Below are 180,944 nucleotides of genomic sequence, written 5' to 3'. Positions count from 1 at the left end.
CGGCGAGCTGGCTGATTTTACGGCCCGCGAGCGCGCCGGACGGCCGCTGGATCCCGTGGTCAAACAGGTGATTGATGCCCTCCCGACGACTGCGCACCCCATGGACGTCTGCCGCACCCGCAGTCGTCGGTGATGTAAGCAAAAGCGCCACGAACTCGCGGAGGATTCCTCCCGTGAGGCCACTACGGCCAAGGCCCTGGACCTGTTTGCCGCAATGCCGGCCGTGGTGGCCCACGACCAGCGGCGCCGGCGCGGGCAGGACCCCGTGGAGCCCAGGGATGACCTCGGCTACCTGGCCAACTTCCTGTGGATGACGTTCGGCGAGGAGGCCGTTGCCGAGGTGGTGGAGGCCTTCAACGTCTCCATGATTCTCTACGCGGTTGCCTCAACGCCTCCACCTTCGCCGGGCGCGTCATTATGTCCACGCTGTCGGACCTCCATTCGGCGGTGACCGGCGCCATCGGTGTGATCGAAGGGGTCGCTGCACGGCGGAGCCAACGAAGCCGTCTGGCACACCCTCTTCGACGAGATCGGACCGGGCTCGAGGAGTCGCCTGGAGGAAGCCGCCGACCGCGCCAAGGCATGGATGGAGAACGCTCCTGGCCCAGAAGAAGAAGGTCATGGGCTTCGGCCACCGTGGGGTTCGTTGGGGCACGGTGACTCCCGCGTGCCCACCATGAAGGCAGCCCTCGACAAGATGATCGCCCACTACGGCCGGCCCGAACTGCTGGGCCTGTGTACAACGGTCTCGAATCGGCCATGGACGAGCGCCAAGCGCATCAAGCCAAACCTCGACTACCCTGCCGGCCCCACGTACCACCTCATGGGCTTCGACACGAACATGTTCACGCCGTTGTTCGTCGCCAGCCGGATCACTGGCTGGACAGCCCACTTCATGGAGCAACTGAACGCGAACTCACTCATCCGCCCGCTGAGTGCTTACAACGGTCCGGACGAACGGCACGTGCCGTAATCGGTCGCCTGCAACGTACGACGCCGGGCCGGTCACCTCTCTGGGGTGGCCGGCCCGGCGTCGTTTATATGAGCGTCCTTTGCAGAGTCAGGAGCTGATCTGCAGGCTTTGGATCATGCCCTTCAGCTTCTTATACTCGGGAGTCTCCAGATAGGCCCTGGCCTCGGCCATGCCGGCGAACGTCGTGGCTCGGTGGCACTGCTTCCGGCACCAGCGCCCGTGAAGGACAGGATTCCTCGGGGAGTGCCAGTAACCACCGCAATAATCTGGCAAGTGTCCTGCACAGGGCTGCTGTCCTTGTCTACCAGCCCCACCTGGTAGGTGACTCCTTGGCCTGCAGGGTACGGTCCAGGACGCGGTAGGAGAAACGGACTCCCCGCTGGACAGCCCAGTCTGCCGTGATGGACGACAAACCTGTATCCAATTCGGTCATGGTGTACTTCTCGTTCGGGCACGCACCCCCGAGGCCACCGGCGGCGGCGTGCTGGAAATTCGCCACGGTCTTGCCCGCTTCGTCGGACACCGTGATTCCCGAGCCCGGGTAGTCCGGCGTTCCAACCGGGACGTCCTTCGCGGTCCAGCCCTGCGGGAGAACGAAGCTGGCTTTCCCGTCCTCGCTGACGAAGCGCGGGCTGGTGGCCGTTTTGGCCGGCTTTAGTGCCAGGAGATCAGCATGCGCTTGATGTCCCGGTATTCTTGCGTCGCCATGGGTAGGCTTTGGCCTCGACAACCGAGTCGAACGTGAGCGGAGCGCCCTGACCGTCGGACGTGAGCCAGACAGTATCGCCAAAATGCGCGAACGGGACATTGTCCGGGCCCAGGATGCCGTTGTATAAACCACACGTCGTGGGCTGCGGAGCTAAATCTCCGTCAGCCAGGGCGAGGGAACCATAGACCTTGTCTCCCTGGATCACACGGAAGACAAAGCGGAGGGACCCTGAGGGTGTTCCTGAGCTTGGCGGCTTTCTGCGGAATGTCGACAACCACGGAGTCGAGGGTCTGGTACGGCTTCGGGGCCGGGCACACCGGGCCACCCGTGACGTCGTAGACCAAGCCCAGGTGGACACGGTCTTTCCGGCGGCAGTCTTCACTTCGACAATGTTGTAGGAACCGCCGTCGATGGTTTGCGGCATCTGGGACACAGTCCACCCCACCGGGTGTTCAAAGGTGGCCTGGCCGGTGGCGTCCGTGAAGGTGGTCCAGGTAACGGGCGCCGGTGTCGGCGCAGCAGTCGCAGTAGCAGCTGGTGCGACCGTCCGTGCCGCCGTCGGCTTTAGTGTTGCCGTCGGCTTCGCTGATGCTGCCGCCGTCGTTTCCGACGAGGTTGGTGCGACGGGGCCGGCAGGAGCCGGGGCGGATATCAGGGCGCCAAAGTTCGTTGCCACCAGCACACCGGCGGTCACCGTCGCCGCAGCCAAGGTCAGCACACCGGCAACGCGCGCCTGCCGCCGTTTCCGGTCCCGGAACCGCAGAACGTTGGCCGGCAGGCTGTCCGTGAACATCGGGGCCCCGGAGGTTACCCGCCGAAGGGCCGCATCGGCGTCGGGCATCTCGGCAGGATCGTTGCGGAGCGGGTCTGACCCGGAAATCAGGCTTTTGATCGGATCCATCTCATGCACCCATCTTCTGTGTGACGGAGTTCTGTTTGCTCGCTCCCGGGGTCACCGGCATTTGCTTGCGGAACGCGGCCCGGGCACGGTGCAGGCGGACCTTGGCAGCAGCTTCGCTGCACTGCAGAACTCCGGCGATCTCCGCCACGCTCAGCTCGTCCCAGTAGGCCAATTGCAGGATGTCGCGCTCACTGTCGCGCAGCGCGGCCATGGCATCGTGAACTAGCAGGTCCTCGACTCCGCACCGGAGCGGAGCTCGGCGGACGCCCGGAGTTTTGCCTGCAGGGCCACGAACCGGTCTCGGCTCCGGTAGGCGTTGCCGATCAGGTTCCGTGCGACTGTCAGCAGCCACGCGATGTCCGCGTGCGGCTGGTCGTGCCATTTTTGCCAGACCACGCGGAACACGTCCGCTGCGAGCTCTTCGGCGAGCTCGGGCGATTCCACCCGCCGGCGCACGTATCTGTAAACCCGCGGATAGCTGTCCCTGTGAACGGCGATGAACGCCAGTTCGCGTTCCGAATCCACGTCTCCCCAAACGTAAGAAGTAGTGTCCCTGACCAGGCAGGCTAAACGTTTAGTTTCCGGCAGGGAACGGGCGGTTACACGGCACGGAAGGAATATTCGGCGGCCGCCACGGTCTCGTTGTCCTCATTCAGGGTGATGACGGCATCGACGACGTTCCCGGCCAGCGCCAGCGGCAGCCAGTGCTCCGCATCCTGCCACATGCGCTCCAGTGGAAGGGCGGAAATGAGGAACCACTCCGGGATGATCTCAGGGCTCTCGACAGGTCTCACCGGCCCACCGGCGGGACGTGAACAGGCGGGTGGACATGTTCCAGTCAGGGCTTGCGGGAAAGACGAACTCCACTTTTCCCGCGTCGAACAGGTCTTGCTCAAGGACGACGACGCCGGCCTCCTCCAGTACCTCCCGGCATGCCGCCTGGGCGTCGGTTTCGCCGGCCTCCACGTGCCCGCCCAGTCCGACGATCTTGCCCGTTCCGAAGCCTGTCCTCTTCAGGCCCAGGAGCACCTCAGGCCCTGACTCCGGGCGCTCCCGTAGCAGGAAGCAGAGGGTGACAGGCACGGAAGTCATGCAGACCAGCCTAGCGCTGCCTGCGCTTTCCGCATGTCTGTCCCTCGGCCGGGATTATCCCAGTGCCCGGGGATGCGCAGCAGCGTAGACTTCCCGCAGCGTGTCGGCGGTGACGAGTGTGTACACCTGCGTGGTGGTCACCGAGGCATGCCCGAGCAGTTCCTGGACCACGCGGACATCCGCTCCGCCTTCGAGCAGGTGGGTGGCGAAAGAGTGCCGGAGCGTGTGCGGGGAGACATCCTTGGTGATGTTCGCCTTGTCCGCCGCCGCCTTCAGGATGGTCCAGGCGCTCTGCCGGCTGATGCGCCCGCCCCTGGCGTTGAGGAACAGCGCAGGGGTGCCCTTGCCCTTCCCCGCGAGCAGGGGGCGGCCCCGCACCAGGTACGCATCGAGGGCCCGGGCCGCGAAGGAGCCAAGCGGCACGAGGCGTTCCTTGGAGCCCTTTCCAAACAGCCGAACGATGGCGGGGCCGGATTCGGCCGCCTGCACCGAGAGATCGTCGACGTCCAGGCCTACGGCTTCACTGATCCGGGCACCGGTGGAGTACAGGAATTCGAGCAGCGCCCGGTCCCGGAGGCCCGTCGCGGTGTCAGTACCGGCGGCTTCCAGGATTCTGGTGACTTCCTCAACTGTGATGGCCTTGGGCAGCCGTTTGCCGGGCATTGGCGGGTGGACATCGCTGGCGGGGTCCGCCGTCGTCGTCCCTTCCAGCGCCCAAAAGCGGTGCAGCCCCCGTACGGCCACCACGGTCCGCGCCGCGGACCGCACCCCCAGCGGGGTGCCGCCGTCGGCGCCGTCGGAGAGCGCTTGGGCAAAACCCGTCACGTGGTGGCGGGTGATGTCAGCCGGGCTGCTGAGGCCCTGCCCGGCCAGGTAGGCAGAATAGCGGGCGAGGTCGCGGCGGTACGCGGAGAGTGTGTTTGCTGCGAGGCCCCGTTCGACGCCCATGTGCTGGAGGTAGTCGGTCACGCCGCGGTCAATCGCGGTGCGGGGCCGTTCCGGCGGCGCCGTTTTCGCGCCATCTGCCAGGTGGGGTGCCGCCGTGTCCGGAGATTCCTCCGGTGCCGCCGTGTCCGCGGACATCAGCGCTGGCTGGGGTGCGCCGGCCAGGGGGCGTCGCCCGGCCGCAGTCCCCTGAAGCCGTCCGCTTTCGCGGCTGCAGCAGCAAGAATTCCGACGACGGCGGACGGGTTGTGCAGGTGGCCCTCCAGCACCGCCGCAACGGCATCCTCCAGCGGGATCCAATGCAGTTCGATTTCCGCTTCTTCGTCCGTGCGGACGTGCAATTCGTGGTGCGGGACCTCGGTGAGGCCGCGGGCCAGGTAGATGCGGATCGCCTCGCTGGAGGATCCGGGTGAATTGAAGAAGTCCACCAGGACGTTCCAGTCGCTGGCGATCAGGTCCGCTTCCTCGGCGAGCTCCCGCCCGGCGCCCACCACGAAGTCCTCACCCTCGACGTCGAGCAGACCCGCGGGAATCTCCCACAGGTCCATGCCCACCGGGTGGCGGTACTGCTTGATCAGCAGCACCTCGCCGTCGTCGTTCATGGGGAGCACAGCGACGGCACCCGGGTGCTCGATGTAGTCCCGGACAATGGGGTCGCCCTCGGAGGTGAGCTTGAAGCTGTCGCTGACAACGTCCCAGATCCGGCCGTTGTAAACCCGCTCCCGGGAGAGCAGACGGCGCGGGCTCGGCGCATCCGAAACCTGCCGGCCAGCAGGGGTGTTTTCAGACTTACCGGGCATCGCGCCGTCCTTACTCTATGGGTGCTGTGAAATTACTCTGCGGTGGCTTCGCCGGAGCCGGCAGCGGCGGGCTCGAAACCGGTTCCGTCGCCGCCCCTCTGATGGTCCAGGGCGGCTTTCACCAGGCCGGCAAAGAGCGGGTGCGGCCGGGTGGGCCGTGAGCTCAGTTCCGGGTGCGCCTGAGTGGCCACGTAATACGGGTGGACCTCTTCACGGGGCAGCTCCACGTATTCCACCAGCTTGCCGTCCGGCGACGTGCCGGAGAACACCAGGCCCTCGGCAGCAATCTGCTCGCGGTACTTGTTGTTCACCTCGTACCGGTGGCGGTGGCGTTCGCTGACGGTGGTCTTGCCGTAGGTCTCGGCGATGACCGAGCCCTCGTCCAGCTTGGCCTCGTACAGGCCAAGGCGCATGGTGCCGCCGAGGTCGCCGCGGCCCTCGACGAATTCGAGCTGCTCCTCCATCGTGGCGATGACCGGGTACTTGGAGTCCGGCTCGAACTCACTGGAGGACGCACCCTCCAGGCCGACGACGTTGCGGGCGTACTCGATGACCATGCACTGCAGTCCCAGGCACAGGCCCAGTACGGGCAGCCGCGATTCGCGCGCAAACTTCAGGGCGCCCAGCTTGCCTTCCAGGCCGCGGATGCCGAAGCCACCCGGAACGCAGATGGCGTCCACGCCCTCCAGGGACCGCACTGCGCCCTCGTGGGTTTCGCATTCGTCGGACGGCACCCAGCGGATCTTGACCTTGGCGTCGTTGGCGAAGCCGCCGGCGCGCAGGGCCTCGGTGACGGAGAGGTAGGCGTCCGGCAGGTCGATGTACTTGCCCACCAGGGCAACCTCAACCTCATGCTTGGGGTTGTGGACAGCTTCGAGGAGCTTGTCCCAGCTGGTCCAGTCCACATCCTTGAACGGCAGGTCCAGCGCCCGGACGATGTACGAATCCAGGCCCTGGGTGTGCAGGGTCTTGGGGATGTCGTAGATGCTCGGAGCGTCGGCGGCGTTGACCACGGCGTCGATGTCGACGTCGCACATGCGGCCGATCTTCTCACGCATGGCGTCGGGGACTTCGCGGTCCGAACGGATCACGATGGCCTCCGGCTGGATGCCGATGGAGCGGAGAGCGGCCACGGAGTGCTGCGTGGGCTTGGTCTTCAGTTCCTGCGAAGGACCGATGTACGGGACCAGCGAAACGTGGAGGAAGAAGACGTTGGTCCGGCCGATGTCCTGGCGGACCTGGCGGGCGGACTCGAGGAAGGGCTGCGACTCGATGTCGCCGACGGTGCCGCCGATCTCCGTGATGATGACGTCCGGCGCGTTCTTGCCCTCGGAGGGAAGCCGCATCCGGCGCTTGATCTCATCGGTGATGTGCGGGATGACCTGGACGGTGTCACCGAGGTATTCGCCGCGGCGTTCCTTGGCGATGACCGTGGAGTAAACCTGGCCGGTGGTCACGTTGGCCGAACCTTCGAGGTTTTCGTCGAGGAAGCGCTCGTAGTGTCCGATGTCGAGGTCGGTTTCAGCACCGTCGTCTGTGACGAAGACCTCGCCGTGCTGGAAGGGGTTCATCGTGCCCGGATCCACGTTCAGATAGGGATCGAGCTTCTGCATAGTTACTGACAAGCCGCGTGCCCGCAGCAGGTGGCCGAGGCTGGAGGCCGTCAGTCCCTTGCCTAGCGAGGACGCCACACCGCCGGTGACGAAGATGTGTTTGGTCGTCTTGGACGAGCCCGGGAACCGGGAATTTACACGGGAATTTGATCGCTGCACCACGGAATTCGAGCCTATCATCAATTGAGCCTTCCACGGATCGGGTATGCGTCCCCAAAGGCTTCAGTTTTCCCTGTCCGTGCGCTCCCGGCAAGGGCTGCCATCAGCGGATCAGGCTTGCTGTGGCAGGAGCTTGGCGTCGTCCAGAAGCTCCTGGGCGTGCGCCTGGGCGGTTTCGGAGTCCTCCTGCCCTGCCAGCATCCGGGCAAGTTCCCTGACGCGTTCGGCCTCGTCCAGGAGTTGGACGTCGCTGGAGGTGAAGCCCTTGGCGGTGGAGCCGTCGGCGCCGCGCACCGAGGTCTTGGTCACACGGATGTGCTGGTCGGCAAACGCTGCCACCTGCGGCAGGTGCGTAACCACCAGGACTGGACGTGGCGGGCCAGCATGGCCAGCCGCCGGCCGATCTCTACTGCGGCGCGGCCGCCCACGCCGGCGTCCACCTCGTCGAAGACAAACGTGGGCACGGGGTCCACGGCCGCCAGCACCACCTCGATGGCCAGCATGACCCTGGAGAGCTCACCACCGGACGCGCCCTTGCCCAGCGGCCGGGCGGGGGCGCCCGAGTGCGGCTGGAGCAGGAAGGAGATCTCGTCCGCGCCGTGGGGTCCCAGCTGGGTTGCGGCGTCGATGGTGATCACCAGCGTGGCGTCGGCCATGGCGAGAGCCTTCAGCTCCGCGCTGACCCGGGCGGAGAGGTCCTTCGCGGCCTTGGCGCGGACCTTGCTGATGGCCGCGGCCTGCTTCTTCAGCTCCGTGCCGGCCCTGGCCACCTCGGCTTCCAGGTTTTCGATCCGGGTGGAGTCGCCCTGCAGTTCGTCGAAGCGCGCGCGGGAGTTCTCGGCCCACTCGAGGACCTCGTCGATGCTCGGCGCGTACTTCCGGACCAGCTTGGCCAGGGACGCCCGGCGTTCTTCGATTTCGGCCAGGCGCTCCGGCCCCTCCGAGTCCAGCCCGGCCTGGTAGCTGGCCAGCTCGGTGGCGATGTCGTTGAGCAGGAACCCGACTTCGGCGAGGCGGGCGGCTGCTGAGCCGAGTTCCTCGTCGTGCTCGGCCACGTGTTCCAGGGTCCGCTTGGCCGCATCAACGAGCGACGTGGCGTCGCCGGCCTCGCCGAAGTCCTCGGCGATGAGGGCCTGGTGGGCGGTGGTGGCCGCGATCCGGAGTTCCTCGACATTGGCCAGCTTCACGGCCTCGGCTTTCAGGGCCTCGTCCTCCCCCGGCTGCGGGTCCACGGCGTCGATCTCCGCCAGCGCGGCTTCCAGGGACTCGGCCTCGCGGAGCCGCTCCCGCTCCGCGCTTCGGAGTGTGTCCAACTCGGCCTGGCTGGACTTCCAGGAGCTGTAGAGGTCCTGGAATCCGCCGAGCATCGAGGCCAGCCCGTCCCCCGCGAACTTGTCGAGGGCCTCGCGCTGTGCGGCTGCTCCCTTAAGCCGGATCTGGTCCGTCTGCCCGTGCACGACCACGAGCGACTCGCCGATTTCGGCCAACACTCCCACCGGGGCGGCCCGGCCGCCGAGGAAGGCCCGGCTGCGTCCGTCGGCACCCAGGCGCCGTGACAGCAGCAGTTCAGCGCCGCCGTCGAACTCCTCGATCTCAGCACCGGCATCCCTGGCGCGTTCCAGGGCGAAGTGGCCGGACCGCAACTGCACCACCGCTTCGGCAGAGGCGCTCTTGGCGCCGCTGCGCACGGCGCCGGCGTCCGACCGGGCTCCCAGCAGCAGCCCGACGGCGGTGACCACCATGGTCTTGCCTGCACCGGTCTCGCCCGTCACCACGCTGAGCCCAGGGCCCAGCGGCAGCGTGGCGTCGGTGATGACGCCGAGATCGCGGATTCTCAGTTCTTCAAGCATGGTTCACTTTTCAGTCGGAGGATCGGATTCTGAACCGGGTTCGTACGGCCGGAGGCCCGAGGGCGGCGCCATGGTCCGGGGTGTGCGCACGATCGGCACGGGACCGGTATGGACCTGCTCGGACTGGGGCACGGGGCCGCGCCAGCCATGGATGGGAAGTTCGAACTTGCGGACCAGCCGCGCAGAAAACGGTGTCTGGTGCGTGCGGGCGAGGCGAACGGGGGTGGTGGACCTGGTGACCTCCACGCGGGCGCCGGGAGGCAGGTCCACGGAGCGCCTGCCATCACACCACAGCACGCCCAGGGCGTCCGTGCGGTTGAGCACTTCGACGGCCAGCCGGGACCGGGGCGAAACCACCAGCGGCTTGGCGAAGAGGGCGTGCGCGCTGATGGGAACAATAAGAAGTGCTTCCACCTCGGGCCATACGACGGGGCCGCCGGCCGAGAACGCGTAGGCGGTGGATCCGGTGGGCGTGGCCAGCACCACGCCGTCGCAGCCGAAGGAGGTCAGCGGGCGCTCGTCCACCTCGGTGACCAGTTCGAGCATGCGCTCCCGGTCACCTTTTTCGATGGCGGCCTCGTTCAGGGCCCAGGTGTGCCAGATCTTTTGGCCGCGGACCCAGACCTGGACATCGATGGTCATGCGCTCCTCCACCGTGTATTCACGGCTGGCGATCCATTCGACTGTCTGGGCGAGGTCCGCACGCTCGCTCTCGGCGAGGAAGCCGACATGGCCGAGGTTCACGCCCAGCAGCGGCACGTCCACTTCGCGGACCAGTTCTGCCGCCCGCAGGATGGTCCCGTCCCCGCCCAGCACCATGACCAGTTCGACGTCGGGAAGCTGGATATGGTCATGGAGGATTTCGACCGGCTGGTCCATGGCGCCGAAGAAGCCCTCCATGTCGCCCAGTTCGGACTTCTGCATGACGGGGATGATGCCGGAGGCGTGGAGCTGGGCGCAGGCCTCGAGGCCGCCTTTAGGGATTCCTCGCGGCCGGTATGGGCAAGTACCAGTACACGCCTGCTCATCGGGTTCCGCTCTCTAGTGGTTCGGCCAGATCTTTCCCAACAACGCAGCCACGGCTGCGTCCCGCTCTTCGATCTTAGGCAAGTCTTCGGACATTCTTTGCGTTATCCACAGGAAGTATTCGACATTTCCGTCCTGGCCAGGCAACGGGCTGGTGACCAGCCCCCGCAGTTCCAGGCCGGCGTCGAGCGCCGCCCCCGCCACTTTACCGACAGCCAGGCGCCGTTCGCGCTCCGAGGTGACGACTCCCGTGCGGGCGAGCCGCTCCTTGCCGATCTCGAACTGCGGCTTGACCATGAGGACCAAGTCCCCGCCCGGGGCAGTGCAGGCCGCCAGCGGGGCCAGCACCAGCGTCAGGGAGATGAAGGACAGGTCGGCAACCGTGAGCTCGGCCCGGCCGCCGATCTGGCCGGGATCCATGTAGCGGACGTTCAGCCCTTCATGCACGCTCACGCGCGGATCGCTGCGGAGCTGCGGCACCAGCTGGCCGTGCCCGACGTCGACCGCCACCACGTGCGCGGCTCCCCGCCGCAGCAGGACGTCGGTGAAGCCGCCCGTGGAGGCTCCGGCGTCAAGGCACCGTTTGCCGCCGACGGCGACCTCGGGGAAGGCGTCCAGCGCGCCGGCCAGTTTGTGGCCGGCCCTGCTGACGTAGGCGTCCGTCGCGTCTTCCGCGACGCTCAGTTCACGGTCGTCGCCCATCTGCAGCGACGCTTTGGCGAGGACGTCACCTTCGGAGGACACCTTGCCTTCGGCGATGAGCCGGGCGGCGTGCGTGCGGGACCGCGCCAGGCCCCTGCTGACGAGCAGTTGGTCAAGTCTGGTCATGGTCAGGCGGCACCCGGACCCTGCTGCGGTTCTTCACGCGGCGCCTCGTTCTGCGGCTCCTCGTTCAGGGCTTCCAGCAGGGCGTCGTGCATGGCTGCATAGGCGGCGGGGTGCTCCGACACCGGGAGCCCGGGGACCTCGCGAACCCGGTCCAGGGTGGCCAGCACCGCCGGGTCAGCGACGCCGGCTTCAGAGGCGCTGCCGGGCATGGGCAGCTCCGGCCAGACGGCGCCTGGCATTTCGGCACCTGGCATTTCGGGGTCCGGAGCCGCGCCGTCCGACGCGTCGTTGTTCAACTCGGGCATGGCACCAGTCTATTGATCCAGCCACTCGAGTTCGGGAGCCGTGGGGACGTCGGCGTCGGGCCGGGCCGCCCACCATGCGGCACATGCCGCCCGCCACGAATCGAGGTCATCCCTGCGCCCGGCGATGCGGATGGCATCTCCGGCAACGGTGGCGGTGGCGTTCCCGCAACGGAAGGTCCCGCCGTCGTTATCAATGTCCGGATATGCCTCGTAGAGGCCGGCCAGGTCCCGGATGATGTAGCGGGGCCGCTCCTCGGTCCGGGCCGCCAGCATGGTTTCCAGGGTGTCGATGCCGGTCAGCACGGCCACCGTGGCGAAGCCGGCCCGGTTGCCGCCCAGGATGTCGGTGTCCAGCCGGTCGCCGACCACCAGCGGCCGGTCGGACGACAGGCGCTTGGCCGCGGCATGGAACAGCGGGGCCTCCGGTTTGCCGGCGACGAGGGCTGCCGGCCGGTTGCGGCCGCCACCACCGCCACGAGTGACCCGTTGCCCGGCGCGGTTCCCCGCGTCTGCGGGAGGGTCATGTCAGTGTTCGTCGCAACCCACAGCACCTCGCCGTCCGCCAGGACGAAGGACGCTTCGGCGAGATCCTTCCAGCCGATTGCGGGGTTGAAGCCCTGCACGACTGCCACCGGATTCTCCTCGGCGCTGTGCACCGGCTTCAGGCCAACAAGCTCAACCTCGTGGGCCAGCGCCGGGCTGCCGGTAATCAGCACGGCGGAGCCCGGGGACAGCAGGGACGCCAATAGGTCAGCCCCGGCTTGGGAGGAGCTCACCACCTGGTGGTCCTCTGCGGGGGCGCCGAGCTCACGCAGGTGGGCCGCGACCTGGGCCGGGGTACGGGAGGCGTTGTTGGTGACGTAACCGAGGCCGACGCCGATCCCGTCCAGCCGCTGCAGGGCTTCCACAGCGCCGGGGATCGCGTGGGGTCCTCTGTAGACCACTCCGTCCAGATCAGCCAGCAGTGCGTCGAACCGCGAAATCAGTTGTGCATCACTCATGTTCGACTACTCCTCCGAGCCGTTCTGGCGGCGGTCGGCATCCTGCTGTTCGGTGTGCCCGGCTGCGGCGTGCTCGGCTTCGGCGATCTCGGCGTCGTCATCCGGCTCGGCGGAATCCTCGTCGGACTCGGCGTCGTCGGATTCGAAGTAGTCCGCCTCGGCGTCGTCCAGGTTTTCTACCGCAGCGTCCGCTGAGGGCCGCTGCGCGGCAGCTTCCTCCCCGGCGCTGATGCCGGGAGCCGCCTGGCTGTCGGAAGACCCTGCTCCGTCCTGCGCCGGCGTGCCAGCAGCGTGCGCAATCCGCTTCCGGCGTTCGGCTTCTTCGCGGGCTTCCTCTTCCTCGTCCCAGCCAAGGTCGATGATGTCCGGTTCCTCGGCCATGCCCAGGCCCAGGGCTTCTTCCGCTACGACGGCCTGCCGCTGCCATTTTCCGGCTTCGGTTTCGCGGCCGACGGCGGTCAGGGCGTCGGCATAGGCGCGGAACAGGCGCGGGCTGTAGGAAAAGGCCCGGTTGATGTCCAGCTGAGGGATCTCCAGCTCCGCCACGGCGGCGTCCAGCTGGCCAAGGTCGGCACGGGCGCCGGAGGCGACAATCGCCAGTTCCACCTTGCCGGGCGCGTCGAGGTCCTGGGCTTCCTCGGAACGGACGACGTCCAGGGCGCGGTCGGGCCGGCCAGGCCGCGTTCGCAGTCGGCCATCACGGGCAGGTGGACGTTGGAACCGCTGATCCGGCGGTAGGTGCGGAACTCGCGCAGGGCCTCGCCGTAGTGTCCGGCGGCATAGGCGGTCAGGCCCACGGCCTCGCGGACAGCGGCAAGGCGTCCTCCGCGCCGGCTGGCAGCGAGGGCGTGCTGGAACGCGAGCTCAGGCTCGTCGTCGAGAAGCCGTCCGGCCATGACGAGGTGGCGGGCAACCCATTCCGCGCTGTTTGATTCCAGGGTTTTGATCTGGTGCTGCGTGGCGCGGTCGAGTTCCTTGCCCGTGACATCCTCATCGATTTCGGGCGAACGTTCACGGTCCGGGCGGTTGGCGCTGCGGAGGTCGCGGGCGTTGGGAACGCGGGCCGGGCGGTCCTCAGCCCTGTCGCGGCCAAACTGGCGGGGGCCGGAGTCGCCACGGTCAAAGCTGCGGGGTGCACGGTCCTCGCGGGGTGCACGGTCCGGCCGGTCGCCGAAAGGCCTGCGGTTGTCTCCGCCACCAAAGCTGCGGCGATCACCGTCGCCCTCGCGGCGGGGACGGTCACCAAAGGGCTTACGCTCACCGCCGCCAAAGCTACGGCGGTCACCCTCACCCTCACGGCGCGGACGATCACCAAACGGCTTACGCTCACGATCGCCAAACGGCTTACGCTCGCCACCACCAAAACCGCGGCGGTCACCCTCACCCTCACGGCGCGGACGATCACCAAACGGCTTACGCTCACGATCACCAAACGGCTTACGCTCGCCACCACCAAAACCGCGGCGGTCACCCTCACCCTCACGGCGCGGACGATCACCAAACGGCTTACGCTCACGATCACCAAACGGCTTACGCTCGCCACCACCAAAACCGCGGCGGTCACCCTCACCCTCACGGCGCGGACGATCACCAAACGGCTTACGCTCACCGCCACCGAAACTGCGACGATCGCCGTCGCCCTCGCGGCGCGGACGGTCACCAAACGGCTTACGCTCACCGCCACCGAAACTGCGACGATCGCCGTCGCCCTCACGGGAGCGGAAGCCCCGCGGATCCCCGCCGGAGTTATTGGTCCCCCTAAACGGGCCCCCCTGCCGTCCCCGGTTGCTTCCCGAGTCCCCCCGGTCATTTCCGCCGCGGTAACCGCCGCCCTTGTGCTCAGCCATAGTGGATTCCTCCTGTAGTGAGCCGACCACTGGCGCGATGTGCAGCCGCTCTTGTCCGTGTTTGGTTGTCTTGCGCGACCCGGGGTGAAGCATTCGGTGTCCGCATATCTCTAGCAATTCTAGGTGAGAGGCGGTGCCAGCCACTAACGGCGAGGGCCGTCCACGGGCCGGCGTGTGCATCCTCACAGCGTGGGCTACTCGGTCAGTTGCGGGCCCGCCCGTTTATTCGTGCTTCGGGGCGTCCGGGGGAGCGCACCATCCCACAGGAAAAATCCAAGGAGGCGTGGCAAGACTGTGCCCTACAGCATCCGCCGAGGGGGGACCATGAAGAATTTCCGGACGAAGCCGGTGGCCGCTGCAGCCATGATCCTGGGTTGCGGGCTACTGGCACTGTTCGTTGCCTACTCAACCGAGGCCGGCCAGGAAGCAGCACTCCTTGACCGGACCGGCGCAGCGGTGATCTGGGGGCTTCCTGTTGCCAAGCTTGCTTTCAATGTCGCGGCTGCCGGGACTGTCGGACCTCTTGTCCTGGCGCTCTTTGCCCTTCCCCCAAAAGGAAAAGCGTTCTCGAAGGCACTCGTCCTTGCCGGTATATCCGCTGTGCTGTGGACAGCCGCCTCAGCCGCGGTCAGCGTCCTCACCTTCCACTCGCTGGCTAATCTGCCGCTGTTTTCGGAAGGATCCGGCGCCATCCTTGTGAGCTTCCTGACGGACGTCGACGCTGGGCGGAGAAATGCTTTGACCGTCGTGATTACGGCAGCCGTGGCGCTCCTGTGCTTCGGAGTTCAGAGCCAGCGGGCTGTAGCCGTCACGGCTGTGCTGGCTTCCGCGGGACTGATACCGCTGGCTCTAAACTCCCATGCCGCCGGAGGTGCCAGCCACGCCGACAGTACGGTTTCGGTGGTGATGCACATGGTCGCCGCAGCCATCTGGATCGGCGGTCTGGCGGCGCTCGTCCTGCTGCGGCGGACGCTGGAAACGGAGCTGCTGGCCGCGGTCCGGCGTTATTCGACGCTGGCGCTGCTGTCCTTCCTTGCCCTGGCAGTCTCGGGCGTGGCGGCGGGAGTGACAGGCATCGGCACGCTTGAAGGGCTGGCCACACCGTACGGCCTGATCCTCTTGGCCAAGACCGCAGCTCTGGGGGTTCTGGGCCTATTCGGTTCCCTGCACCGAAAGTGGATCCTTGCGAAGCTGGCGTGGAGTCCCGGGCCGGGCACGGACCACTTTCGCAGTCCTGGCGGTGGCCGAACTTGCCGTCATGGCAGCCGCCTCTGGGCTGGCCGCCGCGCTGGCGCGCACCCCGCCGCCAACGGTCTCGCAGGCAGCACCCGCCCCGGTGTCCCTCCGTCTTCCGGGTTTTGTGGATCTCCTCAGCAGCTGGAAGCCGGATGCCCTGTGGATCTTCCTGTGTGCCGGCGCTCTGTTCTTGTATGCAGCCGGCGTGCGGCGCGTCAGGAACGGTGGCGGGCACTGGCCCGGTTACCGCGCGGGTCTTTGGGTGGCTGGAGTCGCGCTGCTGTTCCTGGTCACCAACGGAGGACTCCGCGTTTACCAGGAGTACCTGATCAGTGCCCACGTCACCACCCAGATGCTTCTTGTCGCCGTCGTTCCGCTCCTGCTGGTTCCGGGTGCGCCGCTGACATTGGCCAGGCTCGGCGCTGCGCCGAGGCAGGACGGGACCATAGGCGGTGCGGAAGCTCTCCTGTTAATCCTGCGTCCCGTTATGAGTGCATCGTCGGCGCCATATATGGCGGCCGCTGGCTTGGCCGCGGTGCTGGCTGCCCTGTACTACACGCCTTTATTGGAGTACTCGTCGCGCACCCAGTTCGGGTACCAAGCAATGGCCATGTTGGCGTTGCTCTCCGGCTGCCTGTTCACAGCTTCCCTTGCCCGCGCCACCCACGGCGGCCCTGGATCGTCACTGCCCTCCAGGCTGGCGACCTTAGGTGCCGTGGCTGCGCTCTATGCAGCGCACGGCTGGGCCCTCGCCCAACAAGCAGACCAGCTGCCGGACTCGCGGCGGCAGGAGTGGCTGATCACGGTGGGCCAGCCTTGGGACCAACCGGTTTTGGCGGTGGTCGAGCCGGCGGGCATGGCCATGTGGATCATCGCGGCCGGCACGCTTCTTGGCGCGGCGGCGGCTGTGCTGTCCACGTCCCGCCAGCGCCGCGATCCGGTCGCACGGCACCGTTCCGGTACTGAGCGCGACCACAATCTGGTGATGTCCTCTGAGCCCTAATGGGCTTCGCCCCCACGCGGCCCCCCTTGGGTGGCTTCCACCCAAAGAAGGCCACCGCCAGCACTGCCTCCCTCAAGGTTTCCGCAGGGTAGGTAATACACCCTTCAACTAAATCAATTGGACTTTCTTTACGACGTCGGAGGTAGTCGTGTCAGTTACACGCCGTCAGGCATTGCAAATAGGTGGACTGGGGATCATCGGCGCGTTTGGACTGGCCGTCCCCTTGACCTCCGTCAACGCCAAGTCAGCAAGCCAGCTGGCGTCCCGCAACATGCCGAAGCCCTTTCAACGGACACTTCCCATTCCGGAGGTACTCAGGCCCAGCAGCACGGTCGTGGACCCTGACGGCCACAAGCGGCACCTGTACAAGATTGAGCAGAAAGCCGCCCTGGCCAACATCGTGCCTGGCCTCAGCACACCGATCCTCGGCTACAACGGGACATTTCCGGGGCCGACCATCAAGGTGAATCAGGGCGAACGCATCACACTGGAGATGGACAACGTGTTGCCCCTGTTCCACCCGCAGTGGGGGTACCGGCTTGACACCTCCACCCACCTGCACGGGTCGGCGTCGCTGCCGCAGTTCGACGGCTACGCCAACGACCTCACCGGCCTGGGCTACTGCAAGGATTATGAATACCCCAACTTCCAGCCGGCACGGACGCTGTGGTACCACGACCACGCCGTCCACAATACGGCCCAGAGCGTCTACTCCGGTCTCGCTGCCCAGTACCACCTGCACGACGAAGTGGAGGGCAGCATTCTTCCGCAGGGAAGGTTTGACGTGCCGCTCACGGTATCCGACGCCATGTTCGCAGCCAACGGCTCCCTCGGCTACAACGACAACACCCATTCCGGCCTGTGGGGCGACGTCATCCTTGTCAACGGAGCGCCTTGGCCGGTGATGAAGGTCCAGCGCAGGATCTACCGCTTCCGTATTCTCAATGCCTCCATTGCGCGTTCCTACCGCTTCTCCCTGAGCACAGGAGACGCAATGACTATCGTCGCAACGGACGGCGGCCTGATGCCGGCCGCCCAGCAGGTGACCAACTGGCGTCACGGCGGCGCCGAGCGCTACGAAGTCCTCATCGACTTTTCGAAGTATCCCGTTGGCAAGCGGGTCGAATTGCGCAACCTGTCCAACAAGAACAATGTGGACTACGACTTCACCAACAGGGTCATGGCCTTCGACGTAACGGACGAGCCGGTAGACACGTCCGGTCCCGGCGCCAGGGTGCTGCCGACGCTTCTCGCCCCGAGCACGGCCATGAGCCTTAAGACGTCGGACTCTGTAAAGACCAGGCGCATGCGCGTAAAGCGGGACCTGGACGTCTGGACAATCGGCGGCATGACGTGGGACGAGGTGGTTGAGAGTGGCTACAGAAAGGTTCTCGCAAATCCCGACCTCGACGACGTGGAAATCTGGGAAATAGAAAACAGCTCGGGGGATGGTTCCATCCGGTCCACATCCATCTGGTGGACTTCCAGGTCCTCAGCCGCAACGGGCAGGCACCCTTCGCCCACGAGCGTGGGCCCAAGGACGTTGTCTACGTGGGCGAGGGCGAGACGGTCCGGCTGCTCATGAAATTCGAACACCACCGCGGCAGGTACATGATCCACTGCCACAACCTGCCCCACGAGGACCACGACATGATGGCCCAGTTCAGCGTCGGCATCGACACGAACGACCCAGATCCCAATCATCCAGTGGAGGCCGTAAAGCCGCACCTGATCAACCAGACTGCACCGGCACAAGGGACGGAAGCGCCGGCACCACAGACCACCGAGGCAGCAGAGGTGGCCACACCGGTGACGACCACGCCGGCCACATCACCGGTGGCATCACCACCGGCACCAGCCCCGGCTGCGGCACCTGTGGGACAGAAAGACGTGGTGACCATTACCAGTGCCCGGCACCGGCTGAGGAAGGACATGACCTTCAGCGGTACTTCCAGGTACGCCGGGTCGACGGCAGCAACCTCGGCCACCATCGTGCTGTACGACGTGACACCAGGGCGAGCTGCCGCCCGCTTGGGAACTGTAAAGGCAAACTCCCTCGGGAACTGGACGCTGGCGGTCAAGCCCGGACCTGCCAAGCAGGTCACCGCTGTCAAGGCCGAATCAAGCGCAGGCGGGACAGCAACAGCGAGCGTCAGGACCAGCTGAGAGGGTGTTTTAAATGCGGGAGAGCCCCGACCATGACTGGTTCGGGGCTCTCGACCTAATGGTTGTCCGGCGGTGACCTACTCTCCCACACCCTCCCGGGTGCAGTACCATCGGCGCTGTGGGTCTTAGCTTCCGGGTTCGGAATGGGACCGGGCGTTTCCCCCACGCTATGACCGCCGTAACCCTGTGTCCCGTCACACACCCGTGCGGGTGTGCGGGGGAAATCTTGTGGTTACAACAACTGTGGTGTTGTTATTCAGTTTATTTTGGTTCCTGTTCCAACGGGTTTGTTGGTTGGGAACCACATAGTGGACGCAAGCATGCTTTGTTCTTGTGTGGTGTAAGTTATCGGCCTATTAGTACCGGTCAGCTTCACGAGTCGTTAGTCCTCGCTTCCACATCCGGCCTATCAACCCAGTGGTCTGGCTGGGGGCCTCTCACACCCGAGGGTGTATGGAAATCTCATCTCGAAGCGAGCTTCCCGCTTAGATGCTTTCAGCGGTTATCCCATCCGAACGTAGCTAATCAGCGGTGCACTTGGCAGTACAACTGACACACCAGAGGTTCGTCCGTCCCGGTCCTCTCGTACTAAGGACAGCCCTTCTCAAATTTCCTGCGCGCGCAGCGGATAGGGACCGAACTGTCTCACGACGTTCTAAACCCAGCTCGCGTACCGCTTTAATGGGCGAACAGCCCAACCCTTGGGACCTACTCCAGCCCCAGGATGCGACGAGCCGACATCGAGGTGCCAAACCATGCCGTCGATATGGACTCTTGGGCAAGATCAGCCTGTTATCCCCGAGGTACCTTTTATCCGTTGAGCGACGGCCATTCCACAATGTACCGCCGGATCACTAGTCCCGACTTTCGTCCCTGCTCGAGATGTCTCTCTCACAGTCAAGCTCCCTTGTGCACTTACACTCGACACCTGATTGCCAACCAGGCTGAGGGAACCTTTGGGCGCCTCCGTTACTTTTTAGGAGGCAACCGCCCCAGTTAAACTACCCATCAGGCACTGTCCCTGACCCGGATTACGGGCCGAAGTTAGATGTCCAAAGTGACCAGAGTGGTATTTCAACGATGACTCCACCCGAACTGGCGTCCGGGCTTCAACGTCTCCCACCTATCCTACACAAGCCACTCCGAACACCAATACCAAACTATAGTAAAGGTCTCGGGGTCTTTCCGTCCTGCTGCGCGTAACGAGCATCTTTACTCGTACTGCAATTTCGCCGAGTTTATGGTTGAGACAGCGGGAAGTCGTTACTCCATTCGTGCAGGTCGGAACTTACCCGACAAGGAATTTCGCTACCTTAGGATGGTTATAGTTACCACCGCCGTTTACTGGGGCTTAAATTCTCAGCTTCGCCGTGAGGCTAACCGGTCCTCTTAACCTTCCAGCACCGGGCAGGAGTCAGTCCGTATACATCGTCTTGCGACTTCGCACGGACCTGTGTTTTTAGTAAACAGTCGCTTCCCCCTGGTCTCTGCGGCCCCGATCCCTCCCGGACGCACGGTCCGTTCAAGGTTGGGGCCCCCCTTCTCCCGAAGTTACGGGGGCATTTTGCCGAGTTCCTTAACCATAATTCTCTCGATCGCCTTAGTATTCTCTACCTGATCACCTGTGTCGGTTTGGGGTACGGGCGGCTAAAACCTCGCGCCGATGCTTTTCTAGGCAGCATAGGATCACCGAATCCCCCCTTTACGGGAGTCCCGTCAGATCTCAGGCACATGAACAGCGGATTTGCCTACCGTTCGCCCTACATCCTTGGACCGGGACAACCATCGCCCGGCTCGGCTACCTTCCTGCGTCACACCTGTTAATACGCTTGCCTCCCAGGATCAGGTCCCGCGCTCCACCAAAACCCTTCACCCACAAGGGGTGTCAGGCAGGTCTCGGGCGGTTAGTATCCCCTGTTCAACATGGGCGGTTTTTCGCCGGTACGGGAATATCAACCCGTTGTCCATCGACTACGCCTGTCGGCCTCGCCTTAGGTCCCGACTTACCCAGGGCAGATTAGCTTGACCCTGGAACCCTTGATCATCCGGCGGACGGGTTTCTCACCCGTCTTTCGCTACTCATGCCTGCATTCTCACTCGTGTAGGCTCCACCGCTGGTTTACACCGCGACTTCACCGCCCACACGACGCTCCCCTACCCATCCACACTCCTGAACCACAAAGGCTTGGAAAATATGTGAATGCCACAACTTCGGCGGTGTACTTGAGCCCCGCTACATTGTCGGCGCGGAATCACTTGACCAGTGAGCTATTACGCACTCTTTTAAGGATGGCTGCTTCTAAGCCAACCTCCTGGTTGTCTTCGCAACTCCACATCCTTTCCCACTTAGCACACGCTTAGGGGCCTTAGTTGGTGGTCTGGGCTGTTTCCCTCTCGACTATGAAGCTTATCCCCCACAGTCTCACTGCTGCGCTCTCACTTACCGGCATTCGGAGTTTGGCTGACGTCAGTAACCTTGTAGGGCCCATTAGCCATCCAGTAGCTCTACCTCCGGTAAGAAACACGCAACGCTGCACCTAAATGCATTTCGGGGAGAACCAGCTATCACGAAGTTTGATTGGCCTTTCACCCCTACCCACAGCTCATCCCCTCCATTTTCAACTGAAGTGGGTTCGGTCCTCCACGACGTCTTACCGTCGCTTCAACCTGGCCATGGGTAGATCACTTCGCTTCGGGTCTAGATCACGCCACTGCAACGCCCTGTTCAGACTCGCTTTCGCTACGGCTTCCCCACACGGGTTAACCTCGCGACGTAACACTAACTCGCAGGCTCATTCTTCAAAAGGCACGCCGTCACAACTACTATGGCTGCTCCGACGGATTGTAAGCACACGGTTTCAGGTACTGTTTCACTCCCCTCCCGGGGTACTTTTCACCTTTCCCTCACGGTACTGGTCCGCTATCGGTCATTAGGGAGTATTTAGGCTTATCAGGTGGTCCTGACAGATTCACACGGGATTTCTCGGGCCCCGTGCTACTTGGGATACTCATCAAAGGCGGTACACAGCATTACGGTTACGGGGCTCACACCCTCTACGGCCGGCCTTTCAAGACCGTTCACCTATACCAGCACTCACACCTCCCCGGTCCGGCAGAACCAGGACAACAAGTCCCACAACCCCGCCCATGCAACGCCCGCCGGCTATCACACATGGGTCGGTTTAGCCTGATCCGCGTTCGCTCGCCACTACTAACGGAATCACTGTTGTTTTCTCTTCCTGCGGGTACTGAGATGTTTCACTTCCCCGCGTTCCCTCCACGCACCCTATGTGTTCAGATGCGGGTCACCAGATCACTCGCGCGTCTGGCGGGGTTTCCCCATTCGGACACCACTGGGATCACAGTCCGGTTATCGACTCCCCCAGGCTTATCGCAGATTCCTACGTCCTTCTTCGGCTCCTAATGCCAAGGCATCCACCGTGTGCTCTTAAAAACTTGACCACAAAAGATCAATCAGTAATTTTCGAGAGAACCATGAAAACCAACCACACCCAACAACCACCCCCAAAAAAGGAAGCCATCATCACGCGCAGCCAGATCCAGGTTCATATTCTTGGAAATTGCTTCTTATAAAAGATGCTCGCGTCCACTATGTAGTTCTCAAACAACAACCCCGTACCACACACCCCACACACAACCCCCCAAAGGGGCCAACGCGCATGACCGGTGCAGCCAGGAAACCAGAAACAAACAAGCCCCGGGAAAACACGGCCAAAAACCGCAGCCTCCCCGGCCCTGTTGCCTCAGGACCCAACAGTGTGCCAAACACTAAACCACGCATCCCCCACCCGCACCGTTCCAGGACAAACCCCCACAGGGAACCCATCCGTACTAAACACAGGAAAAAAACACGCGGCCGCTATCCGTTGATATTCCACCCATGAGCACCCGCCGCAGAACAAACGTCTGCGCAACGGGCCTTTACTCCTGACAACCCCTCCACACCCGCCTACACGGGCCGCAGAGACTGTAGGTGCTCCTTAGAAAGGAGGTGATCCAGCCGCACCTTCCGGTACGGCTACCTTGTTACGACTTAGTCCCAATCGCCAGTCCCACCTTCGACGGCTCCCTCCCACAAGGGGTTAGGCCACCGGCTTCGGGTGTTACCAACTTTCGTGACTTGACGGGCGGTGTGTACAAGGCCCGGGAACGTATTCACCGCAGCGTTGCTGATCTGCGATTACTAGCGACTCCGACTTCATGGGGTCGAGTTGCAGACCCCAATCCGAACTGAGACCGGCTTTTTGGGATTAGCTCCACCTCACAGTATCGCAACCCTTTGTACCGGCCATTGTAGCATGCGTGAAGCCCAAGACATAAGGGGCATGATGATTTGACGTCGTCCCCACCTTCCTCCGAGTTGACCCCGGCAGTCTCCCATGAGTCCCCGCCATTACGCGCTGGCAACATGGAACGAGGGTTGCGCTCGTTGCGGGACTTAACCCAACATCTCACGACACGAGCTGACGACAACCATGCACCACCTGTGAACCGGCCCCAAAAGGAGAAACCACATTTCTGCGGCGGTCCGGTCCATGTCAAGCCTTGGTAAGGTTCTTCGCGTTGCATCGAATTAATCCGCATGCTCCGCCGCTTGTGCGGGCCCCCGTCAATTCCTTTGAGTTTTAGCCTTGCGGCCGTACTCCCCAGGCGGGGCACTTAATGCGTTAGCTACGGCGCGGAAAACGTGGAATGTCCCCCACACCTAGTGCCCAACGTTTACGGCATGGACTACCAGGGTATCTAATCCTGTTCGCTCCCCATGCTTTCGCTCCTCAGCGTCAGTTAATGCCCAGAGACCTGCCTTCGCCATCGGTGTTCCTCCTGATATCTGCGCATTTCACCGCTACACCAGGAATTCCAGTCTCCCCTACATCACTCTAGTCTGCCCGTACCCACCGCAGATCCGGAGTTGAGCCCCGGACTTTCACGGCAGACGCGACAAACCGCCTACGAGCTCTTTACGCCCAATAATTCCGGATAACGCTTGCGCCCTACGTATTACCGCGGCTGCTGGCACGTAGTTAGCCGGCGCTTCTTCTGCAGGTACCGTCACTTTCGCTTCTTCCCTACTGAAAGAGGTTTACAACCCGAAGGCCGTCATCCCTCACGCGGCGTCGCTGCATCAGGCTTTCGCCCATTGTGCAATATTCCCCACTGCTGCCTCCCGTAGGAGTCTGGGCCGTGTCTCAGTCCCAGTGTGGCCGGTCACCCTCTCAGGCCGGCTACCCGTCGTCGCCTTGGTGAGCCATTACCTCACCAACAAGCTGATAGGCCGCGAGTCCATCCAAAACCACAAAAGCTTTCCACCCCCACCATGCGATGAGGAGTCATATCCGGTATTAGACCCAGTTTCCCAGGCTTATCCCAGAGTCAAGGGCAGGTTACTCACGTGTTACTCACCCGTTCGCCACTAATCCCCGGTGCAAGCACCGGATCATCGTTCGACTTGCATGTGTTAAGCACGCCGCCAGCGTTCATCCTGAGCCAGGATCAAACTCTCCGTTGAAGAAAAACAGACACAACCAACACCCCGGAAATAACAGGAACGAAGGCTGCACAAAATTTGAAACCAGCTAAAAACACCAGGCCACACCACGGGGGTGGGCAGCCCGGCACAATCAACCAATTCATAAAAAAATCGGTATCAACAAACTTGGCACACTATTGAGTTCTCAAACAACAGACACATTCGAATACTCACGAAATAATTCAAGAATTATCATCTCGAATTTGCCTTTTCGCTTTTCTTCGCTGCGATGTTTCCAGCTTATTTCATTCATTTTCACTTTGCAAATCCGGGTTATTTACCCGATATTCACCTCGTGGAATGAATCCACCCAGCACTAATGGAAGCTTTTCTTCATTCATGCTTGAAGTTGAAGAATTGCTTCTCAGTGAAGGGGGTTTGTCACCGCTCAGCGGCGGCGACTCAGAAGACATTACACGCTCCCCCGCGGCCGTGCAAATCGGCTGCGGAGGAGCGTGCATTTTGCCTGTTCCGGTGCTAGGCGCCGGACACCTGAACCGTGGCCAGGTTCTTCTTGCCCCGGCGAAGCAGCAGGTACTTGCCGTGCAGCAGCTGGGAAGGTGGGATCACCGCGTCAGGATCCGTGACCTTGGCGTTGTTGACGTAGGCACCGCCCTCTCCGACGACACGGCGTGCGGCGGACTTGCTGTCCGAGAGCCCCGAGGCAACCAGCAAGTCGATGATGCCGAGCCCGGTGTCGTCCACGGAAGCGGACGGCAGTTCTGCAGTTGCCGCGGCAAGCGTCTGCTCGTCCAGCACCGACAGGTCGCCGTTGCCGAAAACGGCCGCGGAAGCAGCAATGACCTTTTCGGTGGCTTCGGCTCCGTGGACCAGGGCCGTCACTTCGTAGGCGAGCTTCCGCTGGCCTTCGCGGGCGAACGGACGCTCGGCGACAGACAGGGCAATCTCGTCAATCTCGGCCCGGGTGAGGAAGGTGAACACCTTCAGCCGGTCCACGACATCTGCATCGGCGGTGTTAAGCCAGAACTGGTAGAAGGTGTACGGGCTGACCATTGCGGAATCCAGCCAGATGGCGTTGCCCTCGCTCTTGCCGAACTTGGTGCCGTCGGCGTTGGTGATGAGCGGAGTGCCCAGCGCATGGACCGTCTTGCCCTCCACCTTGCGGATGAGTTCGGTGCCGCTGGTGAGGTTGCCCCACTGGTCCGAACCGCCGGTCTGCAGCATGCAGCCGTAGTCGCGGTAGAGCTGGAGGTAGTCCATGCCCTGCAGGATCTGGTAGCTGAATTCCGTGTAGCTGATGCCTTCCTCGGAGCTGAGGCGTGAGGCCACAGCGTCCTTGCGGAGCATGGTGCCCACGCGGAAGTGCTTGCCGACCTCGCGAAGGAAGTCGATCGCGCTCAGCGGTGCGGTCCAGTCGAGGTTGTTGACCATCCGGGCTGCGTTGACGCCGTCGAAGCTGAGGAAGCGGCGGACCTGGGCCTGCAGGTAGCCGACCCACTCGGAAACGGTGTCCTTGGTATTCAGGGTGCGTTCCGCCGTCGGACGCGGATCGCCGATCAGCCCGGTGGAGCCGCCCACGAGACCGAGGGGCTTGTGGCCGGCCAGCTGGAGCCGCCTCATGAGCAGGAGCTGGACCAGGTTTCCCAGGTGGAGGCTCGGCGCCGTGGGGTCGAATCCGCAGTAATAAGTGACCGGTTCCCCGGCGAGGAGCTTTTCCAGTTCCACCTCGTCGGTGGATACGTGGACAAGGCCGCGCCATTTGAGCTCCTGCCAGATGTTGGCGAAGCTGGGGTCGTTCTGCTGGGATTCGAGGTCGTTTAGTTGTGACACGCCTTCTAAGTTAGCAGGGTCAGCGCCACCCGGACCCTCGGGGAGGGCAAGCGGGCGGGCCGGGCCGCGACGGCCGGGCCCGCCCGGAAACCTTAACGCTCGATGCCCGCCGGAACGTCCGCGGCCGCGATCAGCCGAAGCCGCTGGGTCGGGCGGGTCATGGCGACGTACAGATCGCCGACCCTGCCGTGCTCGTGGTTCAGCATGGCGCTCGGTTCAAGGACCACGACGCCGTCGAACTCAAGACCCTTGGCTTCCCGCGGGCTGATGACCACCACGTCCTGTTCGTAACTGCCGGCACCCGTGCCGAGCCGGGAACCATACTTCGCGCGCAGCGCGGCGGTGGCCTCCCGGAGCAGGTCCCCGTCGGCAATCACGGCGAGCAGACCGCCGTCGAGCGCTTCGAGCTCCTCGGGGAGGACCTCCACCAGCCGGCTCACGATGTCCGACTGCTCCACACGGTCGATAATCGGCGACCAGCGGCCCTCCCGGACCGCCTTCGGTGCGGAAACCACCAGGCCGGCGGCGTTGGCCATGCGTGCCGCCGCTTCGGCAATTTGCGACGGCGTGCGGTAGTTCACCGTGAGCTCCTCCAGCTGCCAGCGGTCGCCGAACATCGGGGCAAGGGCTCCCTGCCAGGACTTCGCGCCGGCCACGGAACTGGTCTGGGCGATATCCCCGACGATGGTGAAGGACTTGAGCGGGCAGCGGCGGACCAGGAGCCGCCACTGCATGGGCGAGAGTTCCTGTGCCTCGTCGACGACGATATGGCCGAACGCCCACGTGCGGTCGCTGGTGGCGCGCTCGGCTGCCGTCAGGCGCGCCTCGCGTTCCTCGTTCTGTTCAACGAGTTCCTCGGCGGACATCAGGACATCGACCCCGGCCGATTCCATGTTCACCAGGGTCTGCCGGGCGTTGGCCAGGGCGCGGGCCCGGTCCTGCTCCTGCTGGGCGAGGCCGCGGCCTGCCGCCGGATCCAGTTCACCGAGGAGTTCCGCAGCTTCGTCGAGCAGGGGTACGTCGGCCTCGGTCCAGGGGGCATCGGGGGCCCGCAGCAGGAGCTCGCGTTCCCTGGCATTGAACCCGGGGGTGCAGGCTTCGAGCAGGGCGGGCTTGCTGAGGAGTTCGTTCACCAGCTTCTCGGGCGTCATCGGCATCCAGCACAGGTTCAGCGCGATGCGCACGTCGCGGGACGTCCGCACGTCCTCGGCGAGGTACGAGCGGTCGGCGTTGTTGCCGATGTTGCCGGCCTCGACGAGTTCGGTCATCTGCTCGGTCAGCTCGCGGAGCAGGATCTTGACGAACGTCACGCGGGCCTCGTTGTGCGGCTTGCCGGTGGAGCGTGCGCGTTCACGTGCGCGCCGGACCTGGCGGGGCGTGAGGGTCAGCTTGCGGCCGTCGACTTCCAGGGTCCGGTTTTCGGCCGGAATGCGCTGCCGGTTGGCCACGGCGTTGGCAATGACCTCGGCCATTTCCAGCCGGCCCTTGATGGCGGCAACGTCCGCCTCCTGTTCCGGCACCGCATGGATGCCGGGCATGAGCCTGCCGAGGCTGGCCATGACCACGCCGGTCTCACCCAGCGACGGCAGGACGCGTTCGATGTACTTCATGAACGACGACGACGGGCCCACCAGCAGCACGCCGGCGGACTTGAGCCGGTCGCGGTGGGTGTACAGCAGATAGGCGGCACGGTGCAGGGCCACGGCGGTCTTGCCGGTGCCGGGCCCGCCCTGGACCACCAGGGCGCCGGAGATGGAGGACCGGATGATCCGGTCCTGCTCGGACTGGATGGTGCCCACGATGTCCGACATCCGGCCCGTGCGCTTGGAGTTCAGTGCGGCCAGCAAGGCGCCCTCGCCCTGCAGCGAGTCGGCGTCGGAAAGCATGTCGGCATCCAGGACGTCGTCCTCGATGGCCTTGACCTCGCGGCCCTGCAGGATCAGGTGCCGGCGCCGGCGCACGCCCTGCCGGTCAAACGCGGTGGCCTGGTAGAAGTGGCCGGCCTCCGGCGCGCGCCAGTCGACCATGAGCCGGACGAGGTCCTCGGTGGTGAGCCCGATGCGGCCGATGTACTGCGCTTCCCCGGAGTCCAGGTCCAGCCGCCCGAACACCAGGCGGTCGTCGACGGCGTCGAGCTGGGCGAGGCGGTCCTCGTACAGGGCCGCGAAAGCGTCGCGTTCGGAAACGTTCTGCATGGTGCCGACGGCTCCCGCGCGGCGCACCTGGGCCAGCTGGGCGCGCTTTTCCTCGCGCAATTCATCAAGCCGTGTGTACAGACCGGCTACGTAGTCCCGTTCGTGGGCCAAATCGGCGTCGAGCATCGTTCCCCTATCGCAAAAGACAGACCGTCCATTCTATAACCTTTTCGGCTGACGTGGCGGCTCTTGAGCTGCTTACAGCAGGTTATCTGACGGCGCGGCTTCGCCGCTCACCGACGAGGCTGCTGGTCAGAGCCTGGTAAGCCAGAGCCACGGCCGGCCCGCGGACCGCAACGTCAGAGTCGCAGCAGCGACCGCACACGGTGCCCGGCCAGCGCGGAGCGGCCGCGCAGCTCGCCGAGTTCCATCACCACGCCCACGCCCGACACGTGGACGCCGCAGCGCTCAAACAGGCGGGCGGCCGCCCCGAGGGTGCCGCCGGTGGCGAGGACGTCGTCCAGGATCAGCACCCGGCTGCCGCGGGCCAGGTCCGTGGTGTGAAGTTCCAGGGTGGCGTTGCCGTATTCCAGGGCGTAGTCCTCAGAGTAAACCTCGCGCGGCAGCTTCCCGGCCTTCCGCACTGTCACCACACCGGTGCCGGTGGCGTAGGCCGCGGCGGCGGCGAGCAGGAACCCCCGTGCCTCGACGCCTGCCACGGCGTCGAACTGCCCCTTGAACGGTTCCACGAGCGCGTCAACGACTGCCCGGAACGCGGTGCCGTCGGCGAAGACGGGCGTCAGGTCCTTGAAGGTGATTCCGGGCTTGGGGTAGTCCGGAACGGTCGCGCAGAGGCTGGTAATGAGTTCGTCCACGGGGACGGGCCTGCGGGCAGGGGCTTGTTCGCTGTGGTTCACCCGTCCAGCCTACGCCCGCGGCGGGCGCGCCTTCGCAGCCTTGTAACGGGACACGGTGGGGTCGCCCGTGAGCCAGAACCGCCACGGATAATCGTGCGTGCCGCCATGCCCGGCGACGCCGACCCGCGGCCCGGTGCTGACGTGGGCGGCGGGTGCCGGCGGCAGTGACAGGCCAAACGGAGGGCTCAGGGCATCCCGTCCGCTGTCCTCGGTGGTCAGTCCAAGTGCTGTGGCCAGCCGGGCCGGTCCGCTGGCGAGATCCTTGGCGGCTTTCGACGTCGGCCGCCGGGCAAGCGCGAGTTCGCGGCCGCCGACGATTTCCCCCGCGCGGAGCAAGACGGCCGAGGCGTGGCCGGCCGGACCACAGACGATGTTGGCGCAGTAGTGCATGCCATACGTGAAGTAGACGTAGAGGTGGCCGGCCGGGCCGAACATGGGCGCGTTCCTGCGGGTCGGGCCGCGGTACGTGTGGGAGCCGGGATCGGGGTGCAGCGAATCGACGGGACCCATGTAGGCCTCGAGTTCGGTGATCCGGACGGAAACGGGACCTTCCTCGCTCTCGTGGGTCAGGACAGCACCAAGCAGCAGCGGCGCTATTTCGCGGGCATCGCCGGACAGGAACTGCCGCACAGGGCCGCTGGTGGTCATGCCCCGACTCTACCGAAGCGTCTGTTGTCCGGACCTGGCCCGAAGAAGCCGTTCCACGGCCATGTCCGATTTCCGCTAGCACGGCCTCTTGGTGGCTGGCAGGATGGAGTCATGGACTTCTGGCAGCGCTACCGCGCCATCGACGCGCGGGACACCCGCTTCGACGGGCAGTTCTACACGGCGGTGCGGACCACGGGCATTTACTGCCGGCCGTCATGCCCGGCGAGGACGCCCAAGGCGGAGAACGTCACCTTCTATGAAACCTCCGCGGCCGCCCACGACGCCGGCTACCGCGCCTGCAAGCGCTGCCTGCCGGAGGCCGTGCCGGGCACGCCGGCCTGGAACCTCCGGTCGGATATCGCCGGCCGGGCCATGCGGCTGATCAACGACGGCGTGATCAACCGCGACGGCGTTGAGGGGCTCGCCTTGAGGCTGGGCTATTCGTCCCGCCAGCTGAACCGGATCCTCAGCCATGAACTCGGCGCCGGTCCCCTGTCCCTGGCCCGGGCCAGCAGGGCACAGACCGCGCGCACGCTGCTGGTGTCCACGGGGATGAAACTTGCGGACGTGGCCTTCGCCGCGGGTTTCAGCAGCGTCCGCCAGTTCAACGAGACCGTGGCCGAGGTGTTCGACATGACGCCGACCGCCCTGCGCAGCACCGCACGGCACCATCCGTCCGCCCGCGCAAGCACCTCACTCACCCTGGCTCTCCCCTACCGCGAGCCATTCGACCCCGGCGTGTTCAGTTTCCTTGCCGTCCGTGCCATCCCGGGAATCGAGGCCGGAACCGCAACGTCCTATGCCCGCACGCTGCAGCTACCGCACGGTGGCGCTCGGTTCAGCGTTGAGTACACCGGTGGTGCCACCGGAGCGGGTGGCACAGCGTTGGCCAACACAGCGGTGGGTGACACAGCGTCGGATAATTCAGTGAAGTACGACGGCGGGCCGCACCGGCGGCCGCTGATTCTCACCATCGGCGCGGTGGACCTCCGGGACCTGCCGGCCCTGCTGAGCAGAGTACGCCGGCTTTTTGACCTCGACGCTGATCCCGTCGCCATCGATGGCGCGCTCGGCGCCGACCCCCGGCTTTCGGCGTCCGTGGCGGCAGCGCCGGGGATCCGCCTGCCCGGCGCCCTGGATCCGCAGGAACTGCTGGTCCGGGCCATGGTCGGGCAGCAGATCACGGTCGCCGCCGCACGCACGGCCCTCACGCAGCTGGCCGAGGCCGGCAGCCCCAGCACTGCCGCAGGCGACGGACTTTCCCGGCTGTTCCCGACGCCGGCGCAGATCGCCGGAGCCGGCGCGGAACTGCTGCGCGGCCCGCGGCGCAGGATAGAGTCTCTGCTGGCCGTTGCCACGGCACTGGCCGAAAACAAGCTGGAGCTTGGCTACGGGGACGATCTTGCCGGCCTTTCCGCCAAGCTGCTGCCGCAGCCCGGCATCGGGCCGTGGACTGTGGGATATGTGGCCATGCGGGTCATCGGCGCGCCGGACATCTTCCTCGCCAACGACGCCGCGGTGCGCAACGGAATCCGGGCGCTGCCCGGCGGTACTGCCGGAAGTGGCGCTGCCGGAAGTGGCGCGGGGCCGTCGTCGGACGTGCCGTCGCCGGACTTCCGCGAAGTCAGCCCATGGCGTTCGTACGCCACCATGCATCTCTGGCGGGCAGCCGCGGCTGCATCCGCGAACCCCCGCCGCCCGCGGGGCGCAGACAATGAAAGCGACAGTGCCATGAAAGTGACCGCACAATGAAAGCCCAATTGCTCACCATGACCACGCCGGACGGGCCGTTCACCATCATCGCCCGCGACGGCGTGGTGCTCGCCTCCGGCTGGACGGCCGCCCCCCAGGACCTCACGGGCCAGATCCATCCTGAGCTCCTGCCGGACGCCTACGAAGCGGTGGAGCACCTCGGGCCGATTTCGGCCGCCGTGGACGCCTTCTACGCGGGCGATCCGGCTCCGGCCATGAGCGTGCCTGTCCTGCAGAAATCAGGCCCGTTCCGCGTCCACGCCTGGGACATGCTCCGCACCGTCAGCCCGGGGGCGCCGGTTACTTACACCGAATACGCGGAGCTGTCCGGCAACGCCAAGGCGGTCCGCGCCGCCGCCAGCGCCTGCGCCTTCAATGCGGCGGCGCTGTTCGTACCATGCCACCGCGTGGTCCGCACGGACGGCACCATGGGCGGCTTCCGCTGGGGCCTGCGGATCAAGGAAAGCCTGCTGGCCCGGGAAAAGCAGGGACTCGCCGCAGGTTGAGCTGCCGGGCCCTGGGTGGGCCGCTATTTCGCCGGAACCCCGGCGGGCCACGGCAGCAGTTCCGGCAGGTCCACGCCGTCAGCGGCGGCCGAGGCACGCAGGCTGCCGAGTGACGGTTCCCGTCCGGCGAGCCAGGCGGCGATGTCGGTGATCATTCCGCTGATGACCGTGGAGCGGCCGCCGGTCCCGATGGTCACGGGAGGCATGCCGAGCGGCTGCAGCACCAGTTTCTGGTCCTCGGGCACGCGCGCGGCGAGGAAGGAGAACAGGTGCTCACAGAATGGCCTGCTCCACGTTTCCGAGCCGCGGCCTGTGTTGAGGTCGGAGGCATGGATCACCAGCTCGCGCCAGAGCGCGAAGCCACCGTCCAGCACCACTCCCCGCGGTAGGAGATGGGCGCATGCCAGCTGCCGGCACCCGCCGCAGCAGCGTTCCCGGAAGCGGCACCCGCATCCGCCGCCAGCGAATCGAAGGCGCGCAGCGCCCGCTCCAGCGCTACGTTCAGATCCGCGCGGTGCTGTTCCAGGGCATGCCCGGCATTCATTTCGATGGCCTTCGTGCGGCCGTCATAGCCGCCGTCGTACAGTTCCACCATTTCCCCGCGTGCGGCGTATTCGAGCTGCCGGGCCATTGCGTTGGAGATGCCGGTGATGTGCGCGAGGACGTGTCCGCGGGTCCAGCCCGGGAGGGCCGAGGGGCCGGGACGTCGGCCTCGGTGAGTTTGGCTGCCAAGGAGGAAACGGCGTCGGCCGCTTTGTGGAGCTCAGCCAGCAAAGCGTCAGGTGTGATCGCGGTCATGCCGCAATCGTAGCGGAGTGTTATTTCATGTTAACGCAGGTAAGGGTCTCGACGGGCTCGACCACCGGTGGGCGAGCCGTCGAGACCCAAGGTCCCGGCACGTGAACTGCTAGCCCGCGTACTCGCGGACGCCGCTAAGCTCGCCTTCCAGCGCAGCAAGCTGGCGTTCGACGGCGGCCGGGGCCGTTCCGCCCTGCGAGTTCCGGCTGTTGAGGGAACCTTCCGTGCTGAGGACGCTGCGGACCTCCGGGGTGAGGTGCTCCGAAATGGCGGCATACTCCTCATCCGTCAGGTCCCACAGCTCCACGCCGCGGCTTTCAGCCTGCTTCACGGCCGCGCCGGAGAGCTCGTGCGCTTCGCGGAAGGGAACGCCCTGGCGGACCAGCCACTCGGCGATGTCCGTGGCCAGCGCGAAGCCCTGCGGGGCCAGCGCTTCCATCCGGTCCGCATTGAACTTGAGCGTGGCGATCATCCCCGAAACGGCCGGCAGCAGCAGCTCCAGCGTGTCGGCGGCGTCGAACACCGGCTCCTTGTCCTCCTGCAGGTCCCGGTTGTACGCGAGCGGCAGACCCTTCAGCGTGGCCAGCAGGCCGGTGAGGTTGCCGATCAGGCGGCCGGCCTTGCCTCGGGCCAGCTCAGCCACGTCCGGGTTCTTCTTCTGCGGCATGATGGACGATCCCGTGGAGTAGGAATCGTGCAGCGTGACGAAGGAGAACTCCTTGGTGGCCCAGAAGATGACTTCCTCCGAGATGCGTGAGAGGTCCACGCCGATCATGGAGCACACCCACGCGAACTCGGCGAAGACGTCGCGGGATGCGGTGCCGTCGATCGAGTTGTGGACAGCGGAGAAGAAGCCAAGGTCCGCGGCAACTGCCTCGGGGTCAAGGCCCAGCGACGAGCCGGCGAGGGCGCCTGAGCCGTACGGCGAAACGCCGGCGCGCTTGTCCCAGTCCTGCAGCCGCTGCACATCGCGCAGCAGCGCCAGTGCGTGGGCCAGGAGGTGGTGGCTGAGCAGGACAGGCTGGGCGTGCTGCAGGTGAGTGCGGCCGGGCATGGCGACGCCCTGGTGCGCCTTCGCCTGCTCCACCAGCGCGTCGATGGTGGCGAGCACGCCGCGGGCGATGATCCGGGCGTGGTCGCGCAGGAACATGCGGCCCAGGGTGGCCACCTGGTCGTTGCGGGAACGCCCCGCCCGGAGCTTGCCGCCCAGCTGGGTCCCGGCCCGCTCGATCAGCCCGCGCTCCAGGGAACCGTGCACGTCCTCGTCGGACTCCGCCGGCAGGTACGCGCCCGAGGCGACGTCCGCATCCAGCTGGTCCAGGGCTGCGAGCATGCCTTCGAGTTCGGCGTCGTCCAGCAGCCCGGCCTTGTGCAGCACGCGGGCGTGCGCCTTGGAGCCGGCGATGTCGTAGCGGGCCAGCCGCCAGTCAAAGTGCGTGGACTTGCTCAGCGCCGCGAGGGCATCCGCGGGGCCGCCGGCGAACCGGCCGCCCCACAGTGCACCTGTGTTTGTCGCTTCGGTCTTCGAGGTTTCGACAGGCTCAACCAACGATTTTTACTTTCCTGCGACGCGGATGTCGCGGCCGGAGGCAACCTTGGCGGACATGCCCCACAGCTCGATGAAGCCGCGCGCCATGGACTGGTCGAACGTGTCGCCGGTGTCGTAGGTGGCGAGCTCGAAGTCGTAGAGCGAGGTCTCGGAGCGGCGTCCGTTGACGATCGCCTGGCCGCCGTGCAGCACCATGCGGATGTCGCCGGTCACGTACTTCTGGGTGTCCTCGATGAAGGCGTCCAGGGAGCGCTTCAGCGGGGAGAACCACTGGCCGTCGTAGACCAGTTCGGCCCACCGCTGGCCAACGGTGGCCTTGAAGCGCGCCTGCTCACGCTCGATGGTGATGTCCTCAAGGTGCTTGTGCGCGGTGATCAGCGCCATGGCTCCCGGGGCTTCGTAGATTTCGCGGGACTTGATGCCGACCAGGCGGTCCTCGACGACGTCGATCCGGCCCACGCCCTGTGCACCGGCGCGGCGGTTCAGTTCCTTGATGGCCTGCAGTGGGGTGACCCTGACGCCGTCGATCGCTACCGGAACGCCTGCTTCGAAGGAGATGGTGACCTCGTCCGGTGCCGGCGGGAATTCCGGCGTGGCGGTGTAGTCGTAGATGTCCTTGGTGGGGGCGTTCCAGATGTCCTCGAGGTAGCCGGTTTCGACGGCGCGTCCCCAGACGTTCTGGTCGATCGAGTACGGGTTCTTCTTGGTGGTCTCGATCGGCAATCCCTTTTCCTCGGCAAAGGCGATGGCCTTGTCGCGGGTCAGGGCGAGGTCGCGGACCGGGGCGATGCACTTCAGGTCCGGGCCGAGGGTCTGGATGCCCACTTCGAAGCGGACCTGGTCGTTGCCCTTGCCGGTGCAGCCGTGGGCCACGGTGGTGGCTCCGAATTCGCGGGCGGCCTTGACCAGGTGCTTGACGATGACCGGGCGGGAGATGGCGGAGACCAGCGGGTAGTGGCCCTGGTAGAGGGCGTTGGCCTTCAGCGTGGGCACGCAGTATTCGTTGGCGAACTCGTCGCTCGCGTCCGCCACGTAGGCCTCGACGGCGCCGCAGCCGAGGGCGCGCTGGCGGATGGTCTCCAGCGATTCGCCGCCCTGTCCGACGTCGACCGCCACGGCGATGACCTCGGCGCCGGTGGCTTCACCGATCCAGCCGATGGCTACGGAAGTATCCAGGCCACCGGAGTAGGCCAGAACAATACGCTCAGTCACGGAATATGCTCCTTAGTTGTTGTTTCTGTCTTTTGATTGTCTTGAAAGTCAGCGGCCAGGCGCTACTGGCCGGCTTCCTCGGCGAGCTGCAGGAAGCGGGCAGCCAGTTCCGGCCCGCCCAGCGGGTCCCGGGCCACGAGCAGCACGGTGTCGTCCCCGGCGATGGTGCCCAGGATCGAGGGCATTACGGAATGGTCGATGGCAAGCGCGAGGAAGTTCGCCGCGCCCGGCGGGGTCCGGAGCACCACGAGGTTGGCGGATGCCTCGGCCGTGACCAGCAGTTCCCCGCACAGCCGCGCCAGCCTGGCATCCAGGATTTCCTGGCTGACCCCGCTTTTGGCCGCCCGTTCCCCGCCTTCACCGGGAACGGCGTAAACCAGCACGCCTTCCTTGCCCCGGACGCGGACGGCACCAAGCTCCACGAGGTCACGCGACAGCGTGGCCTGGGTAACCTGCACGCCGTCGTCCGCGAGCAGCGCCGCAAGCTCAGCCTGGGAACGCACCGATTCGCCGGTCAGGATCGCGGTGATCCGCGCCTGGCGGGCGGTCTTGGTGGCCGGGCTGGCGCCGGGCGAGGGGGCGGGGACAGACAACTACGCCTGCCCTGCCAGGGGCCGCAGTCCGTCGACGACGGCCAGTCCGGACTGGTGCATGAGCCAGGCCATGAGCCCCTTCTGCGCGTGCAGGCGGTTTTCGGCCTCGTCCCACACGATCGACTGCGGGCCGTCAATCACGCCGGCAGAGATTTCGTAGCCGCGGTAGGCGGGAAGGCAGTGCAGCACCACGGCGTCCGCGGCGGCCTGCGCCAGCGCGGCCTCGTCCACGGAGTATTCACGGAAGAGCTGCATCCGTGCTTCCTTTTCGGCTTCCTGGCCCATGGAGACCCACGTGTCGGTGGCCACGACGTCGGCCCCCTTGAGTGCCTCCGCCGCGTCGGTCGTGATAAGCACGGATCCGCCGGTCTCGGCGGCACGTTCCCGGGCGGCCGCCACGATGCCGTCCGCGGGCAGGTAGCCGTCGGGACCGGCGATGCGGACGTGCATGCCGGCGGTGACGCCTGCCAGGAGGTAGGAGTTGGCCATGTTGTTGGCGGCGTCGCCAAGGTAGGCCATGGTGAGGCCCTTGAGTTCGCCCTTGTGCTCCTTGATGGTCAGCAGGTCGGCCAGCAGCTGGCAGGGGTGGTAGTCGTCGCACAGGGCATTGATGACCGGAACCTTTGAGTTCTCGGCCATGGCGACGAGGCCGGAGTGCGCGCCGGTCCGCCACACGATGGTGGAAACCATGCGCTCGAGCACCTTGGCGGTGTCCTCGACGGATTCCTTGTGGCCGATCTGCGCCTCGCCCGGGTTGATGATCAGGGCGTTGCCGCCCATGTCCGCCACGCCGGTGGCAAAGGAGACCCGGGTCCGGGTGGAGGTCTTGTCGAAGATCACCGCAACGGTCTTGCGGCCGCTGCCTTCGGCGGCGAAAGGCTGGACGCTGTACGGCGCCGCCTTCATGCGGCCCGCGAGTTCCAGGACTTCCGCCTGCTCGGCAGGGCTGAGGTCCGTGTCCTTGAGGAAGTGGCGGATGGTGCCGGTGGAAGTCACTGTGCGTCCTTTGCAGTTTGCAGGATGGCCGGAAGGGCGGCCAGGAAACGGTCCGCCTGCTCGGTGGTCAGGATGAGCGGCGGGGCCAGGCGGATCGTGCGGGGGCCAGGGCTGTTGATGATGAAGCCGGCGTCCAGGGCAGCGGTCACGGCGGCCGGGGCGACGTCGGCATCCAGGTCGAAGCCGATCAGCAGTCCCTCGCCACGCACCTCTGTGACACCGTCGACGGCGGCCAGCGCCTGCCGCACATGCTCACCCACCACGCGGACGTGGTCCATCACCTGCTGGCTTTCGATGGCGTGCAGCGTGGCCAGTGCCGCGGCGGTGGCCACCGGGTTCCCGCCGAAGGTGGTGCCATGCTGCCCGGCGGAGAGCAGCGACGACGTCTTCTCACCGAACGTGACGAGCGCGCCGATGGGGAAACCGCCGCCAAGGCCTTTGGCCAGGGTGATGGCGTCGGGCACGATCCCGGCATCCTCGCTGGCCAGCCACTTGCCCGTGCGTGCGATGCCGGTTTGCACCTCATCGAGGATCAGCAGGGCGCCGGCTTCGGCGGTGAACTCGCGGGCTGCCTTCAGGTAGCCGGCCGGAAGGGGCCGGACGCCTGCCTCGCCCTGGATCGGCTCCAGGAAGACGGCAGCAACGGTGTCGTCCACCGCGTTGCGCAGGGCCTCGATGTCCCCGAACGGAATGTGCTCGACGCCGCCGGGCACCGGCTCGAACGGAGTGCGGTAGGCCTCCTTGGCCGTGAGCGCGAGTGCGCCCATGGTCCGCCCGTGGAATGCGCCTTCAAGCGCGATGATCCGGGTGCGGGGCTTGCCGCCCTCGGCGCCCCCGGCGGGAGACCCCGAGTTCCGGCGGGCCAGCTTGAAGGCGGCCTCGTTGGCCTCGGTGCCCGAGTTGGTGAAGAACACCTTGGAGCCGGCCGGTGCCTTGCTCAGCTCCAGCAGCTTTTCCGCCAGGGCGATCTGCGTGGGGCTGGTGAAGAAGTTGGAGACGTGCCCCAGGGTGGCCAGCTGGCTGGAGATCACCGAGGTCACGAACGGGTGGGCGTGGCCCAGCGCGTTGACGGCGATGCCGCCCAGGAGGTCCAGGTATTCCTTGCCGTCGGCATCCCAGACGAGGCAGCCCGCGCCGCGGACCAGCACCCGCTGGGGCGTGCCGAAGACACCCATCAGCGACGACGAGTAGCGTGCCAGCCACTCAGAGCCGCTGCTGGTGGGGACAATTGTGGTTACGGTGGCCTCCGCAGCGATGGGGGCCCCACTGCGGCCTTCAGCGGAATGGCTCAGTTCAGTGCTGCTCACTATGCGTTCACGTCCTCATCGGGTACGACCTGGGTGCCAATTCCGGCGGTGGTGAAAGTTTCCAGAAGCATCGAGTGGGGCAGGCGGCCGTCCACTATGTGCGCCCGCTCCACTCCCTCGTCGATGGCCTTGAGGCAGGCGGCCATCTTGGGAATCATGCCTGATTCGAGCACTGGGCAGCATGTCCCGCAGCTCGGAGGCCGTCAGGGACGAAATGAGCGAGGACTTGTCCGGCCAGTTGGCGTAGAGGCCTTCGACGTCGGTCAGGATGACCAGCTTCGAGGCGCCCAGGGCGGAGGCCACAGCTGCCGCCGCGGTGTCCGCGTTGACGTTCAGGACCTGGCCGGTGGGCTGGAAGCGCGCCGCGCCGGCCACGCCCTCGCCGGCGTCGGTGATCTCCGGGGCGACGGTGGAGATCACCGGGATCCGGCCGGCGTCGAGAATGTCCACGATGCCGGCGGGGTCCACTCCCACCACTTCGCCCACGAGCCCGAGGTCCACCTGCTCGCCGTCAACCACGGTGCCGGTGCGGACGGCACGCAACAGGCCGCCGTCTTCACCGGACATGCCGACGGCGTAGGGCCCGTGCGAGTTGATCAGGCCTACCAGTTCACGGCCCACCTGGCCGGTGAGGACCATCCGCACCACGTCCATCGCCTCGGGCGTGGTGACGCGCAGGCCGCCCTTGAATTCCGACTCGATGCCGAGCCTGCCCAGCATCGAGTTGATCTGCGGTCCGCCGCCGTGCACCACCACGGGGTGGATGCCGACGTGGTGGAGGAAGACGACGTCCTCGGCGAAGGCACGGCGCAGCTCGTCGTTGACCATGGCGTTGCCGCCGTACTTGATCACCATGGTGGTTCCGGCGAAGCGCTGGATCCACGGCAGGGCTTCGATGAGGGTGCCGGCCTTGGCTTGGGCATCACTCATGGACGTTGACTCGCGGGTCTGGGTGTTCATGCGGCTGGTTCTCCAGGGTTGCTGGCGGATCTAGCTTGAGTAGGCGCTGTTCTCGTGGACGTAGTCGTGCGTGAGGTCGTTGGTCCAGATAGTGGCTTCCGCCCCGCCGGCCTGCAGGTCGATCTCCACGAGCACCTCGCGTGGTTCCAGGTCCACGAGCTTGCGGTCCTGGCCGATGCCGCCGTTCTGGCAGATCTGGACGCCGTTCATGGACACGTTGAGCTGGTCCGGTTCGAACACGGCGTCGGTGGTTCCCACGGCGGAGAGCACCCGGCCCCAGTTGGGGTCCTTGCCGAAGATGGCGGCCTTGAAGAGGTTGGAGCGGGCCACGGCGCGGCTGACGGTTTCCGCGTCGCGTTCCGTGGCAGCGTTGAACGTCCGGATCGCGATGTCGTGGCTGGCACCCTCGGCGTCGCCAATCAGCTTGCGGGCCAGTTCAGCGCAGACCTGGGTGAGGCCCTGGCCGAACGCCTCGGCTGACGGGACTGCCTTGGAAGCGCCGGAGGCGAGCAGCACCACGGTGTCGTTGGTGGACATGCAGCCGTCGGAGTCTGCCCGGTCAAAGGTGACGCGCGTGGCGTCACGGAGGACGACGTCGAGCATTTCCGGCTGCACGTCGGCATCGGTGGTGAGCACCACGAGCATAGTGGCGAGCCCGGGTGCCAGCATGCCGGCACCCTTGGCGATGCCGCCGATGGTGAATTCATTTCCTTCGGCGTCGGCGCCGGTGAAGACGGCCTGCTTGGGCACCGTGTCGGTGGTCATGATGGCAGTGGCCGCTTCGGGACCGCCGTCGGCGCTCAGGGCGGCGGTCGCGGCGTCGATGCCGGGGACGATCTTGTCCATGGGCAGCTGCTCGCCGATCAGGCCGGTGGAACAGACAAAGATATCGGTGGCGGACAAGCCCAGCACCTCGGCCGTTTTCTCGGCCATGGTGTGCGTGTTCTGGAAGCCCTGCGGGCCGGTGCAGGCGTTGGCGCCGCCGGAGTTGAGGATCACAGCGTCAACGCGGCCGTCCGAGACCACCTGGCGCGACCAGTGGACGGGGGCCGCGGCAACCCGGTTGGAGGTGAAGACGGCGGCTGCCGCTTTGGACGGTCCGTCGTTGACCACGAGTGCGAGGTCCGGGTTTCCCGAGGCCTTGAGTCCGGCTGTGACACCGGCGGCACGGAATCCCTTGGGGGCGGTAACGGTCACGGGGCAACTCCCTGCAGGTTAAGGCCGGCGGTCTCCGGCAAGCCAAGGGCAATGTTCATGGACTGCACCGCTCCACCGGCGGTGCCTTTGGTCAGGTTGTCGATGGCGCACGTGACAATGACGCGCCCGACGTGGTGGTCGAACGCCAGCTGCATGGCGGCGTGGTTGGAGCCCTGCACGGACTTGGTGGTGGGCCACTGGCCCTCAGGCAGCAGGTGGACGAACGGCTCGTCGTCATACGCCTCCGCCCAGGCACGGCGAAGTTCCTCGGCGCCGACACCGGGCTTGACGCGTGCGGTGGCGGTGGTGAGGATGCCACGGCTCATGGGTGCCAGGGTGGGCGTGAAGGAAACCGTGACCGGCTCACCGGAGGCGTTGGACAGGCCCTGCTCGATTTCCGGCGTGTGCCGGTGGCCGCCGCCCACGCCATAGGGGCTCATGGAACCCATGACCTCGGCGCCGATGAGGTTTACCTTTGCCGCCTTTCCGGCCCCGGAGGTGCCGGAGGCGGAGACAATGACGACGTCGTTCCCCTCGAGCAGGCCGCCGGCGAACCCGGGTGTGAGGGCGAGCAGCGCCGACGTCGGGTAGCAGCCCGGGACGGCGATCCGGTTGGCGCCCTTGAGTTTCTCGCGCTGGCCCGGCAGCTCTGGCAGACCGTAGGGCCACGTTCCGGCGTGGTCGGAGCCGTAGAACTTTTCCCACGCGGCGGCGTCCTCCAGGCGGTGGTCCGCGCCGGCGTCGATCACCACCGTGCCTTCGGGCAGCTTGGCCGCAATCTCGGCGGACGCACCGTGCGGGAGGGCCAGGAACACGACGTCGTGTCCGGACAGGTTCTCCACGCTGGTGTCCTCGAGAATCCTGCTCGCCAGGCCATGGAGATGCGGCTGCAGTTCGCCTAGTCTGGAACCGGCGTTGCTGTGTGCCGTGATGGCTCCGATGGTGACATCCGGGTGGCCGGCCAGGAGCCGGAGAACTTCGCCGCCGGCGTAGCCGCTGGCGCCGGAAACGGCAACAGAAATAGTCATGAAGACGACTATACAGCAAGACTATGCATAGGTCCCGATATTTATGCATGACTTTCCATGCCGTGAGCCGGTCCGCCGCGATGCTTAGCCACCGTATGATTAACAAAGGGTGATCCAGACCGTGCGCGCCGAATGTCGGCCGCAGCGTTGCCCGTAACAGTTACGAGGCACGCCGTTCATGACGTCCACCATCACTTCCGAGCGCCCGCAGCCCCGGATCAGCCAGCCCAGCAGGGTCCGCCAGGCCAATCCTGTCACACAGAGCTACTCCGACCTGCTCAAGTCCGTGCGCGCAGCCGGACTCCTGGAACGGCGCCAGGGCTTCTACATCACCGTCTTCGCCACGCTGGCTGTCCTGATGGCGGCGGCCTGGTTCGGTTTCGCGCTGATCGGCCAGAGCTGGTTCCAGCTCCTCATCGCCGCAGCGCTCGGCATCATCTGCACGCAGCTGAGCTTCCTGGCCCATGAGGCCGGCCACCGCCAGATATTCGCCTCCCGGCGCGCCAACGACTGGTCAGCACGGATCCTGGCAACATCCGTGGCCGGCGTCAGCTACTCGTGGTGGGAACAGAAACACGGGGCCCACCACAACCACCCCAACGTCATCTCCAAGGACCCGGACATCGCCCCGGGTGCCATCGTCTTCCACCCGGAAGCCGCGGCCGCACGGCAGGGCCGGCTGGCCCTGCTCACGCGCAAGCAGGGCTGGCTTTTCTTCCCCCTGCTCTTCCTTGTGGGTCTCGGCCTGCAGATAGATTCGGTCCGCTTCATTTTCCGGCGCGCCAAGGTCACGCACCGCTGGGTGGAACTGCCCATCCTGCTGGCCCGCCTCAGCATCCTTCCTGTGCTGGCGTTTTCCTTCCTGCCGCTGGGCATGGCTGCCGCCTTCATCGGCGTGCAGCTCGCTGTTTTCGGGTTCTACATGGGTGCGTCCTTCGCGCCCAACCACAAGGGCATGCCGGTCCTTCCGGCTGACAGCCGCGTCGACTTCCTCAGCCGTCAGGTCCTGACATCACGCAACATTTCCGGCGGCCGGTTCATGGATATCCTGCTCGGCGGCCTGAACCGCCAAGTTGAGCACCACCTCTTCCCCGACATGGCCCGGCCCCAGCTGCACAAGGCAACCGCGCTGGTGCGCCAGCACTGCGAAAAACACGGGATTCCCTTCACGGAGACCACGCTGGCGGCGTCGTTCGGAATCATCGTCAGGTACCTCAATGAGGTGGGGCTCGCTGCCGGACGCCACTTCGAATGCCCCATGGCAACGGTCTCCCGCCGCTACTAAGCGGCCGCCCCGACTTCGCCTGCACCGCCCCGGTCCCTAGGATGAGGGGAGGAAGGGTGCCGGAGGTCCCGGCCCGGAAAAGGAGAATTCCATGACGCACGCCATCGTCGCCCGGCAGGCAGGCGGACCCGAGGTTCTGGACTTCACGGAGATCGACCGTCCCGTCCCCGGCCCCGGCCAGCTGCTCATCAAAGTGGCAGCGGCCGGCGTGAACTTCATCGACACCTACCAGCGCGGCGGCATGTACCAAGTGCCTTTTCCCTTCACCCCGGGCTCCGAGGCCGCCGGCACCGTTGAGGAAGTGGGGGAAGGCGTTGAGAACTTCGCAGTCGGCAGCAGGGTCGCCACGGCCGAAGGTTCCAAATGCTATGCCGGCTACACGGTGCTGGATGCAGCGAAGGCCCTTCCGGTGCCTGACGGCCTGGATGACCAGACGGCAGCCGCCCTCCCGCTTCAGGGCATGACGGCGCACTACCTCATCAATTCGTCATTCCGGGTGGAGCCGGGCCACACGGTGCTGACGCATGCGGGCGCAGGCGGCGTTGGCCTGCTGCTGACCCAGCTGCTGAAGGAGCGGGGGGCACGGGTCATCACCACGGTGTCCTCCGATGCCAAGGAGGAACTTGCCCGGGAAGCCGGAGCCGATCACGTGCTGCGCTATCAGGGGTTTCCCCACCACGTCCGCGAGCTGACCGGAGGCAAAGGCGTGGACGTCGTGTATGACGGCGTCGGCCGGAACACCTTTGACGGGTCCATGTCCTGCCTGCGCACGCGCGGATCGCTCGTCCTGTTTGGAGCAGCCTCCGGCGCCGTTGCTCCCGTGGACCCCCAGCGGCTGAATGCCGGCGGCTCGCTGACGCTGACCCGGCCGTCCCTTGCGCACTTCCTTCTCAACGAACAGGAACGCCGCTGGCGGTCCGGGGAGATTTTCGCTGCCGCCGCCAGCGGAAACCTCAAGGTCCGCATCGGCGCCAGTTACCCGTTGGCTGAGGCCCGCCAGGCACACGAGGATCTCGAGGGCCGGCGCACCACCGGCAAGGTTCTGCTGGTTCCGTAGCAAAACAGCCTCGGATGAACACGAAGGAAACGATGTCACCTTCCGTTCATCTTGCCGGGAAAGAATTCAGCCGTGACTGACCCACTCCCGCACACCATGGACACCACCGCTCCCTCCGTCGGCGGACAGGCGGCAGTGCTGTACCCGGTGCAACTGCCGGGCGCTGCCGCCGCCCCGCCGGAGCGGACCCTGGTGGACATCCTCACCGGCACCGCCGCGCGCTTTCCGGATGCTTCCGCGCTCGACGACGGCCGCCGCTCCCTGAGCTACGCCCAGCTCCTGGCGGAGGTCAAGGCCGAGGGCCGGCGGCTCCACCAGGCCGGCCTCGGTGCGGGAGACAAAGTCGGGGTGCGGATTCCCTCGGGCACCAACGAGCTCTACATTGCGATCCTTGCGATCCTGCTGATCGGCGCCGCCTACGTCCCCGTGGACGCGGACGATCCGGACGAACGGGCCAGGCTGGTGTTCACTGAAGCGCGGGTGGCCGGCATCCTGCGGGCCGACGGCGTGATCGTCACGGACCACAAGCGGCCCGTCCCCTTCCCGGCTCCGCGCCCGGCCACCCCCGACGACGATGCCTGGGTCATCTTCACGTCCGGTTCCACCGGGACGCCCAAGGGCGTGGCGGTGCAGCACCGCTCGTCGGCCGCGTTCGTCGACGCGGAAGCCCGCATTTTCCTGCAGGAGGATCCGGTCGGCCCGCAGGACCGTGTGCTCGCGGGACTTTCGGTCGCCTTCGACGCGTCCTGCGAGGAGATGTGGCTGGCCTGGCGCCATGGCGCCTGCCTCGTGCCTGCCCCGCGGGCCCTGGTCCGCACCGGCATGGACCTGGGGCCGTGGCTGATCAACCACGGCATCACGGTGGTCTCCACCGTTCCCACCCTTGCGGCACTGTGGCCGGCCGAGGCCCTCGAGAACGTCCGGCTGCTGATCTTCGGCGGCGAGGCCTGCCCGCCGGAGCTGGCCGAGCGCCTGGCCGTGGACGGCCGTGAGGTGTGGAACACCTACGGACCCACCGAGGCAACGGTCGTGGCCTGCGCGGCTCCCCTGGGCGGTACCGGCCCGGTCAGGATTGGGCTCCCGCTGGACGGCTGGGACCTGGCGGTGGTCGACTCCGACGGCGTCCCGGTGGCCGAGGGCGAGGTCGGCGAGCTCATCATCGGCGGCGTGGGGCTGGCCCGCTACCTCGATCCGCAGAAGGATGCGGAGAAGTACGCCCCCATGCCCTCACTCGGGTGGGGGCGCGCCTACCGCTCCGGCGACCTGGTCCGGTTCGAGCACGCCGGCCTGATCTTCATGGGCCGCGCCGACGAGCAGGTCAAGCTTGGCGGCCGCCGGATCGAACTCGGTGAGATCGACGCTGCCCTGCAGTCACTCCCGGGCATTGCGGGCGCCGCCGCTGCCGTACGCACGACGGCGGCCGGCAACCAGGTCCTCGTGGGCTACCTGGCTGCCGCCGGCGGCACGGACACCGCACTGGACCTGGCCGCGTTCCGGGAGCTGCTGTCCGCCACGCTGCCCGCTCCCCTCATCCCGATGCTGACCGTCGTCGACACGCTGCCCACCAAGACCAGCGGCAAAGTCGACCGGCATGCGCTGCCATGGCCCCTGCCGGGTGCCGGCGCGGCGGCCGCGGACGCCGCGCCGCTGAACGTGCCCGAGGATGCCCAGTGGATCGTTGACCAGTGGCAGGCAGTCCTTGGCAGCAGCGTCGACGGCCTCGACGCGGACTTCTTTGCCCACGGTGGCGGGTCGCTGGCCGCGGCGCAGCTCGTCTCCGCGCTCCGGGTCCGCTACCCCACCATCACCGTGGCCGATATCTACGCCACCCCGCGGATCGGCGCGCTGATAGAGGTGGCCCGCCAATCCCTGCCCGACGGCGTCTCCGCCGGTCCGGCCCCGGAACGGCCGGTCCGCCCCACGGCCCTGAAGTCGCAGGTCTTCCAGACCCTCATGGGCATACCGCTGCACATTCTGGCGGGCATGCGCTGGCTGACCTATCTGATGGCCGCCAACAACGTCCTGTTCACGTTCGCCGGGTTCACCGCCGCACCCACCGTGTCGTGGTGGTGGGTGGCAGCGTCCTGGCTGGTCTTTGTCAGCCCGCCCGGACGGATGGCCATCTCTGTTGCCGCCGCCCGCCTCCTGCTTCGCAACGTGCAGCCCGGGACCTACCCGCGCGCAGGCAAGGTGCATTTACGCCTCTGGCTGGCCGAACAGATCCAGGACCTGGCCGGCGCCGTCAGCCTCGCCAGCGCACCTTGGGTGCCGTACTACGCCAGGGCCCTCGGCGCCAGGATCGGAAGCAATATCCATTTGCACTCCCTTCCCCCGGTGACCGGCTTCCTCACCCTGGGCCGCGGCTGCAACATCGAACCCGAGGTGGATCTGTCCGGGTGGTGGATCGACGGTGACATCGTCCGGATCGGCCACGTCCACGTCGGGGCGGACGCCACCGTAGGCGCCCGCAGCACCCTGATGCCCGGGGCCAGCATCGGCGCCGGCGGCCAGGTGGAACCGGGCTCCGCCGTGCTGGGCAAAGTCAAGGCCGGCCAGTTGGTGGCCGGGTCCCCGGCAGAACGGCGGGGCAAAGCCAAGCAGGACTGGCCCGCGGGCCAGCCGGTCAGTTCCGTTCTGGGGCACCTCTGGTTCACGGCCTTCGCTGCCGCGTCCGCTGTCCTCGCCCTGATTCCCTACGCTTCGGCCGTGGCCGCAGCCCTGGTGGTCTTCCTGTTCATCAGGGGAAACGACTCGCTGCTCCATGCCCTGCCGCAGGTGCTGGCGTCGCTCCCGCTCGCAGCTTTGACCTGGTTCCTCACCAATATGCTGCTGATCCTGGTCACCACCAGGCTCCTGGGCGTCGGCCTGAAGGAGGGTTACTACCGGGTCCGCAGCCGCGTCGGCTGGCAGGTCTGGGCCACCGAGCGGGTGCTGGACATGGCACGGGACCTCCTGTTCCCGATATACGCCAGCCTGTTCACGCCGGTCTGGCTGAGGCTGCTGGGGGCGAAGGTCGGAAAGAATGTCGAGGCCTCCACCGTCCTGCTGCTGCCGCGCATGACCACGGTCGGCGAGGGCGCGTTCCTCGCCGACGACACCATGGTGGCTTCGTACGAGCTCGGCGGCGGATGGATGCACATCGCACCCGCGAAAATCGGAAAGCGCTCCTTCCTTGGCAACTCCGGGATGACCGCCGCCGGGCGCAGCGTGCCAAAGAACTCCCTGGTCGCAGTCCTCTCGGCGACGCCAGGCAAGGCCAAGTCCGGCACGTCCTGGCTGGGCAGCCCTCCGGTCAGGCTGCGGCGTACGGCGGTGGCCTCCGACAGCACCCGCACTTTCCAGCCCCCGGCCAGGCTCAAGGTGGCCAGAAGCCTCTGGGAACTGTGCCGGTTCGTGCCGGTGGCCCTGACGGTGGGCCTGGCCCTTGGCGTGCTGCTCGTCCTCGACTGGCTCGCCAGCGCCCTCGGCTACGGTCCGGCAGCGGCCCTCGGAGGCGTGGTCCTGCTGCTGGCGGGCGGGGTGGCGGCAGGCTTCTCCGTCGCGGCCAAGTGGTTGCTCGTGGGCAGGATCAGGACGGGCGAACACCCCCTGTGGAGCTCCTTCATCTGGCGCAACGAGGTGGTGGACACCTTCATCGAAATGGTGAGTGCCCCGTGGTTCGCCCGGTCAGCCAGCGGCACCCCGGCCCTCGTCTGGTGGCTGCGTGCCCTTGGTGCCAAAATCGGCCGGGGAACATGGTGTGAAAGTTATTGGCTTCCCGAGGCAGACCTCGTGACCCTCGGCGCCAGCTCCACGGTCAACCGCGGCTGCGTCGTCCAGACCCACCTCTTCCACGACCGCATCATGAGCATCGACACTGTTAGTCTCGAAGACGGGGCGACGATGGGCCCGCACGGCGTGATTCTGCCGCAGGCGAGGATTGGCAAGGGCGGGACCGTTGGCCCGGCGTCCCTGGTGATGCGCGGCGAGACCGTTCCGGCCGGGACGTACTGGATGGGCAATCCGGTCAGCCCGTGGACCGGGCCCGCCGTTCCCGCACCCCGCCTGAAATAAGCGCCGCCTGACTTGAACACCGCATGGCATGAAACACCGCCGGGAGCGGCCACACCACAGCTAAGGAAGTCACACGCAGAATGAGCTCCGGAGATTCGCCCGGCCCGGCCGCCGTCCTCTCCGCCGGCGCCAAGGCCACCGGCGACCCCTACGTCCCGGGACACGGAACGGATGCCTACCGCGTCCTGCACTATGACCTGGAGCTGGACTACAGGCTCGCCAGCAACCGGCTGACCGGCCGCGCCGTACTGGCCGCGGTGGCGGCACGCCGCACGTCCGCCGTCGTACTCGATATGACCGGCCTCCGTGCCCTGAAAATCCACCTGAACGGGGTCCGCGTACGGAAGTTCACGCAGCGGGCGGAACAGCTCGTAGTGCACTGCGAACAACCCCTCGAGGCGGGCTCCGAATTCAGCCTGGAGATCCGCTACGACGGCAATCCGCAGCCGCGGCGGGGGCTGTGGGGTGAGGTGGGCTGGGAGGAGCTCGCCGACGGCGTTCTGGTGGCCGGCCAGCCCAACGGGGCGCCATCCTGGTTCCCCTGCAACGACCACCCGCGGAACAAGGCCAGCTACCGCATCACCGTTACCACTGACGCCGGCTACCGCGCCGTGTGCAACGGGCTCCTCGTGGGGCAGGCCGTGAGGTCAAGCCGCCAGACCTGGGTCTATGAGCAGCGTGAGCCGATGGCGACGTATCTGGCGACCATCCAGATCGGCCGGTACGGTCTGGTGAGCCTGCCGGACTCGGCCGGCGTGCCCCAGTTCGTTGCGGCTCCGGCGCATCTGGTGGCCCGGGCGGAGACGGCGCTGGCCCGGCAGGAAACCATGATGAGCACCTTTGTGAGCCGCTTCGGCCCGTATCCCTTCCCGGAATACACGGTGGTGGTCACCGCCGATGCGCTGGAAATTCCGCTCGAGGCCCAGTCGCTGTCCATCCTGGGCCGCAACCACCTTGATACGGGGTGGGAATCACAGCGCCTGATCGCCCACGAACTGGCCCACCAGTGGTTCGGGAACTCGCTGACGCTGGGTACGTGGAGCGACATCTGGCTGCACGAGGGGTTCGCCTGTTATGCGGAGTGGATCTGGTCCGAGGAGGCCGGCGTGATGCCCGCCCACGCGCGGGCCCTGGCTGCCTGGCAGCGGCTAGATGCTGGCGCTCAGGACCTTCTGGTGGGTGATCCCGGACCCGAGCTGATGTTCGACGACCGGGTCTACAAACGCGGAGCACTTGCCCTGCACGCGCTGCGCCGCCGCTGCGGCGACCTCGCCTTTTTCGCGCTGCTGCAGGAGTGGACCCGCACCCATGCCCACAGTTCCGTGTCGACGCCCGATTTTATCCTCACCGCGGACCGTATCACGGGACTGGACTCGGAATCGCTGCTACACCCCTGGCTCTACGAAGAAGCCCTGCCAGCGCTGCCGTGAATTGTTTGCGGAATTCTGTTTTCCGGCATAAAGAAAGACCACGCCACATGGCGTGGTCTTTCTTTATGGCCGGCTAGCGCTGGACGGCGCCAAACCGCTCGGCCGCGGTGGCGACGGCGCGCTCACGCGCCTCCGACGCCTCGTCGGCCGTCAGTGTCCGGTCGGTTGCGCGGAACCGCAGGCCGAAGGCGAGGGACTTCTTGCCTTCCTCGATCCCCTTCCCTGCGTAGACGTCGAAGAGGGCGACGTCCTCGAGCAGTTCACCGGCGCCTTCACGCAGCGCTGCCAGCACGTCGTCGGCGGGGACGTCCTGCGGCACCACGAGGGCCACGTCCTGCGTGGCTACCGGGAAGGTGGAGATGTGGCGGGCCACCACGACGTCGGCCGCCGCCTCGAAGAGGGCGTCCGCATTAAGTTCCAGCGCGGCAGAGCGCGCCGGCATGTCGTGCGCAGCCAGCAGCTTCGGGTGCAGCTCGCCGGCGTATCCCACGACCTCGCCGGAGCGCAGCGAAAGCTGCGCGGCACGGCCCGGATGAAACGCCTGGTGCCGGCCCTGGGTGACCACCAGCTCCACACCAAGGACGTCACCGGCCAGGCGGGCGATGTCCAGGGCGTCTGCCCAGTCCCACAGCCGCGGGGCGTGGCCGGCGGCGGCGGGTGAATCATGACCGGTCAGGACGGCGGCGATGTGCAGCGGCTGGTCCGGAACGCCGTCGTACAGGGCGTCCAGCACCTCATCGCTTGGCTTGACGCCCAGCGGAGGAATGGACAGGGTGCCCAGGGTGTCACCGGGCAGGAACACCATGCCGGCTTCGAAGACGGCGAGATCGCGGAAACCGCGGGAGTGGTTGCGCTTGGCGATCTCCAGCAGGCCCGGCAGCACCGAAGTGCGCAGGTATCCGTGCTCTTCGCTGATCGGGTTGGCAAGCTTGACCGCAGTCCGGGGTGCACCCTCCTCGGCCACGCCGAACGTGTCGTTGGCGGCCTTCGACACGAAGGGGTAGGCCAGGACCTCGGTCAGGCCGGCGTCTGCCAGAGCCTGGACCAGGCGGCGGCGCTGCTGTTGCACGCGGGTCAGGCCGCGGCCGGGGGGCGCCACCGGCAGGGTCGCGGGGATCTGGTCGTAGCCCACCAGGCGGGCGACCTCCTCGGAGAGGTCCTCCTTGGTTTCCAGGTCGTTCCGCCAGCTCGGCGCGGTGACGGTCCAGCCGGCGCCGGTCTTTTCGAGGACGGCGCCGAGGTCCTCGAGGGACGTGACGATCTGATCTTCGGTGAAGTCGATACCGATCCGGGCGGCGGGGAATTCCGCGGGCAGCACGATGGTCACCGGATCCGACGCGGTTCCGACGTCGGTGCCGGCCTCATCGGCGGTACCGCCGGCCAGTTCCACGAGAAGATCGACGGCGCGCTGGGCCGCGATGTTGGCGACCTGCCAGTCCACGCCGCGCTCAAAGCGCTTGGAGGCTTCGGACGGGAGCTTGTGGCGCCGGCGCGAGCGGGCAATGGAAACTTCCTCGAAGTGGGCCGCCTCGATCAGGACCGCCGTGGTGGCGTCGGAGACCTCGGTGGACGCGCCGCCCATGACACCGGCGACGCCGATGGGGCCGGAGGCGTCGGTGATCAGCAGGTCCTCGGGGTCAAGCGAGCGCTCCTTGCCGTCGAGGGTTGTCAGCTTCTCCCCCGCCACGGCCCGGCGCACCACGATGTCGCCGGACAGCTTGTCCTGGTCGTAGAAGTGCAGCGGCTGGCCGAGTTCGAGCATCACGTAGTTCGAGATGTCCACCGGCAGGGAGATGGACCGGATGCCGGCCAGCCTCAGTCGGGAACTCATCCACGGCGGCGTGGGCCCGGTGGCGTCCACGCCGCGGACGGTGCGCGCCACAAAGCGGTCGCAGCCGGGCTTGCCGTAGATCGGCGCGTCGTCGTTGATCTTGACGCCGTAACCGCCGGAGAGGACAGCCGGAGCGTTGACCTTCGACGCCGGATCGGTGAATTCCGTGCCGGTGGCGTGGGCGTATTCGCGTGCCACGCCGCGGATCGAGAACGCATAGCCGCGGTCCGGGGTCACGTTGATTTCGGCGGCCTGGTCGTAGAGGCCCAGCAGTTCCATGGCGTCGGCCCCGATCTCGGGGTCCAGGCCGATCCGGGACAGCACCAGAATGCCGTCGTGGTCCTCGCCGATACCCAGCTCGCGGACGGAGGCGATCATGCCCGCAGACATGTGCCCGTAGGTCTTCCGTGCCGAGATGTGGAAGTCGCCGGGCAGCACGGCGCCGGGCAGGGTGACCACAACTTTGTCGCCCTCCACAAAGTTGTGGGCGCCGCAGACGATGCCCTGCACGCCGGAGGGATCGATGCCCTTGCCGGTGAGGGCCTGCTCCTGCCCCTCGGGGACGACGCGGACCTGGCACCAGTTGATGGTCTTGCCGTTCGACTGCGGTTCCTTGACCAGGCTCAGGACCTGGCCCACCACGACGGGTCCGCGCAGGGCGTCCGTGGGGCGGTGGACCGCTTCCTCTTCAAAGCCGACCTTGACGAGGTCCGCCATGACGTCTTCGGCCGTGGCTCCGGCCGGTATCTGCGCGAACTCACGCAGCCAGGAAAGTGGGATACGCACTGTTAGATCTCCATCCCGAAGTGCTCGCTGAAACGTACATCGCCTTCGATCATGTCGCGCATGTCGCCGACCTCATTGCGGAACATCAGCGTCCGCTCGATGCCCATGCCGAAGGCAAAGCCTGAATAGACGTCCGGATCGATGCCGGCGGCCCGCAGGACGTTGGGGTTGACCATGCCGCAGCCGCCCCATTCGATCCAGCGTGGCCCGCCCTTGGCGCCGGGGTGGAAGATGTCCAGCTCGGCGGACGGCTCGGTGAACGGGAAGTAGTTGGGGCGCAGCCGGATCTGGGCTTCGTCGCCGAACATCTGGCGGGCGAAGTGCTCCAGGGTTCCGCGGAGATCAGCCATGCTGAGCTTCTTGTCGATGGCCGTGCCCTCGAACTGGTGGAAAACCGGGGTGTGGGTGGCATCGAGCTCATCGGTGCGGAACACTTTGCCCGGGCACAGCACGTAGATGGGCAGCTCCCGCTCCAGCATGGACCGGACCTGCACCGGGGACGTGTGGGTACGCATCAGCAGGTGGGCTTCGGGCGGCTCCACGAAGAACGTGTCCTGCATTTCGCGGGCCGGGTGGTCCGGCTTGAAGTTCAGTGCGTCGAAGTTGAACCACTCGGATTCCACCTCGGGGCCTTCGGCAATTTCCCAGCCCATGCCCACGAAGATGTCCGCAACGCGGTCCTGCAGCGTGGACAGCGGATGGCGGGCTCCGGCCCGGCGGCGGCGCGGGGCTGCCGTGACGTCAACGGTCTCCTCAACCAGGATCCGGGCGTCGTTCTCCGCTTCGAGTTCGGCGGTGCGGTCCGCGAGCGCCTTGTTAACACGTCCGCGCGATGAGCCCATGAGCTTGCCGGCGGCGGCCTTCTGCTCCTTGGGCAGGCCTCCGATCCCACGGTTGGCGAGGCTGAGCGGCGACTTCTCACCGGTGTGGGCCAGGCGGACTGCCTTGAGTTCATCGAGCGTGGACGCGCCGGCGATGGCGGCGACGGCCTGCTCCACGGCGGCGTTGATGGCGGTTTCATCCAGAGGGTTCGGGACGGCGGCGCCCGGCAAAGTTTCAGTCATCTACTGTTCTTAGCTACGAGTCGGGTGATGCCAGCCGCCGGTGCAGCCGCGCCGGTTTCCCCGGCAGCGCGTCCGTCGCTGGCACGTCATTGCATGAAGTCATCCAAGGACGTCATCCAAAGACGCCATCCAAAGACAAGGGCAGGCTCGCCGGCGGGTGGCCGGCAGGCACTGTTCCCAGTCTAATTGACGGCGCCGGGCGAATTGACAGCGGGCCTGGCGCCTAGGTCAAATGGCTGTCATCTGCCGGGCCTGCGCCCGTCAGGCAGCGCCGGGCCGTGGGCTGTCCTGCGCCCGTCGTACGCCTGTCCTGCTCGGCCGCCCGCGGCTAGCATGGCCTCATGACGAGAGGCCGCAGAACGAGAGGCCCCCTGACGCAAAGACAGCGCCTCAGGCAACTAGCAAACGTGCTGAACGCTTCCACCCCCTTGGGGCTGGTGCTTGCCGGGCTGGCCGGCACCAGGACGTTCCAGGGTCCGCGCGGCCTTATTGTCGCCACCGGTTACCGCTGGCGGCTGCCGGTGGCTGGTGCCTTCACCGTGGGGAACGTGGTCATCTTCCGTGCAGACGCCGACACGGCTTTGACGGGCCGTGTGCTCCTGGACCACGAGGAGCGGCACAGCACCCAGTACGCGTGGTGCCTGGGGCTACCCTTCCTGCTGTTCTATTTCGCGGCCGCTGCCTGGTCGGCAGTGCGCTACGGCGATTCGGCGTCGGGAAATCCCTTCGAGCGGCATGCCGGCCTCGAGGCTGGCGGCTATGTGGACCGGAGGCGCAGGCATGAGTGACCCCGCCGGCCACGCGGCAGCCCGGACCGTCACCGTCACAGGATTCGGAACCGCCGAGGCCGCACCGGACCTGCTGACGCTGTCCGTTGGCGTGGAATGCCGGCGCGACAGCGCCGGGGATGCCTATGCCGCCGCCGGCGAGGCGTCCGCTGCCGTAACGGGCGCACTGCGCAGCCGGGGAGTGCTGGGCCGGGATATCAGGACGTCCGGGCTTAACGTCCGGGCCGACGTTGTCTGGCAGGAGGGCCGCGGCCAGCAGGTCACGGGCTATGTGGCATCCAGCATGCTCAGCGTCCGGCTCCGGGATCTCGCTGCCGGCCCGGGCGTCATCGCGGCGGCAGTGGAGGCAGGCGGCAACGACGTGCGACTGGATGGCGTTCAGCTCGGCTTTGCCGACGCCGGAGCCGTGATGGCGCTGGCCCGCGAGGCCGCCTGGGCTGACGCACGGGCGGCTGCCGCACAGCTCGCCGGGCTTGCCGCAGCCGAACTGGGTGAGGTGGTCTCTGTGCGGCAGCACGCCGTGCCGTCGTCGCCCGTTCCGGTGGGCGGGATGCAGCGGGCCTTCGCCGCCGACACCATGGCGGTGGAATCCGGGGAATCCGGCGTCAGCACCAGTGTCACAGTTGAGTGGGGGCTGTTGAGTGGGGGCTGTTGAGTGGACGCTGAATGGGGGCTGGGCTCCCGCAGCCGCTGACCCGCACCCCACCGGATGAGGGCGGAAAGGCTCGCCGCCTAGTGGATACTGCCAGCGGCGAGCGCGACGTCGGACCGCCGGGTTGCGCCGGTTGGCGGGATTGCGTCGATTGGCAGGGTTAGCGAGGTTCGGACGACGGCGGCAATCGCCTCCGCCATCGAGGCCACAGACAGTGACGGTTCACTGCTCCCCTGCTCTACCTGGTCCGGCGCGAACGGGACGTGGACAAATCCACCGCGGACGCGCGGACGGGAGGCGAGCTCGTGCATGAGCGTATGGAAAGCGTGGTTGCAGTAGGTTCCCGCCGTCTGTGAATTTCGACGGGAATACCCGCCCTTTCCACGGCCACCCGTCCGCGGCCTCCGGCCTGCCCGATGCACACCACGAGTTCCGGTCTGCGGGAAACGCCGACGGCGTACCTTGACTTAAGTTCGAACATACCTTCGAATGGAGGGCATGAGATGGGACGCACAGGCACTAAAACCGGCACCGGAAGAGATGCCCGGGACTGCACCGCTGCTGCCCCTGGCCGGCCTCGTGCGGTCCGTGTCCACGCCCGAGTTCGCCGGCGTCACCTTTCATGAGGTCACCGCCAAATCGGTGCTCAACAAGGTGCCCGCCGGCTCCCGGATGCCGTTCGAGTGGACCGTGAACCCCTACCGGGGCTGCAGCCACGCCTGCGTCTACTGCTTCGCCCGCAAGAGCCATACCTATCTGGACTTCGACGCCGGGCTGGATTTCGACAGCCAGGTGGTGGTCAAGATCAACGCAGCCGAGGTGCTCCGCAAGGAGCTGGCCAAGCCCGCATGGAACCGGCAGCACGTGGCACTGGGCACCAACACGGACCCCTACCAGCGGGCGGAGGGCCGGTACCGGCTGATGCCCGGCATTATCGGTGCGCTGGCCGATTCGGGGACTCCGCTTTCCATCCTGACGAAGGGAACGTTGCTGGCGCGTGACATCCCGCTCCTGAAGCATGCTGCGGCACAGGTGCCGGTGGGCATCGGGATCTCGCTCGCCATGACGGATGAGCAGCTTTCCGAGGCCATCGAACCCGGCACCCCCGGACCGCGGGCGCGGCTCAAACTCGTTTCCAGGCTCGGCGAGGCCGGGCTGCCCTGCGGGGTGATGGCCATGCCCATCCTGCCGTGGCTCTCGGACAGCGACGAGGCACTGGACTCCCTGTTCGCCTCGCTGGCCGCCGCGGGTGCAACCGGTGTCACGGCCGGAGCGCTTTATTTGAAGCCCGGCACCCGGGAATGGTTCATGCAGTGGATCGCCGCCCGGCATCCGGAACTCGTGGGCCGCTACCGCAGGCTGTACGGCACGGGCTCGTATGCGTCCAAGGAATACCGCACCTGGCTGGCGGGAAGGGTCCGCTTTTTCAAGGCCCGGCACGGCTTTTCCGGCTCCCACGGATTCAGCCACCGGGACGTCGACGATCGCCAGGCCGACGATCCCCGCGGCGAGGAAGCCGCCTACCCTGAGGGAAGCATTCCGCAGGATCGGACAGGGCACGACAGGACGGGGCAACAGGGGACGGGGCATCATCACCACAGTTCAGGCCGGGCGTCCCAGCCCACGCTGTTCTGAGCCCGCCTTAGCTCTGGGCCGGTCTTAGCTGGCCGGGATTACCAGGCTCTTGCCCGCGCCGCTTTGCACCACCGCGGGAAAGCCGTGAAGGGTGGTGTTAGCTTCCGGGGACCGAGCCCGCACGGGCCGCCGCGGCGACGTTGGCGAGCAGCGCCTGGACAATCGGGAGGTCGGCCGGAATCCAGGGCAGGCTGAGAGCTTCCTCACCTTCGCGGATGCTGACCCAGCGAAGTTCATCGTGGTCCTCAAGCGGCCGGGGGTGGCCATCGGCCACTTCCGCGAACCACACCCGCATCACGGCTTTCTCGTTCAGGGGCCAGCCGGCCGGTCCTGGGGCTTCCAGCTCCTTCCCAAGCACGACGCCGATGCCGAGTTCTTCACGGAGCTCCCGGTGCAGGGCACTTTCGGGAGCCTCCCCCCGTTCCACCTTGCCGCCCGGAAATTCCCACATGCCGGCAAACTGCGGAGGCGCCGTCCGGCGCGCCACGAGAAGCCGGGCGGGAGCGGAGAGCGAGTCGAGCACGGCACCGCCGACGACGTTGATCAGTTCAGTCACCGGTCCAGTCTATGAGGGCCCGGGTTCATGGGGGCACCTGTCTATAAGGCCGTCCTCCCGCGGACGGGAATATCCAACCCGCCGCGAAGCTTGTTAAAATCAGACATATCAGTGGCAACGAGGCCTACTCCATATCTCCCTTCGAAAAGCAGGCACATGACTTCCACTGTCCAGGCTCCCCGCACGCCCAAGGCCGCCGCGCGCATCGGTCCCGCCATCCTGGCCCTGGCCATGGGTGGTTTCGGCATCGGGGTCACCGAGTTCGCCATGATGGGGCTGCTCAAAGAGGTCGAACTCGGACTCGGGATCAGCACCCCAGAGGCCGGCCACCTCATTTCGGCCTACGCCCTGGGCGTCGTGGTGGGAGCGCCTGTACTTGCCGCCGTCGGGGCGAAACTGCCGCGCAAGTTCCTTGCGCTGGGCCTCATGCTGTTCTTCAGCGTGGCCAACCTGTCTTCGTTCATCGCTCCCGATTACGCGAGCATGCTGGTCTCCCGCTTCGCCGCCGGACTGCCGCACGGGGCGTTCTTCGGCGTGGCCGCCGTGATTGCCGCTTCGCTGGTGGCGCCGACAAAACGGGGCTGGGCCATCTCCATGGTCATGGCGGGGCTCACCGTTGCCAATGTGGTCGGTGTTCCCTTCGCCACCTGGCTCGGACAGGCCTTTGGCTGGCGGCTGCTCTTTGTCCTGGTGGGAGTCCTGGGACTGGTGACCCTGGCGCTTATCTGGAGATTCGTTCCGTTCCAGCAGGCGCATGCGGACGCCAGCATCCGCAGGGAGCTGGGCGCGCTGAAGCGGGCGCAGGTCTGGCTGGCCATCCTCATTGGCATCGTCGGATTTGGCGGGTTCTTCGCCACGTACACCTACATCTCCCACACCATGACCTCCGTGGCCGGCGTCCCTGCCGCCCTGCTGCCCTTCGTGGTGGCCTTGTACGGCCTGGGGATGGTGGCCGGCAATATCGTCGGTGGCCGGATCGCGGACAAGTCTGTGATGGGGACCATCTACCGCGTCCTGCCGGGAATCGCCGTCGCGCTGGTGGTGTACGCCGTGGCCGTGCACTGGCCGTGGTCAGCCTTCGTCATGGTGTTCGTGGTGGGCGGCGCCGGGTCCATGCTCGTCCCGGCCCTGCAGACCCGGCTGCTGGACGCGTCTCCTGATGCGCCGTCGCTGGCGTCCTCACTCAACCACGCGGCGCTGAACGTCGCCAACGCCCTGGGCGCGTTCCTCGGCGGTGTGGTGATCGCCTGGGGCTGGGGCTATGTTGCGCCCGCGCTGGTGGGTGCTGTCCTGGCCATTCTCGGGCTGATGGTGGCCCTGCTCAGCGGCCTGCTGGAACGCAAGAAGCCGCTGGCCCCGTAACAGGTGTCACGGAGCCAGCGGCTCTGTCTTCGGCTAAGCAGCTAGGCGCCTGAGTCGCCCGCCAGGGCGGGCCCGCTGGCCACCTGGGCACGGCGGATGTCGGGCTCCAAGTAGATGACCCGCGCGATGGGAACTGCCGAGCGGATCCGGGCTTCGGCGTCGTCGATGGCCTTGGCAATGTCCAGTCCGGAATCTCCCGCCTCCACGCTGATCTTGGCAGCCACGAGCAGCTCCTCCGGGCCCAGATGCAGGGTCTTCAGGTGGATGATGGCGGTACCGTCCGCTTCGATGGCATTCCGGATGCGCCCGACGTCGTCCTTGGTTGCCGACTCCCCCAGCAGCAGGGACTTGGTCTCCATTGCTAAAATCACGGCAATGGCCACCAGCAGCAGGCCGATCATTCCGGTGCCGATTGCGTCCCAGATACCGTCGCCGGTCAGCAGGGTCAGCCCCACGCCGAACAGCGCGAAGACCAGGCCGAGCAGGGCACCGAAGTCCTCGAGCAGGATCACCGGAAGCTCGGGCTGCTTGGCGGTCCGCACAAAGCTGATCCAGCCCTGGCTGCCGCGGACGTGGTTGGCTTCAATGATGGCCGTCCGGAACGAGAAGGCCTCGGCGATGATGGCACCCACCAGCACGGCCAGGGGCACCCACCAGAAGTCACCTTCGATCGCATGCGGGTGCTGGATCTTTTCCCATGCCTCATACAGGGCAAACAGGCCGCCGACGCTGAAGAGCACGATGGAAACGATGAACGCATAAATGTAGCGCTCGCGTCCGTAGCCGAAGGGGTGTTCCGGGCTGGCCGCCCGTTGGGCGCGCTTGCCACCCACCAGCAGCAGGACCTGGTTGCCCGAGTCGGCGACAGAGTGGATGGCCTCAGCCAGCATAGATGAGGAGCGTGTCAGCAGGAACGCGACGAACTTCAGGACGGCGATGGTCAGGTTGGCGGCTAGCGCCGCGACAATCGCCTTGGTACCGCCGTTTGCAGCCAAGGGAGGCTCACCTCTTTACGTGCGAATTTCAACGGATGGGACAGGGCGGCATGGAACCGCCGTCTGGTAAATACCGTACCCGTCCGGCCCGGAACAGACACCGCACACCGCCACCGGGCGCCGCAAAAAAGCCAAAACTAAGCCTGCTGACAAAGAAACGCGCACTGTGTTAGCTTGAAGCCATATCGGGACTGATAAGAATCGATCCCGACGAATATGAAGGAGCAGACAATGGGTTTTCTTGCTTGGATTATTCTCGGCCTGATCGTAGGCGCAATTGTTAAAGCCGTCATGCCCGGCAGGGTCGGCGGCGGCTGGGTCACCAGCTTGGTTCTGGGCGTCGTTGGCGCCATCGTCGGCGGCTGGATCGGCAGCCTTCTCTTCGGCAAGGGTGACCTGGCGTTCTTCGACCTCGGCACCTGGATCCTCGCCATCATCGGCGGCCTCGTAGTCGCAGGCATCTACGGCGCGATCACCGGCCGCAGCCACAGCACCCGGGCACCGTAACAGTCCGGATCACAGGTACTGGTCCTCAGCAGGCCCAGTCCAATTCAGACAAACAGGCAGGAGCGGGGGCCCACCACACGGTGGGCCCCCGCTCCTCTGTGTTGCTACCGGCTTTGTGTTGCTACCGGGGCTGCTGTGACCTCGCGCTCGCGTAGAGGCAGACCGTGGCGGCCGTGCCAAGGTTGAGGCTCTCGGCGGCGCCATAGACGGGCACGGCCACCCGATGGTCGGCAAGGGCAAGCTCGTCCTCGGACAGCCCCTGGGCTTCGTTGCCGAAAAGCCAGGCCGTGGGGTTCTCCAGTGCGTAGTCCGAGCCGGCGGTTGATGCGCCAAGCCGGCGTGCGGCGTTCTCGTCCTGCAGGCGGTCAAGGTTCAGCTGCCCGTAGCCGTCGGCCGCAAGCACACCGATCCCCCGGTCCTTGCACAGCGCCACCAGCTCATTGACGTCGGCACCCAGGACGACAGGCAGATGGAAAAGGGAGCCGGCGGTTGAGCGGACCGCCTTGGGATTGTAGATGTCCACGCTGGAACCGGTCAGGACCACGGCGTCGGCACCGGCTGCGTCTGCGGCCCGAAGCACCGTCCCGGCGTTGCCGGGATCGCGGACCTGGCAGAGCACGGCAATCAGCCGCGGCCCGGCGTCGAGCACATCCGCCAGGGCGACATCGAGAAAATCGCACACCGCAACAATCCCCTGCGGGGTGACAGTGTCCGCCATGGCCGCCAGCACGTCGTCCGTGGCGAGCCGGGCGCTGGTTCCCACGGCCAGTTCCTCAAACTCGGGATACCGGTCCAGACAGGCCTCGCTGGCATACACCTCGCGGACTATGCCCGGCTGCCCGGCAGCGATCCGCTTGCCATGCAGCACCAGGGCCTCACGTACCGCCTGCGGGCCTTCGGCAAGGAACTGCCGGCGCTTTAAACGGACCGGGCGCCCTGCGAGCTTTGCCACATCCCTGACCCGATCTGCTCGGGGATTGGAGAGTGGAAAGTCTTGCGGGCGCCCGGTTTCGTTCATATAAGAAACCTTAGTGGCTGTTGCCACCGGTCCTTGAACTGGGAGTTGCCTGCTTACTCAGCAGCTGCAGCAGCCGGCTTCTTCGCAGCGCGTGCGCGGGTAGCCTTGGCCTTCGGTGCAGTCTCAGCCTTGGCGGCCGGAGCGGAGGTGTCCGCAGGCAGGGAGTCCTTGGCAACCTGGACCAGCGCAGCGAAAGCGTTGGCGTCGGAAACGGCGAGCTCGGCCAGCATGCGGCGGTCAACCTCGACCTCAGCGGCCTTCAGGCCCTGGATCAGGCGGTTGTAGGTCAGGCCGTTGGCCCGGGATGCAGCGTTGATGCGCTGGATCCACAGGCGGCGGAAGTCGCCCTTCTTCTTCTTACGGTCACCGTAGCTGTACACAAACGAGTGCAGCAGCTGCTCTTTGGCCTTGCGGTACAGGCGTGAGCGCTGCCCACGGTAACCTTTGGCGCGTTCGAGGATAACCCGGCGCTTCTTGTGGGCGTTTACCGCCCGCTTCACACGTGCCACGTGCGTACTCCTTCAAAAATCTGATCCCAAGCATCTACTGCCGGTGACCCGGCCGGCCTGAGAAGGCTTATTGGTAGTTGACTGGTGCCAGGTGGCAGTCAGTCAGAGTGCTTGGAAATTAGATGCCGAGCATCTTCCGGATGACCTTGGCGTCGCCCTTGAAGACGATCTTGTCGCCGGCAAGGCGGCGGGTCAGGCGGCTGGACTTGTGCTCCAGGTAGTGGCGGCGGTTGGCCTGCTGGCGGCGCAGCTTGCCGGTGCCGGTCAGCTTGAAGCGCTTCTTAGCACCACTGTGGGTTTTCATCTTCGGCATGGGAACCGATCTCCTAACGTTTCCGCAGACCATGTCTGCAGTCTTTCGCGCAGCCGCCCCCGGGACGGCGTGCTGGTTGCTGGCTGCCTGAAGGGGATGCCTTCCGCAGTTTCGAACTAGTTGGTCTTCTTGCCCGCCGGCTTCGGTGTGGGCCGAGGTGCCGCGGGACGTGCCACCGGCTTCGGCGCAGCGGGCCTGGCCACCGGCTTGGGCGGGGAAGGAACAGCCGCAGGCTTCGGCGCTGCCGGGGCAGGCGCTTCGGCCTCTGCCGCCTTGGGAGCAGGCGCAGCGGCCTTCGGCGCAGCAGGCGCAGCCTTCGGCGCTTCGGCCCGGGGTGCCTCGCGCTTGGGCTCGGCCACCTTGGCAGCCTTGGGTGCTTCAGCAGCACGAGCTTCGGCAGCCTCAGCAGCAGGAGCTTCAGCAGCCTTGGGAGCCTCAGCAGCAGGAGCTTCAGCGGCAGGTGTTTCAGCAGCTGGAGCTTCTTCAACGGGAGCCGCAGGCGCTTCCACGGCTGCTTCCGGAGCGGCCGCTGCCTCCGCAGAAACCTGGAAGCCTTCCGGCAGAAGGTCGGCAAGCGACTGCGTCAGCGGTGCCTGATCGTCACCTGAGGTGTCGACACGGCCGGCTGCCTTGGCTTCGTTCTGGGCCTTGGCCTCGGCGCGCTGCGTAGCACGGCGGGCTTCGGCCTTGGCCTCGGCCTTGTTCTTCAGCGGACCGATAACCATGACCATGTTGCGGCCGTCGATGCGCGGGCTTGACTCCACGACACCAACTTCAGCCACGTCCTCAGCGAAACGCTGAAGGAGGCGCAGGCCCATTTCGGGACGCTGCTGCTCACGGCCGCGGAACTGGATCATGGCCTTGACCTTGTCCCCGGCTCCGAGGAACCGCAGGGCGTGGCCGCGCTTGGTCTCGTAGTCGTGGGTGTCGATCTTCAGGCGGAACCGGATTTCCTTCAGGACCGTGTTGGTCTGGTTCTTCCGGGCCTCACGGGCCTTGACTGCGGCTTCGTACTTGTACTTGCCGAAGTCCATCAGCTTGCACACCGGAGGCTTGGCCTGCGGTGCAACTTCAACGAGATCCAGGTCGGACTCGGCAGCCAGACGCAGGGCATCCTCGATACGGACGATCCCTACCTGTTCGCCGGCAGGGCCGACCAGCCGCACCTCAGGGACGCGGATACGCTCATTGATTCTTGGCTCGCTAATGTTAAAGCTCCTGTGTTTGTAATGGGTGTTCCACCGGCAAAATAGAGAAGGCCCCCAATTGCCGGAGCAATCGAAGGCCTCGAAGATCGGATGTGCTCCCCCGCAGGGACTGCACGTACTTCACCCGGCACATGCCCGGTGAACCGCCCGACCGTTACCCGGCAACCTTGCTGCCCTGAACCTTCCAGGGAAAACGGCTGACGCGGGTGGGAGAGAACTCCGCTTGCAAACTGAGTATCAATTCTACAGAAAGATACCCGCTTACCGCACATTCGCGGCAGTGGGTCTCATACACGGCAAAATAACGACATCCAGTCGGTCTGTGACAAGCTTACCAGTATGAGCACTCCAGACAGCAATTCACACGTCTACCAGGCGCCCGGTGCCGGGGATGACGTCACGCAGCAGATCCGCGACATCTCCGAAGTTCCGGCGATCGAGGTCATCACCACAGCGGCCGTGCACCTTATGAGTGCCTCCGCCGTGAAGCTTGGCCTGGCCGCTGAGGAGAACGCCGCCGAGCTGAAGGACCTGGACGAGGCCCGCAAGCTCATCACCGCCCTCGCCGGCCTGGTGACGGCAGCCGCCCCGGAGATCGGCTCGCAGCATGCCGGTCCGTTGCGCGACGGACTGCGCTCCCTCCAGCTCGCCTTCCGCGAAGAGTCCATCATTCCGGATCCCCCGGGCAAGGGTCCCGGTGAGAAATTCACCGGTGCAGTGAACTAACGATTGAACTTCGACGGCGGCGGGCCGGCTCTTCAGGGCCGGCCCGCCGCCGTTCTGGCTGCCTGGGGGCATGTCCCGCGGGAGCCCTTTCGACCGAACAGCCCAACGAAAGCCGGTACCGTCAGGATGTGGCGGCGCGGCGGCGCCGCTGCTGCAGAACAAGCCCGACGACGCAAAGCAGCACCCCTGCCACCCCGACGGACACGAAGCCTCCCGCCGCGCCAATGCTGTCGATGAAAACTCCGGCCAGCGGAGCCCCCAGTGCAACACCCGCGGTCAGGGCGGACCCGTACCAGCCCATGGCCTCTCCCCGCCTGGCCTCGTCGACCAGTTCGGCCACCTTCTCGGAAGCGGCCGAAAGGACCGGAGCACAGAGGAGCCCCGGAAGCAGCGACAGCAGGCTGAGGGTCAGTGTGTCGGTGGCAAAGCCCATCGGAATGGTCAGGGCAGCCATTCCCAGCAGCAGGAGTACCGGTGAAACAGGCCGGTGCATGGCCCCGTAAACAAGACCGCCGGCCACCGAGGCCGCGCACCAGAAGAGGAACACAACGCCGATCTCGCCCTGGCGGCCGCCGGTCTCCAGGGCAGCCACGATTCCCACATCGGTGCCGCTGAGCACCATGCCGGCGCCGGCTGCGACTGCGAAGACCGCGGCCACCGCTGCGGTGAACCAGCCGAAGCTGTGTGCCACCCGGCCCTTCAGGGCTGCCCGCCGCCTGCTGCCCGCAGCCGCGGGACCGAGCTCAGCCGCAGCCTCCTGCAGGTGTGCGGGGCGGCGGCCACAACGGCTACCTCCGCGGCTTCCTGCTCGTCCACCTCACAGGATTCGTTGCGGACAGCACTGCGGGTGGGCGGGTTGAACCACATCAGGAATAGTCCGGCCAGGGACGTCGAGACACCGACGGCGGTCAGCCCCAGCACGGAATGGCCGCTCGTGGCCACCACAGCACCTGCTGCCGGGCCGATCATGAACACCAGCTCGGTGCTGACCGCGTCCAGCGCGAACGCGGTCCTGCGCTGGTCGCCGTCGGCCAGAACCCCCAGGGACTGCCGCACCACACTGAAAATGGGGAGGGTCAGCAGGCCGCCGACAAATACGAGGGGCAGCAGCCACTGGTAGGAGACGTGCGGCACGACGGACCAGATGACGGTTTCCGAAATCACGGAAGGTATCAGGGCCGTCCGCAGGCCCGCCGTATCCACCCGGCGGCCGCGCCAAGGTGCGCCAAGCGCGATCCCGATGGTCATCACGGCCGCTGCCGTTCCCGCGGCCGCATAGCCCTCGCCGAGGGTCAGGACGATGTGCAGCGTCAGCAGGACGCCCGCCGCCGAATGGGGAATGCGGGCAATCATGCCGACTGCCAGGAGCCTGCGGATGGGCCGAACGGCCAGCAGTTCGCGGTACAGGCTGAAATTCACAGGTGGGTCCTCAGTTCCGCCGCCGGACAGCACCGGAACGGACCCACCGGGCCCTCGGCTACTGCGCGGCGCGCCTTAGCTTGACTTCGATCGAATCAACGCGCTCACCAAACAATACATTCCGGCTCCACTCGGCCTGGAGGCCGGCAACGAGGGCCTGGACCGCGGCTGCATCAAGTCCGTCCTCCAGATAGAGCACCACACGCAGTTCCGGTCCGGCTCCGCCGCCATCGACGCGGCGGCCTGAGGCCGTGGTGGTGGCCACTCCCCGCCGGGCAGGACCTCGAATCCACGGACTGCGGGTTTGCCGTCCGCTCCGGCCCGCAGCACCGCGGCCAGCTCGGCGTCCACGTAGGCCGGCACCCATTGCCGCTGCTGTGCGAGGGCCCAGACACCGGGGCGCCGGACCACGAAGGTCACTTCCGAGCCGGGGTCCACGACCAGCAGCTCGGCGCCTTCGGAGACGGCCGACAGGGCTGCCCTCGCGGCGTAAACGGCCACGGGCCGCGCCTCCGGGTGCCACGCCGCCAGGGCTGCCGCCGAGGTGAACACGGGCATGGCGAGGCGGCCGTCGGGTGCCTTGAGCGTCACCAGCGCCATGTCGGCCTGCTTGTCGGCGTGCACGCCATGCGCGCCCTCGGCTTCCTCCGCCAGCTGTGCCACCACGGGGACAAAGACACGGGCGGTGGCGAGCGAGGCAACCACCGCGGCCTCGTCGCCGTCGCCGGCAACAAGAGCAGAGACTGCGGTGAGGTAGCCGGCGTCGGCCGTGCCGTCGTCGTCCTCGAAGTTGTGGATCTTGGCGTCGTCACCGGCGAGGCTGCGTCCGGCCCAGGGCTGTCCCGCCGAATCGGTGGCGCCACCTGCCCCGGCGAGGGCGGCCTCGATGTGACCGGGCAGCCGGCGTGCCGGCGGCAGGTGCGCGCCCGGTCCGCCGCCGTCCGCGGAGTTGGGGTGGTGCTCGGTCACGGCGATACCCCTAGCGGCGGCCGGCGACGTCGAGGGCCTCGGGCAGCGTGAAGGCGCCGGCGTACAGGGCCTTGCCCACGATGGCGCCTTCGACGCCGAGCGGCACCAGGGAGCGCAGGACCTTCAAGTCATCAAGGCTGGAAATACCGCCCGACGCCACCACGGGCTTGCCGGTCTTTTCCACCATCTGCCGCAGGAGTTCAACGTTCGGTCCCTGCAGCGTGCCGTCCTTCGTCACGTCGGTAACAACGTAGCGTGCGCAGCCGGCCTCTTCGAGGCGGCCCAGCACGTCCCACAGGTCCCCGCCTTCCTTGGTCCAGCCGCGGCCGGCGAGAGTGGTTCCGCGGACGTCCAGCCCGACGGCGATCCGGTCACCGAAGCGGTCGATGGCCCGCGCGGTCCAGTCCGGGTTCTCCAAGGCGGCGGTGCCAAGGTTCACCCGGGCGACGCCCAGGTCCAGCGCCTTTTCCAGGGATTCATCGTCCCGGAGCCCGCCGGAAAGCTCGACCTTGATGTCCAGCCGGCCAACCACTTCGCGCAGCAGGTCCGCGTTTGAGCCGCGTCCGAAGGCAGCGTCCAGATCCACCAGGTGAACCCATTCCGCGCCCTGCTGCTGCCAGTTGAGCGCCGCCTCCAGCGGCGTTCCGTAGCTCGTCTCGCTGCCGGCCTCGCCCTGGACCAGGCGGACCGCCTGGCCGTTTACGACGTCGACGGCGGGAAGCAGTTCAAGTACCGGCAGCTCGTTTTGGCTGGTCATCAGGGGTCCTCAGTTCTTGTAGGCGCTGGTTCCCGTGCGCGGCGGCTTCTGCGGCGCACACGGCGGGTTAGTTGGTTATTTGCCGGGAAGGGTCAGCAGGTAGGCGGCCAGCAGCGACATGGCGGCCAGTACGTAGAAACCGATCTGGATCCAGAGCGGCTTGTGCTGCTGCCCGAAGGACAGGCCACCGCCCACCAGGAGACCGGCCAGTCCCGTCAGGAGAATGGACCACATTTAGGCGTCCGCCGCCTGCCGGGAAGGCTGCCCGCGGAGCCCGTCGACCCAGTTCTTGAGCAGCCGCGCGCCAGCGTCACCGGATTTCTCCGGGTGGAACTGGGTGGCGCAGAGGGGGCCGTTCTCCACGGCGGCGATGAAGGGGGCACCGTGCTCGGACCACGTGACCAGGGGCGGCGCCATCCGGGGCTGGATCACCTCGAAGTCCCAGTTCTGGACGCCATAGGAGTGCACGAAGTAGAACCGCTCAGCTTCAACGCCATCGAAAAGCCTGGAGCCTTCCGGAACCTTGACGGTGTTCCACCCCATGTGCGGCACCACCTCGGCAGGGAGGAGCTCCACCTTGCCGGGCCACTCCCCCATGCCTTCGGCTTCGGTCCCGTGTTCGACGCCGGCCTCGAAGAGTACCTGCAGGCCGACACAGATGCCGAGGACCGGACGTCCGCCGGCCACACGGCGGCCGATCATCCGGATGCCGTCAACGGCCTTGAGCTCGCGCATGACCGTTTCGAAGGCGCCGACACCGGGAACGACCAGCCCGTCGGCGTTCAGCACGTCCTCGGGCTTGGAACTCAGGATGACCTCGGCACCGGCACGTTCCAGGGCACGCACGGCGGAACGGACGTTGCCGGAGCCGTAGTCGAGGACGGTGACGGTGGGCTTGCCCTCCGGGGAAGCCGGCTTCAGCGTGGCCGACGGATCGATGATCGCGCCCTCGCGCAGTACTTTGCCGGTCACAGTGCTCCCTTGGTGGACGGAATGCCTTCGACGCGGGGATCCGGCTCGACGGCTGCACGGAGGGCCCGCGCGAATGCCTTGAACTGGGCTTCCACGATGTGGTGCGGGTCGCGGCCGGCGATGACGTTCATGTGCAGGCAGATGCCGGCGTGCAGCGTGATGGCCTCGAAGACGTGCCGGGTCAGCGAGCCCGTGAAGTGGCCGCCGATCAGGTGGTACTCCTGCCCGGAGGGCTCGCCGCCGTGCACCAGGTAGGGCCGGCCGGAGACGTCGACGACCGCGTGCGCCAGGGCCTCGTCCAGCGGCACGGTGGCCTCACCGAAGCGGCGGATCCCGGCCTTGTTGCCCAGAGCCGTGCGCAGCACCTCGCCGAACGTGATGGCAACGTCCTCAACGGTGTGGTGGACGTCAATGTGGGTGTCGCCGGTAGCCTTGACGGTCATGTCGATGAGTGAGTGCTTGCACAGCGCCGTCAGCATGTGGTCGTAGAACGGGACCGACGTGCTGATGTCCGACACGCCGGTGCCGTCGAGGTTGATCTCCACCAGCACGGAAGATTCGCTGGTGGCGCGCTCCATGCGTGCAGTCCGTGCCTCGGCAGCCTTGATTCCGGTGTCGCTCATGGTGATAGATGTCCTTTGACGAAGGATGGGGGCGGACCTGACCTGGTCCATGTTCAAGTTTAGGCCGGAAGTGCGGCCTGCCGGGCCAGGATGCTTTCGAGGGCTTCCAGGAAGGCTGTGGTTTCCGTCTCAGTGCCGGCGGTGACCCGAAGGTGCCCGGCGATGCCGACGTCCCGCACAAGCACCCCCGCGTCCAGCAGTTCCTGCCAGACCTCATGGGGGTTCTCCAGCCCGCCGAAGAAGACGTAGTTGGAGTCGGACGCCGCGGGCCGCAGCCCCATCCGTGTCAGCTCCGCGACAATCCGGTCGCGCTGGCGCTTGATGTCCTCGACATCCGCCATAAGCGCCTCGCGGTGCTGCAGGGCCGCGAGGGCGGTTGCCTGCGTGACGGCGGACAGGTGGTACGGCAGGCGCACCAGTCGCAGGGCGTCGGTCACCTCCGGCGCCGCGGCCATGTAACCGAGGCGGGCGCCGGCAAGAGCGAACGCCTTGCTCATGGTCCGGGAGACGATGAGCCGCTCCCGGCCGGGCAGCAGGGTCAGGGCGCTGGGCGTGCCGTCGTGCGCAAACTCGTGGTAGGCCTCGTCCACGACGACGATGGCCTGGCTGGCCTCGCCCGCCTCGTAGACGGCTTCCACCACGTCCAGGCCCAGGCCGGTACCGGTGGGATTGTTGGGTGAACACAGGAACACGATGTTGGGCTGGAGTTCGCGCACCTGGCTCGCGGCCGACTCGGCGCTGAGGCCATAGTCGTCGGCACGCTTGCCTGCGATGTAGGCGGTGTCGGTTCCGCTGGCGAGGAGCGGGTACATGGAGTACGTCGGCGGGAAGCTCAGGAGCGAACGGCCCGGCCCGCCGAAGGCCTGGAGGATCTGCTGGAGGACCTCGTTGGAGCCGTTCGCTGCCCAGAGGTTGTCCGCGCTGAGCCCGTGGCCGAGGTACTCCGCCAGGGCTTCCCGGAGCTCGGTGAATTCGCGGTCGGGGTACCGGTTGAGTCCGGTGGCTGCCTCGCTGACGGCCGCGGTGATGGCCGCCCGTACGTCGGCGGGCACGCCATGCGTGTTCTCATTGACGTTGAGCAGGATCGGAACGTCAAGCTGCGGGGCGCCGTAAGGGGACAGCCCCCTCAGGTTAGTCCGCAGGGGCAGTCGGTTCAGTCGCTCAAGCTGGTCAGTCACCTAGACAGTTTAAGTAACCCGAAGGGCTGGCCGGAAACTGTGACGGTTCCAGCGTACGGCAACGGCTTATTTGTTCGGCACGAACAGCTGCTGGCCGGGCATGACCTTCCCTGCCTGAAGGTCGTTGAGCTGGACGATGTCCACAATCACGTCCCGGGGGTCGCGGTCGGGGTCGACTTTTCCGGCGATGGCCCAGAGCGATTCACCGGGCTGCACGGTGACAGAAACGGTGGGCGTGACGGTCAGGCCACTGGCGGTGTCCGCAGCCTTGGCCGGCGAGTTCAACAGCCCCGTCAAAGACAAGATCAGGGCGGCAAGAAGAACAAGCGGCAGTCCGATGAGGACGATCCGGCCGCGGCGGGTGAGGCGCAGGCGTGGCGGCCTGCCTGGCCGGGACACTGCACAGGACTGGGGCACGGCAAGCGACTGGGGCGCCGCACGCAGCTCAGTCACCGCACGGGGCTGAGGCACCGCACGCGGCCGAAAGACTGCGCCGGGCTGGGAGTGCGGCGGGACTGCTGGTGAAGCCGACATTGCTGGTGAAGCTGAGACTGCTGATGAAGCTGACATGGCGTGAGCCCTCCTGGACCAAGTTGTACTGCCTCGCGTTCGAACAGACAGTTCGAACACCGGGCTGAGAAACCGTCCTCACTAGAACACATGTTCGAACTTTGCTTTTTCCAGTTTTAGCACCTATCACCGAATTAAGTCGAGACTCGCTAGAACAAATGTTTGAAAAAGCCCTATGGCTGGCCTACGTTGGAAATCACAGAACAACCACATCTGCAGTTGATCAGCAGGGTCTGACATTTTTCAGGCCGGAAGTTCCCGGCCACTGCAGCTACCGCGTCCGGGAGGAACGGAAAGGCGTTGGCGAACATGGCAGCACAGGCCTCTGACGGCAAGGCTCCCCAGCGCAGCCCGCGGTCTCAGCGGACCCCCAAGGGACTAACACTCCGCCAGAAGAAGATCCTGGAAACCATCCAGCGTTCGGTCAACGAGAACGGCTACCCGCCGTCGATGCGGGAAATCGGCGACACCGTCGGGCTGGCCAGCCTGTCCAGCGTGACCCATCAGCTCTCGCAGCTGGAAAAGCTTGGCTACCTTCGGCGTGACCCCAAGCGTCCGCGCGCCATGGAGGTCCTGATGCCGCTCACCCTGGACGCGGGGGCGCCGAAATCCGGCGGCGCGGACAAAGCCCCGGCCCTGGGCACGGCAGGCGCTTCCGTGTCCGAATTGCCCAGCGCAATGGATACCGCAATGGTTCCGCTGGTCGGCCGGATCGCCGCCGGCGGCCCCATCCTCGCGGACCAGATGGTTGAGGAACTGATGCCGCTGCCCCGCCAACTGGTGGGCCACGGCGAGCTTTTCATGCTCAGGGTCGCAGGCGATTCCATGGTCGACGCCGCCATCTGCGACGGGGACTGGGTGGTGGTCCGGCGGCAGAGCGACGCCGTCAACGGCGACATCGTTGCGGCGCTGCTCGACGATGAAGCCACGGTCAAGACTTTCCGGCAGCGCGACGGCCACACGTGGCTGCTGCCGCAGAACACGCAGTACGAACCCATCCTCGGCGACCACGCCGTTGTCATGGGCAAGGTGGTTTCCGTACTCCGCTCGCTGTAGCCGCCGGGCCGGAGGCCACCGCGGGCTTCGTCCCCGGAAACGTCCATCAGGGAGCGGGAATGTCCTTCAGGGAGCCTTGGGCCCCGGGCAGCATCAGCCCGGGGCTTCCTTAGGCCTGTGCGCCGGCGAGTCTTTCCAGTGCCGCGACGGCGGTCTTCCGGTCGGTCGTTGGCCAGAACGGCGGCAGCGCGGCCCGCAGGAACCCGCCGTAGCGTTCCGTGGAAAGCCTGGAGTCCAGCACCGCCACCACGCCCTTGTCATTCGTGGACCGAATGAGCCGTCCTGCCCCCTGGGCAAGCCGGATGGCCGCGTGCGTGGCGGAGACAGACATGAAGCCGTTGCCGCCGGCCTGTGCAACGGCCCGGGACCGCGCGGTCATCAGGGGATCATCCGGCCGCGGGAAGGGAATCCTGTCAATGACCACCAGGCGGCAGGACCCGCCCGGCACGTCGACCCCCTGCCACAGTGACATCGTGCCGAACAGGCAGGTATCGGGCTCGTCAGCGAACTGCTTCACCAGTGCCGTCATGGTGGATTCACCCTGGCAGAGAATGCTGACATCCAGCCGCGTGCGCAGGGCGTCCGCAGCTTCCTCGGCCGCCCGCCGCGAGGAGAACAGACAAAGCGCTCCCCCGCCGGAGGCACGGATGAGGGACTCGAGTTCGTCCAGCGCCTCAGGGGACGTGCCACGGCCCGGTTTCGGCAGGTGGCCCGCTACATAGAGGATGCCCTGCCTGGGGTAGTCGAAAGGCGACCCCACGTCGACGCCGGTCCAGCTCGGCGCGCCCTCCCCGACCAGGCCCAACCCGCCGGCCGCGGGTTCGAAGGCAGAGCCGATGGCAAGGGTGGCCGATGTCAGCACCACCGTATGCCCGGCGAACAGGCCTTCCCGAAGCCGGCCTGCGACGCTCAGCGGGGCGATGTTGACCAGCGCCGGGGCAGACTCGTCCGGCGCAGAGTAGCCCTGCTGGGGATCGAACGTGCTATTCCGGGAGAACCAGACCACCTCGCGGTTTTCCCGGGCGGCGATGAGCCGTTCGCAAAGCTCCAGAATCACCAGCAGGCGGGAGCGCGCGAGCTGCCGCCCGCCGTCGGCCGTTGTATTGCTGTCCCCCTTGGAATCCGACAGCGCCGCCCGGCACGCCTCACGAAGCTGGTCCACACAGTCCAGCTGCTCGTCGTTCAGGCCGTTGGGCAGCAGGCCGCTGGGAACGCCGGCGAGAGCCACCTCAAGGTTGGCGGCCGCTGTGTTGAGCGCGTCAACGGTAATGCCGGTGTGCTTGCGGGCGCCGGACGCTGCGGCGTGGACCATGGCCACCGACAGCTGCCCCGAAACCGCGCCGGTTACCCGGTCCTGGAGTTCGTGGGCCTCATCCACCACCACAACGTCATACTCCGGCAGCACCGCCAGGCCTTCGAAGGCGCTGACGGCCAGCATGGCGTGGTTGGTCACCACGACGTCGGCTTCCGTGGCGTTATGGCGGGCAAGCTCACTGAAGCACTCTTCGGCGAGGGGGCACTTCTGCGAGCCGAGGCATTCCATGGACGTGACTGACACCTGCCGCCAGGCCCGGTCCGTGACGCCGGGAAGCAGCTCGTCACGGTCGCCCGTGGTGGTCTGCTCCGCCCATTCGCGGAGCCGGACCACCTCCTTGCCGAGCTGCGACGACGGACCGCCCACCGCCGCGGCGAAGTGCGGGACGCTGGTGTCCTCGCCCAGTGAGAAGAGCTGGCCCTCCGAGGGTTCCTCGGAGGGAAAGCCGCCTTCGAGCTTGTGCCTGCAGACATAGTTGGCGCGGCCCTTGACCAGCGCAATCTTCACAGGCCGGTCGAGTGCCGGTTTGAGGCTTTCCAGGAGCCGGGGTAAGTCCCTGCCCACGATCTGCGTCTGCAGAGCGAGGGTGGCAGTGGACACGAGGGCAGGCTTGTTGCTCTCCAGGGAATGTGCAATGAGGGGAACCAGGTAAGCCAGCGACTTGCCGGTTCCGGTGCCGGCCTGCACCAGCAGGTGGTCGCCCGTTTCTATTGCGCGTGCCACCTGCCTGGCCATCTCGTGCTGGCCGCTGCGGCTTTGGCCGCCCATGCCCGCCACGGCACGGTCGAGCAGGTCAAGAACACGCTGCTCGCCGGCCGTGGCCGCGGCACCGGCGGCTGCCGCCCCGTCAGTCATCGGTGCTGAAGGATTCCAGTTCAGCCGCGAGGCCTTCCCGGACCATGACCACGGCGCGGGTGCCGCCCTCTTCGTGATCCAGGCTCAGGATCTCCGCGTCGGAGTCATGGAGCTTGCTGATCAGATCGCCCCGGTGGTACGGGACGAGCAGCTGCATCTTGACGTTCGGCCGCGGGATGGACTCGCTGATGGCCTTGAGCAGCTCGGCAATGCCCTCCCCCGTGCGTGCCGAAACCACCACGTGCCGCGGTTCGCGCTGCTTGAGCCGCTCCACCACAAACGGGTCGGCGGCGTCCGCTTTGTTCAGGACGATGATCTCGGGCACCTTGCGGGCGTCCACCTCGGCGAACACCGAGCGCACGGCAGCGATCTGGCCTTCCGGGTCCGGGTGGGACACGTCCACGACGTGCAGGATCAGGTCCGCGTCCGCCACTTCCTCCAGGGTGGAGCGGAAGGCCTCCACCAGCTGGGTGGGAAGGGACCGGACGAAGCCCACGGTGTCGGCCAGGGTGTAGCCAACCCCATCCGAGGTCTCGGCCTTGCGGACGGTGGGGTCCAGTGTGGCGAACAGGGCGTTCTCCACCAGGACGCCGGCGTCCGTGAGGCGGTTCAGCAGCGAGGACTTCCCGGCGTTGGTATATCCGGCAATGGCCACTGACGGGACTTCATTACGACGGCGGTTGGCCCGTTTGGTCTCCCGTGCCGGCTTCATCGCGGCGATTTCGCGCCGCAGCTTGGCCATCCGGGTACGGATCCTGCGCCGGTCCAGTTCGATCTTGGTTTCACCGGGACCGCGCGAGCCCATGCCGGCGCCTGCGCCGCCCACCTGGCCACCGGCCTGGCGGGACATGGATTCACCCCAGCCGCGGAGGCGCGGGAGGAGGTACTCGAGCTGTGCCAGCTCCACCTGCGCCTTGCCTTCGCGGCTCTTGGCGTGCTGGGCGAAGATGTCCAGGATCAGGGCAGTGCGGTCGATGACCTTCACCTTGACGATGTCTTCAAGGCCGCGCCGCTGGGACGGAGCAAGTTCGGCGTCCACCACAACGGTGTCCGCGCCGGTGGACATCACGACATCCTTGAGCTCCAAAGCCTTGCCCGCTCCGAGGAACGTGCCGGGGTCCGGCTTGGCACGGCGCTGGACCAGTCCGTCGAGGACTTCCGAGCCGGCTGTTTCCGCCAGCGCGGCGAGTTCGCGCAGCGAGTTTTCGGCGTCAGCCAGCGTGCCCTCGCTCCAGAGGCCGGCGAGAACAACGCGTTCCAGTCGCAGCTGCCGGTATTCGACCTCGGTTACGTCCTCGAGTTCGGTGGACAGCCCGGCCGTGCGTCGCAGTGCCCGGCGTTCCTCGAGGTCCTGCTGGTCGCCGTCGAACGTGCTGTGCTCTTCGGCGAGCTGCGAGATGGCCTGTGCCTTGCCCAGGACACCCTTGCTGTCGGCGCTGCCGCCGTCGGCTGCCGATGCGTTCCTGGCCGGGACGTCCTTGGCGAGAATCCGGTCGATGACAGCCTGGATCTCCTCGGGACTCATGTCCTGGGCGGCTGGCTCGGATCCGGAATTTTGCTGATTGGTCATGGTCTCCTTTGAAGGTTCTGCATCTTCAGAATAGTGCTGATTGCCGCCCTTGGCAGCGGTATTCGCGCTGGGCTGACTGCGAGGGGTCATGGAGGTGCTCCTGACATGCCGGCAGCGGACGGGCTGGGCCGGCGGGAAGTGGACTGATCGAGTGCTGTTGGGCTGCGCCGCGTTTCACGCTGCGCGCTCCGGCGGAAGGCGGTCTACCTGCATCGCATCGGAGGGAGGCCCCGGGCCGGTACCGGCGGCTGAAGGCCGCGGGCATAGAAAGCCGGCTACTCAAAAATCAGGAACATGCGTTCAAGGATAGCAGAACACCGGTACCCGCTTTCGCACCCGGCCGGTTTCCCATCAGCCGGGGCGGACCACTAATCTGGCCAGTTATGGAGTCTGCCCACTATTTCAGCGCCTCACCTGCGGGGCCGTTCACCCGCAAGCCCCTCACGGTGGAACTGGCCGGTGAAACGCGGAAGCTGCAGACGTCATCGGGCATCTTCAGCCCGGATGGAATCGACAAGGGGACGGCGGTCCTGCTGGCCGAGGTTCCGGCTCCTGCCCCGCAGGGAAACCTGCTCGACATCGGCTGTGGCTGGGGACCCATCGCCCTGACCATGGCACTGCGGGCACCGCACGCGCAGGTCTACGCGGTGGACGTCAATGAACGCTGCATCGCGCTCACGAACGGGAACGCCGAACTGCTGGGGCTGGGCAACGTCGCGGCCAGCAAGCCGCAGGACGTGGATCCGGAACTCCGCTTCGACACCATCTGGTCCAATCCGCCGATCAGGATCGGCAAGGACGAGCTGCACTCACTCCTGATGCTGTGGCTGCCGAGGCTGGCGCCCGGCGGTTCGGCCTGGCTGGTGGTGCAGAAGAACCTGGGCTCGGATTCGCTTCAGCGCTGGCTGGCGGAGGCGCTTGACGAATCCTTCACGGTAACCCGGGAAAGCTCGTCCAAGTCGTTCAGGATCCTGCGGGTCAGGAAAGCGTCCCGCTAGCAACGATCGTTGCCGGGCCGCTCAGTTCGACATGCTCGCGGCCGCCGGCGACGGTGAAGAACTTCACGCCCACGACGCCGCCGGGCACCTTCACCTGCCAGGCGTCCGGGGCGCCCTGCCCGGCCCAGTGCCGGATGGCCACCGCCGCAGCACACGCTCCGGTACCGCAGGACTGCGTTTCGCCGACGCCGCGTTCGTGGACCCGCATGGTCACGGTGCCCACGCCGTCGTGCACCAGCGGCTCGGCCGGGACAACGAATTCGACGTTGGTGCCGTTGGCGGGAGTGGGGTCGACGTGGGGTGCTGTGAAGAGCCGTGTGTCCTGGAGCTCGGACAGCTCGGCCAGGGCGACGACCGTGTGGGGGTTGCCCATGCTGACGGACAGCGCCGGCCTCGCCACCTCGAGTCCGTCGGCGCTGACGAGCGAATCCATGGCGCGGGCCGCAGCGTCGTCGGGGAAGATGAACTCCCAGGGACCCATGTCGACGGCGTAGCCGTCGCCGGTGCGGACAATGGTCTTGACTCCCCCGCGGGTGCCGATGGTCAGCGAGCCGCCCGCAGGCAGTTCAGCGAGGCCTTCGGCCAGGAGGAAGTGGACGAACACCCGGACGCCGTTGCCGCACATTTCCGACAGGGAACCGTCACCATTGCGGTAGTCCATGAACCATTCGGCGTCGGGGTTTTCGGCAAGTACCTGCCGGCCCTCGTCCAGGAGCCGGGACGGCACGGCGCGGATTAGTCCGTCGCCGCCGATACCGCGGTGGCGGTCGCACAGCTGGGCGACCTGCTCGGCTGAGATGGCGTGCACGCCCTCGGGGTCAGCGACCAGGACGAAATCGTTGCCTGTTCCATGGCCCTTGGAGAAGCGCAGTCCGCTCAGTGTGGTGGCGGCGGGCCGGGCTGTTTCTGCAAGGGTTTCATTCATGGTTCAAGGTTACCCGCCCGCCGGCGGCGGCAGAAAAACGGCTTGGCTCCGCCTCTCGGACCGCGGGCGCTGGTCAGGAGGATGCCGGCGATCACAATTACCCCGCCTGCTATCTGGGCAAAGGTGTAGGGATGCCCGGAGAGGATTGTGAACAAGGCTGTGAAGACGGTGATGAGGTTAAGGAACACGCCGGCGTTGCCGGCGGGGATGACTGTCAGTGCGCGGTTCCACAGCAGATAGGACAGCACAGACGGGAAGAGCGCAATAAAGGCCAGGGAAGCAATCGCACCCTGCGTCGTTGGCAGGGCTGGACCGCCGGCAGGAAGGCTGAATGGTGTAAGCACAACGACGGTGATCGAAGCCTGGATGGCCGTGGCGGTAATCGGAGGCAGCGGCGGAGCCAGACGCCCGGTGATCGTATAGGCGGACCACGCCGCAATGGCCCCGATCATGAACAGTTCACCCGTCCCGAATCCAGCCTGCAGCAGCTTGCCCAGGTCGCCGTTGCTGAGGACAAGGAGCACGCCGGCAAGTGCGACCAGGACACCGCCAACTGCCCTGCGGGTCAGGCGTTCCCTGAGGAATGCGGCAGCGGCCAGCGTGATGAGTGCCGGGTTGAACGCATTGATGAGGGAAGCGTTGAATGCATCCGTGTGCTCGAGGGCTGTGTAGAGAAGCAGGTTGTAGCTCAGCAGTCCGAACACACTCAGCGCGACCAGCCACGGCCACGCTGCCAGCACCTGCTTCCATTGCGGGCGCTCTGCCATCTGGGCGATAACCAGCAGCGGAACCACGGCGCCCAACCAGCGCAGCAGGACGAGGCTGAGCGGTTCGATGCTCTCGACCGCGCCGGCTCCTACAATGTAGTTGCCGGCCCAGAACAGCGTCGCACCCAACAGCGAGGCGACCGCAACAGTGAGGGGCCGCCGCGAGGTGCGCTGTGGCGTGCTGGCAACTGCGAGGGGCATAAGGGGTCCTTCTTCCAGTGCTTTGGTGCTGGCTCAGCGGGCGAGGTCTGCTGCTTTGGCAGCCAGCCGGGGGTCCTGCCAGTCCAGCCAGCCGATGCGGGGATCGGCCCGGAACCACGTCAGTTGCCGGCGCGCGAACTGCCTGGTGGCCACGATGGTCTCCTCGGCTGCCTGCGCTACGTCCGTTTCGCCGTCGAGCACTTTGAGGAACTGGGCGTAGCCCAGTGCGCGCGGTGCGGTCTTGCCGCGGCGCAGGCCCTGGGCGTCCAGCCGTTCGACTTCCGCCAGCAGCCCCCGCTCCACCATCCGGTGCACGCGGACGGCGAGCCGGTCGCGCAGCTGCTCGCGGTCCACCTGCAGGCCGATCTGGACGGCCGGCTGGTGGTACTCGCGCGTTGGCATGAACGAGCTGAACGGGCGTCCCGTCAGTTCGAACACCTCCAGCGCACGGATGATGCGGCGCGCATCGCCGAGGCGCCCGGCGGAGACTGGGTCCACCGCCCGGAGGCGTTCCAGCAGTGCGGCGGTGCCGGCCTCGGCGTTCTCCTGCTCGAGCCGGGTGCGAATTTCAGGATCGGTTCCCGGAAAGTCCAGCACGTCGAGCGCGGCGCGGACATACAGGCCCGACCCGCCAGCCAGGATGGCGCGCCTGCCGCGGCGGTGGATGTCGGCGACGGCGTCCCTCGCCTGCTGCTGGAAATCGGACACCGACGCCTCCTGCGTCACGTCCAGGATGTCCAGCAGGTGGTGCCGCACGCCCCGTTGTTCAGCTTCGGTGACCTTGGCGGTGCCAATGTCCATGCCGCGGTAGAACTGCATGGCGTCGGCGTTGATCACCTCGCCGTCCAGGGCCAGGGCAAGTTCGACGGCGAGGTCGGACTTGCCCGATCCGGTGGGTCCGACGACCGCAATGACGGGGGGCTGGCCCGCCACCGGGTCAGCGGCTCCGCACCGGGAGCGAGGGCATGCCGAGCGACACGCCGGACTTGCCTGACCCCGCGGCACCTGCTGCACCCGGCGCAGGGGCCCCGCAGGAGTCGGCCTGTGCCCGGTCCCAGGCATCACCGGCGCGGGACCGGCGCAGGGAGTAGTCGTCCGCGCTGGCCGGGTCGGCGATCAGGTGGAAGGCAGCGGCTTCCGTGATGGTGACTGTCACGAGGTCTCCGGGCCTTGGGGCAGGAGCGCCCTCGGGAACTGTGAAGTGGACAAGGCGCTGGTCCTGCGAACGGCCGGAGAGGCGGTGCGTTTCCTCGGACTTGCGGCCGGACTGGGCGGTGACCATGACCTCGACACGGCGTCCCAGCTGTCTGGCGTTCTCTTCCGCGGCGATGCGGTCCTGGAGCGCGGTGAGGCGCTCAAAGCGTTCCTGCACCACCGCCTTGGGCAGCTGGTCCGGCAGGTCCGCGGCCGGCGTACCGGGCCGCTTGGAGTACTGGAAAGTGAAAGCTGTGGCGAACCGTGACTTTTCGACGACGTCCAGGGTCGCCTGGAAGTCCTCCTCCGTCTCCCCCGGGAAACCGACGATGATGTCCGTGGAAATCGCGGCATGCGGCATCCTGGCGCGGACTTTGTCCAGGATGCCGAGGAACTTCGCTGACCGGTAGGAGCGCTTCATGTCGCGCAGGACCTTGTCCGAACCCGACTGGAGCGGCATGTGCAGCTGCGGCATGACGTTGGGCGTCTCGGCCATGGCGTCGATGACATCATCGGTGAACGCGGCCGGGTGGGGGCTGGTGAACCGCACCCGTTCAAGACCCGGGATCTCGCCGCAGGCGCGCAGCAGCTTGGAGAAGGCCTGGCGGTCCCCGAACTCCACGCCGTACGAGTTCACGTTCTGGCCGAGGAGCGTCACTTCGATGGCACCGTCGTCCACCAGGGCCTGGACCTCGGCGAGGATGTCCCCCGGCCGGCGGTCCTTTTCCTTGCCTCGCAGGGCGGGCACGATGCAGAAAGTGCAGGTGTTGTTGCAGCCGACCGAAATGGACACCCAGCCGGAATAGACCGAGTCGCGCTTGGTGGGCAGCGTGGACGGGAAGACGTCCAGCGACTCGAGGATCTCCAGCTGCGCCTCGTTGTTGTGGCGCGCCCGGTCCAGGAGGGCGGGCAGTGCGCCGACGTTGTGCGTGCCGAAGACGGCGTCGACCCAGGGAGCCTTCTTCAGAATGGTTTCGCGGTCCTTCTGGGCGAGGCAGCCGCCGACGGCGATCTGCATCCCCGGGTTGGCGGCCTTGACCGGCGCCAGCTGGCCGAGGTTGCCGTAGAGCTTGTTGTCGGCGTTCTCCCGCACCGCGCAGGTGTTGAAGACCACGACGTCGGCTTGGGCACCGTCCGCCGGTACATAACCGGCGGCTTCCAGCATTCCCGCCATGCGCTCCGAGTCGTGAACGTTCATCTGGCAGCCGAAGGTGCGCACCTGATAGGTGCGCGGCACCTCAGCGTCGCCGGTTGCTGCGTTTTCGATGCCGGATGTGGGGGAAGGATAGGTCAGACTCACCCGTTAAGGGTACCGGCTGCCAAGGGTTCCGGGTGCGCTGGGTACCGCTTGCGCTGGGTACCGCGTGCGCTCACTCCCAGTGAGCGGAGTCCTCGCCGGAGTCCTCGCCGGCCGGAGCACCCGCGGCTGCGGCATCCAGGACCTCGGCCACGATCCGGAAGGCCTGCGAGGGCTGGTACCCCTTGCGGGCGAGCATGGACGCGAGCCGCCGCGTGGCCTTGTCCCGCTCCGCCCGGTCTGACAGGTCCGTCCCCGCCCGCAGCTTGCGTTCCACGAGATGGCGGGCGGCGGCTTCCTCGTCCTCGTCACTCAGCTGTTCCAAGGCGGACTCCGCCGTGTCAGCGTCGATGCCCTTGTCCGCGAGTTCCCGGCGAAGGGCTCCCCTGGCCAGCCGGCGTGACTGGGACCGGCTCCGCACCCACATGTCCGCGAATTCCGCGTCGTCAACGAGCCGGACCTCTTCGAAGCGGTCCAGTACGGCCGCGGCGACGTCTTCTGGCACGTTGCGCTCGGCCAGCTTACGTTCCAGCTGCAGCCGGCTCTTGGGCGATGCGGTCAGCTGGCGCAGCACGATGGCGCGCGCCACCGACGCGGGATCTGCGTCCCGGTCCTCAGCGGGTTCCGGGGCGGGTCCTGCTGTGCGGTCCCCTCCGGCCTGGGCGAAGGCCGGAGAGGACCGGCGTTTGCTAGAAGCCGTCAACGGCCTTCAGCTTCGGTGAGGCTTCAGCATCGGCCGCAGGCTTGGTTCCCACCCCGAGCTTTTCCTTGATCAGCCGTTCCAGTTCCGCAGCGAGTTCCGGGTTGTCACGCAGGAAGCGGCGCGAGTTCTCCATGCCCTGGCCGAGCTGGTCACCGTCGTACGTGAACCAGGACCCGGACTTCTTGATGATGCCGTGCTCCACGCCCATGTCGATGATGCCGCCCTCGCGGGAGATGCCCTGGCCGTAGATGATGTCGAATTCGGCGATCTTGAAGGGCGGGGCCATCTTGTTCTTGACGATCTTCGCCTTGGTCCGGTTACCGACGGAATCGGCGCCTTCCTTCAGGGTCTGGATGCGGCGGACGTCGATGCGAACGGACGCGTAGAACTTCAGCGCCTTACCACCGGTGGTGGTTTCCGGTGAGCCGAAGAACACGCCGATCTTTTCACGCAGCTGGTTGATGAAGATGGCAGTGGTCTTGGTCTGGCTGAGCCGGCCGGTGATCTTTCGCAGGGCCTGGCTCATGAGGCGTGCCTGCAGGCCGACGTGGCTGTCGCCCATGTCGCCTTCGATTTCCGCGCGCGGCACCAGGGCTGCCACGGAGTCGATGACCACGATGTCCAGTGAGCCGGAGCCCACCAGCATGTCCATGATCTCCAGGGCCTGCTCACCGGTGTCCGGCTGGGAGACCAGCAGGGCGTCCGTGTCCACGCCGAGCTTGGCCGCGTATTCGGGATCGAGGGCGTGCTCGGCGTCGATGAAGGCGGCGATGCCACCGGCACGCTGGGCGTTGGCCACGGCGTGCAGGGCAACGGTGGTCTTACCCGACGATTCCGGTCCGTAGATTTCTACGACGCGCCCGCGCGGGAGGCCTCCGATTCCGAGTGCGACGTCCAGTGCGATGGAGCCGGTGGGGATGACCTCGATGGGGGCGCGTGTTTCGTCGCCCAGCCGCATGATCGATCCCTTGCCGAACTGCTTGTCAATCTGCGCGAGCGCTGCTTCAAGCGCTTTTTCACGATCCGGGGCTGCCGCCATGGTTCACACCTCTAATTGCTTTCTCGCTTTGGAGGGGCCTCAGCGGCCCTTTGTCTGTCATCACCGACGCTAGCGCCACCCGCTGACATTCTTCCCGGGCAAGCGTGCGTATGTGGATAACCCGCTGCCAAAAGCATAGCCGCACCCGAACAGATATTCGAACAATCGGTCGGCGTGTCAGCAGCTTCCCGGGCAGGGGTCGGGAGCCTCTCAGATCAGGTCTGGGCCGCCTTGGCGGGGCGTGATGTCGCGGCCGAGGCGACGCTCCTCGGGGACGTCCTGCACGTCGCACACCGCAAGCCAGACGTCGCGTGGACTGACGCCTGCAGCGAGGGCCTGGTTCGCCGTCCGACCGCCTACGCCTGCAAGGACGAGGGAACCGCCCAGCACGCGCGAGTACCCGGCCCCGAATTCATCGTCCATCAGCCGCCAGAAATCACTAATCCTCACTCAATACAGTCTCTCACGGGCGCTGACTCTAGAATGGTTGCCATGAGCAACCCCGCTGAAGCCCCCGGAGCCGCTGCCCCCTTCGAGGACACGCTTGATACGGCACTGACCAACGTGGAGCATCAGATCAGCCTTTTCTGGCGTCGGGCCCGGTCCGTTTCCCAGCAACTGTCCCGCGAGGTCCACCCGGATATGGAGCCCGCCGCCTACGGCCTGCTCACAGTCATCCGCAAGAGCGGGCCCATCCGCCTGACCGAACTCGCATCCTGCATCGGCGTCGGCAAGCCCTCTGTCAGCAGGCAGATCGCGTTCCTTGAAAGCATCGGCCTGGTGCTCAAGGAAGCCGATCCCCTGGATGGCCGGGCGCAAACTATCAGGCTCACCGCCGAAGGCGAGGAGAAGATGCACCAGGTGCAGGATGCCAGGCGGCAGGTGTTCCGGGAGCGCCTGGGCGAATGGCCGGTGGAGGATCTTGAGGCACTGGCTGCCTACATGGCCAAACTCAACGCCACGTACGAACGTGACGGGTTTCCCAAGGACGGCGTCTAAGCACCACGGCGGATCCTAGCCATCGAGGCGCCGCTGGACAGCAGAGCGCCTCTGGACAGCAGGGCGCGATTGGACTGGCACGACGAAGGCCTCCGGCACTGCCGGAGGCCTTCGCTGTAGTTCCGTGGTCCGGATTACCGGATCCAGTTACCGGGCGCCCGAAAGCATTTCCGTTGCCAGTTCGTTGTTGAGCTCGCTGCTCAGGTCGCGCTCAAGGTCCCGGCCGTAACGCTGGGAGAATTCCTGCGGGACGGTATCCGGCACGGCAACGCCTTCAGCGACGGCAACGCGGTCGCTGACCTCGCGGAGCATGCTGGAAAGCGGTACATCCAGCGCCGAGCAGATCGAGGACAGGAGTTCCGAGGACGCTTCCTTCTGGCCGCGTTCCACTTCACTGAGGTAACCCAGGGATACCCGGGCGCTGTGCGACACTTCGCGGAGGGTACGCCCTTGACGCTGGCGGACATCGCGCAGAACATCACCAATTTCGTGACGAAGTACAACCATCTTGCGCTCCTTCTGTTCGCTCTTGGCCTGATCGGCGAGGCCCACGTCCTTCCAGCGGACAACGCCGTTTACGGACACGGGCTGCTTTACCATCTGTATCGCCTTGCTCCCTCATGCTTTCGATTCACTGTGACGTGAACCGCATTTGTTCTCTTCATCCTAGGCGCCTCCCTCAAGGAGAGGCGACACAATGTGACAACTATTCGGAATCGCTTTTTGTTCCCCGCAACCTTACTCCCGGTAGCTTAGCGCAGTCATGGGCTCAGCCCAGCGCAGCGAGTGCCTCCTGCAGACGCTCCAAAGCGGCGCCACAAGCCAGTCCGCGGATCTCTGCCCGGGTGCCCTGGAAGTTGTAGGGAAAGGTCTGCACACCGTCTGCGGTGGCGACGCCCACGAACACCGTTCCCACGGCCTTGCCGTCGTGCGCCTCGGGCCCTGCTACGCCAGTGGTGGAGACGGCCAGGTCCGCGGCGCAGACGCGCCGGGCGCCTTGCGCCATGGCGGCAGCAACCGCTTCGTCCACCGAGCCGACGGCGTCCAGCAGGTCCTGCGGAACGCCAAGAACGTCCCGCTTCACGGTGTTGTTGTAGGAGACCACGCCGCCCTGCAGCATGGCAGACGCCCCCGGGGTATCGGCCAGGACAGCGGCCACCATTCCGGCGGTGAGTGACTCGGCGGTGGCGACGGTAACGCCACGCCCGACGGCCGCTGCCACGGCTTCTCCGGCGATCCGGTGCAGATTCGTCACGGCTGGCCTTCCTGGTTTGGGATGTCCTGGTTGGGGTTATCCTGGTCCGCAGCCCGCCGGCGCAACCCCTCCGACCTGACTTTCAGCGCTTGGATAACGTATTCGACGCCGGTCCAGACCGTGATCAGCACGGCAGCGAGCATGACCGCAAAGGCCACCCAGGTCAGCCACGGGGCGATGGGTGCCAGCGGAAGAAGGTAGAGGAAGATCGCCACGGTCTGGACGACAGTCTTGAGCTTGCCGCCGCGCGATGCCGGGATGACGCCGTAGCGGATCACGAAGAACCGCAGCGCCGTGATGCCCCACTCACGGACCAGGATCACGATGGTGATCCACCAGGGCAGCTCGTTCAGGACGCACAGCATGACCAGCGCGGAGCCGGTCAGAAGTTTGTCCGCGATCGGGTCGGCGATCTTGCCGAAGTCGGTGACCAGTCCCCTGCTGCGGGCGATGTCGCCGTCGAGCTTATCCGTGTAAATCGCGACGGCGAACGCCGCCACTGCCGCCCAGCGCCAGGCACCGGATTCGCTGCGCAGGCCGGGGGCGTCGGCGATGAGGAACCACACGAAGAACGGCACCAGCACAATGCGGAGCATCGTGAGGATGTTGGGGAGATTCCAGATACCGGAGCTGTTGGAGCCGGCCGCGGTCGCTTCGGTGCTTGTCACCCTTCTAGGCTACCGTCTTCGGCGCTACCAAATCCTTGTTCACCTGACGACTGCCGTCTTTAGGACTAGCGGCCGGTAAGGGACCAGGCGTCCTCCGAACCGTCCTCGTCGTCACCGGCACTGTCGGCGCCGTCGTAATACTCGATGCTCTGGGTGCGGTTGTCCAGGTCCGCGGCAACGAGGTCCTCCGCGTAGCCGCCCTGCGCGATGTTGGCGTTGGCGTTGTCGCTGAGCGCGGCAGTCTGCGAATCTGCCGTCGCCGGAGCCTCCTGGCCCTTCATCGCAGCCAGCACCGCGGCGAGGTCGTCCGGCTTGACCAGCACATCGCGGGCCTTGGAACCTTCCGACGGGCCAACCACGCCGCGTGATTCCAGCAGGTCCATGAGGCGGCCAGCCTTGGCGAACCCGACGCGGAGCTTGCGCTGCAGCATGGACGTCGAGCCGAACTGGGTGGTGACCACCAGCTCCGTGGCCTGCAGCAGCACTTCGAGGTCGTCCCCGATGTCGTCGTCGATCTGCTTCTTCTGCGCTTCGGGTGCGACGTCATCACGGTACACGGCCTGGAGCTGGCCTTTGACGTGTTCTACCACCTTGTGGATTTCGGACTCGGTGACCCAGGCGCCCTGCACACGCATCGCCTTGGAGGCACCCATGGGAAGGAACAGGGCGTCACCCTGCCCGATCAGCTTTTCCGCGCCGGGCTGGTCCAGGACCACGCGGGAGTCGGTCACGGACGAGGTGGCGAAGGCCATGCGGGACGGCACGTTGGCCTTGATCAGGCCGGTGACCACGTCGACGGACGGGCGCTGCGTGGCGAGCACCAGGTGGATGCCGGCGGCTCGGGCCAGCTGCGTGATCCGGACGATGGAGTCCTCGACATCGCGCGGCGCCACCATCATCAGGTCTGCGAGCTCATCGACGATCACCAGGAGGTAGGGGTAGGGCCGGATGACGCGCTTGGAGTCCACGGGCGGCTGGACTTTGCCGGCGCGCACAGCCTTGTTGAAGTCGTCGACGTGCTTGAACCCGTAGTTGGCGAGGTCGTCATAGCGGGCGTCCATTTCGCGGACCACCCACTGCAGCGCCTCGGCCGCCTTCTTGGGGTTGGTGATGATCGGCGTGATGAGGTGCGGCACGCCTTCGTAGGCGGTGAGTTCCACGCGCTTGGGGTCCACCATGACCATGCGGACCTCGTCGGGGGTGGCGCGCATCAGCAGGGACGTGATCATGGAGTTCACGAACGAGGACTTACCGGCACCGGTGGCACCGGCCACCAGCAGGTGGGGCATTTTCGCAAGGTTGGCCACGACGTAGCCGCCCTCGACGTCCTTGCCGACGCCCATGACCATGGGGTGGTCGGTACGGCGGGCGTTCTGGCTGCGCAGGACATCGCCGAGCGACACCGTTTCACGGTCCGTGTTGGGGATTTCGATGCCGATGGCGGATTTGCCGGGAATGGGGCTAAGGATGCGCACGTCACTCGAGGCGACCGCGTACGAGATGTTTTTTGATAGCGCGGTGACCCGCTCCACCTTGGTGCCGGGAGCCAGTTCGATCTCGTAGCGGGTCACGGTCGGACCCCGGCTGAAGCCGGTTACGGTGGCGTCCACGTTGAACTGCTGGAGCGTGTCCGTCAGGGCGGCCACGACGGCGTCATTGGCTTCCGTGCGCTCCTTGGGAATGGAGCCGGGCGTCAGCACGTCGGACGACGGCAGCGTGTACGTGACGTCGCCCGCCAGCGACAGCTGCTCTGTGCGCTGCGGAATGGGGGTGGGCAGCGGCGCAGGCGCCACAGGTTTGGCAGGCACCTGCACGGCAGCACCGGGGGTTGCACCCGGTACAGCGGCCGCGCCGGCCATGCCCGGCGTCACCAGCGGAATGGCCTCGGTGGCGTTTTCGGCGTCGGCGCCCTTGGTGCCGAGCCCCTGGGCTGCCTTGATCTTCTCGACGGCGATCTCCGCCTGGGTGGGCCGCCGGACTCCGGGGGCCACGGCAGGGGTTCCCTTGCTGGCGCCCGGTGACGGGTCGTCGTCGTCGATCACGGCGTGCTCAAAGGCTTCGTCTCCGACGTAGCCCTCCAGCCGGGGATCGGCTTCCTCATCCTTGCCAAAGAGCCGCTTGCGCTTCCTCTTCGGGGCGGGACGGCTGTTTTCGTCCAGGTAGCTGCGGTCGTGGGCGTCGCCGTCGTTTTCCTGGAGGTCGACGCCCATCAGGTGCTCGTACGCACCGCGCAGCCGCCGTGGAATCGCACCGAACGGCGTGGCCGTCACGATGAGCACGGACACGAAGGCCAGCAGCCCGTACAGGACCACCGGTACAGCGGGGTGAATGGCGGCCAGCGGGGAGGCTGCCAGGAATCCGAGCATGCCGCCGGCCTGCCGCAGCCCATCGAAGCCCTCGCTGACGGTCGGCTGGCCGCCCACGATGTGCGCGATGCCGCAGCCTGCGAACGTCATGATGAGGAAGCCGATGCCCACTCGGTTGTTTCCGCGGCCGTCCACGGGCTGCCGGAACAGCCTGCACGCGCACACGAAGAGCATGAGCGGCAGGACCAGCGACATCCAGCCGAATGTGCCGTTGACCACGGCGTAGACAGCGTCCGGGAACCAGCCGCGGAGACCCCACCAGGCGAAGGTGGCGATGAAGACGGCCAGGGCCAGGTTGAACAGGGCAGCCCCGTCACGGCGGTCCTCGGGTGCCAGGTCGCTGACGTCCTGGCCAATGCGGCGCACTCCCCCGCCCACCAGGTGGCCGATGCCCAGCCAGGCCCCGCCGGCCACGCGCAGCAGCCAGGGTTGCCGGTGTTCGACGGCGGGAAGCTGGCGTGTGCGGGCACTGCCGCCGGACGATCCGGACCGGCCGGATTTGGCCGCCGAGGAGCCGCTGCGGCCTGCGGATGCGCCCGTTTTACTGCTGGAGGTACGTTTTGGCGCGGGGGAAGTACGAGTGGCCATATCTGCCACGGTACTCCACCGCGGCCGCGGAACCGCGGATTTCCGGGCCGCCGGGGGCTGTGTTCAACCCCTGGCCACCCGTGGTTAGGCCTCCAGGACCACCGGGATGATCATGGGGCGCCGGCGCAGCTTGCGGTTAACCCACGTGCCCACGATCCGGCGGACGATCTGCTGCAGCTGGTGGTTGGTGTGGTCAGCGTTGCTGAGCACCGCCTCCTCCAGTGCGGCGTTGATCTTGGGAATGATGTCGTCGAAGACTGAGTCATCCTCGGCGACGCCGCGGGCGTGGATCTCGGGTCCGGAGACAACCTTGCCATTCGCCCGGTTGATGACCGTGATGATGGAGATGAAGCCCTCATCGCCCAGGACACGGCGGTCCTTGAGGTCGGCGTCAGTGATTTCGCCGACGCTGGAACCGTCCACATACACGAAACCGACCTCGACCTGGCCCACGATGTCGGCCTGGTGGTCCTTCAGGTCGATCACGGTGCCGTTGTCTGCAAGCAGGATGCTCGCAGTCGGAACTCCCGACTCCTCCGCGATCTTGCCGTTGGCGATCAGGTGGCGCGTCTCGCCGTGCACCGGCATGGCGTTGAGCGGCTCGAGGATGTTGTAGCAGTAAAGCAGTTCCCCTGCCGCGGCGTGGCCGGACACATGGACCTTGGCGTTGCCCTTGTGGATCACGTCGGCGCCGAGCTTCAGCAGGCCGTTGATGATGCGGAAGACGGCGTTCTCGTTGCCGGGAATGAGGCTGGAGGCAAGGATGACCGTGTCGCCCTGGCCCACCACCACGCGGTGGTCTCCGTTGGCCATGCGTGAAAGCGCGGCCATGGGCTCGCCCTGGGAGCCGGTGGACATCAGCACCACGCGGTTGTCGGGCAAAGTGTCGATGTTCTTCAGGTCCACCAGGATGCCGTCCGGCACGTGCAGGTAGCCGAGCTTGGCGGCGATGGCCATGTTCCGCACCATGGAACGTCCCACGAAGGCGACGCTGCGGCCGTGCTTGGCCGCGGCGTCCAGGACCTGCTGGACCCTGTGGACGTGCGAGGAGAACGATGCGACGATGATGCGCTTGGTGGCTTGGCCGAAGAGCCGGTCCAGGGTGGGACCGATCTCCTTCTCGGCGGTGGTGAAGCCCGGAACGTCGGCGTTGGTGGAGTCGGACATGAACAGGTCCACGCCTTCTTCGCCCAGCTTGGCGAAGTGCCGGAGATCGGTGATGCGGCCGTCGAGGGGAAGCTGGTCCATCTTGAAGTCGCCCGTGTGCAGCACCGTGCCGCCGGCCGTGCGGATGAAAACGGCCAAGGCGTCCGGGATGGAGTGGTTGACAGCAACGAACTCGCACTGGAAGGGCCCGAACTGCTCCACCTGCCCCTCGGTGACGGAGAGCGTGTAGGGCTTGATCCGGTGTTCCTGCAGCTTGGCCTCAACCAGCGCCAGCGTCAGCTGGGAGCCCACGAGCGGAATGTCGTTGCGGAGCCGCAGCAGATACGGAACGGCTCCGATGTGGTCCTCGTGGCCGTGCGTGAGGACCACGGCGACGATGTCATCGATCCGGTCCTCGATGTAGGAGAAATCGGGCAGGATCAGGTCAACGCCGGGCTGGGTTTCCTCGGGGAAGAGGACACCGCAGTCGACAACCAGCAGTTTGCCGTCGATTTCGAACACAGCCATGTTCCGGCCAATCTCGCCCAGCCCGCCCAGCGGAACAATCCGCAGGGTGCCTTGGGGAAGGCGGGGAGGCGTAACGAGGCCGGGGAGGGCTACTTGGGTCATAATGCACTTCTTTCCAGACGGAAGAGAGTGCCGGTCTTAGTCCGTCAGGAAAAGACCAGCCCTCCTTCCGCCAAGTCCTCGCGGATGGTTTCGATCTCGGCTTCGTCCGGCTCCACGAGGGGCAAGCGGACAATCGAGTTGGGCAGGACTCCCTGCCATTTAAGAATTTGCTTCGCGGCAACGGCACCCTGGACACGGGTCATCGTTGCGCGCACTACCGGTTCAAGTTCGAAGTTGATCTTGCGGGCCGTTCCGAGGTCGTTCGCGTTGATCGCGTCGATGAGCTCGCGGAAGCGGCGGGTGGCGACGTGCGTGGTGACACCCACCAGGCCGACCGCGCCCAGGGCCATCCACTGCAGGGTCAGTCCGTCATCGCCGGAGTAGAAGGCAAGGTCAGTCTCGGCCAGAACGCGGGTGGCCGCAGCGAAGTCGGCCTTGGCGTCCTTGACGGCCACGATGTTCGGGTGCTGGGCCAGGCGGATCATGGTGTCCGGCGCTATCTCGATGGACGACCGTCCGGGGATGTCGTAGAGCATGACAGGCAGGTCCGTGGCGGATGCGACCGTCTCGAAGTGCGCCCGGACACCGGCCTGGCTGGGCTTGTTGTAGTACGGCGTGACGATCAGCAGGCCGTCGACGCCCAGCTTCGCGGCTTCCTGGGACAGGTGCACGGAGTGCGCGGTGTCGTTGGTTCCGGTACCGGCGATAACGGCGGCACGCCCGCCAACGGCTTCCATCACGGCGCGGAACATTCCGAGGTTTTCCTCGTCGGTGAGGGTGGACGTCTCGCCGGTGGTTCCCGTGACAACGAGGCCGTCGCAGCCGTCGTCAACGAGCTTGCTGGCCAGTTCCGCGGCCTGCTGGTAATCGACCTTGCCGTCAGTGGTGAACGGGGTGACCATGGCGGTCAGGAGGGTGCCCAGGGCAGGAATGTTCGCGGAAGTGTCAGCCATGGGAAAAACGTTACCCTGTCACGTGCAGGTTAGGACAATGGCCGTCGCGTGATGAACGTCAAATTCCGGCGCGAACGCTAGCCGCGGTACCGGCCCAGGGAACCCCGCCGCAGGACAGCGGTGACCACTTCCGTCCCCCCACCGCCAGCCTGTTGCGTCGACAGCCCGTCCGGCCCCCAGAAACCACTCAGGCCGCAGGATGGCCCCAGCGGCGTGCGGCCACCGAGGTTGGCAAGGACGCCGTACATGCGGTTGTCCATGGCCCGCGCTCCAAGATGCAGCCCCAGCCGGTGGCCTTCGTCCTGTGTAGAGCGCCGAGACGGCATACACGTCGGCTCCGGCAGCAGCAGCAGCCCCAGAGTGCGCCGGATGGGCAGCATCGAAGCAGATGGCCAGGGCAACCTTCCAGCCGTCCACGTCCAGCAGGAGCGGCTCCTGCCCTGGTTCAGACCCCTGCTCCGGCCCGAACCTCTGTCCTGCTTCGATCCCCAGCCCTCCTTCGAACCTCTTCCCTTTTTCGATTCCGGGCCCTGCTTCAAACAGAGACTCCTCGTCGCCGTGCAGGTACGTCTTGAAGCCAGCCTCTTCCGCGCCGTTCGGGTGGATAGCGAGGGAGGCGAGCCGGGGCGTCCCGTCCGGCTCCCGAAACGGCGCGCCGACGACGGCGGTGACGCCGGTCCTGCGGCAGATCTCCCGGATGGGGTCCAGACGAGGATCCCCGGGCGCCACCCACTGGCCCCCGTCCGGCTGGCCCCCGCCCAACTGGCCCCCGCCCGAGTGGTCGCTGCCGCGGAGCAGCCGCAGGTTGTACCCCGTGAGGGAGAGCTCGGGAAACACCACCAGCCTGGCACCGTGCGAGTCGGCGTCCTCGATGAGGCGCACATGCTCAGGCACATTCGCGTCAATGCCGCCGTCCAGGGCCGCGTACTGGATGGCGGATACGGTCAGCGGTCCGGTCACGAGCCCATCCTAGGCGGGGTCTGCCCCCGAGCAGTACCGCTCTACGGCCAGCTCCCGCAACGATTCGGCCCATAGGGTGAGGCGCTGCGCGGCGCGGACATAGTGGAACAGCTCCGTGGGCGTCAGTGCATCGATATCCGTTTCCGACAGCCGGCGTGCCAGTTCCGCACCCGGCGCCTGGTCGGAGAGTGCGACGCCTTCCCGGCCCCACTGGATGTCCTCGGCTGGCTCCCCCGCCACGAGCTGCCGGAAAAGGAAGTCCACCACGCCGGGGCTCATCGCTTTCAGCGGATCACCCTTCACCGGATCAACCCGGAGCGGGTCAGCCCGGAGCGCAGGGGCCTTGAGGGGGTCACTCCTGAGCCGCTGCCCGCCCGGCTCGCGCCCTTCCAGCTGGTGGCCTGCCGGACGCCCTGATGACTTCTTCATGCCGGCAATACTATTCGAACATATATTCGAATACAAGGTTGCGCCCAGACCAATCCTGAACAAGGAGCCAATCCTGAATTGGGGGTGCGACAGTCGGTAGTCCACGCCATGTCTTGGCCTGCCCCGCCGTCTAGTCCTGTCCCGCCGGATCCCCGAGTGCTTGACTGGAAGCTACGACGGCGACCTGCCGCCTTCCGCCGTCAGCTGGAGGTGCCCGAATGCGCAAGATCATCCTGATGATGTCGGTGTCCCTGGATGGATTCTTCGAGGGGCTGGACCGGGACATCAGCTGGCATGTGGTGAACGACGAACTCCTTCGCCACCTCAACGAGCGGTTCCGGACGATGGGTGCCTTCATGTCGGGGCGCATCACCCACGAGTTGATGGCCGGTTTCTGGCCCACGGCCGACCAGAATCCCGGCCTCTCGGCGCCCATGGCCGAGTTCGCCGGGATCTGGCGGGAGATGCCAAAGTACGTGTTTTCGCGGACCCTCACGCGGGCCGCCTGGAACACGACGGTGATTCACGACGTCGTGCCTGAACAGATCGCGGAACTGAAGGCCCAGCCCGGCGGCGACATCGCCCTTAGCGGCGCCAATGTGGCGTCCGCCTTCATGCGGCAGGGCCTGATCGACGAGTTCCGGATTCTCGTTCATCCCGTGGTTCTGGGGCGCGGCCGGCCGCTGTTCGAAGACCCCGATATCGGGGTGAGCCTTAAGCTCGAGGGAACGCGGTCGTTCGGCAACGGCGTTGTGTTGCTTCATTACTCGAGCCATGGTGACTCGAGCGACGGTGACTAAGGCCCGAAGCCAGCCGTTCACGAAAATCAGGCCTGCACAGCGGATATGAGACGATCACATCATGACCTCGCGGAGCACGGCTGCATCGTCCAAGACAGCTAAGAGGCCGGCGGCCGGCGTCCGATTGGCCGGTATCGATGCTGCCCGCGGTCTGGCCCTCCTGGGCATGATGGCCACGCACCTGCTCCCGACCTTCGAGGCCAATGCCGCACTGACCCCGACGTGGGTGGGCCTGACGTTCTCCGGCCGTGCCGCCGCCCTGTTTGCCGTGCTCGCTGGCATTGGGCTCGCCCTGTCCACCGGCAAGCAACAGCCTCTTGACGGCCCCGCACTGACGGCGGCACGGCGCGGCATCGCGATGCGCGCCCTGGTGATTGCCGTCGTCGGGCTGGCGCTCGGCGGGCTTGACGTCAACATCGCGGTGATTTTGGTGCATTATGCCGTGCTGTTCCTGTGCATTCTGCCGTTCGTCGGGCTGCGGCTGAAGTCCTTGTGCGCCTGGGCAGCAGGTTGGATCCTGCTGTCCCCGTTGCTTGCCTTCCTGCTCCGGCCTTGGCTCATGGCCGCAGATCCGCCGCTGCAGCTCAACCACAACCCGGGGTGGGAGGACTTCACCACTTCGGGCCAGCTGCTGGGCGACCTGTTCCTGACGGGGTACTACCCGGTGTTCCAGTGGATTTCGTATCTGCTCGTGGGGCTCATCATCGGCAGGCTCGCGCTGACCGCGGCAATAGTTCCGGTGTTGCTGCTGCTCGGCGGCACGGCCGTGGCGGCATTCTCCAAGGTCCTGGGCACAGCGGCGATGGAGCAGTGGGGCGGCCGCGCCGCCCTCCAGGAGATCCTCACGGACCCCAGCTATCCGTTGGACAGCCTCCTGCAGGTCAACCTCGCCGGTGTCCGGCAGGAGGGATCGTGGTGGTGGCTTGCCGGCAGCGCGCCCCATTCCGGAACCACCCTGGACCTGCTGCATACCAGCGGCGTGGCGGCTGCCGTCGTCGGCCTTTGCCTTCTGGTGGGCAGGCTGGGGCAGTGGCTCGCCCTGGACCTGCTGCTTCCGCTGCGGGGACCGGGTGCCATGACGCTGACGCTGTACACCGCCCACGTTTGCGTGGTGGCGTCGTTCCATCTCAAGCCATTGCCCGTGGGCTGGACCGAAGACGGGATGTACTTCGCACACGCGGCATTGGCCGTGATGATCGGGATGGTCTTCGTAATCCTGAAATGGCGAGGTCCGCTGGAATGGCTCGGGCATGCCGCCAACCAGGTGGGCCGGCACCAGCCCGCCAGGATCCGGTAACTTGCGGGCCAGGATCCGGTAGCTACCGGGCCAGTGCGTCGCCGGAGGCGCGGAACAGCCGCACGGCATCCCGCATGGAGGAACGTGCCCGTTTCCGGTCACCCGACGCGTCGTAGGCGCAGCTGAGCCGGAACCAAGACCGCCAGTCGTCCGGGGCGGCTTCTGTTTCCGCCCGGTACTTCTCGAACTCCTGGTCGGCGGCGGCCCGGATGATCCGGCCAGCCGGCGTGCGTGGCAGGTTGTCCTCCGGCAGGCCGCCTTCGGCCTCCAACACACGTGCCATCTGCTCGGTCCGGGCGCCGAAAAGGAGTTCCCGGATCAGGGCCCAGGCGCCAATCACCGGCAGCACGAGGTACGCCGCGCCGATGGCTTTGGCCACCGGCTCGGCGTCGGTCAGCAGCAGGACGGAGCGCTGGAAGGACACCACGAGATAAAAGACCAGCAGGAGCGTCACAGCGCCTACCCAGATCTTGGTGCGGTTTGTCCTCAGCCAGCCAAGAAGCGGTTTCACCGGGTTACAGCCCCAGGTCCAGGTAGCCGTCCAGGCCGACGGTGAGCCCCGGGTGCGCTGCGACGTTCCGCACGCCCAGGAGCACGCCGGGCATGAAGGAAGCCCGGTCGAAGGAATCGTGACGGAGCGTCAGCTGCTCCCCCGGGCCGCCGAGCAGGACTTCCTGATGCGCCACGAGTCCCCGGAGCCGGACGCTGTGCACGCGCACGCCGTCCACCTCGCAGCCGCGGGCGCCGGCCAGTTCAGTGGTGGTGGCATCGGGGCTGGGGCCGACGCCGGCCGCCTCGCGTTCCGCTGCCACCAGCTGGGCGGTGCGCACGGCGGTACCCGACGGCGCGTCCACCTTGTCCGGGTGGTGGAGTTCGATGATCTCCACGGATTCGAAGTACTTGGACGCCTTGGCGGCGAACGCCGAGGTGAGCACGGAGCCCAGGGCGAAGTTGGGTGCAATCAGCACACCGACCTCCGGGTGGCCGGCCAGCAGGGTCTCCAGCGACTCCAGCCTGCCCAGGTCCCAGCCCGTGGTGCCCACCACGGCGTGCATGCCGTTTTCAACGGCGAAGCGGACGTTCTCCTCGGTGCTCTCCGGAACGGTGAGGTCGACGACGTACCGGGCGCCGGCGTCGAGCAGGGAATCGAGGGAGTCACCGCGTCCCAGCGCGGCGACGAGCTTCATGTCGGGAGCGGCCTCCACAGCTTTGACGGCCTCGGCGCCCATGCGCCCGTTTGCGCCCAGAACGGCGACAGGAAGTTGTTGGGTCATGGATTCAACACTACCGTTCGGGGGACCGCCGGACGGAACCGGAGCGCATGCGTTACCTCACGCGTGTGCCCTCCAGTCCCCTGCGCTGCGGTCCGTTTACTCCCCGGCGCTGTGCCCCTACTCCCCGGCCCCGACCCACTCAACGGTGCCGTCGCTGAAGAACTGTTCTTTCCAGATCGGCACCTGCGCCTTGACCCGGTCCACCAGCTCGGAGCACACGGCGAAGGCCTGCCCGCGGTGGGCGGCCGATACCGCGCAGACGAGGGCGGGGTCGCCGATTTCCAGCGGGCCCACCCGGTGCGCGACCCAGATCCGGACCGGAGGAACCGCGCCGGCACCATCAGCACCGCCAGACGCAGCGCCGTCGGCGCCAGCCGCCCCGGCCTGCTCCGCCACCAGCTGCGCCACGACGTCGTCCAGCACCTTCCGCGCCGTGGGGTGGGCGGTGTAGCTGAGCCGGTCGACCGGCTTGCCGCCGTCGTGGTTCCGGACCACGCCGCTGAAGCTGACCACCGCTCCGGCGGTCTCCGACTCCACGGCGGCGATGGCCTGGTCCACGGAGATGGGTTCGCTGCTGAGCACTGCGGTTACTACTTCGAACGAAGCCTCAGTGGCCATGTCCGCCCTCCAACTGGTCGCATAGGTGCCCGATCACCGGATCCAGGACGGAGAGACCGTCCATGACCCCCTTGGGTGATCCGGGCAGGTTGATGATGAAAGTCCGGCCGGCCGAACCGGCATGTCCGCGGCTCAGCATGGCATGGGGCGTCTTCGCCGTTCCGAACTGGCGGATGCCCTCCATGATGCCGGGGATTTCACGGTCCAGGAGCGGCAGCGTCATTTCCGGCGTCTGGTCGTCCGGGCTCAGGCCGGTCCCCCCGCTGGTGATGACGACGGCGGGTTCCTGGGTCAGGAGCGCACGGATCGCCGCGCCCACCGGTTCACCGTCGGGCACCACCATGACCGGGTACGGCACGAAGCCGTGTTCGGCGAGCCAGTCTGTGATGACGGGCCCGGTCTCGTCCTGGTAGACGCCCGAGGCGGCACGCGTTGAGGCAATGACGACGCCGGCCTTCCGGCCCTGCACGTCGCCGTGGACGTGCGGTGCCGCGGTATTCGAAGGATGGTTGCTCACAGGGCCCAGTCCCCGCTCTTGCCGCCGCTCTTGGCCAACACCCTGATGTCCGTGAGCACGGCGTGTTTATCCACGGCCTTGATCATGTCGTAGACGCTCAGCGCCGCCACGGAGGCGGCAGTCAGTGCCTCCATTTCGACGCCGGTCACGCCGCGCGTCTTGACGGTCGCCAGGATGTCCACCGTCTCGGGTCCGAGTTCGAAGTCGACGGTCACCTTGGAAATCGGGAGCGGGTGGCACAGCGGGATCAGCTCAGGCGTTTTCTTGGCTGCCATGATCCCGGCAACCCGGGCAACGGCCAGTGCGTCGCCCTTGGGCAGGCCGCCACTGCCCAGCAGAGCCAGGACCTCGGCGGTGCTGCGGACCGTCGCCGTGGCCGTGGCCTCGCGCGTGGTCTCCGGTTTTCCTGAGACGTCCACCATTTGGGCTGTGCCGTCACGGCGAAGATGGGTCAGGGCGCCGTGGTCATTATCTGCAGTCACAGCATCCATACTTCCACCTCGGCGCCCTCGTCGAGAGCGGCGGTGCCCACTGGCACGTGGACCAGGGCATTCGAGTGGGCCAGTGCCTGCACCAAATGCGAGCTTTCGCCGCCCTGCAGCCGGACTGTGCCGTCAGCCTGCAGGGACCCGCGCCGGACCTGGTGCTTGCCCGGCGGGGAAGACAGCGACTGGGCCAGCCGTGCCCGCACCGCGGGCCTGGGCGCGGGCGCGCCAAACAGTTCGCCCAGCACCGGGCGGAGGAACATTTCAAAGGAGACGAGGCAGCTGACGGGGTTCCCCGGAAACGCAAGGAGGGGGACGCCGTCGAACGTTCCCAGCCCCTGGGGGCCGCCGGGCTGCATCGCGACGTGCTGGAAGGCCACGTCCTGGCCGTCCATGGCCTGCCGCACCACCTCGTACGCGCCCTTGCTGACTCCCCCGGTGGTGACAATCAGGTCCACAGCGGACGTGTGGGTGCGCAGCAGCGTCCGCAGGGCGTCCGGGCTGTCGGCGGAAATGCCCGCCCTGGTCACGTCAAGTCCTGCCTGCCGCAGCGCGGATTCCAGGAGGGTGCCGTTGGCGTCGTAGATCTTGCCGTCGCCCAGCGGTTCTCCGGGTTCCACCACTTCATCGCCTGTGGTGACGAGCAGGACCGAAAGCTGCTTGCGCACCAGAACCTCGGGCAGCCCCAGCGCGGCGAGCAGGCCCAGCTGCGCCGGGCCCAGGCAGGTGCCCGCGGCCAATGCCTGCTGGCCGGCGTCGATGTCGCTCCCGGCGGTGCGAATGAACGTCCCGGCTGCCGTGGCCTGCAGCCTCACCTCAGCCTCTTCCCCTGCCGCCGGAAAGATGGAGGGGACGGCCCGTTCAACGGGTACGACGGCGTCTGCCCCGTCGGGCACCATGGCACCGGTCATGATGGGCACGGCGGTGCCGGGCTGCAGGGGCGCGGGTTTCGCGCCCGCGGGCACCGGAGCCGCCACGCGCAGGTCCGCCCCGCCGTCGGGCACGTCGCCGGAGCGGATGGCAAAGCCATCCATCTGGGAGTTCGGAAACGGGGGCAGGCTCAACGGCGCGGTGATGTCCTCCGCCAGTCCTCGGCCCAGCGCCTGGACCAGCGGCAGCCTCTCAGTCCGTTCCGGGGACAGCAGCGGTTCGAGGAGCTCCCTGACCGCCTGCCGGTGGTCTGCAACGCTCCGGTGGGCGCCGTGATCGTGCGTGCCGTGTTCGTGGGTGCCGGCGTCGCCGGAGGGTGGGGCGGCAGCGCCGGCAGCGCCGGCGTGGGGCATGGCGGATCGTACGGCGCTATCGCCGTGCGGCTGCGAATGGCTGTGCATGGTCCGGCCTTTGGTGGGCTACGTTTTCACGTCCACTCTAATGGTGTGGAAGCCCGTGGCGCCGTCCGGTGCCACCGAACGCTGTTCCTCCGTCTGTTCGGTGCCTTTGAGGTCCGTGGCCCGCACCTGGACCTCATGCTGCCCGGGCTGAAGGTCAATGCCGAGCTGCCACTGGTACCACGTGTCCACCGAGATGCCCGGAGCGAGCCTGGCCGGCTGCCAGTCGCCCCGGTCCACGCGCAGCTCGACCTTGCCGATTCCGGTGTGCTGTGCCCAGGCCACGCCGCCGAACACCACAGTCCCGGGCTGGATAGAGGCGCCATTCCGCGGCACGTCGATGCGGGATGAGATCTTGATGGGGCCGCGCTCGGACCAGCCGCGCGGCGTCCAGTAGGCAACGTCGTCGGCGAACCTGGTGACCTTGAGTTCGGTGAGCCACTTGGTCGCCGAGACATATCCGTACAGTCCGGGGACGATCATCCGCACGGGGAAGCCGTGTTCGAGCGGGAGCGGCTCGCCGTTCATGCCCACGGCGAGCAGCGCATCACGGCGGTCGGTGAGCACCTCCAGCGGCGTGCTGGCCGTAAAGCCGTCCGAGCTTCGGGACAGGACCATGTCCGCGTCCGGCTTGGGACCGGCCATGGCCAGCAGCTCCCGTACCGGCCAGCCAAGCCAGCGGGCATTGCCGATCAGGTCGCCGCCCACCTCGTTGGACACGCAGGCGATGGTCACGTGCCGCTCGATCAGGGGCTTCGCCAGCAGGTCCTCGAAGGAGACCTCGACCTCCCGTTCCACCAGCCCTGTGACCTTAAGCCTCCACTCGCGGGAATCGAGCACCGGAACGGACAGTGCGGTGTCAATGCGGTAAAAGTCAGGGTTGGGTGTGACCAGCGGCGCCACCCCGGCCAGCCGGATGTCGGCGCCGGCCGGAATGGGCGGTGCCGGGGACTGCGGTGCGGGCAGCCGCAGGGTCCGGCGGACCTCGTTGACGCCTGCGGCCCCGCCCCGCCAGACGGTGACTACGGCGCCGCCCACCAGGACGCCGGCCGCGGTGCCTCCCAACAGCTGGAAGAAGCCCCGCCGGGCCGGCCGCGGCCCAGTGTCCCCGCCACGGTCTGTGGCAGCCAGGCCCCTGACCAGCTTTAGCAGCACCGCCGTTCCGATCCCGGCCGCAAGGAGCGGAAGAACGACGGCGGCGGCGGTCACCTGGGCGCGGGTCAGGACCGCGGCCAGGCCCACGACGCCGAAGACGGCAAAGACGACGGCACCCGCGAAGCGCCGGCGCAGCTCGAGGACACCTGCCGCGGCGGCGAAGACGGCGATTCCCAGCGCCATGCCGGCCAGCAGGGCAAGCTTGTCCGCTGTTCCGAAGAGGGAAACAGCCCAGTCCTTGACACCCGGCGGGACCGCGTCGATGACGGCGCCGCCCAGGGCAGTCATGGTTGAAAGTGAAGGACTGACGAAGCCGGCGATGAGTTCGCTGGCGACGAGTCCGGTGCCGGCTGCCACAACGCCTGCGGCCGCCGCCCACCGGCGCCGGTGCCGGTTTGGCTCATGGGAACCGTTCACCCTTCCAGCATAGGTTCATCAGCGCTTTCCGCCACCGCAGTCATCCCTGGCCGCTGCGCGTCGCCGGAGGCCGCAGCGGCAGCCCAGTCACGAACGCGGCGGGTGTGATCGGCGGGCCGCAGTGGCGTAGCCTGAAGTCATGAGTGTTCAGCTTGGCCTACCGCAGCTCCGTGAAGGAGGCGCACCCGGTTCCGGTTCGCAGCCCCTTCCGGTTGAGCGCCCGGACGGGATCCCCGCCCGCCGCCCGGCTGACGCTCCCGCCGGCCTTGCGGACCGCTACGGCCGCAGGGCCACGGACATGCGGCTTTCGCTCACGGACAAGTGCAACCTGCGGTGCACGTACTGCATGCCCGCCGAGGGGCTGGAGTGGCTCGCCAAGCAGGCAGTCATGACCGGTGAGGAAATCGTGCGGATCGTGGGCATCGGCGTGAACCTGCTGGGCGTGCGCGAGCTGCGGCTGACCGGCGGCGAGCCGCTGGTCCGCGCCGACCTTGTGGACATCATCGGTGCGCTGCGCCAGGCACACCCGGAGCTTCCGATTTCCATGACGACGAATGGTGTCGGGCTGGACAGGAAGGCTGCAGCCCTCAAGGCCGCCGGGCTGACCCGCATCAACGTTTCCCTGGACTCGCTGCACGAGGAAACTTTCACCAAACTGACCCGGCGCCCGTTCCTGGACCGGGTCCTCGCCGGGGTGGACGCCGCCTGGGCCGCCGGACTGGGACCCGTGAAGCTCAACGCCGTGCTGATGCGCGGCATCAACGACACCGAATCGCCGTCCCTCCTCGCCTGGGCGCTGGAGCGTGGCTACGAACTGCGGTTCATTGAGCAAATGCCCCTGGACGCGGACCACGGCTGGACCCGCCGGAACATGATCACCGCTGCCGAGATCCGGGAACTCCTCTCCGAGGAGTTCGTGCTCAGCCCGGATCCGCGGGCCCGCGACGGGGCACCGGCGGAACGCTTTGAAGTACGACGCCGGACTGGTTCCGGCAGTTCCGGTGATTCGGGCGGTTCCGCTGATTCAGCCGGCGCAGATTCACACGGCCCGGTGCTGGGTACTGTGGGGATCATCGCCTCGGTCACCGAGCCGTTCTGCTCCGACTGCCGGCGGACGCGGATCACCGCCGAAGGCAAGATCATGAGCTGCCTCTTCTCCCGCGAGGAATTCGATCTGCTGGGCCTGCTGCGGCAAGGGGCCGGCGACGAGGAGCTCGCCGAACGCTGGCAGGATGCCATGTGGCTGAAGCCCAAAGCCCACGGCATGGACCACGTGGGCCTCGACGCTCCGGACTTCGTCCAGCCGGACCGCAGCATGAGCGCCATCGGAGGCTGATCCTTGAACGTACGATACTTCGCTGCCGCACGCGCCGCGGCAGGCGTGGATGAAGAGCGCTTCGAACTTCCCGCCGGCTCCACGGTGGAGTCGCTCCTCGCCGCCGTGCTCAACGTCGAACGCCCTGGGCCGCCGGCCGGAACGCCGCCGCTGGACAGGATCCTGGCCCGCAGCAGCTTCCTGCTGAACGAGGTCGCCGTCCGGGACCGGACCACCGTCCTGGCAGCCGGCGACGTGGTGGACGTCCTGCCGCCCTTCGCCGGCGGCTAACCCAGCCGGGTCGCAGCAGAGGGCCTTCCCAGCCGTGGGAACACCCTGTGCTGCTACCTTGTTGGGTGGTGCGGGAGTGGGTGGTAAGGCCGGGTGCCGGGACCTACCATGGCACTACCTCGCCATTTCACCGCGTTGGAAACGGACCGCGCGGGGAGTGGAACGCTGGCCAAAGGAGACCGGAAATGTTCACCCTGCAGATCGAGCACGCCATCAAGGACTTCGAATCGTGGAAGGCGGTCTTTGACCGCGACCCCGCGGACCGGGCGGGCTCCGGCGTCGTAGCCCACCGGATCGGCCGCCCGGTGGAGGACGACCGGTACATCGTGGTGGAGCTGGACTTCGAGCGGCGTGACCAGGCCGAGGACTTCCTGGCCAAGCTGCGCGAAAAGGTATGGAACTCCCCCGGCGTCGCACCGGCCCTGTCCGGCACCCCGCAGACACGGGTCATCGAACTGGTGGGCTGAGCGCCGGGTACCGGCTTTAGGCGCGGTGGCAGATCGAGGTCATGAACGGCTGGAAGCCCTGGGCCTCCCCCAGCCGCAGTTCCGCCGTGTGGGTCAGCACGCCGTCGTCCACCCTGAAGGTGTGCCGGGCGGTGCCGCGGTCGCTGTGCCGCTCCACCGTAAGGGTGGAGTCGTGCCAGACGCCACGGGCCGGGGCCGCCGGGGGCTTGCCCATGCTGTCGACGTAGTACCAGAGCGTTTCGTCGTGGTCCGGGTCCACTGTGAAGACGCCGTGCCCTTCGAAGTGTGTGCCGTCGGCTTCGGTGTGGCGGTAGGACTGGACGACGGCGAACCCTCCGGCCGCGCGGGTAAACGTCACCTCCGCGGTGGCCGTACGAGCCGGACCCCACGGCGAGGCAGCCAGTTCAGTGGTTCCCAGCCAGCGGCCAACGAAGATCTCGAGCGCTTCGTGCGCTGTTCCCGGCTGCGGCTGGTCCATTGTCTCTCCCCGAACTCAGAGCCCGAAGGTTTCCGATTCGTCGAAGGGGCCGACCACCGTCACGGTTCGGGGCGCCGCGGCCAGCTCGCTGGCCAGCTCCTGGACCTGTTCCGCCGTCACGGCCTTAATGAGGCGCAGGGTCTCGTCGATGTCCTGGTATTCACCGGAGACCAGCTCGGCGCGGCCCAGCCGGGACATACGGGAGCCGGTGTCCTCCAAGGCCAGGACGATCCCGCCGCAGAGCTGCCCCACCGCCTTGCGGAGCTCGTCCTCGGAAATACCGCCGGCCGCGAGGCTGTCGAGTTCGGCGCCGAGGAGTTCCAGCACCTGGCGGACCTTGGTGGGCGTGCAGCCGGCGTACATGCCGAAGTAGCCGGCGTCGGCGTAGGACGAGGCGAAGGAATAGGTGGAGTACACGAGTCCGCGCTTCTCGCGGATCTCCTGGAACAGCCGTGACGACATCCCGCCGCCGAGCACGGCGTTCAGCACGCTCATGACATAGCGGCGTTCATCGGTTGCCACGATGGTGGGACAGCCCATGATGATGTTGGCCTGTTCCACCGGGCGGGTGACCACGTGCAGTCCCGCGGTGCCGGTGATCTCTGCGCGCTCGGTGGAGCGACGCTCCACGGGAGCCGCCCCGGCCTCAAGGGACCACCCGGCTGAGTGGAGCGCATCCACCACAAGCCGGCAGACGACGTCGTGCTCCAAACCGCCGGCGGCGGTGATCACAAGCTCGTCCGGGCGGTAGTAGCGCCGGTAGTGGTCCCAGACGGAGTCGCGCGCCACTGCGCGGATCGCATCCGGAGTGCCGCCAATGGGGCGTCCCAGCGGATGGGTGCCGAGCACGGCGGCCACGAAGTGTTCATGCGCCACGTCCGTGGGGTCGTCGCTGTCCATGGCGATTTCCTCGAGGATGACGTCCCGTTCCTGCTCCATCTCGGCGGGATCCAGCACGGCGCCGGTGATCATATCGGCGATGACGTCAATGGCCATTGGCAGGTCCGTATCCAGCACGCGGGCGAAGTAGCAGGTGCTTTCCTTCGCGGTGGCGGCGTTGGATTCGCCGCCCACCTCGTCAAAGGCGGAAGCGATCTCGAGGGCGGTGCGCCTCTTGGTGCCCTTGAACAACAAATGCTCAAGGAAGTGCGTCGATCCGTGCTGCCCCGGCGCTTCGTCGCGTGACCCCACACCCACCCAAAAGCCGATGGTGGCTGAACGCTGCCCCGGCATGGCCTCAGTCAGCACGCGAACCCCGCCGGGGAGGACCGAACGGCGGACTTCCGAACCGCCGTCGGCTCCGTGGATCAGGGTGTCGCCGGGGTGGTTCTGCTCCAGCGGCAGGGGTACGACAGTCATCAAGGCCTTTCGGGAAGCGGAGCCAAATCTGCCTGCAATCGTACCAGCGGGCCCGCCGACGGCGTGGCTCTGACGTGGGCTGTTTTGCCGCCGCAAGCGGGGGTTGGGTGGGGGTTAAACGGAGCGGGGCCGGTGGTACAACCAACGGCCCCGCCCTATGGGATCCGGCAGCACTCAGCTGCCGGAGCCCGGAACTACTCGGATGCGTCCGAGCCTTCTGCCGGAGCCGCAGCGTGAACGCGGTCGGCCTCGCCGGCGCCTTCCTCTTCAGCCACAACGGGAGACAGGGACAGCTTTCCGCGGTCGTCGACCTTGGTGATCTCGACCTGGATCTTCTGGCCCACGGAGACGACGTCCTCGACGTTGTCCACGCGCTTGCCGCTGGCGAGCTTGCGCAGCTCGGAGATGTGCAGCAGGCCGTCCTTGCCCGGGGTCAGGGAGACGAATGCACCGAAGGTGGTGGTCTTGACGACCGTACCCAGGTAGCGTTCGCCGATTTCCGGGACCTGCGGGTTGGCGATGGCGTTGATCGCGGACCGGGCGGCGTCTGCCGACGGGCCGTTGGTGGCGCCGATGTACACGGTACCGTCGTCCTCGATGGAGATGTCCGCGCCGGTGTCCTCCTGGATCTGGTTGATCATCTTGCCCTTGGGGCCGATGACCTCACCGATCTTGTCCACGGGGATCTTGACGGCGATGACGCGCGGAGCGAACTCGGAGAGCTCATCCGGGGTGTCGATCGCGGCGTTGATGACCTCGAGGATGTGGAGTCGGGCCTCGCGGGCCTGCTTCAGCGCTGCTGCCAGCACGGATGCCGGGATGCCGTCGAGCTTGGTGTCCAGCTGGATGGCCGTGACGAACTCGGACGTACCGGCAACCTTGAAGTCCATGTCACCGAAGGCATCTTCGGCGCCAAGGATGTCGGTCAGCGCTGCGTAGCGGGTCTGACCGTCCACCTGGTCGGAGACCAGGCCCATGGCGATGCCGGCGACGGCGGCCTTCAGCGGAACACCGGCGTTGAGCATGGACAGCGTCGAGGCGCAGACCGAGCCCATGGAGGTGGAGCCGTTGGAGCCAAGGGCTTCGGACACCTGGCGGATGGCGTACGGGAACTCCTCGCGGGACGGCAGCACCGGCACGAGCGCGCGCTCGGCCAGGGCACCGTGGCCGATTTCGCGGCGCTTCGGGGATCCGACGCGGCCGGTCTCACCGGTGGAGTACGGCGGGAAGTTGTAGTTGTGCATGTAGCGCTTGCGCGTTACCGGCGACAGCGAGTCGATCTGCTGTTCCATCTTGAGCATGTTCAGCGTGGTGACACCCATGATCTGGGTTTCGCCACGTTCGAAGATGGCAGAGCCGTGAACGCGGGGCAGGACCTCGACCTCGGCGGTGAGCTGGCGGATGTCCGTCAGGCCGCGGCCGTCGATGCGGATCTGGTCCTTGAGGATACGCTGGCGGACAACGTGCTTGGTCACGGAGCGGAAGGCTGCGGACAGCTCCTTCTCGCGGCCTTCGAACTGGTCGGCGAGGGAGCCAACAACCTCGTCCTTCAACTCGTCGGCTGCGTTGTCGCGGTCCTGCTTGTCGGCGATCTGGAAGACAGCGGTGAGCTTCTCCGCCGCAGCAGACTCGACGGCGGCGTACACGTCGTCCTGGTAGTCCAGGAAGACGGGGAACTCGACTGTGGGCTTGGCGGCGCGGGCTGCCAGGTCCTGCTGGGCTTCGCAGAGAGCCTTGATGAACGGCTTGGCAGCCTCCAGGCCCTCGGAAACAACCTCTTCGGTGGGGGCGGTGGCGCCCTGTTCCTTGATGAGGTTCCAGGAGTTGTCCGTGGCTTCGGCCTCGACCATCATGATGGCGACGTCGTCACCGGCAACGCGGCCGGCAACGACCATGTTGAACACTGAGTTCTCGAGCTGGGAGTGCTTCGGGAAGGCAACCCACTGCGAACCCTGCTCGTCGGCGACGAGGGCAACGCGGACGCCGCCGATCGGGCCGGAGAACGGCAGGCCGGAGAGCTGGGTGGACATCGAGGAAGCGTTGATGGCCACGACGTCGTAAAGCTCGTCCGGGTTGATCGCCAGAACGGTGACGACAATCTGGACCTCGTTGCGCAGGCCCTTGACGAACGCGGGGCGCAGCGGGCGGTCCATCAGGCGGCAGGCCAGGATCGCTTCGGTGGACGGGCGGCCTTCACGGCGGAAGAACGAGCCCGGGATGCGGCCGGCGGCGTACATGCGCTCTTCGACGTCCACGGTCAGCGGGAAGAAGTCGAAGCCTTCACGCGGGTGCTTGCCGGCGGTGGTGGCGGAGAGCAGCGCGGTGTCTTCGTCGATGTACACCATGGCTGCGCCGGCCGCCTGCTTGGCAAGACGGCCGGTTTCGAAGCGGATTACACGCTTGCCAAAGCGGCCATTGTCAATGACTGCTTCTGAGAACTGGATTTCGGGACCCTCCAAGAGAGTCACCTCCGTTTCATGTGTAACGGAAGTCCAGCCGCATCAACCCAGCCCAGCATCTGTCTACTGGCCCTGCACCCGGTCATCGATCGAGACCCACGGGCCGGCTTCAGTCAGCGAAGCTTCCCGGGGATCACTACCGAGGACCGCGAATGCGTGATGCGGTTGATCCTCCTGTTTAGTTTTTATGTACTGACGAGGCGGCCCGTTCCGGCAGGAAAGGGCCGCCTCAAAACCAGACTAGCGGCGCAGGCCGAGGCGCTCGATGAGCGAACGGTAGCGGGCGATGTCGGTGTTCTTCAGGTAGGTCAGCATGCGCTTGCGGCGACCAACCATGGCCAGCAGACCGCGCTGGGTGTGGAAGTCGTGCTTGTGCTCCTTCATGTGCTCAGTCAGATCCTTGATCCGCTGAGTCAGAACCGCAATCTGGACCTCCGGCGAACCGGTGTCGCCCTCGGACGTTGCGTATTCCTTGATGATGGACTGCTTTACGGCGGCGTCAAGTGCCACAATAACTCCTAGAGATGTGCCGTGAGGCCCGAGTCAGTAATTCACTGCCGGGGGTGCCGGCGCGGAGGTCCGAAGAACATTCCGCACAAGACAGGATCCAGCAACCACGGACTGCAGCCGGATCCACCGTTTAGTTTACCGGCCGTATTGCAATCTTGTCGAAACGGCAACAGGGCTGGTCACACCCCCGGAAGCAGGTCCCTGATGGCTGCCATGCCGCGGTGGAGTTCGGCAAAGCCGGTGCTCAGCGGCGAAAGTCCGATCCTGATGCCCTGCGGAGCGCGGAAGTCCGGGATGACGTCCCTCTCCCAGAGCCCGGCCGTCACCTCACGGAAGGCGGGATGGTCAACGGTGATGTGGCCTCCGCGGCGGTCCGGGTCCCGGGGTGTAGCAAGCATCACCCCGGCTGGCGCGAGCCAGGCATCGTGCAGTTCCAGCGCGTACGCGGTGAGCTGCCGCGACTTTTGCCGGATGGCGGCCATGCTGACTTCTTCGATCAGGTCAAGCGTGCCGCGCATGGCGATCATCCCGAAGATGGCCGGCGTGCCGCTCAGGAAACCGCGGATGCCGGCGGCCGGTTCGTAGCCGGGCCCCATCTCGAAGGCGTCCTTCCGGCCCATCCATCCCCAGATGGGCTGCGTGAGTCCGGACAGGTGCCGGTCATTGACGTAGGCAAAGGCGGGCGAACCCGGGCCGCCGTTCAGGTACTTGTAGGTGCAGCCCGCGGCAAAGTCCACGTTCCACTCGTCCAGCTGCAGCTCGACGGACCCGGCGGAATGGCACAGGTCCCAGACCACCAGCCCACCGGCGTCGTGCACTGCAGCGGTAATGGCCGGCAAGTCCGCGAGGTGCCCCGAGCGGTAGGCCACGTGGCTGAGGAGGACGACGGCGGTGGCCGGCCCCAGGGCCTGCCTCACCTGTTCGAGGTGGACACCCGAGGCGGGATCCGCCTCGATCCAGCGCAGGGTCAGTCCCTCCTCCCTGGCGATGCCTTCGACGAGATACCGGTCGGTGGGAAAGTTGTCCGTGTCCACCACGATCTCTGTCCGCGCCGGATCCCCGACGGCGGCCAGCGCTGCCCGGATCAGCTTGTACAGCACCACCGTCGTGGAGTCGGCGATGATGGTCTGGCCCGCGGCGGCGCCCAGCACCGCACGCCCCAGCTGGTCGCCGATGGCCTGGGGCATGTCCAGCCATTCCTCGTCCCAGCCCCTGATCAGACGCCCGCCCCAGCCCTCCTGGATGAAGGTGGTTATGTCTCCGGCGGTCCGCTTGAGCGGGCGGCCCAGGGAGTTGCCGTCGAGGTAGGACAGCTCTGTGTCCGCGCCGACGAACAGTCCGCGGTACCTGGCCAGGGGATCGTCGGCGTCGAGGCGTGTGGCCTTTTGAAGCAGGACGTCGGCTGCCTGCATGGTCATTGTCCGATCTCCGTACGCACGGCGAACAGCTCCGGAAAGAACGTCAGCTCAAGGGCCTTTTGCAGGAACGCCGCCCCGGTGGAGCCGCCGGTGCCCGTTTTCATGCCGATGGTGCGCTGCACCGTGCGCAGGTGCCGGAACCGCCACAACTGGAAGTTATCTTCCAGGTCAACCAGCTCCTCACATGCCTCGTATGCACCCCAGTTCTGGGCGGCGTGCTCGTAAATGTGCTTGAACAGGGGCACCAGTCCAGGCTCAAACTCATGTGCCCGGGTCACATCCCTGTTCAGCACCGCCTCGGGAACGTCGAAGCCCTGGCGGTGGAGGTAGGCGAGGAATTCGTCATAGATGCTCGGTGCGTGCAGGACTTCGGTCAGCAGGGCGTGCGCTTCGGGATCGGATTCGAAGACGGGAAGCATCTTCCTGTTCTTGTTGCCCAGCACGAACTCCACGGCGCGGTACTGGCTGGACTGGAATCCGGACGAATTACCCAGGAAGCCGCGGAATTCGGCGTACTCGGTGGGGGTCAGCGTGGCCAGGACCGACCACTGTTCGGTGAGGGTTTTCTGGATGTGCTTGACCCGCGCGATGCCCTTCAGGGCCGAGCCGAGGTCATCCGAACGCAGCTTCTCAGCGGCTGTGCGGAGTTCGTGAAGGACCAGCTTGAGCCACAGCTCCGTGGTCTGGTGCTGGATGATGAACAGCAGTTCGTCATGGTGTTCCGGGACGCTGACGGGCTGCTGGGCGCTGAGCAGTGTGGGCAGCTGAAGGTAGGACGCATAACTCATGCGGGAACTGAAATCGCGCACAATCCCCTTGTCCAGTTTCCTGGTGTTCTTCTCTACGGTCACAGCGTCGCCTTCCTTGCCAATACTGTGTGGTGCAGGACTGCATGGTGCAGTCCCGTGTGGAGCGCGCGGGTCAGCGCTTGAGCAGGATGTCGTGCGTCTGCAGGACGTCCTGGCGCATCTGCTCCACGAGGGCTTCAGGCCCACGGTATGCCACCATGCCACGCAGCCTGGTCACGAACTCCACGACTACTGTCTGGCCGTACAGATCGAAGTCCTCAATGCGCTCCTCAGGCCTGTCGATGACGTGCGCCTCCACCTGTCGGCTCACGCCGTCGAAAGTGGGGTTGGAGCCAACGGAGATCGCGGCCGGCCAGCGCGTCCCGGCCTCATCCACGAGCCAGCCCGCATAGATGCCGTCCGCCGGGATCAGGCCGCTCGCATCACTGGAGAGGTTGGCTGTGGGGAAACCGAGATCCCGGCCGCGCGCGGCGCCGTGGACCACCTCACCCCGCATCCGGTGTGCGCGGCCCAGGACAGCGGCGGCGGTGCCGACATCACCCTCCCGCAGCGCTTCGCGCACCCAAGTGGAGGAACAGCGGCGGTCCGTCCCGCCGTCGTCATGCAGCGGGAAACCTTCGGAGCCGAACTCGCTGATGATCAGGACTTCAAAGCCGAACCTCTCCCCCAGCTCCTGCATGGTGTTCAGGTCGCCGGAGTTGCCCTTGCCGAAGCGGGTGTCGTGACCGATCACCACGTGGCTGGCGTGAAGGCTGTCCACGAGGACCGAGCCGACGAACTCTTCAGGGGTAAGGCTGGCGAGCTCCAGGGAGTACTTCATGACCAGGATGGCGTCCAGTCCGAGCTCGCCCAGCGCCTGGAGTTTGTCGTGCAGGCCCATAATGAGTTCGGGCGCGCTTTCCGGCCGGTGTACCAGGGCCGGGTGGGGGTCGAACGTCACGGCAACCGACTTGGCGCTGTTCAGCCGCGCAGTCCTGATGAGCTGGGACAGCACCTGTTGGTGGCCGCGGTGTACGCCGTCGAAATTGCCGATAGTGACAACGGAAGGACCAAAGTCTTCGGGGACCTCGGTCGGATCATTCCAGATGTGGACCATCAACCTCGCCTTTTACTGCCTGACTGAACTTGCTCCCGGCGCGCCAGGGCCGGAACTCTCTAAGGTTACCTGCAATCCCTGACTGTCACTGACGGCCGGGCGGCCTACCACCTGCACACACGCCCGGCTAGGATGCAGAGGCAGCGGCCGGGCAGTGCTGCCTTGGGCTGAGTTTCATTCGCGTTTTGACCACGGATCGCCTGCGGGACGAGCGGGCCGGAAGGAGCCACGCCATGAGTGATGTCCAGGAGCTGCTGGGACAGATCCCGGTCCAACGGATTGCGTCCCTCCTGGGGACGGACACGGCGTCCGCGCAGGCGGCCGTCGAGGCCGCCGTGCCCACGCTGCTTGCCGGAATGCAGGGCAACGTCCAGGCGCCGGATGGCGCCGCGGCACTGGAAGCCGAACTGGCCAGGCACCGGAACGGACTGGCCGACGGCGACGTTGACCCGTCGCAGGTGGACACCCGGGACGGCGAAAAAATCGTTGGCCATGTCTTCGGCGGCCAGCAGGACCAAGTGGCCAGCCGTCTTGCCGGAACAGCGAACCTCGGCGGTGTCGGCGGAGACCTCGTCCGCCGGCTGCTGCCGATCCTCGCCCCGATCGTCATGTCCTATCTGGCCAAAAAGGTCCTCGGCGGACGGGATTCCGGCGTGCAGGGATCCGGCGCACAGGAGTCCCCGGCCGGAGCCGGCGGAATTGACCTGGGAAGCATCCTCGGGGGAATCCTGGGTGGCTTTGGTTCCGGCGGGGTGGGTTCAGGGGGCCTTGGCGATATCCTCGGCGGCATTCTTGGCGGCAGCCCGAAACCGCAGCAGGCTCCGCTGACAGAGCAGGACCAGGAACCACCTGCGCAATCCGGCCCGGCACCGGATACAACTGACTCAGTGCCACCGGCGCACCGGTCTGTGACGCCCGGTGAGCTGATCGAGGTGGACCTGTCCGACGAGAATCGCTAGATCTGACCCCTGGATCGCTAGATCTGAACCCTAGGCAGCCGCGGCTGCCGGCCGCCGCCGGTAGAGCCAGATGAGGCCCAGGATCGGCAGGATCAGCGGAACGAAGGCGTAGCCGCGGCCAAACGCGGACCACACGGTTTCGTGCGGGAACTGCACGGAGTCGAACAGGCTCAGCGCCCCCACGATAATGACGCCGACCAGTTCCACCAGGACGGCGACCAGGGACACCTTGAACCAGGTGCGGCCGGCCTTGGCCAGTGACACCGTGGCCACGACGTAAACGACGGCGGCGAAGGCGGAGAGCAGGTAGGCCAGCGGCGCCTCGGAGAACTTGGTGAGGATCTGGTAGCCGGCCCGTGCGGTGGCCGAAATGGCAAAGATGGCGTAGACAGCGATGAGGAGCCGGCCGGGACCGGTGTTCCTCGTGTCTGCGGGGCGTTTGCCGGTGTGTTCGGACGTATAAGTCACGTTGCGTGCTTCTTCCACTTCAGTACCAGATCTGATTCATGCGGGCGGCCATGACGAGGGCGGTGACTCCGACGGCTGCCAGGACGAAGTTGCTCCAGCGGGTCCGTTCCAGGATGGACCAGTACACGGCGGCAACGGGCAGCAGGAGGGCGGTGGCGAGGTAGCCCCAGAATTCCCAGGCCTCCCCGGCGATCTGCTCCCCCGCGATGACCCGCACGATGGAACCCGCCAAGTAGACCAGTAGGGCCAGTTCGACGGCGGCCACCGAAAGGATGGTGATGTCGTTCGGGGCCTTCTTCATGATGCCCGCCGCCACACAGACGAGTGTGGACAGCAGGCCGACAGCCAGGATGATATAGAAATATGCGTCCAACGCTAGACCTGCCCGCCGTCGCCGGCACGTGAACCATTCGGAACGCCGGGACTGTTGGAGCCGCCGGGGCCCGTTCCCGGGGCGAAAACCAGCACTGGTTTGGCGAAGCTTCCGCTGTCCGCGAGCAGCGCCACAAGCGACCCGTCTGGCGCGAACGCGGCTGCGGGCTTCTCCGCAGTGGCGGCGCCGGGTGTGCCCGCCGCGGTTCCGGCTGCGATGCGCCGGCCGAAGGAGATCTCGGTGGTTTCATCTGCGCTCAGTTCCCGGTTGGGCATGAGCGCCCTGGCCGCCTGCGACATTTCCAGGATTTCGAGGTCTTCGGCGAGCTGTTCGAGGGTGCGCGCCTGGTCCAGCGAGTAGGGTCCGACGTTTGTCCGCCGCAATGCGGTCAGGTGCCCGCCGACGCCGAGCGAGTTGCCGAGGTCCCGGGCGAGGGCACGGATGTAGGTGCCGGAGGAGCATTCCACCGTGACGTCGACGTCCACCACCTCCATGTCGTGTCCGGCGGCCTGGTCCCGGCGGATTCCGTGAATGTCGAAGCGGTGGATGGTGACCGGCCGGGCAGCCAGCTGGACATCTTCCCCGGAACGTACGCGGGCGTAGGACCGTTCACCGTTGACCTTGATGGCGCTGACGCTGCTCGGCACCTGCTGGATCTCCCCCGTGAGGGATCCAACGCCGGAGCGGATGGCGTCCTCGGTCAGGGACGCGGCACTCGCCCGGCTGACAACTTCGCCTTCTGCGTCATCCGTGATGGTGGATTCCCCCAGCCGGATGGTTGCCGTGTAGGTCTTGGACGTGCCCACGATATACGTGAGCAGCCGCGTTGCTTTGTTGATGCCGAGCACCAGCACGCCGGTGGCCATGGGATCCAGCGTTCCCGCGTGGCCCACTTTCCGGGTACCGGCGATCCGCCGCATCCGTCCAACCACATCGTGGCTGGTCCATCCCTGCGGCTTGTCCACTATTACCAGTCCAGAAAGCACGCCTATCAGTATATCGGGGACGCGGCGGGGGTATTGGGCCGCGTCGGGGGCCAGGGCACGCCCGGCGCTAGGATGGCAGTCATGCCCGAGCTTTCCGCGCACATACGCGACGTACCCGTCAACCAGATCCGCGAAATCACCGAGGCAGCGTGGCGGACCCCGGGGGCGCTGATCCTGAGCATCGGCGAGCCCGGGTTCCCGCTCCCCCGCCACGTCCTGGATGCCGGGATCGCGTGCCTGGACCGTGACGAGACCAACTACACTCCGAACGCCGGGATCCCGCAGCTGCGCGAGGCTTTCGCCGCCAGGTTCCGGGAGCAGTCCGGCGTAGACATCGGGGCGGACCGCGTATATGTGGTCGACGGCGCCCAGCAGGGCCTGCACTTCGCCATGAGCCTGCTGCTCGCACCCGGCGACGAAATCCTGATTCCCAATCCGGGCTATCCCACGTTTGCCATGACCAGCCGGCTGCTGCACGCCGTCCCTGTGCAGTACCCCCTTTACCCCGCGCACGATTTCCAGCCCCGGATCGCGGATATCGAGGCGCTCATCACGGACCGGACGCGCGTGCTCATGCTCAACTCGCCGTCGAACCCCCTGGGCGCCGTTCTCCGGGAGGACCTGACCCGGGAACTCGTGGAACTGGCCCGCCGCCACGACCTGTGGATCATCTCGGATGAGTGCTATGAGGCCTTCACGTACGACGTCCCGCACGCGAGTCCTGCCCGGTTCGATAGCACCGACCCCGGTGAAGCACGCGTGTTCACGTCGCTGACGCTGTCCAAGACGTATGGGCTCACCGGTCTGCGTATTGGAGCGCTGGTGTGCCCGCCCGGACTGGAGCAGCGGATGAACAACGTCATGGAGGCGATCGTCTCCTGCGTGGCGTCACCGTCCCAGTACGCGGCGCTCGCCGCGTTGACCGGCCCGCAGGACTATGTGTCGCAGGCCCACGCGCACTACCGTGCCAACCGCGACGCGGCGTCGGCCGTGTTGGCGGAGAAGGGCATTCCCTTCCTGAGCGCGCAGGGGGCGTTCTACCTGTGGGCGGACGTCTCGCACGTGAGCGGCGGAGACGTCCGGGCCTGGGTCAAACAGTTCCTCGCCGAGGCCGGCGTCTCGTTTGCTCCTGGAACCGCCTTTGGCTCCATCGGCGAGGGCTGGATCCGGATTGCGTTGTGCGGTGACCAAAGGGAACTGGTCGAAGGCGTGGGCAGGCTCCCCCGGAGGTAGCCCGGCCCGGTAACAGGTTTCAGTAGTCGGTGCGTTCGGCGTTGTTGCGCCAGGCATCGAAAGGGTTGCCCGACGTAGGAACCGGGATGTGGCTGACAGGCAGCAGTTCCGGCCGGGAGCCGCCGAAGTATTCGTAGAAGAGCGCGTCGTCAAATCCCGCGGCGGCTGCGCCGTGCCGGTCGGCGGCGAAGTACACGCGGTCGACACGCGCCCAGAGCGCCGCCGCGAGGCACAGTGGGCAGGGCTCGCAGCTGGCGTACAGGACAGCGCCGCTGAGATCAAAGTTCCGGGTCTCTGCGGCGGCGGTGCGTATCGCCACCACCTCGGCATGGGCGGTGGGGTCGTTGTCCCGGGTGACGCGGTTAACCCCTTCGTGGACGGTGCCGTCGGCTGTTACCACTAGCGCGCCGAACGGCCCGCCGCCGGCCGCGACGTTCCGCTGGGCCAATGCCACGGCTTCGGTCAGGTATTCGGTCACATCTGCAGCTGATGGGTGGGCGCGCATGGTCTGATCATAGCCAGCCTGAGGGCGCTGCGGGACAGCCGGGGTTCCGTTTATTCCCGTTGGGGTCGTGAGCGGAAGTAGTGGTTGCGGCGGGGTTTTCGGTGGGGGTCGAGTTCTGGTGGGGGTTTGAACCAGGGGACTTCGTTGGTGATTTCGATGGTCCATAGTTCTTTGTGGATGAGGTGGTGGTGGTGGGTGCAGAGGAGGACGCCGTTGCCGGTGCCGGTGGTTCCGCCCCGTGACCAGTAGGTGATGTGGTGGGCTTCGCACCAGGGCGCGGGGATGGTGCAGTCGGGGAACGCGCAGCCCTGGTCCCGGGCCATGATGGCTTTGCGGATGTGGGGCGGGAAGACCCGTGAGGCGCGGCCGATGTCCAGGATCCGGCCGTCGCTGCCGAGGACGACGGGGATGAGGTCGGCGTCGCAGGCGATTTTGCGGATCGTGGCGGGGTTTACCGGGCCGGAGAAGGCGAACAGGGCGGTCCCGTCGCCGGTCCGGCCGGTGTAGCCCGGCCGGGGGCCCTGCACTCCTTGGAACGAAGGCGCTCCTTAGAACGAAGGCGCGCTTTGGGACCACTGCGTGCCCTGCGAGGACTCCTGCGGCGGTGCTGCCCGGTCCTGCGGCGGTGCGGCCCACTGTGCGTTGTGCCGTTGCTGGAGTTCGGCGAGGAGGTCGCGGTAGTTGATGGTGACCAGGATCTGGGGCCGGTGTCCGCCGTTGGCGGGCAGGGTGTCGGTGGTGAGGGCGGTTTGGCAGGCGCCGACGAGTCCGTCGAGTCTCTTCTGGCCCTGGGACCGGTGGTCCAGCGGGATTTCCGGGAGGTCCGGGGTGTCCCAGCCGGCCGGGCCGCCCTGTTCCCCGGCCCCGTCACCGTTCGTCCCGTCACTGCCGGTCCCGTCACTGCCGGTCCCGGAACTGCTGTCCGCGGTTGCTTCGGTGCCGGTCCCGGTCGCGTCGGTCCCGGTTGTGTCGGTGCCGGTTGGGGTGCCGGGTGTCGGGGTGCGGGGGTTGGTGGCGGTGTTCATGGCGGTGGTGAGGGTTTCGAATTGTTCGGTGGTGGCGAAGATTTCCAGGTGCTGCAGGCCGTGTTTGGGGCGGCGGATGAAGGCGCCCTGGATCTGGCGGAGGGCCGGTTCGGAGGGTTCGGTCCCGTCCTGGTCGATGGCCTCGGCCCAGTGTTTGGTGACCCGGGTGAGGAAGTCGCCGTCGCTTTCGACGGCGGTTTGGGTCAGGGCGTGTTCCATCGCGGCGGTGAGGTCCGCGGTGGTGAGGTGCCGGGCCCGGTCCAGGGCCAGGGTGATGGTGGTCCCGGCGCGGGAGCCGATCCGGGCGGCGCTGACCGCGGCGGCGAGTTCTTCGTAGCGGGGCGGGAGCGGCTGCCCGCCGAACCCGGTCCGGGGAAGGACGGCGTCGGCCAGGGCGAGGCGGCGGCGGGCTTCGGCGGCCGGGATCCGCAGCCTGGCCTGCAGGAACTCGACAGTGGTCCGGGACCCGTCATCCCCCGGCCCCGGGCCCGCTGCGGCGGCGGGGCCGGGGACGAGGGGTGCCGCGGCCGTCAGCGGCCCGGTGAACGCCCCGGCGCGGGCCCGGTCCACCGCGCCGGCGGCCACCACCTGCAGAAACTCCACGTGGCGGGAGAGCTGCTCGACCCGGTCCGCGAAATCCGCGGCCTGCCCGAAACCCCACAACGCCGTGTCTTCGGCGGTGATCGCGTTCGAGGCCAGATCAGCAAGGCTGCGGTCCACCACGTCCGCCCCGGAAGAAACGACCTGCAGGGCGTTGGCACCGACAGAAGCCAACCCACCGGCAGCAGCCAACCCACCGGCACCGGGCCCAAGGGCCCGGTCCGCGGTGAATCCCCCCATGGCTTCCATGGAACCAGTCTGGTCCGGGGGTCTGACATTAAAAGCCCCGCCGCCTGAGGGCCCCAAAAGTTTTTTCGCGGACGACCCGAAGCGGGAGTCCAACGCGGACACATGGAACTGCGCCATCGACAGGCCCCGAAAGCCGGGCTTAGAATACGCGCGTCGGGGGACCCGATTTTCGGACCACATATCGGTCTCAATGTTCTGGATGCGCACCATTGACATTGGAGACGGTATGGAAAAGCAACGAGCACTTTGGGCAGCCGTCGCGGCTGCCTCACTCCTCTTGTCGGCGTCCCCGGCGGGCCACGCGGCTCCGGCAGGCAATGCAGCAGGGAGCCAGTCAGCACCGGCCGTTCTTGCCAAGGGCCTGCTGACCCCGCTCCACCTCAGCGACGGACAGGACGGTTCGGTTCTGGTCAGCGAGGAATTCGCGGGGCAGCTGACGAAAATCGCCCGGGACGGCAGCAAATCCGTGGTCTACCGGAACGCGGCCTGGGATGTGGCCGGCAGCGACCGTCGTGGCCGGACCATTTACCTGGCCGAGAGCCAGGGTGCCGGCCCCATGGATCCGAGGCCGTTGGCTGGACACATCAGGAGCATTGACTCCGGCGGCAAGCACCGCACCTTTGGCGACCTTGCTGCCCTGGAGATGAAGCACAACCCCGACGGCGGCATCAGCTACGGCTTCAAGGACCTTCCCGCCGACTGCGTTGCAAAGCTGCCCAAAGATGTGCCGGTTTCCTACAAGGGCCAGATCGATTCGCATCCTTATGGAATCGATGTCTATGGCGACACCATTTACGTAGCCGACGCCGGAGCCAACGCCATCGTCTCGGTCGACGTGGAGTCAGGCGAGGCCGAAAGCGTTGCCGTACTGCCGGCACGGCCGCACACGTTCACTGCAGCGGAAGCCGCGGCCCTCAAGCTTCCGGGCTGCATCGTCGGTCACACCTACCGCTTCGAGCCCGTGCCCACCGACGTCAAGCGCGGACCGGATGGCTGGCTGTACGTCTCCGTGCTCCCCGGCGGCCCGGAGGACCCTGCGCTGGGTGCCCGCGGAGCGGTGTACAAGGTCAATCCCCACAACGGCCGCGTGAAGCTGTTCGCTGACGACGTGATGTCACCCACCGGACTGGACATGGACGACGACGGGCACGTGTACGTTGCCTCCCTGTTCGGTAAGGGCGTGCTGCGGCTGTCTGCCCACTCAGGCAAGCAGACGGTGGTCCTTCCGGGAATGCTCACGGCCGACGTCGACATCAGGGGCGAAAGCATCTACGCGACGGTCAATTCCCTGCCGGCACCGAATGCCGCACCGGACGGCCGCGTCGTGAAGGCGCCTCTCGACGACTGACAAGAAAGAGGATTAAAAGAAAGGGTGCGGCCGGATCGAAGAGATCCGTCCGCACCCTTACGGCGCTTGAGGGCTTGGGCTCCCAGTGCAGAGCCGGAAACGCTAGCGGTTCCGGTCCTCGTCTATTGTCTCGTCGTCGGCCAGGTCCAGGTCCTCTTCGTCGAAGTCGTCTTCGTCGATTTCCACGTCCGGCTGGACGTCGCTCTTGTACGGGTCGGCGTCACCTGCGTGCTTGGCCTTCTCGGCCAGGGCAGCCACCTCGGCGTCGCGCCGCTTGGCCTCCCGGAGCAGTTCCTCCAGGTTGGAGGCGTTCACCGGGATCTGGTCGGCCACGAACTCGAGTGTGGGGGTAAGCCGGGCGGTGATGTTGCGGCCCACTTCCTGCCGCAGCACACCCTTGGCCTTCTCCAGGCCTCTGGCGGCGTCAACCTGCACGGCCTGGTCACCGAACACGGTGTAGTAGATGGTGGCATGCTGCAGGTCATTGGTCACCCGGGCATCAGTGACGGTAATCCCCTCAAGCCGGGGATCCTTGACCTTCCGGCCCAAAGCCTCAGCAACAACAACCTTAATCCGCTGCGCCATCTTGGCAGCGCGTGCCGGATCAGCCATTACATCCTCCTGGATAGAAATAGAAAACTGGGGGCGCGCCAACGCATGGAACAACGTTAGCGCGTAGCGATTGAGGGGGCCTGGGAGTGGCATCTAAGGAGATGGCCGCGGGCCCCGACACGAGCTTGCGAGTGTTGGGAAGGCCAGCTCCGCTGCCGGAGCTGGGCGGCTCGGGATCGAAGATCCTAAGCCGCCCAGCGTAGGGGCGGGGCGCCCCCAAAACTCGGAGGCTCCCGGGTCGGGCGAAAGTGCGGGGCCGCCGGGAAAAACCCAACGGCCCCGCACCTGTGAAACTCACACGACTAGACGCGCGGCTTCTCGCGCATCTCGAAGGTCTCGATGATGTCGCCTTCGGTGATGTCGTTGTACGAGCCAAGGCCGATACCGCACTCGAAGTCCGTGCGGACCTCGGTGACGTCGTCCTTGAAGCGCTTGAGCGTCTCCACCGTGAGGTTGTCGCCAATGAGCTTGCCGGCGCGGGTGATGCGGGCCTTCGTGTTGCGTCGGATGGTACCGGTGCGAACGATGGAACCTGCGATGTTGCCGAACTTGGAGGAACGGAACACTTCGCGGACCTCGGCGGTGCCCAGCTGGACCTCTTCGTACTCCGGCTTGAGCATGCCCTTGAGGGCCAGCTCGATGTCATCGATGGCTGAGTAGATGACGGAGTAGAAGCGCATGTCCACGCCTTCGCGGTCTGCCAGTTCGGCAACACGCTCGGCAGGCTTGACGTTGAAGCCGATGATGACGGCGCTGTCGACCGTAGCCAGGTTGACGTCGTTCTGCGTGATCGCACCAACACCGCGGTGGATAACGCGGAGCTGGACGCCTTCGCCGACGTCGATCTTGAGCAGCGCGTCTTCGAGGGCTTCCACGGCACCGGAGACGTCACCCTTGAGGATGAGGTTGAGGGTGTCGATCTTGCCTTCGGCGACGGCCTGGTCGAAGTCTTCCAGGCTGATGCGCTTGCGGCGCTTGGCGAGTTGGGCGTTGCGGTCGGCCGCTTCACGCTTTTCGGCGATCTGTCGGGCGGTACGCTCGTCGGCGGTCACCAGGAAGGTGTCACCGGCGCGCGGCACGTTGGACAGGCCGAGGACCTGAACCGGGCGGGACGGCAGTGCGACGTCGAGGGCTTCGCCGTCTTCGTCGAACATTGCACGGACGCGGCCGTGCGCCGTGCCGGCAACGATCGTGTCGCCGACCGCGAGGGTACCGGACTGCACCAGGACGGTGGCCACGGAACCGCGGCCCTTGTCCAGGTTCGCTTCGATGGCGATGCCTCGGGCGGCCTTGTCCGGGTTGGCCCGCAGGTCCAGCGCGGCGTCGGCAGTCAGCAGCACGGCGTCGATCAGTTCATCGATGTTGATGTTCTGGCGGGCAGAGACCTCAACGAACATGGTGTCGCCACCGTATTCTTCGGGAACCAGGCCGTACTCGGTGAGCTGGCCCTTGACCTTGTCCGGGTTCGCGCCTTCCTTGTCGATCTTGTTCACGGCCACGACGATCGGCACGTTGGCCGCCTGGGCGTGGTTGAGTGCTTCAACGGTCTGGGGCATCACGCCGTCGTCCGCTGCCACAACCAGGATGGCGATGTCCGTGACCTTCGCGCCACGGGCACGCATGGCGGTGAACGCCTCGTGACCCGGGGTGTCGATGAAGGTGATGTCGCGCAGCGCACCCTCGTGCTCGTGGCTGATCTGGTAGGCACCGATGTGCTGCGTGATGCCACCGTGCTCGCCGGCGACGACATCCGAGTTGCGGATGGCGTCGAGCAGGCGGGTCTTACCGTGGTCAACGTGACCCATGACGGTGACTACCGGAGGACGTGCCTCAAGCTCTTCGTCACCTTCGGCCTCGAGTTCGGCTTCGACGTCGATATCGAAGGCGCTGAGCAGTTCGCGCTCCTCATCCTCCGGGGAAACGACCTGCAGCTTGTAACCGAGTTCCTCGCCGAGAAGTGCAAAGGTGTCCTCATCCAGCGACTGGGTTGCCGTTGCCATTTCACCGAGGTGGAAGAGCACGGTAACCAGTGCGGCGGGGTTCGCCTCGATCTTGTCAGCGAAGTCCGTGATGGACGATCCACGACGAAGCCGGATAACGGTGTTGCCATCGCCGCGGGGTACGCTCACGCCACCCAGCGACGGTGCGCTCATCTGCTCAAGTTCCTGGCGCTTTGCGCGCTTCGACTTGCGCTGCTTGCCGCGGCCAGCGCCGCCCTTGCCGAACGCACCCTGGGTGCCACCGCGACCGCGGCCACCCTTGCCGAAGCCACCGCCGGCCGGAGCACCGCCGCCGCCACCGGGACCGCCGGTTCCGGGAGCGCCGGGACGGCCGGGACCGCGTCCGCCGCCACCGGGACGGCCGGCACCTGCAGGTGCGGGACGCTCGGTGCGGTTAGGCATCATCCCAGGCGTGGGGCGGTTTCCGCCGGCACCCGGACGGGGACCGCCGGGACGGGGGCCGCCTGCACCAGCTGCAGGACGCGGGCCGGGCGTAGCGCCTGGACGCGGAGCACCGGGGCGGGGTCCGCCTGCGCCGGCTGCAGGACGCGGGCCGCCGGGACGGTCGCCGTCAGTGCGGCCGCCGCCGGGACGGGGCATGCCCTGGGACGTGGCAAACGGGTTATTGCCCGGGCGCGGCGGACGGTCACCGTCTCCTCCGCGGCCGCGGGGCATGCCCTGGGACGTGGCGAAGGGGTTATTGCCGGGGCGGGGGCCGCCGGGACGCGGTGCGCCGCCCGGACGTGAGGGGGTCTCAGCCTTGGGCGCGGGGCGTGCTCCCGGCTTCGCACCGGTGGAGGGCGCGGCGGGCGTTGCGGCAGCCGGAGCTGCCGGAGCGGCGGGCGCAGCCGGAGCTGCAGGCGCCTCTGCCTTGGGGGCCGGTGCCGGTGCCGGTGCCGGTGCAGGCGCAGGCGCAGCAGCCTTGGGGGCAGCGGGGCCGGGAGCCGGCGCGGGACGGGTTTCCGCCGGCTTTGCCGGGGACCTGGGGGCGGCTGCGGGGGCTTCGGACTTCGAAGCGGCGGCAGCCGGGAACGCGTTGCGGAGTTTCCGCACCACGGGGGCCTCAATGGTGGAAGAGGCGGAGCGAACAAATTCGCCCAGTTCCTGCAGTTTGGTTACTGCATCTTTGGAAGTAATACCGAGCTCTTTTGCAAGCTCATGTACGCGGACCTTGGCCACATTTCTCCTGTCTCGGTCCGCACCGAGCCAGGCACGAACCGTCTACTTCTTACTGCGGGCCCCCGCTGCGGTTACAGCTGAAAGGCCCATTGCAGAGCGCAACAAAGTTGTCATCGTTACGCACTCATCGCTGGGAACTCATCGGGTTTCCATCAGATTTCTGACCCGCTTTCAGGTTGGACGGTTGGTACTGCAGACGCCGGGACGTCGGCAGCGTGCGCTCCTGCCGTTATCCGGCGTTCGACGGCGGCCGTTCCGGTTGACCCGTTGAGGGCCCTTCCGAAGGCTCGCCGCTTGACCGCCAGGGCCAGGCACGCTTCGCTGGGGTGCAGCCATGCACCCCGGCCAGCCATCCGGCGTCGTTCATCCACCACGACGGCGGACGAACCGCCGGTGTCGGAGACGAGCCGGAGCAACTCTGACCGCGGCCCCTTTTTCCGGCATCCGATGCAGGTACGCAGCGGCTGATTCCCGAGTTGTTGCACGTGTGCCACTGCCGAGTTTCTTCCTGCCTGTACCTATCTGCCTGCCCGGCCGCCCGCCTCTGCCTTTCGGCAGGACCCGGCGCTCGAACACGCTGATGCCGGCCGCTAGGCGCGGCCAAGTTCTATTCTAGCCCCTCACGGGGCCTATACCCGAAACCGGAAACCGAAACTGCCCGCCGCGGGGGCGGGCAGTTCGATCAGGCCAAGAGCTTGTGCCGGACGGATTTTCCTCTGTCCGGCTGGCGCTGCTAACCGCGCGGAGCGGCGGCGTCGGAGACGATATCGATTCGCCACCCCGTCAGTTTGGCGGCGAGGCGGGCGTTCTGCCCCTCCTTGCCGATGGCAAGGGAGAGCTGGTAATCCGGCACCACGACGCGGGCTGAACGGGTGGCCTCGTCGGTGATGGTGACTGAATTCACACGCGACGGCGACAGGGCACTGGCGATGAAGGTGGCCGGATCCTCGCTGAAGTCAACGATGTCGATCTTTTCGTCGTTCAGTTCGGTCATGACCGCCCGCACGCGCGAGCCCATTTCGCCGATGCACGCACCCTTCGCGTTGATGCCCTGGGTGTTTGCCTTGACTGCGATCTTGGTGCGGTGCCCGGCTTCGCGGGCCAGGGCGACAATCTCCACGGAGCGGTCGGCGATCTCCGGGACTTCGAGTTCGAAAAGCTTCCGGACCAGGCCGGGGTGCGAACGGGAAAGGGTGATGGACGGGCCCTTGGTGCCCCGGTGCACATCGATGACGTAAGCACGAAGCCGGTTCCCGTGGATGTACTTCTCCCCCGGCACCTGCTCCGGCGGCGGAAGCAGTGCTTCCACCGTGCCCAGGTTGACCTGGATCATGTGGGGGTTGTTGCCCTGCTGGATCAGCCCGGCAACAAGTTCACCCTCACGGCCCTTGAACTCGCCCAGAACGTTGTCATCCTCAACGTCGCGCAGCCGCTGCAGAATGATCTGCCGGGCGGTGCTGGCGGCGATACGGCCGAACCCGGCCGGTGTGTGCTCGAACTCGCCGATAGGTGCACCGTCGTCGTCGATTTCCGTGGCCCAGATGGTTACGTGGCCGCTCTTGCGGTCCAGCTCCGCCCGGGCCTTTTCGAAGGCGCCCGGCGACTTGTGGTAGGCGACAAGCAGTGCCTGCTCGATCGTGGGGATGAGGAGATCCAGCGGGATTTCGCGCTCACGCTCCAGGAGTCTCAGCGCGCTCATGTCAATATCCATCAGGCCTCCTCAGAAGGTCCATTGTGCTCAGTTTCCAGACCGGCCTCGTCGAGGCGGCTGAACTCAATTTCGACTTTTCCGCTGCGGATCTTGTCGAAAGGAAGTTTTACGGGGTCGCCCTGCCTGGGCTTCATGCCCTTTTTCACGGCAATTTCGGGAACCAGGGTCACGCCGGCGTCGTCAACGGAGCTGATCCTGCCCGTGACGTTCTCGCCCTGGATCACGTTGACGCTCACCATGCGCCCGCGGGCGCGGTGCCAGTGCCGGGGCTCGGTCAGCGGCCGCCCCACGCCGGGCGATGAAACCTCAAGATCATAGGGACGGCTGTCCGTGCTGGGGTCGCTGTCCAGGATGTCGGAGAGTTCCTTGGAGATGTCCGCGATGACGTCAAGGCTCACGCCGCCCGTCTCTTCCTGCGGCAGGTCCACCACTACGTGGACCACACGGTTGGAACCTGCGATGTGGATGGCAACATCCTCCAGGTAGAGCCGGTGCGACTGGACCGCGGGTTCCAGCAGCGCCCGGAGGCGTTCAGCCTCGGGATTGTGGACAGCCGCGGGTTCAGCCTTTCCCGCGCTGGTCCGGTCTGATGAAGTCGTGGCTTCTGCATTGCTCACGATGCCGGCCGCCTCCCGTTAGATGATGTTGTGACTACTAGCGTAGCGATTTTCCGGGCGGCTTGGTGCACGGACTTCCTGCCGGCCGTGACAACATGGTCTGTTGTGAATGACGACAGCGGGCGAAAAAGAGCTCCGGCCAGCTATCTCCGGTACGGCCTGCTGGCACTCTCCGCTTTCCTGGTGCTGAGTCTCGGTTTTGCGCTGATTCCGCGGGAATCCCCGGCACCGCCGGCCCCGCCCTTCTCCGAGCAGGCGCGCGCTGCCGCCCTCGCCGAAACCCAGGACCTGAGGACTGCCAGCCAGCAGCTCGCGGAGGGGTCGTCCGGAGCCCGGCGGCAACTGTTTTCGCACACTGTGACATTGCTGACTACGCAGGCAAGGGCACTCCTTCTTCCCGGCGGTGCCACCGCCGGTTCTGCGGCGGGCGCAAGTTCAGCGGCCGGCGCAAGTTCAGCGGCTGGCGCCCCGGGAACCGCAGGCCCGGCTGCCACGGCATCATCAGGGACAGCACCATCGGGCACAGCAACGCTGCCGGCGCTGGTGGCCGCGCTGTCCAAGAGCGGCAAGGCGCGTCTCGCCCATGCCGAGAAGGCCGACGGCGGGATGGCCCGCCTGCTCGCTGCGGTAGGGACCGCTCAGCTGCTTCAGGCGACGGCGCTGGCACAGGCTGCCGGGACACCACCACCTGCGCTTGAGGCGCCGGCGGCGACGCGGAGCAACGCGGCCGCGGCGTGCAGTTCCGCGGGCAGCAGCGTTGGACCACAGGATGGCGCCCCATCAAGCAACGGTACCCAGCCCGGCCAGACCGCGGACCCGTCGGGCAGCGCCACACTGGCTGCCGCCTTGAACCGCGTGGTCCGGACAGAAGTTGAGACGGTATACGGCTACCAGGTGGCGCTGACGCGCCTAAACGGGTCGGCCGCGGACCGGGCCGCCGCCCTGCTGGCCACGCACGAGACCTTGGTCGCCCAGGCAGAGGCGTACACCCGCGTTCACTGTGCGTCCGTTCCTCCCCGTGAACCGGGCTACACCCTGGGCACCTCGTTCCTGCAGAAGCCCGCTGCGGGACTGGCCAGCCTGGAAGCCGGAACACTCCCGGTCTATGGCGACCTGGTGGCCCTGAGCGAGGGTGAGACGCGGCGGTGGGCAATCTCCTCGCTGGTTGCCGCTGCCCAGCGGACCACGCGCTGGGGATCCGATCCGGGGCCCGTCCCCGGCATTGTGCTGGACACCACGCTCCTGCCGGAACTTCCGGAGCCGGCTGCGCCCTCGGCACGCCAGACCGACGGCGGCGCAACGGCAACTCCCGCCGCACCCTAGAGGCGGGGAGGCCGGCGCCCCGAGTGTCCAGGGTCCGCCGGTGACATCCCACTGGCAGCCGGCTGCCTCTGAGTGGTTTGCTGGAGCCATGGATTCAGCGGACAAATCGGCGTTGCCCCCGGACAGGCAGCACGCCAATGAACCCCACAACAATGACATCGTGCACCGTTTGAACTGGCTGCGTGCCGGTGTCCTCGGAGCCAACGACGGGATCGTGTCGGTCGCGGCGATTGTGGTGGGTGTGGCCGGTGCGACCAGCGAGCACGGCCCCATCCTCGCTGCCGGTGCTGCCGGCCTCGTGGGCGGTGCTGTATCCATGGCCCTGGGTGAGTACGTCTCCGTCAGCAGCCAGAGCGACAGCCAGAAGGCGCTGATCGAGAAGGAACGGCGCGAGCTGGCCGAGGAACCGGAAGAGGAGCTGCTGGAGCTCGCCGCGATCTACCGCAGCAAAGGCCTGAGCGAAGAAACAGCCCGGAATGTGGCGCGGGAACTCACCGAGCACGACGCCCTGGCCGCACATCTTTCCGCCGAGCTCAACATCGACGAACAGGACATCGTGAGCCCCTGGCATGCCGCCTTTGCGTCGGCCATCGCCTTCACGCTGGGGGCCGTGCTGCCGATGCTCGCCATCCTGCTGCCTCCGGAAAACATTCGCGTGGCCGTGACTTTCGGAGCCGTCCTGCTGGCCCTGGCCGTGACGGGTGCCGTCGGCGCATGGATCGGCGGCGGCTCGAAAACCCGGGCGGGCGCACGCGTGGTGGTGGGCGGTGGCCTCGCCTTGGCCGCGACGTTCACCATCGGCAACCTGCTGGGCGCCAGCGGCATCGTGTAGCGGCGCCTGCGGCATCGTGTTCGGGCTCCAGCGGCTTCGTCTGGATAGAAGCTGTCCGGCCTGCCGGCTGAGCAGGCCGTCCCGCTGCGCAAGGCCCCTCTACTACGCTGGAGCTGTGAGCCCGCCAGCAGACGTTCCCATTCCCCCGGACCTGACCCGCCGCTATTCCCGCAGCAGCGCAGGCAGGGCCTGGCTGGCCTCACTGCCGGACATGATCCGCGGCCGGCTGGAGCAGTGGCAGCTTGAGCTTGACCTGGCACCGGGAGCACTCCCGTGGAGCGGGCACGGCGGTGTCGTGGTGCCGGTCCGCGCTGCAGGATCGGCCGCGGCACTGAAGGTGGCCTTTCCGCATGATGAAGCGCTGGTGGAACGCCACGCCCTGGCGCTGTGGAACGGTCATGGTGCGGTGCGGTTGCTTACCTCGGACGCCGGAACGTGTTCCATGCTCCTTGAGCGCCTGGATGCCGGCAGGTCACTCCGGACAGAGCCGATGGACACCGCCCGTGAGGTGTGGGGCGGGCTGATGCGGCAGCTGAGCCTCGTCCCCGACGGCCGGCCGCAGTGGCAGGAATTTCTACACGTGGCCGCGCGGGCTGAACAGTGGAGCGATGACCTGCCCGCCGAATGGGAACAGCTGGGCCGCCCGTTTCCCCGGTGGCTGCTGGAGGCCGCACTTGAGGTTTGCCAGACGCGAGGCGCCGTGGGCCGCCGCTCCTCTGAGGACGTCCTTGTCAACACGGACTTCCATTACCTCAACATCCTGGCCAGGCCGGGTGCCTCGGCGAACACTACGGCAGGGAGCAATTCGGCCGACGGCTTTGCCGCCATCGATCCCCAGCCGATGGTGGGTGAGGCGGAGTTCGCCGTGGCTCCCGTGCTCTGGAACCGGATTCCGGACCTGCCCACAACGGATCCCGCCGCCGGCCTGTTGGCCAGATGCCATGACTTCAGTGTCGCGGCCGGGCTGGACCCGGAGGTCGCCCGGCAGTGGAGCCTGGCCCGGGAGGTGGACAACGCCCTGCACTACAGCTCGAGGCCCGGCCACGCTGGTGATGTGGCACGGTCACTGTGGGTGGCCAGCACACTTGCCGGGCGGACCCTGGACGGGCTTCCGGCTGCCCACGACTTGCCCGAACCGGGCGAGGACGCCACGAACACGTCGCCGTCGTAGGGCGGTCAGGGCCGGCCCGACCGGCCGGCTTCGCCGGCCGTCCGCACCGCTTCCACCGCAGTGGCACGTCACCGGCAGCAGCTTACTTATCGACCGCGTTCACATCAGTGGGAATTACATCTGGGTCCCCACCGCCGAGGCCGGGATGCCTGTGGCCAGCCAAATCCCTGATTCCCGCCTATAGAAGAGGACCCCACTTGCCGTGGCGACACCGTATCCACCGTAAGGATAGCGGGATTGCGGTCCTTTCTCATTCCCACTTGACGGCCCTGCTCCACTGTCTCCGCGAGATGAACGTACTGTCGCTGCATGGGTAGGATCCCGGACACTCGAATCGCAGGGACGGTGGCTCGCGCGGTCCCGTGGAAGAGCACCGGTGGGGGCGGAGTCGGTTCATACTGCGCCTGCAGGGGTATGGAGTGGCCGTACAGGGCTCGTATCCGGCCTTCGCCCAGCTGATGCCGTTTCTTCTGTGAGGCTTCGAGAACCTCACGAATTGTCGTCACGTCGACTGATTCCCACTCCTGGCCCAGCCTGTGCAGCGCCCGAAGCAGCTCGCTGACGGGCGCCCACCCTTGCGGATCCAGGGCCAGACCATACTCGCTCGGTGCGTGACGGAGCGCATGGGACAAGACACGGCTGATCTCTGACCTGCTGGGCCGACTATTCATCTGGTGCCGCCTTTCAGCATCAGCTACCTTCCGGGCGCCCCCGGGCATCCAGCTCAGCATCGTACGGTGCCGGGCCCGATTCTCGTTCCCGTCCGGCTGCGTTGCCTCGCGTCTGTCACACGCCGGGCTAGAGCTCAATCAAACTCGATGAAGTCTCGTACCGCCGCGATGAGCCACTCATCCATCGAGGCGTACTCCGAGATCGTGCGGCGTACCGCCTCCCCCCCTGCGTCTCGAACAACGTCGAAGTCATCTATGACCACGACACTTCCGCCAGTCCAGCATGCTACTTCGTCGTTATCGGTCCTCCGCGCGAAGGGGATGACACCCCACCCCGGGAAGAGCTCATCGACATGCTGCGTGCGCTGCGACTGCTCGGATCCACGTAACACTGCCCACCGTTCCAGGTCAGTCACCCCACACTCGATCATGCGGTCGGCGCCCTGGTTACCGATCCTGCTTTCAACCGCTTCCCCCACGTCCCAGCAGGTTGGCCCCGCTCCGGCCCCCGTGGAACCGGGAAGCGCCGGCCCACAACTGGATCGTCAATTATATCCGTGTGAAGATGCACATTGGCGTGAACGGGATTGTTCGTATAAACGGCCGCAAGCACCCGCCTATTGTCGAGTGTTGTGTATCCCCCATCAGTCATGAGCACAACGTCAGCAGGATCAAAAGCCCCGCCCGGGAGCCAGGCTCAGGCGAAGTTCTCCTGCCATACGTCGAAGGCGAGTTTGACGATCAGGGCGGAAACCACCACGAGGAACACCACACGCACGAACTTGCTCCCCTGCTTTACGGCGGTGCGCGCGCCGAGATAGCCCCCGGCCATGTTCGCGGCGCCCAGCAGCAGACCGACTCCCCAGAGCAGGGACCCGTGCGGGAGGAAAAATATGAGTGCCCCGGCGTTCGTCGCCATGTTGACGATCTTCGCCTTGGCGCTGGCCTCCAGGAAGGCGTACCCCATCGCCGAAACCAGTGCGATGACCAGGAAGGACCCGGTGCCGGGCCCGATCAGGCCGTCATAGAACCCGATCACGGCCCCGATGGCGCAGGCCACCACGTAGTGTGTTCGGCCGTCGTGCCTGAGCTCGGTGAGGTGGCCGGCGTCGGGCTTAAGGGCCGTGAACAGCGCGACGGCGACCAGCGCCACCACGATGATCGGCTTGAACACCTCCGCCGGCAGCCGGGTAGCCAGCAGCGCCCCGCCGAAGCTGCCCGCCAGCGCGATCGCGGCCATGGGTACGGCCGTCCTCAGATCGGGCCGGACACGGCCGTAGTAGGTCACGGCGCTGGTGGTGGTTCCGAAGATGGAGCCCATCTTGTTGGTGGCCAGTGCCTGCACCGGGGTGATCCCCGGCACGAGCAGCAGCGCCGGCAGCTGCAGCAGGCCGCCGCCGCCCACGACGGCGTCCACCCAGCCGGCGGAGAAGCCAGCCACCACTATCAGGACAATAGTGGCGAGCTGGATCGACTCGAACCCTGAAACCACTTAGTGGATCGGCGGTCAGTTGCTGCGGACGGCGTTGACCACGTAGTCAACGGCCTTGTCCACGGCCACGTTTTCAGCCTCGCCGCTGCGGCGGTCCTTGATTTCGACGACGCCGTCCGCCAGTCCGCGGCCGACGGCAAGGATGGTGGGTACGCCAACAAGCTCGGCGTCGCCGAACTTGACGCCGGGGGAAACCTTGGGCCGGTCATCGTAGATGACCTCCAGGCCCGCGTTTTCCAGCTCGAGGGCGAGCTGCTCCGCGGCAGCGAAGATCTCCTCGCCGCGGCCGACCGCCACGACATGCACATCGGCGGGAGCCACGGAGCGGGGCCAGACGAGGCCCTTGGCGTCGTGGTTGGATTCCGCCAGGGCGGCCACGGCACGGGTGACACCCACACCGTAGGAACCCATGGTGACCACGACCTGCTTGCCGTTCTGGTCCAAGACCTTCAGTTCCAGCGCTTCGGCGTACTTGCGGCCCAGCGCGAAGATGTGCCCCATCTCGATGCCGCGGGCCGTTTCGAGCGGTCCGGACCCGTCAGGGGCTTCATCGCCGGCGCGCACTTCGGTGCATTCAATGACGCCGTCCCACGTGAAGTCGCGTCCCGCGACGAGCCCGTAGACGTGCTTGCCGGCCATGTTGGCACCGGTGATCCATGCCGTGCCGCTGACGACGCGCGGATCCACCAGGTAGAGGAGCTTGGCCGCACCCTCCAGGCCAAGGAGGGGTGCGTCCAGCGACATGCCCGGGCCGAGGTAACCACGCACGATGAGCGGGTTGCGGGCCAGGTCCTCCTCGCCCGCGGCTTCCACGGCGATCTCGCCGGCCACCGGGAGGTAGGCACCGATGTTGGCCTCGACGCGCTTGAGGTCCACGCCCCGGTCTCCGGGGACGCCGAGGACCACGATCTGGCGCTCCCCGGTGGGCAGGGTGACCGCGAGGACAACGTTCTTGAGGGTGTCAGCGGCAGTCCAGGGGCCGCCGTCGGCCTCGCTGCGCGGCGCGAGATCGTTGGAGGCAGCCACGAGCGTGTCGATCGTGGGAGTGTTCGGGGTATCCCGGATCTGCGCGGCCGGAGCGTTGGTGAAGTCGATCTCGGCGGGAACCACAGTGGTCACGGCTTCGACGTTGGCGGCGTAGCCGCCGGCCGAGCGCACGAAGGTGTCCTCGCCGACGTCGGTGGGGTGCAGGAATTCCTCGCTCCTGGAGCCGCCCATGGCGCCGGCCGTGGCCGTCACGGGAATGACTTCCAGGCCCAGCCGCTCGAAGATCTTCAGGTAAGCCGCCCGGTGGGCGGAGTAGCTGACGTCCAGCCCGGCGTCGTCGACGTCGAACGAGTAGGAGTCCTTCATGATGAATTCGCGGCCCCGGAGGAGTCCGGCGCGGGGACGCGCCTCGTCGCGGTACTTGTTCTGGATCTGGTAGATGCTCAGCGGCAGGTCCTTGTACGAGGAGTACAGGTCCTTCACCAGAAGAGTAAACATCTCCTCATGCGTGGGGGCCAGCAGGTAGTCGCCGCCCTTGCGGTCCTTCAGCCGGAACAGCCCTTCGCCATACTCGGTCCAGCGGTTGGTCGCCTCGTAGGGCTCCTTCGGGAGCAGCGCGGGGAAGTGAACTTCCTGGGCGCCGATGGCGGCCATCTCTTCCCGGATGATCTGTTCCACCTTGCGCAGGACGCTCAGTCCCAGCGGCAGCCAGGTGTAGATGCCCGGAGCCGCGCGGCGGATGTATCCCGCGCGCACGAGCAGGCGGTGGCTGGCCACCTCGGCGTCGGCGGGGTCTTCACGCAGTGTGCGCAGGAAAAGCTTGGAGAGTCGAAGAACCACGGGTAGGTGTCCGTTTCTGGGGGAAGTGCTGATTGTCTGGGTACTAATCTACCGGCTGGGCAGCAGTACAGGATTCCGGGTCCTGTGGTAGCCGAACAGGAAAGCCACGCCCCACAGGAGAAGCCCCTGGCCGTTTCCGGCTGGTCATCCCTGCGGTGGCGTGGCTTCGCGGCCGGTCATGCCGCTAATTCTCTGAGACCACCCGAGTCCGTAAACGCGGTTACAAAGAACCTATGTGATAGCCGTCACCGATTCCAAATCCGCTTTGGCGGGCCGAGGTTGGGCCGCAGGCTAGAAGAGAACTGTAGCGAAGGTCCCCACCTGGCCGAAGCCAACGCGTTCGTACGTTGCCCGCGCCCGGGAGTTGTAGTCATTGACGTAGAGGCTGGTGACGGGTGCCATCTTCTGGGCCAGCAGCACAACGGCCGCCATGTAGCCGGCGCTCAGCCCGAGCCCCCGGTGGGTGGGATTCATCCATACGCCCTGCACCTGCGTGACCTCGGCCGTGACAGCGCCGAGTTCAGCTTTGAACACGACTTCGCCGTCCTTCAGGTGGACGAGGGAGTGGCCCTGGCGGATGAGGCCTGCCACCCGGCGGCTGTAGAAGTCGCGGCCGCCGAGGTAGGGCGAGTAGCCAACCTCCTCCTCGAACATCGCCGCGCAGGCCGGGAGGATGGCGTCAAAGTCTGCGTACTGCCCAAATCCCAGCTGCCAGTTCGGCTCGACGGCGGGAGGCCCGGTGATGGTCATGAGCGGCTGGTCAGCCCGCACCTCGTGCGCCAGATGGCCCAGCTCCTCCAGGTGGCGGTGCAGGGCAAGGACCGTGGCGGCCGGTCCGAAGATCGACGCGTACCGGCGCCCGGAGCGGTGGGCCGCAGCAGCAACCGGTCCGGCCAGCTCGGGGTCGAGCTGGACGGGGACCAGGTTGGCGCCTGCCCAGCAGGCGCCAACCAGCACGTCGTCGTCGAAAACGCCCAGGACGTTGGCTCCGCCCGGGGTGGGCGCGGCGGAGTCCGTGGACTCCAGGTGCGCCAAGATGAACACGTTGGCTACGGGATCGTTCTCTGCCAGTTCGCGCAGTTGACGGGTGTCCGCAACACCAAGTGCCCGGACGGTGGCACCGTCCGGCGCGGGGCCGTCCTTATGAGACGCTAACCACGGGGCTACCCTTGACAGCATCTTCGCCATCGGCCTCCCCCATCTCTTCCGCGATACGCATGGCCTCTTCGATCAGTGTCTCAACAATCTGGCTCTCGGGGACAGTCTTGATGACCTCGCCCTTCACAAATATCTGGCCCTTGCCGTTGCCTGAGGCGACGCCGAGGTCCGCTTCCCGTGCTTCGCCCGGACCGTTGACGACGCAGCCCATGACGGCGACGCGCAGCGGGATCTCCATTCCCTCGAGCCCGGCGGTGACCTGCTCGGCGAGGGTGTAGACGTCCACCTGGGCGCGCCCGCACGAGGGGCACGAGACGATTTCCAGCTTGCGGGGCCGCAGGTTCAGCGACTGCAGGATCTGGTTGCCCACCTTGATCTCCTCGACGGGAGGGGCGGAGAGGGACACGCGGATGGTGTCCCCGATGCCTCGCGCGAGGAGGGCGCCGAAGGCCGTGGCCGACTTGATGGTTCCCTGGAAGGCGGGACCGGCCTCGGTTACGCCGAGGTGCAAGGGCCAGTCGCCCTTCTCGGCGAGCATTTCGTAGGCAGCCACCATGACCACCGGGTCATTGTGCTTGACGGAGATCTTGAAGTCGTGGAAGCCGTGCTCCTCGAACAGCGAGGCTTCCCAGACTGCCGATTCGACCAGGGCCTCCGGGGTGGCCTTGCCGTACTTCTTCAGGATGCCCGGTTCCAGCGATCCGGCGTTCACGCCAATGCGGATGGACGTGCCGTGGTCCTTGGCCGCCTTGGCGATCTCCTTGACCTGGTCGTCGAACTTGCGGATGTTGCCCGGGTTGACGCGCACTGCCGCGCAGCCGGCCTCGATGGCCGCGAAGACGTATTTCGGCTGGAAGTGGATGTCAGCGATGACCGGGATCTGCGACTTCCGGGCGATGATCGGCAGCGCTTCAGCGTCATCGGCCGACGGGCACGCCACTCGGACGATGTCGCAGCCGGACGCGGTCAGCTCGGCGATCTGCTGCAGTGTGGCGTTGATGTCCGTGGTGGGCGTGGTGGTCATGGACTGCACGCTGATGGGGAAATCGGAACCGACGCCGACAGAGCCCACTTTGATCTGGCGCGTCTTGCGGCGGGGGGCAAGGACGGGCGGCGGTGCGGATGGCATTCCCAGGCTGACCGAGGTCACGTGGACTCCTTGAATTCGAAAATCGGTGGTGCGGGGCGGCTAGGCTGCGTGCTCAGCCAGGAGGCCGGTCACGGGTGCCCATTCGGTGGTTCGGGTGCCGGAAATGACGCCCGCAGCAGCGAAGGGATCCTGCCGCAGGACCTCGTTGAGTGCAGCTTCGTCGGCCGCCTTGAAAATGAGCAGGGCGCCCGCACCGTCGCCGTAGGGTCCGCTGGCAAGAAGCGTGCCGTCCTGCGCGAGTCCTGCAGTCCATTCACGGTGGGCGGGGCGGGTGGCCGCGCGCGTTTCGGAGGACTCGGCGTCGTATACGTACTCAACAGCAAAAACAGTCATAGAGATACCCTATCCCGCGGCCGGGCTAGCCGAGGAGCACGACCTTCGTGAAGGCTGCGACTCCCGCTGCCCACAGCATGGAGGCCAGGGTGCCGATGATGAACCGCTCCGCCGCCACGGGCGTTTCCTTGAGTTCCGCAAACCGGCCCAGGCCCTTGATGGCCACCACGTAGGCGATGGCCACGGGCTGCCCGGCCAGGATGGCAAGGCAGACGGCCAGCCGCTCGAGCACGCCGATGATGGCCCCGCCCCGGAGAATCCGTGTGGCCGGGGCGTCGCCGCCAGATGCCGGCGCGGCAGCCGTGCCGGCGCCCACCGTAATGTCGCCGTTGACTGTATTGGCTCCGTCCCCTGCGGCCCGGTCCCCCGGGGCCGGGCTGTCCGCCGTTGCAGGACTGTCCACCGTCACGTCCGCCGAAGGATCGTCGGCGCTGTCCCGGCCGGCGCCAGCGGCGGCGGCATCGGCTTTGTCGTCGATGGTACGGGCCAGCCGGAAAACCAGGGCCGTGACAGGCCAGCCCACGAATCCGGCCGCCAGCAGGGCGGCTGCGATCCAGACAGCGTTCACGGTTCTCCTCGGGTGTTGTCGCCGCCGCCCTGGGCCCCGGGGGCGAGGTTCTTCAGGACGAGGCGGTGGGCGGTCGCCAGCAGCATTTCCACTGCCGGCCTTGCGGCCCATTCTTCCTGCCAGCCCGACCGGAGGACGGTCCGGCTCACCGACTGTTCGCTGATTCCCAAGTCACGGGCAACCTGTTTCTGGAGCCCGTGGCGTCCGGGGCCCTGCTCCCGTGTGGCTCCGCTTTTCGCGCGGAGGGCATCCACCACGCGCCACTGGGCCTCGGTCCGGTCCTGCACCAGCCTTCCGACCAGGCGCAGCACCGCTTCCGCGTTGGCGCACGCCACGACGGCCTCGTGCTCGCGTGTCCCCGCCACCACGGCCGCGGGGACATGGCTCGCCGCTGACTTGGCCCGCTCCACCGCCCGGCGTGCGGCAACAAAGGCAGGCCCGGACCCTTCGCGGGGGCTGGCGTCCGGCGCCAACTCCCCCGGGCCGACGCCTATTCCCACGTACCAGTGCCCGCTTCGCAGCGCATGCAGCGCCACTTCGACCACGAGGGCAGGGTCCTGCAGAACCCCCTGCACTTCGTCGCCGACGGAGCGTTCAAAGCGGACACCAGAATGGCCGCCGAGTGCTCCAAGGAGCTCGGGCACGCGGTCCGCGTCGTTGGTGCTGCCGCGCTGGTCGATGGTCATAACGTACATGACTAAACCGTATCCGGCTTATATCTCTGAATCAATCATTTAGGGCTGATTTCTCGGAATCAGTCGATCGGGGGTGAGAATCTAAGATCAGCCGAAGAGATTCACCGGCTTCACGATGTCGGCATAGATCAGCAGCGCGCCCATTCCCATGAGCAGCGCGGCCACAACGTAAGTCACAGGCAGCAGCTTCGCGATGTCGAAGGCGCCCGGGTCGGGTTTGCCGAGCAGCTTAGCCACCCGCCGCCGCACCGCCTCGTAGAGTGCACCGGCGACGTGGCCGCCGTCGAGCGGGAGCAGCGGGATCAGGTTGAAAACGGCCAGGGCAAAGTTCAGTCCGGCGAGGAGTCCCACCAAAGCGGCAAGCCGGGCCTGGACAGGCACTTCCTCCATGGCGGCCACCTCGCCGGCCACGCGGCCAACGCCCACCACACTGATGGGGCCGTTGGGGTCGCGGGGTTCTTCGCTGAACGCCGCCTTGGCGACGCCGGCAACCCTGGCCGGCAGATTAAGCACCACTCCGGCCACCTGTTTGATGTTCTCCCCTGCCATGGGCAGGACGGACGACGCCGGCTGGGGAACCAGGGCGGTCTGCGCACCGATGCCCAGGAAGCCGACGTCCTGGTACAGGAGCTTTCCGGCGTCGTCCTTTGCCTGGCGTCCGTCGGCTCCGACCACAGGGCGTGCGGACAGGACGGGGGTGACGGTGCTGGTCACCGGTGAGCCGTTGCGCTCCACGGTGATGGACACTTCCTTTCCGGCGGAAGCGCGGATCCAGCCCGTGAGCTGGTCCCAGCTGGTCACGGGCTTTCCGTCGAAGGAGGTGATGACGTCGTTGGGCTTGAGTTGGGCTGCAGCTGCCGGTGTCGGCTTGCAGTCGGCGGAGTCCGGGTCGACGGTCTCCCCCGCCTTCACCTGGCACTTGGAGACGTCGGCGATGGTGGTGGTGGGCTCGGAGATGCCGAAGCCCATGAGCAGCACCGCTGTGAGGACGAGGCCGATCAGCAGGTTCATTGCCGGGCCGCCGAGCATGACGATGATCTTCTTCCAGACCGGGAGCCGGTAGAACACGCGGTTCTCGTCCCCGGGACCCACATCTTCGTGGGCCATGGAGCGGGCCTCGCTGGCCAGCGTCTGGAACATGCCGGTACTGGACGGGCGCACCGAGCCGTCGTCCTTGTTGGGCGGGTACATGCCGATCATCGACACATAGCCGCCAAGGGGCAACGCCTTGAAGCCGTACTCGGTCTCACCCTTTTTGGTCGACCAGAGGGTGGGGCCGAAGCCGATCATGTACTTGGTGACGCGCACCTTGAACAACTTGGCGGGCACCAGGTGGCCCACCTCATGCAGCGCAATCGATACCGCGATGCCGACCGCCACAAAGACGACACCAAGAATAAAGAGGATGACGGGACTCATGCTTCAGATCTGCTGCTTCCTAGAGACTGCTCACTGCTAAACGTTCGTGGGTGCGCGCACGTGCCCATTTCTCAGCATCGAGTACGGATCCGACCGTTAGCCCGGAGGAACCCGAGTGTTCGCTGAGGACGGCTTCGATGGTGTCCACGATGCTCGTGAACCGGATATGTCCGGCGTGGAAAGCCATCACGGCTTCTTCATTGGCGGCGTTAAACACCGCGGGGTAGGTGCTTCCCTGCCTCGCCGCGTCCTTGGCCAGCCGGACGGCGGGGAACGCGGTGGAGTCCAGCGGCTCGAACGTCCAGCTGGCGGCGCGGGTCCAGTCGCAGGGGGTTGCGGCGCCGGGCACCCGGTCCGGCCAGCCAAGTCCAAGCGCAATCGGCAGGCGCATGTCCGGCGGCGACGCCTGGGCGATGGTGGAACCGTCCACGAACTGCACCATCGAGTGGATCACGGACTGCGGGTGGACCACCACGTCGATCCGGTCCAGCGGGATGTCGAACAGCAGGTGCGCCTCAATGACTTCAAGGCCCTTGTTCACGAGGCTGGCTGAGTTGGTGGTGACCATCAGGCCCATGTCCCAGGTGGGGTGGGCCAGCGCCTCCTCCGGCGTCACGGCGAAGAGCTCTTCCCGGGCACGGCCGCGGAAGGGCCCTCCCGAGGCCGTCAGAATGAGCTTGTCCACCTCCGCTGCGGTACCCGAGCGCAGGCACTGGGCGATGGCGGAGTGCTCGGAGTCAACCGGCACGATCTGTCCGTCCGCGGCGGCGGATTTGACCAGCGAACCGCCAACGATCAGGGATTCCTTGTTGGCGAGCGCCAGGGTGGCGCCGGATTCCAGCGCGGCGAGCGTAGGCGCCAGCCCGATCGAGCCCGTGATGCCGTTGAGCACCACGTCCGCCTTCACGGCGGCGATCGTGGTTGAGGCGTCGGGGCCGGCGATGATCTCGGGTCGGTACTGCCCGAGCCCTGCCTCGCGGGCGGCGTCGTTGATCAGGTCCCGGAGTCGCCCGGGATCGCCTTCGGCGATGCCGACGGCCGCGGCCCGGGTGTGCACGGCCTGCCGGGCGAGGAGTTCGAGGTTGCCGCCGCCGGCGCTCAGCGCCACAACCTCAAAAAGATGGGGGGCGCCGTCGACGACGTCAATCGCCTGGGTGCCGATGGAACCGGTGGATCCGAGGATGACGATGGTGCGCGGCTGGCTGGCTGGACGGCTGGAGCCGGAAGTCTGCATGGCTTAAGTATCCCGCACCGCCGGTGGCCGACGGACTTGCGGGGATCGGCGCGGGCGGGCTGCCGCGGCCCGCTGAGCTGGGGTGTTCATCCTGTTGCCACAAACGGCCGCTTGAGGGATTCGTTGAGCGGCCACTTTTGGCAATTGGATGAACGGCGTCCGGGCGCACCACCCGCGGCGGGAGCATGAATACCGTCTAAGGGCGCTTTCGCGCGCACCTTGACGCGCTTCCGCGCCGGGGTAACGTGGTGCCCGTGGACTGGGCCGCATGGTTCGATGCGCCGGACTATGAATTCGCCCGGCAGGTGCTGCAGCGCGGTGTTGCCGCACTCTACCTGGTTGCGTTCCTCTCCTCCCTCAACCAGTTCCCCGCCCTTCTCGGCGAGCGCGGACTCCTGCCGGTTCCGGATTACCTGAAATCCTTCAGCCGGATGCGCCGTCCCACGCTGTTCCGCTGGCGCTATTCGGACCGGCTGTTCCGGGCCGTCTGCGCTGCGGGTCTGGTCATCTCCGGAGTCCTGGTCCTCGGCCTTCCCCAACTGGGTCCGCCCTGGCTGCCGCTGGTCGCGTTCCTGGCGCTGTGGCTGCTGTACATGTCGGTGGTCAATGTTGGGCAGACGTTCTACGGGTTCGGCTGGGAAATGCTGCTCCTGGAGGCGGGCTTCACCGTGGCCTTCCTGGGATCCGACCAGACCGATCCGCCCCGGACCGTCCTGATCCTCGTGGCCTGGCTGGTGTTCCGGCTGGAATTCGGGGCCGGCATGATCAAGATCCGCGGCGGCCGGGAGTGGCGCGACCTGACCGCCCTGTACTACCACCACGAGACCCAGCCCATGCCGGGCCCCCTAAGCCGGCAGGCGCATCTGTTGCCGAAGCCCTTCCACCGGCTGGAGGTGGTGGGCAACCACTTCGCCCAGCTGGTGGTGCCGTTCTTCCTGTTCGCACCCCAGCCGCTGGGCAGCATCGCGGCGGGCATCATCATCTTCACCCAGCTGTGGCTGGTCGCCAGCGGCAACTTTGCGTGGCTGAACTGGATAGCGATCGTGCTGGCCTTCGCCGGCGTCAGCGATCCCGTGGCGCACGCGGTGCTGCCGGTCATTCCGTTGGACTGGCACACCACCGGGCAGACGCCGCTGTGGTGGCTCATCATCACGCTGGCCGCATCCCTGCTCCTGGTGGTCCTTAGCTACTGGCCCATCCGCAACCTGTTCTCCCAGTACCAGCTGATGAACGCCAGCTTCAACCGCTGGCAGCTGGTGAACACCTACGGCGCGTTCGGCACCGTAACGAAGCAGCGCATCGAGGTGGCGGTGGAGGGCACCCTGGACGAGGAGCCGGACGAGGCGGCCGACTGGCGCGAGTACGGATTCAAGGGAAAACCCGGCGAGGTGCACCGGCTCCCCCGCCAGTGGGCTCCCTATCACCTGCGGCTGGACTGGCTCATGTGGTTCCTGCCCCTGCGCACGGTCCACGAGGAATGGTTCTACGCCTTCCTCGGTAAGCTGCTCGAGGCGGACGCAGCCATGCTGCGGCTGCTGCGCCATGACCCGTTCGACGGCGAACGCCCCCGTTGGGTGCGCGCCCGCACCTATCTGTACCGTTTCGCCACCCGGGCGGAGTTCCGGGAGACCGGCCAGCGCTGGATCCGGACGCCTCTCTACGAGGCGATCCCGCCCATTTCCCTGCGGGCAGGGAAATGATGGCGTCCGGAATTTAGCGGGGCCGACGGCGGGCTGCCGGGCTCTGCGGAACCTACCGGGCCCTGCGGAGCACCGACTCTGCGTGCCGAAGGATGGGACCGTCGATCATCCGGCCCTGGTATTGGAACACGCCGGTTCCGGCTTCCTTGGCTGCCTCCAGCAGCTGCGTGGCAGCGGCCACGTCCGCGTTGGACGGCGCGTAGGCGGCCCGGACGGCGGCCACCTGGCTGGGGTGGATGCAGGCCTTGGAGCCGAACCCGGACGCGGCGGCGTCCCGCGCCTCGGCTGCGAGCCCGTCAAGGTCGGGGATGTTCACGTAGACGGCGTCGATGGCCTGCTTGCCGGCCGCACCCGCTGCCAGGAGCACGGAGGAGCGGGCATGCAGGGCAACGGCGCGGTAGCCGCCGTCGTCGTTCCTGCTGGAAGTGCCGCCGAGGGAGGCAAGCAGGTCCTCCGCCCCCCACATCATGGCCACCACGTTGGGTTCGGCGGCGATGGCGGGCGCGTGGACCACGCCCGCGGCCGTTTCGCACAGGGCAACCACGTGGAAGTCCGGCAGGGCCCGGAGCTGGTTCGCACTCTCCGCCTTGGCGAGCATGACGGTGCGGTAGGGCGTGTGAGCCAGGCAGTGCAGGTCCTTCTCGAAGTCCTCGGTGCCGGCCGGGTTGATTCTGATGATGGTCCGGCTGGGGTCTAGCTCCGGCCCCTCGCCGGAGCTGCCGAGCTGGGCCAGGATGGCGCCCCGTGCCCGCTGTTTGTCCGGCGCCGCCACGGCATCCTCGAGGTCAAGGATGACGGCGTCGGCACGCTCGGCGGCCTTTTGGAAGCGTTCGGGGCGGTCGGCAGGGCAGAACAGCAGGGCGGGGCCCATCACAAAAGTCATACAGCCATTGTCCGATTATTTGCCCCGCTGCGCCTCTATATGCGCCTCGCGCGTCCACATCAGGCAGCTGCGCGTGGCCAGTGCCACCACGGTTCCGTCCTGGCTGCGGCCGGTGTGCTGCATGGTGACGACGCCCTGCCCCGGCCGTGACCCGGACAGCCGTTTGCCGGTGATAACGGTCTCCGTATAGAGCGTGTCACCGTGATAGAGCGGGTGAGGGAAAGAGACGTCGGTCAGCCCCAGCTGCGCGACGATGGTGCCTTGGGTCAGCTGGCCGACGGACTGACCCACCACCGTCGCCAGCGTGAACATGGAGTTGACCAGCCGCTGGCCAAAGGGCTGGCCGGCGCTCCATGCCGCGTCCAGGTGCAGCCCCTGCGTGTTCATGGTCATGGTGGTGAACAGGACATTGTCCGTTTCCGTGACGGTCCGGCCTGGACGGTGGGCGTAAACGACGCCTTCCTCGAGTTCCTCAAAGTAGAGTCCCCGCTGCTCGACGACGCGGGCGCCACCGGTGGCTGAGCCTGTCGAAACCCCGGCTGCACTCTGCTCAGGGTTCTGCGTCATACGGTGAGTTCCTGGTCTTCCTCGAACAACTCGGCACCGGTGGCCGCGGCAACATCCTCCGCGGACACATTGGGGGCGAGTTCGCGCAGGACCAGGCCGTCGGGAGTCACGTCAAGGACGGCGAGGTCCGTAATGATGCGGTCCACGCAGGCCTTGCCCGTCAAGGGCAGCGAACAGCGGTCCACGATCTTCGGTTTCCCGCTGCGGTCCACGTGCTCCATCATGACAATCACTTTTTTGGCGCCGAAAACCAGGTCCATGGCGCCGCCCATCCCCTTGACCATCTTTCCGGGGATCATCCAGTTGGCGAGGTCCCCGTTGGCGGCCACCTCCATGGCGCCGAGTACGGCCACATCCACATGCCCGCCGCGGATCATGCCGAACGACTGCGCGGAGTCGAAGAACGCCGCCCCCTTGTTGACGGTGACGGTCTCCTTGCCGGCATTGATCAAATCCGGATCCACCTCGTCCTCCCCGGGATAGGGCCCGACACCGAGGATGCCGTTCTCGGAGTGCAGGACCACTTCCACGCCGGCCGGGATGTAGTTCGGGATGAGCGTGGGCATGCCGATGCCGAGGTTCACGTACTGGCCGTTGCTTAGCTCCTGCGCCACGCGGGCGGCGAGCTCATTGCGCGTCCAGCCCTTGCCCTCGGGGTGGGAGGAAGCGGCCCGGCGGTACTCGTGGCGGACGGCCTCGGGGCGGGGCGGCTGCGCCTGCGTGCTGTTCAGGTCCATGGCTACGCTCCTGCCTGTTCGGTGGTTCCGGTGGTTCCGGCCGCCCCTGTGGTTTCCGCAGTTCCGGTGCTGCCTGACTGGGTGGCCGACGCCGCGGACAGTGCCACCGTCCGCTTTTCAATGCGCTTCTCGGACTCGGGCACCACGACCACCCGCTGCACGAAGATACCGGGCAGGTGGACGTGTTCGGGATCCAGTTCGCCCGGCTCCACGAGTTCTTCCACCTCCGCGATGGTGATCCGTCCCGCCATGGCGCAAAGGGGGTTGAAGTTCATGGCGGTGGCGTGGAAGACAAGGTTCCCGTGGCGGTCGCCCTTCCAGGCATGGACCAGGCCGTAGTCGGGGGTCAGCGACTCCTCCAGCACGTAGTCGACGCCGTCGAAGCTCCGCACCTCCTTGGGCGGTGACGCGATGGCGATGCCTCCGTTGGCGTCGTACTTCTGGGGCAGGCCGCCGTCGGACACCTGGGTCCCCACCCCCGCCTTGGTGTAGAAGGCGGGTATGCCGGCGCCGCCGGCGCGCAGCTTCTCGGCCAGGGTGCCCTGCGGGGTCAGGACCACCTCCAGTTCGCCGGCGAGGTACTGCCGGGCGAATTCCTTGTTCTCCCCCACGTAAGAGCTGACAGTCCGGCGGATCCTGCCGTCCCTGAGGAGGATTCCCAGGCCCCAGTCGTCCACGCCGCAGTTGTTGCTGACGGTCTCCAGGTCCTTGGTGCCATGGCGGTGAAGGGCATCGATGAGCGCCACCGGGATCCCGCACAGTCCAAAACCCCCGACGGCGAGCGACGCGCCGTCGGGAATGTCGGCGACCGCTTCGTCAGCGCTGGCAACAACCTTGTCAATCATCGTTGATCCTTTCGGCGTCTCCACAGACTTCGACAGACACGGCCACCGGGCCTGCTACAGCCCGAGTTCCCGGGCGATCAGCATCAGCTGGACCTCCGTGGTGCCCTCGCCGACCTCCAGAATCTTGGAGTCCCGGTAGTGCCGCGCCACGGTGAACTCGTTGATGAAGCCATAGCCGCCGAATACCTGGGTGGCATCCCGCGCATTGTCCATGGCCGCCTCGCCTGCGACCATCTTAGCTATGGCCGCCTGGGTCTTGAACGGCTTGCCGGCGAGCATCCGGGCGGCCGCATCGTAGTACGCAAGACGGGCCGTGTGGGCGCGTGCCTGCATGCGGGCGATCTTGAAGGAGATCGCCTGGTGCTTGCCGATGTTGGTCCCGAAGGCTCTGCGGTCCTTGGCGTATTTCACGGACAGGTCCACGCAGCCCTGCGCCGCGCCGGTGGCCAGGGCGGCGATGGCGATCCTGCCCTCGTCCAGGATGGACAGGAAGTTGGCGTAGCCGCGGCCTCGCTCCCCCAGCAGGTTCGCCTCGGGGACCTTGACGTCACGCAGCGTCAGGGGGTGCGTGTCCGAGGCGTTCCAGCCCACCTTGTTGTAGGCCTTTTCCGCTTTGAAGCCGGGCGTGTCGGTGGGCACCAGGATGGTGGAGATTTCTTTCTTGATGCTGCCGTCCTTGCGCTCATGCTGGCCTGTGACGGCGGTGACGGTCACCAGTTTGCTGATGTCGGTTCCCGAGTTGGTGATGAACTCCTTGTTGCCGTTGATGACCCAGTGTTTTGCGTCTTCGCCGCCTTCGAGCCGGGCCGTGGTCTTCGTGCCACCGGCGTCCGAGCCGGCCTCCGGCTCGGTCAGGCCGAAGCCGGCGAGCGCCTTTCCGGACGCGAGCAGCGGAAGCCATTCCTGTTTCTGGGCCTCGGTCCCGAAACGGAATACGGGCATGGCGCCAAGGGACACCCCTGCCTCCAGCGTGATGGCGACGGACTGGTCCACCCGCCCCAGCTGTTCCAGTGCGAGGGCCAGCGCGAAGTAGTCGCCGCCCATGCCGCCGTACTCCTCCGGGAACGGCAGGCCGAACAGCCCCATATCCGCCATTTGCGACACCACTTCGTAGGGGAAGCTGTGTTCCTCGTCGTGCTTGGTGGAGACGGGGGCTACCACCTCGTCGGCGAATTCGCGGACTGTCTTGCTGAGGTCCTGGTATTCCTCGCTGAGGTCAAAATCGGCCATGCTAGGCCTCCTTACGTTCTTCTGCTGGATCCTGTGCTGCGGTGCCGGCCGCGTGAATGGTGGCTACGACCTGGTCGGCCTTGACCAGGTCACCGGTGGCGACGGTGATGTGGACGGTGCCGGAGACTTCGGCCACGAGCTGGTGTTCCATCTTCATGGCCTCCACGGACAGCAGCACTTGGCCCGCTGTCACCGGGTCGCGGTCGCGCACCGCAACGGAGACGACGGTCCCGGGCATGGGTGACCGGACCTCCGGATCGGCGGCGCCCTCTTCGCGTTCGACGGCGGCCAGCACCCGTACCAGGCGGGATTCGCGGGTGAGGACTTCGAGCCCGCAGGACCAGCCGCCGCTGCCCACGTAGACATGCCCCGCCCGCGTTGCCCGGTGACGGCCGGCGGCATGTGCTGGCCGTGACAGACCAACGGCGAAGGTGTGCTGCTGGTCCCCCACCTCGAGTCTGATGACGTCGGGGCCGGTGCCGTCGGTCCCGCTATCCAGGACCCGCACCTCGTGCTCCGGCCCGTCGTCGATGCGGACCAGGGCGTGGCCGGCCTCGCCCTGCCAGGTGATGGCCACTGTGGCCATGGCACCGCCGGGAAGGCCGAAGCTCACCCGCCATGGCGCCGGCGCTCCGAGGCGCCAGCCCCGGGCGTTGTCCCACGGGGATCGGGGACCTGTCTGTCCCCCGCCCTGTTCCCCGCCGGGTTCCACAGCCTCGGCGTCGCCAGGCCAGAACCGCAGGGCGGCCGCCATGAGCTCCGTGTCTCCGATGTCCCGGAAGGCCAGCTCCGGCATTTTGCGGTCGATCAGCGTGGTGTCGAGGCGGCCGGCGCGGACGTCGTCGTCATTAATCAGGAGCCGCAGGTACTCCACATTGGTGTCGATGCCGAGGACGGTGTACCGCTCCAGCGCCGCGTCCAGTTTGTCCAGGGCGGCCTTGCGGTCCGTTCCCCAGGCGATGACCTTGGACAGCATGGGGTCGTAATCGCTGGAGATTTCCAGCCCCGGCAGCAGCGATGAGTCGATCCGGACGTCCTGGCTTTGGAAACCACCGCCGGGAACCGCAGTCCTTTGGGGGCCGGGCCGCCCCACGGGTGTGAAGAGGCCGCCGTCTTCGTCAAGGAGCACCACCTCGCCCGAGGACGGCAGGAAGTTCCGGTGCGGGGTCTCGGCGTAGACGCGGGCCTCCGCGGCGTAGCCATTGAGTACGACGTCGTCCTGTCCGACGGTGAGCAGCTCACCGGCGGCGATGCGCACCTGCCATTCGACGAGGTCGATGCCGGTGACCATTTCCGTCACCGGATGTTCCACCTGGAGCCGGGTGTTCATTTCCATGAAGAAGAACTCCTCCGGGGAGTCGTCCGAGACGAGGAACTCCACCGTGCCGGCGCCGGTGTAGTGGACGCTGCGCGCAGCCTGGCAGGCGGCCTCGCCGATCTTCGCACGGACTGCCTCGCCGTCGGGCAGAGATTCCAGCAGCGGTGACGGGGCCTCCTCGATGACCTTCTGGTGCCGCCGCTGCAGGGAGCATTCGCGCTCCCCGAGGTGGATCACGTTGCCGTGCGCGTCGGCCAGGACCTGCACCTCGATGTGCCGCGGGGACGTTACCAGGCGTTCCAGGAAGAGGGTGCCGTCTCCAAACGCGCTCGCCGCCACGCGCCGTGCGGTTGACAGGGCGGCCGGCAGGTCCTCCGGCCGCTCGACAGCTTGCATTCCCTTGCCGCCGCCGCCCGCCGAGGGCTTGATCAGCAGGGGAAAACCCACGGCCGGGGCGGCGGCGATGAGTTCGTCATCGGTCATGCCGGGCTCGGCGATGCCCGGGACCACCTGAACGCCGTACCCTGCCACGTGGTTCTTCGATCGGATCTTGTCCCCCATGACATCCAGGGCTTCGGACCCGGGGCCGATGAAGGCGATGCCGGCGGCGTCCAGTGCCCGGGCGAAGTCCGCATTCTCGCTGAGGAATCCGTAGCCGGGGTGCACCGCCTGGGCGCCGGTGTCCTGGCAGGCCCTGATGATCGCCTCGATGCTGAGGTAACTCTGGGCCGCCGCAGCGGGGCCGATCCGGACGGCGGTGTCGGCTTCGCGCACGTGGCGGGCACCGGCGTCGGCATTGCTGTAGACCGCAACCGAACGGATGCCCATGGCGCGCAGGGTCCTGATCACCCTGCAGGCAATCTCGCCGCGGTTGGCCACCAGGACCGTGCGGAACATGTTGTCGGTAGTCATCCCGCGCTCACATTCGGAAGAGGCCGAAGGAGGTCTCCGGCAGCGGAACGCGGGACACGACGTCGAGCGCCAGGCCCAGCACGGTGCGGGTGTCCGCGGGGTCGATCACGCCGTCGTCCCACAGGCGGGCCGTCGAGTAGTAGGGGCTGCCTTGGTCCTCATACTGCTGCCGGACAGGTGCCTTGAAGGCTTCCTCGTCCGCTGCGGACCACTCCTGCCCGGCCGCCTCGAACTGGTCGCGCTTGACGGTCGCCAGGACGCTGGAGGCCTGATTGCCGCCCATGACGGAGATCCGGCTGGCGGGCCACATCCACAGGAAGCGCGGTGAATATGCCCGCCCGCACATCGAGTAGTTGCCGGCACCGAAGGACCCGCCGATCACCACGGTCAGCTTGGGGACGCGAGTGGTGGCCACGGCGGTGACCATCTTGGCGCCGTTCTTGGCAATGCCGCCCTGCTCGTAGTCCTTCCCCACCATGAAGCCGGAGATGTTCTGCAGGAAGAGCAGCGGAATGCCTCGCTGGTCGCACAGTTCAATGAAGTGGGCGCCCTTGAGTGCCGATTCGCTGAACAGCACGCCGTTGTTGGCCACGATGCCGACCGGGTGTCCGTGAAGCCTGGCGAATCCCGTCACGAGGGTGGCACCGTAGTTCTTCTTGAACTCGTGGAAGCGGCTGCCGTCCACCAGCCGGGCGATCACTTCGCGGACGTCGTACTGCGCGTTGACGTCCGTGGGAACGGCACCGTAGAGCTGGCCGGGCTCGGCAACAGGGTCGACGGCGGTGTCCACATCCCAGGCCGGCGCCGCGGGCCTGGGCAGCGTGGCAACGATGTCGCGGACGATCTGCAGGGCGTGTTCGTCGTTTTCGGCGAGATGGTCCGTAACGCCGGAGATCCTGGAGTGGACGTCGCCGCCACCGAGTTCCTCCGCGCTGACGATCTCGCCGATGGCGGCCTTCACGAGGGGCGGGCCACCCAGGAAGATGGTGCCCTGGTTGCGGACGATCACCGTTTCATCGCTCATCGCGGGTACGTAGGCACCGCCTGCCGTGCAGGAGCCCATGACGGAAGCGATCTGGGGAATGCCGGCGGCGGACATCCGGGCCTGGTTGTAGAAGATCCGGCCGAAGTGGTCCCGGTCCGGAAAGACCTCGTCCTGCTTGGGGAGGAAGGCACCGCCGGAATCCACGAGATAGATGCACGGGAGCCGGTTCTCGATCGCGACCTCCTGGGCCCGGAGGTGCTTCTTCACCGTCATGGGATAGTAGGTGCCGCCCTTGACGGTGGCGTCGTTGGAAATCACCAGGACGTGGCGGCCGTGCACCAGTCCGATGCCCGCAATGATGCCGGCGCCGGGTGAATCGTCGTTGTACATGCCGTTCGCGGCCAGCGGGGCGATCTCGAGGAAGGGGCTGCCGTCGTCGAGAAGGCGGTCGATCCGCTCCCGGGGAAGCAGCTTGCCGCGGGCCATGTGCCGCTGGCGGGATTTCTCCGGCCCGCCCACGGCGGCCGTCGCAAGCCGTTTCCGCAGCTCTTCGGCGAGCGCGCGCTGCGCAAGGCTGTTGGCCTCGAATGCGCTGCCGGCGGTATCCAGCCGGCTGGCGAGTGTCTCCATTGACCGCTTCCATTCCCGGGCACTCCCGGCGGCAGTCCTGCCGCATTTCGGTTAGTGCCTCGTAACTGAGTTTAGGTTAGTCTCTAGTAACTGTGATGTCCAACACGGGATGTTGGTAGAGTTCTTGGGTTCCGAGGAGGAAAAGTGCCCACCACAGATCACGGAGAGCTCACCGCTGCCGGCCAGACCACAGCCGGCCATGAGACATCCGGTCCCACGCAGCGCAGCCGGGCGAAGGAGTCCCGCCGGCAGGCGCTCCTGTCCGCAGCGGCGACGCTCTTCGCCGTCAACGGGTTCAACCGGGTCTCCCTTGAGGACCTTGGCGCCGCAGCAGGTGTGAGCGGACCCGCCGTGTACCGCCATTTCCCCGGAAAACAGGCCGTGCTGGGCGCGCTGCTGCTCACCGTCAGCCAGGACCTGCTCGACGGCGGCCGCCACGTGGTGGCCGACGCCGCCGACCCCGCCACGGCACTGGCCCGGCTGGTGCAGTTCCACGTGGACTTTGCCCTCAGCAACCCCGACGTGATCCGGGTGCAGGACAGGGATTTCAGCAACCTGACCGGCGAGGACCAGTCCCAGGTGCGGGCCCTGCAACGCAGCTACGTGGAAGTGTGGGTGGACGTGCTGGCTGGCATCCACGGCACAACGGATACGGCGGACCTCCGCATGCGCGCCCACGCGACGTTCGGCCTGATCAACTCCACGCCGCACTCTGTCCGCAACCACGGCCGGCGGATGGCCGTCAAGTCGGCCCGGCCGCTCCTGGAGAACATGGCGCTGGCGGCCCTGCTGGTGACATCCAGCCCGCTGGCCGACTAACCCTGCTGGCCAGTTCCTGCGCCACGGTCCGCGCCAAAACGGGGCACTTTGACACGGACACGCCGGGGTTTGGGCGATATGTGCCCTGTTTCGGCTTCAAAGTGCCCAGTTTTGGGTGCAGAGGCTGCCTGCCGCACGAGCCCGAGCGGCAGGCGGCCTGCGGCTAGGCCATCGCGAAGGCCATGGCGGGATCCGCGAGGAGGGCGCCGACGTCGGCCAGGAACCTTGATCCCTGCTCGCCGTCCACCAGCCGGTGGTCGAAGGACAGGCTCAGCGTCATGACCTGCCTCAGCGCTACCTGGTCCTGGTACTCCCACGGGGCCTTGCGGACGGCGCCCATGGCCAGGATCGCTGCCTCCCCCGGGTTGAGGATGGGCGTGCCGGCGTCAATCCCGAAGACACCGATGTTAGTGATGGAGATGGTGCCGCCGGAGAGGTCCTCCGGGCTGCTCTTGCCGGCCCTGGCGGTGTCCGTCAGATCCGCGAGCGCCGCGGACAAGTCGACAAGCGTCAGGCGGTCGGCGTCCTTGATGTTGGGAACGGTGAGGCCGCGCGGGGTTGCGGCCGCGATGCCGAGGTTCACGTAGTTGAACTGCACGATCTCCTGGTTGGCCTCATCCCACCTGGCATTCAGGCCGGGATTGCGCCGCAGCGCGATCAGGACGGCCTTGGCCACGAGGGTCAGAGGCGTGAGCTTGTGGCCGGCAAAGGACTTGCTTTCCTTGAGCCTTGCCAGCAGTTCCATGGCCGGAGTGACGTCGACCGTCAGGAACTCCGTCACGTGCGGCGCCGTGAAGGCACTGCTGACCATGGCGGCGGCCGTGAATTTGCGGACACCCTTGATAGGCGTACGCACCTCACGGTCTCCCTGGGCCGCCGCGGACTGCAGTGCCGTCGGTGCCGCCATCTCCTGGGCGGCCGCGGGAAGATCCCCGCCACCCACGAAATTGCGCACATCGTCACGGGAAATCAGCCCGCCGGGGCCGGTTCCCGCCACCTTCTCCAGATCTACGCCGAGGTCCCTGGCCAGCTTCCGGACAGGCGGCGTGGAACGGGGCCGCTCGGCGGGGTTGGTGCCGGCAGGCTTGGTTTCGACGGGCTCAACCACCGGGGCCTTGGTTTCGACCGTCTTGGTTTCGACAGGCTCAACCACCGGGGCCTTGGTTTCGGCTGGCTCGAGGAGCGTGCGCTGCCGGCGGACGGGCCGGCCGGTGCTTTCGACGACGGCGCCGTACCCGACCAAGTTGGGTTCCCTCTTGGGGAGCGGCGCCTCAGCCGGGGCGGCAGTGCCGGGCTGGATACCGGCGTCGTCCTTTACCTCGAACGAGACAATCGGCTTGCCCACCTCCACCACGGTTCCCGGCTGTTCATGCAGGGCCGTGATCACGCCCGCGAAAGGCGAGGGCAGCTCCACCACGGCTTTGGCGGTCTCCACCTCGGCGATGATCTGGTTCAGGCTGACGGTGTCCCCAACCCCCACCTTCCAGCTGACGATTTCGGATTCGGTCAGTCCTTCGCCGAGATCCGGGAGCCGGAATTCCTTGATCATGGTGACGGTCATCCTTCCAGCCCGCTCAGCGAATTCGGCCGGCCCAGCGCGCGATCGACGCCGTCGAGGATCCGGTCAAGATTCGGAAGGTGGTGCATTTCCACCTTCGAATAGGGGTACGGCACGTCAAACCCGGTGACGCGGACCGGTGCCGCCTCCAGATGGTAGAAGCAGCGCTCCGTGATGCTGGCCGCAACCTCCGCGCCGAGCCCGTTCGACTGCCCGGCCTCATGGGTGATCACCAGCCTGCCCGTCTTGCGGACCGAGGCTTCAACGGTGGCGAAGTCCACCGGAGCCAACGACCGCAGGTCAATGACCTCAACCGAGACGCCCTCGTCCGCGGCCGCCGTGGCGGCATCGCGGGCCGTCTTCACCAGTGGCCCGTATGCCACGAGCGTGACGTCGCTGCCGTCCGTCACCACGCTGGCCCGGCCCATCGGCGGGGCTGAGTTGGGATCCAGCGACTCGTCCACCTCGCCTTTGTCGTGGTAGCGGCGCTTGGGCTCGAAGAACACCACGGGGTCATCGCATGAAATAGCCTGCTGGATCATGGTGTGGGCGTCCTGCGGGCTGGCCGGGGTGACCACCCGCAGGCCTGCCGTGTGGGCGAAGTAGGCCTCCGGCGACTCGGAGTGGTGCTCCGGCGACCCGATGCCGCCGCCGAACGGGATGCGGATGGTGATGGGCATTTTCACGGTGCCGCGGCTACGGTAGTGCATCTTCGCCACCTGGGATACGATCTGGTCGAACGCGGGATAGACGAAGCCGTCGAACTGGATTTCCACCACCGGCCGGTAGCCGCGGTAAGCCAGGCCAACCGCTGTGCCCACAATGCCGGACTCGGCCAGGGGCGTGTCCACGACGCGGTGCTTGCCGAAGTCTTTCTGCAGCCCGTCGGTCACGCGGAAGACGCCGCCCAGGGCGCCGATGTCCTCGCCCATGAGGACCACTTTGGGATCGTTGTCGAGGGATCTGCGGAGGCCGGAGTTGATTGCCCGCGCAAAGGTCATCTGCGTCATCAGCGTGCACCTTCTTCTTGTGTTGCCGCTTCGGGATCGCCGAAGGTGGCAAGGTAACGGGAGTAGTGGTCCTGCTGGCGGTCCAGCCAGGAATTGGGGGTGCTGTAGACGTGCTTGAAGACGTCGAGCGGCTCGGGGTCCGGCATGCCAATGCAGCCCGCACGCAGTTCGCGGGCGACGGCGTCTGCCTTGGTCCGCACGCCGGTTTCGAACCCCTCGGTGAACAGGCCTTTGCGGTCAAGCAGCGCGTGGACCCGGCCGATCGGATCCTTGGCCGCCCAGTCCTCCAGCTCATTGGCGTCGCGGTACCGGGTGGGATCATCCGCCGTCGTATGCGGGCCCATCCGGTAGGTGACGGCCTCGATGAAGGTGGGACCGCCGCCCCGTCGGGCACGGTCGAGGGCGACCCGGGTGGCTGCCATGACCGCCAGCACGTCGTTGCCGTCGACGCGCATGCTGGGGATGCCAAAGCCTGTCCCGCGGTCCACGAGCTGGGTATGCGACTGGACCCGCACCGGCTCGGAGATGGCCCAGTGGTTGTTTTGGCAGAAGAACACCAGCGGCACCTGGAAGCTGGCGGCAAAGACCATTGCTTCGTTGACATCGCCCTCGCTGGTGGCGCCGTCGCCGAAGTACACAATCGCTGCGGAGTCGGCACCGTCGTTCTGGATTCCCATGGCGTACCCGGTGGCATGCAGCGTCTGCGCGCCGATGACGATCTGCGGAATGGCCATGTTGACCGTGTACGGGTCCCAGCCGCCGGAAGCAGCTCCGCGCCAGACACGCAGGATGTCCGCCAGGTCCACCCCGCGGCAGTAGGCGACGCCGTTCTCGCGGTAGCTGGGAAAAATGAAGTCGTCATCCCGCAGCGCCCGCACGGATCCCACCTGTGAGGCTTCCTGGCCCAGCAGCGGCGGCCAAAGGCCAAGTTCACCCTGGCGCTGCAGCGCGGTTGCCTCTTTGTCGATCCGCCGGATCACCACCAGGTCCTCGTAGAGCGAGCACAGCTGCTCGTCTGATACGTCCTTGAGCCAGGGGTCGTACTCCGGATGGCTGACGCGTTCCCCCGCGGGGGTGATCAGCTGGACCATGCTGTGGCCTGCGCCACCCTGGTGCCCTGTCTTGTTGTCCCGGCCGGCGGCTGTTCCGCCCTGGCCCGCATCGTCTGTCACCACTGTTGCCGCAACCTTCTGACGTCGTGTAACCATCCCGCGGCAGGACTCGTGATACCGCCGCATTCCGGCTTCCCGGGCGCCTTTGCCCCGGTTAATTGTGACCATACTCACAATGTTCAGGTGGTACAACCACTGCGGTTAAAACTGAGCACAATGCACTGTTGGGCGGCGTGGGACCGTGCTAGCCTTGCGCATTATGCAAGCTTTGGATGGCACAGACACCCGGCTGCTCTCCGCCCTGGCACAGGACCCGCGCCGCACTGTGGTGGCCCTCGCCCAGAAGCTCGGCCTCTCCCGCAACACCGTCCAGGCGCGGATGGCCCAGCTCGAGAAGAAGCACGCCTTCCTGTCGTTCGAGCGGCGCATCAATCCGGTGTCGCTGGGCTATCCGCTGATGGCTTTCATCTCGGTGCATGTCCAGCAGCAAAAGCTCGGCTCCCTTGCCGAGGAACTGGCAGCCGTGCCGGAAATCCTCGAGGGCTACGGCCTGACCGGCTCGGCCGACCTGCTGCTGCGCGTGGTGGCACTGGACGCCGAAGACCTCTTCCGGATCAACGGGAAGATCCTGGCCTGCGACGGCGTCGAGAGGACCGATACCGCCCTGGCCATGGGTGAACTGATACCTTTCCGGATCCAGCCATTGCTTGAGCGCAACTCAGCGGAAGCCTGACCGCAACAGCCGGCCGTAACCACGGGACAACATCGCTGTTCCGGGCCGCCGGCGCTATAGGCTATTCCACAAAAGTGACCGGGCGCCGGCTGTGCCCCGTTTGTTGGAGCGCCGCTGGTGCGGTGCAGGAAAGGCCCACCCTTGAGCAATCCCCCGCTCCCCCCGCAGCAACCGGGCGCGCAGCAGCCCGGCCCCTACCCGGCAGGTCCGCAGCAGCCAGGCGCGCAGCAGCCCGGCCCCTACCCGGCAGGTCCGCAGCAGCCCCTTGGCCGGCGGCGGCTTCCGCCTGCCCCGTTCGGCTTGCCCGGCATGCCTCCGGCCAATAGCCGCAAGGGCCTCTGGATCGTCGTGGGCATTGTGGCAGGCGTGCTGCTGCTGGTGGCCGTCGGAGTGCTGCTCCTGGTCAACCTTGTGGGCGGAGCCACGCGGCAGGCCGGGGACCTCGCGGACAGCTTCACCCAGCTGGTCATCGCCGGTGACACGAACAAGGCGTACAACGACTACATGGACCCGAGCCTGAAGGAGCAACTGTCACGGGAGGAGTTCGATTCAGGCGTCAAGAGCCTCCAACTGGATCCCTCCTGCACCACGGCTTATGACGACCTCAAAGTCAGCAACGAGGGCGACAACAACATCGCGGATATCGCCGGGCTCATCAAATGCCCGGGCAAGGACATCGAACTCGTGTACCGCTTCGCCGGCAAGGACGAGCTCAAGATGGTCACCATCCGGCTCCGGCCAAAGGCCTGACTCTTATCTGACCGTCACCCATCCAAGCGCACATCGGACCCGAATTGCTTCCGAGAGTCCCGACCGGGGCTCCGAAATCTGGCCAGGGCGTCTGACCCGGCCAGCAACCGGAAGGAATTTGGGCCATGCGCAACTCACCGAACCGTCTTATCGCCACGGTCTTCGGAGCCGTCTACCTCTTGGTGGGCCTCGTCGGCTTCGCCGTGACTTCGGGAGTCAGCTTCTTCTCCACCGAAGGCGCCAACCTGATCATCTTCGAGGTCAACCCGCTGCACAACGTGATCCACCTGGCCATCGGCGCCGCACTGCTCTACGCGGGGGTCAAGGACATCCAGCTTGCACGCACCGTCAACACGGCGGTGGGCGCCGTATACCTTCTGGTCGGTATCCTCGGGCTGTTCCTGCTCAGCTCGCCGCTCAACATCATTGCCCTCAACGGCGCGGACAACGTTCTCCACCTGGCGAGCGCCGTCCTTCTGCTCGGCGTCGGCCTGTCCCTGGACAAGGTCCCCGCCACGGCCCGTGCCTAGATGACCCCGCGCCCAAAGACGATGGCCGGCCGGGCCACCGCGGCAACCCAGAGAACCCGGGAAACCCCGGCATCGCAGGCAACGTTCCGTTCCGACGCAGTGCGGCTCTTCGCCGGCTTTGCCGGCCTCGGCGCCGCAGCGGTCAACCTCGCCGTCGCCTCCAGCCTGTTTGCCGCCGCCGGCCCTGTCCTCCCAGCGAGGGCAGCCGGCGGCGCGGCCGCCCTGCTCTGGGGAACGGCCCTGCTGGGGTGGACAATTGCCGGACTGAGCAGGAACCGTTTCCCGCTGCCGCGGACCTCCGCCCTCCTGCTGCCCGCCGCCGCCGCGGTGCACATGGCGGCCCTTGTGCTGGGCGCAAGGAGCGGCATGGCGGGCCTGGGCATCAGCCACCTCGCCGCCCTGCTGCTGACCCTCATGACCCTCGCGGCTACGTACTGGCTCGGCCGCAGATCCCCCAGTCTTCCCGGCCGATCGGGCCAGAACGCATCGGGCCAGAACGCATCGGGCCGCATGGGCGCCGGAACGCTGCTCGCCGCCGCCTTCACCGGAGCGCTGCTGGTTGCCGCCATCACGACGCCGGGTCTCGCCGCATCGACGGCGGGCCAGTTCGCTGTGCCGCACGGTGAACACATCGGCGGGCACCACTCGCCTTGAGTCGCAGGCTTACCCCGGCGGCGGCCGGTCCCCCGGCCGCCAGTCCGACGGCGGCAAACACGCCAGGAGCCCCCGCACGGTGTGCGGGGGCTCCTGGCTGCATTCGTCGGGCTTGCTAAGCCGGGGTCACTAAGGGGACGTTTCTTACCCGGGGACGGAGGTTGCGCGAACCGGAAGCGGTCAGTGCTCCACCGCCTTCTCGGCGCCGACCCCGGTCAGTGACCGGACCTCCATTTCGGCCTGCTTGCCCCGGTCCTCCTGCCTCTTGTCCAGCACCGTGCCGAGCCAGCCCAGCAGGAAGGCCAGCGGGATGGACACGATGCCAGGGTTGCTGAGCGGGAAGACAGCGAAGTTGGCGCCCTTGATCATGGAGGTCGCAGTGCCCGACACCACCGGGGAGAGCGCGATCAGGATGACGGCCGACGCGAGCCCGCCGTACATGCTCCATATGGCGCCCTGCGTGGTGAACCGGCGCCAGAACAGGGAGTAGATGATGGTGGGCAGGTTGGCGGAGGCCGCCACGGCGAACGCCAGGGCCACCAGGAACGCCACGTTCTGGCCGTTGGCCAGGATCCCGCCCAGGATGGCGAGGATGCCAATCACAACAACAGTGCGGCGTGCCACCTTAACTTCCGTATCGGCGTCGGCCTTTCCCTTCGCGATGACGTTGGCATAGATGTCATGGGCGAACGAGGCGGCGGCGGTGATCGTGAGGCCGGCCACCACCGCAAGGATCGTGGCGAAAGCCACGGCCGAGATGAAGCCCAGGAGCAGCGGGCCGCCCAGGTGGAAGGCCAGCAGCGGCGCCGCGGAGTTGACGCCGCCCGGGGCACCCTTGATGGTGTCCGCCCCCACCAGGGCGGCGGCGCCGTAGCCGAGGACTAGCGTGAAGATGTAGAACAGCCCGATCAGCCAGATGGACCACACAACCGATTTGCGGGCTTCCTTGGCCGTGGGCACCGTGTAAAAGCGCATCAGCACGTGCGGCAGGGCGGCCGTGCCCAGCACCAGGGCAAGGCCCAGGGACATGAAGTCCAGCTTGGAAGTTTCGGTCTTTCCGTACTGCAGGCCGGGGTTGAGCACAGCCGGGTTGTTGGCCGCGTCAACCGCCCCGCCCAGAAGGCTGGACAGGTTGAACCCGTAGATGGCCAAAACCCAGAGCGTCATGACGGCGGCACCGGCGATGAGCAGGATGGCCTTGATGATCTGAACCCAGGTTGTGCCCTTCATGCCGCCGATCAGGACGTACATGATCATCAGCGCCCCGACGACGATGATCACCAGTGCCTGTCCGCCCCAGTCGCTGATGCCGAGCAGGAGCGAGATCAGGCTTCCGGCGCCGGCCATCTGGGCCAGGAGGTAGAAGAAGCAGACGGCCAGCGTGGAGATGGCGGCCGCGATGCGCACCGGACGCTGCCGAAGACGGAACGAAAGGACGTCGGCCATGGTGAACTTGCCGGTGTTCCGGAGCAGTTCCGCCACCAGCAGGAGCGCCACCAGCCAGGCGACCAGGAAGCCGATGGAGTACATGAAACCGTCGTAGCCGTTGACGGCGATGGCGCCGGTGATGCCCAGGAAGGAGGCCGCGGACAGGTAGTCGCCCGCGATGGCGGTGCCGTTCTGCGAGCCGGTGAAGGAACGGCCGGCGGCGTAGTAGTCGGCGGCCGTCTTGTTGTTCCGGCTGGCCCGGAGCACGATGACCATGGTGACGGCGACGAACAGGGCGAAGATGCCCATGTTGAGCAGAGTGGTGTCTTTGAGTGCGGCGACGTCAACCGCTGCGGGAATGGTGATCACTTTGCACCGCCGCCCAATGCGCTGTTGCCGGATTTGTCGTAATCGTGGCCTTCTATGCCGTGCCGGATGTCCGCGGCGATCGGGTCCAGGCGCCGGTTCGAGTAGCTGACGTACCAGCCGGTGATGGCGAACGTGGTCACGAACTGCAGCAGCCCCATGATGATGCCCACGTTGATGTTGCCCCACACCTTGGTGGACATGAAGTCCACGGCGTAGGCGGCAAGGATGACGTACGCGAAGTACCAGAGCAGAAACCCGATGGCCATCGGGAACACAAAGCTGCGGTGGCGCTTGCGCAGGTCCTTGAACTGCTGCGTGGCCTGGACTTCCTCGAAGTCCACGGACGCCGCCGCGTCCTGGGTTCGGGCATCGTTACCCATCATTCCTCCTCATCGAGACTGGTTCCCACACGGCCGCACCCCACCAGCCAATGTGACTGCCATCACTGTGCGTCGCTGCCGGGATGATAAGCCAGTGGTTGCGCGCAGCCGGTCGGCCAACGGCGGCGATGCTGCGCCAAACGGCACGCGCTACGCTGGGCAGCATGCCGGATTCCCCTCTCTATTCCGCAGCCGCCGTGGCCGTCATCGCGCTCGCGGTGGCCGTCGTCGTCGCCGTCGGGCTCAAGGTGCTGCGCTCCTTCCGCGAGCTGGGCACCGATGCCGAGCGGGCCACCTACAACACCCTCCACGCCGCCTCGAAAGCGGGACGGCACCTGCGGACCGGCCTGAACCCCGCGGGCGCCGCCAAGGCCAGCCGCCAGCTGCGCACCCTGCTTGGCTGTGACGCGCTGGCCATCCTGGATGTTTCCGGTGTGCTGGCCTGGGACGGTACCGCGGAGGAACTGCGTCCTGGGCTCATGGGGCTCGCCGCGGATGTGCTCTCCAACGGCAGGACACAGGTTTTCAACGCCGCCGACCTCCAGCTACGGTCCCCCAAGTCCGGATCAGTCGCGGCGGCCGTCGTGGCTCCCGTCCGGGCCGGCTCTCGCGTGGTGGGAGCGGTTGCCGCCTTCGCCCCGCAGGCGGGGGCAGGGCTGGTGCGGGCCACCACCGAAGTGGCCGACTGGGTGGCCGCACAGGTGGAGCTGGCCGAGCTGGATGCCTCCCGGACGCTCCTCATGGAGGCGGAGGTGCGGGCCCTCCGCGCCCAGATCAGCCCGCACTTCATCTACAACTCGCTGAACGCGATTGCCTCCTTCATCAACACCGATCCGGCCCGGGCGCGGGAACTGGTGGTGGAGTTTGCGGACTTCACCCGCTACTCGTTCCGGCGGCACGGGGACTTCACCACGCTGGCCGAGGAGCTGCGCTGCATCGACAGGTACCTGCTGCTGGAGCGGGCCAGGTTCGGCGAGCGGGTGCAGGTCAGCCTGCGGATTGCGCCGGAGGTGCTGAGCACGGTGATCCCCTTCCTGAGCCTGCAGCCGCTCGTGGAGAATGCGGTCCGGCACGGCCTGGAGGCGAAGGAGGGGCCGGGCCACATCACCATCTCCGCCAACGATTCGGGCGCGTTCGCCGAGGTCACCATCGAGGACGACGGCGTGGGAATGGACCCGGTTCAGCTGCAGTCCATGCTGGCCGGCCACCTGGACGGTGAGCACGTGGGCCTGCGGAACGTCGATGCCCGGCTCCGGCAGGTGTACGGCGACGAGCACGGCCTGGTGATCGAGACGGCTCCCGGAGAAGGCACACTCATCACCATGCGCGTCCCCAAGTCCCAGCCGGACCACGACGCATGAAATTGCCGGCACCGGACGTTCCCGGGCCCGAAGCTGCGGAGCCGAAAGATACCCTAGGAGCATGATTAACGTTCTCGTCGCCGACGACGAGCTGCCCGCGATTGAGGAGCTCGCCTTCCTCCTGGGCAGTGACGAGAGGATCGGCACCATCCTCCGCGCCTCATCCGGTGCCGAGGCGCTTCGGGTCCTCGAAGCAGAGGCGGTGGACGCCGTCTTCCTCGACATCCACATGCCGTCGGTATCCGGCCTGGACATCGCACGGGCCATATCCCGCAGCAGTCGGCCCCCCGCCGTCGTCTTCGTGACAGCCGATGAGGACTGTGCCCTGGAGGCGTTCGAGCTCGCGGCCGTGGACTACCTGCTGAAGCCCGTTCGGGCCGAGCGGCTGGCCCGCTCCGTGGGCCGGATCAGTGAACTGATTCGCGACGGCGGTGCCGCGCCCGAGATGATCACGGTGGACCAGGGCGGCACCACCAGGATGATCCGGCGCGACGACGTCACGTACGTCCAGGCGCAGGGTGACTACGCCCGGCTCCACACCGCCGATGCCAGCTACCTGATCCGGGTTCCCCTGGCCGACCTGGAACAGCAGTGGGCGGACGCCGGCTTCATCCGCACCCACCGCTCCTACCTGGTGTCACTCGCCCACGTCTCCCACCTCAAGCTCGCCGCCGGACGCCCCAGCGTGTCAGTCGAGGACGCTGAACTGCCGATCAGCCGCCGGCACCTGCCGGCCGTCCGCGAGAAGCTTGAGGCCACCAGGATCCGGCCGCAGGCATGACGCGCGTCAGGGTCACGGCACCCCGTTCAGCGGCGCGGCCGACGGCTGAACCGCGGGACTCCGCCGAGGAGTCGGCCGTCGGCCAGGTGTTCGTCCGCTCGCTGATCCGCTCCCAGCTCAGGCTTGCCCTGGTGGTGGCCGGCGGGTTCCTGCTGATCCTCGGTGCCTTTCCGCTGCTGCTTGGCGCGATACCTGGACTGGCGGAGACCCGGTTTGCCGGCATTCCGTTCGACTGGATCCTCCTGGGCGCCGGGATCTACCCTGTGACCGGAATCAGCGCCTGGCTGTACATCCGCAGCGCGGCACGGAACGAAGCCCGCTACCGCGACCTCGCCGGGGACAAAGTGATGCTCCGGTGAACCCGGCAGTGGGCATCGCGGCGGTGGCGGCCGTTTCCGTGGCGACGGCGGTGATCGGCTTCTACGGCCTGCGGATCTCCCGCACCACCGGCGACTTCTATGTCGCCTCCCGGACCGTGCCGCCGTGGTGGAACGCGTCGGCAATCGGCGGCGAGTACCTGTCCGCCGCCAGCTTCCTGGGCGTGGCCGGCCTGATCCTGCTGTCCGGCACGGATGCCCTGTGGTATCCGGTGGGCTACACCGCCGGGTACCTGATGCTGCTGTTGTTCGTGGCCGCGCCGCTGCGGCGTTCCGGGGCCTACACAATCCCAGATTTCACCGAGGCCAGGCTCGATTCGCGGGCCGTGCGCCGTGTCACCAGCGTGGCTGTGGTCATTGTGGGCTGGCTCTACATCGTCCCGCAGCTGCACGGCGCTGCCCTGACGATCCGGACCACTACCGGCCTTCCGGCCTGGACCGGTTCAACCGCCGTCGTGGTGGTGGTGTGCCTCACCGTGGTGGCCGGCGGCATGCGTTCGATCACCTTCGTCCAGGCCTTCCAGTATTGGCTGAAGCTCACGGCGCTGGCCGTGCCGCTGATCTTCATCCTGCTGGTGCTGGCAGACGACGGCTCCCCGGCGCTGGCGGCTGCGGCCACGAATCCGGGCGGAGCGGGTCCGGCCAGCCCCTACCAGAGCATCTCGCTCCTTGTTGCCCTGCTGTTCGGAACGCTGGGCCTGCCGCACGTTTTGGTCCGTTTCTACACCAACCCTGACGGGCACTCCGCGCGGCGGACCACACTGATCGTGCTGGGCCTGTTGTCCGTGTTCTATCTCTTTCCCACGGCGTACGGCCTGGCCGGCAGGCTGTTCGCCCCGGATCTGGCCAGGACGGGGCAGGCGGATGCCCTGGTGCTGCTGCTTCCGGGTCGTCTCGTCGGGGGCCCGGCGGGCGAATTGTTGTCTGCCCTCGTCGTGGCGGGGGCCTTCGCGGCGTTCCTGTCCACAACGTCGGGGCTCGTCGTGTCACTGGCCGGCGTGATCAGCCAGGACGTCCTGGGCGGCAGTGTGCGCGGCTTCAGGGTGGCGGCGCTGGTCTCGATTACCGTTCCGCTGGGCCTGGCGCTCATGACGGACTCGCTGGCACTCGCCGGCAGCGTGGGCCTGGTCTTCGCCTTCACGGCGTCAACCATCTGCCCGGTCCTGCTGCTCGGCATCTGGTGGCGGGGCCTGACCGACGCCGGCGCCATCGCCGGCATGGTGACCGGCGGCCTCCTCTGTGGCGGCGCCATGGTGGCGGGGACGGTGCTCGGTGTGGCGGGAACGCCGCCGTGGCTGGCGCAGCCCGCGGCCTGGACGGTGCCGGCTGCCTTCACCGTGATGGTCCTGACATCGCGTGCCACCAGTTCCCGGGTGCCGCGGACCATCACCCGGGTGATGACCAGGCTGCACACACCCGAGCGGCCGCTGGCCACGGAACGCTGAGCGGCCGGGGGTCGCCGGGCTGCCGGGCCGTCAGTCAGTCAGGCCGTCAGTCGATGGCGGCCATCAGCTCGACCACCCGGTCGAGGAAGGCGTCCACCTGGGTCTCCTCGTAGCCGTCCGTGCCAACGGCGGGCCGGAAGACGGCCCGGCGCACGTTATCGACGCTGAGGGGCTTGTCCTGCTCCAGGTAACCGATCAGGTCCCGGCACAGGCTGTCCACGTCTTTGGTGTTGTAGCTGCGCGCCTTTTTCTTGGCCGGGCGGCGGAACCTCTCGCCGTCGGGCCGGTGAAGGCGGCCGCGGAGCGTCCCGGAAAGCTGTCCGATCTGGCGAAGCCAGGCATCCTCGCCCCGTTCGGCGATGAGGTCGTCCCGTTCCCGGCGGGCGAAGGCGTCTTCAAGCCGGTCCAGCGCGGCGTCCACGGCGATGGCCGAGTACCCGCCCTTCACGGGGTCAAAGGACACGGACCGGACATCAGCGCTCTTGATGAGGCGGGCGGCAGCCTCGGGCGTCTCCAGTGATACGCGGGCCTGCTGGAGGAACTGGTCCACCTGCTTGGCGTTGTAGCCGTAGTCGGTCCGCGCGACGCGTTCGAACGACGCGGGAATCTGACGCTTGCTGTCCACTCTCACCATGTTTCCTTCGATGCTTCTTCGGCGGGTCGTAACCGCATTATTCTAGGGCGTTGCGGAGGGCCGGATGCCAGAGCCCCCGCCGGAAAACCCGGGCCGGTAAACTCTGGCCGGGAACCACTCAGGCCCCGGAGAACAGGACGAACAGCATAAAGGCCACCGGCGAGGCGAACACGATCGAGTCCAGCCGGTCCATCACCCCGCCATGTCCTGGCAGGATGCTGCTCATGTCCTTGACGCCGAGTTCGCGTTTGACCATCGATTCGGCGAGGTCGCCGGCAGTGGCGGAAGCGACCATGCCGATTGCCAGCACAACCCCCACCCACCAGGGCTTGTCCAGCAGGAAGATGCTGGCCAGGATACCGACGAGCATGGCTCCCGCGATGGATCCGGCGAATCCCTCCCAGGACTTCTTCGGGCTGATCTTTGGCGCCATGGGGTGCTTACCCAACCGGGCGCCCACGAGGTAACCGAACGTGTCGTTGGAAACCACCAGGAGCAGCAGGATGACAATCTGCCAGGCGCCCTCCGGCACAGTTCCGCCGGGCCACGGTCCCACCGGGGAGGCGCCGCCTTCGACGTGCAGCGGCAGCGCGGCGAAGCTGATCAGGAAGGGCACCCAGGCGAGGGTGAACACCCCGGCGAAAATGCTGCGGGCCGAACCCGTTGCACTTTCCACCGACCGCCAGAGCAGCGCCGCCACGCTGCTGGCAAGCATCGCGAACAGCAGGCTTTCCAGACCGCCGAAGTAGGCCGAGAAGGGCATCGCCAGCGTGCCCACCATGACCGGCACGATGGGCAGGCGTGTGCCGTTCGCTTCGAGCGCACGGAAAATCTCCCACACGCCGAAGGCCGCGAAGGTGGTGACGACGGCAACAAAGCCGAGCGGCAGGAAGAGCAGCCCGCCGAGCACCGCAAGGAGCATGGCCAGGCCCACGGCGATAGCCGCCGGCAGGTTGCGCCCCGCCCCGGGGGTGGGGTTGGGTCTTGGCTGGCGGGTCCGGGTTCGGGCCCGCGCACCGGGGGCCTGCTGTGCCTGGCCCATCAGACCTCGAGCAGCTCAGCTTCCTTGCGCTTGAGGAGCTCGTCGATGCCGTCGACGTGCTGCTTCGTGATCACGTCGAGCTCCTTTTCGCCGCGGGCGCCCTCGTCTTCGCCGGCTTCGCCGTCCTTGACGAGCCGGTCAAGGGTTTCCTTGGCCTTGCGCCGGATGTTGCGGATGGACACCTTGGCGTCCTCACCCTTGGACTTGACGATCTTGACGTATTCCTTGCGGCGTTCCTTCGTCAGCTCCGGGATGGTGATGCGGATGACGTTGCCGTCGTTGGACGGGTTGGCGCCGACCTCGGAATCGCTCAGCGCACGCTCGATGTCGCGCAGGGCGGCCTTGTCGTAGGGCGTGATGAGGATGGTGCGGGCGTCGGGAACCGCGAAGGACGCCAACTGCTGCAGCGGTGTAGGGGTTCCGTAGTACTCCACCATGACCTTGTTGTACAGGCCGGGGGTGGCACGGCCGGTGCGGATCGAGGCGAAGTCTTCCTTGGCTACCTCAACAGCCTTGTCCATCTTGTCCCCGGCTTCGAGCAAGGTTTCTTCGATCACGATCTCTCCTCAGAAATTGGTTCCCGGCCAACCGGGCATTTCATAATCCTGGTCCCGCCCAATGGGCGGAACCGTCCTAGAAATATCCTAGCTGTAACTAGGGTGTGACCAGCGTTCCCAGCTTTTCGCCGCGGATGGCGCGCGTGACATTGCCTTCGCCTTCCATGCCGAACACCACCATGGAGAGCTTGTTGTCCTTGCACATGGTCATTGCGGTCTGGTCCATGACGCGGATGTCGCGGCGGAGCGCGTCGTCGTAGCTGAGGTTTTCAAGCTTCTCCGCCGTCGGGTCCTTCTTCGGGTCGGCGGTGTACACACCGTCCACGCCGCTCTTGGCCATCAGCACCACGTCGGCGTGCACCTCGAGTGCGCGCTGGGCAGCCACGGTATCCGTGGAGAAGTACGGCAGGCCTGCGCCGGCGCCGAAGATGACCACACGGTTCTTTTCCATGTGGCGGATGGCGCGGCGGGGAATGTAGGCCTCGGCCACCTGTCCCATGGTGATGGCGGTCTGGACCCGGGTCTCAACACCGGCCTGCTCCAGGAAGTCCTGCAGAGCGAGGCAGTTCATGACGGTTCCCAGCATGCCCATGTAGTCGGCACGCGAACGGTCCATGCCGCTCTGGGACAGTTCGGCACCCCGGAAGAAGTTGCCACCGCCAACCACGATGGCCACCTCGACGTCGGGTACGGCTGCGGCGATCTCCTTGGCTACGGCGCGGACGGTCTCCGGGTCGACGCCCAGCTTGCCGCCACCGAAGACTTCACCGGACAGCTTCAGGAGAACCCGGCGCCTGCTCTTCTCTGACTGGACGGGAGTATTGACGGCTTCCATGGTGCCTTCCGTTTGGTGAACTCTGAGCTAGGTTATCGCGCATCCGGCCAGCGCTCACATTCTTATGTGGCCGGTGCATGCAAAAGGGGCGGCCACCGAAGTGGCCACCCCCTTGCGTGTCAGACTAGGAGCCGACGCGGAAACGCGTGAACGCGGTTCCCTTGACGCCGGCCTCTTCGAGGACCTGCGCCACAGACTTCTTGGCGTCCTTGGCGAAAGCCTGGTCAACCAGGACCTCACCCTTGTAGAAGCCGGTAACGCGGCCTTCGACGATCTTGGTCATCGCAGCTTCGGGCTTGCCCTCGGCCTTTGCGGTTTCCTCGGCGATGCGGCGCTCGGACTCGACCAGGTCCGCCGGAACGTCCTCGCGGGAGAGGTAGTTCGGGGCCATTGCCGCGATGTGCACGGCGACGTCGTGGGCTGCGGTTGCAGCTGCTTCGCCTTCGCCGTCAACAGCGAACAGGACGCCGACCTGGGCCGGGAGGTCCTTGGAGGTCTTGTGCAGGTAAGCGTCGACCGTGGCACCCTCGATGCGGGCGATGCGGCGGACAACAACCTTTTCGCCGAGGATTGCGCCTTCTTCGACGACAACCTCGGACAGCGGCTTGCCGTCGACATCGGTGGCGAGCAGGGTCTCGAGGTCGGCAGCGCCGGACTCGACGGCGATGGCCAGGACCTTGTCAGCCAGCTGGATGAACTTGTCAGCCTTGGCGACGAAGTCGGTCTCGCAGTTGACCTCGATCATTACGCCGACGCCGCCCTGGACCTTGGCAGCAACCAGGCCTTCAGCGGTGGAGCGGCCTTCGCGCTTGGTGGCGCCCTTCAGGCCCTTGATGCGGATGATCTCGATCGCCTTCTCGGCGTCGCCGTTGGCTTCGTCGAGAGCCTTCTTGACATCCATCATGCCGGCGCCGGTGCGCTCGCGCAGAGCCTTGATATCAGCGGCAGTGTAGTTCGCCATGTGAACCCCTCTGTCTAGAAAATTTTTGTGTGTACGGACCGACAGGACGGCAGCTCACTGGGTGAGCGGCCATCCTGTCAGTTGCCCGGACGCTGCGGACAGCGCCCGGAAATCCCGATGAAGTTGTTACTTCGCGGAGTCGGTGCCCTCGACCTCAGCCGGGGCTTCCTCAGCGGCGGGAGCAGCCTCGGCAGCCGGAGCTTCCTCGGCCTTGCTGCCTTCGAGGAGCTCGCGCTCCCATTCAGCCAGCGGCTCTTCCGGAGTCTCGGTGGTGCCGGTTGCGCGCTGGTTGCGGGCGATCAAACCCTCGGCAACGGCGTCAGCAACAACGCGGGTCAGGAGGTTCACGGAGCGGATGGCGTCGTCGTTGCCCGGGATCGGGAAGTCGACCTCGTCCGGATCGCAGTTGGTGTCCAGGATGGCCACAACCGGGATGTTGAGCTTCTTGGCCTCGTCAACAGCCAGGTGCTCCTTCTTGGTGTCAACAACCCAGAGCACGGACGGTGCCTTGGTCAGGTTGCGGATACCACCGAGGTTGGACTCGAGCTTGGTCAGCTCGCGGCGCAGGAGCAGCAGTTCCTTCTTGGTGTAAGCGGAACCGGCGACGTCGTCGAAGTCGATCTCTTCGAGTTCCTTCATGCGCTGGATACGCTTGGCAACAGTCTGGAAGTTGGTGAGCATGCCGCCGAGCCAACGCTGGTTGACGTACGGCTGGCCAACGCGGGTGGCCTGCTCGGCAATGGCTTCCTGGGCCTGCTTCTTGGTGCCGACGAAGAGCACGGTGCCGCCGTGGGCAACGGTGGCCTTGACGAACTCGTAGGCACGGTCGATGTAGGACAGCGACTGCTGGAGGTCAATGATGTAGATGCCGTTGCGCTCGGTGAAGATGAAGCGCTTCATCTTCGGGTTCCAACGGCGGGTCTGGTGTCCAAAGTGGACGCCGCTGTCAAGCAGCTGGCGCATGGTTACGACGGGCATGCCGACGCTCCTTCCGGCAGGTCATTCATGAGAGCGGCCGCGGCCGCTCTTACCCTGCCAATAGTTGACGGTTATTTAGCCCTGCCCGGGCGGGCACAGGCTCCTGGCATCCATTGCACATCTCATCAGGACCGTTGCCGGACCTGACCGCAAGAGGCACAATCCTCCGCAGCAGCAAGCAACTGCTTACCGGTTGTGGAGGGCTGGATACGCGTAGTCAGCTACTGCTCCCCCGCACTCCTGAATGGGGCGTGCTGACGCTAGCCACGAAATGGAATGCGTTGAGGGCACAGCAAACTGCTCCACCAAGTGTACTACAGCGGACCGCGGCAAATGCACCGGTTCGGCCGCACCGGGCGGCGTTTTCCACATAGGCCGAAGGCCCCGTTCCGGCAGGCGGATCGGGCGACCATGCTGGCGACATGAAAGCTCACGCGATGGCGGCGGTGCTCCTGCTCACGACGGCGGCTGCCGCACCTTCCGCCGCGCCCGCACCGCCGGCTGCGGGAACAGACCCCGGCGTCCCGGTCTTTTCCCCCGCCGGGGTTTCGTCCCGGGCCACCACGCCGGCGCCGGCGGGCTGGCGCTGGCCACTTGCGCCGCGGCCGCCGGTCCTGCGTCCGTTCGATCCCCCGGCCAAACCATGGCTGAGCGGGCACCGGGGCGTGGACCTCGGATCAGCGTCCGACGGCGGCCCGGTCACCGCCCCGGAGTCCGGAACCGTCAGTTTTGTGGGTGTGGTGGTGGACCGGCCCGTCATCACCATCGATCATGGCAATGGCCTCCGCAGCAGCTTCGAACCGGTGCGGAGCACACTCAGGAAGGGCGCTTCCGTGGCCAAGGGTGCCATGGTGGGCACCCTGCTGGCCGGCCATTGCGGTCCCCGGCCGTGCGTGCACTGGGGCGTCCGCCGCGGGGAGGAGTACCTCAATCCGCTGTCCTTCATCCTGGACCTGCGCCCCTCGGTGCTGCTGCCGCTGAACTGACGCAGGGATCTCGCCTGCCAGACGATAGCGCCTGTTAGACGATCGCTGAGACGCCGGTAATGGCCCGGCCGGCCACCAGCGTGTTTACTTCGTGGGTGCCCTCGTAGGAGTAGATCGCTTCGGCGTCGGCGAAGATCTTTGCCATCTCAAAGTCCGTCACAATGCCGTTTCCGCCAAGGAGGCTGCGGCCGATGGCAACGCTCTCCCGCATCCGCGCTGTGGTGAACGCCTTGGCGAGGGCTGACTGCTCATCCTTGGCCTGGCCTGCATCCTCGAGCTGGGAGAGCCGCACCATCATGCCCATGGAGCTGACCGCGTTCCCCAGGATCTGGACCAGCTGGCTCTGCACCAGCTGGAACGAGGCCAGCGGGCGCCCGAACTGGTGCCGCTCCACGGCGTAACGCCGGGCCACGTCGAAGGCGGCTAGCTGCTGGCCCACCGCCTGCCAGGCAACGGCGAGGCGGGTGACCTTCAGGACCTTGTTGGTGTCGCGGAAGCTGTTGGCGTTGGCCAGCTTGAAGAAGTCCGGCACCGCCACATTTTCGAGGGTGATGTCGGCGTTCTGCACTGTCCGCAGCGAAATCTTGTTCTCGATCTTCGTTGCGCTGAATCCCGGCAGTCCAGTATCCACGAGGAAAGCCTTGACCTGGTTGTCGGCCACATCGCGCGCGTAGACCACCACCCAGTCGGAAAAGGTTGCATTGCCGATCCAGCGCTTGGCGCCGTTAAGGATCCAGCGGTCGCCGTCCCGCCTGGCCGTGGTGCGCGTGCCGCCGGCTACGTCCGAACCGCCCAGGGGTTCCGTCAGCCCGAAGGCGCCGATCTTGCGCAGCGAGTAGATGTCCGGTAGCCAGGCATCCTGCTGCTCCCGGGAGGCCAGGGCCTCGATGGAACCGGTGAAAAGGCCGTCGTGCACACCCATGAAGGTGGCGATGGACGTGTCCGCGCGGGTAACTTCCGCGTGCACGATGCCGGCGAACAGATTGGAATGGCCCTGCCGTCGCACCGGGCTGACCAGGTCTAGCTCGGCCAGCTTGGGAACCAGGTCCAGGGGAAATTCGCCGCGGTTCCAACAGTCCACCGCGATCGGCTTTACTTCCCGGGCCAGGAAGGAACGGACCTCGGCCAGCCTGTCCTGCTCCTTGGAACTGAGCAGCTGTTCGAACGAGAAGAAGTCGGCGTCGGCGTAGGGCAGGCTGTTGATGTCAGTTGCAGCAGCGGACATGGCGCTCCTTCGCACAGGCCAGCGTCCGTGGTGGAACATCACGACGCCGGCGGGATAGTTACTGGTCAGTAACATATCCCAGGCCGGCGGAAAATGAAAAGAGCCCTGATCCGCGGAGACGCAGATCAGGGCTCTGGAGGTAGGGCTACTCGGACTTGAACCGAGGACCTTAGGATTATGAGTCCCGCGCTCTAACCAGCTGAGCTATAGCCCCATGCACCTGCGCTGTTTACCGCAAGGTGCGCCCGGCCAGCGCCGGCCCGGAAGGTGCCCGTCGTCGGCTGGGCAGACTTACTCTAGCAAACCGGCGAAGCGCTTCAGACCACTTCACACGCCGCTGGCCCGCTGACGGGCAGGACCTTAGACGACCTTGTCCTCGTAGTTCGCCCCGTAGTACAGGTCCTCAAATGTCTGCAGGGTCCCCTGGATGCTGTGCGGTTCCACCATGCACCGGCTGGCGTTGCCCATGGCTTTGCGTTCCTCGGCCGGCAGGCGGAAAATCCGGGTGATTTTCCCCGCGAGGTCTGCACTGTCGTTCGGCCTGAACAGGTAGCCGTTTTCCCCGTCGCGCACCAGGTGCGGAAGGGCCATGGCGTCCGCCAGGAGGACGGGCGTCGATGCGGACATGGCCTCCAGCGTGACCAGCGACTGCAGTTCCGCTGTACCTGGCATGCAGAACAGGTCGGCCCTGATGTAGGCCTCCCGGAGTTCGTCATCGCTGGCCAGGCCCAGGAACTTCACCCGGTTCTGCAGTCCGAGCCGTTCCACCAGGGCCTCCAGCGACGGGCGCACCTCGCCGCCGCCGACGATTTCCAGATGGACGTTCAGGTCGGCAGGGGTGTCGGCCACCGCCTTGATCAGCACGTCAACGTGCTTCTCCTCAGCCAACCGCCCGGCAAACAGCACGGTGGGGTGTTCGTGCGGTTCAATGACCTCGTCCGGCTTGGGCTCGTATGCTGCCGAGTCGATGCCGTTGGACAGGGGCAGCACCTTCCGCAGGAAGGCGTGCTGGTGCATCGCTTTGGCGGCCAGCGGCGTGGGCGTGGTGACGACGTCCGCCTGTCCCATCACCTTCCCCATGTCCTTCCAGGAGATCTTCCCGATGATGTCCTTGAACCACTGCGGGAACGGCAGGAAGGGGTTGAGGTTCTCCGGCATGAAATGGTTGGTGGCCACGACGCGGACGCCGCGCTTCACCGCCTCGTACAGGACGTGTTCGCCGATCATGTAGTGGCTTTGGATGTGCACCACGTCCGGCTGGACCTTGTCGAACAGCAGGCTGATTTCCTTCTTGATCTCCCACGGGAAACAGACCCTGAAGTATTCGTGCGTGAACACGCTGTGCGAGCGGAGGCGGTGGACAGTGGCTTCGGCGCGGAACTCCGTGAAGCTCTTGCCCTTGTCCTGACGGCACGCCAGCACGTGGACGTCGTGTCCGCGCGCCGTCATGCCCTTGGCCAGCCGGTAGCCGAACTGGGCGGCTCCGTTAACGTGGGGCGGATAGGTGTCCGCCGCGATGAGGATGGTCAGTGGGCGCTGGGCGTCGGGCATGGTCACGTAGAAAGCTCCTGGTGGTCATGGTGGTCGGCTGCGGCTGACCACACTGGCCGGTGCCGGCACGTCGTGCACCGGCACATTCTTGCCTGGTCCGCAGTAAAACTCGGCTAGTGGGACGCCCTGCCCGTGGCCTTCCGAACGTCCTTCTTCCGTTTGGTGACCTCGGGATGGTGTCGTGAAAGGGCGATTACCCCCACGATAGCAAGGGTTGCCGCCGTACCCATGGCAATCGCCAGGACGGCGTGGACATCGGGGCGCAGCTCGCCAAGGATCGTGATGCCGATCGCGATGCCCACAATGGGGTCCACCACGGTGAGGCCGGCGATCACCAGGTCCGGCGGACCGGTGGAGTACGCACTCTGGACGAACCAGGACCCCAGTCCCCCGGCCGCTGCGATGGCCACCACCGAATACCACGGCACGTTCAGCAGGAACAGGCCGTTTGGATCAAGCAGGTGTTTGCCGATGATCCGCGTCAGCACGGCCACGAAACCGAACAGGATGCCGGCGCCCAGGATGTATATGAACGCACTCATGCGGTGCTTGAACATGGCGGCGAGGCTGCCGAAGATGCCCACCGCAAGAGCAAGCAGCAGCACAATAGTGAGCTCGTCTTCAGGCGTGACGTGGTGGCTTTCCTGCGTGACAAACACTGCAAGCAGGACGAACAGCGCCGATCCCGTCACGCACGCGGTGATGGCCACCACCGTGGCGCGGTTGATGCTCAGCCCCTGGTCCTTGCTGTTGACCACGGTGGTGATCACCAGGGCGATGGCGCCGATGGGCTGCACCACGGTGAGGGGTGCCGTGACCAGTGCTACGGAGTTCAGGGCCATCCCCATGCAAAGCAGGAGGAGGCCAAAGACCCACCGCGGGTTTCGCAGGAGGCGCAGGAAACCGTTGGAGCTCAGCGCCAGGCCGCCGGTGTCCCCCTTAACGGCGCTGCCCTGGCGCTGGGCACCAAAGGCGAGGCAAAAGGCGCCCATGACCGCGAGCAAAACCGCAACCCAGACCATCAGCCGTTCCCGCCGTCGTCGGCCGTCAGCATTTTTCCTTTGCGTTTGATCGCCCAGAAATAGTTGTAGGCAGCAATCCAGTGGCCGACGAGCCCCAGCCCCAGGACCACCCAGGCCGCGACGAACCATGCTCCGGCGAAGGGAGTGGACAGCTTGGACAGCACCAGGAGCGGAGTTCCCAGCAGCAGCAGGCCGGTGCGGGCCTTGCCTACGAGACTGACGGGCAGGTCCGGGTGTCCGCGGAAGTAGAACAGCGACATGCCCAGCAGGACGGCGTCGGGAACCACGAGCGCCGCCAGGTACCACCACTGCACGACGCCGGCGATCACCAGGGTGACCGCGACGGCTATCAGGGCCAGCCGGTCGGCGATGGGATCCAGGACGCGCCCCAGTTTGGAGGTCTGGTTGAACCGCCGGGCGATGTAGCCGTCCACCCAGTCGGTGCTGCCCATGATGGCCAGCACCAGCACGGCAAGTCCGTATTCTTTCTGGGCCAGCACCAGCCAGATGAAGATCGGCACGCCCATGAAGCGCAGCACCGTGAGGAGATTGGGGACGGTATAGACCAGATCGCGATCGACATGCGGCTGGCCGGGACGGGAACCAGCGCCGATGAATTTCATCAGGCCTTCCTCTCCACGGCCGGCGGCCTCGTACAGTCTTCGTTCAGGGCAAAGCTCAGCTCTTGAAGAGTTTCCGCAGCAGGGTGAGCAGGACGGCAGCGGAGGCTGCGAGGGCAAGGAGCGGCTTCCACCGCGCCTCCAGCTGGCCGGGCAGCGAAGCCTCCGAGGCCCCGGAGCGGGCCGACGCCGACATGGCGGCGAAGCGTTCAGCCGCGCGTTGACGGGTCCCCTGGAGCTTCTCGTTGCCTTCCGCCGCGCGGTGCCTCGCCACACCGAGGAGAGCCTGGGCCTGGGTCTTGACGTCCAGTTCCTCACCAAGCTCATCCCGCACACCGGTCAGGTGTTCACGGCGCTGCTTCAGCCGGCGGCGGAGTTCAGACTCGGTGGGCACGGGAACGTCCACTGCCTCGGCAGCCTTCTTGGCTTCCTTGTCGGCCTTCTCCTTGGCCTTCTCGGCGGCCTTTGCTTCCGCGGCGGCCTTGGCCTGGGGCGAGTTGGGATCAAGCACGGCGGCGTCGAAGTCCGAGCCCTCCTTCGCGATGCCCAGGTCGTGTTTGAGGCCACGGACAGTGTCCTCGGGAATCAGCGGCATGGCCTGCTTGAACTTCCGGAGGCCGATGAGCCCGCCAATCAGGGCAATGAGCAGGAAGACCGCGCTGACGAGCAGGGCCGCCAGCCAGGCCGGCATGATGGTGGCCAGCCCCATGATGGCCGCAACGATGAGTCCCGTAACCAGCAGCGCCAGGAAGACGGCGGCCACCCCGAAGAAGGCGCCGGCGACGCCAAGCTGCTTGCCTTTGCGCTTTGCCTCAATCTTGGCCAGCGCGATCTCATCGTTGAGCTGGCGCGGCGCCAGTTTGATGGCGAGCCTCAACGTTTTTGGCAGCGCAGTGATACGCAGTCCTTGGTTGGTCCGCCCGCTGTGACGCCCGCTCATAGGTTCCGCCTAACTGGTTCCGTCGTCGATGTTTCTTCGCTGCTTCGGGGGTTTCCGGTGAGCCCGCGCGCCCCCGCTGACAAAACTACCATTCAGGGTCAGCCGGAACTTCTGGAATTAGCCCCGGCGAGCCCTCCAACGCTGTAAAAGTCTGATCTGTCAGCCCTAGGATGGTTCTCTGTGACCACCACCAACCCGGGCGATGCGCTCAGCCGCCGGCAGAAATTCCTCTACATCCTCCTACTCGGCGCCTTGACCGCCCTCGGGCCGTTCACGGTGGACCTCTACCTGCCGGCCTTCCCCGCCCTGGAAGCGAGCCTCAACGTCTCAGAAGCTGCCGTCCAGCTCACCCTGACCGGCACCACTGTCGGCTTTGCCCTGGGGCAACTGGTGGTGGGTCCTTTCAGCGACAAGTTCGGGCGGCGGCTCCCGCTGATCCTGGCCACCGCGCTGCACATCGCCGCCTCGCTGGGCGCCGCGCTCTCCACCGACATCGCGACCCTTGGCGTGTTCCGGGTCCTCATGGGCATCGGCGCGGCCGGCGGCGGCGTGGTGGCGATGGCCATGGTCAGGGATCTGTTCAGTGGGTACGCCATGGTCCGGATGTTCTCCCGGATGGCGCTGGTCAACGGGCTCGCGCCCATCCTGGCGCCCGTCATTGGGTCCCAGCTTCTCCTGGTCATGCCGTGGCCGGGCATCTTCGTGTTCCTGGCCTGCTACGGCACGGCGGTAATCCTTGCCGCCGTCGTGCTGGTCCGGGAGACCCTGCCGCGGGAGAAGCGGGGCCAGTCCGGCCTGACGGCCCGGCAACGGTACGGTGTGCTCTTCTCCGACCGCATCTTCGTGGGCCTGCTGATGCTGGGCGGAATGAACTTCGGTGGCCTGTTTACCTACCTCTCGGCTTCCCCGTTCCTGTTCCAGGACGTCTTCGGATTCTCACCCCAGCAGTACGGCCTGCTCTTCGGCATCAACTCGCTGGGTATCGTCGCGGGGGTCCAGACAAGTTCCCGGCTGATCAAGCGGGTCCCGCCGCAGTGGATCCTGGCCTGCTCCACCGCCTGGATGTTCCTGATGGCCGTGCTGATCGTCGTGTTCGACCAGCTGGGGTTCGGGCTCTGGGGCGTCATGGTCCCGCTGTGGTTCTACATCCTGGGCACCGGGTTCACCTTCCCCTGTGTGCAGGTCCTGGCGCTGGCCAGCCACGGGGCGCAGGCTGGCACGGCGGCGTCGCTGCTCGGGGCGTCCACCTTCCTGATGGCGGGCATCATCTCCCCCGTCGTGGGTTGGCTGGGAGGCAATTCCGCCACTCCCATGGGCGCGGTGCAGGCGTGCTGCATCTTCCTCGCCGCGGCGGCGCTGTGGCTTGTGGTCCGGCCCCGGACCGTGCCATCCATCCACTGACGGCCCGGCCGGTTCCCCGCCGCGGGTAGGCTGGCACCATGACCCGCAAACCCCACCGCAACGGCCGAGGGCTGTTTCTCGGAGCCATCCTGGGCGCCGTGGCCGGTTTCTTCGCCGGCCGGATGATGGGCAACGCGGCACTGGGCATCCTGGTGGGCGCCGTCGTCGGTTCTGCACTGCTGTACCGCGTCAATCCGGGACCCTGGAACAGGCCCTGACCGCCGCTTCCCCCTGGGCCAGGCCGTGCCTCCGGACGTGCTTCCAGACGTGATTCCGGACCGGAGGCGGCCGGTGCCGGGCCATCTGTTCGCCTGAGTACCTGAGCGATAAAGTTGTTACGTGCCCCACTGGCAGGACCATCCTCCACTTCCGGCCACGTGGCAGCGGTGCGACTCCGGCATTCTGCCGTTGTGGTGGGACCGGCTGTGCACCCAGACCAGTGCGCAGTCGGCAGCGCTCTATGCGGCGGGACTTTTCACTCAGGACCGGCGCCGGCCCATAGCCCAGTGGTTCAACCCGGCTTTCAACGCTGCCCTGCTGGTGGCCCCCGAAACCTCCCCCGAATGGCCCGTCCAGCGGTTCGGCATCTTCTACGCCCCGCCCGACGGCGGCTTCACGCGCGTGCACTCCTCGCCCCACGAGTGGCACCCCCGCGAACCGCGGAAGTCCCCCACGGAGAGGGAAGCGTTTGAAGCCGCCGTAGCCGAGGCCGAGCGTTTCCTCCAGGTGGAGATGGATTTCGTCTGACGGCACAAAAAAGTCCCGCGGCCGGCTCTGGGGCCAACCGCGGGACTGTGCGCTCCTCCTGCTGGACTTGAACCAGCAACCCTTCGATTAACAGTCGAATGCTCTGCCAATTGAGCTAAGGAGGAATGAAGCAGGTATGACATTAGCAAACGTTCTGCCGCAATGTGAAATCGGCGCCAATACTGGGCGCCAATACCCCTCCCGGGTATAAAAAAAGTCCCCGTTCCGGAACCCGGAACGGGGACTGTGCGCTCCTCCTGCTGGACTTGAACCAGCAACCCTTCGATTAACAGTCGAATGCTCTGCCAATTGAGCTAAGGAGGAATGAAGCGGGTACTAGCCTAGCAAACACCCTGCCCGGAAACGAAATCGGCGGCTTTCCGGTACCGAAGACCCGGCCCGGGAGGCCGGGGCGCTGCTCCACGCGAGGCTGCTGCACGCTAGGCATCGGAGCGCAGCGACCGGCGCTCCATTTCGAGCATCATGAGCTCCCGGTTCAGCTGCTGGAACTCCTCGGGGTGGGCAGCGGCATCCAGCCGCTGCAGCTGCCCCAGCTTGTCCGCCTTCACACGGGTGATCTGCAGCTCGAACAGCCTGGCGAGGATGTCCCGGCAGTACTTCTGCACCGCTTCGGCAGTATGGGCCGGCAGCGGCACCACAGCGAGCTCCGAAACCAACGCCTGCAGGGGTTCGGGAACCTCCTGCCGCAGCGCCTCCACCCACTGCACGGCATCCCCGGAGAAGCCGGGAGCCGTGGCGCGGATGGCGTCATGGATGGCCTGGTAGGCAGGCGTGGCGAACCGGGCGGTCGCAAACCGCTCCCAGGCTGCCCCGCCCAGCATGGCCGGCTCCTGCAGGGCCACCTCGAGCGCCTGCCGCTCCATGGACGCCACCGGGTCCCGGGGATCCGGACGGTGGAAGGACGGAAGAACGCCCGACGGCGGGAGCGCCGCTACGCCGGGCACGTTCTGGCCGTTCCCCGGGGCTTGGTTGTATCCGGCGGCGTGGGACCGGCCGGCTGCCCCGCCGGCTTGTAAGCCGGACGCCTGCGCCCCCGAAGCCTGGGCCCCGGCCGGCCCGCGCTTCGCGGCGGCCGCCACGGCCCGCGTGACGTCCTCAATGGGCATCCCCAGCCATCCCGCCAGTTCCCGGGCATAGCCGGGCCGGAGCCCGGCGTCGCGGATCTGGGCCACAACGGGGGCGGACTCGCGCAGCGCGGCCACCCGTCCCTCCACGGTGTCCAGGTTGTGCCGCCGCAGGGTGGCGCGGATGGCGAATTCGAAAAGCGGGCGCCGGGAACTAATGAGGTCGCGGACGGCGGCGTCCCCCCGCGTCTGGCGCAGGTCGCAGGGGTCGGCCCCGGTGGGTTCGACCGCCACGTAGGTCTGGGCCACGAAGCGCTGGTCCTCCTCAAAGGCCCGCAGGGCCGCCTTCTGGCCGGCCGCGTCGCCGTCGAAGGTGAAGATGACCTCTCCCCCGGTGCCGTCGTCGGAGAGCAGGCGGCGGGCAATCTTGATGTGGTCGGCGGCGAACGCCGTACCGCAGGTGGCCACCGCCGTCGGAATTCCTGCGAGGTGGCAGGCCATCACGTCCGTGTAGCCTTCCACCACCACCAGTTGCCGGTCCTTGGCGATGTTCCGTTTGGCAAGGTCGATCCCGTACAGCACCTGGGACTTCTTGTAGAGCGTGGTTTCCGGGGTGTTGAGGTACTTGGGGCCCTGGTCGTCCTCATACAGCTTGCGGGCGCCGAAGCCGATGGTGTCGCCGGCGATGTCCCGGATGGGCCAGATCAGGCGGCCGCGGAAGCGGTCGTAGATGCCCCGGTTGCCTTCGGAGAACATCCCGGTAAGCTTCAGTTCGGCATCGGTGAAGCCCCGCCCGCGCAGGTGCTTGAGCAGCGCGTCCCAGCCCTGGGGTGCGTAGCCGACGCCGAAGTGGTCGGCGGCTGCCCGGTCGAAGCCGCGCTGCTGCAGGAATTTCCGGCCTTCCGCGGCGCCGGCGGTGAGCAGCTGGGCTCGGAAGAACTCGTCGGCGATTTTGTGGGCGTCCAGGAGCCGCTGCCGCTTGCCCACTTCCTCGCGGCTGGGTCCGGTGCCGCCATCCTCGTAGCGGAGCTCGTACCCGATCCGCGCGGCCAGCTTCTCCACGGCCTCGTGGAAGGAGGTGTGGTCCAGCTTCTGCACGAACGAGATGACGTCGCCGTCCTCGCCGCAGCCGAAGCAGTGGTAGCGGCCCACCTGCGGGCGGACGGTGAACGACGGCGAGCGCTCGTCGTGGAAGGGGCACAGGCCCTTGTAGGAGCCGAGGCCGGCGCCCTTGAGCGTGACGTAGCCGTCGACGACTTCCTTGATGTCCGTGCGCTGGCGGACTTCATCGATATCTTCCCGTTTAATCAGCCCAGCCACGAAGCAATCCTAGTCCCCGGGCACGGCGGCGGGAGCCGCCGTATGACGGCCGTCACCAAAGCGACGGCAGGCTTCCCACGAGCCGTTCGTACATGGCTAGCGCGGAGCCGTCCGTCAGCGATGCCACCTGGTCGATGACCACACGCAGCCGGGCGGCGTCGTCGGGAGCTTCCCGCCAGTCCGCGGCGAACATCGGCTCGAGGTGGCGGTCCCCAGAAGCGTTCAGCGCCGTGACCAGGGCATGGAGCACCTCGCGCTGGCGTTCGTAGATAGGCTGCCGGTGGTCCGTGGTCATCACGAAGGTGGTGGCCAGGCCCTTCATCACCGCAATTTCCATGACGGTCTCGTCCGGAACCATGAGCTCGGCGTTGTACCGCGTCAGGTTCGCCGGACCGTAGACGGCGCGGGTGGTTTCCAGTGCGCTCTGGCAGAAGCGGCCAATGAGCTGGCTGGTCATGTCCTTCAGCGCCGCCATGGACTTGCGGCTGCCGTCCGCCTCGCGCACCCAGACGTCCGTGGCTTCCAGCCGTGCCAGGGCGGCGTCGATGGCGGCGGGATCGTTGTGCGGCAGGTACCACTGCTTGGCGTAGCCCACCACGCGTGCCCGGTGGTCCGGGTTGTCCATCCAGCGCAGCTGGAAGTGGCCGGCCACGATCGCGTCTTCAACGTCGTGGACCGAGTACGAGATGTCGTCCGCGAGGTCCATGACCTGCGCCTCGAGGCAGGACCGCCGTTCCGGGGCGCCTTCCCGGATCCAGTTGAAGATGGGCAGGTCGTCCTCGTAGGCGCCGAACTTGCTGGTCCGCTGCCCGTGGATCACGGGGGCGTCCAGGGCGGACCACGGGTATTTCGCGGCCGCGTCAAGGCTGGCCCGGGTGAGGTTCAGGCCGGCCGGCCTGCCCTCCGGGTCGAGGACCTTCGGCTCGAGCCGGGTGAGCAGGCGCAAGGTCTGGGCGTTGCCCTCGAACCCGCCGATGGCATGGGCCATCTCGTTGAGCGCCGATTCCCCGTTATGCCCGAACGGCGGGTGCCCGAGGTCGTGGCTGAGGCAGGCGGTGTCCACCACATCGGGATCGCAGCCGAGGGCGCGGCCAAGTTCCCGGCCCACCTGGGCCACCTCGAGGCTGTGCGTCAGCCGGGTGCGGACAAAGTCGTCGGTGTCCGGAGCAACCACCTGCGTCTTGGCGCCGAGCCTGCGCAGCGCAGAGGAGTGCAGCACGCGGGCGCGGTCACGCTCGAAGTCCGAGCGGTACGTGCTCTTGGGCGGCTCCTCCACCCAGCGGGCGGAATCGTGGGCTTCGTAGCCCGGCAGCGCCTGCGGGGTGGTGCGGGCATCCGCCAGCCGGCTTTCAGCCACCGGACACATCCAGTTCCGCCGCGGCAATGTCCCGCGACTGGTCCTCGTTCAGCTGGCGGCTCATCAGCCAGTCCTTGGGCAGGGCCGGTTTCTTCGGCGAGCCGGCGCGTCCACGGGGCCCTTCGGAATCAACGCCGGGATACGGCAGGTCCATGTCCAGCTGGTCCAGCAGCTCGCGGAGTACTTCGAGTGTGGGCACTGTGGCGAGTTTCGCCCGCAGTTCGCCGCCCACCACGTAGCCCTTGAAGTACCAGGCCATGTGCTTGCGGATTTCCCGCAGCGCCTTGTATTCGTCATTGCCGAAGGTTTCCACCATGAGTTCGGCATGCCGGTAGACGCCCTCGGCCACTTCGCGCAGGCCCGGCCGGTGCCGCTGGTCGCTGCCGTCGAACGCCGCCTGCAGGTCGCCGAACAGCCAGGGCCGGCCCTGGCAGCCGCGGCCGATGACGACGCCGTCGATGCCGGTTTCGCGGACCATGCGGACGGCGTCCTCGGCAGACCAGATATCGCCGTTGCCCAGCACCGGAATGTCCGGCAGCGCCTCGCGCAGGCGGGCGATAGCTGACCAGTCCGCCTGGCCGGAGTAGAACTGCGCCGCCGTGCGGCCGTGCAGGGCGACGGCGGCAACACCGGAATCGCGCGCGATCCGGCCGGCGTCGAGGTACGTCAGGTGGTCATCGTCGATGCCCTTGCGCATCTTGATGGTCAGGGGGATGCCGCCCTTGGACGCCTCCCGCACGGCGGTCTGGACGATGGAGGTAAAAAGGTCGATCTTCCAGGGCAGCGCCGAACCACCGCCGCGCCGCGTGACCTTGGGTACGGGGCAGCCGAAGTTGAGGTCAATGTGGTCCGCCCGGTCCTCCTCCACCAGCATGCGGACGGCCGCACCCACAGTGACGGGGTCTACGCCGTAGAGCTGGACGGAACGGACTTTCTCATCCTCGTCGTGCGAGATGATGCGCAGCGATTCCGGCGTGCGCTCCACGAGGGCACGGGAAGTGACCATCTCCGCCACGTACAGCCCGCCGCCGTATTCACGGCAGAGCCTGCGGAAGGCGGTGTTGGTGATTCCGGCCATGGGGGCGAGCACCACCGGGGTGTGCACGGTGATGGGGCCGAGTTTCAGCGGCGGAAGTTCCAGCCGGGGGGCGGGAGGCGTAGCTACAACAGTCACCCCTCCATTGTCTCAAAGCCGGGCAAATCGTCTCAAAGCCGGCAAATCGTCAGGGTGCCGGCTGCGGCGCTCAATCCCGCTGCGGCTGATCCCGTTGGGCGGCACGCCGTCCCCGCCGGGTCGCCGGCGGCGCGTCAGCGTCGGCGTTTTCCCGGCCAGCCACCGCCGCGGCGGCCGCAAGCGCGCCGGTGTCGTCGACGTCGTCGGCGGTTATGGCCGTCCTCCCCCGCGGCTGCTGCTCAGGCAGGCCAGCACCCCTGACTCCCGTGGCCTTGACCACCAGCACGGCGATCAGGGTGGTGACCGGAATCGCCAGGACCAGCCCGATTGAGCCGACCAGCGTTCGGATGACCTCCTCGGACAGTTCGGCGCTGGTCAACGCCTCCCCCAGCGGACGGTTGTAGAGCATCACGATGATGAGGATGGGCAGGGCGGCGCCGGCGTAGGCGAACGCGATGGTGTACACGGTGGAGGCGATGTGGTCGCGGCCGATCCGCATGGCCGAGGAGAACAGCTTCCGCGCGCTCGTGTTGGGCGCGAGTTCGTACAGTTCCCACACCGCGGAGGACTGCGTGATGGTGACGTCGTTCAGCACGCCGAGCCCCGAGATGATGAGGCCGCACAGGATGATGCCGGAGATGGAGATGTTGTCCGAGATGTTCACGAGCGTGGCGGCGTCGTGGCTTCCCACGCCTGCGAGGTTCGCCGCGTCGGTGGCCCAGGCCGCGAGCAGCGCGGTGATGCCCAGCCCGAAAATGGTGCCCAGCAGCGCCGTCGAGGTCCGCGCCGAGAAGCCGTGCGCGAAGTAGAGCACCCCGATCATGATCACCGTGGAACCGACGAGGGCCAGCAGGAGCGGCGGCTTGCCCTCCACGAGGCCGGGAAGCATGAAGCTGCCCAGGACAAAATAGGCGCCGACGAGGCCGATCAGGGCGCGCAGCCCGCGCCAGCGCGCCACGGCCACCACCACGACGGCGTAGAGGATGGCGAGCAGGATGATCGGCATGGTGCGGACAAAGTCCACAAAAATGTACGACGGCGACCCCTGGGCCGCCGGGGCATCGGCGCCGGTGGCGGCAGCCTGGGCGTTGGACAGGTTCAGGTAGCGGATGTTGTCGCCCACCTTCACCCCGTGCGACTTGGCGATGTCCGGGTTGATCACCACCTTGACCGGGTTGCCGCCCTTGTCCGGCTCGGTGAACGCGAAGGTGCACTGCGAGCCGCCGGCCGTATTGCCTTGGGCTGTGGAGTCTGTTGCTGACGCCTGCGTGCAGTTCTCCGTGACCACCCGCTGGATCCGTCCTGTGTCGAAGGCGACGCCCGGAGCTGCGGCATACGGGTTGGCCAGGGTCAGGCCTTCCTTGCTGCCCGAGGGCCAGAGCGCCGCCATGGCCGCGAGGGTCAGCAGGGTCAGCGGAACCAGCACCGCAGCCAGAATCCTGTTTGCTTTCCTGCGGGCAGCCATCGCTTCAGCGGTTGGCTCCGAATGCCCTGTGTGACCGTGGGAGTGACCTGCACCCATCAGCAGTTGAACCTCATGCTTGAACTCTACGGCGGCCGCCATAGGGTTGGTAAATGAACCACGAAGTCTCGGAGGATGCAGCAGTGAACCAACGCCGAACTGGCCACGAAGCGGTGCTGACGGTCCTGGCCCCGTCCGGTCCCACCCGCGGCGTGGCCTTGGTCCTGCACGGCGGCAAGTCGCACAGCTTCGAGCCTGTCCAGGCCCGGCACCTGAGCCCTGCGCGGATGGTGCCGTTCGCCCGCCACCTGCACGCCGCCGGCCGGAAACACGGCCTGGCAGTGTGGATCCTGCGGAACAGCGTGCGCGGCTGGAACGGCGAGGACATGACCCCGCTGAAGGATGCGCGCTGGGCGCTGGCCAGGATCCGCGCGGAGCACCCCGGCGTGCCCATCTACCTGCTGGGGCACTCGATGGGCGGCCTCACCGCGATCTGCGCCGCGGACGAACCGAATGTGGACGCCGTGGTGG

Annotated in this window: 161 protein-coding genes, 3 tRNA genes, 3 rRNA genes and 11 pseudogenes (1 of these 178 only partly in view); 49 read left to right on the top strand and 129 right to left on the bottom strand. The window is 66.7% G+C overall.

Translation table 11 applies throughout. From position 1 onward, the window contains the following. Positions 1 to 214 precede the first annotated feature (214 nt). Positions 215 to 319: pseudogene (locus ABRP34_RS22375) on the top strand (hypothetical protein); the annotation flags it as partial. 162 nt (positions 320 to 481) lie between these two features. Beyond that, the gene (locus ABRP34_RS22370; protein ID WP_353713449.1) at positions 482 to 973 is read left to right on the top strand and encodes a citrate/2-methylcitrate synthase; all 492 of its coding nucleotides are present in this window, start codon (positions 482 to 484) and stop codon (positions 971 to 973) included. A 301-nt stretch (positions 974 to 1,274) separates the two neighbouring features. Here ABRP34_RS22370 and ABRP34_RS22365 read toward each other — a convergent pair whose 3' ends face one another. The 14 genes and pseudogenes from ABRP34_RS22365 to ABRP34_RS22300 all read right to left on the bottom strand — a co-directional run bounded on the left by ABRP34_RS22365 (position 1,275) and on the right by ABRP34_RS22300 (position 12,808). After that, positions 1,275 to 1,496: a hypothetical protein gene (locus ABRP34_RS22365; RefSeq protein WP_353711817.1), complete on the bottom strand. Its 222-nt coding sequence runs from the start codon at positions 1,494 to 1,496 to the stop codon at positions 1,275 to 1,277. A gap of 145 nt (positions 1,497 to 1,641) precedes the next feature. Beyond that, positions 1,642 to 2,583 (bottom strand): hypothetical protein, encoded by a 942-nt coding sequence (locus ABRP34_RS22360; protein WP_353711816.1) that lies wholly within the window; start codon positions 2,581 to 2,583, stop codon positions 1,642 to 1,644. A gap of 1 nt (position 2,584) precedes the next feature. Next, entirely contained in the window at positions 2,585 to 2,794 is a 210-nt protein-coding gene (locus ABRP34_RS22355) for a sigma-70 family RNA polymerase sigma factor (protein ID WP_353711815.1), read from the bottom strand. A gap of 11 nt (positions 2,795 to 2,805) precedes the next feature. Next, a complete protein-coding gene (locus ABRP34_RS22350; RefSeq protein ID WP_353711814.1) occupies positions 2,806 to 3,108 on the bottom strand; it encodes a sigma factor in 303 nt (100 codons plus the stop codon). 74 nt (positions 3,109 to 3,182) lie between these two features. Then, a pseudogene (locus ABRP34_RS22345) lies at positions 3,183 to 3,675 on the bottom strand (8-oxo-dGTP diphosphatase). 54 nt (positions 3,676 to 3,729) lie between these two features. Then, a complete protein-coding gene (gene xerD, locus ABRP34_RS22340) occupies positions 3,730 to 4,623 on the bottom strand; it encodes a site-specific tyrosine recombinase XerD (RefSeq protein ID WP_245531512.1) in 894 nt (297 codons plus the stop codon). A 134-nt stretch (positions 4,624 to 4,757) separates the two neighbouring features. Continuing rightward, a complete protein-coding gene (locus ABRP34_RS22335; protein WP_003801855.1) occupies positions 4,758 to 5,420 on the bottom strand; it encodes an NUDIX hydrolase in 663 nt (220 codons plus the stop codon). Positions 5,421 to 5,452: 32 nt separating this feature from the next. Continuing rightward, entirely contained in the window at positions 5,453 to 7,213 is a 1,761-nt protein-coding gene (locus ABRP34_RS22330; RefSeq protein ID WP_353711813.1) for a CTP synthase, read from the bottom strand. Positions 7,214 to 7,303: 90 nt separating this feature from the next. Continuing rightward, positions 7,304 to 9,042: pseudogene (gene recN, locus ABRP34_RS22325) on the bottom strand (DNA repair protein RecN). 3 nt (positions 9,043 to 9,045) lie between these two features. Then, positions 9,046 to 10,070, bottom strand: a pseudogene (locus ABRP34_RS22320) (NAD kinase). A 13-nt stretch (positions 10,071 to 10,083) separates the two neighbouring features. After that, positions 10,084 to 10,896, bottom strand: a complete 813-nt coding sequence (locus tag ABRP34_RS22315; protein ID WP_353711812.1) for a TlyA family RNA methyltransferase — start codon at positions 10,894 to 10,896, stop codon at positions 10,084 to 10,086. Positions 10,897 to 10,898: 2 nt separating this feature from the next. Next, positions 10,899 to 11,201 carry a hypothetical protein gene (locus ABRP34_RS22310; RefSeq protein WP_353711811.1) on the bottom strand — a complete coding sequence of 101 codons (303 nt, stop codon included), beginning with the start codon at positions 11,199 to 11,201 and terminating at the stop codon, positions 10,899 to 10,901. Positions 11,202 to 11,210: 9 nt separating this feature from the next. Further along, positions 11,211 to 12,202: pseudogene (locus tag ABRP34_RS22305) on the bottom strand (HAD-IIA family hydrolase). 6 nt (positions 12,203 to 12,208) lie between these two features. Further along, a complete protein-coding gene (locus ABRP34_RS22300; RefSeq protein ID WP_353711810.1) occupies positions 12,209 to 12,808 on the bottom strand; it encodes a hypothetical protein in 600 nt (199 codons plus the stop codon). 101 nt (positions 12,809 to 12,909) lie between these two features. Between ABRP34_RS22300 and ABRP34_RS22295 the strand changes: the two genes are divergently transcribed. The 6 genes and pseudogenes from ABRP34_RS22295 (at position 12,910) to ABRP34_RS22270 (ending at position 18,454) form a co-directional block, all read left to right on the top strand. Then, positions 12,910 to 13,134: a hypothetical protein gene (locus tag ABRP34_RS22295; protein ID WP_353711809.1), complete on the top strand. Its 225-nt coding sequence runs from the start codon at positions 12,910 to 12,912 to the stop codon at positions 13,132 to 13,134. An 18-nt stretch (positions 13,135 to 13,152) separates the two neighbouring features. Continuing rightward, positions 13,153 to 14,067, top strand: coding sequence for a hypothetical protein (locus tag ABRP34_RS22290; protein WP_353711808.1), 915 nt, complete (start codon positions 13,153 to 13,155; stop codon positions 14,065 to 14,067). A gap of 306 nt (positions 14,068 to 14,373) precedes the next feature. Continuing rightward, positions 14,374 to 15,192: pseudogene (locus ABRP34_RS22285) on the top strand (copper transporter); the annotation flags it as partial. 40 nt (positions 15,193 to 15,232) lie between these two features. Continuing rightward, the gene (locus tag ABRP34_RS22280) at positions 15,233 to 16,288 is read left to right on the top strand and encodes a cytochrome c oxidase assembly protein (protein ID WP_353711807.1); all 1,056 of its coding nucleotides are present in this window, start codon (positions 15,233 to 15,235) and stop codon (positions 16,286 to 16,288) included. A 148-nt stretch (positions 16,289 to 16,436) separates the two neighbouring features. Further along, positions 16,437 to 17,873 carry a multicopper oxidase domain-containing protein gene (locus ABRP34_RS22275; RefSeq protein WP_353711806.1) on the top strand — a complete coding sequence of 479 codons (1,437 nt, stop codon included), beginning with the start codon at positions 16,437 to 16,439 and terminating at the stop codon, positions 17,871 to 17,873. Next, the gene (locus tag ABRP34_RS22270; protein WP_353711805.1) at positions 17,765 to 18,454 is read left to right on the top strand and encodes a multicopper oxidase domain-containing protein; all 690 of its coding nucleotides are present in this window, start codon (positions 17,765 to 17,767) and stop codon (positions 18,452 to 18,454) included. Before ABRP34_RS22275 ends, ABRP34_RS22270 begins: the two co-directional genes overlap by 109 nt. A 64-nt stretch (positions 18,455 to 18,518) precedes the next feature. Here ABRP34_RS22270 and rrf read toward each other — a convergent pair. From rrf to ABRP34_RS22230, 8 genes are all read right to left on the bottom strand, one after another. Next, positions 18,519 to 18,635 (bottom strand): 5S ribosomal RNA (gene rrf, locus ABRP34_RS22265). Positions 18,636 to 18,789: 154 nt separating this feature from the next. Beyond that, positions 18,790 to 21,916: ribosomal RNA gene (locus ABRP34_RS22260) — 23S ribosomal RNA — on the bottom strand. A gap of 543 nt (positions 21,917 to 22,459) precedes the next feature. Beyond that, a 16S ribosomal RNA gene (locus ABRP34_RS22255) occupies positions 22,460 to 23,984 on the bottom strand. The 16S, 23S and 5S rRNA genes sit together here, the layout of an rRNA operon. 266 nt (positions 23,985 to 24,250) lie before the next feature. Next, a complete protein-coding gene (locus tag ABRP34_RS22250; RefSeq protein ID WP_175304949.1) occupies positions 24,251 to 24,418 on the bottom strand; it encodes a hypothetical protein in 168 nt (55 codons plus the stop codon). Between the two features lie 64 nt (positions 24,419 to 24,482). Then, positions 24,483 to 25,796 (bottom strand): tyrosine--tRNA ligase, encoded by a 1,314-nt coding sequence (gene tyrS / locus ABRP34_RS22245; RefSeq protein WP_353711804.1) that lies wholly within the window; start codon positions 25,794 to 25,796, stop codon positions 24,483 to 24,485. A gap of 92 nt (positions 25,797 to 25,888) precedes the next feature. Then, the gene (locus ABRP34_RS22240; protein WP_353711803.1) at positions 25,889 to 28,117 is read right to left on the bottom strand and encodes an AAA family ATPase; all 2,229 of its coding nucleotides are present in this window, start codon (positions 28,115 to 28,117) and stop codon (positions 25,889 to 25,891) included. A gap of 173 nt (positions 28,118 to 28,290) precedes the next feature. Continuing rightward, the gene (locus ABRP34_RS22235) at positions 28,291 to 28,848 is read right to left on the bottom strand and encodes an adenine phosphoribosyltransferase (protein ID WP_003798665.1); all 558 of its coding nucleotides are present in this window, start codon (positions 28,846 to 28,848) and stop codon (positions 28,291 to 28,293) included. Positions 28,849 to 28,857: 9 nt separating this feature from the next. Continuing rightward, positions 28,858 to 29,496 (bottom strand): DNA-3-methyladenine glycosylase, encoded by a 639-nt coding sequence (locus tag ABRP34_RS22230; RefSeq protein ID WP_353711802.1) that lies wholly within the window; start codon positions 29,494 to 29,496, stop codon positions 28,858 to 28,860. Positions 29,497 to 29,607: 111 nt separating this feature from the next. Here ABRP34_RS22230 and ABRP34_RS22225 point away from each other — a divergent pair, with 111 nt between their 5' ends. Both ABRP34_RS22225 and ABRP34_RS22220 read left to right on the top strand, forming a co-directional pair. Next, a complete protein-coding gene (locus ABRP34_RS22225) occupies positions 29,608 to 31,248 on the top strand; it encodes an Ada metal-binding domain-containing protein (protein ID WP_353711801.1) in 1,641 nt (546 codons plus the stop codon). Beyond that, a complete protein-coding gene (locus ABRP34_RS22220; RefSeq protein ID WP_353711800.1) occupies positions 31,245 to 31,754 on the top strand; it encodes a methylated-DNA--[protein]-cysteine S-methyltransferase in 510 nt (169 codons plus the stop codon). Before ABRP34_RS22225 ends, ABRP34_RS22220 begins: the two co-directional genes overlap by 4 nt. Before the next feature lie 23 nt (positions 31,755 to 31,777). On the opposite strand, the pseudogene ABRP34_RS22215 reads toward ABRP34_RS22220, so the two are convergent. From ABRP34_RS22215 to argC, 9 genes and pseudogenes are all read right to left on the bottom strand, one after another. Then, a pseudogene (locus tag ABRP34_RS22215) lies at positions 31,778 to 32,552 on the bottom strand (maleylpyruvate isomerase family mycothiol-dependent enzyme). Between the two features lie 109 nt (positions 32,553 to 32,661). Next, positions 32,662 to 34,101 carry an argininosuccinate lyase gene (gene argH / locus ABRP34_RS22210; protein WP_353711799.1) on the bottom strand — a complete coding sequence of 480 codons (1,440 nt, stop codon included), beginning with the start codon at positions 34,099 to 34,101 and terminating at the stop codon, positions 32,662 to 32,664. Between the two features lie 6 nt (positions 34,102 to 34,107). Beyond that, positions 34,108 to 35,313, bottom strand: a complete 1,206-nt coding sequence (locus ABRP34_RS22205) for an argininosuccinate synthase (RefSeq protein WP_003798678.1) — start codon at positions 35,311 to 35,313, stop codon at positions 34,108 to 34,110. Positions 35,314 to 35,375: 62 nt separating this feature from the next. Further along, positions 35,376 to 35,906: an arginine repressor gene (locus ABRP34_RS22200; RefSeq protein WP_003798679.1), complete on the bottom strand. Its 531-nt coding sequence runs from the start codon at positions 35,904 to 35,906 to the stop codon at positions 35,376 to 35,378. Next, a complete protein-coding gene (gene argF / locus ABRP34_RS22195) occupies positions 35,907 to 36,902 on the bottom strand; it encodes an ornithine carbamoyltransferase (RefSeq protein WP_353711798.1) in 996 nt (331 codons plus the stop codon). It abuts the gene before it with no gap. Further along, positions 36,899 to 38,158: an acetylornithine transaminase gene (locus ABRP34_RS22190; protein ID WP_353713448.1), complete on the bottom strand. Its 1,260-nt coding sequence runs from the start codon at positions 38,156 to 38,158 to the stop codon at positions 36,899 to 36,901. The genes argF and ABRP34_RS22190 overlap by 4 nt, the downstream gene beginning before the upstream one ends. Before the next feature lie 50 nt (positions 38,159 to 38,208). Continuing rightward, positions 38,209 to 39,169 (bottom strand): annotated as a pseudogene (gene argB / locus ABRP34_RS22185) (acetylglutamate kinase). Positions 39,170 to 39,199: 30 nt separating this feature from the next. After that, positions 39,200 to 40,366 (bottom strand): bifunctional glutamate N-acetyltransferase/amino-acid acetyltransferase ArgJ, encoded by a 1,167-nt coding sequence (gene argJ / locus ABRP34_RS22180; protein WP_353711797.1) that lies wholly within the window; start codon positions 40,364 to 40,366, stop codon positions 39,200 to 39,202. Then, positions 40,363 to 41,394, bottom strand: a complete 1,032-nt coding sequence (argC, locus tag ABRP34_RS22175; protein WP_353711796.1) for an N-acetyl-gamma-glutamyl-phosphate reductase — start codon at positions 41,392 to 41,394, stop codon at positions 40,363 to 40,365. The genes argJ and argC overlap by 4 nt, the downstream gene beginning before the upstream one ends. A gap of 178 nt (positions 41,395 to 41,572) precedes the next feature. Between argC and ABRP34_RS22170 the strand changes: the two genes are divergently transcribed. The 4 genes from ABRP34_RS22170 to ABRP34_RS22155 all read left to right on the top strand — a co-directional run bounded on the left by ABRP34_RS22170 (position 41,573) and on the right by ABRP34_RS22155 (position 49,219). Then, the gene (locus tag ABRP34_RS22170; RefSeq protein WP_353711795.1) at positions 41,573 to 42,679 is read left to right on the top strand and encodes an acyl-CoA desaturase; all 1,107 of its coding nucleotides are present in this window, start codon (positions 41,573 to 41,575) and stop codon (positions 42,677 to 42,679) included. Positions 42,680 to 42,770: 91 nt separating this feature from the next. After that, positions 42,771 to 43,736 carry a quinone oxidoreductase gene (locus ABRP34_RS22165; RefSeq protein ID WP_353711794.1) on the top strand — a complete coding sequence of 322 codons (966 nt, stop codon included), beginning with the start codon at positions 42,771 to 42,773 and terminating at the stop codon, positions 43,734 to 43,736. Positions 43,737 to 43,832: 96 nt separating this feature from the next. After that, complete coding sequence (locus tag ABRP34_RS22160) at positions 43,833 to 47,789, top strand: Pls/PosA family non-ribosomal peptide synthetase (protein WP_353713447.1); 3,957 nt, start codon at positions 43,833 to 43,835, stop codon at positions 47,787 to 47,789. A gap of 80 nt (positions 47,790 to 47,869) precedes the next feature. Beyond that, entirely contained in the window at positions 47,870 to 49,219 is a 1,350-nt protein-coding gene (locus ABRP34_RS22155) for a M1 family metallopeptidase (RefSeq protein WP_353711793.1), read from the top strand. A gap of 73 nt (positions 49,220 to 49,292) precedes the next feature. Here ABRP34_RS22155 and pheT read toward each other — a convergent pair whose 3' ends face one another. Continuing rightward, positions 49,293 to 51,836 carry a phenylalanine--tRNA ligase subunit beta gene (gene pheT / locus ABRP34_RS22150; RefSeq protein ID WP_353711792.1) on the bottom strand — a complete coding sequence of 848 codons (2,544 nt, stop codon included), beginning with the start codon at positions 51,834 to 51,836 and terminating at the stop codon, positions 49,293 to 49,295. A 2-nt stretch (positions 51,837 to 51,838) separates the two neighbouring features. Further along, entirely contained in the window at positions 51,839 to 52,900 is a 1,062-nt protein-coding gene (gene pheS / locus ABRP34_RS22145) for a phenylalanine--tRNA ligase subunit alpha (RefSeq protein WP_353711791.1), read from the bottom strand. Positions 52,901 to 53,307: 407 nt separating this feature from the next. On the opposite strand from pheS, the gene ABRP34_RS22140 reads away from it, so the two are divergent. Together ABRP34_RS22140 and ABRP34_RS22135 are read left to right on the top strand one after the other, a co-directional pair. Further along, entirely contained in the window at positions 53,308 to 53,688 is a 381-nt protein-coding gene (locus tag ABRP34_RS22140; RefSeq protein WP_003798702.1) for a hypothetical protein, read from the top strand. Continuing rightward, positions 53,681 to 54,343, top strand: a complete 663-nt coding sequence (locus ABRP34_RS22135) for an SIMPL domain-containing protein (protein WP_353711790.1) — start codon at positions 53,681 to 53,683, stop codon at positions 54,341 to 54,343. The genes ABRP34_RS22140 and ABRP34_RS22135 overlap by 8 nt, the downstream gene beginning before the upstream one ends. 77 nt (positions 54,344 to 54,420) lie before the next feature. On the opposite strand, the gene ABRP34_RS22130 is transcribed toward ABRP34_RS22135, so the two are convergent. Next, positions 54,421 to 54,651 carry a hypothetical protein gene (locus tag ABRP34_RS22130; protein WP_353711789.1) on the bottom strand — a complete coding sequence of 77 codons (231 nt, stop codon included), beginning with the start codon at positions 54,649 to 54,651 and terminating at the stop codon, positions 54,421 to 54,423. A gap of 187 nt (positions 54,652 to 54,838) precedes the next feature. Between ABRP34_RS22130 and ABRP34_RS22125 the strand changes: the two genes are divergently transcribed. Further along, positions 54,839 to 55,975 (top strand): Rv2578c family radical SAM protein, encoded by a 1,137-nt coding sequence (locus ABRP34_RS22125; protein ID WP_353711788.1) that lies wholly within the window; start codon positions 54,839 to 54,841, stop codon positions 55,973 to 55,975. A 97-nt stretch (positions 55,976 to 56,072) separates the two neighbouring features. Here ABRP34_RS22125 and ABRP34_RS22120 read toward each other — a convergent pair whose 3' ends face one another. Next, positions 56,073 to 56,531, bottom strand: a complete 459-nt coding sequence (locus ABRP34_RS22120; RefSeq protein ID WP_003798708.1) for a (deoxy)nucleoside triphosphate pyrophosphohydrolase — start codon at positions 56,529 to 56,531, stop codon at positions 56,073 to 56,075. 156 nt (positions 56,532 to 56,687) lie between these two features. Between ABRP34_RS22120 and ABRP34_RS22115 the strand changes: the two genes are divergently transcribed. Next, entirely contained in the window at positions 56,688 to 57,893 is a 1,206-nt protein-coding gene (locus tag ABRP34_RS22115) for an MFS transporter (RefSeq protein WP_353711787.1), read from the top strand. A gap of 41 nt (positions 57,894 to 57,934) precedes the next feature. Here ABRP34_RS22115 and ABRP34_RS22110 read toward each other — a convergent pair whose 3' ends face one another. Next, the gene (locus ABRP34_RS22110) at positions 57,935 to 58,888 is read right to left on the bottom strand and encodes a cation diffusion facilitator family transporter (protein ID WP_353711786.1); all 954 of its coding nucleotides are present in this window, start codon (positions 58,886 to 58,888) and stop codon (positions 57,935 to 57,937) included. Positions 58,889 to 59,119: 231 nt separating this feature from the next. On the opposite strand from ABRP34_RS22110, the gene ABRP34_RS22105 reads away from it, so the two are divergent. Further along, positions 59,120 to 59,395 carry a GlsB/YeaQ/YmgE family stress response membrane protein gene (locus tag ABRP34_RS22105; RefSeq protein WP_003798714.1) on the top strand — a complete coding sequence of 92 codons (276 nt, stop codon included), beginning with the start codon at positions 59,120 to 59,122 and terminating at the stop codon, positions 59,393 to 59,395. Positions 59,396 to 59,516: 121 nt separating this feature from the next. Here ABRP34_RS22105 and ABRP34_RS22100 read toward each other — a convergent pair whose 3' ends face one another. The 4 genes from ABRP34_RS22100 to infC all read right to left on the bottom strand — a co-directional run bounded on the left by ABRP34_RS22100 (position 59,517) and on the right by infC (position 62,401). Continuing rightward, positions 59,517 to 60,413 (bottom strand): RNA methyltransferase, encoded by an 897-nt coding sequence (locus ABRP34_RS22100; RefSeq protein ID WP_353711785.1) that lies wholly within the window; start codon positions 60,411 to 60,413, stop codon positions 59,517 to 59,519. Between the two features lie 53 nt (positions 60,414 to 60,466). Continuing rightward, a complete protein-coding gene (gene rplT, locus ABRP34_RS22095) occupies positions 60,467 to 60,922 on the bottom strand; it encodes a 50S ribosomal protein L20 (RefSeq protein WP_353711784.1) in 456 nt (151 codons plus the stop codon). Positions 60,923 to 61,040: 118 nt separating this feature from the next. Continuing rightward, positions 61,041 to 61,235, bottom strand: coding sequence for a 50S ribosomal protein L35 (gene rpmI / locus ABRP34_RS22090; protein WP_003798720.1), 195 nt, complete (start codon positions 61,233 to 61,235; stop codon positions 61,041 to 61,043). A 116-nt stretch (positions 61,236 to 61,351) separates the two neighbouring features. Further along, positions 61,352 to 62,401 (bottom strand): translation initiation factor IF-3, encoded by a 1,050-nt coding sequence (infC, locus tag ABRP34_RS22085; RefSeq protein WP_353711783.1) that lies wholly within the window; start codon positions 62,399 to 62,401, stop codon positions 61,352 to 61,354. Between the two features lie 381 nt (positions 62,402 to 62,782). On the opposite strand from infC, the gene ABRP34_RS22080 reads away from it, so the two are divergent. Beyond that, positions 62,783 to 63,169, top strand: coding sequence for a DUF1844 domain-containing protein (locus tag ABRP34_RS22080; protein ID WP_003798723.1), 387 nt, complete (start codon positions 62,783 to 62,785; stop codon positions 63,167 to 63,169). Between the two features lie 121 nt (positions 63,170 to 63,290). Here ABRP34_RS22080 and ABRP34_RS22075 read toward each other — a convergent pair. The 8 genes and pseudogenes from ABRP34_RS22075 to ABRP34_RS22040 form a co-directional block, all read right to left on the bottom strand. Beyond that, positions 63,291 to 64,588 (bottom strand): annotated as a pseudogene (locus ABRP34_RS22075) (MFS transporter). A 58-nt stretch (positions 64,589 to 64,646) separates the two neighbouring features. After that, positions 64,647 to 65,506 (bottom strand): annotated as a pseudogene (locus tag ABRP34_RS22070) (SseB family protein). A 61-nt stretch (positions 65,507 to 65,567) separates the two neighbouring features. Then, positions 65,568 to 66,314, bottom strand: a complete 747-nt coding sequence (gene priA, locus ABRP34_RS22065; protein ID WP_102970896.1) for a bifunctional 1-(5-phosphoribosyl)-5-((5-phosphoribosylamino)methylideneamino)imidazole-4-carboxamide isomerase/phosphoribosylanthranilate isomerase PriA — start codon at positions 66,312 to 66,314, stop codon at positions 65,568 to 65,570. 75 nt (positions 66,315 to 66,389) lie between these two features. Next, complete coding sequence (locus ABRP34_RS22060; protein ID WP_003798731.1) at positions 66,390 to 66,548, bottom strand: hypothetical protein; 159 nt, start codon at positions 66,546 to 66,548, stop codon at positions 66,390 to 66,392. Continuing rightward, positions 66,549 to 67,286: an imidazole glycerol phosphate synthase subunit HisH gene (hisH, locus tag ABRP34_RS22055; protein ID WP_003798735.1), complete on the bottom strand. Its 738-nt coding sequence runs from the start codon at positions 67,284 to 67,286 to the stop codon at positions 66,549 to 66,551. After that, entirely contained in the window at positions 67,283 to 67,909 is a 627-nt protein-coding gene (hisB, locus tag ABRP34_RS22050) for an imidazoleglycerol-phosphate dehydratase HisB (protein ID WP_353711782.1), read from the bottom strand. Before hisB ends, hisH begins: the two co-directional genes overlap by 4 nt. A gap of 59 nt (positions 67,910 to 67,968) precedes the next feature. Next, positions 67,969 to 69,087, bottom strand: coding sequence for a histidinol-phosphate transaminase (locus ABRP34_RS22045; protein WP_003798737.1), 1,119 nt, complete (start codon positions 69,085 to 69,087; stop codon positions 67,969 to 67,971). A 66-nt stretch (positions 69,088 to 69,153) separates the two neighbouring features. After that, on the bottom strand, positions 69,154 to 69,504 hold the full coding sequence (locus tag ABRP34_RS22040) for a LysM peptidoglycan-binding domain-containing protein (RefSeq protein ID WP_353713446.1): 351 nt from the start codon (positions 69,502 to 69,504) through the stop codon (positions 69,154 to 69,156). A 462-nt stretch (positions 69,505 to 69,966) separates the two neighbouring features. Between ABRP34_RS22040 and lexA the strand changes: the two genes are divergently transcribed. Continuing rightward, the gene (gene lexA / locus ABRP34_RS22035) at positions 69,967 to 70,713 is read left to right on the top strand and encodes a transcriptional repressor LexA (RefSeq protein WP_353711781.1); all 747 of its coding nucleotides are present in this window, start codon (positions 69,967 to 69,969) and stop codon (positions 70,711 to 70,713) included. A 109-nt stretch (positions 70,714 to 70,822) separates the two neighbouring features. On the opposite strand, the gene ABRP34_RS22030 is transcribed toward lexA, so the two are convergent. Both ABRP34_RS22030 and hflX read right to left on the bottom strand, forming a co-directional pair. Next, complete coding sequence (locus ABRP34_RS22030; RefSeq protein ID WP_353711780.1) at positions 70,823 to 72,883, bottom strand: ATP-dependent DNA helicase; 2,061 nt, start codon at positions 72,881 to 72,883, stop codon at positions 70,823 to 70,825. Further along, positions 72,876 to 74,453 carry a GTPase HflX gene (gene hflX / locus ABRP34_RS22025; RefSeq protein ID WP_353711779.1) on the bottom strand — a complete coding sequence of 526 codons (1,578 nt, stop codon included), beginning with the start codon at positions 74,451 to 74,453 and terminating at the stop codon, positions 72,876 to 72,878. The genes ABRP34_RS22030 and hflX overlap by 8 nt, the downstream gene beginning before the upstream one ends. A gap of 383 nt (positions 74,454 to 74,836) precedes the next feature. Here hflX and ABRP34_RS22020 point away from each other — a divergent pair, with 383 nt between their 5' ends. Next, complete coding sequence (locus tag ABRP34_RS22020; protein WP_353711778.1) at positions 74,837 to 75,451, top strand: methyltransferase; 615 nt, start codon at positions 74,837 to 74,839, stop codon at positions 75,449 to 75,451. On the opposite strand, the gene dapF is transcribed toward ABRP34_RS22020, so the two are convergent. The 7 genes from dapF to ABRP34_RS21985 all read right to left on the bottom strand — a co-directional run bounded on the left by dapF (position 75,432) and on the right by ABRP34_RS21985 (position 82,027). Beyond that, the gene (gene dapF, locus ABRP34_RS22015; protein WP_003798748.1) at positions 75,432 to 76,376 is read right to left on the bottom strand and encodes a diaminopimelate epimerase; all 945 of its coding nucleotides are present in this window, start codon (positions 76,374 to 76,376) and stop codon (positions 75,432 to 75,434) included. The two genes, ABRP34_RS22020 and dapF, sit on opposite strands and share 20 nt — an antisense overlap. Next, on the bottom strand, positions 76,373 to 77,344 hold the full coding sequence (locus ABRP34_RS22010) for a DMT family transporter (protein WP_353711777.1): 972 nt from the start codon (positions 77,342 to 77,344) through the stop codon (positions 76,373 to 76,375). Before ABRP34_RS22010 ends, dapF begins: the two co-directional genes overlap by 4 nt. A 33-nt stretch (positions 77,345 to 77,377) precedes the next feature. Further along, the gene (gene miaA / locus ABRP34_RS22005) at positions 77,378 to 78,277 is read right to left on the bottom strand and encodes a tRNA (adenosine(37)-N6)-dimethylallyltransferase MiaA (protein ID WP_003798751.1); all 900 of its coding nucleotides are present in this window, start codon (positions 78,275 to 78,277) and stop codon (positions 77,378 to 77,380) included. A gap of 4 nt (positions 78,278 to 78,281) precedes the next feature. Beyond that, on the bottom strand, positions 78,282 to 79,838 hold the full coding sequence (miaB, locus tag ABRP34_RS22000) for a tRNA (N6-isopentenyl adenosine(37)-C2)-methylthiotransferase MiaB (RefSeq protein ID WP_353711776.1): 1,557 nt from the start codon (positions 79,836 to 79,838) through the stop codon (positions 78,282 to 78,284). Between the two features lie 70 nt (positions 79,839 to 79,908). Continuing rightward, entirely contained in the window at positions 79,909 to 80,424 is a 516-nt protein-coding gene (locus ABRP34_RS21995) for a regulatory protein RecX (protein ID WP_353713445.1), read from the bottom strand. 100 nt (positions 80,425 to 80,524) lie between these two features. Beyond that, positions 80,525 to 81,577 carry a recombinase RecA gene (gene recA / locus ABRP34_RS21990; RefSeq protein WP_003798759.1) on the bottom strand — a complete coding sequence of 351 codons (1,053 nt, stop codon included), beginning with the start codon at positions 81,575 to 81,577 and terminating at the stop codon, positions 80,525 to 80,527. 210 nt (positions 81,578 to 81,787) lie between these two features. Then, a complete protein-coding gene (locus tag ABRP34_RS21985) occupies positions 81,788 to 82,027 on the bottom strand; it encodes a DUF3046 domain-containing protein (RefSeq protein ID WP_003798761.1) in 240 nt (79 codons plus the stop codon). A gap of 42 nt (positions 82,028 to 82,069) precedes the next feature. Here ABRP34_RS21985 and ABRP34_RS21980 point away from each other — a divergent pair, with 42 nt between their 5' ends. After that, positions 82,070 to 82,576 (top strand): MarR family transcriptional regulator, encoded by a 507-nt coding sequence (locus tag ABRP34_RS21980; RefSeq protein ID WP_003798763.1) that lies wholly within the window; start codon positions 82,070 to 82,072, stop codon positions 82,574 to 82,576. Between the two features lie 147 nt (positions 82,577 to 82,723). On the opposite strand, the gene ABRP34_RS21975 is transcribed toward ABRP34_RS21980, so the two are convergent. The 8 genes from ABRP34_RS21975 to ABRP34_RS21940 all read right to left on the bottom strand — a co-directional run bounded on the left by ABRP34_RS21975 (position 82,724) and on the right by ABRP34_RS21940 (position 91,571). Further along, positions 82,724 to 83,176, bottom strand: coding sequence for a helix-turn-helix transcriptional regulator (locus ABRP34_RS21975; RefSeq protein WP_003798764.1), 453 nt, complete (start codon positions 83,174 to 83,176; stop codon positions 82,724 to 82,726). Positions 83,177 to 83,345: 169 nt separating this feature from the next. Then, positions 83,346 to 83,831, bottom strand: coding sequence for a CinA family protein (locus ABRP34_RS21970; protein ID WP_003798765.1), 486 nt, complete (start codon positions 83,829 to 83,831; stop codon positions 83,346 to 83,348). Continuing rightward, on the bottom strand, positions 83,828 to 84,499 hold the full coding sequence (gene pgsA / locus ABRP34_RS21965) for a CDP-diacylglycerol--glycerol-3-phosphate 3-phosphatidyltransferase (protein WP_353711775.1): 672 nt from the start codon (positions 84,497 to 84,499) through the stop codon (positions 83,828 to 83,830). The genes ABRP34_RS21970 and pgsA overlap by 4 nt, the downstream gene beginning before the upstream one ends. A 65-nt stretch (positions 84,500 to 84,564) precedes the next feature. Further along, positions 84,565 to 87,453 carry a DNA translocase FtsK gene (locus ABRP34_RS21960; RefSeq protein ID WP_353711774.1) on the bottom strand — a complete coding sequence of 963 codons (2,889 nt, stop codon included), beginning with the start codon at positions 87,451 to 87,453 and terminating at the stop codon, positions 84,565 to 84,567. Between the two features lie 84 nt (positions 87,454 to 87,537). Continuing rightward, complete coding sequence (locus ABRP34_RS21955) at positions 87,538 to 89,229, bottom strand: ribonuclease J (RefSeq protein ID WP_003798770.1); 1,692 nt, start codon at positions 89,227 to 89,229, stop codon at positions 87,538 to 87,540. A gap of 44 nt (positions 89,230 to 89,273) precedes the next feature. Beyond that, positions 89,274 to 90,182 (bottom strand): 4-hydroxy-tetrahydrodipicolinate synthase, encoded by a 909-nt coding sequence (gene dapA, locus ABRP34_RS21950; protein WP_003798773.1) that lies wholly within the window; start codon positions 90,180 to 90,182, stop codon positions 89,274 to 89,276. An 18-nt stretch (positions 90,183 to 90,200) separates the two neighbouring features. After that, positions 90,201 to 91,142, bottom strand: coding sequence for a carbon-nitrogen hydrolase family protein (locus ABRP34_RS21945; RefSeq protein WP_353711773.1), 942 nt, complete (start codon positions 91,140 to 91,142; stop codon positions 90,201 to 90,203). 9 nt (positions 91,143 to 91,151) lie between these two features. Next, positions 91,152 to 91,571, bottom strand: a complete 420-nt coding sequence (locus ABRP34_RS21940; RefSeq protein WP_353711772.1) for a hypothetical protein — start codon at positions 91,569 to 91,571, stop codon at positions 91,152 to 91,154. A gap of 218 nt (positions 91,572 to 91,789) precedes the next feature. Here ABRP34_RS21940 and ABRP34_RS21935 point away from each other — a divergent pair, with 218 nt between their 5' ends. Next, complete coding sequence (locus ABRP34_RS21935) at positions 91,790 to 92,371, top strand: dihydrofolate reductase family protein (RefSeq protein WP_353711771.1); 582 nt, start codon at positions 91,790 to 91,792, stop codon at positions 92,369 to 92,371. A gap of 61 nt (positions 92,372 to 92,432) precedes the next feature. Continuing rightward, entirely contained in the window at positions 92,433 to 93,668 is a 1,236-nt protein-coding gene (locus ABRP34_RS21930; RefSeq protein ID WP_353711770.1) for a heparan-alpha-glucosaminide N-acetyltransferase domain-containing protein, read from the top strand. Positions 93,669 to 93,690: 22 nt separating this feature from the next. Here ABRP34_RS21930 and ABRP34_RS21925 read toward each other — a convergent pair whose 3' ends face one another. From ABRP34_RS21925 to ABRP34_RS21895, 7 genes are all read right to left on the bottom strand, one after another. After that, on the bottom strand, positions 93,691 to 94,179 hold the full coding sequence (locus ABRP34_RS21925; RefSeq protein WP_307101067.1) for a hypothetical protein: 489 nt from the start codon (positions 94,177 to 94,179) through the stop codon (positions 93,691 to 93,693). A 4-nt stretch (positions 94,180 to 94,183) separates the two neighbouring features. Next, a complete protein-coding gene (gene dapB, locus ABRP34_RS21920; protein ID WP_307101065.1) occupies positions 94,184 to 94,942 on the bottom strand; it encodes a 4-hydroxy-tetrahydrodipicolinate reductase in 759 nt (252 codons plus the stop codon). Between the two features lie 117 nt (positions 94,943 to 95,059). Further along, positions 95,060 to 95,560 carry a molybdenum cofactor biosynthesis protein MoaE gene (locus ABRP34_RS21915; RefSeq protein WP_003798786.1) on the bottom strand — a complete coding sequence of 167 codons (501 nt, stop codon included), beginning with the start codon at positions 95,558 to 95,560 and terminating at the stop codon, positions 95,060 to 95,062. Further along, the gene (locus tag ABRP34_RS21910; protein WP_353711769.1) at positions 95,550 to 96,077 is read right to left on the bottom strand and encodes a MogA/MoaB family molybdenum cofactor biosynthesis protein; all 528 of its coding nucleotides are present in this window, start codon (positions 96,075 to 96,077) and stop codon (positions 95,550 to 95,552) included. Before ABRP34_RS21910 ends, ABRP34_RS21915 begins: the two co-directional genes overlap by 11 nt. Beyond that, entirely contained in the window at positions 96,074 to 96,568 is a 495-nt protein-coding gene (gene moaC, locus ABRP34_RS21905; protein WP_353711768.1) for a cyclic pyranopterin monophosphate synthase MoaC, read from the bottom strand. Before moaC ends, ABRP34_RS21910 begins: the two co-directional genes overlap by 4 nt. Further along, the gene (gene glp / locus ABRP34_RS21900) at positions 96,556 to 97,845 is read right to left on the bottom strand and encodes a gephyrin-like molybdotransferase Glp (protein ID WP_353711767.1); all 1,290 of its coding nucleotides are present in this window, start codon (positions 97,843 to 97,845) and stop codon (positions 96,556 to 96,558) included. The genes moaC and glp overlap by 13 nt, the downstream gene beginning before the upstream one ends. A gap of 66 nt (positions 97,846 to 97,911) precedes the next feature. Beyond that, positions 97,912 to 99,333 (bottom strand): molybdopterin-dependent oxidoreductase, encoded by a 1,422-nt coding sequence (locus tag ABRP34_RS21895; RefSeq protein WP_353713444.1) that lies wholly within the window; start codon positions 99,331 to 99,333, stop codon positions 97,912 to 97,914. A gap of 268 nt (positions 99,334 to 99,601) precedes the next feature. Here ABRP34_RS21895 and moaA point away from each other — a divergent pair, with 268 nt between their 5' ends. From moaA to ABRP34_RS21880, 3 genes are all read left to right on the top strand, one after another. After that, on the top strand, positions 99,602 to 100,798 hold the full coding sequence (moaA, locus tag ABRP34_RS21890) for a GTP 3',8-cyclase MoaA (protein ID WP_353711766.1): 1,197 nt from the start codon (positions 99,602 to 99,604) through the stop codon (positions 100,796 to 100,798). Between the two features lie 3 nt (positions 100,799 to 100,801). After that, the gene (locus tag ABRP34_RS21885; RefSeq protein WP_353711765.1) at positions 100,802 to 101,068 is read left to right on the top strand and encodes a MoaD/ThiS family protein; all 267 of its coding nucleotides are present in this window, start codon (positions 100,802 to 100,804) and stop codon (positions 101,066 to 101,068) included. Positions 101,069 to 101,253: 185 nt separating this feature from the next. Continuing rightward, positions 101,254 to 101,535: a hypothetical protein gene (locus tag ABRP34_RS21880; protein ID WP_353711764.1), complete on the top strand. Its 282-nt coding sequence runs from the start codon at positions 101,254 to 101,256 to the stop codon at positions 101,533 to 101,535. A 16-nt stretch (positions 101,536 to 101,551) separates the two neighbouring features. Here the strand turns inward: ABRP34_RS21880 and ABRP34_RS21875 are convergent, their stop codons facing one another. From ABRP34_RS21875 to ABRP34_RS21845, 7 genes are all read right to left on the bottom strand, one after another. Next, positions 101,552 to 102,013 carry a DUF1579 family protein gene (locus ABRP34_RS21875; protein WP_003798803.1) on the bottom strand — a complete coding sequence of 154 codons (462 nt, stop codon included), beginning with the start codon at positions 102,011 to 102,013 and terminating at the stop codon, positions 101,552 to 101,554. Positions 102,014 to 102,028: 15 nt separating this feature from the next. After that, complete coding sequence (locus ABRP34_RS21870) at positions 102,029 to 103,372, bottom strand: pitrilysin family protein (protein WP_003798805.1); 1,344 nt, start codon at positions 103,370 to 103,372, stop codon at positions 102,029 to 102,031. 194 nt (positions 103,373 to 103,566) lie between these two features. Next, complete coding sequence (locus ABRP34_RS21865; RefSeq protein WP_353713443.1) at positions 103,567 to 105,831, bottom strand: polyribonucleotide nucleotidyltransferase; 2,265 nt, start codon at positions 105,829 to 105,831, stop codon at positions 103,567 to 103,569. Positions 105,832 to 106,071: 240 nt separating this feature from the next. Beyond that, entirely contained in the window at positions 106,072 to 106,341 is a 270-nt protein-coding gene (gene rpsO / locus ABRP34_RS21860) for a 30S ribosomal protein S15 (protein WP_003798808.1), read from the bottom strand. Positions 106,342 to 106,520: 179 nt separating this feature from the next. Beyond that, the gene (gene kynU, locus ABRP34_RS21855) at positions 106,521 to 107,759 is read right to left on the bottom strand and encodes a kynureninase (protein ID WP_353711763.1); all 1,239 of its coding nucleotides are present in this window, start codon (positions 107,757 to 107,759) and stop codon (positions 106,521 to 106,523) included. Next, positions 107,756 to 108,610, bottom strand: coding sequence for a tryptophan 2,3-dioxygenase (gene kynA / locus ABRP34_RS21850; protein WP_003798812.1), 855 nt, complete (start codon positions 108,608 to 108,610; stop codon positions 107,756 to 107,758). Before kynA ends, kynU begins: the two co-directional genes overlap by 4 nt. Positions 108,611 to 108,680: 70 nt before the next feature. After that, positions 108,681 to 109,664 carry a bifunctional riboflavin kinase/FAD synthetase gene (locus tag ABRP34_RS21845; RefSeq protein WP_003798813.1) on the bottom strand — a complete coding sequence of 328 codons (984 nt, stop codon included), beginning with the start codon at positions 109,662 to 109,664 and terminating at the stop codon, positions 108,681 to 108,683. Positions 109,665 to 109,897: 233 nt separating this feature from the next. Between ABRP34_RS21845 and ABRP34_RS21840 the strand changes: the two genes are divergently transcribed. After that, positions 109,898 to 110,623, top strand: a complete 726-nt coding sequence (locus ABRP34_RS21840) for a DUF937 domain-containing protein (RefSeq protein ID WP_353711762.1) — start codon at positions 109,898 to 109,900, stop codon at positions 110,621 to 110,623. Positions 110,624 to 110,653: 30 nt separating this feature from the next. Here ABRP34_RS21840 and ABRP34_RS21835 read toward each other — a convergent pair whose 3' ends face one another. The 3 genes from ABRP34_RS21835 to truB are packed head-to-tail and all read right to left on the bottom strand — an operon-like array spanning position 110,654 to position 112,450. After that, the gene (locus ABRP34_RS21835) at positions 110,654 to 111,091 is read right to left on the bottom strand and encodes a hypothetical protein (protein WP_353711761.1); all 438 of its coding nucleotides are present in this window, start codon (positions 111,089 to 111,091) and stop codon (positions 110,654 to 110,656) included. 19 nt (positions 111,092 to 111,110) lie between these two features. Then, positions 111,111 to 111,464, bottom strand: a complete 354-nt coding sequence (locus ABRP34_RS21830) for a hypothetical protein (RefSeq protein WP_353711760.1) — start codon at positions 111,462 to 111,464, stop codon at positions 111,111 to 111,113. Positions 111,465 to 111,466: 2 nt separating this feature from the next. Beyond that, positions 111,467 to 112,450: a tRNA pseudouridine(55) synthase TruB gene (truB, locus tag ABRP34_RS21825; protein ID WP_353711759.1), complete on the bottom strand. Its 984-nt coding sequence runs from the start codon at positions 112,448 to 112,450 to the stop codon at positions 111,467 to 111,469. Between the two features lie 81 nt (positions 112,451 to 112,531). On the opposite strand from truB, the gene ABRP34_RS21820 reads away from it, so the two are divergent. Then, entirely contained in the window at positions 112,532 to 113,683 is a 1,152-nt protein-coding gene (locus tag ABRP34_RS21820; RefSeq protein WP_353711758.1) for a pyridoxal phosphate-dependent aminotransferase, read from the top strand. A 19-nt stretch (positions 113,684 to 113,702) separates the two neighbouring features. Here ABRP34_RS21820 and ABRP34_RS21815 read toward each other — a convergent pair whose 3' ends face one another. Both ABRP34_RS21815 and ABRP34_RS21810 read right to left on the bottom strand, forming a co-directional pair. Continuing rightward, complete coding sequence (locus tag ABRP34_RS21815) at positions 113,703 to 114,188, bottom strand: nucleoside deaminase (protein ID WP_353711757.1); 486 nt, start codon at positions 114,186 to 114,188, stop codon at positions 113,703 to 113,705. 50 nt (positions 114,189 to 114,238) lie between these two features. Next, a pseudogene (locus tag ABRP34_RS21810) lies at positions 114,239 to 115,936 on the bottom strand (DUF222 domain-containing protein). 352 nt (positions 115,937 to 116,288) lie between these two features. On the opposite strand from ABRP34_RS21810, the gene ABRP34_RS21805 reads away from it, so the two are divergent. Beyond that, on the top strand, positions 116,289 to 117,410 hold the full coding sequence (locus tag ABRP34_RS21805) for a ScyD/ScyE family protein (protein WP_353711756.1): 1,122 nt from the start codon (positions 116,289 to 116,291) through the stop codon (positions 117,408 to 117,410). 102 nt (positions 117,411 to 117,512) lie between these two features. Here the strand turns inward: ABRP34_RS21805 and rbfA are convergent, their stop codons facing one another. From rbfA to rimP, 5 genes are all read right to left on the bottom strand, one after another. Then, positions 117,513 to 118,022 carry a 30S ribosome-binding factor RbfA gene (gene rbfA, locus ABRP34_RS21800; protein ID WP_314192868.1) on the bottom strand — a complete coding sequence of 170 codons (510 nt, stop codon included), beginning with the start codon at positions 118,020 to 118,022 and terminating at the stop codon, positions 117,513 to 117,515. A 302-nt stretch (positions 118,023 to 118,324) separates the two neighbouring features. Beyond that, on the bottom strand, positions 118,325 to 121,201 hold the full coding sequence (infB, locus tag ABRP34_RS21795; RefSeq protein WP_353711755.1) for a translation initiation factor IF-2: 2,877 nt from the start codon (positions 121,199 to 121,201) through the stop codon (positions 118,325 to 118,327). Positions 121,202 to 121,353: 152 nt separating this feature from the next. Next, positions 121,354 to 121,686: a YlxR family protein gene (locus ABRP34_RS21790; protein WP_245531455.1), complete on the bottom strand. Its 333-nt coding sequence runs from the start codon at positions 121,684 to 121,686 to the stop codon at positions 121,354 to 121,356. Positions 121,687 to 121,934: 248 nt separating this feature from the next. Beyond that, on the bottom strand, positions 121,935 to 122,912 hold the full coding sequence (gene nusA / locus ABRP34_RS21785) for a transcription termination factor NusA (protein ID WP_003798366.1): 978 nt from the start codon (positions 122,910 to 122,912) through the stop codon (positions 121,935 to 121,937). Continuing rightward, on the bottom strand, positions 122,912 to 123,529 hold the full coding sequence (rimP, locus tag ABRP34_RS21780) for a ribosome maturation factor RimP (protein ID WP_353711754.1): 618 nt from the start codon (positions 123,527 to 123,529) through the stop codon (positions 122,912 to 122,914). Before rimP ends, nusA begins: the two co-directional genes overlap by 1 nt. A 105-nt stretch (positions 123,530 to 123,634) precedes the next feature. On the opposite strand from rimP, the gene ABRP34_RS21775 reads away from it, so the two are divergent. The 3 genes from ABRP34_RS21775 (at position 123,635) to ABRP34_RS21765 (ending at position 126,855) form a co-directional block, all read left to right on the top strand. After that, positions 123,635 to 124,852: a DUF4439 domain-containing protein gene (locus ABRP34_RS21775; protein ID WP_353711753.1), complete on the top strand. Its 1,218-nt coding sequence runs from the start codon at positions 123,635 to 123,637 to the stop codon at positions 124,850 to 124,852. An 88-nt stretch (positions 124,853 to 124,940) separates the two neighbouring features. Next, positions 124,941 to 125,684, top strand: a complete 744-nt coding sequence (locus tag ABRP34_RS21770) for a VIT family protein (protein WP_353711752.1) — start codon at positions 124,941 to 124,943, stop codon at positions 125,682 to 125,684. A 115-nt stretch (positions 125,685 to 125,799) separates the two neighbouring features. Further along, positions 125,800 to 126,855, top strand: coding sequence for an aminoglycoside phosphotransferase family protein (locus ABRP34_RS21765; protein WP_353711751.1), 1,056 nt, complete (start codon positions 125,800 to 125,802; stop codon positions 126,853 to 126,855). A gap of 104 nt (positions 126,856 to 126,959) precedes the next feature. Here the strand turns inward: ABRP34_RS21765 and ABRP34_RS21760 are convergent, their stop codons facing one another. The 10 genes from ABRP34_RS21760 to dxr all read right to left on the bottom strand — a co-directional run bounded on the left by ABRP34_RS21760 (position 126,960) and on the right by dxr (position 137,402). Continuing rightward, positions 126,960 to 127,526, bottom strand: a complete 567-nt coding sequence (locus tag ABRP34_RS21760) for an RNA 2'-phosphotransferase (protein ID WP_353711750.1) — start codon at positions 127,524 to 127,526, stop codon at positions 126,960 to 126,962. A 697-nt stretch (positions 127,527 to 128,223) separates the two neighbouring features. Further along, positions 128,224 to 129,018: a TSUP family transporter gene (locus tag ABRP34_RS21755; RefSeq protein ID WP_353711749.1), complete on the bottom strand. Its 795-nt coding sequence runs from the start codon at positions 129,016 to 129,018 to the stop codon at positions 128,224 to 128,226. A gap of 15 nt (positions 129,019 to 129,033) precedes the next feature. Further along, a complete protein-coding gene (locus ABRP34_RS21750) occupies positions 129,034 to 130,845 on the bottom strand; it encodes a proline--tRNA ligase (RefSeq protein WP_353711748.1) in 1,812 nt (603 codons plus the stop codon). Positions 130,846 to 131,136: 291 nt separating this feature from the next. After that, a complete protein-coding gene (locus tag ABRP34_RS21745) occupies positions 131,137 to 132,024 on the bottom strand; it encodes a GNAT family N-acetyltransferase (RefSeq protein WP_353713442.1) in 888 nt (295 codons plus the stop codon). After that, positions 131,987 to 133,153 (bottom strand): flavodoxin-dependent (E)-4-hydroxy-3-methylbut-2-enyl-diphosphate synthase, encoded by a 1,167-nt coding sequence (ispG, locus tag ABRP34_RS21740; protein ID WP_353711747.1) that lies wholly within the window; start codon positions 133,151 to 133,153, stop codon positions 131,987 to 131,989. The genes ABRP34_RS21745 and ispG overlap by 38 nt, the downstream gene beginning before the upstream one ends. Positions 133,154 to 133,192: 39 nt before the next feature. Beyond that, positions 133,193 to 133,486: a YciI family protein gene (locus tag ABRP34_RS21735; protein WP_003805893.1), complete on the bottom strand. Its 294-nt coding sequence runs from the start codon at positions 133,484 to 133,486 to the stop codon at positions 133,193 to 133,195. A gap of 25 nt (positions 133,487 to 133,511) precedes the next feature. Next, on the bottom strand, positions 133,512 to 134,054 hold the full coding sequence (locus ABRP34_RS21730) for a hypothetical protein (protein ID WP_353711746.1): 543 nt from the start codon (positions 134,052 to 134,054) through the stop codon (positions 133,512 to 133,514). Next, on the bottom strand, positions 134,051 to 134,749 hold the full coding sequence (locus ABRP34_RS21725) for a MarR family transcriptional regulator (RefSeq protein ID WP_353711745.1): 699 nt from the start codon (positions 134,747 to 134,749) through the stop codon (positions 134,051 to 134,053). The genes ABRP34_RS21730 and ABRP34_RS21725 overlap by 4 nt, the downstream gene beginning before the upstream one ends. Positions 134,750 to 134,836: 87 nt before the next feature. Then, entirely contained in the window at positions 134,837 to 136,168 is a 1,332-nt protein-coding gene (locus tag ABRP34_RS21720) for a site-2 protease family protein (RefSeq protein WP_003805898.1), read from the bottom strand. A gap of 19 nt (positions 136,169 to 136,187) precedes the next feature. Next, entirely contained in the window at positions 136,188 to 137,402 is a 1,215-nt protein-coding gene (gene dxr, locus ABRP34_RS21715; protein ID WP_353711744.1) for a 1-deoxy-D-xylulose-5-phosphate reductoisomerase, read from the bottom strand. A gap of 254 nt (positions 137,403 to 137,656) precedes the next feature. Between dxr and ABRP34_RS21710 the strand changes: the two genes are divergently transcribed. Beyond that, positions 137,657 to 139,102, top strand: coding sequence for a lipase maturation factor family protein (locus ABRP34_RS21710; protein WP_353711743.1), 1,446 nt, complete (start codon positions 137,657 to 137,659; stop codon positions 139,100 to 139,102). A gap of 52 nt (positions 139,103 to 139,154) precedes the next feature. Here ABRP34_RS21710 and ABRP34_RS21705 read toward each other — a convergent pair whose 3' ends face one another. Genes ABRP34_RS21705 through ABRP34_RS21675 form a run of 7 tightly spaced genes read right to left on the bottom strand, consistent with a single transcriptional unit; the run spans position 139,155 to position 147,209 of the window. Further along, entirely contained in the window at positions 139,155 to 139,985 is an 831-nt protein-coding gene (locus ABRP34_RS21705) for a CoA ester lyase (RefSeq protein ID WP_353711742.1), read from the bottom strand. Between the two features lie 15 nt (positions 139,986 to 140,000). Next, positions 140,001 to 140,552 carry a MaoC family dehydratase gene (locus ABRP34_RS21700; protein WP_353711741.1) on the bottom strand — a complete coding sequence of 184 codons (552 nt, stop codon included), beginning with the start codon at positions 140,550 to 140,552 and terminating at the stop codon, positions 140,001 to 140,003. Further along, positions 140,549 to 141,289 (bottom strand): CoA transferase subunit B, encoded by a 741-nt coding sequence (locus ABRP34_RS21695; RefSeq protein ID WP_307100999.1) that lies wholly within the window; start codon positions 141,287 to 141,289, stop codon positions 140,549 to 140,551. The genes ABRP34_RS21700 and ABRP34_RS21695 overlap by 4 nt, the downstream gene beginning before the upstream one ends. A 2-nt stretch (positions 141,290 to 141,291) precedes the next feature. Continuing rightward, the gene (locus ABRP34_RS21690) at positions 141,292 to 142,134 is read right to left on the bottom strand and encodes a CoA transferase subunit A (RefSeq protein ID WP_353711740.1); all 843 of its coding nucleotides are present in this window, start codon (positions 142,132 to 142,134) and stop codon (positions 141,292 to 141,294) included. A gap of 54 nt (positions 142,135 to 142,188) precedes the next feature. Further along, on the bottom strand, positions 142,189 to 143,364 hold the full coding sequence (locus ABRP34_RS21685) for an acyl-CoA dehydrogenase family protein (RefSeq protein WP_353711739.1): 1,176 nt from the start codon (positions 143,362 to 143,364) through the stop codon (positions 142,189 to 142,191). 1 nt (position 143,365) lies between these two features. Continuing rightward, positions 143,366 to 145,594: a biotin carboxylase N-terminal domain-containing protein gene (locus tag ABRP34_RS21680; RefSeq protein ID WP_353711738.1), complete on the bottom strand. Its 2,229-nt coding sequence runs from the start codon at positions 145,592 to 145,594 to the stop codon at positions 143,366 to 143,368. A gap of 7 nt (positions 145,595 to 145,601) precedes the next feature. Continuing rightward, positions 145,602 to 147,209, bottom strand: coding sequence for a carboxyl transferase domain-containing protein (locus ABRP34_RS21675; RefSeq protein WP_353711737.1), 1,608 nt, complete (start codon positions 147,207 to 147,209; stop codon positions 145,602 to 145,604). Positions 147,210 to 147,353: 144 nt separating this feature from the next. On the opposite strand from ABRP34_RS21675, the gene ABRP34_RS21670 reads away from it, so the two are divergent. Then, a complete protein-coding gene (locus ABRP34_RS21670; protein WP_353711736.1) occupies positions 147,354 to 148,028 on the top strand; it encodes a TetR/AcrR family transcriptional regulator in 675 nt (224 codons plus the stop codon). A 163-nt stretch (positions 148,029 to 148,191) separates the two neighbouring features. On the opposite strand, the gene ABRP34_RS21665 is transcribed toward ABRP34_RS21670, so the two are convergent. The 3 genes from ABRP34_RS21665 to pdhA are packed head-to-tail and all read right to left on the bottom strand — an operon-like array spanning position 148,192 to position 151,687. Further along, positions 148,192 to 149,589: a dihydrolipoamide acetyltransferase family protein gene (locus ABRP34_RS21665; RefSeq protein ID WP_353711735.1), complete on the bottom strand. Its 1,398-nt coding sequence runs from the start codon at positions 149,587 to 149,589 to the stop codon at positions 148,192 to 148,194. Then, positions 149,586 to 150,596 (bottom strand): alpha-ketoacid dehydrogenase subunit beta, encoded by a 1,011-nt coding sequence (locus ABRP34_RS21660; protein WP_003805911.1) that lies wholly within the window; start codon positions 150,594 to 150,596, stop codon positions 149,586 to 149,588. Before ABRP34_RS21660 ends, ABRP34_RS21665 begins: the two co-directional genes overlap by 4 nt. After that, positions 150,596 to 151,687: a pyruvate dehydrogenase (acetyl-transferring) E1 component subunit alpha gene (pdhA, locus tag ABRP34_RS21655; protein ID WP_353713441.1), complete on the bottom strand. Its 1,092-nt coding sequence runs from the start codon at positions 151,685 to 151,687 to the stop codon at positions 150,596 to 150,598. Before pdhA ends, ABRP34_RS21660 begins: the two co-directional genes overlap by 1 nt. A 280-nt stretch (positions 151,688 to 151,967) precedes the next feature. Between pdhA and ABRP34_RS21650 the strand changes: the two genes are divergently transcribed. From ABRP34_RS21650 to ABRP34_RS21635, 4 genes are all read left to right on the top strand, one after another. Next, a complete protein-coding gene (locus ABRP34_RS21650; RefSeq protein ID WP_003805914.1) occupies positions 151,968 to 152,441 on the top strand; it encodes an Lrp/AsnC family transcriptional regulator in 474 nt (157 codons plus the stop codon). Between the two features lie 141 nt (positions 152,442 to 152,582). Then, positions 152,583 to 153,191 carry a hypothetical protein gene (locus ABRP34_RS21645; RefSeq protein WP_353711734.1) on the top strand — a complete coding sequence of 203 codons (609 nt, stop codon included), beginning with the start codon at positions 152,583 to 152,585 and terminating at the stop codon, positions 153,189 to 153,191. A gap of 125 nt (positions 153,192 to 153,316) precedes the next feature. After that, positions 153,317 to 153,721, top strand: coding sequence for a DUF4383 domain-containing protein (locus ABRP34_RS21640; protein ID WP_003805916.1), 405 nt, complete (start codon positions 153,317 to 153,319; stop codon positions 153,719 to 153,721). Further along, positions 153,722 to 154,375, top strand: a complete 654-nt coding sequence (locus ABRP34_RS21635; RefSeq protein WP_353711733.1) for a hypothetical protein — start codon at positions 153,722 to 153,724, stop codon at positions 154,373 to 154,375. Positions 154,376 to 154,555: 180 nt separating this feature from the next. On the opposite strand, the gene ABRP34_RS21630 is transcribed toward ABRP34_RS21635, so the two are convergent. Further along, positions 154,556 to 156,112 (bottom strand): sodium/solute symporter, encoded by a 1,557-nt coding sequence (locus ABRP34_RS21630; RefSeq protein WP_353713440.1) that lies wholly within the window; start codon positions 156,110 to 156,112, stop codon positions 154,556 to 154,558. Between the two features lie 56 nt (positions 156,113 to 156,168). Continuing rightward, positions 156,169 to 156,552, bottom strand: coding sequence for a DUF485 domain-containing protein (locus ABRP34_RS21625; RefSeq protein ID WP_353713439.1), 384 nt, complete (start codon positions 156,550 to 156,552; stop codon positions 156,169 to 156,171). 164 nt (positions 156,553 to 156,716) lie between these two features. Between ABRP34_RS21625 and ABRP34_RS21620 the strand changes: the two genes are divergently transcribed. The 4 genes from ABRP34_RS21620 to ABRP34_RS21605 all read left to right on the top strand — a co-directional run bounded on the left by ABRP34_RS21620 (position 156,717) and on the right by ABRP34_RS21605 (position 160,516). Continuing rightward, on the top strand, positions 156,717 to 157,913 hold the full coding sequence (locus tag ABRP34_RS21620; protein ID WP_353711732.1) for a histidine kinase: 1,197 nt from the start codon (positions 156,717 to 156,719) through the stop codon (positions 157,911 to 157,913). A gap of 61 nt (positions 157,914 to 157,974) precedes the next feature. Next, positions 157,975 to 158,694 carry a LytTR family DNA-binding domain-containing protein gene (locus tag ABRP34_RS21615; RefSeq protein ID WP_353711731.1) on the top strand — a complete coding sequence of 240 codons (720 nt, stop codon included), beginning with the start codon at positions 157,975 to 157,977 and terminating at the stop codon, positions 158,692 to 158,694. Continuing rightward, a complete protein-coding gene (locus ABRP34_RS21610) occupies positions 158,691 to 159,053 on the top strand; it encodes a hypothetical protein (RefSeq protein WP_353711730.1) in 363 nt (120 codons plus the stop codon). Before ABRP34_RS21615 ends, ABRP34_RS21610 begins: the two co-directional genes overlap by 4 nt. Continuing rightward, positions 159,050 to 160,516 carry a cation acetate symporter gene (locus tag ABRP34_RS21605; RefSeq protein ID WP_353711729.1) on the top strand — a complete coding sequence of 489 codons (1,467 nt, stop codon included), beginning with the start codon at positions 159,050 to 159,052 and terminating at the stop codon, positions 160,514 to 160,516. The genes ABRP34_RS21610 and ABRP34_RS21605 overlap by 4 nt, the downstream gene beginning before the upstream one ends. A gap of 46 nt (positions 160,517 to 160,562) precedes the next feature. Here the strand turns inward: ABRP34_RS21605 and ABRP34_RS21600 are convergent, their stop codons facing one another. The 6 genes from ABRP34_RS21600 to rpsB all read right to left on the bottom strand — a co-directional run bounded on the left by ABRP34_RS21600 (position 160,563) and on the right by rpsB (position 165,523). After that, positions 160,563 to 161,147 (bottom strand): DivIVA domain-containing protein, encoded by a 585-nt coding sequence (locus ABRP34_RS21600; RefSeq protein ID WP_353713438.1) that lies wholly within the window; start codon positions 161,145 to 161,147, stop codon positions 160,563 to 160,565. A gap of 121 nt (positions 161,148 to 161,268) precedes the next feature. Further along, positions 161,269 to 162,192 carry a phosphatidate cytidylyltransferase gene (locus tag ABRP34_RS21595; protein ID WP_353711728.1) on the bottom strand — a complete coding sequence of 308 codons (924 nt, stop codon included), beginning with the start codon at positions 162,190 to 162,192 and terminating at the stop codon, positions 161,269 to 161,271. Beyond that, positions 162,192 to 162,749, bottom strand: coding sequence for a ribosome recycling factor (gene frr / locus ABRP34_RS21590; RefSeq protein WP_353711727.1), 558 nt, complete (start codon positions 162,747 to 162,749; stop codon positions 162,192 to 162,194). The genes ABRP34_RS21595 and frr overlap by 1 nt, the downstream gene beginning before the upstream one ends. 97 nt (positions 162,750 to 162,846) lie before the next feature. Further along, positions 162,847 to 163,584: a UMP kinase gene (gene pyrH / locus ABRP34_RS21585; protein ID WP_353711726.1), complete on the bottom strand. Its 738-nt coding sequence runs from the start codon at positions 163,582 to 163,584 to the stop codon at positions 162,847 to 162,849. A gap of 124 nt (positions 163,585 to 163,708) precedes the next feature. Beyond that, on the bottom strand, positions 163,709 to 164,545 hold the full coding sequence (gene tsf, locus ABRP34_RS21580) for a translation elongation factor Ts (RefSeq protein ID WP_003805929.1): 837 nt from the start codon (positions 164,543 to 164,545) through the stop codon (positions 163,709 to 163,711). Between the two features lie 126 nt (positions 164,546 to 164,671). Further along, positions 164,672 to 165,523, bottom strand: a complete 852-nt coding sequence (gene rpsB / locus ABRP34_RS21575) for a 30S ribosomal protein S2 (RefSeq protein ID WP_353711725.1) — start codon at positions 165,521 to 165,523, stop codon at positions 164,672 to 164,674. 422 nt (positions 165,524 to 165,945) lie between these two features. Here rpsB and ABRP34_RS21570 point away from each other — a divergent pair, with 422 nt between their 5' ends. Next, positions 165,946 to 166,509: a M23 family metallopeptidase gene (locus tag ABRP34_RS21570; RefSeq protein ID WP_353711724.1), complete on the top strand. Its 564-nt coding sequence runs from the start codon at positions 165,946 to 165,948 to the stop codon at positions 166,507 to 166,509. A 34-nt stretch (positions 166,510 to 166,543) separates the two neighbouring features. Here the strand turns inward: ABRP34_RS21570 and ABRP34_RS21565 are convergent, their stop codons facing one another. The 6 genes from ABRP34_RS21565 to ABRP34_RS21540 form a co-directional block, all read right to left on the bottom strand. Further along, positions 166,544 to 167,734, bottom strand: a complete 1,191-nt coding sequence (locus ABRP34_RS21565; RefSeq protein ID WP_353711723.1) for an acyl-CoA dehydrogenase family protein — start codon at positions 167,732 to 167,734, stop codon at positions 166,544 to 166,546. A 140-nt stretch (positions 167,735 to 167,874) separates the two neighbouring features. Beyond that, positions 167,875 to 167,948 (bottom strand) — tRNA-Ile (locus ABRP34_RS21560). A gap of 146 nt (positions 167,949 to 168,094) precedes the next feature. After that, positions 168,095 to 169,291, bottom strand: coding sequence for a glycosyltransferase (locus ABRP34_RS21555; protein ID WP_353711722.1), 1,197 nt, complete (start codon positions 169,289 to 169,291; stop codon positions 168,095 to 168,097). 107 nt (positions 169,292 to 169,398) lie between these two features. Then, positions 169,399 to 170,307 (bottom strand): DMT family transporter, encoded by a 909-nt coding sequence (locus ABRP34_RS21550; RefSeq protein ID WP_353711721.1) that lies wholly within the window; start codon positions 170,305 to 170,307, stop codon positions 169,399 to 169,401. After that, positions 170,307 to 170,930 carry a CDP-alcohol phosphatidyltransferase family protein gene (locus ABRP34_RS21545; RefSeq protein WP_003805936.1) on the bottom strand — a complete coding sequence of 208 codons (624 nt, stop codon included), beginning with the start codon at positions 170,928 to 170,930 and terminating at the stop codon, positions 170,307 to 170,309. Before ABRP34_RS21545 ends, ABRP34_RS21550 begins: the two co-directional genes overlap by 1 nt. A gap of 55 nt (positions 170,931 to 170,985) precedes the next feature. Next, positions 170,986 to 171,867: a phage holin family protein gene (locus tag ABRP34_RS21540; RefSeq protein ID WP_353711720.1), complete on the bottom strand. Its 882-nt coding sequence runs from the start codon at positions 171,865 to 171,867 to the stop codon at positions 170,986 to 170,988. Between the two features lie 180 nt (positions 171,868 to 172,047). On the opposite strand from ABRP34_RS21540, the gene ABRP34_RS21535 reads away from it, so the two are divergent. The 3 genes from ABRP34_RS21535 to ABRP34_RS21525 all read left to right on the top strand — a co-directional run bounded on the left by ABRP34_RS21535 (position 172,048) and on the right by ABRP34_RS21525 (position 174,015). Then, positions 172,048 to 173,268 carry a multidrug effflux MFS transporter gene (locus ABRP34_RS21535; protein ID WP_353711719.1) on the top strand — a complete coding sequence of 407 codons (1,221 nt, stop codon included), beginning with the start codon at positions 172,048 to 172,050 and terminating at the stop codon, positions 173,266 to 173,268. Between the two features lie 38 nt (positions 173,269 to 173,306). Further along, entirely contained in the window at positions 173,307 to 173,486 is a 180-nt protein-coding gene (locus ABRP34_RS21530) for a hypothetical protein (RefSeq protein ID WP_102970802.1), read from the top strand. 121 nt (positions 173,487 to 173,607) lie between these two features. Continuing rightward, positions 173,608 to 174,015: a hypothetical protein gene (locus ABRP34_RS21525; RefSeq protein ID WP_353711718.1), complete on the top strand. Its 408-nt coding sequence runs from the start codon at positions 173,608 to 173,610 to the stop codon at positions 174,013 to 174,015. Between the two features lie 52 nt (positions 174,016 to 174,067). Here the strand turns inward: ABRP34_RS21525 and ABRP34_RS21520 are convergent. The 6 genes from ABRP34_RS21520 to ABRP34_RS21495 all read right to left on the bottom strand — a co-directional run bounded on the left by ABRP34_RS21520 (position 174,068) and on the right by ABRP34_RS21495 (position 180,473). Next, positions 174,068 to 174,140: transfer RNA gene (locus ABRP34_RS21520), tRNA-Asn, on the bottom strand. Positions 174,141 to 174,266: 126 nt separating this feature from the next. Further along, positions 174,267 to 174,339: transfer RNA gene (locus tag ABRP34_RS21515), tRNA-Asn, on the bottom strand. 116 nt (positions 174,340 to 174,455) lie between these two features. Continuing rightward, complete coding sequence (gene dnaG / locus ABRP34_RS21510) at positions 174,456 to 176,420, bottom strand: DNA primase (protein WP_353711717.1); 1,965 nt, start codon at positions 176,418 to 176,420, stop codon at positions 174,456 to 174,458. A 52-nt stretch (positions 176,421 to 176,472) separates the two neighbouring features. Continuing rightward, positions 176,473 to 177,786, bottom strand: a complete 1,314-nt coding sequence (locus ABRP34_RS21505; RefSeq protein ID WP_307100939.1) for a deoxyguanosinetriphosphate triphosphohydrolase — start codon at positions 177,784 to 177,786, stop codon at positions 176,473 to 176,475. Further along, a complete protein-coding gene (gene dusB / locus ABRP34_RS21500) occupies positions 177,770 to 178,951 on the bottom strand; it encodes a tRNA dihydrouridine synthase DusB (RefSeq protein WP_353711716.1) in 1,182 nt (393 codons plus the stop codon). The genes ABRP34_RS21505 and dusB overlap by 17 nt, the downstream gene beginning before the upstream one ends. A 70-nt stretch (positions 178,952 to 179,021) precedes the next feature. Then, entirely contained in the window at positions 179,022 to 180,473 is a 1,452-nt protein-coding gene (locus ABRP34_RS21495) for a YibE/F family protein (protein WP_353711715.1), read from the bottom strand. An 83-nt stretch (positions 180,474 to 180,556) separates the two neighbouring features. Here ABRP34_RS21495 and ABRP34_RS21490 point away from each other — a divergent pair, with 83 nt between their 5' ends. Beyond that, positions 180,557 to 180,944 carry the 5' portion of an alpha/beta fold hydrolase gene (locus ABRP34_RS21490; protein WP_353711714.1) on the top strand. The gene runs 344 nt beyond the window's last position, so only the first 388 of its 732 coding nucleotides appear in the window; its start codon is at positions 180,557 to 180,559; its stop codon lies beyond the right edge, outside the window.

The organism is Arthrobacter sp. K5, from assembly GCF_040448525.1.
Lineage (GTDB): Bacteria > Actinomycetota > Actinomycetes > Actinomycetales > Micrococcaceae > Arthrobacter > Arthrobacter globiformis.
Note: the sequence above shows the minus strand (reverse complement) of the source record. Positions and strands in the feature narration are given on the sequence as shown.

What these genes read in the sequence shown, in the direction of transcription:
- ABRP34_RS22160 (WP_353713447.1), top strand. Translation starts at nt 43,833, where the DNA reads ATGGACACCACCGCTCCCTCCGTCGGCGGACAGGCGGCAGTGCTGTAC.
- ABRP34_RS21505 (WP_307100939.1), bottom strand. Translation starts at nt 177,786, where the DNA reads ATGTGTCCGGTGGCTGAAAGCCGGCTGGCGGATGCCCGCACCACCCCG.
- hflX (WP_353711779.1), bottom strand. Translation starts at nt 74,453, where the DNA reads ATGACCAATCAGCAAAATTCCGGATCCGAGCCAGCCGCCCAGGACATG.
- ABRP34_RS22165 (WP_353711794.1), top strand. Translation starts at nt 42,771, where the DNA reads ATGACGCACGCCATCGTCGCCCGGCAGGCAGGCGGACCCGAGGTTCTG.
- ABRP34_RS21635 (WP_353711733.1), top strand. Translation starts at nt 153,722, where the DNA reads ATGACCCCGCGCCCAAAGACGATGGCCGGCCGGGCCACCGCGGCAACC.
- argC (WP_353711796.1), bottom strand. Translation starts at nt 41,394, where the DNA reads ATGACTATTTCTGTTGCCGTTTCCGGCGCCAGCGGCTACGCCGGCGGC.
- ABRP34_RS21545 (WP_003805936.1), bottom strand. Translation starts at nt 170,930, where the DNA reads ATGAAATTCATCGGCGCTGGTTCCCGTCCCGGCCAGCCGCATGTCGAT.
- moaA (WP_353711766.1), top strand. Translation starts at nt 99,602, where the DNA reads ATGAGTGTTCAGCTTGGCCTACCGCAGCTCCGTGAAGGAGGCGCACCC.
- ABRP34_RS22250 (WP_175304949.1), bottom strand. Translation starts at nt 24,418, where the DNA reads ATGTCTTCTGAGTCGCCGCCGCTGAGCGGTGACAAACCCCCTTCACTG.
- rpmI (WP_003798720.1), bottom strand. Translation starts at nt 61,235, where the DNA reads ATGCCGAAGATGAAAACCCACAGTGGTGCTAAGAAGCGCTTCAAGCTG.
- ABRP34_RS21745 (WP_353713442.1), bottom strand. Translation starts at nt 132,024, where the DNA reads ATGCTGTCAAGGGTAGCCCCGTGGTTAGCGTCTCATAAGGACGGCCCC.
- ABRP34_RS22060 (WP_003798731.1), bottom strand. Translation starts at nt 66,548, where the DNA reads ATGTGGTCCATTCTCCTGACGGGACTGGCCGGTCTCCTGGTGGGCGGT.
- ABRP34_RS22355 (WP_353711815.1), bottom strand. Translation starts at nt 2,794, where the DNA reads ATGGCCGCGCTGCGCGACAGTGAGCGCGACATCCTGCAATTGGCCTAC.
- ABRP34_RS21615 (WP_353711731.1), top strand. Translation starts at nt 157,975, where the DNA reads ATGATTAACGTTCTCGTCGCCGACGACGAGCTGCCCGCGATTGAGGAG.
- ABRP34_RS22330 (WP_353711813.1), bottom strand. Translation starts at nt 7,213, where the DNA reads ATGATAGGCTCGAATTCCGTGGTGCAGCGATCAAATTCCCGTGTAAAT.
- tsf (WP_003805929.1), bottom strand. Translation starts at nt 164,545, where the DNA reads ATGGCGAACTACACTGCCGCTGATATCAAGGCTCTGCGCGAGCGCACC.
- ABRP34_RS21495 (WP_353711715.1), bottom strand. Translation starts at nt 180,473, where the DNA reads ATGGGTGCAGGTCACTCCCACGGTCACACAGGGCATTCGGAGCCAACC.
- rpsB (WP_353711725.1), bottom strand. Translation starts at nt 165,523, where the DNA reads ATGCCCGTCGTAACCATGCGCCAGCTGCTTGACAGCGGCGTCCACTTT.
- ABRP34_RS22030 (WP_353711780.1), bottom strand. Translation starts at nt 72,883, where the DNA reads ATGACTGACGGGGCGGCAGCCGCCGGTGCCGCGGCCACGGCCGGCGAG.
- ABRP34_RS21960 (WP_353711774.1), bottom strand. Translation starts at nt 87,453, where the DNA reads ATGGCCACTCGTACTTCCCCCGCGCCAAAACGTACCTCCAGCAGTAAA.
- ABRP34_RS22335 (WP_003801855.1), bottom strand. Translation starts at nt 5,420, where the DNA reads ATGCCCGGTAAGTCTGAAAACACCCCTGCTGGCCGGCAGGTTTCGGAT.
- ABRP34_RS21700 (WP_353711741.1), bottom strand. Translation starts at nt 140,552, where the DNA reads ATGACGCAGAACCCTGAGCAGAGTGCAGCCGGGGTTTCGACAGGCTCA.
- ABRP34_RS21695 (WP_307100999.1), bottom strand. Translation starts at nt 141,289, where the DNA reads ATGGACCTGAACAGCACGCAGGCGCAGCCGCCCCGCCCCGAGGCCGTC.
- ABRP34_RS21820 (WP_353711758.1), top strand. Translation starts at nt 112,532, where the DNA reads ATGCCCGAGCTTTCCGCGCACATACGCGACGTACCCGTCAACCAGATC.
- ABRP34_RS22310 (WP_353711811.1), bottom strand. Translation starts at nt 11,201, where the DNA reads ATGCCCGAGTTGAACAACGACGCGTCGGACGGCGCGGCTCCGGACCCC.
- ABRP34_RS21630 (WP_353713440.1), bottom strand. Translation starts at nt 156,112, where the DNA reads ATGGGCATCTTCGCCCTGTTCGTCGCCGTCACCATGGTCATCGTGCTC.
- ABRP34_RS22020 (WP_353711778.1), top strand. Translation starts at nt 74,837, where the DNA reads ATGGAGTCTGCCCACTATTTCAGCGCCTCACCTGCGGGGCCGTTCACC.
- ABRP34_RS21955 (WP_003798770.1), bottom strand. Translation starts at nt 89,229, where the DNA reads ATGACCCAAGTAGCCCTCCCCGGCCTCGTTACGCCTCCCCGCCTTCCC.
- ABRP34_RS21875 (WP_003798803.1), bottom strand. Translation starts at nt 102,013, where the DNA reads ATGGACCAGCCGCAGCCGGGAACAGCGCACGAAGCGCTCGAGATCTTC.
- ABRP34_RS21770 (WP_353711752.1), top strand. Translation starts at nt 124,941, where the DNA reads ATGGATTCAGCGGACAAATCGGCGTTGCCCCCGGACAGGCAGCACGCC.
- ABRP34_RS21980 (WP_003798763.1), top strand. Translation starts at nt 82,070, where the DNA reads ATGAGCAACCCCGCTGAAGCCCCCGGAGCCGCTGCCCCCTTCGAGGAC.
- glp (WP_353711767.1), bottom strand. Translation starts at nt 97,845, where the DNA reads ATGCCCCACGCCGGCGCTGCCGGCGCTGCCGCCCCACCCTCCGGCGAC.
- ABRP34_RS22360 (WP_353711816.1), bottom strand. Translation starts at nt 2,583, where the DNA reads ATGGATCCGATCAAAAGCCTGATTTCCGGGTCAGACCCGCTCCGCAAC.
- hisB (WP_353711782.1), bottom strand. Translation starts at nt 67,909, where the DNA reads ATGAGCGACACCGGAATCAAGGCTGCCGAGGCACGGACTGCACGCATG.
- ABRP34_RS21705 (WP_353711742.1), bottom strand. Translation starts at nt 139,985, where the DNA reads ATGACTTTTGTGATGGGCCCCGCCCTGCTGTTCTGCCCTGCCGACCGC.
- ABRP34_RS21620 (WP_353711732.1), top strand. Translation starts at nt 156,717, where the DNA reads ATGCCGGATTCCCCTCTCTATTCCGCAGCCGCCGTGGCCGTCATCGCG.
- ABRP34_RS22225 (WP_353711801.1), top strand. Translation starts at nt 29,608, where the DNA reads ATGGACTTCTGGCAGCGCTACCGCGCCATCGACGCGCGGGACACCCGC.
- pdhA (WP_353713441.1), bottom strand. Translation starts at nt 151,687, where the DNA reads ATGGTCCAGCTGATCACCCCCGCGGGGGAACGCGTCAGCCATCCGGAG.
- ABRP34_RS21595 (WP_353711728.1), bottom strand. Translation starts at nt 162,192, where the DNA reads ATGGGCCAGGCACAGCAGGCCCCCGGTGCGCGGGCCCGAACCCGGACC.
- ABRP34_RS21735 (WP_003805893.1), bottom strand. Translation starts at nt 133,486, where the DNA reads ATGACTGTTTTTGCTGTTGAGTACGTATACGACGCCGAGTCCTCCGAA.
- kynU (WP_353711763.1), bottom strand. Translation starts at nt 107,759, where the DNA reads ATGACCATGCAGGCAGCCGACGTCCTGCTTCAAAAGGCCACACGCCTC.
- priA (WP_102970896.1), bottom strand. Translation starts at nt 66,314, where the DNA reads ATGACCAGCCAAAACGAGCTGCCGGTACTTGAACTGCTTCCCGCCGTC.
- nusA (WP_003798366.1), bottom strand. Translation starts at nt 122,912, where the DNA reads ATGGATATTGACATGAGCGCGCTGAGACTCCTGGAGCGTGAGCGCGAA.
- xerD (WP_245531512.1), bottom strand. Translation starts at nt 4,623, where the DNA reads ATGGGCGTCGAACGGGGCCTCGCAGCAAACACACTCTCCGCGTACCGC.
- ABRP34_RS21935 (WP_353711771.1), top strand. Translation starts at nt 91,790, where the DNA reads ATGCGCAAGATCATCCTGATGATGTCGGTGTCCCTGGATGGATTCTTC.
- ABRP34_RS21840 (WP_353711762.1), top strand. Translation starts at nt 109,898, where the DNA reads ATGAGTGATGTCCAGGAGCTGCTGGGACAGATCCCGGTCCAACGGATT.
- ABRP34_RS21690 (WP_353711740.1), bottom strand. Translation starts at nt 142,134, where the DNA reads ATGATTGACAAGGTTGTTGCCAGCGCTGACGAAGCGGTCGCCGACATT.
- ABRP34_RS22135 (WP_353711790.1), top strand. Translation starts at nt 53,681, where the DNA reads ATGAGTGACCCCGCCGGCCACGCGGCAGCCCGGACCGTCACCGTCACA.
- ABRP34_RS22315 (WP_353711812.1), bottom strand. Translation starts at nt 10,896, where the DNA reads ATGACCAGACTTGACCAACTGCTCGTCAGCAGGGGCCTGGCGCGGTCC.
- ABRP34_RS22130 (WP_353711789.1), bottom strand. Translation starts at nt 54,651, where the DNA reads ATGCACGAGCTCGCCTCCCGTCCGCGCGTCCGCGGTGGATTTGTCCAC.
- ABRP34_RS21610 (WP_353711730.1), top strand. Translation starts at nt 158,691, where the DNA reads ATGACGCGCGTCAGGGTCACGGCACCCCGTTCAGCGGCGCGGCCGACG.
- recA (WP_003798759.1), bottom strand. Translation starts at nt 81,577, where the DNA reads ATGGCGGCAGCCCCGGATCGTGAAAAAGCGCTTGAAGCAGCGCTCGCG.
- ABRP34_RS21640 (WP_003805916.1), top strand. Translation starts at nt 153,317, where the DNA reads ATGCGCAACTCACCGAACCGTCTTATCGCCACGGTCTTCGGAGCCGTC.
- ABRP34_RS21570 (WP_353711724.1), top strand. Translation starts at nt 165,946, where the DNA reads ATGAAAGCTCACGCGATGGCGGCGGTGCTCCTGCTCACGACGGCGGCT.
- ABRP34_RS21880 (WP_353711764.1), top strand. Translation starts at nt 101,254, where the DNA reads ATGTTCACCCTGCAGATCGAGCACGCCATCAAGGACTTCGAATCGTGG.
- pheS (WP_353711791.1), bottom strand. Translation starts at nt 52,900, where the DNA reads ATGACTGAAACTTTGCCGGGCGCCGCCGTCCCGAACCCTCTGGATGAA.
- ABRP34_RS21685 (WP_353711739.1), bottom strand. Translation starts at nt 143,364, where the DNA reads ATGGCCGATTTTGACCTCAGCGAGGAATACCAGGACCTCAGCAAGACA.
- ABRP34_RS21680 (WP_353711738.1), bottom strand. Translation starts at nt 145,594, where the DNA reads ATGACTACCGACAACATGTTCCGCACGGTCCTGGTGGCCAACCGCGGC.
- ABRP34_RS22115 (WP_353711787.1), top strand. Translation starts at nt 56,688, where the DNA reads ATGACTTCCACTGTCCAGGCTCCCCGCACGCCCAAGGCCGCCGCGCGC.
- ABRP34_RS21940 (WP_353711772.1), bottom strand. Translation starts at nt 91,571, where the DNA reads ATGAAGAAGTCATCAGGGCGTCCGGCAGGCCACCAGCTGGAAGGGCGC.
- ABRP34_RS21895 (WP_353713444.1), bottom strand. Translation starts at nt 99,333, where the DNA reads ATGACTGCCCTGGGCGGCGCCGTCATCGACGCGGTCCCGCCGGGTGTC.
- dapF (WP_003798748.1), bottom strand. Translation starts at nt 76,376, where the DNA reads ATGAATGAAACCCTTGCAGAAACAGCCCGGCCCGCCGCCACCACACTG.
- ABRP34_RS21665 (WP_353711735.1), bottom strand. Translation starts at nt 149,589, where the DNA reads ATGACCGTCACCATGATCAAGGAATTCCGGCTCCCGGATCTCGGCGAA.
- ABRP34_RS21660 (WP_003805911.1), bottom strand. Translation starts at nt 150,596, where the DNA reads ATGACGCAGATGACCTTTGCGCGGGCAATCAACTCCGGCCTCCGCAGA.
- ABRP34_RS21915 (WP_003798786.1), bottom strand. Translation starts at nt 95,560, where the DNA reads ATGGCCACTGAGGCTTCGTTCGAAGTAGTAACCGCAGTGCTCAGCAGC.
- ABRP34_RS21725 (WP_353711745.1), bottom strand. Translation starts at nt 134,749, where the DNA reads ATGTACGTTATGACCATCGACCAGCGCGGCAGCACCAACGACGCGGAC.
- ABRP34_RS22010 (WP_353711777.1), bottom strand. Translation starts at nt 77,344, where the DNA reads ATGCCCCTCGCAGTTGCCAGCACGCCACAGCGCACCTCGCGGCGGCCC.
- ABRP34_RS21975 (WP_003798764.1), bottom strand. Translation starts at nt 83,176, where the DNA reads ATGGTAAAGCAGCCCGTGTCCGTAAACGGCGTTGTCCGCTGGAAGGAC.
- ABRP34_RS22240 (WP_353711803.1), bottom strand. Translation starts at nt 28,117, where the DNA reads ATGCTCGACGCCGATTTGGCCCACGAACGGGACTACGTAGCCGGTCTG.
- ABRP34_RS21720 (WP_003805898.1), bottom strand. Translation starts at nt 136,168, where the DNA reads ATGAGTCCCGTCATCCTCTTTATTCTTGGTGTCGTCTTTGTGGCGGTC.
- ABRP34_RS21930 (WP_353711770.1), top strand. Translation starts at nt 92,433, where the DNA reads ATGACCTCGCGGAGCACGGCTGCATCGTCCAAGACAGCTAAGAGGCCG.
- ABRP34_RS22230 (WP_353711802.1), bottom strand. Translation starts at nt 29,496, where the DNA reads ATGACCACCAGCGGCCCTGTGCGGCAGTTCCTGTCCGGCGATGCCCGC.
- dapA (WP_003798773.1), bottom strand. Translation starts at nt 90,182, where the DNA reads ATGGCTGACACTTCCGCGAACATTCCTGCCCTGGGCACCCTCCTGACC.
- dxr (WP_353711744.1), bottom strand. Translation starts at nt 137,402, where the DNA reads ATGCAGACTTCCGGCTCCAGCCGTCCAGCCAGCCAGCCGCGCACCATC.
- ABRP34_RS21650 (WP_003805914.1), top strand. Translation starts at nt 151,968, where the DNA reads ATGCAAGCTTTGGATGGCACAGACACCCGGCTGCTCTCCGCCCTGGCA.
- ABRP34_RS22100 (WP_353711785.1), bottom strand. Translation starts at nt 60,413, where the DNA reads ATGAACGAAACCGGGCGCCCGCAAGACTTTCCACTCTCCAATCCCCGA.
- ABRP34_RS21675 (WP_353711737.1), bottom strand. Translation starts at nt 147,209, where the DNA reads ATGGAGACACTCGCCAGCCGGCTGGATACCGCCGGCAGCGCATTCGAG.
- dapB (WP_307101065.1), bottom strand. Translation starts at nt 94,942, where the DNA reads ATGACCCAACAACTTCCTGTCGCCGTTCTGGGCGCAAACGGGCGCATG.
- ABRP34_RS22170 (WP_353711795.1), top strand. Translation starts at nt 41,573, where the DNA reads ATGACGTCCACCATCACTTCCGAGCGCCCGCAGCCCCGGATCAGCCAG.
- ABRP34_RS21550 (WP_353711721.1), bottom strand. Translation starts at nt 170,307, where the DNA reads ATGGTCTGGGTTGCGGTTTTGCTCGCGGTCATGGGCGCCTTTTGCCTC.
- ABRP34_RS21870 (WP_003798805.1), bottom strand. Translation starts at nt 103,372, where the DNA reads ATGACTGTCGTACCCCTGCCGCTGGAGCAGAACCACCCCGGCGACACC.
- pyrH (WP_353711726.1), bottom strand. Translation starts at nt 163,584, where the DNA reads ATGGAAGCCGTCAATACTCCCGTCCAGTCAGAGAAGAGCAGGCGCCGG.
- ABRP34_RS22105 (WP_003798714.1), top strand. Translation starts at nt 59,120, where the DNA reads ATGGGTTTTCTTGCTTGGATTATTCTCGGCCTGATCGTAGGCGCAATT.
- ABRP34_RS21530 (WP_102970802.1), top strand. Translation starts at nt 173,307, where the DNA reads ATGACCCGCAAACCCCACCGCAACGGCCGAGGGCTGTTTCTCGGAGCC.
- ABRP34_RS22080 (WP_003798723.1), top strand. Translation starts at nt 62,783, where the DNA reads ATGAGCACTCCAGACAGCAATTCACACGTCTACCAGGCGCCCGGTGCC.
- ABRP34_RS22155 (WP_353711793.1), top strand. Translation starts at nt 47,870, where the DNA reads ATGAGCTCCGGAGATTCGCCCGGCCCGGCCGCCGTCCTCTCCGCCGGC.
- ABRP34_RS21625 (WP_353713439.1), bottom strand. Translation starts at nt 156,552, where the DNA reads ATGGGTAACGATGCCCGAACCCAGGACGCGGCGGCGTCCGTGGACTTC.
- ABRP34_RS21805 (WP_353711756.1), top strand. Translation starts at nt 116,289, where the DNA reads ATGGAAAAGCAACGAGCACTTTGGGCAGCCGTCGCGGCTGCCTCACTC.
- rbfA (WP_314192868.1), bottom strand. Translation starts at nt 118,022, where the DNA reads ATGGCTGATCCGGCACGCGCTGCCAAGATGGCGCAGCGGATTAAGGTT.
- ABRP34_RS22125 (WP_353711788.1), top strand. Translation starts at nt 54,839, where the DNA reads ATGAGATGGGACGCACAGGCACTAAAACCGGCACCGGAAGAGATGCCC.
- ABRP34_RS21815 (WP_353711757.1), bottom strand. Translation starts at nt 114,188, where the DNA reads ATGCGCGCCCACCCATCAGCTGCAGATGTGACCGAATACCTGACCGAA.
- ABRP34_RS21760 (WP_353711750.1), bottom strand. Translation starts at nt 127,526, where the DNA reads ATGAATAGTCGGCCCAGCAGGTCAGAGATCAGCCGTGTCTTGTCCCAT.
- ABRP34_RS21845 (WP_003798813.1), bottom strand. Translation starts at nt 109,664, where the DNA reads ATGGTCCACATCTGGAATGATCCGACCGAGGTCCCCGAAGACTTTGGT.
- ABRP34_RS21540 (WP_353711720.1), bottom strand. Translation starts at nt 171,867, where the DNA reads ATGAGCGGGCGTCACAGCGGGCGGACCAACCAAGGACTGCGTATCACT.
- lexA (WP_353711781.1), top strand. Translation starts at nt 69,967, where the DNA reads ATGGCAGCACAGGCCTCTGACGGCAAGGCTCCCCAGCGCAGCCCGCGG.
- ABRP34_RS22220 (WP_353711800.1), top strand. Translation starts at nt 31,245, where the DNA reads ATGAAAGCCCAATTGCTCACCATGACCACGCCGGACGGGCCGTTCACC.
- ABRP34_RS21565 (WP_353711723.1), bottom strand. Translation starts at nt 167,734, where the DNA reads ATGTCCGCTGCTGCAACTGACATCAACAGCCTGCCCTACGCCGACGCC.
- moaC (WP_353711768.1), bottom strand. Translation starts at nt 96,568, where the DNA reads ATGGATGCTGTGACTGCAGATAATGACCACGGCGCCCTGACCCATCTT.